The sequence below is a fragment of the Maritalea mediterranea genome (assembly GCF_021568695.1).
GTDB lineage: Bacteria > Pseudomonadota > Alphaproteobacteria > Rhizobiales > Devosiaceae > Maritalea > Maritalea mediterranea.
Window position 1 is genome coordinate 169,717 of the sequence record NZ_JAKGTI010000001.1, and the last position, 230,686, is coordinate 400,402.

The following is a 230,686-nucleotide window of genomic DNA, read 5'->3' on the forward strand; positions in this document are numbered from 1 at the left end:
ATCCTCTTTGCGCGCTGCACGAATGGAAAGGCAAGAACTCATCACTTACTCACAATTTAGCCAAAAGCCTTCTTTAAAATGACATTGTGTGCATGCAAAGGGCAGGGGAAGAGAATAATGCGGTGTGGCAAAAATGTTTACACCCCATAAACCGGCCACATTTACATTGAATAAGCATTTTCCTCGAGTTTTAATCAAATGTGTGAGGCCAATTGGTGGCGCGTAAACCGTCCAAATCATCAGATCTGAAACTGACCAGCGCTGATCGTGTGGGGGCCAGCAAGGGCAAGAAAACGCGCACCCGCGCCAAAACCAAAGCTTCGCCGAAAACCGCGAATCCCAGAAAAAAAGTGACTCGGCGCAAAGCCAAAAAACAGTCGAAATGGACGTTTTGGCGCGTCATTCGCCGCTTGTTCTATTGGGGCGTGGTGTTGGGTGTTTGGGCGGGTATCGCTGTGATCGGCATTGTCGCCTATTATGGCATGCAATTGCCCTCATCTGACACATGGGCCATTCCGGACCGCCCGGCCAATATCCGCATTGTGGCGGCTGATGGACGGCTCCTGTCTAACCGCGGCAAGATGGGTGGTGAAGCGGTCTCTATCCACGAGCTGCCCCACTTTGTGCCCGCTGCTGTGCTGGCCATTGAGGACCGGCGCTTCTACAATCATTTCGGCATCGACCCGATCGGCATCGCCCGCGCCTTTGTCAACAATACAATTGAAGGTCGCATCACTGGCGGTGGCTCCACCATAACCCAACAGGTGGCAAAGAACCTGTTTTTATCGCCCGACCAGAATTATGGTCGCAAAATTCAAGAAGCACTTTTGTCGATCTGGCTGGAGCAGAACTTCACCAAAGACGAGATATTGCAGCTTTATTTGAATCGGGTCTATTTCGGCGCAGGTTCCTATGGCATTGAAGCGGCGGCCCAGCGCTATTTCGGCAAGTCGGCACGTAACCTCTCGTTGGGCGAGTCGGCGATTTTGGCCGGGGTGCTGAAAGCCCCGTCGCGTTTGGCCCCAAACAAAAACCCTGAGGACGCTGCGGCCCGCGCCCGCCTCGTGCTCAATGCCATGGCGGAAGAAGGATATATATCGGAAGCCGAAGCGGAAGCCGCCGCCATTGACCCGAATAAACGTATTCGCACCCGGGTCACCGGCACCGAATATTATGTCGCTGACTGGGTGGAAACCTTGATGGACAATTATCTGGGCGAAGTCGATCAGGATGTTGTGGTTTACACCACCATTGATTGGGAGCTGCAAAAACAGGCTGAATTCCTGATCAAGGAAATTGTGCGCGAACAGGGTGAAGAACGCGCGTTCAGTCAAGGGGCACTTGTGTCCATGACGCCTGATGGCGCGGTGCAGGCCATTGTCGGCGGCATTGATTACACCAAAAGCCAATATAACCGGGCGGTGACTGCACGGCGGCAATCAGGCTCTGCGTTCAAGCCTTTCGTGTTCCTCACCGCGTTGGAAAATGGCTATCGCCCAGATACGGTGGTGGAAGACGCGCCCTTTACCTATAAGGATTGGTCGCCAGAAAATGCCGGCGGCAAATATCGAGGCCGCATTCGGCTGCGCGATGCGCTGGCGGTTTCATCCAACGTGGTCTCCGCCAAACTGGCCATCGAACTGGGACCGGAGAATGTCGCACGCACGGCCTATAAGCTGGGCATCTCCAGCAATGTTGATCCCGTGCCCTCAAGTGCTTTGGGCACAACTGGCATTTCCCTGTTGGAGCTTACCGCCGCCTATGCGCCATTTGCCAATGGTGGCGAAGGGGTGATTGCGCGCGTCATTTCCCGCATTGAAACCGCTGGCGGCGAAGTGCTTTATCGCCATGAGCCTGCCGGGCCGGGCCAGGTGATCGCGCCCGAATATATCCCCATGATGAATGATATGTTGGCCCACGCCGTGGAAGTTGGCACCGGCCGCAAAGCCCAATTTGGCGATTGGCCGATTGCAGGCAAGACCGGCACCTCCCAGAAAAACCGCGATGCCCTGTTCGTTGGCTATAGTGCGCGTCTGGTCACCGGCGTGTGGGTGGGCAATGATGATGACACCCCCACCAACGCCAGCGGCGGCAATGTGCCGGTGGAAGTGTGGCACGACTTTATGCAAAAAGCCCATGAGGGACTTGCGGTGGCGCAAATCCCCGGCGGCAATGTGCGGTTCGACACGCAAAATCTTGAACCCATGACCGAGCGACCACAAGAAGGCCAACGCCGTAATCTGGGTGATTTGATCAACGAGCTGTTCTCGCGCTAAGCCGCAGCAACGAACCCCACATCGATAGGCCCTGCTGGTATAATCTGGTGGGGATTGAGCGCCTTGACCGAATAATAGCCCGCCTTGATGTGATCGAGCTTGACGGTGTTCGCCACTCCATCCAGCCCATAAATCTTTTGGCAGAAAGCCAGCAGATGGGGATAATCCTGCACCCGCTTCAAATTGGTTTTGAAGAGGCCATAATAAGCCACATCAAACCGCGCCAACGTGACGAACAGGCGAATATCGCTTTCGGTCAATTGATCGCCAAACAGATAAGGGCCTTGCTGGGCCAGACGGTCTTCCAGCTTTTCCAACGTGGCAAACACATCATCAAAGGCCTCAGCATAAGCCTCCTGGCTTTGGGCAAACCCGGCGCGATAAACCCCGTTATTGAGCCCGTGATACAACCAGTCATTCAATACGTCGATCTCACTGGCCAGCGCATCGGGGTAAAGGTCCAGCTGTGTCGGCACAATCTCAGAAAAGCTTTGATTGAGCATGCGCAAAATGTCCGCGCTTTCATTGTTCACGATGGTCTGGCGTTTTTTGTCCCACAACACCGGCACCGTCGCCCGTCCAGTATAATGCGGATCAGCCTTTGTGTAGATTTGATGCATATAGGTGGCGCCATTCAGCACATCCTCATCCGCGCCCTCGAATCCGCCAAAGGCCCAGCCTTCTGCCGAGAGCTGGGGATTGACCACGCTGACGCTGATCACCTCTTCCAGCTTTTGCAGCGCCCGCGCCATCAGGGTGCGTGAGGCCCAGGGGCAGATCAGCGCCACATACAGATGATAGCGGTCGGCTTCGGCTTTAAAGCCACCTTCACCCGTGGGGCCGGGGGCACCATCCGCGGTAATCCAGTGGCGAAAGGACGATTCCTGGCGAACAAAGCCGCCCTTCTTGTCCTTTTGCTGATAGGGATGCCAATCCCCCTGCCATTCTCCTTTGATAAGCATGATTAGCTCCTTAAAAATGGGCGCGACCCCTCGATCGCGCCCTGTTGCACTTAGGCAGACTGGCGAGAAATCCAGGCTGGCGCGATTTGGGTGCCCTGGCCCAACATATAGCCAAACTGCACATTCAGATAGGCGAGCGGCTCCAGATAGCGCGCATTGAGCAGGCCCCCGGTATCCACGGCATCAAACCCGACATCAGCCAGTGCGTTCACGACCTTTTGCTTGGCCGCTTCATCATCCGCCGCCACATAGGCCGGCACTTTACGCCCTTCAAAATTCAGGCCCCGCTCATAGACCTGGGCAAAGATGGTGTTCAGCGCCTTGACCACATGGGCGTTGGGCAACAATTCAGCAATTTTTTCGGCCGCCGATGAATCATAGCCAAAGGTCAGCCCGGAAAAGTCTGCCTTGAATGGATTGGTGACATCGACAACAATCTTGTTGTCAAAATTATAGCGGGTGGCCAATTCACTCACCGCATCAAACGGCACGGCCAGAAATACGATCTCGGCGGTGTCGAGCGCTTCATCTATGGCCACCGCGCTGGCATTTTTCACTGTGCTCGCCAGCTTTTGCGCCTTTTCCGCGTCACGTCCGGCCACCAAAACCCGGTGTTTGGCCGCCAATGTCCGGGTCAATCCGCTGGCGATGTTACCTGTTCCAATAATTGCATATGTCATTTTTCTATCCTTTCTGAAGAGTTTTCTGAGTAGATTCATTCGATCAATCCGAGTTGACGGGCATAAGTCTCATTGTCCCAGAACAGCCATTCATGGATCATCCGACCGTCCTGCCAAAATGCGATGGTGGCCATTTGCAATTCAAAAGATTTGCCGGTGGGTTCGATAAATTCACCATCGCCAATCGGCATCGGCTCGGTAAATGTGCCTTCCATTACCCCAACCACGGCAGTCCAGTCATCAGTGGCCAAACGCACTGGGTGGAAACGGATTTGGGTGTCCGGGGCGTGCACAAACAAGCGTTTCAAATCCTCAATATGGACATCAATGCCGCGAGTGGAGTGGCCATTTGGCCAAGTCACGACAATGTCTTCATCATGGCTTTCGTGAACCCGGTCCCACTCCTGATTGGAGAAAATCTCAAAATCGAGCGCATCGAACTTTTCCAGATGCGCCTCATCCTGGGCAGTGGCTGCGCCGCCGCCGGTGTAATATTTTTCCGGGGTAATGCCGCCGGGGATCGCTTCCGGTGTTTCGGCCAATGCATGTGCTGTTAGGCCGGTGGCCATCAGCGCGGTAATAAGAGTTTGTTTCAACATGTTCATTTCCTTTCCTTTGTTGCGCCACTTGTTTGGAGGTCTGTGTTGTGCGGCGTTGAAAGGAATATGGTTGAAATGTTTATTCCGAAAAATATGGATATTGACGAAACATTGTCGCCGTTATATTCACAATAATATGGATATGATTGATGGCATGCGGACCTTTGTGGCGGTGGTGGAAGCCGGCACCATCACTGCCGCGGCAGACCGCTTGAACATTTCGAAAAAGCTGGCCAGCAAATATCTGGCCGCGCTTGAGGCCCAAATCGGCGTCAAGCTGTTGAACCGCACCACCCGCAGCCAAAGCCTGACCGTGGCCGGGCAGCAATATTATCTCGATTGTCAGGATATTATCGCCCGCATTGATGAAAGCCATTCAGCGTTGAAACGCGCCGAAGGCGAGCTGATCGGGCATTTACGCCTGTCTGCACCGGTGAGTTTTGGCGAGGTGGTGCTGCTGCCGCTCTTGGCCAAATTCAAGCGCAAACATCCAGAGCTCAGTTTTGATGTGCGCCTGTCAGACAGCTATGTGGATTTGATTGAGGGCGGGTTTGACTTTGCCTTGCGCATTGGCGCCCTCAGCGATTCCAGCCTGGTGGCCCGCAAACTCACTGAAACGCATTTATGGCTGGTGGCCAGCTCTGCCTATCTTCGCCGACATACCGCGCCAGAGACGCCGGAAGATTTGCGCCACCATCTTTGCTTGCAGGATTCAAACTATCGCGGCGGGGCGCGCTGGCCGTTTCAGATTGACGGGGTCACCCGCCATATTGCCATTCAGCCGCAATTTGTCACCAATAGCGCCACCGCCATGCGCAATCTGGCGCTTATGGGCGAAGGCATCGCGCTGGTGCCCGACTTTGTCGTGAAATCGGATATCGAGGCAGGTAAGCTGGTGCAATTGCTGCCGGACTTCCCGTCCCTCACCTTGCCGATCCAGGCGGTGTTGCCGCTCAACCGCAATCGCCCGGCGCGGGTGCGGGCCGCTATTGATTTTCTCGCCCGCACGCTCGACTAGCCTCAAAAAATGAAGGGCACCAGCCTTTTGGTCCGCGCCTCATAGGCTTTAAACTGCTCGCCATAACGGTCGCGCAAATAATCATCGAGCATCGGCACATTGTAAAAGGCGAACAGGCCAAACAGCATCACCGGAATCGCCGCGCCCAGCCAGTGGCCGGCCACCAGGGCATAGCCGATGACCCAGACAATATCGCCGAAGAAATTGATGTGCATGGAATAAGCAAATAGCCCGCCAGTATAGAGCTTGCCCTTGTTGGCGGGGTCCTTCTTAAACCAATGTCGCTGCAACTCAGATAAGGTGTTGAGCACACAGCCCAGCGCAAACAGGGCAATGCCAAGATAATCCCAACGGCCGAGCGGTGCATCATTCGGCAGCACCAGAATGGCGAACCCAACATAATAGATCGCGAAGGCCGACGGCACGGTAAAGGCTTCAGACCACGGCAAGGTGCGCTGCATCAGATAAAACATCATAAAGCCCATGCGCAGCAATATGATCAGATTGAACGCGAGAATGACGCTGTAGCGCACGGGGGTTTCGGCGGGCAGTGTCCAGCCGAACAGGCCCGCCAATAAAGGCGCACCCTCGCCAAACATTATCCAGGCAGACAGGCCGATCAGGGCCAATTCGATCAATGTGATGGTGATTTTTTGCGGAATGGATTTGGATTTTGAACCATATAGCTCAAGCATGACGAATCTCTTTATTGCGGGAGGAAGGAAAAATTGGGGGCACGCCGATGGATGGCGGCGAGATAGATTTCACCCTCCATCTGGCGCAGATAGGGGCGGATTTCCGGCGACAGAGCCGCTTCGATTTTCTGATAATAAGTGCAGATCGCCTGGGCGAAATTTTCATTGCGGGCCAGACTGTCAAAAAACAGCGCAAAATAGCGCGCCAAGCCATATTTATTCAGGGCGGATTCCGCGCCAAACTGAGCCTGATAGACTGCAACCAGCATGCTCAATTGATCTTTCGCGTCAGCCGCCGTCAGCGCGTCAAATTCCACTGCGGCAAACCCATCAAGAAAATAGCGCTGCAACACCTGATCAATCAGATCATCTTTGGAACTGAAATGGTGGTAAAGCGCGCCTTTGGAGACGCCCGCCTTTTTGATGACTTCGCTTAACCCAACGCCATCATAGCCTTGCGCCAAAAACATATCGAAGGCGATGGACAAGAGTTGTTCTTTTAAATCTGACATTGTCTTTCCTGCATACAAACCGACCGGTCGGTATGTATGTAAGGAGAAATAGAGGGAACGTCAAGAGGGCGCTGGATTTTAGATAAAATGGGTGGCAGATGGGCGAGGTGATGCGGGTGCCACCAATAAGATCAGCCCTTGATCTGAAAGCGCATCAGCTCGCGCCCATGCACCTTAAGCCAATCATGCCCGCGATCCATGTCGGGCAGGGTCTCTTTCACTGTGCGCCAAAAGCGGGCGGAATGATTCATCTCGCGCAAATGCGCCACCTCATGCGCGGCGACATAATCGAGCACATAGGGAGGGGCGAGCACCAACCGCCAGGAAAAATTCAACTGCCCCGAGGAACTGCACGATCCCCACCGGCTGGTCTGGTCGCGAATGGTGATGCCTTTGGGCGACAACTCCAACCTCGCTGCGTGAAACTGCACCTGTTTTTCGAGATCCTGCCGCGCCTGCGCTTTCAGCCAATCGCCCAGCTTGCGGGCAAAATGATCGGGTGCGCCCGGCACATTAATCTGGGAGTTGGTTTCATCAAGTTCCACCAGTCCGCGCAAGTTGCCGGTGCGCGCCAATTGATGCGGCACCCCGCGCAGCGGCACGCTCATATCGGGTGCCAGAAGCGTTGGCGGTGCAATCTGGTCCATCCGCTCATTCAGCCATGTCTGATGACGGCTCAAAAAATCTTGTGCATCTCGCCAATTGCCACGTTTGGGCACGGTCAGCACCACGCCCTTTTTCGGGTGCAAAGACAGCCGATAATGCTTGGCGCGGGCATGTTGGCGCACCACCACATCCACCGCGCCGGTGGTCAAGTTCATCTGCACTGTTTCGGGAATCGCTTGGCGACGTTTCAGCATCATGGAGTGAATTTCGCTCAATTGGGTCTGATTTGGCAATAAAAAAGGCGCCCTTTTGAGAGCGCCAGACCATAAAGATCCAAGTTTTGGGGGTCAGGGACCCTTGCGCTTTATGTTCGGGGGCATAGGCGCAAGGGCAGGGAGGAACCAATTATAGCTTAATAGTCGTCGCGCTTCTTTTCGTCACGGTCGCGGGGGGAAAACCGATCATCTTCGTCATCATCATGCTTTTTGGCACGGTGCTCAGATTTAAAGCGATCAAACTCTTCCCGGTCGCGGGCCATATGCAGATTGCGCAAGAATTCTTCAAATTCTTCACGTTCCTGCTCCAGGCGGGCGCGTTCTTCTTCAATGCGGCGGATTTCGGCTTCGCGATATTCATCAAAGGCCGCATTCCCGGTGGCGCCACGACGATAGCGCTTGCCGCGACAGCCTTTCATTTTGTGCTTTTGCTTGTGCATCCATCTCTCGGCCTTGTCGCTTGAGCCACCCCAATGTTCGCCCCACAATATGTAGAACAACATGGCAAGGCCAAGCGGCCAGAAAATAATAAAGCCAAGAACCATAAGACCAATGGTCAAGGGGGACCATTCTGGTTTAATCAATTGCGTGCTCATTTTATCACCTCTTCATCAACGATGACTTAGATTTGGGGGCGATTTTGGTGGCTTCAAGCGCCATTTTTTTGCAAAAAGGGTCTTGAAATTGCACAAAACAACGCCCAGAGCGCCGGAAATCGGGGCCTTTGCCCCTATAAATTTCGGCCATCTAGCCAATCTAGGAAGCCTAAAGTGACCGATTCTGACCCATCCAGCCCTGCCTTGAATTATAGCGGCCACCATAGGCTGCGCCTTGAAACGCTGGTGCGGCTGCGTTGGTTGGCCGTGGCCGGGCAAAGCGCCGGCGTGCTGGTCGTGGCCTTTGGCCTCAATTATGATCTGCCGCTGGCGGCCTGTTTCACGCTGATTGCCATGTCGGCCTGGTTAAACGTGTTCCTGCTCGTGCGGTTCCCTGCCACCCTGCGCCTGCGCTCACAATTTTCCGCCGCACAACTGGCCTATGATTCCTTGCAATTGGGCGGGCTGCTTTATTTGACGGGCGGGCTTTACAACCCCTTCGCCCTATTGCTGTTGGCACCGGTCAGCGTATCAGCCACAACGCTGCCCTATCGCTGGACATTGGCCATCAGCGGTCTGGCCATCGCCATCATCACGGTGCTGGGCTTTTTTCATATGCCGTTGCCTTGGGGCAGTAATGAACCTTTCGTCATCAATAATCTATATGTGTTCGGCATCTGGGCGGCATTGGTCTGCGGTGTGGTGTTCACCGCCACCTATACCAACCGGGTTGCGCATGAAGCGCGGCAATTGGCCGATGCGTTGAGCGCCACTGAATTGGTGTTGGCACGTGAGCAGCATTTGTCTGCCATTGATGGATTGGCGACAGCGGCCGCCCATGAGTTGGGCACGCCTTTGGCCACCATCGCCCTGGCGGCAAAAGAAATGCAGACGGATCTGGATGATCCCCAATCGTTGAAAAAAGATCTGGAATTGATCACAGAGCAGGCCACGCGCTGTCGTGAGATTTTGCAAAAACTGCGCAATCTGAACACGCAGGAGGCGCATTTTGCCGAACTAAGTGCCAGCGATCTTGTGGCAGAAGTGTCTGAACCGCAGCGGTTTTTTGGCATTGATATTGATCTCGACGCCAGTGGCGACGGGGTTGAGCCAAAAATGGCGCGGAATTCCGGCTTGATCTATGGGCTGGGCAATCTGATTGAAAATGCCGTGGACTTTGCCCAGAGCCGGGTCGAGGTCAAGGTGCGGTGGACCGCCAAAATGCTTGAAATAACAATCTGTGATGACGGTCCGGGCTTCACCCAGGATATGCTGATGCGCATGGGCGAACCTTATCTCACCACACGCCCTAAGGACAATAAAGACAGTGATCCCACCGAGCCGGGCGGGCTGGGCCTAGGCATCTTTATCGCCAAAACCTTGCTGGAGCGCACCGGAGCGCAACTGGATTTTTATAACCGCGACGAAGGGCAGCATGCCTGCGTCAAAATAGCATGGCCAAGACAGGTGATTGAACTGAGCGAGTGATTTAAACGTAGCCTTGGAGATGGTTTTGACCTTCAAGTCGAAATAGTGCCATAAAGTATCAATTGCGAGGATACGAGAATGACCAGCGTGCCAGAACTATTGGACAAAGATTTGTCCCTTCTGCTTGTCGATGATGACAAACCCTTTTTAACCCGGCTCGAACGCGCCATGCAAAAACGCGGCTTTGACGTGCGCACGGCCGACAGCGTCGCTGCTGGCATGGCCCAGGTTAAATCCAACCCGCCCGCCTATGCGGTGGTGGATATGCGCCTTGAAGATGGCAACGGACTGGAAGTGGTGTCCACGCTAAAGGAAAAGCGGCCCGATGCCCGCACTGTGGTGCTCACCGGCTATGGCAATATCGCCACTGCGGTAACCGCCGTGAAGCTCGGCGCGGTTGACTATTTGGCCAAGCCCGCCGATGCCGATGATGTGTACAAGGCCCTGATGGCGGACGAAGATGAGATCAAAGCCGATCCCCCCGAAAATCCCATGTCTGCTGACCGGGTCCGGTGGGAACATATCCAGCGGGTTTATGAATTGTGTGACCGCAATGTGTCTGAAACCGCCCGCCGCTTAAACATGCACAGACGGACCTTGCAACGTATTTTGGCCAAACGCGCCCCGCGCTAAACAATTTGTCGCTCAGATAAGCTTTTGCTTTGCGTGGTAAATCTCGGCTGCTAAGAATTGCAGGGCGGGACGATTTGGCGGAAGGAAAAGCGATGAGCGTAGTATTGTCATTCCATGGGGCTTCGGGCACCGTAACCGGATCGTGCTATCGGGTCACCCATCCAGGCGGGCAGTTTCTGGTGGATTGCGGCCTGTTTCAGGGCAACAAGGCTGTACGCGCCCTTAATGACAAGCCTTTTCCATTCGATCCGCAAAAGCAGGATTTTGTGCTGCTCACCCACGCGCACATTGACCATGCGGGCCTGCTGCCCAAATTGATCAAGCACAAATTTGAGGGCCCCATTCACGGCACCGAACCCACCACCGGCCTTATGGATTATCTGTTGCCCGATAGCGCCGGCATTCAGGAATATGAAGCCGAGCGGCAAAACCGCAAACGTGCCCGGAAGGGCGAACCGCTGATCGAGCCGCTTTATACCAAAGAGCACGCAGAAAAAGCCATTTCCCGTTCGAAAGGGCATGCTTACGAAGAGTGGTTTGAGCCTGGCCCCGGCGTGAAAGCGCGCTTTTGGAATGCCGGGCATATTCTGGGCAGCGCCTCGATTGAAGTGCATGTTCAAGACGAAGACGGCAAAACCATCAAAATGTTGTTTTCTGGTGATTTGGGGCCAGACGAAAAGGTGTTTTATCTCGAACCCCATGCCCCATCTGGCTTCGATTACATCCTGTGCGAAAGCACCTATGGCGGGCGAGAGCGCGATGACTATTCGCTGGAAGAGCGACGGGCCGCGCTAAAAAAAGAAATCAATGAGGCTTTGGCGCGCGGCGGCAATCTGGTCATTCCTGCTTTTGCCGTGGAGCGCAGCCAAGAGTTGCTGCATGATATCGGTGTTTTGATCAAGCGCGGCGAAATAGATCCGCAACTGGTCTTCCTCGATTCGCCTTTGGCCCGCCGGGTCACCAACGTGTTCAAACGTCATGCGGCTGATTTACAGGATGTGGAACTGGAGCCGGAAGAATTGTTCGACGATGATCGCTTCCGGATTGTGGAATCTGTTGAGGAAAGCAAAGCCATTAACCGCATTCATGGCGGGGCCATCATCATGTCTGCCTCCGGCATGTGTGACGCTGGGCGCATCAAACACCATCTACGCAACAATATTTCCGACCCCAAGTCCACCATTCTGTTCGTCGGCTATCAAGCACCCGGCACATTGGGACATGTGATCAAATCGGGTAAAAGTGAAGTGCGCATCCATGGCAATAACCACTATGTGCGCGCGGCCATCCGCTCGATCGGCAATTATTCGGCCCATGGTGACCATACAGAATTGATGGACTGGATCGCCGAACGGCTGCCCGCCCACGGTGCGATTTTCCTCACCCATGGCGAGGACGAGAGCCGCGACGCGATGAAAAAGGCATTGGCGGAAAAAGGATTGGGGCCTGACAAAGTGATCGCCCCGCAATTGGATGACCAATTTGAATTGCGGGCCAATGGCGTGGGCGATGTGCATCAGCCCGAGACCATGCGCATCGACCCGCAGCAATTCACACAGGATTGGTCCGCCGAATATGCGCGCTTCTCTATTGAACTGGGGAATATTTTGACGAAAGAACAAAGCGACAAAAAGCGTCTTGAGTTGATGAAGCGGCTACGTGCCGAACTGAAAAAAATCTAAGCGCCAAAGGTAAGCATGCGGTGATTATATTTATTGGCCCCAATCGGCAGCGTGGAAACATCAAGAAGTTCAACGATTACGAATTGGCGCCCAAATATAAACAACGCACTTTTAATTGGCTTTTTCGCGCGCGTAGCTTGCCAGGTGCGACCTATATTTTCACCTTTTTGGATCGGCTTGACCCGTCTGAACGACGCTTGGCAGGCAAAATCTATCGCCACATTAATCAGCAAGGGGCCGGCTTTCGGGCGTTAAATGATCCTACCCGGGTGTTAAATAGATATCGGCTTTTACGTGCCCTTTATGCGCAGGGCTTCAATGACTTCAATGTTTATTTGGCTTGTGATGCACCCACGCCCAAACGCTTTCCCGTGTTTATTCGGCGTATCTCACAATCCTTGCGACCATTAACAGGCCTTTTGCAAAATCAGGTCGAGCTAAACCAACATATTGCAACTCTTGAAGAAAATGGCGAGCCGTTAGATGACTTGATGGTGATCGAGTTCTGTGCGGTGGAGATCGAGCCGGGGATTTATCAGAAATATTCCGCCTATCGAGCCGGTGGGCGGGTCAGTTTGAATTACACCATCTGTGAGGCCAATTGGCAGGTCAAGGTGGGTGAGATTGATATTGTGGATCCCAAACTTTACGAAATCGAGGCCAATGACCTGAAGGCAAATGCTTACGTGGACCAAATGCGCACAGTGTTTGAGATGGCCAACATAGAGTATGGACGGGTCGATTTCGGCTTGGTGGATGGGCGGCCACAAGTCTATGAGATCAACTTCAATCCCGAGTTTCGGACCACTGAATCATTGTCGCAGGTTGAGCGACGCAAACAAAATGTGGCGCTGGCCGTGCAACGGCGGTTTGAGGCCGTTGCCGCCCTCGATATAAACACCACGACAAAGAGGTGCCCCAACCTCAAGGATGCAGAGTTGACCGCATTTAGGTGGCGTTTTTGGCGCAATTATGCGCCCCAAAGATATTAGGAAAATAGAGTGATTATATTTGTTGGCCCCAATCGGCAGCGGGGCAATGGGCTTGGGTTCAAAGCATTTGACGACGCGCCAGCCACACGGCACAAGACCTACAATTGGCTTTTTCGGACGCGACGTTTGCCCTCTGCAACCTATATTTTCACTTTTATTGACCGGTTGCATCCACGGGAGCGGCGCTTGGCAGCCAAGATTTATCGGCATATCAATGCGGCGGGCGATGGCTTTAGGGCATTGAACGATCCCGCCCATGCCAAAAACAGATATGGCCTACTTCGTGGACTACACCAAGCGGGCATTAATGATTTTGACGTTCATCTGGCGGGAGACGCGCCAAAACCGTCTCGATTTCCGGTGTTTCTCCGCTATTTGTCGGTCAGCTTGCCACCGGTCGCTGGCCTAATAAACTCACAATCTGAGCTGGATAGTACGATTGAGGCGCTGGCGTTGGCAGGTGAACCGTTGGACGATCTTATTGTCATCGAATATTGCGCGGAACCCTTTGAACAAGACTATTTTGTCAAGCTTTCGGCTTATCGCATCGACGACCAGTATATGCTGGATCTATTCCTTTACGATCAGAAGTGGTACGTAAAATATGGTGATGTTGATACAATGCCACCAAACTTTGCGGAGACCGAGGCGAGGTTGCTTCGGGAAAATAAATGGATCGACCAGGCTCAACAGGTCTTTGACCTGGCCCAAATTGAATATGGGCGCGTAGATTTTTCATTGGTGAACAATCGCCCGCAATTTTATGAAATCAACTTTCATCCGCAGTTCACGATGTCGGAATATGAGTCTAAATGCCCGAAACGACTAGAAAATGCCAAATTTGCGGCCCGCCGGCGTATGGATGCCATGAAAGTGCTAGACGCGGGACCGTCCGAAAGAGCCATCGCGAACATTCATGATTCTGAGGTGACCGCGTTTCGTCTGCGCCCTTGGCGCAACTTCGCGCCACAGCGATATTAGACGTCTAAAGCGCGCTTGGCCCCGGGTCCATCAAACTGTGAATCCGATCTGCACCCAACCGGGCCAGCTTGATCATCAAGGTTTTACGGCGGGCGGGTGCCATTTTATCAAGGGCAGAAGGGCGCATCATATCGGCCCCGTGCCCGTCAGCCACAATCAACCCTTCGCTTTCAGGAAAGATCTCCGCCGCCAGCTCCGGCGGTTTGGCAAAAAAGAACCGGTCGCAAAATTCGTGATATTCGGGCCACTTTTGGTCGACGCGAAAATCCTCGAGGCTGGATTTGATCTCCACGATCCAGATTTCGCCCTTGCGCGTGACCCCCAGCAAATCGGCGCGGCGGCCATTGGCCAGCGGCACTTCGGCAAAGCATGTAATATCATGTTGTGCCCGCAAAAACCGCATGCAACCACGCTGCACTTTCAGGGCGGTTTCCGACTGGCGGCCATCCACGATTGGGGGCAAATTTTGCAACGAATCTGACATGCATAAAGTTTAGCGCAAATCTGGAGGGGCGCAATGCGAATGAAAAGGCGCCCACAACGGGCGCCTCTTTTTTGCAGCAAGGGAGAGGTTAGGCTGCCGCCACTTCCGTCAGGAATTTGTCGACAGTGGTGCGCAAGGTTTTGGCCTGTTCAGCCATATCCTGCGAGGCGACCAACACTTTGTTGGCGCTTTGATTGGTTTCGTCTGCCGCGCTGGTGACCGTGTTGATGGACCCGGCCACTTGCTCTGTGCCCGTCGCCGCCTGCGTCACGCTCTGGCTGATCTCGGCAGTGGCCGCGCCCTGCTCCTCAACAGCAGACGCGATGGAGGTGGTATATTGGGTCACCTCGGTCATGGTGCCCGCAATCTGCTCAATCGCCGCCACAGCGTCTTTGGTGGAGTCCTGAATTTCCGTGATCTGAGCCGAAATTTCTTCGGTGGCGCTGGCCGTCTGGTTGGCCAGTGACTTTACTTCCGTGGCCACTACAGCGAAGCCCTTGCCCATTTCCCCGGCCCGCGCCGCTTCAATCGAGGTGTTCAGGGCCAGCAAATTGGTCTGCTCGGCAATGTCTTGAATAAGGGCCACCACATCGCCAATCTTTTGTGCCGCCGCGGCCAGGCGGGCGACGCGTCCATTGGTCAGCTGGGCCGCCTCCGCTGCGGAATTCACGATGGTGTTGGTTTTGGAAACCTGCCGCGAAATCTCTTCGATAGAGGCCGCCAACTCTTCTGCCGCCGCCGCCACGGCTTTCACATTGGTGGACGCTTCTTTTGACGCATTGGCCGCATCGCCAGCCTGTCCGGACGTGTTGTTGGCGATATCATTGAGCATGTTGGCGGTGTTGGTCATTTGCGCGCTATTCTGCGTCACTAGCTCAAGCGCATCGCCCACACTGGCGCGAAAATGAGAGATCAGCTCTTCTACCCGTTTCTGACGTTCGGCCTGGGCCTTGGCTTCAGCGGCGCTTTGCCCCTCCAGTCGCTGTCGTTCAATCGCATTTTGCTTGAACACATCCACGGCCCGGGCCATGTCACCCAGCTCATCCTTGCCTTCTGTCCCTTGAATATCCACATCCAATTGGCCATTCGCCAGCTCATTCATGGTGGTAGACAGGCGCGCAATCGGCTTGGTGATGGTGCGGGCAAACAAGACACCAGCCACAATGATGACGGCCAGAATACCCCCACCAATCAGCAGCATCATATTGCGCAAATTGACCACCGGCTTATTGGACTCTGCTACCCCTTTCACTGCGGCAACGGCCCAATTGACGCCGCCAAAACTAAAGGGCGTGGTGTGCAAATAAAGCTCTTCACCACGATAATTATCGGTAATCGCAAAGCCATGTTTTCCTGCCAAAGCGTCATCAATGGCGACATAATCAAGGCGGGTGTTCAAGATGTCATTCTCTTCGGTGAATGCCGAATCATTGCGGAACATATGATCAGCACCCACGATAAAGGTTTCGCCAGTGTCGCCCAGCCCGGTTTTATCGTGCATGATCTGGGTGAATTCATCCACCGGCAATTGGAAGGCGAGCACCCCGATTCGCTGTCCCTGATTATCCATCAATGGGGTGGACATAAAGGTCGCTGGCAAATCATCGCTTGGCGCATAGGGGGCGATATCGAAAAAGGCGAATTGTCCGGCCGCGACATTGGCCGCTGCGCGAAAGGCGCGGCCCATATCAGAGCTGGCCCAGGTGCCGCCGCCTTCCGCAAAATTGGTGGCATAGTCATTTTCTTTCGCAACGGTGTAGACCAGATTGCCCGCCTGATCGAACAGGAACACATCATAATAGCCATTGCGGTTCATCAGATTGCGAAAATAGGGGTGAAAGCGGGCGTGTAAACTGTCGTACCAAAGGCCAAGATCGGCTTTGTCCAACTTGGCCTTCTCGCCCAGCGGAAACGGATTTTGCACAATATAGCCCTGCTTTAGCAGCCCAGAAGCGTCGCCTTCAATACGCTGCCAGGCATCAGCAAAACCGGTGGTGGCTTCAATCACCACTGGATTTTGCGCCTGCAACAGCAGATCGTCCTTCACTTGGGTGAAATAGCGCTCCAGCGCAATGGCACGACTTTCCAAAATGCCTTCCAGCTTGTCTTTGGTCATTTCATGCACGGTCTGGGAGCTGATCAAAAAACTGGCCGCGCCAAGGCCAATACCTATGGCCAGCGCCGAAATGGTCAAGGCAAGCGGCAATTTTGCTGCAATTTTAAGGGTCGGAAATTTGAACATGGCAATCGCTCGCAATAGGATTAAAACTATGCGGCCATTGTCCGGCAAACTTGGTTAATTGTGGTTTCTGCACAAGGTACGGACGATTACGTAGGAATCGCCGCCCCCTGAATCAGCCCGCAGCGCTCCAGGAGACATGGCTGTGGCGTTTGCTGAAATGCCCAACCGTTGTATCGCCGATAATTTGCACGCCGTGTGCCGAGTCGCGACGGATGTCAATGCGGCGATAGCCTTGGCTTTGATTGAACACCCGTTGGCCGCTTGGCCGCTTTTTACCAAAGCGGCGCCGGTCGGGCCCGAAATAGGTGCTGGTTTCATAATAGGTGATGGGCGTGTTGAGCTGGCGGCGCAGCCGCGGCATCATCTGCTTCGGGTCCCAGGGCAGGGTCAGGATATCGTCAAACCCGATCTGGATGCATTGGGAGATAAGCATCGGCAATGGCACCTCCACAAAGCAGATTAATGGCGAGAAGCGCACGCGCGGGCGCGTGCTGTTGCGGATATTCTGCACCTGAGATTTGATCTGCCCCAATTCCCCGTCGCTGGCAAACAGAAAGAAATTGTTGGGCACCTTGCGGGTCAACTCTTCTGTCGCCAGCAAGCCGGAATAGGGCGTGATTTGCCGAAACCCCAAATCGCGCGCCAAATCATTGATCAGCGCAATTTGAGCGTTATTGCCGCCCATATTGGTCGCCACATCAAAATAACTCATGAAATCCCCTAAGCACGCGCACATTCCCTCAACTTATGTGCGGTGGCTAAGCCCTTATCAGGGTTGAGTTAATTTTTCGTCGACAGGCTGAAATTTGTGGCGGCCATTGCATAGGTCTGGCCCGGATGCAGCATGCGCACATAGGTGATCATTTTGGCGTCTAGGGCTGTGCGCCGCTCAATCACAAACAGCGCTTCGCCCTCTGGCACGTCAAGGGCCGCCCCCTGGTGCGCGTTGGCATTTACAGCAGAAAACTGATGCTCTGCATCGCTATAAGGCAAGTTCTTGACCAACCACTCATTGGGATTGGTCTGGTCAAATTCTTGCGTGGCGGCATTGGGCACCACATCCAGGTTGATCCAGCGTTCTTCCAACTGATAGGGCTGGTCCCCGGCAAAGTGCAAAACCTCTAGGTAAAGCACGTCCTGGGTGGAGGGCACACGCAGCACCTGTTGTGCCAGGGGATCGCCCTGCACAATTTCACGTTTTAAAATCTTGAAGCGATAGGGAGCGCCGGTGCGTTCAATTTCATCGCGCACCAAGGAAATGTCCACTTTGGTGGTGCGACCGCCCACCGCGGCCACGCGCGTGCCTGCCCGGCGCTTGCGCTCCACAAACCCTTCTTCAGCCAATTCCCGCATCGCCCGATGCACCGTGGCCCGCGCCACCCCATACTGCTTGGCGATGGTTTCCTCATGCGGCACCGCGTCCCCCGGGCGCAGCGCACCGGTGCGGATTTGCCGGAGCAAATCATTCTTAATGGTCAGATAAGGCGAGGCGGTGGCGCGTTCGGTCATGGCTTGCTTATAATTGGCTCCGCAATTTTTTCAAACAGGCAATATAATCGGCGCGAATGGCCTCATGATTTTTGTGCTGACCCCGCGTCACCATGTGCCGCCCGGCCGACCAAACCTGGTCAATCGCCTTGTCGTCATTGGCAAAAATCCAATGCTCCAATTGCCGATCGCCGGTAAGTCCATGCCCTAACATGCGGTCGCGATCCAGCGTAAAAAAGTCTGCCAGCTTGCCCACGGCAATTTCCCCATGGTCGCGCCCCAGTGCCTGGGCGCCGCCTTTGGCCACGCCATTAAACAAGGTGGCGCCATTGGACCCATTGGTAGGGGCCAACATGGCGCGACCCTTATGTCGATAGCGCTGCGAATGCTCCAGCACCCGCAACTCTTCGCTCAGCGTGATACGAATATCAGAATCCGACCCCACCCCGAAGGTGCCGCCCATTTCCAAAAACTCAACGCCGTTGAAAATCCCGTCGCCCAAATTGGCCTCCGTGATCGGACAAAGCCCGGCCACCGCTCCGGATTGGGCCAGCAATTGCGTTTCACCCTCGGTCAGATGGGTGGAGTGAATCAGGCACCAGCGCCGATCCACATCATAATGTGCCATCAGCCACTCCATCGGGCGCTGGCCATAATGCTGTTCAATCTCGTCGATTTCCGCCAATTGCTCGGCAATATGCATATGGATCGGGTCGTTGGGGCGCAGCGCCACCAACTGATTGAGCTGATCCTGGCTCACGGCGCGCAATGAGTGCGGGGCAAGGCCCAATCGATAATCGTCAGGCATTTTGCGCAACAATTGTTCGCAATCACTCAGCAGCTTTTCAAATTGATCCATCCTATGGCCAAACCGCTTTTGCCCGCCCTGCAGCGGCCGCTGGTCCACGCCGCCATAGGCATAGAATACAGGTAAATGGGTCAAGCCAATGCCAACATCCTGCGCCGCATGGATGATGGCGTGGCTGGTCTCGGCGGGATGGTCATAAAGCGCGCCACCCACCTGATGGTGAACATAGTGAAACTCGGCCACGGCGCTATAGCCCGCCTCCAGCATTTCCATAAAAGCAAAGCGGGCAATGGTGTAAAGATCGCCTGGGGTCAATTGATCGAGAAATTGATACATCAGGTGCCGCCAGCTCCAAAAGCTGTCGCGGCTTTCGCCTCGATATTCGGTGAGGCCCGCCATCGCCCGCTGAAAGCTGTGCGAGTGCAAATTGCCCACCGCTGGCAGCAAAATCTGATCCCCTAAATCCAGATCACCCGTTTGTGCGCTGGCGTCAGTCTCAATCTGCGTGATGCGGTCCGCGTCCCACGCAAGGCGCACATTTTGCGCCCAACCCGTGTCCAGCAAGGCCGTTTTCACAAATAGCGATGGCATAATTCACCTAATATGTATGGACATAATAAAAATAAGCATATACATATTTGAATGAAGCGCAATGATAAATCCCGGCAAAAGGATCTCTTCCATGGCGAACTCCACCCCATATGTGCTCACCAATCTGCGCATTGCGCCGATGGTCGCCAATAATGAAAATTACGGTGGGTTGATCGATAATGGCGCCATTGCCATTGAGGACGACAAGATCGCATGGGTTGGGTCTGCCGAAGATATCCCGCTCGATTATCGCGACTGGACCAGCAAAGACTTTGAAGGCGCGCTGGCGACCCCGGCGCTGATTGACGCCCACACCCATATTGTGTTTGGCGGCGATCGCGCCGTTGAATTTGAAATGCGGTTGGAAGGCGCCAGCTATGAAGAAGTGGCGCGCGCCGGCGGCGGCATTATCTCCACCGTCAAAGCCACCCGCGCCGCCAGCGTTGAGCAACTGGTCGAAAGCGCTTTGCCGCGCTTGGATGCGCTGATCGCTGAAGGCGTCACCACCATTGAGGTAAAATCCGGCTATGGCCTTAATCTGGAGAGCGAGCGCAATATGTTGCTGGCCGCCCGCCAGCTGGCCACCCTGCGCGATATTGAGGTGCGCACCACGTTCCTTGGCGCCCACGCCACGCCACCGGAATATAAGGACCAGCCCGACGACTATATCCGGCTGGTGGCCGAAGACATGCTGCCGCGCCTGCATGAAGAAGGTTTGGTGGATTCAGTGGATGGCTTTTGTGAGGGCATTGCCTTCTCGCCTGACCAGATGAAAATCGTGTTTGAGGCGGCAAAAAAGCTGGACCTGCCAATCAAACTGCACGCCGAGCAATTGAGCAATTTGGGTGGTGCAGCGCTTGCCGCTTCTTATGGCGCCCTATCTGCTGACCACCTTGAATATCTGGACGACGCGGGCGTTAAAGCCATGGCCGACGCCGGGTCGGTTGCGGTGCTGCTGCCCGGGGCATTTTACACGCTGCGCGAAACCCAATTGCCGCCACTTGACCTGTTGCGCACCCATCAGGTGCCCATAGCATTGGCCACCGATTGCAACCCCGGCTCGTCGCCGCTCACCTCGCTTTTATTGACCATGAATATGGGCGCGACCCTGTTCCGTATGACCCCGGATGAATGTCTGGCCGCCACCACGCGCCACGCGGCAAAGGCGCTGGGCCTTGATGATCGCGGCACATTGGCCGCAGGCCAGCGGGCCGACATCGCCATTTGGAACATTCAGCACCCGGCCGAACTGAGCTATCGCATCGGCTTCAACCCGCTTAAGGCGCGCATCTTTGGAGGCAAGCCATGAGCATGATTTTGCAGCCGGGGCAGGTGAACCTCGCCCAATTGGAAGAGATTTTTCGCACCCACACGCCGGTTCAGATCGACCGGGCGGTGAGGCCTGAAGTGGAACGTGCCGCCGCGATCATCGCTAAAGCCGCCAAGGGGGAACCGGCTGTTTATGGGGTAAATACCGGCTTTGGCAAATTGGCCAAAACCCGCATCGCGGTGGACGACACCGCCACCTTGCAGCGCAACCTGATTCTGTCGCACGCGAGCGGCGTCGGCGAACCCCTGTCGCCACAAGTCGTGCGGCTGATGATGGCGCTCAAATTGCTGTCCCTCGGCCGTGGGGCGTCGGGCGTGCGATGGGTGCTGATTGAATTGATCGAACAAATGCTCGAAAAAGGCGTGACCCCATTGGTCCCCGGCCAAGGGTCTGTGGGCGCATCGGGCGATCTTGCGCCTCTGGCACATATGACCGCCGTGATGATTGGCGAAGGCGAAGCCTTTTATCAAGGCCAGCGCATGAGCGGGGCCGATGCGCTTGGCCGCGCAGGGCTTGAGCCAGTGGTGCTTGGCCCGAAAGAAGGGCTGGCCATGATCAATGGCACCCAAACCTCCACCGCGCTGGCGCTGGCGGGGCTGTTTGAGGCGTGGCATCTGGCCAAAATCTCACTTCTCACCGGGGCCATGTCCACCGATGCGGCCATGGGGTCAAACGCGCCGTTCCATGAAAAAATCCAAACCCTGCGCGGCCATCAGGGCCAGATTGATGCCGCCGCGCAATTGCGGGCCTTGTTGAAGGGGTCGCAAATTCGCGACAGCCATCTGGAAAATGATGAGCGGGTGCAGGACCCTTATTGCTTGCGCTGCCAGCCACAAGTGATGGGTGCGGTGATCGGCTTGTTGCGGCAAGTCGGCGACACATTGCGGGTGGAAGCCAATGCGGTGACCGACAATCCGCTGGTGGTGAGCGAAGATGAAATCATTTCCGGCGGCAATTTCCACGCCGAACCGGTGGCCTTCGCTGCCGATCAGATTGCCCTGGCCATTTCTGAAATGGGCGCCATTGCCCAGCGGCGCATCGCCTTGCTAGTCGATCCGGCTCTGTCCTTCGGTCTGCCGGCGTTCCTGACCCCCAATCCGGGGCTGAATTCCGGTTTTATGATCGCCGAGGTCACCTCCGCCGCCCTGATGTCTGAAAACAAGCAAAAGGCCGCGCCGTGCTCGGTGGATTCCACCCCCACCAGCGCCAATCAGGAAGACCATGTCTCCATGGCTTGCCATGCGGCGCGCCGCTTGCTGGAGATGAACCAGAACCTTTCCCACATTTTGGGTATTGAACTGCTCTCCGCCGCCCAAGGGGTGCGCTTGCGCGCGCCACTCACCACCTCTGCGCCTTTGCAGGCCGCGATTGAGGCAGTGCGGCAGGAGGTGAGCGCACTGGATGATGACCGTTACATTTCACCTGACTTGGTGAAAGCGGGGTTGCTGGTGCAACAAAAGCAGTTGCTGGATGTCGCCAAAATCGATCTTGCGCTGGAGGCATAGATGGAGCCATTCACCCTGACAAAGGGCGATAGCCCGCTTATTCTGGCCTTTCCCCATGTGGGCACCTTTGTGCCCGCCGATATTGCCGGGCGACTGAATGAACGCGGCATGGCGCTGGTGGATACGGACTGGTTTATCGATGAGGTTTATGCGGATTTGATGCCGGGAGCCACCACCATCCGCGCCACGTTCTCCCGCTATGTGATCGATGCCAATCGCGATCCCGAGGGCGTGTCGCTCTATCCCGGGCAAAACACCACCACGCTGTGCCCCACCATTGATTTTGAGGGTCAGCCCATCTATCACGAGGGGCAGGCCCCAACCCCCGGTGAAATCGAAGCCCGGCGGATCGCGTTTCACGCGCCCTATCATGCCGCCATCCGCGACGAGATTGCGCGGATTAAAGCCAAACATGGCTATGCCGTTCTTTATGATGGCCACTCTATCCGCAGCGAATTGCCGTTCCTGTTTGAGGGGACATTGCCCGCCCTCAATCTGGGCACCAATGGGGGCGCAACCGTGCTGTCGGACATGGAAAAACGCGCCTTTGACATTGCCCGCGACAGTGCTTTTGAAAGCGTCTTGAATGGACGGTTTAAAGGTGGATGGACCACGCGCCATTATGGTCAGCCCGACCAGAATGTTTACGCCTTTCAAATGGAAATTGCCCAAAGCGCCTATCTCAAAACCGAGCAGGCCCCCTGGGCGCTGGATGTTGAGAAATGTGCGCGTTTGCGCCCCACCCTCAAATTGATCTTGGACGCCTTGCTGGACGAGGCCGCCCGCGTCCACGTGGCATAGGAGGATATGATGACAGATAATGCACGAAAAAACGCCCGCACCATCCGATCGCCGATCGGGCCAGACCTGATTTGCGGCGACTGGACCACCGAAGCGCCCATGCGCATGATGATGAACAATCTCGACCCGGACGTGGCGGAAAACCCGCACGAACTGGTGGTTTATGGCGGCATTGGCCGCGCCGCGCGCACCTGGAACGATTTCGACAAAATCGTCGACACCCTTAAAACGCTGAAAACCGATGAGACCTTGCTGGTGCAATCGGGCAAGCCGGTCGGCGTGTTTAAAACCCATGCCGATGCGCCGCGCGTCCTGATCGCCAACTCCAATCTGGTGCCGAAATGGGCCAATTGGGACCATTTCAACGAGCTCGATAAAAAGGGCCTGGCCATGTATGGCCAAATGACCGCGGGCTCATGGATCTATATTGGCTCCCAAGGCATTGTGCAGGGCACCTACGAAACCTTTGTCGAGGCCGGTCGCCAGCATTATGATGGCGACTTGAAAGGCAAATGGATTTTAACCGGCGGTCTTGGCGGCATGGGCGGGGCCCAGCCCCTCGCGGCGGTGATGGCGGGCGCGTCCTGTCTGGCGGTGGAGTGTAATCCCGACAGCATCGATTTCCGTCTGCGTACCCGCTATATCGACGAAAAGACTGACAGCCTGGACGAAGCGCTGGAGATGATCGAGCGCTGGACCAAAGCAGGCGAAGCCAAATCTGTGGGCTTGCTGGCCAATGCGGCAGAAGTTTTCCCTGAGCTGGTCAAGCGTGGCGTGCGTCCGGATATTGTCACCGATCAAACCTCCGCCCACGACCCGATCAATGGCTACCTGCCCATAGGCTGGAGCATGGGTGAATGGCGCGACAAGCGCGAGAGTGACCCGAAACTGGTGGAAAAAGAAGCCCGCGCCAGCATGAAAGTGCAGGTGCAGGCCATGCTGGATTTCCATGCGCAGGGCATCCCCACCGTGGATTACGGCAACAATATTCGGCAGGTCGCCAAGGATGAAGGCTTGGAAAACGCTTTTGATTTCCCTGGCTTTGTGCCCGCCTATATTCGCCCGCTCTTTTGCCGTGGCGTTGGCCCCTTCCGCTGGGCGGCGCTCTCCGGCAATCCGGAAGATATCTATAAGACCGACCAAAAGGTCAAAGAACTGCTGCCCGACCACAAGCATTTGCACAATTGGCTCGATATGGCGAAAGAACGCATCTCGTTCCAAGGCCTGCCTGCCCGCATCTGCTGGGTTGGTTTGGGCGACCGTCATCGCCTGGGTTTAGCGTTTAACGAAATGGTGGCGAACGGCGAGCTTGAAGCCCCTGTCGTGATTGGCCGCGACCATTTGGATAGCGGATCTGTGGCCTCGCCCAACCGCGAAACCGAAGCTATGCTCGATGGTTCTGACGCGGTGTCAGACTGGCCATTGCTCAACGCTCTATTGAATACTGCGTCTGGTGCCACCTGGGTGTCGCTGCACCATGGTGGCGGTGTGGGCATGGGCTATTCGCAACATGCGGGCGTCGTGATTGTGGCCGATGGCACCCCGGAAGCCGCCAAACGGTTGGAGCGAGTGCTCTGGAATGACCCCGCCACGGGCGTGATGCGCCACGCCGATGCGGGTTATGAAATAGCGCAGGATTGTGCCCGGGAAAAAGGACTGAATCTGCCGGGCATTTTGTAAGAATCATCAAAGAGGAGGAGACCATGAAGAGAAGAGACTTTTTGAAAGCTGGCACCGTCGGAACCGTCGGTGTGGCCGCAGGCGCTTTGGCCACCCCGGCCATCGCGCAAGACAAGGTTCACCAGTGGAAAATGGTTACGGCATGGCCGAAAAACCTGCCTGGGCCGGGTGTGGCGGCGCAAATGTTGGCGGATCGGATCGGCGTGCTGTCCGGCGGCCGCATTGAAGTCAAACTTTATGCCGCAGGCGAGCTGGTGCCCGGCCGTGGCGTGTTTGACGCGGTGTCCGAAGGTACGGCAGAGCTTTATCACGCGGTGCCGGCCTATTGGGGCTCAAAATCCAAAGGCATCTTGTTGTTCGGTTCGCAGCCCTTTGGCCTGCGTGCGGACGAACAGTTTGGCTGGCTCTATCACGGCGGCGGCCAAGAACTTTATGACAAAATGTATGGCCGGTTTGGTCTCAAGCCGTTCTTGTGCGGCAACTCTGGTCCGCAATGGCAGGGCTGGTTTAAAAATGAGATCAAATCTGTCGATGATCTGAAAGGTATGAAGTTCCGCACCACCGGCCTTGCTTCTGAAATGTGTGCCAAAATCGGCATGTCCGTCGAGGCGATGAGCGGCCCGGCCATGTTCCAGGCGCTTCAAACCGGCGCACTGGATGCCGGTGAATTTATCGGCCCATGGACCGATAGCGCTCTGGGTTATCAGCAAGTGGCCAAAAACTATTATTGGCCCGGTGTTGGCGAGCCATCTTCTGCGGAAGAATGTGCGGTCAATGCGAAGGTCTATAATGAGCTGCCAGAGGATTTGCAGCAGGCCGTCGCCATGGCCTGTGAGAGCCTTTATAACCCTGTGTGGACGGAATACACCACCAAACATGCCCTTGCACTGCAAAAACTGGTTGCTGAAGACGGGGTGAAAGTGCGTAAACTGCCTGATGATGTGATCGAAGCCTTTGGCAAGGCGGCTGAGGAAGTCATTGCGGAAATGCGTGAGGATGACGATGAGCTGGTGCGCGAAATCACCGAAAGCTTCGTCTCCTATCGCGACTCCGTTGGCGGCTATATGACCTATGCCGACAATGGGCAAATGAATGCCCGCGCCAAGGTGTTGGGTTACTAAAAGCAAATTTGGGTGTCGCCCGCACAAATTTTTGGGCGGCACCCTCACAATTGAGTTTGGGGGAGGGCATTTATGCGCATTGCGGACTGGCTGGATCGATTTGCCATTATAACCGGACACACCGTCAAATGGCTCGCCATTTTGATGCTGCTGGTCCAGTTTGGCATTGTGATTTCGCGTTATGCCTTTGGCGTTAATTCGATCGCTGTGCAGGAGCTGGTGCTTTATCTGCATGCCAGCCACTTCATGATCGCCGCCGCTTACACCCTACAAGTTGACGGGCATGTGCGAGTTGACATTTTTTACGCTCGTTTCACCCCGAAAAACAAAGCGCTGATCGACATTGTTGGACATCTGATCTTCCTGCTGCCGGCCATGTGCACCATTCTCTATTTCACCTGGCCAAGCGTGCGGAACGCCTGGGCGATCAAAGAGGGCGCCATTTCCGTTGGCGGTTTGCCTGCAAGTTTTCTGCTCAAAACCCTGATCCCGGTCTTTTGCGTCTTGCTGATCCTGCAGTCCATTTCCTGTCTCGTGCGCAATTTTCACTCCTATTTTGAAAAGGCCTAAGCGGTGCCCCATCTCGATCTGATCATGTTTGCCGCCCTGATTGCGGCCATTTTGAGCGGCTTTCCAGTGGCTTTTTCCATTGCCGGGGTCGCGGTAATCTTTGCTTTTATTGGGGCGGCCACCGGCGTCATGGATATTGGCCTGCTCGGCGCGTCCGGCCAGCGCATTTTTGGCCTGTTGACCAATAATGTGCTGATCGCCATCCCCCTATTTGTGTTGATGGGCGCGGTGCTTGAAAAAAGCAAAATCGCCGAAGATTTGCTGCAAACCATGGGCAAGGCCTTTGGCAGCTTTCGGGGCGGTTTGGGTATTTCTGTGGTGCTGGTGGGCGCCTTATTGGCCGCCTCCACCGGCATCGTAGGCGCCACTGTTGTGGCCATGGGGATGATCGCGCTGCCCGCCATGTTGCGCGCGAACTACAATAAGGCATTGGCCGCGGGCACGGTGTGTACCGCGGGTACGTTGGGGCAAATCATCCCACCATCCACCCTATTGATCATCCTGTCAGATGTGATGTCGAACGGGTTTCAGCAGGCGCAATATGAACAGGGAAAATTCGTCGTCGAAACCCTGTCGGTCGGGCAGATTTTTGCTGCCGCTTTGGTGCCCGGCCTGTTGCTTGTGGTGCTTTACATTCTTTATCTGGTCATTCGCGGCTTTCTCCGGCCCGAAGAATTGCCCGCTTTGCCGCAACAGGCTGACCAGAATTTATGGCGTGAAGCCCTTTCCGCGATTCTGCCGCCCGTGGCGCTGATCGTCGCGGTGTTGGGCTCCATTCTCACGGGTGTCGCCACCCCCACCGAAGCCGCGTCTGTGGGCGCGGCGGGCGCCCTGTTCATGGCGGCCTTCAAAAACAAGATTGGCGGGCCTTTTCTCAAAATCGGCCTTCTGGCGCTGTTGCTTTTGGTGATCGGCTCGCTCATTCACCCCATCCGGCTGCAACGCAGCGATGTGACCGGGCCGGACTTTGCCATCGGTATGGTCTATGTGGTGTTGGCGCTAATTGGCGGTGCGGCATTGCTCTTTGCCACCTACAAACTGATCAAACTCAAAGTGTTGCAACCCGCACTTTTGTCGACCACCACCATGACCGCGATGATCTTTGCCACCATTTTGGCAGCCGGCATGTTTTCGCTGGTGTTTATCGGTTTGGGGGGTGAAGATCGCGTTTCAGAGATTTTGGCCAATATGCCGGGCGGTGCGTTCGGCGCCTTGGTCTTTTCCATGGTGATCATCTTTATTTTGGGCTTCTTCCTCGATTTTGTCGAAATCTCGGTGATTGTGCTGCCATTGGTGGTGCCAGGCCTGATCTTGTTGGGCCATGATCCGATTTGGCTCACCGTCATCATTGCCATCAACCTACAAACCTCTTTTCTCACGCCCCCGTTCGGCTTCTCGCTGTTTTATCTGCGCGGGGCCGCGCCGAAGGAAATTTCCACTGGCGATATCTATCGCGGTGTGTTGCCCTATATCGGCTTGCAGGTGGTGGGCGTGGCGCTGATCTGGCTGTTTCCCATTCTGGCCACCGCCCTGCCTGAGTTCCTGTTCTAAAGGGCTAAGCTTGCGCCTCACTTACATAATTTAGACAAAATTGGTGATGCATAGTAGGCTTGGGGCAGGTGCGGGGGCACTTGAGGAGATGGATATGCACAAGCTGAAAACATTCGGTGCCAGAATTGGCGTCATCATCTTAACCTTGTTGGTGTTGGTGCAGGGGGCCGCCGCCGCGCGTATCCTGACCATTGAGAAGAGCCCGCAAGATATTCAGCTCAAATCGGCCTTTATCAATGGCCAGCGGGCTGACATTGTCGCCCAAGCGGGTCAGTACGCCTTTATTGAGCTTAGAGACGACAAGCAATGTTATGCGACCCTGTCGTTGATTGCAGAAAATGGCCGTTTCTTGCGCCGACAAATGAATCTGTGCGACGCCGAATGGCAGATTGCCTTAAGTTTTGGCGATACGGGTGCCGGTCCTTCCGTGCGCACCATCACCATCGTGCCCTCACAAGATAATGTGCGCGTGCTCGCCCTCAGTTTTGACGGCAAGCCCCAGCCTTTCACCGCCTTTCCCAATTCAAACCGGGTCGAATTTGACATTCGCCGGGGGCCATCAGGATTCAAATGCGTGGGCAAATTGTCTGCGGCGCTCTCGGGGGCGAAGAATTTTGAACGGACTGTGGATCTGTGTGCCTTCAATAATGAGGTGATTTTGGATGTCGAGCCGACCAATTATTATGAAATTCTCACGGTGCGGTCTGGCGGCAACGATAAAATCATCAAAGTGGAATTAAATGGCGAACGCCTCAACATCATTCGCCACATCGGTAATGATGTGCGCACCCGCATCTTTGCGGACAAATCTGGTATCAATTGCACCGGCAATCTGAAAGTTGAATTTGCCTCGGGTGCCACAGGTGAGGGACAGCTCGATCTATGCGGCTCTAACTTTGATGTCACCGTTACACCCAAGCCAACCTTTGCGTCTGACACAAACCTGCGCTCGGGCTATAGCTGGCGCTTTATCCCGGCCCAGAGTGAAAATGATATTGCGGCGCTGAAGTTTGACGCCCGCAGCTTTGATCGTACCGGCTTTAGCGCTGTGTGTGAGCCGGGGTCGCGGCAGGCGACGATTTATCTTGATGGCTTCCCCGCACGCGCCGATCTGCCGCGGCGCACAAGGATCAACTGGACCACCGGCCGCTATAATGGCGTGGTGAACGGGGATCGCGGCCAATCGCCGGTGGCCACAGGTGCCGCCCCCAGCTTCTCCAAATCTACGGATGACCGGTTGTGGAGCGGTCTGATATCTGGCGCCACCTTTACCGCAATCGCAAATGATAATCATCGCCTCATTCTGTCTCTGAGCGGCAGTGCAGGGCCGGTGCGTCAGTTTGTGGAAGCCTGCAACTCAAGGTTCAACGGCCCAACGGTTTATGGCGATGTCACCGACGATTCCAGCTTGCAATGGAGCACGCCGCCTTCGCGCCGTGATGGTGATTTGCGGCTTGTTTTTGGGGATCTCAGCACGGATCGCGTCGGGCTTGAAGCCCGCTGCACGCCACAGGATGATCTGGTGCGTATCATGTTTGCCTCGGCACCGCGGGGTCTGTCTAACGGACGCAACGTGAATGTGGATTGGCAGGTGGGCAATGAAACTGGTCGCGTACCAGCCACCACCCGCGCCATTGAAGGATTTGAATGGGGCGCTTTGCCGGTTGCCGTTATTGATACTTACGATCCAATGTGGCGGGCGTTGGCACTGGGCAATATTGTCCGGTGGAAGATCAATGGCGAGCAGACCGCCACCTATTCTTTGAAGGGCAGCGGCGCGGCCATCCGCCGTTTCCTCAATGGGTGTCGTCCGGCCTCCCAACCCGCGATTGGCGATGGCGGTGACAGCGGGTTTGGTGTGGATCCAGACCGTCCCACCACTGGCAATGAAGCGGTGGATACAATCATCAACATTTTTGACCTGATCAATCAGCAGTCAAATTCCAATGTGAAGATCAACATCAACACCCGAAGCGCTGCGACACGTCAGGCCCTGAACAATTATCAGGCCAACCCGAACTATATGTGCGCACGGAGTGCCAATAGCCAGCCTTTGGGCAATCGGGCTATCTCTGTTGGTTTTAAAAACGACCGGGGGCAAACCGTTGAGGTATATGAAATTGACGCCAATGGCCAGCGGCAATATGTGCGTGATGTGCCGCCAAGCGCCCGGCTTCAGCTCACCCGGTCAGCGGGTCAAGGCTTTGAGGTGCGTTCTGCCGGAGGTGGATGTCTGACGACGATGGTGGCCCCCAATGCCGATATTGAATATAGCATCAAGCCCACCATGGGCGGGGCCGACCCGGACGTGGTGGCAAAAAGCTACAATTGTGCGGGTCGAGAAGTTGTGGCCCTGATTGAGCCGAACAAGGGCACTGCGCTTGTGGATGGAGATTATGCCCTGCATCGGGCCCGGGTAAATGGCGGATTTGCCAATGTCTGGGGCGATGTTCAGGCGAAGATCACCAATCAGGAACTGGTGTTGGAAGAAGGGGGAACAACCCGTCTTTCATGCCGCGCCCGCTAAACACCATGCCGCATTGATGGTGCGGCATGGCGCGATCATGGGGCTGGCTATTTCACTTTCTTGACCAAAAACAAGGAAAAGGGAACAGCCAGCACATACCCCAATATGGCCGCCAGTGCGATGCCCAATCCCATATTCGGCAGCATTTGTGTAACCAGAACTGCCACCACCAGCGCCCCGGCGACGGCGGAGCCTGAAATAATCCACATGCCAAGCAATTTGCTCATTTTCTTCCCCCAGTTGGATGTGTGCAGATTGATCTATAGCTCGGTTTGAACACAAGCGGTTTGACCTTGGTCAATTGAAAGTGCACTTGCCTGATCCGCCTTTTAGATGATTGACCGCCCCTAAAATAAATATTACCAATATCAAAATTATTTTACTAAACCACTGAGGGGGACCTATGAACGAGATTGTCGCGGAAAAATTCAAACGCTTGCGCGCAGAAATGCAGGCGCAGAATATTGATCTGGTGGCGCTGGGACCCACCGCGCACACCCAATGGCTTCTGGGCTATGCCCCCTATCCGGACGAGCGTATGTGCCTGTTGTTGATCGGCAAAGAGACAGAAGCCTTTGTCATGCCGGCCCTGAACGCCAATGCGGTGCGCGAGCACACAGATATTGAATTTTTTGAGTGGGCTGACGATCAGGGTCCCTTTACTGCTCTTGAAAGGGCACTGGAAAAAGTAGCAGGCGATGTAAAGCAAGTGGTGTTGGATGAAACCATGCGGGCTGATTTCGCTTTGAACCTGATGGACAAGATTGAGGGTGCGACCCATCAGTTCACAAAATCGACCGTTGGCGCCTTGCGCATGCGCAAAACCGAAGACGAATATAAACTGCTCAAACTGAACGCTCAGATCGCTGATGAAGCACAGGAAGTGGCCGCGAAAACCGCGCGCCCCGGTGTCACTGAAAATGATGTGGCCGAGGCCGTGAAAGAGCATTTTATCTCACGCGGGGCCAAGCCGGTGTTTGATATTGTCGGCGCCAACGAAAATGGTGCCTTCCCGCATCACCACACTTCAGACCGGGTGCTACAATCCGGCGATGTGCTGGTCGTTGATATTGGCGGCACCACCAAAGGTTATCCGAGCGACATCACCCGCATGGTGGCCATAGACCATTTGCGCGACGATTATCAAGAGGTGCACGATGTGGTGGAAAAAGCGGTGCAGGCAGCTCTGGCGGCCTGTAAACCCGGTGTCAAAGCATCCGACATTGATAAAGCCGCCCGCGATGTGATCACAGAAGCGGGCTATGGCGACTATTTCAGCCATCGCACCGGTCATGGGCTCGGCATTGAAATCCATGAAGAACCCTATATTTCTGCCTCGTCTGATGTGGTGCTGGACGAAGGCATGGTCTTTTCCATCGAGCCGGGGATTTACCAGCCGGGCAAATTTGGTGTCCGCCTCGAAGAAATCGTTTATCTCCGCGCCGACGGGCCGGAAGTCCTCTCTGAGCGGCCACGTGATGTGGTGATTTCCAAGGGTTAGGTTTGTTGAGGGTTCACCCCACCACTTTATTCTTGTGGGCGCACCCCACCCCTAGCCCCGCCCCATCAAAGGGAGGGGGATTGCAGGGCAGAACTGTTCCAGTTGGTGTGGTCCATATAACCAAACGTGGCCGCCCCGGACCTGATCCGGGGCCAATACTGACGCCAAATGCCGACATTTGACCTCCCTCCCCTTGATGGGGAGCGATTGAGGGTGGGGTGCCTACGCACCAAACAATGTCACCCTTCACCTTGTCGCCGAAGCACTGTGTCGCAGCCAGACCTATCCCTGCAGTTCCGGCAAATCCTTGTACTGCTCCAAACATTCCACATTGGCCAGCGCCGTGGTGTTTTTGATTTTGCGGCCATGGATCACATCGCGCACGGCAATCTCGGAGATCTTGCCGGAGCGGGTGCGGGGAATATCGTCCACCGCAATCACTTTAGCTGGCGTGTGTCGCGGCGTCGCGCCTTTGCGGATACGGGTTTTGATGAGCTTGGTCAGCTCTTCATCCAGCGTCACGCCGTCTTTAAGCCGCACAAACAGGATCACCCGCTGATCGCCTTGCCAGTCCTGCCCCACGGCGATCGCTTCCTCTATCTCATCAATGGTTTCCACCTGGCGATAAATCTCGGCGGTGCCAATGCGCACGCCGCCGGGGTTCAGCGTGGCGTCAGAACGGCCATGAATGATGTAGCCGCCCGTGTCCCTTTTCTCCACAAAGTCCCCATGGGCCCACATATTCTCGAACTTGTCGAAATAGGCGCTGCGATATTTTTCACCGCTTTCATCGCCCCAAAAGCCGGTCGGCATGGTCATATGCGCATTGCGGCACACAAATTCGCCCGGCTGGTTGATCAGCTCATTGCCTTCATCATCCAGAATGGCTAAATCCATGCCCAGCTGTGCGCCCTGCAACTCGCCGCGATGGACCGGCTTGGTGGGCACACCGCCCATAAAGCAGCCGCAAATGTCGGTGCCGCCAGAAATGGAAGCCAATTGCACATCGTCCTTCCAGTCGCGATAAATATAGTCGAAATTCTCCGGCAGAAGCGGCGAGCCGGTAGAGAGGATGGCCTTCAAGCTGTCCAGCGAATGAGTTTTGCGCGGCTTCACATTAAAATTGTTCAGCGCATCGATATATTTGGCTGAGGTGCCGAAAATATTGATCTGCTCCTGATCAATCAGGTCCAACAGGCGCGGCGCTTTGGGATAGAAGGGATTGCCGTCAAAGGTGATCAGTGTGGCTTCTGCCGCCAAACCGCTCACCAACCAATTCCACATCATCCAGCCGCAGGTTGTGAAATAAAAGAAATTGTCATTCGGCTTCACATCGCTGTGCAGCACCAACTCTTTCATATGCTGGATCAATAGCCCCGCACCACGATGCATAATGCATTTGGGCTTGCCCGTGGTGCCGGAGGAAAAAAGGATCACCATCGGCGCGTCAAATTCAAGCCGTTCAAATTCAATGTCCGTCGGCGCGAATGGGGCGACGAACTCATTCAAAGTCTGACAAGAGACGTCGTACTGAGCATCAGGCTTTGGTGTGTCCAGGAGCACCACATGTTCAATCTTGGCTTCTTCGGCCACCGCATTGATGCTGGGCGCCACATTGATGTGTTTGCCAGCATAATTGTAGTGCGGCACCGCAAACAAAATCTTTGGCTCCACCTGTGCCAACCGGTCCGTCGCGCCTTCGGGGCCGAAATCCGGCGAGCAGGAGGCCCAGATCGCGCCCATGGCCGAACTAGCCAAATAAAGCGCAATCGCTTCAATATCATTGGTGACAATCGCGCCAACGCGGTCACCCTTTTTAACGCCTTTGGCTTTCATGGCCTGCACCAATTGGCTCACCAGATCATAAAGCTGTTTGCGGCTGATCTCGCGGCGGGTGCCATCATCGCGATGGCCGATAATGGCGGTGCGGTCATCAGCGTTTTTCAGCGCATTTTCAGCGTAATTCAGCTTGGCGTCAGGAAAGAAGCGTACCTTTCGAATATCCTCATCCTCGATCAGGATGCGGTCGCCTTTGTCGCCGACAATGCCCAGTTGATCCCAAAGGGAGCTGTAAAATGCATGTGGATGATCGATTGAATAGCGCAGCAACCCGTCATAATCATCGGGTGCACATTGATGTTGATCCTTGGTGGCTTTGGCAAAGCGCCGCAAATTGCTGGCGCGCTGTCGCTCTTTGGACGGTGTCCACAAAATCTCGTTGGGCATCTGTCCTCCCTGAACCTTTTGTCCAACTAAATAGATGGAGCAAACCATAATGCTTGTCAAAACGATAGCGTTAGTCGTATTTATACGGTAGATGAGAGACCGATAAAATCAGTTTTGTGGAAGCGATAGCAGGCAAGTAAAATGGTGCTCAACGCCACGGTTCAATCCCAATCCAAATATAATTTTAACCTGCACGAAATGCCGGTGCCCTTGGTCTATGCCGAGCACCGGATTATCTTGGAGTGTAATGCAGAGTTCGCCCGTCTGTTCGGCTATGGCCGCGCCGAATTGCGCAACAAAAGCTTCCACTTGCTCTATCCCAATTTTGAGGATTTTGTCCGCACGGGCCAAATGTGGTCGACCAATATGACCATGGGCATCACCTATTACGACGAGCGGATCATGATTAAAGCGGATCAAACCCGCTTCTGGTGCAAGGTGCGCGGCCGGTCCATGACCTCGGCCAACCCGTTTGCCAAGGCGGTCTATTGTTTTGAGCCGCTGCCCCGCGCCATTGCCACCTCCGGCTATGAGCTGACAGACCGACAACGCCAGATCGTGGCGCTGGTGGCACAAGGCAAAACTAATGCCGTTATCGCCGAAGAGTTGGACCTGTCCAAGCGCACGGTTGAAGCCCATCGCGCGCGGGTTATGAAGGCCATTGGGGTGAAAAATACAGCCGAATTGATCGCATGGTTCTCGGCCCATCACGGCGTGCGTTAAATATTCGATAAACCGATATTAAAATCTTGTTAACCATCGGGTCTCGAGATATTATTTCGGCATTGGGAGGAGACATCATGAAATCAATAATTCAAAAGCTGGCTGTCGCCGGCGCAATTTGTGTTGGGCTATTGGCTAGCCAGGCCATGGCGCAGTCTGGCGCGAGCGGCCTATTCACTTTGCATAATGTGACTGAAGGCAATGTCGTTGTGGGTTTCTACACCAATGATGGCAGCGGTTGGAGCACAAACTGGCTTTCCGAGGCAATGGCGCCGGGTGAGATGGCCCAGGCCGAATTTTTCGCCGAAACGGGGGCCTGTGAGCAAGCCTTCCAAGTGGGCTGGTTGGGCGCCGACGGCTCAGAAGTGATGGATGATCCGATCGCCATCGACATCTGCGAAGCCTCAGAGGTATATCTCGCGGATAACGAAATCTATTTCGAATAGCCTGAACAAAGGGTGGGTGGCCTGTATCTGCGTCACGCGATCGGGCTGTCCACCTCATCCAGATGCATCACCGGGTTTTTAATTTGTTTCCGGATCCATTTGGTAAAAGCAATGACCCCCGGTTTTTCCGCCTTATCGTCTGGAATGGCCAGAAAATAGGCATCTTCTGTTTCAAGCGGAGTTGGGTCGATCACCTTCAAACTGCCCTGCATCACTTGCTGCTCAATCAGATAAAAGGGCAATAGGCCCGCGCCCATGCCCGCAGAGGCAGCTTCAATAATCATCGAGAATTGATCAAAACGATGGCCTTTAAAGGGCTCTCTATTTTCAATGCCCTGTTGCTCAAACCAATCCCGCCAACCGGTTTGGCGGGTTTGCAAATGCAATAGCGGGGCGTTTACCAGCTTCTGCGCGTGGGTTAGCTCATATTGCCGCACCAATCCTGGCGCCGCCACCGGCACCATCATTTCGGCACAAAGCGGATGGCAGGTCGCGCCAGCCCAGATCGGACGGCCAAAATGCACCGCCACGTCCACAAACTGATCCTGCATGGCAAAGGGCGACCAGCGGCTTTCAATATTGATCGCCAGATCGGGATTTTCCGCCAGAAAGTCCGGTAGGCGTGGGGCCAGCCAGTGCGAGCCAAAGGTCGGTAGCGTGGCGATCGATAACATCGCCTCGGCCTTCGCGGCCGCCATTGTGCGGTAAACCAGTCCTTCGGTCTGCTCGATCAGATAGCGTGCATCGGCCAAAAAGCGCGCGCCAGCTTCGGTCAGTACCACCCGTTTGCGCACCCGCTCAAAAAGGGTCACCCCCAATTGCAGCTCCAGATCACGGATTTGCCGCGAGATCGCGCTTTGAGTCAGGTTCATCTCCTCAGCTGCGCGGGTGAAATTCAAATGTCGCGCCGCGCACTCAAAAGCGCTAAGCGTATTGATGGAGGGGAAGTTGCGCCGACTGGTATGCATCATTTTTCCTCATGAAGTAATGAAAAAACATTGCTTCTTTAGGGCGTTTGCCTAAGTTATCATGAGAATAATGAATTTTTTCGACTTGACCAGCCTCATTTTGCGCAATCTGTTCGCGCAGGATTGGGTTGATCCACAATTAAAGGCGACAGGCCAAAGGGGATAGAAATGTCATCAGCTTCACTTCGATCACAAACCGCTGAATTATTGGGCAAATTGGGGGTGAACTCCGCAGCGTTGGAAGGCGGCGACTTGGCCGTGTTTTCGCCCACCAACGGTGAAAAAGTTGCCGATGTGCACACATCTAACGCCGATCAGATCAATGCGCAAATTGATAAAGCCCATGAGGCGTTTAAGCAATGGCGCACCGTGCCGGCCCCCCGTCGCGGCGAACTTGTGCGCCTGTTCGGCGAAGAATTGCGCGCTGCCAAGGCCGATCTGGGGCGGCTGGTGAGCATTGAAGCGGGTAAAATCCCGTCTGAGGGCGAAGGCGAAGTACAGGAAATGATCGATATCTGTGACTTTGCTGTGGGGCTGTCACGCCAGCTTTATGGCCTGACCATCGCCACAGAGCGCCCCGATCACCGGATGATGGAAACCTGGCACCCGCTTGGCGTTGTCGGTATCATTTCCGCCTTTAACTTCCCCGTGGCCGTATGGTCCTGGAACGCCGCCATCGCCTTGGCGTGCGGCAATTCTGTGGTGTGGAAGCCATCTGAAAAATCACCTTTGACCGCTTTGGCCTGCCAGGCAATCATGGATCGGGCATTGGCACGTTTCGGAGATGCACCGGACAATTTGATCACGACATTTATTGCCGAACGTGAAGGCGGCGAAGTGCTGGTGGATAATAAAAAGGTGGCGCTGGTCTCCGCCACAGGGTCGACCCGCATGGGGCGTCAGGTTGGCCCACGTGTGGCCGAACGGTTTGGCCGCACCATCCTTGAACTGGGTGGCAACAACGCAGGCATCGTGTGCCCATCTGCCGACATGGATATGGCGGTGCGCGCCATCGCGTTCGGGGCCATGGGCACCGCTGGCCAACGTTGCACCACCACCCGTCGCCTGTTTGTGCATGAAAGCGTTTATGACGATATGGTCGCGGCGCTGAAAAAAGCCTATCTCGGTGTCACCATTGGCGATCCGCTCAATTCAGATGCGCTGGTCGGGCCCCTGATCGATAAAGACGCGGCCAACAATATGGAAAAGGCGCTTGAAGCGGCCAAAGCCTCCGGCGGCACCATCACCGGTGGCGAGCGCATGGATGTGAACGGTGATGCGTCCTACTATTACCGTCCGGCGCTGGTCGAAATGCCAGAACAGACCGGCCCGATGTTTGAAGAGACATTCGCACCGATCCTTTACGTCACCAAATATAGCGATTTTGATGACGCGCTCGAAATGCAAAATGATGTTGGCGCAGGCCTCTCTGCCTGTATCTTCACGCTCAATGTGCGCGAAGCTGAGAAGTTCCTCTCTGCAGTCGGCTCTGATTGCGGCATCTCCAACGTCAATATCGGCACCTCTGGCGCAGAAATTGGCGGCGCCTTTGGCGGTGAAAAGGAAACAGGGGGTGGACGCGAGTCCGGTTCTGATGCATGGAAAGCCTATATGCGCCGCTCCACCAACACGGTGAACTACGGCACAGCCTTGCCCTTGGCGCAAGGCGTAAGCTTTGACATCGAGTAAGGACACATAAATGGCTGCCGATCTGGTTTCTCATCCCGGCTTTTTCCGGGCCAACCGTATCGCCAAATTATCGGTTTCTGAGATCATCAAAATCAGCACCCGGGCCCGCGAATTGCGGGCCGAGGGGCACCCGGTCATCATTTTGGGCGCAGGTGAGCCTGATTTTGATACGCCGGATCATGTCAAACAGGCGGGTATTGCCGCCATCGAAGCGGGGCAAACCAAATATACCCCGCTTGATGGCACGCCCGAACTGAAACAGGCCATTTGCGACAAGCTGGCGCGGGAAAACGGACTGGACTATCAGCCCGCCAATATTTCCGTCTCTGCCGGGGCCAAACAGGTGCTGTTCAACGCCTTTATGGCCACGATCAATCCGGGGGATGAGGTGATCATCCCCACTCCGTTTTGGACAACCTATGCCGACATTGTGGAAGTGTGCGGCGGGGTGCCGGTGCTGGTGAAATGTCCGGGCGAAAAAGGTTTCCGCCTTCAGCCCGATCAATTGGCCGCCGCGATCACATCGAAAACCAAATGGTTGATGCTCAATTCGCCGTCCAACCCATCTGGCGCGGCCTATTCGGCGGAAGAGATGCAACCGCTGCTCAACGTGCTCAAGCGCCATCCCCATGTCTGGCTGGTGTGCGACGATATTTATGAGCACATCACCTATGACGATTTTGAATTTGTCACTCCGGCAAAACTGGCACCCGAATTGCGGGATCGGATTTTGGTGGTCAATGGCGTATCCAAATCTCACGCCATGACCGGCTGGCGCATCGGCTATGGGGCCGGGCCGGTGGAACTGATCAAGGCCATGGCCGTGATGCAATCCCAATCCACCTCCTGCGCCTCATCCGTGTCGCAAGCAGCAGCTGTGGAAGCCTTAAACGGCGACAATTCATTCCTTGAGGAACGCCGCTTGTCGTTCCAGGAGCGGCGCGATCTGGTGGTTGAAGGCCTCAATGAAATTGATGGCGTCACCTGCCGCGTGCCGGAAGGCGCCTTTTACACCTTTGCCTCGTGCGAAGGCTTGATCGGCAAATCCACCCCAAGCGGCAAGATCATCGAAAGCGATAGCGACTTCTGCCGCTACATTCTGGAAGAAAGCTATGTGGCGATCGTGCCGGGATCGGCCTTTGGACTTTCGCCCTATTTTCGTATATCCTATGCGGCAGCAAAAACAGAATTGGTCGAAGCGATCTCCCGCATTCAAAAAGCGGCGAGCGCGCTGACTTAAACAACTTCCCACAGAAAGATTCTCGTAAGAAGAATCTTTTTCTCCCGCCAGTCTTTGTGCTGGCGGGTTTTTTTGCGCGAAATCAGTCCTTTTATTCCATTTCGGACTTGTCCGCGCATATTGATTTGCTAGCCATAGTTGCAGGAGCCGGAGGAGTGTATGATGGCGGTAGAAATTTTTGATCAGCGACAAAACACTTTGGGGGAAGGTCCGCTTTGGCACCCTCTACGCCAGCAGCTTTTCTGGTTTGATATCCCCAACCGTTTGTTGCGCTCACAAAAGGACGGGCAGGCGCTCGAATGGGCGTTTGATGAAATCGTGACGGCAGCCGGTTGGCTGGATGAAACCAAATTGGTCATTGCCTCCGAGCGCCAAATTTTCATCTTTGATCTCGAAACCAATACACAAACCCATTTGGTGGATTTGGAGAAAGATGTGCCTTCGCGCCGCTCGAATGATGGCCGGGTTGATCCTTGGGGCGGGTTCTGGATTGGCACCATGTCCAAAACCGACCCCAGTGCGGAAAAGGGGGGCATCTATCGGTTCTATCAGGGCGAATTGCGCCTGTTGGTGCCCGAAGTGGCGATACCCAATGCGATCTGTTTTGCCCATGACAGGTCCTGTGCCTATTACACCGACACCCCTACCCAACTGGTGTGGAAGCAAATGCTGGATGCTGAGGGATGGCCGCTTGGGGAGCCTATTGTGCATGTGGATTTGCGGAAGAAAAACCTTAATCCGGATGGCGCTTTGATCGACCAACACGGTCATATGTGGATTGCCTGTTGGGGCGCCGCATGTGTTGCGCGGTTTGATGAACGCGGCCAACTGGTGGATCGTCTCGAGCTGCCGGCAACTCAGCCCACATGTCCGGCTTTTGGCGGGTCAAATTTTACCGAGCTTTATCTCACGTCAGCGCGCGAGAATCTTGCGTCGCCGCACCAAGCGGATGGCCAAACCCTGCGCCTGAATGGCGTAGTGAGCGGCCAAGCGGAATATGCGGTCAGCCTTGACTGACCGCGCACGCCGACTTAGCGCAGAATTTGTGGTTTGATTTTGAGCCGTCTTGTCTGGTTTTCCGGCAAATGCTGGTTTAGCCGCTTGTTGATCGCACCGTAGATGCTGATCACACCCAGGGTGAGCAGGATAAAATAGAACGCCAAAATCGGATAAGGCACAAACGGGTTGAAGGTCTTGTCTGCAAAATAGTTGGCGTAATAAAGCGCGTCGCCCCGCTGCTGCCAGCTCGGAAAGCCGGAGAAAAACACCAGCGTGGTGGCGTGGAACAGGAAGATCGCCTCGTTGGTGTAGGCGGGCCAAGCCAGGCGCAGCATGGTGGGCCAGATGATCTTTCTAAAGCGGGGCCATCCCGAGATGCCATAGGCGTCGGCTGCCTCCACATCGCCTTTGGGGATCGATTTGAGCGCCCCGTAAAAAATTTCAGCCGAATAGGCGCCCGTGTTCAAGAACAACACAATCAGCGCTCCAAGCCAGGCTTTGGTCAACCAGCGTGTTTCCACAGTGATTTCGATAAAGCCCAGATTGATGTCCGCCCCCAATTTGGGCATCAGCACAAACAGCTCATAGGCAAAAAAGAACTGGATGAACAATGGTGATCCACGGAAAATGAAAATGTACCATTCCGCCGGTTTGCGCAAAAACGGATTTTTGCTGGCCTTTGCGGTGGCCACGGCAATGGCCAGAAAAAAGCCGAATGACAGCGCCAAAATGCCGAAATAGACATTCCAAATCAGGCCCGACGCGATCAGCGTGAACTGATCGCACAAGGTGAAATCTGAGCGCGGCAACAGCCGTTCGCCAAAGCCCATAGAGCGGAAGGCATAGTTTTGGATGGTTTCAATGCAGCTCATGCCGAACCTCCCGCAAGTGACTTGCCGCCGGTGGTGGCTTGGCCAAGGTTCAACCGATCCATAAGTTTATCAAACACAATCTCGGAAATTTTGGTCATGGCAAGGTAGAACACCAACAGCCCAAGGAAATAATAGATCCGCCAATCCGGGTGCGGATAGGAGAAAGCCGAGCTTTTCGAGCCACCCAATTCGCGCGCCCAATAAACAATATCTTCCACCCCGAGCAAAAACAGCAGGGGCGTGGCCTTGATCAGAATCATCCACAGGTTCGACAGGCCGGGCAGGGCATAGACCCACATTTGCGGCATCAGAATGCGCCAGAAAACCTGTCGCCGGCTCATGCCGTAGGCTTCGCCGGTTTGCAGCTGCGCATGGGGTACTGCGCGCATGCCGCCATATAAAACATTGGCCGCGAACGCCCCAAAAACGATCGCGAACGTCAAAACAGCGAGAAAGAAACCATAGGTCTCATGCACCCATTGTGGTGAGCTCGACAATGGCAATTTGGCCGCCGCGCACACCACAAAGTCACTTCCCTGGCGCACAGGTTCGGTCCAATCCGGGCAAATGACCTGATGCCGCACATATTCGAACGCCTGATCAAGCGCAATCACAAAAAATAGGAAAAAGGCAATGTCGGGCACGCCCCGCACAATGGCGGTATAGCCTTTGCCGAGCCAGCGCAGCGGCGCAATATGCGACCGCGCAGCTGAAGCGCCGAAAAAGCCAAACAATAGAGCGGTTGGGGCCGTAACCGCCAGCAACATCAAAACAGTGCCGAAAGAGGCATAAAAGCTCATATGCTTGCCTGTTGTCAGATAACAGGTGAGCCAGGTAAGGCCTTCAATTTGGTCGGGATTTGCGCAGAATGAGAACATATAAACAATCTATCAGTTCAGGGCGGGAGCGCACTCCCGCCCTGCGATAAGCTCGCTTAGAAGCGTGGTGAATCTTCACCCAGCCATTTGATGATCAGCTCGTTCAATGTGCCGTCATCTTTCATGGACTGGATTGCCGCATCAAAATCAGCGCGCAATTCTGGATCAGATTCGCGGAAGGCCATGCCAATGCCGCCACCCAACGGGATATCTTCGCCAACAAACACCATGTCACCATTGGAATCTTCAACCAATGGGATCAGGAAGTCTTTGTCAGACAGCACCGCATCTGCTTCGCCATTGCGCACTGCAGCCACGGTTTCGTCAGGGGTTGCAAATTCCAGCAAAGTCGCGCCGGTGGTGGCAATGTGTGCCGCCTGAATTGTGCCGGTTTGCGCCGCCACAACACCACCATCAAGATCCACATCCGCGCTCAGCGCTGCATAGGCTGAAGGTGAAGGGGGTGTGTAATTCTGGGTGAAGTCAACAACTTCTTCCCGCTCTGGCGTGATGGACATGCCCGCAATAATTGCATCATAGTTGCCTGATACCAGGTTTGGAATGATGGAATCCCAATCATTGGTCACCCACTCACAGTCTTTTTCCGCGCGCTTGCACAATTCGTCGCCAAGCTCACGCTCAAAACCGTCAACTTCGCCATTATCATTGATGAAGTTGTATGGAGGGTAAGCCCCCTCGGTACCGAGGCGCACAGTATCCGCCATCGCAAAGCTTGTGCTCATGGCCAGAACGGCAGCAGAAAGCAACAGTTTTTTCATTGTAGTCTCCCTTGGTTTTACCTCTTAAAGAGATCTTGAGTTGGTTTAATCCGAAACGGTCGCACTCAAGAATTGCTGTAGCCGTTCGGTTTTGGTGTTCTTGAACACCTCATCAGGGGTGCCTTGTTCTTCAATGCGACCCTGATGCAAAAAGATAACATGGTCAGACACATCTGCGGCCAACCGCATATCATGGGTCACCAAAATCATGGTGCGGCCCTCTTTGGCCAAATCCTTGATCACTTTCACCACTTCTTGCTCCAGCTCCGGATCAAGCGCGGATGTTGGCTCGTCAAACAGCAGCGCTTGTGGCTCCATGGCCAGCGCGCGGGCGATCGCCGCCCGTTGCTGTTGCCCGCCGGAAAGCTGGGCCGGATAATTGTCGCATTTGTCGCCGATGCCCACCTTGTCGAGCAACATGCGCGCCCGTTCTTCCACGGCGGCTGGGTCTTCCTTCAACACCGTCACTGGCGCTTCCATCACATTTTGCAAAATGGACATATGCGCCCAAAGATTAAACTGCTGAAACACCATGGTGAGGTTGGTGCGGATGCGGATCACTTGCGCCTTGTCAGCAGGGTGGCGGTTGAGCCCTTCACCCTTCCAGTGCACCGGTTCGCCATCAAAAATAATATCACCCTGTTGGCTGTCTTCCAGCAGATTGACGCAACGCAAAAGGGTCGATTTGCCGGAACCGGATGAACCGATCAGGCTCACCACGTCACCCTTATGGGCAACAAGGTCCACACCCTTCAATACTTCAAGATTGCCATAACTCTTATGCAGGTCACGTATTTCAATAATTGGTGTTTGGGTATCCGACATATTCTCTTTCATCGTTTGGTCGCAATTAAACGATCTAGCCCAAATTGATTTATGGCACAATCAGCTTTTAACAGCACAATTGCCCATAAAACGCCGAAATTTATCGAAAGGAAAGAGAAAAGCCTGTGCGGGCGCGGCACAGATTTGGTGGTTGGATGGCACAAACATGCGCTCACACTCGCCGCCGGACCATTGGTCAGGTGCAAATCCATCTGATATGTCCTCCCTCGCATCAGGTCCAATCTCTCGGGCCTGAATTGCGCTGTCCTCACAACGCCTTACCTGCAAATTCAATATTTGCGATATGTTTAATGTCAGTATGACCGATTATTTTTTGACTGAATAGTCATTATTTTGCGCAAATATCAACTAAGATTTCGCATATTGAATAGGTCTTTTTGACGAAATGAAAAGGGCGGCCACTTGGGCCGCCCGATCAACATTGTTAGGCTGCTTTGTCGGTTTTTTGCGCTGTCTCCAGCGGTTTGCCCAGGAACATGCCGCCAAATCGGTTGTCCAAAAACTCATCCAGATCGATTTGCTCTTGGCGCACAAAGCCTTTGCTTGGCAGTTTGCCGGTCCGCATCAAATCCATCGCCGCGGTCACGCCTGCAGCTGTTGTGATTTGAATGGCCGTCCATTCTTTGCCCGCCACGTCCATTGGTGTGGACACATTGAGAAAAGATTTTTCTTCATATTTGCCGTCAATCGTGCCGGTTGCGGTGCAGAACACGGTCACCGTGTCTTGTTTGGTCACCGGCAGGGCTGTGTTGAAAATCTCGCACATCAAATCTTGACGGTCCTGCAATTTCAAATCCTGTAGCAAGATTTTCAAAATATCGCGGTGACCCGGATAGCGGATCGACCGATAGGAGACATTTTTCGCATGGCCAGAGAGCGTGTCGCACAAGGTGCCCAGGCCACCTGACGTGTTGAAGCACTCAAACTCAGTGCCGTTTAAGGTGAAGGTTTGCAAGTTTTCAAGCGGTGGCACTTCCACCAGCTTTCCATCCACCAGCGCTTCACAGGGGTTGCAATATTCATTCACCATGCCTTCGGTAGACCAGGTGATATTATATTTCAGCGCATTTGTCGGGAAGCGCGGCAACGCGCCCACACGCATGGACAAATCTTCAACCTTGTCGAACTGCTTTGCTAGGTGATAACCCGCCACGCCCACAAAGCCGGGGGCCAGGCCACATTGCGGCATAAAGGCGGTGTCGGCGTCTTTCGCCAAATCCATCACAAACTTGGTGCCCCTCACATCTTCGGTGAGGTCGAAATAATGGGTGCCCGCCTTTTTTGCGCCGGTGGCAATGGCGGGGGTCAAGAAATAGGGCGCGGCGCTCAACACCGCTTGCTTATCCTTCAAGGCAGCCACCAGCTCATCTTCTTTGGTCACGTCAACTTTGGCCGTTTTCAGACCCAGTTTGGCCACTTCCGCCAAGGCGGCTTCATTGGTGTCGGCAACGGTTACGCTATATTCAGGCTGGCTTTCCAGAACCACACCCACCATGCGGCCAATTTTACCGGCGCCAACAATCAAAACATCCCAATTCATATCTGTCCCTCTGGTTTGATTTTTTAAACTGTTAAAATTGTGCCAGCGGGGAATGTCATTGCCTAGAATCTGAAACGCCATTTTGATGACATAATGACGATATCAGTGTGAAATATCCGTCATTATGACGAATATTAATCTTTGAGTAAGGTCTTAACACATGGGAATTCTTGCATTGTTTTGGAAACTGCCCCATCGTCATTTTATCAATTGATTGTCTTTTTGTCGGTAGGGAGAAGGGGTATGGAAAAACCCATCCGGGATGAGTTGGATCGGCAACTGATCGCGCAATTGCAGTTTAACGCCCGCGCCAAAACCTCCGACATCGCCAAAAAACTTGGCATCGCCCGCACCACCGTGCATGAGCGCATCGCCCGGCTGGAACGGTTGGGCTATATCAAGGCCTACACAGTGCAACTGGCCGAAGATCCGGGCCGCCAGCATGTGGAAGCCCTGGTGATGATCGAAGTGCACCAGCAACAGGGCAAACAGATCGCCGACAAGCTCAAGGATTTTCCTGAGGTCAAACTCTGCCTCGCCATTAATGGCGAATATGATTTGCACCTGTCCGTGGAAGCGCCGCAGCTCGAAGATATTGACGAAATCATTGATGAAATCGCCCTCATCCCCGGCGTTCGCCGCACCCAGACATCACTGGTGCTGGGGCGCAAATTTGATCGGCGGTAAACTAGATGTGTGCCGCTTAAGGAAACGACCCACCGCACAAAATATCCTCATCCACCACCGTCATTACCGGACTTGATCCGGTAATCCATGTAGCGGTGGCCCCATGGCAAAGCTTTGGTGAAAAAAGCGCTAAGGCTTTATCTCGTCTCAATTTCTGCTTGGCCCCCGGATCAAGTCCGGGGTGACGTTGGAAGAAAGCTGCCAATCCAACCTAATCATCAAATCCGACCAAAAAGCCGGGTTCGTAATAATATTCTTCCAGATTTTCCCCCGGTCCACCCCGGTCAATCACCACAAAATCGCTGGTCTTTTCCAAGGTGGTCAGCACCCCGTGCCAGCACCCCATTTTCAAATTGATGCCCTGGCCCGACTGGGTCAGAAAAGCGAGCGGCGTGCCCGGTGTGCCCGCCTCATCTGGTGCCACAATCACCAAAAAGGGTCGCTTGCTCATGGGGATAAAAGCTTGTGAGCCCAGCGGATGCCGTTCGACCATTTTGAGGTGCAGCGGAATATCATAGGGCTTGCCGCGGAAAATATTTACCAGCGGTCGCGGTTCAACCCCGCTAAGCTCCACCGTGGCCAGATCATTATAGCGGGTGCACATGCCATTATTGATCGGAAAGTGCTCGGCTTTGTCCAGATCGATCACTTCGCCATAAGGCGCAAAACCTTCAATACTCAAGGACTTAATGGGGATAAAGGGGACTTCCATTTACGCCCCCAAAGTCAGCTTCATATGCCGGTTCACGTCTTTATAAAGCAAATAGCGGAACGGCTCCGGCCCGCCCGCATAGCAGGCCTGCGGGCAAAAAGCGCGCAGCCACATAAAGTCCCCCGCTTCCACTTCCACCCAATCCTCATTCAGCCGATAAACCGCCTTGCCCTGCAGCACATAAAGCCCGTGTTCCATCACATGGGTTTCAGCAAAGGGGATGGTGCCCCCCGGCTGAAAGGTGACAATATTCACATGCATATCATGGGCTACATCATTGGGGTCCACAAAGCGCGTGGTGGCCCATGCCCCATCCGTATCTGGCATGGGAATGGGCTTGTGGTCATGCTCATTGGTCACAAAGCTCGTTGGCGCATCGATCCCATCCACCGTCTCATAGGCTTTACGAATCCAATGAAAGTGCAGCGGTACGTTTGTTTCATTCGCCAATTGCCAGTCCGCGCCCACTGCCAAATAGACATATGAGCCTGCGCTCAGCTCGTGCTTTTGCCCCTCAAGCGTCAGCGTGCCGTCGCCCTCGGTCACAAATAAAACGCCTTCAGCACTTGGGTCTGGCTCCGGCCGCGTGCTGCCGCCACCGGGGGCAACCTCCATCACATATTGTGCAAAGGTCTCGGCAAAGCCGCTCAGCGGCCGGGCAATAATCCATGCGCGGGTGTGGGTCCAATGCGGCAGGTTGGACGTGACAATATCGCTAAACACCCCTTTGGGGATCACCGCATAGGCATCCGTGAATTTCGCGCGATCGGTCAGCAATTGCGTTTGCGGCGGCAGGCCACCTTTGGGCGTATAATATTGGCTCATCTAGTTCTCCCCAAACATATCCTTCAACCGCAACAGGGCAATCCGCTCCACTTGCTGACACGCGGTGGTAAATTCTTGATCTCGGTCATGATGCACGCGCTTTTGAAACTGTTCAAGAATCTGATCCTTGTTCAACCCTTTCACCGCAATGATAAAGGGAAAACCGAATTTGGCGGTATAGGTCTCATTTAACGCGGTGAACGTTACACGCTCTTCATCCGTTAAAGCGTCCAAACCAGCGCTTGCCTGTTCTTTGGTCGACTCTGCGGTCAATCGCTTCGCCGCGGCCAGCTTGCCCGCCAAATCCGGATGCGCCCGCAGCACTTTCAGCCGCTCGCTTTCCCGCGCTTTTCTGAACTGCGCCGCCAACGCTGCATGCACGCCAACCGCACAATTATGCGCCGGGCCAAGCTCGGCTTCATAGGCCCGCTCCGCAATCCAGGGCGAATGTTCAAACACACCGCCAAACTGATCCACAAAAGCTTTGCGGCTCATATTGACCACATCAAATGTCGGCGCTGCATAGGGGTGATGTTCCATCCAATAGCGCGCAATATCAATGCGCCGCGCCACCCACACATCAGGCTTGGATCGGATATAATCGAGGAACCGCCTGAGCGCCATAATCCGCCCGGGGCGGCCAATCAGGCGGCAATGTAGCCCGATATTCAACATTTTGGGGGCGCCCGTTTCGCCTTCAGCGTAAAGCGCGTCAAAACTGTCTTTCAAATAGGTGAAAAACTGATCGCCGCTGTTAAAGCCCTGCACAGCCGCAAAGCGCATATCGTTGGCATCCAGCGTATAGGGAATAATCAATTGCGGCTGTTGCGCTTCTCCCTGCGGCGCCCGCCAATATGGCAAGTCATCGGCATAACTGTCCGACACATAACCAAAGCACCCCATTTCCTGGGTCAGCGCCACTGTATGGTCCGAGCAGCGGCCCGTATACCAGCCTTGGGGATAGGCGCCCGTGGCTTCATAATGCAGCTGGATCGCTTCCTTCATATGGGCGCGCTCTTCGCTTTCCGTGAAGTCCTTATATTCGATCCATTTCAGTCCGTGCGAGGCGATTTCCCACCCGGCTTCTTGCATCGCGGCCACTTGCTCGGGCGAGCGTTTCAGCGCGGTCGCTACCCCATAAATGGTCAATGGCATGTCAAATTGGGTGAACAGCTCATGCACGCGCCAAAACCCGGCCCGCGCCCCATATTCATAGATGCTTTCCATGTTCCAATGGCGTTGGCCCTGCCATTGTTGTGCGCCCACAATTTCAGACAGAAAGGCTTCAGACGCTTTGTCCCCATGCAACAGGCAGTTCTCGCCACCTTCTTCATAATTGAGTACAAATTGCACGGCGATCTTGGCGCCGCTCGGCCATTGGACTTTTGGCTTGCTGCGGCCATAGCCGCGCATGTCCCGCTCATAACGCTGTGGTTTATCGCTCATTATTCTACCCTTTGCGATGCCATTTTTTACTTTGGCGAAAGTGCGATTTGCATGCACTATGCATGAAGCCGTGATTTGCGCCTAGGGGGAAATCTCAGGGCTTGTCTAATTTTTGACCATTTGTTAAAATTTATTGACACGGTCCCCGTTGTCGCGGCAAAAATGCACCATTGAAGGGGGAGATCATGGCTTCAGGCAAACTAACAACCCATGTGTTGGATACGGCACGCGGCTGCCCGGCAAGCGGCTTGCAGCTCTGCCTATTTGAGTTGAATGGCGATGTGCCAACGCAAATTTTGGAAACCCGTACCAATCACGATGGACGAGTCGATGGTCCCCTTTTAGAAGGTTTTTTGAAAACGGGCACCTATGAGCTGCGCTTTATGGTGGCAGATTATTTCAAAAGCCACGGCATAGAAGAGCCGAATGGTGCTTTTTTGGATGAAGTGCCAGTGCGCTTCGTTATTGCCCGACCGGATCAGCATTACCATCTGCCATTGTTGCTGTCGCCCTATGGCTATTCCACCTATCGCGGGAGCTGATATTGAATTTTGATTCAAAAATCACTTTTTGGCTGAATGATGAAAAAATTGAGCTGGATAAGCTCAAATCAGACCAGACTTTACTTGATTTTTTACGGCTAGAAAAAACACTTCGCGGCACCAAAGAGGGGTGCGCCGAAGGCGATTGTGGTGCCTGCACCGTGCTGGTGGGACGGCTGAAAAACGGCAAATTTCGCTATCAGGGCGTCAATGCCTGCATCAGCTTTGTGGCCAGCCTGCATGGCACGCATATTGTGACCATCGAGCATTTGAAGGGCGATCAGGGGCTACACCCGATCCAGCAAGCCATGGTGGACTATCACGGTTCTCAATGCGGCTTTTGCACCCCCGGCTTTGTGATGTCACTCTATGCCATGTGGATGGAAAAGGCTGATCCAACCACAACTGAGATCGAGGAAGCGCTGCAAGGCAATCTCTGCCGCTGCACCGGCTATCAACCGATCGTCAAAGCCGCCCGCAATATCGCAAAATTTGGCAGCTTGGAGCAGGATTTCCTGGTCAAAGAGCGCCAGCAAAATATCGATCGTCTGCAGGCGTTGGAAAATGTCACGCCGATCGCCATATCGCAGGGCGACGATCAAATCTTTGTGCCCAAAACCAAGGCGCAATTGGCCGAAATCTATGCCGCCCACCCGGACGCGACTTTGGTGGCCGGGGCCACAGATGTCGGCCTCTGGGTCACCAAATTTATGCGGTCGATCACGCCATCCATATATCTGACCGCGCTCAATGATTTTGACGCGGTCGAGGAAAAAGATGGGCAGCTGATCATTGATGGGGGTGTGACCTACACCAACTTGCTGCCGCTGATTGATGAAAAACTGCCGCAACTCAGCACCTATTGGCGACGCATTGGCGGCGCGCAGGTGCGCAATATGGGTACCATTGGCGGCAATATTGCCAACGGTTCCCCGATTGGCGACACGCCACCGCCGTTAATCGCGCTCGGCGCAACCCTCACCCTTCAAAAGGGCGATGAAACCCGCCAATTGCCGTTGGAGACCTTCTTTATCGACTATGGCAAGCAGGATCGGGCACCCGGCGAGTTTGTTGGGCAGATTGAGGTGCCGCTGCCCAAACCCGAAGCGCATTTCGCCACCTACAAAATTTCCAAGCGCCGCGACGAAGATATTTCGTCGGTCGCTGCTGCCTTCTATCTCGAGATAGACGGCGACAAAATCGGCGCTTTGCGCATTGCTTATGGCGGCATGGCGGGCGTGCCCAAACGTGCCACCCATGTGGAAGCGGCGCTGAAGGGTCAGCCGCTCACCCGCGACACATTTGAAAACGCGCTCAATGCTTTCGACCAGGACTTTACCCCGCTCACCGACATGCGCGCCCGTGCCGCCTATCGCCAGCAAGTGGCGAAAAATCTGCTGCTGCGCTTTTTTGACGAGCATTTTGGTGAGGCGGAGAGTTTAGATACATTGCGCCAAGCCGCATTGGTGGAGGTGAATTGATGAGCCAAAAGCAATCTGCCCTCGGCCCGAAACCGCACGAATCCGCCCACAAACATGTGGCCGGTGCCGCCGATTATCTTGATGACATCAATGAACCGGCGGGCACGCTGCACGCCTATATCGGCCTCAGCACGGTTGCCGCAGGCACCATTGAAAGCATGGACTTCACCGACGTGTTGACGCACCCCGATGTTTTGGGTGTGCTCACCACTGATGACATTCCCGGCGAAAATGATGTCAGCCCCACGGCGCTGCATGATGATCCGATCTTTGCCGACAAAGACGTGCAGTTCCTCGGCCAGCCCATCGTTGCCGTGATCGCCACCCACCGAGATGCGGCGCGTCGTGCGGCGAAAAAAGCCAAGATCACCTATCAAGAAAAACCGGCCCTCATCGATATTCGCGCCGCTGAAAAAGCAGGTGGAGAATTTGTGACCCCGTCACTCACTTTGAAAAATGGTGACGTGAAAGCGGCGATGGAAAAGGCCCCAATGCGCCTTAAAGGCGAAATGGAAATTGGCGGGCAGGATCATTTCTATCTGGAAGGCCAAATTGCTATGGCCATCCCGGGCGAAGATGACACTGTGAAGGTCATCTCCTCCACCCAGCACCCATCTGAAGTGCAGCATATGGTGGCCCACGCTTTGGGCACGCACCAACATGCCGTGAATGTGGAAGTGCGGCGCATGGGTGGCGGCTTTGGCGGCAAAGAAACCCAGGGCGCCTTGTTCGCCTGTGTGGCGGCCATCGCCGCGAAAAAATATAAGCGCGCAGTGAAAATTCGCCCGGATCGCGACGATGATATGGTGATGACCGGCAAGCGCCACGATTTCCTCGCCACCTATGAGGTGGGCTTTGATGAAAGCGGCAAAATCCACGCACTGGATGCTGACTTTGCCGCCCGCTGTGGCTTCTCCGCTGATCTTTCCGGCCCGGTGACCGACCGCGCGCTGTTCCATGCGGACAATTGCTATTTCTTCGAAAATGTCGAACTGCGCTCGCGCCCGCTCAAAACCAACACCGTGTCCAACACCGCTTTCCGCGGCTTTGGTGGTCCGCAGGGCATGATTGGCGGCGAACGGGTGATTGAAGAGATCGCCTATAAGCTGGGCAAAGACCCGCTTGAGATACGCCGCGCCAATTTTTATGGCCCGAATACCGGCAACACCACGCCCTATCACCAGATTGTCGATGACAACATCATCGCCCAAGTGGTGGACGAATTGGAAGAAAGCGCCGACTATCAGGCCCGGCGCCAAAAGGTGCTTGAGTTCAACAAATCCCACAAAAACCTGAAGCGCGGCATTGCGCTCACCCCGGTTAAGTTCGGCATATCCTTCACCGCCACCTGGTACAATCAGGCAGGCGCTTTGGTGCATATCTATAAGGATGGCTCCATCCTGCTCAATCATGGCGGCACGGAAATGGGGCAGGGGCTTTATTCCAAAGTGGCGCAAGTGCTGGCGGACGAGTTGCAGGTCGATCCGGCCCGCGTCAAAGTTAGCGCCACCCGCACCGACAAAGTACCCAACACTTCTGCCACCGCCGCCTCCTCTGGCACCGATTTGAACGGCATGGCCGCCGCCGACGCGGCGCGGCAATTGAAGGCACGGCTGGTGCGGTTCGCCGCCGACAAGTTCCAGATCGAAGAAGCCGACGTGAAGTTCGGCTACGAGCATTTGGATTGCGCCGGCAAGCAAGTGCCGTTCGAAGAACTGATCGCCGCCGCCTATATGGAGCGCGTGCATCTGTCCGCCGCCGGGTTTTACAAAACCCCCGAGATTCACTGGAACCGGGAAACCGGGCGCGGCACGCCGTTCTACTATTATGCCTACGGCGCAGCTGTTTCTGAGGTCGTTATCGATACGCTCACCGGCGAATATTTTGTGGACCGCGTGGACCTCCTCCACGATGTGGGCAACTCGATCAATGAAGGCATCGATTTGGGCCAGGTCGAAGGCGGCTTTATTCAGGGCATGGGCTGGCTCACCACCGAAGAGCTCTGGTTCTCCGATAAAGGCGAACTGAAAACCCACGCGCCCTCCACCTATAAAATCCCACTGGCGTCCGACCGGCCGCGCACTTTCAATACCAAGCTGGTGACCTGGTCGAAAAATGAAAAGCGCACCACCAAACGGTCTAAAGCGGTAGGCGAACCGCCCTTTATGCTTGCCATTTCGGTGCTAGAAGCTCTCTCCATGGCCGTGGCTAGCGTTGCCGATTATAAAATCTGCCCGCGCCTTGATGCCCCGGCAACGCCGGAGCGCATTTTGATGGCGGTGGAAAGGCTGAAAGGGCAGCGCTGATGGGGGCGATTTCCACTTGGCAACAATTCTGGGCGCAAGCAAAGGGCGAGGCCGTTTTGGTGGAAATTCTAGCCGTCAAAGGCTCCACCCCGCGCGATATGGACGCAAAAATGGTGGTCAGCGCGTCAGAAATGTTCGGCACCATTGGCGGTGGCCAGGCCGAATATATGATGATAGACGAAGCCCGCAAAATGCTGCGCCAAGGTCAGGATCATCGAGAGATAGACTTGCCACTCGGCCCGCAAATCGGCCAATGCTGCGGCGGACATTTCACCTTCTCCCTGCGTCGCTTGGATGCTCACGCGGCACAGATTTTCGAACAGAATTTACGCGACGAAGCGGATGCCCATACCCCAATCTATATTTTTGGGGCAGGCCATGTGGGCCGCGCTTTGGCACAGGCGCTAAAGCCATTGCCGTTCAAGCCGATCCTGATTGATCAACGCGCCGAAGAATTGGCCAAACTTGACGGCATCGAGAAGCGTCTGAGCCCACTGCCGGAGGCAGAATTGCGCACCGCACCAGATGGGGCAGGCGTGGTGGTGCTCACTCATGATCACGCGCTGGACTTTATGATCACGGGTGAAGCCTTGGCCATGAACCGCTTTTTCTATGTCGGCATGATTGGCTCAAAATCAAAGCGCAACACCTTCCGCTCCTGGTTGGCCGACGCCTATCCAGATGCATCATTCGATCAATTGGTGCTGCCTATTGGCGGCGCCAAGGTCAAAGATAAACGGCCCGAAATGATCGCGGCGTTGGTGGCGGCAGAGTTGATCGAGCAACAGGCGGCACAGGCGCAAACAGCCAAGGTGAAATTAGGGGGCGTATATGCCAGATAGTGCAATTTTTTACGAATGGATCGCCTTTGGCGTGCGCTGGTTGCATGTGATCACCGCTATCGCCTGGATCGGCTCCAGCTTCTATTTCATCGCCTTGGATCTGGGCCTCAAGCCCAACCCGAAACTGCACAAGGGCGTGCGCGGCGAAGAGTGGCAGGTCCATGGCGGCGGTTTCTACCATATTCAAAAATATATGGTCGCGCCCGAACATATGCCCGAGCATCTGATCTGGTTTAAATGGGAGGCCTATACCACCTGGCTCTCCGGTTTCGCCCTGCTCGCCATTGTCTATTATGTCGGCGCGGACCTTTATCTGATCGACCGCAATGTCATGGATATGGGCGTGCCGCTCGCCATCTTCCTGTCGGTCGCTTCCATTGCCGGGGGCTGGATCATTTATGATCTTTTGTGCAAATCCCCGATCGGCAAAAGCGAGACAGGCCTGATGGTGCTGCTGTTTGGCGTGCTGGTCTTTATGGCTTGGGGTTACACCCAAATCTTCACCGGTCGCGCCGCGCTGCTGCATTTGGGGGCCTTCACCGCCACCATCATGTCGGCCAATGTGTTCTTCATCATCATCCCCAACCAAAAAGTAATTGTGGCGGATTTGAAAGCTGGCAAAGAGCCGGACCCGGCTTTGGGCAAACAATCCAAACAGCGCTCGGTGCACAATAATTATCTCACCCTACCGGTGATCTTTTTGATGTTGTCGAACCATTACCCGCTGGCTTTCGCCACCCAATATAATTGGGTGATCGCGTCGATGATCTTTTTGATCGGCGTGCTGATCCGTCATTTCTTCAACACCAAGCATGAAACCGGCAAGTCATTGAGCTGGACATGGTTTGTCTCGGCGGTGCTGTTTATCCTGATCATGTGGCTCTCCACCAATCCGAAAATCTCTGGCCTCACCGAAGATAAAATGGCCACCCTCAACGCCGCGCCCTATATGGAATCCGCACAATTTGAAGAGGCGCGCGACACGGTGATGGGCCGTTGCGCCATGTGTCACGCCGAAGAGCCGGTGTGGGACGGGGTGCATCAAGCGCCGAAAAATGTCATTTTGGATAATGACCAAGCCATTGCCGCCTATGCCAAAGAGATTTATATCCAGGCCGGGCGTAGCCACGCCATGCCGCCGGGCAATGTGACCTACATGTCAAATGAAGAGCGCGAGCTGCTTGTGGCATGGTATGAAAGCGTAAATCAGTAGGACCGATCAATATGAGTGAAAAACTAGTCCGTGGGCGCTTGCTGAGCTTCCACGCGAAACCGCAAGCGCGTGATGATGACAGCGCCTATCGCTATATTGAAGATGGTGCTTTGCTGGTGCGCAATGGCACCATCGCGGCCATGGGCAGCTTTGATGAGGTGAAAGCCAAAGCCGCCAAAGATGCGCCGATTGACGATCATCGCGGCAAGCTGATCCTGCCCGGCTTTATTGATCCGCACATTCATTTCCCGCAGATGCAGGTGCTGGCCTCCTATGCCGGGTCACTTCTGGAATGGCTGAACACCTACACCTTTGTGGAAGAGCAGCGTTTCGGTGACGCCGCTCACGCCGCGCGGATCGCAGACCACTTAATGGATGAACTCATCCGCAACGGCACCACCACCGCCAGCGCCTTCTGCTCGGTACATCCCGGCTCGGTCGATGCCTATTTCAGCGCCGCGTCCCACCGCAATATGCTGATGCTGGGCGGCAAAGTGATGATGGACCGCGAAGCGCCAGACGCGCTCACCGACACACCGCAATCCTCCTATGATGACACCAAAGCTGGGATTGAAAAATGGCACGGGCTCGGGCGCAATTATTATGTGATCACCCCCCGCTTTGCCATCACCTCCACCCCGGAGCAGTTGGAAGTCGCAGGGGCGTTGGCGAAAGAATTTCCAGACCTGCACATTCAAACCCATTTGAATGAAAACAAAAACGAAATCGCTTTCACCAACGAGCTCTATCCTGACGCGGGCGACTATTTTGGCATCTATGAAAAATATGGTTTGGTGGGCGAGAAATCCCTGTTCGGCCATTGCATCCATATGAGCGATCGCGAGCGCGACGCGATGTTTGATTCCAGATCGGTTGCCGTCTTCTGTCCCACCTCGAATATGTTTATCGGCTCCGGCCACTTTGATTGGCAAAATATGGAAGGCGTTCAAAATCAGGGGCGCATTGGCTTGGCAACCGATATTGGCGGCGGCACCTCCATCTCCATGTTGCGCACCATGGATGAGGGCTACAAAGTGCTGCAATTGCAAGGCCAGCGCCTGCCACCTTTGGTTAGCTTTTATCAAGCGACTTTAGGCAACGCAGAAGCCCTCTCATTGCAAGATCGCATAGGCACTTTGGACGAAGGCAGCGATGCCGACTTTATCGTCCTCGACGCCGCAGCAACCCCGGTGATGAAACTCCGCATGGAGACGGTCTTTGATCTGGAGCAGGAACTCTTCATGCTCCAAACCATGGGGGACGACCGCGCCATCGTGGAAACCTATGTCGCAGGCGAAGCGCTCAAATCAAAGCTGAGTGGGTAATACCCGCAGTGGCCGTCCCAGCCTCGAGCGGGGACCAATGATCAACTCAGCGCTAGGCGTGTTGGCCCCGGATCAGGTCCGGGGCGGCCCTGTGGGTGGTGTGGTGTGATCATGGCAGTCTGTAATAACTGCGAAGCGCTGAAGTCGAAGCTGGTAGGCAACCCAAATCCCAACATCTCCGCCGTCATTCCCGCGGAGGCGGGAATCCAGATCGGAATACCGCCACGGCAATGCGCATATGTTGCTCACTTTGGCTCGCGCTTACTGGATCCCCGGGTCAAGCCCGAGGATGACGCTGCGGTGCGTTTTGAAGTCCAACCACACACTGCCGTCATTACCGGACTTGATCCGGTAATCCATGCAGCACCAACGGTTACACAGGAGCGTCAGTCTCTTTGCGCTCGGCCCGCGTCACTTTACAAAATCAAACGCATCCACATCAAACAGCCCATAATCGGTCATCTTCAAATGGGGAATCACCGGCAGTGCCAAAAAGGCCACCTGCAAAAACGGCTCGGGCAGGGTGCACCCCAGCCCATGCGCCGCATCGCGCAGCTTTTCTAAAGCATGGGCCACCTCTTCAAAGGGCAGTTCACTCATCAGCCCGGCAATAGGCAGCGCCAGCTCCGCCAAAATCTTGCCCTCATGCGCCACGCAAAAACCGCCGCGCATGTCAATGATGCGGTTGGCGGCGGCGCTTAGATCGTCCGGATTGGTGCCCACCAAAGTGATGTTGTGGCTGTCATGGCCCACCGAAGAGGCAATCGCCCCCTGTTTCAAACCAAATCCTTTCACAAAGCCATGGCCAATATTGCCATTTCTGCCATGCCGCTCCACCACGCTGACTTGAATAGCGTCCTGCGCCGTGTCTGGACTTAATATGCCGTCCTCGCGTGGCAATACGCCCTCTTCACGATAGGTGAGGATCAAACCTGGTTTGACCCCCATCATCGGGGTCAGGTTTTTCCCTTCACTGGCCGGCACTTTAAACTGATCCGGCGTGGTCTTTTGTGCCTTCATCGACTGAAGTCCAATCGGCTCTAGCGACGGCCGTGCCGCAAAAGCAGCTTCGTCCACCAACTGGCCGGATTTGATCACATCGCTCACAGCGCACTGCTCCAGATCATCTAGCAACACAATGTCCGCAAGCCAGCCCGGCGCGACAATACCCCGATCATCAAGACCGAAAATGCGCGCTGCCGAATGGCTCGCCGCGCGATATACATGATGCGTTGGGCAGCCTTTGGCGATCAGGCGGCGGATTAAACTGTCCAGATGGCCTTCCTCATGAATATCCAGCGGATTGCGGTCGTCGGTGCATAGCCCCATAAAGCTGGAGCTTTCCGCGGTCAGCACCTCGGCCAGCGCATTCAAATCCTTTGATACAGAGCCTTCGCGGATCAAAATCGCCATGCCTTTGCGCATCTTCTCCCGCGCTTCATCGGCGGTGGTGCACTCATGGTCCGTGCGAATTTTCGCCGCCAGATAGCCGTTCAAATCATCGCCGCGCAGCAATGGCGCGTGGCCATCAATATGCCCATCCTGAAACGCCAGCAGCTTGTCGAGCACTTCATCATTGGTGTTGATCACGCCGGGAAAATTCATAAATTCCGCCAACCCGATCACGCTCGGATGATCCCGATAGGGCAGCAAATCTTTGATCAGTAATTCCGCACCAGACGTTTCGAACGCGGTGGCGGGCACGCAGGAGGACAGATTGACCTTGATGTCCATCAAGCTGCGATCCGACGCGTCGAGGAAATATTTGATCCCGTCCGCGCCCAGCACATTGGCAATTTCGTGGGGGTCGCAAATGGCGGTGGTCAGCCCGTACGGCAACACACAACGGTCAAACTCCATCGGCGACACCAGCGAGCTTTCAATGTGCAAATGCGTGTCGATAAAACCTGGCACGGCAAAGCGGCCTGCCCCGTCAATCTCGCGATCACTCTCATATGTGGAATGGGTGCCCACAATACGGTTGCCGACGATAGCGATATCGCTGGTGGCAATGTCGCCGGTGATGATATCGAGCAAGCGCACATTTTTGATCACCAGATCCGCATTGCGCTGGCCCGCGCCCGCCTGAATCATTTTGGCCAGTTCTGCCTTATCCATCACCAATTCCCCAAGCATATTATTTTTATCGTTTGGTCAAATATTATAACGTTTTCAATACAAATAGAAAAGGGCGGGTCAAAAGACCCGCCCTTAAAATCTACCAAGCTATTCAGCCCTTATTGCGGCAGCTTGTCGTCTACGCCTTCAACATAGAAGCCCAGGCCAAGCAATTCGCCATCTTCGGCCACTTCGCCTTCTTCAAGCCACACGGTGCCGTCCTGCTTTTTCACAGGGCCGGTGAAGGGCTTCAACTCGCCTGAAATGATGGCGGCCTCGGTGGCTTCCGCCATGGCTTTCACATCTTCAGGCATGTTGGTGTAAGGGGCCATTTCAAGAATGCCTTCGGCCAAACCATCCCAGGTTGACTGGCTTTCCCATGTGCCGTCCATCACGTCCTGCACGCGCTTGATGTAGTAAGCGCCCCAAGTGTCCACAATCGCAGTCAACTGTGTCTCTGGACCCGCCGCAATCATGTCAGAAGCCTGACCAAACGCCTTGATGCCACGCTCTGCTGCCACCTGCATCGGCGCAGTGGAGTCAGTGTGCTGGGTCAGTATATCAACGCCCTGGTCGATCAGCGCTTTGGCCGCATCGGCTTCTTTACCGGCGTCAAACCATGTGTTCACCCAAACCACTTTCAGCTTGAAATCCGGGTCCACACTTTGGGCACCCAAAACAAAGGCGTTAATGCCTTGCACAACTTCCGGAATCGGGAAGGAGGCAATATAGCCAGCCACGCCTTTTTCACTTACGCTCGCCGCAATCTGGCCCAGAATATAACGACCCTGATAAAAGCGTGAGTTGTAGCTCGTCACGTTTTCGGCTGTTTTATAACCAGTGGCGTGCTCAAACTTCACGTCCGGGAAGCGCTCGGCCACGGCCATGGTCTGGTCCATAAAGCCAAAGCTTGTGGTGAAAATCAGCTCACAGCCAGAGCGGGCAAAACGTTCGATAACGCCTTCAGCCTGCGGGCCTTCCGCCACATTTTCAATGTAAGGGGTTTCAATTTTGTCGCCAAAATGCGCTTGCAATTCCTGGCGGCCAATATCGTGTGCTTGGGTCCAGCCCCCGTCGGTTTTTGAACCAACATAAACAAAGCACACTTTCATGGGATCTTCCGCCATCGCGGAAGCGGCCATGCCCAGTGACATGGCGGCCACGCCGGCCAATCCGATCAGCAGTTTCTTCATCTCTTCACCTCCAAAGTTTGATTTGGCAACATGCCAAATCATGTTTTAACGGTCAGGCACAAAGGGCCGACCAAGCATTGCGGGCGTGTTGATCAATGTCGCCCGAACATTTTGTGAGATCAGCACCAACACCACTATCGTTGCCAAAAATGGCAATGCTGTGAGCAATTGTGAGGGCACTGCAATTCCTAGCGCTTGCGCGTGTAATTGTCCGATAGATACCGCACCAAACAAATATGCGCCAGCCAAAACACGTGCGGGTCGCCAAGAGGCAAACACCACCAGCGCCAGCGCAATCCAGCCGCGTCCTGCGGTCATATTTTCCACCCATTGCGGCGTATAAACAAGCGATAAGTGGCCGCCTGCCAACCCGGCACAGGCACCGCCAAACATCACCGCCAGATAGCGATAGCGCAACACCGGAATGCCCAGCGCGTGGGCCGAATGATGATTGTTGCCGATGGAGCGCAGGGTGAGCCCGGCGCGGGTGCGGAACAAAAACCAGCTCACGCCGATCACCAGCGCAATTGAGATGTAAAAGATGGGGTCCTGACCAAAGATTAGCGGCCCGATCAGCGGTATATCGCTCAAAACTGGCAGGTCCAAATTGCCCAGCTTTTTACCCGCTTGCCCCACAAATTTTTCGCCCATCAAGCTGGATGCGCCGAGGCCTAGAATGGTCAGTGACAGACCTGTGGCAACTTGGTTGGCAGCCAGCGAAATGGTGAGAAAAGCAAACAGCAGCGAGGTGAGCACGCCAAGCGCGATGGCCGCCAAAACCCCGATCCAGGGATTGCCGGTTAAGCTGGCCACCACAAAGCCGCCCACAGCGCCCATCACCATCATGCCTTCAACGCCAAGGTTCAACACCCCGGAGCGTTCCACCACCAGTTCGCCAATCGCGGCGATCAAAAGCGGCGTCGCAGCGGTGGCAATGGTCAACAAAATGGCTTCTGTCATGCCCATTATGCGGCTCCCTTATGCGCAGCGCCAAATGTCAGGCGGATTTTATAAAGAATGAGCGTATCGCACGCGAGCACGAAGAACAGGATCAGGCCTTGAAACACCCGTGCAATCTTGTCGGAAAGCCCCAAACTGATCTGTGCCGCCTCGCCACCCAGATAGGTGAGGGCCAACACAAGCCCGGCAACGATCGCCCCAATCGGGTTCAACCGCCCCAGATAGGCGACAATAATAGCCGTAAAGCCATAGCCGGGCGACACGGTGGGGCGCAGTTGCCCGGTGGCCCCGGCCACTTCAATAATGCCCGCCAGCCCGGCACAGCCGCCCGCCAGCAAAAAGGCAAAAAAGATCATCTTTTGCCGATCAAATCCGGCAAATTGCGCGGCCTTGGGGCTGGTGCCGATCACCTTGACTTCGAAACCTTTCAGGCTTTTGGCCAGCATAATCCCCAGCGCCACCGCCACAATAATGGCGATCACAAAGCCCCAATTGGCGCGCCCGTCGGCGGGGATCATTTCAGGGATGCGCGCCCATTCGTGAAAGCGCCGAGATTCAGGAAAGTTCATTCCTTCCGGGTTGCGCCAGGGCCCGCGCACAATCCAGTCGAGCAGCATTTGCGCCACATAAACCAGCATCAGGCTGGTCAAAATCTCATTTGTTTTGAATTTGGCTTTCAACAAAGCCGGAATAAAGCCATAAAGCATGCCGCCCAAAATGCCGAAAATCAGCATCAGCGGCAGGATCAAAAAATTCTGTACGTCCGGCAGCAGGATGGGCAAGGCCGCGCCAAAAATGGCACCGACAATCATTTGCCCTTCGGCGCCAATATTCCAATTGTTCGATTGAAAGCAAATGCAAAGCCCAGCGCCCATCAGGATCAGCGGCGCGGCTTTGATCAGCAGTTCATGCACGCTCCACATTTCGGAGACAGGTTCGATGAAAAACGCATATAAAGCCCGATCCGGCGCTTTGCCGAGAGCCGAAAACATGATCGCCCCGGCAATCAATGCCAGAAACAGCCCCAAAAGCGGCGATAATATCCGCATGGAAGGGGCCGGCGCGCTACGTTTGATCAGCTCCAGCCTCATGCGTTCGCTCCCGCCGCATGTTCAAACACGCCCGTCATCTTCAGCCCCACTTCATTGCGGTTGGTTTCGCCCGTTGGCACAAAGGTCGATAATTCGCCCTCGGCCATGGTGGCCAGCCGGTCAGAGATTTCAAAAAGTTCGTCCAGATCTTGCGAAATCACCAAAATGGCCGCCCCTTCTGCCGCAAGATCGATCAGATTTTGCCGCAATTGGGCGGCCGACCCCGCGTCAACGCCCCAGGTGGGCTGGTTGACGATCACCAGCTTGGCCCCCGCCATCACTTCGCGGCCCAGCACAAACTTCTGCAAATTCCCGCCGGATAGTGACATGGCTGGAGGGTCTTCATTGCCCTTGCGGACATCGAACATTTCCGTGATTTTGTCTTTGATTTTGCGGGCCGTGCTGTGGCGGATAAAAGGTCCGGTCTCCAAATCTTTCTCCAGCCCGTGCCGCGTCAGCACCACATTGTCCGAAAGGCTCATTTCTGGCACCGCCGCATGGCCCAGCCGTTCTTCAGAAACAAACATGGCCCCCAGTTTGCGCCGCTGCAAAATCGACAAATGGCCTACGGGCACCCCATCAATCTTGATCATATCTGGCGCGGTGGCACGCTCGCCTGAGAGCGCAGCGAACAATTCGCTTTGTCCATTGCCGGCAATGCCGGCAATGCCAGCAATTTCGCCTTTGCGCACACTAAAATTGACATTTTTCAGGCTGGTTTCAAAACCCGTCAGTCCGGTCGCTGAAAGCCCCTTGACCTCGAGTACCACCTCAGCACTCTCACTGCCTGTGTTGCGCGGCGCGATTTCGTGAATGTCGTCCCCAACCATCATTTTCGCCAAACTCAATGTGGTTTCGTTGGCGGGCACGCAATCCGCCACCACTTCCCCATGGCGCAAAATGGTGGCTTTCTGGCAAAGCGCTTGCACCTCGGCCAGCTTATGCGAAATATAAAGAATGGCCGTGCCTTCGCTCGAGAGGCGACGCAGCACCTTGAACAGATCTTCAGATTCCTGCGGCGTTAAAACAGAGGTGGGTTCATCCAAAATCAGCAATTGCGGCTCTTGCAACAGGCAGCGCACAATCTCCACCCGTTGGCGCTCCCCAACCGATAAATCGTGAATGCGCGCGCCGGCTTTCAAGGGCAACCCATATTCCTTTGAAATGGCCTCCAGCCTTCGGGCAATATCTGACAATTTTTGATCTTTGGGCATGGCTAGAGCGATATTTTCCGCCACGGTCAAGGCGTCAAAAAGCGAGAAATGCTGAAACACCATGCCAATGCCCAACGCACGGGCTTCGGCCGGATTGCCAATAACCACCGGTGCACCCTGCCACAAAATGCGCCCCTCATCCGGCTGTAAGCTGCCGTAAAGCATTTTGACCAGTGTGGATTTGCCCGCGCCATTTTCGCCCAACAGCGCATGAATTTGGCCCGGCTCAATCGTCAAATCAATGCGATCATTGGCCTTGAAACTTCCATAATATTTGGAAATGCCCTCAAGCTGAAGCAAATGCTTCGCGCCAGTTTGCGTCATGAAATCCTGCCCATATGCCCTCGTTGTGAGGGATTATGACGTTTTCATGATTTTTGCGCAAGCGGCTTGAAAACAATTGTGGATAATTTGACCATTTGGCAAAAAGTGTTGTCGCTTAAACCTTGTAGCCAATCCGCAATCCGCCCCAGTGCTGACCCTCAATATAGAGCGGCACCGAGGCATCCTTCATCAGCACAAATTCGCCATTGCCCATATCCCGGCGATAGGTTTGCAGCAAAAAGGGCTTTGTGTTTTGTCCAGCTGAAAGACCTGTCCGGTCATCAAAGATGCGACGGTTGCGGCAATTGGCGGCGTTCCAAACCGGATCATCAGAGGGGGGCTTGGAATAGATTTTATTGTGGGTGGGCAAATAGCCGTTTACGTCCACGGCGGCGCTGAAGGCAATCCGCGGATCTGCCTGCTGAACCTTTTCAAAAATGGGCTGCCAATGGGCATCGGTCCAGTCCACATATTCGGTGAAATATTGGATAGGGTCGGTATTGGGGATTTGCTTATATTGGCGATCAAAAGCCGCACGTCGGCTCAATGCCCCCTGTTGGATCGCCTGTTGCATCAACGCTTCAATTTGCCGGGCGGCCTTTTCGCAGATGCGGATGATTTTGGTGTCGCCGGTTTCCACCCCCGATTGGGCGATAAACACCATCAAATCTTCGGAAATATCTAAGATGGAATCTGCGCGGCGTTGCAAGGTGCCCAACTGCTTTTCAAAATGTTTGACGCTCTGGTCCAGATCGCTCAATTCCTCATTGATCGAGGTTGATGCTCTTATATTTTCATGCACCGGCGCGCGCAGCGCCTCAATGTCTTTGACCAGCTTGGAAACACTTTGAGATAAATTGGTGAGCTGGGTGCTGGCCTCGGTGGCGGCGGCAGTGTCTTCAATAGCCTGTGTGGCCGTTTGGGCGCTGGCCTGGCTTCGATCCTGCAACCCGCTTAAAACCTCCACCAACTCTTCAAGGCTCTGGGCATTCTGATCAGCAAACCCTTGAATCTGATCCGCCAGTGTTTTCACAGAGGCGGCGATCACGGCAAAACCGCGGCCCGCATCTCCCGCACGGGCTGCTTCCACACTTGCATTAAGCGACAATAATTGGGTCTCTCGTGCAATCTGGCCAATGGCACGGCTGGCCACGCGCACTTCTTGCACATTATTGTCAACGCTGGTGAGGCTTTCCTTCAAGTTGAGGCTGTTGTTGCTCAACTCCTGCATGCGGTCGGTGTTTTTATGGATGGTGTCGTGTATCTGCTGTGTGCTGGCGGTCAGAATACGCTCCGCCTCCTCGGCAGATTGTACTGCTTCTGCCATAGAGTTCGACAATTTGGTGGTGGTGTCGAGCACTTGACCTGACGTGCGCGTGACTGAACTGACATTTTGCGCTTGTTGCACACCAAGCGCGGCCAATTCGCTGGCCACACCATTGACGTCAGCGATTTCAATGCCCAGCCGTTCAACGCGATGACCGATATCGGCCATGGTGTTGTTGTCTGCCGGGGTTAATTCATGCTTCGCCGCTGCGTTCACAATACTGACCCATCTCTTTGCAATTGCAACCGCAGTTTAGTGAAAGAAAGGTAACGAAAGGTTTACGTTAATAAACATTGAACAAAAAGACCGCCGAACGGCGGTCTTGATTGATTTGCAAGCTAAAAGCCGGATCTATGAGAAGATCATCAAGGGTTTTTCCAGCAGCGATTTGACCCGCTGAATAAACACAGCGGCATCATAGCCATCCACCACGCGATGGTCGAAGCTCGAAGAGAGGTTCATGATTTTTCGCGGCACGAATTTCTCCCCATCCCACTTTGGCATGGTCATCATTTTATTGACGCCCACAATCGCCAGTTCCGGGTGGTTGATCACCGGCGTGTTCACCACCCCGCCCAGGGCCCCGAGCGAAGTGATGGTGATGGTCGAGCCGGTCAATTCTTCGCGCTTTGCGCTGCCATCCTTGGCCGCTTGGGCCAACCGGGCGATCTCTTTGGCGCTTGACCACAAACCGTGATTTTGTGCATTTTTCACAACCGGCACCATCAAGCCATTATCAGTTTGTGCGGCAATGCCCATATGCACATGTTCAAACTGATGCACAATGCCCTTATCATCATCAAAATGGGCATTGATGCCGGGTTGTTCCGCCAGCGCGGTGACCATTGATTTCATCAAAAACGGCAGAAGCGTCAGCTTGGTCTGATGCTCTTCCTTTTGCGCATTCAGGCTCTGCCGCAGCCCTTCCAGCTCGGTCACATCAATTTCTTCCACATAAGTAATGTGTGGAATGCGGGCATTGGCGACGCTCATCTTTTCGGCAATCATCCGGCGCAGCCCGACAATTTTCACATCCTTTGTGGGTTCATTGCCGGTGCCTGCATAAGGCGCGGCAGGCGTTGATGCGGCAGCGCTGCCGCCTTTGGCCTGCTGGCTCAGCAAATAGCGGTCCAGATCTTCATGGCTGATGCTGCCTTCCGGTCCGGTGCCGTTAAATTGGCTCAAATCCAGATTGAGGAATTTTGCGCGGTTGCGCACCGCCGGGGCCGCCAACACTTTTTCGCCAGATGCGCGCGGCGGCAAAACTTCAGCTTTGCTGTCGGCGATTGGTGTCGCAGCGGGCTTCGCCTCGTGTGTCTCGTCTTTTTCAATCACCTGAATGTCGGCATCATGCGACCCGCTTTCCCCATCCAGGGTCGCCAGCTTCACAATCTCTGATCCCACCGAAACCGTATCGCCAACCTCTGCGCCCAGCCAGGTAATTTCGCCTTGCACCGGCGACGGAATTTCCACGGTGGCCTTGTCGGTCATCACCGCGCCCAGCACTTCATCCTCAGCGACCATGTCGCCGATTTTGACATTCCATTCCACCAGTTCAGCTTCGGCTACCCCTTCGCCCACATCCGGCAATTTGATCACATAGCTGCCTTTGGTGCTGCCTTTTCCAGAATCGGCTGACGGTGCGGCCTCAGTTTCTGCAGGCTTTTCCGCGGCCTCGACTGAATCGATCTGGGCGTCGCTGGTGTCATCTTCGTCGCCAAGGGTGGCCAGTTTCACAATCTCCGACCCAACGGAAACCGTATCGCCCACCTCGGCACCCAGCCAAGTGATCTCGCCTTGCACCGGAGAGGGGATTTCGACGGTGGCTTTGTCGGTCATCACCGCGCCGATCACCTCGTCTTCTTTCACCACATCACCGACTTTAACGTGCCATTCCACCAACTCGGCTTCGGCCACGCCTTCGCCCACATCAGGCAGTTTGATAATATGCGTACCCATTATTGTGCCTCCACAACGCGTTTCAGCGCCTTGCCAACTCGTTTCGGACCGGGGAAATAGTGCCATTCCTGCGCGTGGGGATAGGGGGTGTCCCACCCGGCCACCCGCAGCACGGGCGCTTCCAAATGGTTAAAGCAATGCTGCTGCACCAATGAGGTCAACTCGGCACCAAAGCCTGAGGTCAATGTGGCCTCATGCAACACCACGCAGCGACCGGTTTTTTTCACGGAATTGACAATCGTATCCAGATCCAGCGGCAGCAATGAGCGCAAATCAATGATCTCCGCGTCAATATTGTTTTCCTTGGCCGCGGCCTGGGCCACATAAACCATCGTGCCATAGGCCAGGATGGTCACATCCATGCCCTTTTCCACTACCTCTGCTTTGCCGATCGGCACTGTGTAATGACCTTCCGGCACTTCGCCCTTTTCGTGCTTGGCCCAGGAGGTCACGGCATTTTCATGGTGACCATCAAACGGGCCATTATAAAGCCGCTTCGGCTCCAAAAAGATCACCGGATCATCATCTTCAATCGCCGCGATCAACATGCCTTTGGCATCATAAGGGTTCGAGGGGATCAGGGTTTTCAACCCGCTCACATGGGTAAAAATCGCCTCTGGGCTTTGCGAGTGGGTTTGCCCGCCAAAAATGCCGCCGCCGGTGGGCATGCGGATCACAATCGGGGCGGTGAACTGTCCGTTGGAGCGGTGCCGAATGCGTGCCGCTTCCGAAACAATCTGGTCATAGGCCGGCAGTACATAGTCGGCGAACTGTATTTCAATGCAGGGCCGCTTGCCATAGGTCGCCATGCCAATGCCGGCGCCTACAATGGCGCTTTCATTGATTGGCGCATCGAAACAGCGATGCTTGCCATATTTCTTTTGCAACCCTTGGGTGCAGCGGAACACGCCGCCGAAATAGCCCACATCTTCCCCGAACACGACCACATCCTCGTCCATGCCCATCTTCACATCCATCGCATCGCGGATGGCTTCAATCATCGTCATTCGTGCCATGATCTATGCCTCAAATTCCAAACGTTGACGGACCAGATGATCGGGCATTTCTTTATAAACGCCTTCAAACATCTTCTCGGGATCAGGGCCTTTGCCGCGATTAAGCGTGCCATATTTTTCGGCCTCTTTTTGCACCGCGATCACTTCGCTTTCAATTTCAGCCATTGCTTGGGTGTGTCGCTCTTCAGACCAAGCGCCTTTCTTGATCAGGTGCAGTTTCAAGCGCTCAACCGGATCCCCCAACGGCCAGGCATCGCTCTCTTCTTTCGGGCGATAGGCGGAGGGGTCATCCGAGGTGGAGTGGGCCGCCACGCGATAGGTCACCCATTCAATCAGGGTCGGGCCGAGATTGCGTCGTGCCCGCTCAGTCGCCCATTTTGAGGCGGCTAGCACGGCCAGATAATCATTGCCATCCACCCGAAGGGACGGGAAGCCATAGCCATGGGCACGGGCGGCAAATGGGGCATTGCGCCCACCAGCCAAGCCGTTAAAGGAGGAGATGGCCCATTGGTTGTTCACAATATTCAATACAACAGGTGGCTGATAGACCGACGCAAACAACATGCCGGAATGAAAGTCGGTTTCCGCGGTCGACCCATCACCGATCCAGGCCGAGGCAATCTTGTCATCACCTGAAATGGCAGAGGCCATGGCCCAGCCAACAGCTTGCACATATTGGGTGCCCAAATTACCGGAGATCGAGAAAAACCCATGATCTTTGAAGGAATAAAGACACGGCAATTGGTGCCCATCGAGATTGTCTTTTTCGTTCGAATAGATCTGGCAGATCATGTCAAACATAGAACATCCATCGGCAATCAACAGGCCCTGTTGCCGATAGGTGGGGAAATTCATATCGCCCTTGCGCATCATGCGCTGAAAGCCGGTGGCAATCGCTTCTTCACCCAGACATTGGGTGTAGAAACTGGTTTTGCCCTGCCGCTGCGCCGTCAGCATCCGCGCATCAAAAATGCGGGTTTTCATCATGTCTTTCAGGCCGCGCAGCAGGCTTTCATCGTTCAGATCATCGCCCAAAAACTCGGCCCAGGGACCAACCGCATTGCCTTTGCGGCTCAATACCCGCACGATTGAATAGGCCAGATGGCGCATATCTTCCGGCTTGGTGTCAATGGCGGGGCATTCAACTTCCCCGGCTTTGGGCACTTCAATATAGCTGAAGTCCGGCGCGTCACCCGGACGGCCCGGCGGTTCGGGAATGGAAATGGATAGCGGACCGGTGGCTTTCGGCATTTTCTCGTCAGACATGATCATCTCCTCCGGCACTTAAAGTGCACGACATCGCGCAATCGAACCGAACGCGGTACTGTATGGTTTGGGGAGATTGGTCAGTTATACTGACTTTATTTTAAACCCTAGCTCCCCCCAATTATGCATATATTGGCACAAGCTTTGCGCAGTTTCTCACTAAAATACAGCTTGAACTATACGCCCGTTAGCGATTAATCTCAATATCCATGTCGATTTTGGAGAAAAAATGAAGCTCGACGCCATTGATCGTAAGATTGTCGCCATTTTGCAGGAAGAAGGGCGCATGCGCACCAACGAGCTGGCGGAAAAGGTCGGCCTCTCGCCAACCCCCTGCGCCCGCCGGGTGGTGGCGCTGGAAGATCGGGGCGTCATCACAGGGTACACGGCGTCAGTCAATCAGGAAATGCTGGGCCTGCCCATCTCCATTTTCGTTTCCGTCGAATTGGACAATCAGCGCGCCGAAGCGTTGCAGCTTTTTGAAAAAGAAGTGCAGACTTTTGATGAGATTATGGAATGTTTCATCATGACCGGCAGCCAGGATTTTTTAATGCGCGTGGTCGCGGCAGATCTTGGCTCCTATGAACGTTTTTTGCAGGAAAAGCTCACCCGCGTCCCCGGCATCCGCTCCATCCGCTCCCGTTTCGCCCTCCGCCGCATTATCAAGCGTGACCGCTTGCCCAATTTAAGCCATTAAGAAACGGCTTCCACCTGCGGGGTAAACATATAACCAGCACCATAAACGGTACGGATCAGCTTGGGATTTTTGGCGGTGTCTTTCAGCTTTTTCCTGAGCCGCGAGACCTGCGCGTCGATGGAGCGGTCAAAACTGCCGTCCCCATCCTGATCGTAAAGATCCATCAATTGTTCGCGCGACAACACTTTGCCGGGCATGCCCAAAAAGGCTTTCAGCAAACGCGCATCTGCGGCGCTCAAAATTTCGGATGTGCCGTCCTTGTAGCTGAGCTCAAAGGTGGAAAAATCCACCTGCCAATCGCCAAATTTCAGCTTGTCGCCAAGGCTGGCAGTGGCGCGGGGGTGCGCCTTTTCCACCCGCCGCAACAAGCTGCGGGCGCGGGCGGCCAGCTCAATCGTGTTCACCGGTTTCACCAGATAGTCATCGGCGCCAAAATCAAGGCCAAGCACCCGGTCGCCCAATGCCCCGCGTCCGCTCACCACAATGGTGGGGATGTTTAATTGGCCCACCGTATCACGCAGCAACATCAGCGCGTCGCCATCGGGCAGCGACAGGTCCAAAATGCACAGGTCCGGGGTTTGCTCCAGCAGCGCAGCATCAAAGCTTTTGATGGTTTCAAACGCCTGCACGTCAAACTTTTGCGCCGTCAGCTCGCGGGCATAAAGCGCGCGCACATCCGCGTCATCCTCCAAAATATAAATCAGTTTCTGATTCATATGGCGCTTTGTTCCTCCCGTGCTGGCGATGCCTGGGCCTCAGCGGCAAGGATCGCCCGGGCGAGACTATTGTGCTCAAACGGTTTGCGCAATATGGGGCAATTTAGACCTTGGTCAAAGTCGCTCTTGGCCAGATTGGCGTGGCCGGTCATCAGGATCAGCCCGATATGCCCGAAATTGGCCCGCACATGGTGCCCCAGCTCCATGCCGCTCATCCCGCCGGGCATGGCAATGTCAGAAAGCACCAGTTCAATGCCGCTCACCTCATCCATCAGTTCCATGGCCTCGGCAGCATTTTCTGCTTCCAGCACCGCATAGCCAAGCCCCACCAGCTCGCGCCGCAGCACCGCGCGCACTTCATCCTGATCATCAACCAGCAGCGCCAACGCGCCTTGCTTATGGGGCAGTTGTGGCACCTCCTGTTCGGCCTCGGCCTGTGTGGGGGCGGCTACCGCAGGAATACTGATTTCAAATTCGGTACCCAAATCCATAGCGCTCGACACCGCAATGTCCCCGTCCGACATTTGTGCAAAACTTTGCGCCATTGAGAGACCAAGCCCGGTGCCGCCAGAATGGAGTTTGGTGGAAAAGAAGGGGTCAAATATCTGTTTTTGCACCTCTTGGCTCATGCCTGTGCCATTGTCGCGACAGTGAATTTTAATGTGTTGGTCGGGTCCGGCCGCTAACCGCAATTCAATCAAGCCATGGTCTTTTCGTGCGCTTTCTTCAATCGCCGCCTGCGCATTCAATGCCAGATTCAACAACGCATTTTCCAAAGCGCCAGGGTCCACCTTGGCCCATAATTCTTGATCGGGCAGGTCAAGCCGCAATTGCGTTGTGGCGGGCAGGGAGGGTTTCAACAAGTTCGCCACTTCCTCAACCGCTTCATTCAAATTGACCACTTTCGGGTCCAGCGGTTGCCGCCGCGCCACGGCCAGCAATTGCCGGGTCAGCTCCGCGCCGCGCTTGGCTGCGCGCAAAGAGGGGGCCACCATTTCGTCGCGCAAATGGGTGTCTTCCATTTGCTCCGCGAGTGGCCGCAAATTGCCCAAAATGATGGTCAGCAAATTGTTGAAATCATGAGAAATCCCGGCAGAAAGGCGCCCAATCGCCTCCATCTTTTGCGCTTGCGACAAAGCGGCAGCAGCCTGCTTGTGACGGGTGAAATTGATCGAGAGCACATAAAAGCCGCGCACCGATTTGTCGGCGCGAACATCGGGCCGCAAAAAGACGCGAATTTCCAGCTTGCGCCCGTCCTCATGGTCGAACTCAAGATCAAACTCCACCGCTTCCCCGGCTTTGGCGCGGGCGAAATAGGGGGCGGAATCCTCATGCATATGCGGCGACAAAATCTCCTGACTTTTGTGCCCCACAATATCATCCACCGATTGACCATAGCTTTGGGCGAACCTGCGATTAACAAATTGAAACACTTCATCCTGATCGAGATAGGCAATGCCCGCGGGCACCTCATTGGCGATCAGCCGTAACCGTTCTTCCGAGCGGCGCAAATCGCGCGTTTGCGCATTGATGCGCTTTTCCAGCTCAATTTCATAGCGGCGTTGCTGGGTGATATCGGTGTAAATCGTGGCAAAGCCGCCCATGGCCAGCGGCGCGCCCGAAACGCGGATCACACGGCCATTGGGGCGCACTCGCTCCACGGTGTGGGCCCGAAATTCTCGCGCCACCCGCACCCGTTCGGCCACCTGCTCTTCCACGTCGCCAGGGCCATATTCCCCATGTTCGGAATTATAGCGAATAAGGGTTTCAAACTTGGTGCCACGGGATAAAAGCCGATCAGGGACATCGAGCAATTCACCCAGTCTTTTATTGGCGAAAACCAGCTCTAAATTCTGGTCAAACACAGTGATGCCCTGATCAATATTATCAAGGCCCGCTTCAATTTGCATCAATAGTTCAACGGCTTGACTGTCGCTGATCTCCTGGTCGCCCATGCCGATCTGTCCTCCCCCGCCCACCTGTCACAATTGCGTACAATTCGGGCATAATCTGGCAATCCCCTTTGGTTAAAACGTGGATAAAGGCATTGCACTTGATTGAGCTTATAGACGAAACTCAAAATCAAAAATGGTCAAGCGCCTTTGGGGAGGAAAATTGTGACAGAACCAACAAAGATGTTGGACGTATCCAACATTTCTTTGCGTTTTGGGGGCGTGAAAGCGCTCACCGATATTTCATTTCACGTTAATGAGGGCGAGATTTTCTCGCTGATCGGCCCCAATGGTGCGGGCAAAACATCCATGCTCAATTGCATTTCCGGGCGCTATAAGCCGCAGGAAGGCGCGATCCTGTTCGATGGCAAGGATTTGCTGGCACGCTCTATCAATGACCGCGCTAAGATTGGCATTGGCCGGACCTTTCAAAATTTGGCGCTCTTCTCCCATATGTCGGTGATCGACAATATTCTGGTGGGGCGCCACCATATGATGAAAAACAATTTCCTCACAGGGATGTTTTATTGGGTCGGTGGCGCGCAAAAAGAAGAGGCCGAGGCCCGCGCGGAAATTGAAGACATTATCGATTTTCTTGAAATTCAACATGTGCGCAATGAGCCGGCGGGGTCTCTCTCTTATGGGTTGCGCAAGCGGGTGGAATTGGCACGCGCCATCGCCATCAAACCCAAACTTATTCTCCTCGACGAACCAATGGCGGGCATGAACCTCGAAGAAAAAGAGGACATGGCCCGCTACGTCATCGAGCTCAATGAGCAATATGGCATCACCGTGGTGATGATTGAGCACGATATGGGCGTGGTCGTTGATATTTCCCACCGCGTGGCGGTGCTCGATTTTGGCCAGAAAATTGCTGAAGGCCTGCCCCATGATGTGGTGGAAGATGAACAGGTCAAAACAGCTTATCTCGGCGTTGATGATTTCTCCTTGGATGATGAAAAGGAGGCGATGTAACCATGTCTACGCTTACTGAAAAATCCGGCAATGACATCAAATGGGCTGATGGCAGCCACCATTTAAACGCGGTGAAAAACGCCGACACTTTGCCCAAATTGCTCGCCGCCAACGCCAAAGCCCATCCCAAAGATGTGGCCCAGCGCGAAAAAGACTTTGGCATCTGGAATGAGATCACTTGGAGCCAATTCAACGATCATGTGGCCAAAATGGCCCTGGCCTTTAAAGAATTTGGCCTGGCCCCCGGCGACGTGGTGGCGCTGATTGGCGACAACCGCCCGGAATGGGTGTGGGGCGAGGTGGCTGCCCACGCCAACCAGGCCATGAGCATGGGGATCTATCGTGACGCGCTGGAAGATGAGATCGAATATCTGATCAATTATGCCCAGCCGAAAATTGTGGTGGCGGAAGATGAGGAGCAGGTGGACAAGTTTCTCATGCTCGAGGATCGCATTCCGTCGATCCAGAAAATCATCTATCATGATAAGCGCGGCATGCAGAAATATGACGATCCGCGACTGATCTTTCTGGCCGACGTTGAACAGATTGGCGCGGATATTCTGGCCAAAAATCCCAACGCTTACGATGAGATGGTGGCGCAAACCAATAGCGACGACGTAGCAGTGCTCTGCACCACATCGGGCACCACCTCCAACCCCAAACTCTCCATGTGGAAACACTCCGCCTTTTTGGGTCACGCGGTGAATTATCTCAAAGCTGATCCCATGAGCGCCGGCGATGAATATCTGGCTGTGCTGCCGCTCTCCTGGGTGATGGAGCAAATGTATTCCGTGGCGTGGAATCTGGTGGCGCGGATGATTGTTAATTTCCCTGAAAGTCAGGATACGGCCATGGCCGATCTGCGCGAAATCGGGCCGCACTTTGTGCTGCTCAGCCCGCGCGTTTGGGAAGTGGTGGCCGCTGATATTCGTTCGCGGATGATGGAGAGCTCCCCTTGGAAACAAAAGATTTTTGACTGGGGCGTTAAACGCGGTCTAGACGCGCTGGAAAAAGGCGAGCGCGACCAACTCGCCGAGCTGACATTGTTCCGTGCCTTGCGCGACCGGTTGGGCTTTTCCCGTCTAAAATCCGCTGCCACCGGTGGCGCGGCCATGGGGCCGGACACGTTCAAATTCTTCCAGGCGATGGGCGTGCCCCTTAAGCAGCTTTATGGCCAAACCGAAGGCCTAGGCGCCTACACCATCCATAAATGGGATGAGGTGGACCACAATTCCGTGGGTTATCCGATGCATGACTGCACCATTTCCATCATCAATCCCGATCATGAGGGCTTGGGCGAGATTGTGGTCAGCCACCCCAATTTGATGAGCGGTTACTATAAAAACCAGGAAGCCACCGACGAGACCTTCGATGAAAAGGGACGGTTCCTCACCGGTGATGCAGGCTATCTGGACGATAAGGGCCATCTGGTGGTGATCGACCGGATCAAGGATCTCTCCGAAACCAGCACTGGCACCCGCTTCTCACCGCAATTCATCGAGAACAAGCTGAAGTTCTCCACTTTTGTGGCCGAAGCGGTGATTTTGGGCAAAGACCGGCCGTACCTGACGGCCATGATCTGCATTCGCTATCCGATTGTCTCGAAATGGGCCGAGCAGCGGCGCATTGCCTTCACCACCTACACCGACCTGTCAGCACGGCCCGAAATCTATGAACTGATGCGCGAAGAAGTGGAGCGGGTGAACGAAACACTGCCCGAAGCCCAGCGCATTCAAAAATTCGTGCTGCTGTATAAAGAACTCGACGCTGATGATGGCGAATTGACCCGCACCAAAAAAGTGCGCCGCGGCGTCATCGCCGAGAAATATGCTGACATTATCGGCAAGCTCTATTCCGATGATGAGCGGGTGGATATCGACACGGTGATTTCCTTCCAGGACGGCACCAAACAGCGCATCAAAACCTCGCTGAAAGTGGAAAATTTGAGCGAAGCGCCAAAAGCATCTGAACAAAGGAGCCTTGCCTCATGAAATGGGATCTTTTCTTCCAGCTCTTAGTCAACGGCCTGATTGTGGGCATGCTCTATGGCGTTGTGGCCATGTGCTTTGTGCTGATCTACAAATCCACCCAAGTGGTGAACTTTGCGCAAGGTGAATTTCTGGTGCTTGGCGCATGGGTGTGCCTGGCGCTGGTCACCAACATGCAATTGCCGTTCTTCCTCGCCTTTATCTTTACCCTGATCTTTATGGTCGCCTTCGGTATCATTGTGCAAACGGTGATCTTAAGGCCCTTAATTGGCGAACCGATTATCTCGGTGATCATGGTCACCATTGGCCTGTCGATCTTTATGCAGGCACTAATGAATTGGATTTTCGGTAATGACGCCAAACGGTTCCCGGATGTGTTCGGGACAACAGACGTGGTGAATATTGCCGGGCTGAATGTGGAAGTGGCCTATTTGCTCTCCCTTGTCCTGTCCATCGTGATTATGGGCGTATTTTTCTGGTTCTTCCGCTTCACCCGGCATGGTCTGGCCATGCGCGCCACCGCCTTTGATCAGCAAATTGCCCAAAGCCTTGGCATTTCGGTGAAACAAACTTTTGCCATGGCCTGGGCCATCTCGGCCATGGTCTCTGGCGTGGCGGGCATTGTGATCGGCATTGTGAACTCCGTTTCGAACTCCCTAGCCTTTGTTGGCATCAAAGTGTTCCCGGCCGTAATCCTCGGCGGGCTCGACTCCATTGTCGGTGCCGTTGTCGGCGGCATTATTGTCGGGGTTTTGGAAAACCTCGCCGAGTTTGTTGACGGGCAATATCTACAGTTCGGCAATCTCTACACCATCGCGCCATTCTATGTGCTGATCATTATTTTGATGATCAAACCCTATGGCTTGTTTGGCACCAAAGACATCGAACGCATCTAACGCAAAGGGCAAAGAACTATGTCATATGTACCTAATCCGCGCCCGGCAGGCGATTTCCGCACCAGCTATACGGACGATAATCGCCTGTTCAAAACCCACTTTGAAACCCGCGCCGCCTTGGTGTTACTGGCTTTAATCATCGTGGCGGCACCCTTCATCGGGAATTATTGGCTTTCCCAGCTCATCATGATCGGCATTTATGCGATTGCCGCGATCGGGCTGAATATTCTGGTCGGCACCACCGGGCAGATCTCTTTGGGGCATGCGGCATTTTTCGGCTTTGGTGCGTTCGCCAGTGCCTGGTTGGCCAACTCATTTGGTGTGCCGATTTTGCTGGCCATGCCCGCCGCCGCACTGTTAACGACAGCGGTCGGTATGATTTTCGGGGTGCCGGCGGCACGTATTAAGGGCCTCTATCTGGCGATCGCCACACTGGCCTCCCAGTTCATTCTGACCGACTTCTTTTCCCGGGCAGAATGGTTCTCCGGCGGCGTTTATGGCGCGCTGGCCGAGCGGCCCAACCTGTTCGGCTTCGCCTTTAATGATGATTTGCGCTATTTCTATCTGGTGCTGTTCTGGCTGGTTGTAACCGCCGTCGCGGTGACCAATCTGCTGCGCTCTCGCGATGGCCGGGCCTTTGTGGCTGTGCGCGATCACTATCTGAGCGCCGAAGTGATGGGGGTAAACCTCACCAAATATCGGATTCTGTCCTTTGGCATCTCATCCTTTTTCGCCGGATTGGCGGGGGCCTTGTTCGGGCACTATCTCGAATATGTTTCGGTAGAAGGGTTCACCATTCTGCTGTCCATTCAGTTCCTCGCCATGATCATTATTGGCGGGTTGGGCTCGGTCTATGGGGCCATTTTGGGCGCAGCCTTCATCCTGTTGCTGCCGCAAGTGATGGAAAGTGTCACCACCATGGCGGCCTATATCTTTCCGGCTATGGAGAGCGGCAAATCCTATGTGAAGCAAATGTCCATTGGCGCCGCCATCATCCTGTTTTTGATCTTTGAGCCAGAAGGGCTCATCCACCGCTGGCAGCAAATCCGCGCCAGTTGGAAACTCTTCCCCTTCTCGCGCTAGCGGGACGGGGCGCATATCGCGAACTCAAAAGGCGTTCATCCCCGGCTATGAAACGCCAATAAAAACAATATGCCGAGGGTAAAGAGGAGACAAAAGTGAAACACATGAAAACAACTTTATTGGCGCTTTCCGCATCATTGTTGATGGGCACGGCCGCAAGCGCTCAAGATAGCGTCTTTGTTGGCCATTTGGTGGACTATACCGGCCCCACTGCCTTTGTGGGCAAGGCCTATGGCCCAGGTGTTTATGACGCCATTCAATATGTCAATGCCAATGGCGGGATTGACGGCACCCAGATTGAACTCACCCAAGTGGATTACGCCTATAAGGTGCCAGAAGCCATCGCTGCTTATAAAGCTTGGTCTGGCCGCGGCATGGTGGCCATGCAGGGCTGGGGCACCGCCGATACGGAAGCGCTGATTTCTTTCGTGGCCAAGGATAAGATTCCGGTTTATTCCGCCTCTTATTCAGCCCACTTGACTGACCCTGAAGGCACCAACCCGGCCACAAAAAAACCGGCGCCTTATAACTTCTTTTATGGCCCATCCTATTCCGATACATGCCGGGCTCTGGCCCAGTGGGCGGCTAGCGACGCAGAAGAAAAGGGCATTGAAAATCCAACCTTCCTGCATGCGGGCGATAATCACCCCTATCCAAATGCGCCAAAAGAAGCCTGCAAGGCCTATGCCGAAGAATTGGGCATGACCGTGGCTGACCCCGTTGTGGTGCCGATGGCGCCGGGTGACTTTAAAGCCCAGTGCCTGACCATCAAGGAAAGTGGCGCGCAATATGTCTATCTCGGCAATTTGGGCGGCTCGGTTGTGGCGCTGCTCAAATCTTGCGGCACCGTCGGTGTTGAAGCCAACTATATGGGCAATGTGTGGGCCGGTGACTATGTCACCATTGAAGCCTCGCAGGCCGAAAAAATGATCTTCCCATCGTCCACGCCTTTCTATGGCCAGGATGTGCCGGGCATGGATCTGGTGACCAAAATTGCCCAATCCGGCGAATTTGCCGATGGCGGCAAACCAACCCACCACTATATCCGCGGCATTTGCTCCGCCTACTACATGATGGAAGCCATGGCTTGGGCCAAGGAAAATGGTGGCATCACCGGCGAGAACATCAAAAAAGGCATGTACGCCAAGGAAAACTGGGTGCCTGAAGGACTTGAAGGCGTCTGCCTGCCCTCAACCTGGACCCCGACAGATCACCGCGGCCTGATGACTGTGGCGATCAATCAGGGCTCTTATGAGGATGGCGAAGTGAAAATCGAGCGTATCGATGAAACCACACTGCCTCGTCGTGACGACTGGTTGGGCCTGTAAGATCAAACAAGATAGCGCGGGGGTGAAAAATATCCCCGCGTTCAAACAAGCTGACGGGAAGGAGGCATAAAAATGAAACCACAAATGGCCGCAACTGGTGAAGCGATGGGCGCGGAGACCATCCTTTCCGTCAACAATATCGAGGTGGTGTTTAACGAGGTGATCCTCGTGCTGCGTGGCCTCAATCTGAATGTGCAACGCGGCAAAATCACCGCTTTGCTGGGCACCAATGGCGCGGGCAAATCCACAACGCTAAAGGCCATCACTAATCTGCTGGCCAGCGAAGATGGTGAAGTCACCCGCGGCTCTATTGAGTATGAAGGGCAGGACATTACCGACATTGGCCCCGAAGCGCTGGTGCGCAAGGGCGTATTTCTGGTGATGGAAGGGCGCGGCATTTTGCAGGATATGACCGTGATCGAGAATTTGCGTCTTGGCGCCTATTCCCGTCCCAATGCGAATTTGAAAGAAGAAATTGAAGAAGTGTTCCGCTTCTTCCCGCGCTTGAAAGAGCGCACGGGCCTCGCGGGCTACCTGTCCGGCGGCGAGCAGCAAATGCTGGCCATTGGCCGCGCCCTGATGGCGAAACCGAAACTGATCTTAATGGATGAACCCTCCATGGGCCTGTCGCCGCTCCTCGTGAAAGAAGTATTCGGCATCATCAAGCGGCTAAACCGCGAGTTGGGCATCTCCATTTTGCTGGTGGAGCAAAACGCCAATATGGCGCTGCATGTGGCCGATGAGGGCTACATTATGGAGAACGGCAAAATCGTGCTCGATGGCACCGCCGAAGAACTGATGGACAATGAGGACGTGAAGGAATTCTATCTCGGCGGCGGCGGCGAACGCCGCTCGTTCAAGGACATTAAAAGCTATAAACGCCGCAAGCGTTGGCTTTAAGTGGGTGGTGCGCTGTGAACGAACTTTATTTCGACAAAGCTGAAGCCCAGGATCCCCTGTTCCGCCAATCCGGCCTGATGGCCAAGCTGCGTAAGCAACTGGCCCACGCCAAAGCCAATTCAACCTATTGGCAGGAGGCGCTGGCCGAGATCGATCCGGAAAATATTCAATCGCGGGATGATTTGGCCAAGCTGCCCATTTTGCGCAAAAGCGATCTGGTGGCGCTGCAAGCAGAGCGCGACCTGTTTGGCGGCATCGCCACCGACAAATCGGCCATCAAACGGGTGTTCTTTTCCCCCGGGCCAATCGTCGAGCCGCAAGCCAATATTGCAGACCCCTGGCGCATGGCCACCGCGCTTTATGCCGCCGGGATGCGTCCGGGCGATGTAATCGCCAATTGCTTTTCCTATCATCTCACCCCAGCCGGCTTTATGTTTGATGAAGCAGCGGCCAAGCTCGGCGCAACCATTTTTCCGGCTGGCGTGGGCAACACCGAAACCTTGGTCGAGGCGTTCAACCATTTCCAGATTTCGGGTTATGTGGGGACGCCTGATTTCTTGCAAATCATTTTGGAAAAAGCCAAGGGTCTGGGCAAGGACATTAGCTGTGTCAAACATGCCCTTGTGTCTGGCGGCCCGCTATTCCCGGCCATGCGCGAATTCTATCAAGGCGAGAATATTGATGTGCGCCAATGCTATGGCACCGCCGAGCTGGGCCTGATTGCCTATGAAACCCAAGGGGAGGGCATGGTGATTGCCGAAGATTGTCTGGTCGAAATTGTCCGGCCCGGCACCGGTGACCCGGTGAATGAGGGCGAAGTGGGCGAAGTGGTGGTCTCCATTTTTGACCCCACCTATCCGTTGATCCGCTTTGCTACGGGCGATCTCTCCGCCACCATGTCCGGCCAATCAGATTGTGGCCGCACCAACGGACGGCTGAAGGGCTGGCTGGGCCGGGCCGACCAAACCACCAAAGTGCGGGGTATGTTTGTGCATCCACAACAGATTGCGCGGGTGGTCAAAGCCTATCCGCAAGTGGCGCGCGCCCGCTTGGAAGTGACCGAGCAGGAGGGCAAAGACCAAATGACCCTGCTATGTGAAATCGAAAATGTCGCGCCAGGCTTGTTGGACGATATTGCCCAAACTATGCGCGCCGAAACGCGCCTCCGGGCCGATATTCAGGTCGTGTCGCCCAATGCCTTGCCCAATGATGGCAAAGTGATCGAGGACAAGCGGGTGCTTGGCGTGTAGCAATGGAGTATAAACACGCATCATGCTGTAAATATTTACCGGAAATCCGCTTGTCATGCGTATAAATACTTTGGATAGAAATTGATCTTTTGTGGTTATTCGCCATGCTCTGTGCTTCGTGCAAAGGAGTTGGCGGATGAAAACACCATTTAGGGCGGCTCGCCGCGCAAAATTCACTTACGCCTGTGAATTGCAGGCAGAAGCGTGCGCCGCACTGGGGTCGCCCTTCACTGCCCAATTGTGCCAATTGATGGCAACTCATCAGTTTTCCTCTGCAATGCTGGAGGACAAGCTGGCCACCTGGCCCGGTGATTTAACCTATCGGGTGCATGCCGTGCCTTTGCGCCTGTGCGGCGCGCTCAATGCATTGGCCCGCAGTGGCCAGATGCCGGCCTTGACCGCGCTTTACCCGCCCCATCACACAAACCAACTGGATCAGGCCTTCTGGCAGGTGTTGGACAGGGCAGCCAGCGATTTTGAAGATCAAATATTGGCGCAGCTGGCCTTTGCACCCCAAACAAATGAGGTGCGTCGCGCCAGTGCTTTGATGCCGGCCTTGCTGCGTCTGGCAGCGCGTTTCAACATGCCCATCAAGCTTTATGAATTGGGGGCCAGCGCCGGGCTCAATCTTGCGCTGGATCATTTTGCTTACCAGTTGGGCGCGCAGCATTACGGACCGGCCGCCGCCCCCTTCACCCTTAAGCCTGATTGGCAAGGGCCGACTCCCCCGGCAGCTCAACTTGATATTGTCCACCGTGTCGGCTGCGATCTCAACCCGCTGGATTCGCACAGCCCAGCAGATGTGGCGCGGTTGATCTCCTATATTTGGCCGGACCAAACCGAACGGGTGGACCGCACAGAACAGGCCATTGAAGTGGCGAAAGAATTGGATATTCGTTTAGACGCGGCGGACGCTGCCGCCTGGCTAGAGCACCAAATCGATCAACTGCAACCCGGCCATATGCATGTGGTTTATAACACGGTGGCGTTCCAGTATTTTCCCCCTCCTGTCCAACAGCGGATAAGTGCTCTTCTTGCGGCAAAAGGAGCGAGTGCCACCAAAGATATGCCCTTGGTTTGGCTGCAGCTGGAAAAGGATGGTCACCAGCCCGGTTTCACCATCACACAACAGCTGTGGCCCGCCGGCGAGACGCACATTTTGGGGCGCGCAGATGCCCACGGGCGCTGGATCACTTGGCATCAGCCCCCAAAAGTGCTTAAGCTACAAACGGTTGATGTTTAAGAATAAGAAACCATATGCAGGCGGATGTGTATGAACGCGCTTCAATCCGCTTGCTAAAGTGGTGTCATAATAGTTTGCTATACGCAAATTCAAGAAATATTAGATCTGCTTCAAGGGAGACCTCAACATGCCACACTTTCTAAAAAGCGGGCAGAAACCGCTGAAATCTATGCTCGTCGCCTCCGTCGCGGCCATCGCAATCGGGGCGGCCACCCCAGCGGTGGCGCAGGATGCCGCGACGGAAACCACCATGGAAAAATCGATGACGAGCATCACCCACAGGGTCGAAGTGGGCGCCATTGATCTGACCAATGCCAATATGGATGAAGTCACCCTGCGTGAAATTCTTACCGGAAAACTGGCGGAAAATGCGGAGCAATTGGCCGGTTTGAATGCGGATCGCGTTCGCATACCGGAGCTGCGTTTTTCCTATGAAGTGACCGTTGATGAACAGTCCACCACCAATGAGATGGTGTTCAAGGAAATTGTACTTGAAAATGTGCGCGATGGCGTAGCGGAAAAAGCTTCGGTTGGCGAAACCCTTGGCCTGTTTGGCACAGACGGTATGGGCGAGAATCCCATTGATGAAGTGGAATTCGGTTATGGCCTAAGCGAGATCACCGCGCTCAACATCCATTCGCTCTTGGGGGCGTACGGCCTGATTGATGTGGAGAAATCCGACGAATTTGAAACCATTTATCAAAGCTACTCGCTGGCCGGGGGCACATTGAGCGCCGACATGTTTGCTTGTGAGTTCGGTGCCGCAAGATCGGGCACTTTCCGTGCGAAACCGGACGCCATGGATATGAGCAAGCTCACAGCCATGATCGAAGAAATTGACGCGGCAGAGAAGTCTGACCGGGAGCCAACGCAAGAGCAAATCGGCAACATTATCGATTTCTACGCCCAGCTCGTTTATGGCTTTGAGTCAGAAGAAACCATCATGGATGGCATTGCCTGTGCGGGTGAAGAAGACGATCAGGAATTTGCCTTCTCCACCGGTGAAATTGCTGTCGGTTCGTTCGGAAACGGCATCTATCCACGTTTCAGCGTCAGCGATATTGTGATCGCGGTGGAAGGCGAAGATGCTGGCACCATTTCGATCGACAATTTCACCTTTAAAGAAATTGACTTTGGCCCCACCTTTGCAAAATTGGGCGAAGCTGCTGAATATTCCGAAGATTGGTTCGAGAAAAATATGCGCGGCCTGATCCCGTCGATCACCGGTTTCTCCATCAGTGGCGTGCAGTTTGATGTGCCCAACGAAGATGATCCGGAAGAGCGTATCACGGGTTCTGTTGATATGTTTGACCTCACTTTGAAACAATATCAAAACGGGATTCCAGCAGATATCCGCCTCGAGGCTAAAGCGTTGCAAGCTGATCTACCTGCCTCCAGCGAAGATGAAGGGGTGCAACAATTGATCGATGCTGGCCTCGAGCAAATCAATATGGGCTTTGTGGCCGATTTGGATTGGGACGCGGAAGCACAGGTCATCAATGTAAATACGTTGACAGCTGCCATCAAAGAGATGGGCACCGTAGAGATCAGTGGCACCATAGGCGGGGCGACAGAAACGCTGTTCGCCAGCGATCCGCAAATGGCCATGATGTCGGCCATGTCCTTGGCGGTGACCGATCTCAATATCATGATGGATGATGAGGGGCTGGTTCAGTTGGCCCTGGCCCAAGCCGCCGCTGAGCAGGGCGCGCCGGTCGAAGCGTTCACCAATCAGGTCACAGCCATGTCACAGGGCATGATTGTAGGCATGTTGGGCGGCACTGATTCAGCCGTTGCATTGGGCGAGCATGTTGCAGGCTTTTTGGGCGGCAACAAAAAGATCAATGTTAATCTGACAGCCAAGTCACAAACGGGCGTCGGCATGCCACAAATTATGATGCTGCAATCTGACCCCACCAAACTTCTTGAGTTTGTTGATCTCAATTCTACGCTTGAATAGATCGGGCCCATGGCTAAGAAAAAGGCCGCTCAATAGAGCGGCCTTTTTGGTTGAAACCGGCTGAGAAATTAGGCATATAACTTAACATATTTTTTAATTGATATTTTCGAAGGCCGTTATGTCTCGATTTTTTGCCGCTTTGTTCTTGTTTGTCGCTGTGCATTTGTTGCTGCTTTTCCCCGCCATATCCAAGGCGCAGGCATTGATCCTGCTATAGCAGGCTGGTGATCTACACATCAGCAACAATTTTTTGAATACGCCGCGCATGCCGACCGCCATCAAATGGTGTCTCCAGCCAAGTGGTCACAATCGCTTCAAGCTGATCTTCATAGATCATGCGCTCTCCCAGCGAGAGCACATTGGCATCATTATGCCGCCGCGCCATTTCGGCGGAAAGCGTGTTCCAGCAAACAGCGCAGCGAATGCCCTTGATCTTGTTGGCCGCAATCGCCTCGCCATTGCCCGACCCGCCCAACACGATCCCGCGCTCAAATTCCCCCGACGCCACCGCCTTGGCCACTGGGAAAATAAAGTCCGGATAGTCACAAGACTCATCGCTAAAGGTGCCAAAATCCTGCACTTCATGCCCGGCCGCGGTCAGAAAGGATTTGATCTTTTCTTTGTAGCGATATCCCGCGTGATCGGTGCCAATAGCGATTTTCATAAGGTGATTCCATTTGGTGGGGGGAGTTACATTAATAGGCAAGTTCCCTTGCCGTGCAACTCCAAGAAGGTGAGTAGGCTTTAGAATAAACGGCATGAATGCGCAGCCGAGGTGAGGTGGCACGGTATCAGCCAGTCCGCTGGCGTCATTGCAAGACTTGATCTTGCAATCCATTTGAGCTGTCAAAATAGCAGATAAGTCTGAAAAATTCGCCTCACCTTCGGCAAGCCGACAAGTGAATTGGACCCCAAGTTCAAACGTTGGGGTGACAGTGGTGGATAGAATGAGCCGTGCATAAAGCTTATGTGAAGCACCAATTGGCGGGGGTGCCGGGGTAGCGAACGTAGTGAGCGACGGCGGCGCAAAAAAGAGCCGAGATGCAGCGCCATCCCCACCTACCGGGCCGCCCTGGACTTGATCCGGGGTCAAAACAACATCAGCAGGAGGCCAATAGGGACTCCGAGGCGCGTCGCTCCCTTTGATGGCAGGGTGTCCGCATATGAAATTGACCAGCCAAATCTAAACAAGCCGCCGGATTAAACAGCCACGTCCTAGCCGACCATTCGCTCTACATAGACCCCGGATCAAGTCCGGAGTGGCCGCGGAGGAGATAGTGCCATGAATCGCCATTGGTCACGCCAAGGAACGACAAAGAAAACTTACACTACGCAACGCAAGCCTCCACTTTTCCAAACGCACCTCCCTCCCCTCTATGGGGAGGGATCGAGAGTGGGGTGAAGCGACACCGGGCGCCAAGGTCACTAGCGCCGCGCAGCGGACTGCGCCGTGGATGACCGGATCAAGTCCGACAATGCCAACGAGAGCGCAGTAGCGCATAGCCGACCCAGACCCACGCTTCAACTCGGCCCTTCCGCATACACATCACCCCCCTTGCCACCCACTCCAACCCATGTTAAATAAACAAACGTTCATTTAATTATTAGAGGTGAAAGTGGCGCGCACGCACGGCTCTAAGGGTGAGGAAACCGCAAAGCGCATTGATGAAGTGGCGCTGAAGCTCTTTGCGAAAAAGGGCTATGCCGCCGTGTCCATGCGCGAGATTGCCTTGGAAGTCGGGGTGCAGGCAGGGGCGCTCTATAATCATTGCCCCAACAAGCAGGCGCTGCTCACAAATTTGCTGGCCGATCATATGCAGGCGCTGCTGGATGCGTGGGGCGAAATGGAGCTGCCGAAAGACCCGGCGCAACAGCTCGAAACTTTTGTCCGCTTCCATATCCAATATCACCTGAAACGGCCAGATCAGGTGTTCATTTCCTATATGGAATTGCGCAATCTGGAGCCGGACAATTTCAAAAAAATTGAAGCCCTGCGTCGCCAATATGAGGCGATCCCGAAAAACATCCTCGCCGCCGGCCAAATGGCGGGCCAGTTCAATCTGGCCGACACCCATGTCGCCGCCATGGCCATTCTCGCCCAGCTCACCGGGGTCACCACCTGGTATCGCGAGCAGGGGCGGCTGAGCCAACAAAAAATCGAAGATATTTATGTTCAATTGGTGTGCCAATCTGTGGGCATCACCTTAAGTGGAGGACACTGAAATGTTCACAACCGGAATGAATTTCGCCCTTGGGGAGGATATTGAAGCCTTGCGCGAAATGGTGCACCGCTTTGCGCAGGATCGCATCGCGCCCATGGCGGCCAAGATTGACGAAACCAACGAATTCCCCAACGAGCTTTGGAAAGAGTTTGGTGAGTTGGGCTTGTTGGGCGTCACCGTATCAGAAGAGTTTGGCGGCGCGGAAATGGGCTATTTGGCCCACTGCGTGATCGTGGAAGAAATCAGCCGCGCCTCGGCCTCTGTCGGCTTGTCTTATGGCGCACACTCCAATCTGTGCGTCAACCAGATTTACCGCAATGGCACCCAGGTGCAAAAAGAGAAATATCTGCCCAAGCTGATCTCCGGCGATCATGTGGGCGCCTTGGCCATGTCCGAACCCGGCGCCGGGTCAGACGTGGTGTCCATGCAATTGCGCGCCAAAAAGGTCGATGGCGGCTATAGCCTCACCGGCAACAAAATGTGGATCACCAACGGCCCTGACGCAGATACGCTGGTGGTCTATGCCAAAACCGACCCTGAAGCCAATTCCAAAGGCATCACTGCCTTTATAATCGAAAAAGGCATGGACGGATTTTCCACCGCGCAAAAGCTCGACAAGCTGGGCATGCGCGGCTCCAACACCTGTGAGCTGGTGTTTAAAGATTGCTTTGTGCCGGAAGAAAATATTCTGGGCGAATTGAACAAAGGCGTGCGCGTTTTGATGTCCGGGTTGGACTATGAGCGCGTCGTGCTGGCCGCTGGCCCAGTGGGCATCATGCATGCCGTGCTTGATGTGGCCGTGCCTTATGTGCATGAGCGCAAGCAATTCAACCAGGCCATTGGCGAGTTCCAATTGGTGCAGGGCAAATTGGCCGACATCTATTCCACCATGAATGCCTGTCGCGCCTATGTTTATGCCGTGGCGCAAGCCTGCGACCGGGGCGAAACCACCCGTAAAGATGCCGCGGGCTGCATTCTTTATTCTGCTGAAAAAGCAACCCAATGCGCTCTCGATGGCATCCAGCTTCTGGGCGGCAATGGCTATATTAACGAATATCCAACAGGCCGTTTGCTACGCGATGCGAAGCTTTATGAAATCGGCGCGGGCACCAGCGAAATTCGCCGCATGTTGATCGGTCGCGAGATGTTTACGGAAACAAAATAGCGCTCTACCGTTCCTCTTTGAAGGGAGAAACGACATGACAGATCAAGATGCGCCAGAGTTGAAGTCAACCTTTGATGATTTAAAGGCGGTGTTCATCAACACCTCGCTGAAAAAATCTCAAAGCGATAGTCACACCGCTTTGTTGATGCAAGCCTCGGCCGATATTATGCGCCAGCACCATGTTGGCGTCGACTTTATCCACGCCGCCGATCACCACATCGCCTTTGGCGTCTATCCCGATATGACTGAGCATGGCGCCGACCGTGATGACTGGCCGCAATTATGGCCCAAGGTGCTTGATGCCGACATTCTGGTGATCGGCACGCCGATCTGGTTGGGCGAAGAAAGCTCGATCTGCCGCGTGATTATTGAGCGGCTCTATGCCATGTCCGGCGAGCTCAATGCGAAAAACCAATCCATCTATTACAATAAGGTGGGTGGCGCGGTCATCACCGGCAATGAAGATGGCGTGAAGCATTCGTCCATGACCATTCTATATGCGTTGCAACATTTGGGGCTGACCATTCCGCCTCAGGCCGATTGCGGCTGGATTGGCGAGATCGGCCCCGGCCCCTCCTATGGCGACGACAAAGAAGATGGCGGCAAGGTCGGGTTCGACAATGATTTCACCCAACGCAACACCACCATCATGACTTGGAATCTGATGCATATGGCCCGCATGCTCAAAGATGCGGGCGGCATCCCAAATTACGGCAATGATCGCAAAGCGCTGCAAGCGGGCACGCGCTTTGATCATCAAAATCCTGGATATCGCGCATGATCATTAAATCCCAAATCTCCACCGCGTCAGAGAGCTTTAAAACCAATCAAAAAGCGCTGCTGGACCAGATGGCGCAGATTGAAGAGGCGGTTGAAATCGTCCGGCAGGGCGGCGGCGAGAAATCGCGCGAGCGTCACACGTCGCGCGGCAAATTGCTGCCGCGTGATCGGGTGGCCAAATTGCTCGATCCCGGCTCACCTTTTCTGGAAGTCGGCGCCACGGCGGCCCACGGCCTTTACAATGGCGACGCCCCCGGCGCGGGCCTGATCACCGGCATTGGCCGCGTGGCCGGGCAGGAGGTGATGGTGGTGTGCAATGATGCCACCGTAAAGGGCGGCACCTATTATCCCATGACCGTCAAAAAACATTTGCGGGCGCAAGAAATCGCCCTCGAAAACCATCTGCCCTGCGTTTATCTGGTGGATAGTGGCGGCGCCAACCTGCCCAATCAGGACGAAGTCTTTGCCGACCGCGATCACTTTGGCCGAATTTTTTACAATCAGGCCAATATGTCCGCCAAGGGTATTGCGCAGATTGCGGTGGTGATGGGGTCGTGTACCGCAGGCGGCGCTTATGTGCCCGCCATGTCGGATGAAACCATCATTGTGAAAAACCAAGGCACCATCTTTTTGGCCGGTCCCCCATTGGTGAAAGCCGCCACCGGTGAAGTGGTTACGGCGGAAGATTTGGGCGGCGGCGATGTGCATACGCGCCTCTCCGGCGTGGCCGATCATTTGGCCGAAAATGACGAACATGCCCTGCAACTGGCTCGCGAAGCGGTGGCCAATCTCAATCGGCAAAAACCGTCAAGCCTGCTCACCCAAGCGCCCGAAGACCCGCTTTATGACCCCAATGAGATCATCGGCGTTGTCCCCGGCGATTTGAAAACGCCCTACGATATTCGCGAGGTGATTGCTCGCGTGGTCGATGCCTCGCGCTTTGAAGAGTTTAAAGCCCGCTATGGCACCACGCTGGTCTGCGGTTTTGCCCATATTCACGGTATGCCCGTGGGCATCATCGCCAATAATGGGGTGCTGTTTTCCGAAAGCGCTGTTAAAGGCGCACACTTTGTGGAGCTGTGCTCCCAGCGCAAAATCCCGTTGGTCTTTTTGCAAAACATCACCGGCTTTATGGTCGGCCGCAAATATGAAAATGAAGGCATTGCCAAAAATGGTGCCAAGCTGGTGACCGCCGTGGCCACCACCTCGGTGCCGAAAATCACCGTGCTGGTTGGCGGTTCCTTCGGCGCGGGCAATTATGGCATGTGCGGCCGCGCCTATCAGCCACGCTTTTTGTGGACCTGGCCCAACTCCCGCATCTCGGTGATGGGCGGTGAACAAGCCGCAGGCGTTCTCGCCACCGTCCGCCGCGACGGGCTGGAGCGAAAAGGCGTTGAATGGTCTGCGGAAGAAGAGCAACAATTCAAACAACCGATCATCGATCAGTTCGAAGAGCAGTCCCACCCGCTCTACGCCTCCGCTCGCCTCTGGGACGATGGCATCATCCACCCCGGCCGCACCCGCGATCATCTGGCACTCTCGCTCAGTGCTGCCCTCAACGCCCCAATTGCGGACACGCAATTCGGCCTCTTCAGAATGTAGGAGTTGTGCATGTTTAAGAAAATTCTGATTGCCAACCGGGGTGAAATTGCATGTCGCGTTATGCGCACGGCGCAGCAAATGGGCATCCAATGTGTCGCCATCTATTCCGATGCGGACGCCAACGCCCAGCATGTGCAGATGGCGGACGAGGCCTATCATATTGGCCCCAGCCCCGTGGCGGAAAGCTATTTGAAGGCCGACAAGATCATTGAGATCGTCAAGCGCACCAGCGCGGAAGCGGTGCATCCGGGCTATGGGTTCCTTTCCGAAAATCCAGACTTCGTTGAGGCGCTGGAAGCCAACAATATCCGCTTTATCGGCCCCTCTGCTGATGCGATCCGCAAAATGGGCCTGAAAGACGCGGCCAAGGCTTTAATGGTCGAAGCGAATGTCCCCGTGGTGCCCGGCTATCACGGCGACAATCAGGACGCTGATTTCCTCGCGGCAGAAGCCGAAAAGATCGGTTATCCGGTGTTGATCAAGGCCCGCGCAGGCGGCGGCGGCAAAGGCATGCGCCGTGTGGACGACCCGAAAGAGTTTAAGTCAGCGCTGGAAGGGGCCATGCGCGAAGGCCAGTCCAGTTTTGGCGACCCGCGGGTGCTGATCGAAAAATACATCACCACCCCGCGCCATATCGAAATTCAGGTCTTTGGCGATGATCATGGCAACGCTGTGCATCTGTTCGAGCGCGATTGCTCGCTGCAACGCCGCCACCAAAAGGTGATCGAAGAAGCCCCCGCGCCGGGCATGACCGAAGAGATGCGCAACGCCATGGGCGAGGCGGCGGTCAAGGCAGCGAAAGCGATCAACTATTCCGGTGCAGGCACGGTGGAATTTATCGTGGATGCCGCCGACGGGCTCAACCCGAACGGCTTCTTTTTTATGGAAATGAACACCCGCTTGCAGGTGGAACATCCGGTGACCGAATTGATCACCGGGCAGGATCTGGTGGCCTGGCAATTGCGCGTCGCCAGCGGCGAACATCTGCCCATGGCACAAGACGACTTGTCGATCAATGGGTGGGCGTTCGAAGCGCGGCTCTATGCGGAAGATGTGCCCAAGGGCTTTCTGCCCGCCACCGGCACCTTGCAGCATCTGGCGCTCGATGATCAAACCGCCCGTATCGATTCCGGCGTGGCCACAGGCGATGAAATCTCGCCCTTCTACGATCCGATGATCGCCAAAATCACCGTGCACGCCAATGACCGCGCCGAATCCCTACAAAAGCTCAACAAAGCCTTGGGCAATAGCGAGATTGTTGGGCTGGTCACCAATAAGGACTTTTTGAAAGCCCTCACCGAGCATCAGGATTTTGCCCAAGGCAAAGTGGATACGGGCCTGATTGACCGCGATCTCGATGCGTTGATCGAACCGGCCACGCTGCCCGCCGAAACCATCGCCGCCGCGTTCATCGTGGCCAGCAATCTGGCGCAAAAACCAAGCACGGATATCTGGCAGAGCCTGCCCGCCTATCGTGCATGGCCCGGCGAAAGCCTGCCCCTGCATCTGCACCATGCCGACCGCGAAATCATCGGCCGCATCCAGCTTCTGGAGGGCGCCTACCAAGTCGCGTTTGACGATCAAACCGTTGAGGTGAAATCAGCCAAACTGGAGGGCGATAAATTAGTGCTGAACTTCGGTGACCACCAGCAAAAGATGCGGACCCATCAGGCCCACAATCAGCTCACCCTGTTTGCCGATGGTCAACGCCACCAGTTCGACATTGTCGAAGTTGAACTGGCCGAAGACGCCACCAACGGCGACAATGTGATTTCGCCCATGCCGGGGGCCATTGTCGACCTCAAGGCCAAGGCCGGGCAGGCGGTGAAAAAGGGCGACAAGCTGATCACCATCGAGGCGATGAAAATGGAACACGCGCTCGCCGCCCCGCGCGATGGGATGGTGGCCGAGGTGCTGGTGTCCCTCGGCGATCAGGTGCAAGATGGTGCCATGCTGATCACGCTGGAGCCTGAAGATGGATAAGGTCACCTTGTTTGAGATGGGGCCGCGCGACGGGCTGCAAAACGAGAAAAAGCTGATCGACACCGCCGACAAAATCAATCTGGTCGATCTTTTGTCCGATTGCGGCTTCAGCAAAATTGAAGTCACCAGCTTTGTCTCGCCCAAATGGGTGCCGCAAATGGCCGACGCGGCCGAGGTGCTGGCGGGCATTAATCGCAATCCGGCCATTGCCTATGCGGCGCTCACGCCCAATCTGCGCGGCTATGAAGGCGCGAAAGCCGCCCGCGCCGACGAAGTCGCCATCTTCGCCTCCGCGTCTGAAGGGTTCAGCCAGAAAAACATCAATTGCTCCATCGATGAAAGCCTGGAGCGGTTCGCCCCCGTGCTCGCCGCCGCCAAGGCCGATAATATCCCCGTGCGCGGCTATGTCTCCTGCGTCACCGATTGCCCCTATGATGGACCCACGCCACCGGAAAGCACCGCCCGCGTTGCCAAAGCGCTTTACGATATGGGCTGTTATGAAATCAGCCTCGGCGACACCATCGGTGCCGCCACGCCCGAAACCACTTCTTTGATGCTGCAAGCGGTGCAACAGCACGTGCCCATCGCCAAACTGGCCGGCCACTTCCACGATACCCACGCTCGCGCTTTGGACAATATCGAAGTGTGCCTCGGCTATGGCCTGCGGACTTTCGACGCCGCCGTCGGCGGCCTCGGCGGTTGCCCTTACGCCCCCGGCGCCAAAGGCAATGTCGCCACTGAAAAAGTCGCCAACCTGCTTCACAGCAAAGGCTTCGCCACCGGCCTCGACCTTGAAAGACTCGCCAAAGCCAGCCAATTTGCCCAAAGCTTAAAGGGATAGCATCATGCCCGATTACACCACCATTTCCCTAGAAACCGATGCCCAAGGCGTCGCCACGCTCACGCTGAATCGTGCCGAAAAACACAATGCCATGAGCGCAGATATGATTGCTGAACTCACTGCCGCGACGGCTGAGATCAATCGGGATGAGACAATCCGTGTGGTGGTGCTCACGGGCGCAGGTAAAAGCTTCTGCGCTGGCGGCGATCTCAACTGGATGCGCGAGCAGTTTGCTGCGGATCGCGCCACCCGCATGGCGGAAGCGAAAAAGCTGGCCATGATGCTGTTTGCGCTGAACACGCTGGAAAAACCGCTGATCGGCAAGGTCAATGGCAACGCCTTTGGCGGCGGCGTCGGCATGATGGCGGTGTGCGATATGGTCGTGGCGGCTGACCATGCCAAATTCGGCCTCACGGAAACCAAGCTCGGGCTAATCCCGGCCACCATCAGCCCCTATGTGGTGGCGCGGATGGGCGAGGGCAATGCCCGTCAGGTCTTTTTCTCTGCCGCCCTGTTCGGACCAGATCGGGCGCAACAATTGGGCCTTGTGGCCAAATCAGTGCCGTTTGAAATGTTGGATGAAGCGGTAGAAGCCGAAATCAAACCCTATTTTGCCACCTCACCGCAAGCGGTCAACGCCGCGAAAAAGCTCGCCCGCCAACTCGGCCCCCGCCTCGATGAAACGCTGATCGATGACACCATCCGCCAACTGGCCGACACCTGGGAAACGCCAGACGCGCAAGAGGGCATCGGCGCGTTCTTCGAGAAGCGCAAGGCGAACTGGGTGCAGTAGAGTTAAGCTCAATATTGCCCCCAAAACTCTTCCCTCCCCCTGGTGGGGAGGGATTGAGGGTGGGGGGCGTCGGACACCCGCCAGCTATTTGCGCCACCGCGTCCAAACGGGCCGTGAAGGGGCTCGTCTTGTAGGACTGAGGAACGGAATTTCTTCAGCTATCACCCGTCCCCAACCCTCCCCATCAAGGGGAGGGCAGGCCTTGCCAGCGGCTAATGTTCAGGTTTCAATAGCTTTGCAGCGCGCAAAAAGTATTCTTCGTTCACGGTTTAGCCGTGGCTATTGGTCCCGGCTCAAGGCCGGGACGGCCACATAGAGCCGGACAATAGATTGTTCCTCTCCCACTGTTCATTCCTAATATGCAGCCTCCCTCCTCTTGTGGCAGGGCGTAAGGGTGGGGTGCGGCCAAAAAAAGAGGATGAGTTCTTCTAATTGACGGTTCACATCTCCGTGCCGGTGGCGCGAGACTGGCTCTTTTTGCCGTCCTGTTCCCGCCGCGCCTTGTTGGCTTCAATTTTGCCTTCAAGATCGGCTTCATCGGGCCGCCCGCTAAAGTGCTCTTGAGTGGGCAAATAGTCGGCCACAATCAAATAGGTCTCCTGCGCCACATCATAGAGGCGGCGCAATTCGGCCAGTGGGTCTTCATGATCGTCAGCGCGGATATCCAGCCACGGATAGGGTTCGCCGCGATGGATCACCAATCCGGCCGATTGCTTGCCGCGTTTGTCGCCGCCCGCCGCTTCACCGGCTTCCATAGCGGTCATCAAGCGTTCTGCAAAAGGCTGATGCATATGGTTGCGATAGGCGCGGGCGGTTTCTTGCACCACTGCCTCTCCGGCTAACATATTGCCCGCCACCGAAAAGCCATCGCCAATCTCATGTCCGGCAAAATCAATGCAGTCATCGCCGGTAAAAGCAGCTGATTGTCCGCTTTGATCGAGCATATGGCATTGGCGGGTGGCGCGGCCTTCATCCTTGGCCACCATGCAATTGAGCACATGTTGCGCGCTTTCGCCCTGCGCCAGCATCTGCCGCCCTTCTGTGCCCCAAAGCGGGTTCACCCTGCTCTGCGACGCAATCGCGAAGTCCGCACCCATATAGGGCACCATCGCCCCGGCCGCGAAGAAGCGGCTGGCGACGATGACCCCGACCATGCCAGTTTCTTTGTCTTTTGCGACGATTGAGTAGGTCATTTGGTAGGTCCCCCAGCTTTGTTTTGTTAAAACTAGCACCCCTTGTTTGATGGCCCAACGCTGATGCAAAAATTATTTTAAAGGGGCCGGAACTTTCCGACCTTATGCATCGTTGATATCGCGCATCTACAACACTGGATGAAAAGGAAAATATAAATGTCCAAAGTTGATGTGACCAAACAAGCCAATGAACGCCGCTTGAAAGACGATAAAAAGTCCAACGAACAACGCGAAGTGAACCGGAACAATCCCAACACTTCCTCAAAAGGCCCAGAGCGCAAAAAAAGCGCATAAGCGCCTAATTCGTTCGGTCTAACCGAAAGGTCCTGCCACGTCCGCAAGATGCGGCAGGATTTAGCTTTTCTTGTTCACAAACGCCGCCACCGCCTCTTTATGGGCGTTAGAATGGTGGCAGGTGCCTTGCACCAGGGCGGTATGGTCCAAAAAGTCCGACAGGTTCATCTGCTGCGCCTTGCGCATCAGCAATTTGGATTGCCGCACTTGATAATGCGGCTTTGCGGCGATTTCTTGCGCCAGGGTGGTGGCCCGGTCCATCAATTCCTCCGCTGGCACCGCATCCAGCAAAAAGCCGATTTCCTTGGCTTCTTTGGCATCAAATAGCCGCCCGGTAAAAGTCAGCTCTGCGGCGCGTTGATAGCCGACGACGCGCTGTAAGAAGTAAGCGCCGCCGTCGCCGGGGATCAGCCCCATATTGACAAAATTTTCGCCAAAGCGGGCATGGTCGGCGGCGATGCGGATATCGCACATGGCGGTGAGGTCAAAGCCAGCGCCCACAGCCACGCCATTGATCGCGGCGATCACCGGCACGCTCAGTTCGGCAAATTTCATCGGAATACGCTGGATGGTGGCTTTGTAGGCCGCCGCGATATCATCCACCCCGCCGGAAAACATGCCGGTGCGCTCGTGCATGTCTTTCACATTGCCACCAGAGGAAAAGCCCTTGCCTGTGCCGGTGAGGATCACACAGCCGACATCCGGGCTGGCCTCGGCCCAATCCAATGTGTGAATGATGTCGTCGATAAGGTTGGTGCCGGTGAGGGCGTTTAACACGTCCTCACGGCAAAAGGTCAGCGTGGCCACGCCAGCATCCAATTCCAGCTTGGCATCGGTCAGCGTGGGCAGGCTCATCTTAGTCAAGCGCCGAGGTCAGTTCAGGCACCAGCTCGAACAGATCGCCCACCAGGCCATAATCGGCCACGGAGAAGATCGGCGCATCTTCGTCGCTATTGATCGCGACGATGGTGGTGCTGTCTTTCATGCCCGCCAAGTGCTGGATCGCGCCGGAAATGCCGATGGCGATGTAAAGTTTGGGCGCGACAACCTTGCCGGTCTGGCCCACTTGCCAATCGTTGGGGGCATAGCCCGCATCCACCGCCGCGCGAGACGCGCCAAGTGCGGCGCCCAGCTTGTCGGCCAAAGGCTCAAGCAGTTCGTTGAACTTCTCCTTGGAACCGAATGCACGACCGCCGGAGACCACAACTTTGGCGCTGGCCAGGTCCACCCGATCACCACCAGCCAATTGCTCGCTCTTAAAGCTGGAGATGGCATTGTTCGGTGTATTGTCCACCGCTTCAACGCTGGCACTGCCATCAGTGGCTGCCGCTTCGAAGGCCGTGGTGCGCACAGTGATCACCTTTTTGGCGTCGCTGGTCTGTACTTTTTGGAACGCATTGCCCGCATAGATCGGGCGGACAAATGTGTCACCGCTCACCACTTCCGTAATGTCAGAAATCTGCATCACATCGAGCAAAGCCGCCACGCGGGGCAGGGTATTTTTCCAGTTGGAGGTCGCCGGGGCCACAATCGCATCGTAACCATCAGCCAAGGAGACGATCAGGTCTGCAACAGGCTCCGCCAATTGGTGGGCAAAGGCCGCATTGTCCGCGTTCAAAACTTTGCCCGCACCGGCAATTTTCGCGGCTTCTTCGGCAACGGCACCCGCGCCTTCACCGGCCACCAGAACATCAAAACCATCGCCCAGCTTTGCCGCGGCGCTGGCCGCGCGCAACGTGGCTTCGTTCAAGGCTTTATTGTCATGTTCAGCAATCAAAAGTGTCGTCATTAGATTGCCCCCGCTTCGTTCTTCAACTTATCAACCAGCTCTGCAACTGAACCCACTTTAATGCCTGCCTTGCGCTTTGGCGGCTCAGTGGTTTCAAGAACGGTCAACCGGTTTTTGATCTCAACGCCATAATCGCCCGGCTCTTTAACGTCCAAAGGCTTTTTCTTGGCCTTCATAATGTTCGGCAAAGAGGCATAGCGCGGCTCATTGAGGCGCAAATCTGTGGTGATGATCGCGGGCAGGGAAAGCGATACGGTTTGCAAACCGCCATCCACTTCGCGGGTCACATCCACGCCATCACCGCTCAGCTCGACATCATAGGCGAAAGTGCCCTGGCCCCAGCCGAGCAATGCGCCCAGCATCTGGCCGGTCTGGTTGGCATCATCATCAATGGCCTGCTTGCCCAAAATCACCAATTGTGGCTGTTCTTCATCCACGACGGCTTTCAGCAACTTGGCCACATCAAGAGGCTCAACCGTCTCGTCGGTCTTGATCAGAATGCCGCGATCCGCGCCCATGGCCAGGCCAGTGCGCAAGGTTTCCTGCGCCTTTTCCGGGCCAATTGACACAACGATCACTTCTTCTGCCTTGCCGGCTTCTTTCAGCTTCAACGCCTCTTCAACGGCAATTTCGTCAAAGGGGTTCATGCTCATTTTCACATTGGCGAGATCAACGCCCGTTCCATCCGCCTTCACGCGGATCTTGACGTTGTAATCAACGACCCGTTTCACGGGTACAAGAATTTTCATCTTTGGCTCTCCGTAAGTTAGTCGGCAATCTCAATTGCCATGGCCGTTGCTTCACCCCCACCGATACAAAGCGAGGCAACACCGCGTTTCTTAGAGGTGTGTTCAAGCGCGTGCAAGAGCGTCACCAAAATTCGTGCGCCAGAAGCGCCAATTGGGTGGCCAAGGGCACAGGCACCGCCGTGAATATTCACCTTGTCCGCATCAATCTTGAGGTCATGTATCGCCGCCAGAGTCACAACGGCAAAGGCCTCATTGATTTCCCAAAGATCAACATCATTAACAGCCCAGCCAATCTTGTCGATCAGTTTTTGCATGGCAGGTACAGGCGCTGTGGTGAACCAGCCTGGCTCATGCGCATGGCTTTGATGGCCGATGATCCGCGCACGGATCTTCAGCCCCTTGGCCTTGGCATCACTTTCGCGCATCAGCACAAGCGCCGCCGCGCCATCAGAGATGGAGGACGCATTGGCCGCAGTCACCGTGCCATCCTTGGCAAAGGCCGGGCGCAATTGTGGAATTTTGTCCGGGCGGGCATTGCCGGGCTGCTCGTCTTTATCCACGGTCACATCGCCCTTGCGGCCCTTGATCGTTACCGCGGTAATTTCTTTGTCGAATGCACCTGACTCTTGCGCCGCAAGTGCCTTGTTCAGCGACCCGAGGGCAAATTCATCTTGTTGTTCGCGGCTAAAGCTATATTTACTCGCGCAATTTTCAGCAAATTCGCCCATCAATTCATGCTTGTCATAGGCGTTTTGCAGCCCATCAAAAAACATATGGTCGATCACTTCCGAATGGCCCATGCGCGCGCCGCTGCGCATTTTCGGCAACAGATAAGGCGCGTTGGTCATGCTTTCCATGCCGCCCGCCACGACAATGTCACCATTGTCCGCTTTCAGCTGATCGTGTGCCAGCATCACCGCTTTCATGCCCGAGCCGCACACTTTGGAAATGGTGGTGCAGGCGGTGCCCAGCTTCAGCCCGGCACCCAGCGCTGCCTGACGGGCAGGGGCCTGGCCGATTCCGGCATTGAGCACATTGCCCATCAGCACTTCAGAAATATCTTCTGGCGAAAGGCCCGCGCGCTCCACGGCGGCCTTGATCGCGGTGGCACCCAGGTCCGGTGCACTCGCCGCGCCCAGATCACCTTGCAGCCCGCCCATCGGGGTCCGGGCTGCGTCAACAATCACAATATGGTCTGTCATGAAATGCTCCTATCGCGGTTGCAACCGCACCGCGCCATCAAGCCGAATGGTCTCGCCATTCAACATGCTGTTGATGATGATATGTTCCACCAATTTGGCAAAATCTTCCGGGTGTCCCAACCGTTTGGGGAAGGGGGTGTTTTCCGCCAGTGAATCCTGAACCTCTTGCGAGAAACCTTTCATCATAGGTGTCAAAAAGATACCCGGTGCAATCGACAAAACCCGCACCCCGTCGCGCGACAAATCCCGCGCCATCGGCAGGGTCATGCCCACAATGCCGCCCTTTGAGGCGGAATAAGCGATCTGGCCAATCTGGCCTTCATAAGCGGCCACAGAGGCGGTGTTGATGATCACACCGCGTTCGCCATCACCTGAAAGCGCATCCATTTTCACCATGCCTGCGGCAGATTGCGAGGCGCAGTTAAAGCTGCCAATCAGATTGACACCCAATGTTTTGGCAAACAGGCCCGCATCATGCGGATTGCCGTCGCGGTCCACGGTTTTGGCGCCCGGCGCAATGCCGGCGCAGTTCACCATCACCCGCTCTTGCCCCAGTTGGCCGCGCACATGTTCAAAACCGCGATCAACACTGTCGGCATCCGACACATCCACCTTGGCAAAGGCGCCGCCAATCTCGTCGGCCACCCGTTGGCCATCTTCTTCATTCAGATCGAAAATACCGACCCGCGCGCCCAAAATCGCCAGGTGCCGCGCTACGCCTTCACCCAGACCAGACGCGCCGCCGGATACGACAACGGTCAGTTCATCATTAATATGCATATTTATTCACCCTTGAAGTTGGCGTCGCGTTTTTCGCTGAAGGCCGCCATGCCTTCTTTTTGGTCGTGGCTGGAAAACAGGCCATGAAAGCTCCGGCGCTCAAACAAAACGCCCTCGGTCAAGCCGCCCTCAAGCGCGCGGTTCACCGCTTCTTTGCCGGCCATCACGGAGAGTTTGCCGAAGCCAGCAATCTCTTTGGCAATGTTCATCACTTCATCCACCAGCTTATCGGCATCAAAAACCCGCGCCGCCAAATTGCAGCGCTCCGCTTCGGTGGCGTCCATCATCCGACCGGTCAAAATCATGTCCATGGCTTTATATTTGCCCACGGCCTTGGTCAGTCGTTGCGACCCGCCCATGCCTGGGATCACCCCAAGCTTGATTTCCGGTTGGCCGAACTTGGCGCGGTCGCCTGCATAAATCACATCGCACATCATGGCCAGTTCACAGCCACCACCAAGGGCATAGCCGTTCACCGCCGCCAAAATCGGCGTGCGAATGCGCGATAGGCGGTCCCATCCGGCAAACCAGTCCGCGTTCAGCATGTCGGTTGCACTCTTGTCCTGCATTTCCTTGATGTCCGCCCCGGCGGCAAATGCTTTTTCGGATCCGGTGATCACAAAGCAGCCCACATTGGGGTCGCGGTCATATTGTTCCAGTGCGGAGGCCACCGCTTCCATCACATCAAGATTCAGCGCATTCAGCGCGTCCGGGCGATTGAGGGTGATTTTGACCACCCGTTCGACCTGTTCCACCAAAATAACATCGGTCATCACGCTATCCTTTAGCTCGATCAAAATTGGAAATTGGTGCGCCTAACTTTTGTCAAGCGCATCCAAATCGTTGATGATGCCAGAAAAATCGTGCCCCACGCCGTGTTTTTCGACATACTTTTCATACAATGATGTGGCGTGCGCGCCAAGGGGGGTGGCACTATCCGTTTGGCTAGCCGCGTCCTGGCTCAATTTCAGATCTTTCAGCATCAGGCTGGCATCAAAACCCGGCTTATAGTCCCGGTCAGCGGGGCTTTCCGGCCCAACGCCGGGCACCGGACAATAAGTGTTCACGCTCCAGCAAGAGCCGGATGATGTGGAAATGACATCAAATAATGCAGATTTATCGAGGTTGAGCTTGTCCGCCAGATTAAACGCTTCCGCCGTGCCGATCATGGAAATCGCCAACAGCATATTGTTGCAGATTTTAGCGGCTTGTCCGGCGCCGCCCGCGCCGCAATGCACCGCCTTTTGCCCCATAATGTCAAACAAGGGCTTCGCCTTGCCATAGGCATCGTCACTGCCGCCCACCATAAAGGTCAGCGTGCCCGCTTCCGCGCCGCCCACGCCGCCGGAAACCGGCGCATCAAGGCTCAACATGCCCGCCTCTTTCGCCATGGCATGGGCTTCCTCGGCGCTTTTCACATCAATGGTGGAGCAATCCAGAAACACAGTACCTTTGTTCGCCAGCCCCAAAAGCTGCTTATAAACGCTCAGCACAATATTGCCGTTGGGCAGCATTGAGATCACCACATCGGCGCCTTCCACCGCGCCTTCGGCGCTATGGGCAAGCTGCACGCCCTTGGCCGCCGCTTTTTGCGCAATCTCCTGGTTCAAATCAAAGCCCAACACCTCGTGCCCGGCGGTGGATAGGTTTGCGGCCATGGGGCCGCCCATATTGCCCAGTCCGATAAATGCGATCTTCATGCTGTCCTCCCAAAGACAAGCCGTCCCAACGGCTATTTTAAACTCAGCTCTTTTTCCCCAAGCGGCTTGAACATGGCTGACACCATTTGGTCGCTCACCTGGTCGAGCGTTGCGGGCACCCATTGCGGGTTGCGATCTTTTTCAATGATCGCGGCGCGAATGCCCTCGTAAAAATTCACGTCATAAAGCGATGCATCGGCGTAGCGGAATTCCTGACCTAAACAGGGCTCAATGCTGTCCATCTGCTTCGCTTCGTTGATGGCGTGAAAGGCCGATTTCACCGATAGTGGACATTGCCGCTTCAAGACCTTCAAGGCCTTTTGCGCAAACTCGCTTTCATCCGCTTCAATCGCTGCGATCGCGTCGTCAAAGCTCTTGTCGGCAAACCAGTCGGCAATTTGCGTGTGGTGCCAGCGCGCATCGCCTTCTGGCGGTGTGCCCGCATGGGCCTTGATCAATTCGTCCACATCGCCGCCTGCCAAAATGGCCTCTTTCAGCGCGTCAAACTTGTCCTCCGGTACGTAATAATCCGCAAATCCACCATAGATGGCATCATCGGCAGTCATACGTCCGCCGGTCAACCCGTAGAAATACCCTAAGCCGCCCGGTGCGCGCGATAGCAAATAAGTGCCGCCCACATCGGGCAAAAATCCAATGCCCGTTTCCGGCATGGAGATAATGGAATTATCGGTCACAATCCGGTGGCTGCCATGGGCAGAAACGCCCACACCACCGCCCATGATAAAGCCATGCATCATGGCCACATAGGGCTTGGTATAATTCTCAATCAGCGCGTTCAATTCATATTCGTCGCGCCAGAACTGCATCACCCCATCATGGTCGGTGCGGCCATTTTCATAAACCGCTTGAATGTCACCACCCGCGCAAAAGGCACGGTCACCCGCGCCCTCAATCAGCACCGCATGAATGTCTGGATCGCCCTGCCATACCTTCATGGCCTCAAGCATATCCAGCACCATCTGGTGGCTCAAAGCGTTCAGGGCTTTGGGGCGGTTGAGCACCATGTGTCCAACCCCATTCTGGCTCGAAATCAGAACTTCTTTCTCGCTCATTTTGCACTCAATAGTTGCCGCGCCACGATCAGGCGCATGATCTCGTTGGTGCCTTCCAAAATCTGGTGCACCCGCAAATCCCGCACAATTTTCTCAATGCCATAATCAGCCAGATAGCCATAACCACCATGCAGTTGTAGCGCCTGGTTGGCCACATCGAACGCCGTGTCGGTCACAAACCGCTTGGCCATGGCGCAATATTTGGTCGCCTCGGGTAATTGCTGATCGTAAGTCCAAGCTGCCTTGTAAAGAAAGGTGCGGGCCGCTTGCAGCTCGATTTCCATATCCGCCAAGCGGAATTGCAACGCTTGAAACTGGTTGATGCTTTTGCCAAAGGCTTTGCGCTCTTCCATATAGCTCAGCGTCTTGTCGAGCGCCGCTTGCGCTGCGCCCAAGGCGCTGGCGGCAATGTTCAACCGCCCGCCATCAAGCCCCTTCATGGCATATTTGAACCCGTCGCCTTCCGTGCCCAACAGATTGGACACTGGCACGCGCACATTGTTCATCACCACTTCAGAGGTGGGCTGCACGTTCCAGCCCATCTTCTTTTCATTGGCGCCATAGCTCAGGCCTTCTGTGCCCTTTTCCACCAAGATGGCTGAAATGCCTTTCGGGCCTTCTTCGCCGGTGCGCGCCATCACGATATAAAGATCAGACACGCCGCCGCCGGAAATAAAGCTCTTGGTGCCGTTCAGCACGTACTCGTCGCCGTCACGCTTGGCCGTGGTTTTCAGCGCCGCCGCATCCGAGCCACAACCCGGCTCGGTCAGGCAATAGCTGGCCACCTTGTCCATAGTGCAAAGCTGTGGGCCCCATTCTTGGCGCATCTCTTCGCTGCCAAAGCGGTCGATCATCCAGGCACACATATTGTGGATGGAGAGGAACGAGGCCGTGGCCGGGCAACCATGGGACAGGGCTTCAAAAATCAGCGCCGCATCCAACCGCGTCAGGTCAGAGCCGCCAATATCGTCGCGCACATAAATGCCCGCCATGCCCAATTCGGCTGTTTGTTTGATCACATCCAGCGGAAAATGCTTGGCCTGATCCCATTCCACCGCGAAGGGTGCAATGTTCTCGGCGGCAAATTCCCGCGCCATATCAAAAATGGCGCTTTGTTCTTCGCTTAATGCAAAATCCATCTCGGATTACTCCATCACAGGAATGGTGAAGCTCGCGCCTTCTTTCACGCCAGAAGGCCAACGCGAGGTCACCGTTTTGGTGCGCGTATAGAAGCGGAACGCATCCGGGCCATGCTGGTTCAAATCGCCAAAGCCGGAGCGTTTCCAACCGCCAAAGGTGTAATAGGCCAGCGGCACAGGAATCGGCACGTTTACGCCAACCATGCCCACATTGATCCGGTGGGTGAAGTCACGCGCGGTGTCGCCATCGCGGGTGAAAATCGCGACGCCATTGCCATATTCATGGCGCATGGCATAGCCCACCGCATCCTCATAAGTTTCCGCCCGCATCACAGAAAGCACAGGGCCGAAAATCTCTTCTTTATAGATGTCCATGCCTTCGGTCACATTGTCGAACAGGCAAGGGCCGATAAAGTATCCGTTGGGGTTGGTGCTGTGCTTAAAGCCACGACCATCCACCACAAGGTCAGCGCCTTCTTCAACGCCTTTATCCACCAGTCCGGTCACGCGCTTCAGCGCCTCGCCGGTCACCAGCGGGCCAAAGTCCACCTTGTCGCCCTCGGTGTAAGGACCAACCCGCAGCGCTTCCACGCGGGGTTTCAAAGCGGCTACCAATTTGTCGGCGGTTTCCTTGCCCACAGGCACGGCAACTGAAATGGCCATGCAGCGTTCGCCCGCCGCGCCATACCCAGCGCCCACCAGCGCATCCACGGCTTGTTCAATGTCCGCATCCGGCATGATGATCATATGGTTTTTCGCGCCGCCAAAACATTGCACGCGCTTACCGTTCGCAGAACCGCGCGAATAAATATATTCCGCAATCGGGGTCGAGCCCACAAAGCCGATGGCTTGAATATCTTCATGGTCCAAAATGCCGTCCACGGCTTCTTTGTCCCCATGCACCACATTCAATACGCCCTTGGGCAGGCCCGCTTCAATCATCAATTCTGCCAGCATGTTCGGCACAGATGGATCGCGCTCGGACGGCTTCAAGATAAACGCATTGCCCGCCGCAATCGCCGGACAGAATTTCCACATCGGGATCATGGCCGGGAAGTTGAACGGGGTAATGCCTGCCACAACGCCCAAAGGCTGGCGCATGGAATAAATGTCAATGCCGGTTGAGGCGGCGGCGCTATATTCGCCCTTCATAAAGTGCGGCGCACCGATGGAAAATTCGGCCACTTCCAACCCGCGCACCACGTCGCCTTTAGCATCGGGCAAGGTTTTGCCATGCTCGCGCGACAGGGCTTCCGCCAGCTTGTCCATATCGCGATGCAACAGCTCAACAAATTTCATCATCACGCGGCCACGGCGTTGTGCATTGGTGTTGCCCCAAGCGATTTGCGCTTCCTTGGCAATCTCGATGGCCTTGGCCAATTCGTCCTTGCTGGCCAGCGGCACTTTGGCCTGCACTTCGCCAGTTGCCGGGTTCAACACATCAGCAAAACGGCCAGATGTGCCCTTAACATGTTCGCCATTGATAAAGTGGGTGATCTCGTTCATTGCTCGGGCCTCCTCCAGATCCCTTGCGCGCAAAATCAGCTATCGCTGTGCGCTGCGCAAACTGCGCCTTAAAAAACATATCGCCCGCATCATATTGTGCGTGAATGGGCGTTCAACAACAAATCAAGCAAAACCATTGTGCAAAAATACAGTAGCTATAGTGTAACACATCAGCTAATCTCACGCCATTATGCGCACCAATTGGGACGATTTTCGGTTTTTCCTCGCTGTGGCCCGCCATGGCACGCTCACTTTGGCCGCCGCCCAACTGGGCGTCGATCACGCCACCGTGTCGCGCCGCATTGCCGCGCTGGAAGACAATATCAAAACCAAGCTGTTCCACCGCTCGCCCCAGGGCTATGCTCTTTCCGATGCCGGGCTGAAAATGCTGCCCATCGCTGAGCAGGTGGAAAGCGATGCCATGCGCGCCATTGATGAATTGAGCGACAAGCGCTCGGACCTGTCCGGCCCCGTGCGCATCGGCGCCCATGAAGGCGTCGCCAGCTTTCTTTTGGCGGAAGGCGCGGCAGAACTCTGCCGCCTGCACCCGCAATTGGAAGTGCAATTGATCACCGTGCCGCGCAACTTCTCGCTCTCCAAGCGCGAGGCCGATTTTGTGATTACCGGCTCACGGCCGCAAACAGGCCGCGTCAAAATCCGCAAAATCGCGTCCTATGCCCTGCATATTTATGGCGCGCAAACCTATCTCGACAATCATGCGGAAATCGTCACCCGCCGCGATCTAAAGCGCGTGCGCGGCATCGGCTATATCCCGGATATGATTTTCGATAAGGAGCTGGATTATATCCCCAGTGTCGACCCGTCGCTCAAAGCCCACCTCACCGCCACCAGCCTGCATGTGCAATTGCAATTGGCGGTCGACGGGGCCGGGGTCTGCATCCTGCCTGATTACATTGCCAAAGATCACGCCAACCTGATCCCCATCCTGCCTGATGAAGTGGAGATCAAGCGCGATCTGTGGCTCACCATCCACGAAGACTTGGCCCATTTAACCCGTGTGCGCACGGTGGCCGATTTTATCACCAAAGATGTGCAACAGCGCCTGAAAGCAAGAGCATGACAAAGACCCGCTATTTTGAAGATTTGACCCTCGGCGAAAAATTCGAAACCGAAACCTACACGCTGACGGCAGAAAAGGTGCACGAATTCGCTTCAGAATATGACCCGCAATTCATCCATGTGAATGAAGAAGAGGCGAAAGACGGCCCCTTCGGCACCATCATCGCCTCCGGCTGGCAAACCCTGTCCGCCACCATGCGCCTGATGGCGCTGATCAAGCCCTTCGGCCAAAACCCACTGATCGGCATGCGCATCGACGACCTAAAATTCGCCGCCCCGGTCTATCCGGGCGAAAGCGTCACCGTTAAAGGCGAAATCGTCGAGCTCACCAAATCCCGCACCGCCCCGCGCGGCTATGTCGGCATTTTGCTCAACACCATCAATCTCGACACCGGCAAGCTGGTCGCCACCCAAAAATGGACCTGTTTGGTGCCCTGCCGCGAGGGATAATATTTCCTCCAAAGCGCCCACAAGCCCGCCCAACTCGCCTGCATAAACGACCATGGCACGTCATCAACCCCCCCCGTCATCCTCGGGCTTGACCCGGGGATCCATGCAGCATTGGCGGACGTGGAGTGGCCTGTTTGTTGCCCCAAACACGGCAGGAAATAGGCGCAACAGCGGACGCAAGCGTGCGGCCGATCAGCATGGCGGCGTCAACATAAATCGGCCCAATGCGCCAAATCAGCAACAGATTGTTTACAAGAATTCGGGCGAAATGGGCGCGAATGCCATGATCCAGAACCCGCGTCACGGCGTTTATCGGTCGTCAAACATCAATCATGGCGCTTCGCCAATTAAAGGTAAGTACAATGAAATTCTTCCGCAAGATTGCCGCCACCATGGCCACAGCTTTGGCGCTCACCACAGCCGCCCAGGCGCAAACCATTGTCGAAATCGCCTCCGGCGATGACCGCTTCTCAACCCTCGTCGCCGCCGTCTCTGCCGCGGGCTTGGTCGACACGTTGAATTCAGACGGCCCCTTCACCGTCTATGCTCCGCTCAACTCCGCATTTGATGCCCTGCCCGAAGGCACAGTTGAGACATTGCTCAAGCCGGAAAACAAAGACCAGCTCACCAATGTGCTGCTCTACCACGTGGATGACCGACTGCTCCGCGCTGCCGATTTCCCCCACGGCGCCAACTATTTTAAGCCGGTTTTGACCAGCGAGCGCTTGTGCATCACCTCTGATGGCGGCAGCGTCACCATTGCCGACGGCACCGGCGATGTGGCCAATGTCGTCGTCGCCAATATCCATGCGGATAATGGCGTGATCCATGTGATCGACAAAGTCCTCCTCCCTGGCACGCGTCCCGCCTGCCACTAAGCGATAGGTTCCTCCCTCGACCTAAGCGGAAAACCGGCCACACTTCGGTGTGGCCGGTTTTTTATCGCCAAAAGAGCGTAAGTCCCTCCCCCTCGCGGGGAGGGATTTAGGGTGGCGGGATTAGCCTGGCCCCACGCCAGCCAAGCTACACACCCGTCACCCTCGGGCTTGACCCGAGGGCCCATACAGCACCACCGCCCTGCGCAGGCATATCATCTAACCAAAAAGCTTTTTGGATGACCGGCTCAAGGCCGGTATTGACGTGAGGGGAACGAACGCCAGCATCTTCAATCTGCCCTCTAGAGCCTCAACCACCCCGAACCTGATCCGGGGTCGCCCCACCATCGCCAAAAGAGAGTAGGTCCCTCCCCCTCGTGGGGAGGGATTGAGGGTGGGGGGAATAGCCTGGCCCCACGCCAGCCAAGCTGCACACCTGTCACCCGCGGGCTTGACCCGGGGGCATGTTGAAGTTTTACCGGTGCAGCGCCGGGCTGGGGCAGTGTGCTTTGTCTGCAAAAGATCAAGCCCCAACCAAGGGACTAAACGGCTAAAGATCAATCGCCGCGTCGGACTGCCCGGCCTGCAACGCATTCATATAAGCAAGGCACAATTCGAGGGAGCGATAACGGTTATAAAGCGCGCGCTCCTGCTTTTCCACAATCGGGAAGGTGGAATAAATATAGCGCACATCCTCCCGCTCGGTGACGCCATAAAGAATGAAGAACACAGCATCCAGCTTGGCCCGCAATTTCAGCCGCCGCTCTTCATCCCAGATAAAGGGCGGCTTCACCGCGCCCGTTTCATCCACATAGCCCATATCCTTGGCAAAATCCGCCATATCATGGGCGGTATAGGTCAACTCCAGCACCGCCTCTTTCACGATCTCGCCGGCGCTCTTGTCCCCAAATATCTCGGTGTCAAACCGCTCGGGCGGGATAACAGGGAGTTGTTCGAGGATGTAATAAGAGAAATGTGTGGTTTGTACTTTTTGCCGCGAGACGTAGTCAAAGGGGATCGTATTTAGGTTGGCGACAACATATGCGGCGATTGTTGTATCAATACCAGCTTCATTTTTGTCCATATATAGTACCGGCAATGTATGACCAGCACCTGCTTTCGGTATGATGCTGGCAATCATTGTCCGAATATTTGTTGAAGCAGTGATGTCCTTAAAGGCGATTGTCCATTGGATAGATCCGTTTCCCCACCAATCCTCAATTTCATTGATGTAATACCTAGCTGTCGGATATCTAGTAGGATTTTGTTTTTCTATTGGTTCGATCGCTACTTGTTGGCCGGGCCTGAACACATTGGTTTCGTTTAGGATGATATCTGAAGCGCGATGGTCAAACGCTTTTACCATCTTACCTTCGTAAACCGGAAGCCATTGGCCTTCTGCGCTTTCAAAACGATTGTTCCCAATCGGCCATGCACCTTCTTCGTCATTGAGCTGGTCTTTCGTTCTAAACAGAGCTGAATCTGTAGACATATTCAGCATTTGAGAGAACCTAACTGGCCACTTAGATTCACCAACTTGTGCGTTTGAGAGTACCGGAGCAGTTTCATATATATTTGTTGTTATTTCAGCATCGCGTCGGTCGCGGAAGATCGGGGCCGTGCCTGTATTCGGGTTGAGGCGGGCAAAGTCTTCTGCGGACAGCGTGAAGCAACGATCTGGGTCCTGCAGTTCCGCTATGTTACGCACAAAGAAGGCGCATTTGGCGTCGCTAGCGGTGGCTTGTTTGCCCGCCACAAACACGCAAAACTTGAAAGAAGCATGCACATCTTTGAAGAACACCTTTTTGTTCTCAAAATCATAGAGCGCTTTTAGGCGCCCCTCGGTGGCGACTTCCTTAAAGAAGCTAGCTGCAGCTTTGTCTGAGGCGATGCCTGAGGGGACCAATAATCCTACCAAGCCGTTCGGCTTTATGAGTTGCATTGCCCGCTCGACGAAAAGTCGGTACAAATTTAGCTTAGACTTATGGAAGTGCTTATAATCACTTCCCTTTCGTAGGACTTTAGTGCCAGCTGCGATTCGGTCGCGTGCGTTCCTGAATTCGTTCCAGAGCTTGTTGTCTTCTGCCTCCAGCTTCTTGATAAGCTTCTTGCGGACAGAATCGGTCGAAGCAAGCGCGATTTCGGAACTTCGCGCCTTAAACCAGCGTAACTCTTCAAACTCATAACTATCCCAGGGCGGATTGCCGATCACCGCATCAAACCCGCCTTGCAGCTCTTCTTCTTCCCAATTGTCCCACACGCCGGGAAAGGCCACTTGCCAGTTAAAGAAATTTTCTTCCGCCACCAGGTCGCGGGCCTCGGTCAAGATTTCATGAAAGCGCGCGGCGCGTTCGCCCACCGTGCGAGGTGTTTCTTCGCCCGCCGCAATCTGAAACGGGTTGCCATAGGCATTGTCAAAAAAACCGTTCAGGGCCGCTTTATCCTCTTTGCTTTTGAGTTGCATCCAGTCAAAAGCATGTTGCAGCTTCATAAATTCATCGAGCGGCGCCACCATATGCTGGACGCCACGGAAAATCTTGTGTGACTCATGCGCTTCAGCAATCTCCGCATCGGCAGAGCTTTCAATCGCCTGCATTTTGGTGGCGGACCCCAGCGCCTGCTCCAGCGGTTTTTGCAAAAACATTTTTGCGCCGGCTTCTTCCATTTTTGTCACTGTGCGGTGTACCCAGCCGCCAAACAGGCTGTCGCCGCAGCGCAAATGGTGGTCCAAAAAGGAAAGCGGCGCGCCCACGGTGAAGGAGTGTAGCCAGAGCGACACTTTCGCCAGCTCCACCGCCATCTCGTTTTTGTCCATGCCATAAACACAGCGCTTGAGCACCATGCGGCGCACAATATGGCGATCGTCAAGCTGGTCGGCACTCACCGTCCAGCCTTTTTCTTCCGCATTGTCGATAATGGTGTTGCGAATGCGCTCGATCCGCTCAATCAGAGGCGAGATATAGGGGTGGTCATCATCGGTCCAGCTCACCATTTGCTCGGTGGCGCCCAACGCTTCGATCACCTTGTCGGTCAAAAAATCAACAAGACTCACCAGAAAGTGGCCGGACCCCATGGCAGGGTCGCATATTTTCAAATCAAGAATTTTTTCGGCCGGGTCCACCCGCTTCAGCTTGCGCAATTTAGTGGCCAGTTCGCCATCTGATCCCTGCAGCCGATCAACTTCCTCCTCAAACAGATCAAGACGTTGCTGCACCAGCGGGGTCAGCGTTTCATCAAGGATCAGGCCAACAAGGTCGTCCGGCGTATAATATGACCCGGAGGCTTTGCGGGCGAAAATATTGGGGCGGATATCCACCATATCGCCCTCGCGCACCACTTCATGCTCCAGCAAGCGCTCATAAATGGAGCCCAATTGCTGCACGGTCAGATCGCGATAGTTAATATATTTTTTGCTGTCGCCCGCACGGTCGAAGGACAACGAGTCAATCACATCCGCCATCACCTGGTCAGACAAGCGCACCTGTTGCAGCAATGGCGTGCGGCTTTCGTCAAACAAGCCACCATTATAGGGGGGCAAGCCAATGGAATTGTCGCCCTGATCAATCGCCCGGCTCAAATCCTGCAACACGTTCCAATAGCGCGCAGCGCTGGTGGAAAAGGTGTCGTGATTGTCCTTGCGGTTGCCCACATCCATGCGCACCTTGTCGCGCAGGCCATAATCATCATAGCGTTCATCATTTACCGGCAGCAAATTGCGGTCTTCCGCATAAAGGATAAACAGGAGCCGATAGAGCAAAATCAGCGCCGCGGCGCGCACCTCTTGAAGGTCCGCCTCGGGGGCCGCTTCGGCTAAAGAGCGTGCCAGAAGGGGAAAGACCTGGTTGAACACCAATTCTGACAAATTGGCGGCCACGCGCTCTTCGTAAAATTTGCCTTCCGCTAAAGCGCGTTGATGAAAAGTTTGCCGGTCAACGCCGCTCAGCACAAAGCTGGGTTGACCAAATATCAGCAAAAACACTTTTAGAGCATGGCGCTTTTCTGCATCGTCCAATGCAAATAGATCAGCGCCACCCACATCAAACAGCTGCGACAAATCCATCTCGAAAAACTGCTCAGAGCGCGAGCGGGCACCGGCATAATAAAGCCGCCATTTGGCACCGTTGGTCAAAAAGCCCCAACGCAATCCCCCATCGGTCAAATCATCCACGCGGCGCAAATAACGCAGCATTTGCGTCGAGGGCGCAATCTCTTCCCCCCGCTTGCCTGATTGTCGGTCCAATGGGCGGCCCCAACGCTTGGACTCCACAACAACGGCACCAAACTGGTATTTCTTGTGATCGTCAGGGAAATCATCGGCCTTGGCTTTTGCCTGATCGTCAATAAACAGCAACCCATCGGGCACATCCGCACGGCCGGACACGGAGAGATTTTGCTGCCGCATATGCTCTTTCCACCCTAAACAGGTGAGTATCGGCCAGATCAGATCGTCTTCAGTGCGTGACTCATTGGGCGATTGAGTGGTGGGGAACCGCGCATAAACGTCGTGCAACTGGTTAAGGAGCGTGTCGACCCTGTCGTCTTCAAGTGCTTGCCAAGCCGCACTTTGAGCGACGGACTGAGACAAAAAATCGGACGAGAATAAGTTGCCCCCAAAATATTCCTCTAAACCCAATGTCTTGTCTCCAACCCGAAATAATCATTTCGGGCAGCTTGCACAAACACAATTGGCAATTCAAACGAAATTCGGGGCCAAATCGAATTTCCCCAACTTGTTCGTCCGGATGGGCGATCATATCTGATCGGTCCAACAGGACCGTGTCGATCGGGAGCGTCAAAAGCTGTCGCGCTGCCCACGTAAAAATCGCCCAAATCTCTCACCCAGACGGGTCGCTGGAGTTTTCTTAAAATTTCTTAGAGTTTCGCTAAAATTATAGCGCCGATTCCAGTTATTATGGAACCGATTTTGCCGCTTCTAATCGCTCGATTTGGCCACCTTGATCATGCTGCCGATGATCAAAAAGGCACCTGCAATCAGCAGGAAAATAAAACTGAGCGGCAGGAAAAAAGTGTCCTGCACAATGCGGTCCGGCGTGATGCCACCATCAAAAACAAACGTTTCCACCATCAAAGAAGCGCCGGCAAAAACCAAGGCGATTAGGCCTAATATAATGAATTTACTTGCCATTTTTCTGCTCCTTTGTCGTTCAGGCCCAACGCGACAAAGCAGCAATTGTTCCGATTCCGCCGCCGCGCGCGCCTGGCCCCGTGGGGAACCAAACGATGCGCCCGCGCGTTTAACTGCTATCACATTTGCCATCTTTGATGGCGAAAGGAGGGTGATATGCAAATCGTACTCGACGAAACACACGACCTGATCGCTGCCGAAAAGGTAGACGGCACAAAGGTTTATGACGCGTCAGGCGAAAAGATGGGCACCGTAAAATCGGTGATGATCAACAAGCGCACCGGCCAGGTTGCGCATGCGATCCTGTCCATCGGCGGCTTTTTGGGCATGGGTGAGGATTACCACACCGTGCCGTGGGAAAAGCTGGATTATGACACTGAATTGGGCGGCTACAAGCTTGATGTATCAGAAGAAAAGCTGAAATCGGCCCCGACATTCTCGGCCGATGAAGTCACCGCACTTAATGACCGTGAGTTCGAAAATCGGGTCTATATGCACTATGGCGCGCCGCCTTATTTTATATAGGGTCTGGCTTTGCAAATATCTTGAAGGTCCGACCCGGATAACAATGCCGCTGTGCCCCGATCAGGCGCGGCGGTGACCAAGCAATGGGAGCATGAAATGCCCGCTAAATCCAAAGCACAGCAAAAGGCCGCTGGCATGGCGCTGGCGGCCAAACGCGGCGAGATGAAGGTGAGCGAACTTCAAGGCGCGGCCAAAGAAATGTATGAGACAATGGACGAAGAGGAGCTGCGCGATTTTGCCGAAACTAAACACGATAACAAACCAGAGCATGTAGAAAATTAGTCTGCATGCTCAATATGTTAGCTTATAGGCTGGTCCGTTATTGAGAGTCAATATCGGGCCTGCTGCCTGTCCATTTGGTCAAATAAGAATTCCCTTTTGAAATTGTCAGCGGCGGTTAAATGCGATAACACCCCTGCCATTGAATTTGGATTGAGGGAACATTCCTATGACCACCCGTGACATTGTTCTGATCGCACTTTTTGCCGCCATTATGGCCGTTCTCGGGGTGTTTCCCCCCATCACATTACCGGTTATCGCGGTGCCCATCACCGCACAATCTTTGGGCGTAATGCTCGCTGGTGGCGTGTTGGGCGCAAAGCGCGGTGCGCTGTCGATGGTGCTGTTCCTGGCGCTGGTTGCGGTGGGGCTGCCGCTACTTTCTGGCGGTCGCGGCGGCGTTGGCGTGTTCTTTGGTGCCAGCGGCGGGTTCCTGATCGGCTGGATCGTGGCGGCCTTAGTGGTCGGCCTGCTGGTCGAGCGCTTCTGGGATAATCTCAACTATATCAATGCCTTTATTGCCAGCGTCGTGGGCGGCATTGTGGTGCTCTATGCCTTGGGTATTCCCTGGATTTCGGTGGTCGCCGGCATTTCATTGGGGCAAGTCTTCACCGGCTCCATGGGCTTTATCCCCGGCGATCTGGTGAAAGCCGTGATCGCGGCGTTGGTGATCGTAACCGTTTCAAAATCCTATCCCATCATCAAAAAATAGAGGCTTTTGCCGCCCATGATTGAAATCGATTCGGCCAGCTTGGTGAAAAACGGACGGACCATTCTGTCCGATATTTCGGCCAAGCTGATCGAAGATCGCATTGGCATTATCGGGCACAATGGGTCCGGCAAGACGAGTCTTGCAAAGATGCTCAATGGGCTGGAGCCGTGCACCAGCGGGCACGTGCGCGTGGGCGGCGCTGACGTAAGCGAACATCGTGCCCGCGTCGGCTTTGTGTTCCAAAACCCGGAAAATCAATTAGTGATGCCGCTGGTGGAGGAGGACATTGCCTTTGGCTTGAAAAAGTCGGGCTTGAGCAAAGCGGAGATCAAAACCCGTAGCGATGTTTTGCTTGAAAAATTCAATCTCAGTCATTTGCAAGAACGCCTGACCCACGAGCTGAGCGGCGGCGAGAAACAGCTGATCGCCCTGATCGGGGTGCTGATCATGCAACCCGCTCATATCATTCTCGATGAACCCACCACCTTGCTCGATTTGCGCAATCGCGCCATGCTGCTTTCCATGCTTGAGATGCTGGAGCAGCAATTGATCATCGTCAGCCACGATTTGGACCTGATGGCGCAAATGGACCGGCTATTGCTGATCCATGAGGGGAAATTGCATGCAGATGGCGCGCCAGACCAAATCATTCAAACCTATCGCGACTTGTCATGTTGATCAGCCTCTATAAGCCCGGCAACAGCCTTGTGCACCGCACCCCGGCGGGGTGGAAGATTGCGCTGCTGTTTGTGTTCTGCACCGTGCTTTTTCTGATTCAGAACTGGTGGTTTTTGGGCGGAGCAATCGCGCTGGTTTTGGCGAGCTATTGGCTGGCGAAACTGCCGCTAACTCTGGTGTGGCAGGCGGTGCGCCCGGCGCTGTGGGTGCTGGTGCTGATCTTTCTGGTACAGTTTTGGCTCAATGATTGGCAATTTGGCCTTTATGTGGTGCTGCGTTTCGCGATTATGATCGTGGCCGCAACCCTGCTGACCTTGACCAGCAAAACCAGCGAAATGATTGAAGGCATTGAGCGCAGTGTCAGCAAATTGTTTGGCGCCGATGTCGCAGAGAAAGTCGGCCTCGCCTTTTCACTGTCTTTACGCTTTATTCCCATGGTGCGCGAAACCTATCAGGAAGTGCGCGAGGCGCAAAAGGCGCGCGGCCTGGGGCGGAATTGGCGGGCGCTGATCACGCCCACCATGATCCGGACGCTGAAGTCGGCAGATGATATCGCCCAGGCCATTGATGCCCGGTCCGCCGGTGCGCCTTTGGGCGAGAAAGCGCCGCGTCATGATTAAAATTCGCGGCCATCATCTGCTGTGTGCGCTGACCTTTGCCGGGCGCGGCTATAGCCGCCAATTTGAGCGTGACTTCAACGCGATTACAAAGCGTATGCGCGCCAATGAAATGATGCAAATTATTGATCGGCCCGACGAGATTTGCCAAAGCGTGAAAGACTGCGATGGCAGCCATTGCTATGAGCCGCGCATTGATCAACGCGATCAATTGGCGTTGGCGGACATATCGGCTCTCATTGGGCGCAAGCTGAATGTAGGCGATGAGATCGCCCCTGCAGAACTGTTCACGGATAAGGTGCGCGCCGCCTTCCGCGATAATCAAATTCGCCGCGGCTGCTTTGATTGCCAATGGCGCGACTTCTGCGATCAGATTGCGGCAGATGGATTTCAAAACACACTTTTGCTGGCAGACAAATGAGCTCGGAAATTGTTGCGCGGATAAAATATCATCTGAGTAGCGATCCGGAACGGCCGACCCTTTTTGCCGGACAAGAGGTGCTGACTGCGGGCACGTTGTTGGCACAGATCGAAGCAACGGAAGCGCAACTGCGCGATGCAGGATCGTCTGCGCAAATTGCGCTTGCATTGCCCACGTCAGTGGAAGCGCTGGTGTTGTTTATTGCGGCGCTGAATGTGGCGCGGAACACGATCTATTTTGATCCCAATTGGCCCGTTGAAACGCGGCAACGCATCTTGGATTTTGTGCAACCTGATCTGCTGATCGATCAATCTGCATGGACCTGTCTGCAGGGCGGCAATGCGCCGGGGGGCGATGCCCATTATACCTGCTTCACGTCCGGCTCCACCGGATTGCCCAAAGGTTGTTTACGGCACGAAAGCTCTTGGTTGGCCAGCTTTGAAGCGGACCAATCCTTCTCTGACATTACCGCGCAGTCGGCCATTCTGGTGGCGGGCAGTTTTGCTCACTCGCTGTTCACTTATGCGGCCATACGTGGTCTGGTGGCGGGCGCGAAAATTGTGTTGTTGCCCAATTTCCATCCCGGTGCTTTGTTGCGGCAAATTGAACGGCATCAACAGACGGTGCTGTTTGCGGTGCCGACGCAATTGGACGCGCTGGTGAACGTCGCCAAAGGCACCTATCCCAAATTGAGCAAAGTGCTTTGCACTGGTTCGAAATTAGCCCCCCACCTTGCGGCAAAAGTGAAAGACCATTTCTCAAAGGCTGCCTTGATCGAGTTTTACGGTACGTCGGAACTGAGCTATGTCGCAGCGCGACCGGTACAGCAAGACGATGCGCCAAGCCTTGTGGGTAAACCGCTTTCCCCCGTGCATATCGAAATATTGAACGATGAGGGACAGCCCGTGCCGCCCGGCGAAACCGGGCAGGTTTTTGTGCAAAGCCCCATGGCCTTTAAAACCTATCTTACCGAATCGGGACAGCGCGATATGCCGAACCGGATCAGCGTCGGCGATACGGGCTTTCTGGATGGGCAGGGGAATTTGCATCTGGTGGGGCGGGCCGACCGCATGTTCACCGTCAGTGGTCGCAATGTGGCGCCGGAGGAAATTGAAGCGGCATTGCAAAAATTGCCGTACGTTACCCATGCCGCCGTGTGGGGCAAGGAAGATGCCAAACGCGGCCACCAGATCGTCGCGGCGTTACAATTGAAATCCGCGCCATCGCGCGTCCAGATTTTGAGTGACTTGCGCCCGCATCTCACCCCCTATTTAATGCCGCAATATCTGTTTGCCGCAGACGATTGGCCGCACACCAGTTCGGGCAAAACCGATCTGCAAAAGCTGAACGCCCAATGGCAGGCAAACCAATTGCGGGAGCTGACATGAGCAATGGGGTCTATATGGTGGCGGCAAAGCGCAGCGCGGTGGTGCCGCGCGGCGGTGCGTTCGCCAATTTGCGCCCCCATGAGCTCGCCGCGCCAGTCGTAAACGCGCTTCTGCAAGACGCCGCGATCAAAGCCGCGCAGATCGAGCATATCGTACTCGGCAACGGCCTCTCCGGCGGGGGAAATGTCGCCCGCATGGTTGGTCTGGCGGCAGGCCTGCCCGAAAGCGTGCCCGCGCTCACGCTGGACAGCCAGTGTTGTGGCGGCATGGATGCGGTGCAAATGGGTATGCATATGATTGGGGCCGGGGCGGCTCAATTGGTGCTGGCCGGCGGCGTTGAAAGCTATAGCACTGCACCCCGGCGCATCGCCCGCGGACTGCACGGCGCGCCTGATCATGAATATCAACGTCCACCCTTTGCCCCGGACCCGGCGCGCGATCCGGATATGCTGGACGCAGCGGCGCAATTGGCGGCTATGCGCAAAATCAGCCGTTCCGCACAGGAAGAATTTGCCATTTTGAGTCATCAGAAGGCGATGGATGCCTTGGCAAGGCTGCACGATGAAATTGTGCCCATCGCAGACATTGACCAAGACCAATTCACCCGCCAACTCAGCGCCAGACTTTGCGCGAAACTGCCTGTGCTGACGGGCGATGCCGAAACGGGCCTCACCACGGCCACCACCGCCGTGGAAGCGGACGGGGCGGGGCTCTGCCTGTTGGTGTCTGAAGCCATGCTGAACGCGCAGCCGCACTGGCAAAAGCGCGCTGTAAAACTATGTGGCGGCATCAGCCGGGGCAGCGATCCGGCCATGCCGGCATTGGCGCCAATTCCTGCTATTCAACATCTCTTGCAGCAGCTTGAGCTCAGCGCTTCCGATATGTCGGTGATTGAAATGATGGAGGCGTTTGCGGTGCAGGCCATGGCCTGTCTTGAGGAAACAGAACTGCCGCTCGACCGCACCAATCTCGGCGGCGGGGCCTTGGCGCGCGGGCATCCGATTGGGGCATCTGGCGCGATCAATCTGGTGCGCCTGTTTTATGAAATGCGGCGGCTTGAGGCTGGGGCCTTTGGCTTAGCGGCCATCGCCGGGGCGGGCGGTCTGGGATCTGCCATGGTGATGCAGAAATGATCGAGATAAATCAGATTGCCGATTGGACGAAATATCTGGGCGCGACATTTGAGGACGCCTCACCGAGAGCGGTGACGCCGACTCAACTGGACGCCTTTTTGCAGGCCTCAGGCGATGCAAATGCGATTCACCGGGGAGATGAGGCGATCATTCCGGGTAATCTTCTGCTGAGCCTTGTGCCGCACTTTGTGCAGCGGCACTTGAGTTTGGCCAATACCATCATAGGTATGAGCGTTGGCTACGACAAAGTGCGGTTTAAAAATGCCGTCAAGCTTGCTGAGCCGCTATTTTATAAGGCAGAGGTTGTTCAAGTGCGAATGCACCACGCTGCCGCATTTGTGACCTATCAGGTGGTGTGCGAAAGCGCGGGGCAAGTTGTGATGTCAATTGAGATGCGTGATCACTATGCACAAGCGAAAACAGAGATTTAGTCGGGCGTTTGCGTACTGACACTCTGTTGCCTATTCGTCGACGAACTCTTCCAGCAAATCTAACAATTGCTCAATCCGCTCGACGCCATATTTTTCTTCCAAAGCCTTATAGATGCGGCGTTGCTCAGGGGAAATGTCGGCAATGAAGCTTTTGCCCTCTTCTGTAATCGACAGCACGGCGCGGCGGCCATCTTCATCGGCCCGACGACGCATGATAAAGCCGCGATCTTCCAAGGTCTTGATGATGCGGGTAAGGCTGGGGGCCAAAACCGAGGTGCGTTTGGCCACTTCGGTCGCGTCCAATGGCCCGCCTTCATTCACGACGCGCAGCACCCGCCATTGCTGCTCCGTTACATTGTGGGCGGCCAACATTGGTCGAAAATGCGACATAACGGATTCTCGAGCGCGCAATAGGGCCATGGGCAATGAGCGGCGAGTGCTTTGTGGAAACATTGTTCTTTCCATATGGCTTTGTAAAACTTGGCGCCCTTTATTGCGGGATTGTCCAGTTGGGGCAAGTCCTTTCGACTTCATTTGACAAGGAGCATAAATATATTTAACATGTTAATAAAAAGAAGGGGGGCGAAGCTGTTGCCGCATTTGAGCATCGAATATTCTGCCAGTCTGGCAGACAAAGCTGACATCGGGGCGCTGTGCCACGCGCTGCACAACGTGTTGATAAATGTTGGACCCTTTGAACAAGGCGGTGTGCGCGTGCGGGCTTTTCGTGCTGATCACCATGCCGTCGCCGATTTGCATTCGGAAAATGCATTTGTCGATCTCAGTTTACGCATCGGCCAAGGGCGCAGCCCTGAGGAGAAAAAGCTGGTGGGCGATGCCTTGATGGTGCGCGCCCAGACCGAATTGGCGCCGTTATTTGAAACCGAACATTTTGCCCTCTCCCTCGAAATTCGCGAAATTGACGCGGATTTGAGCTGGAAGCGCAACACCATCCATGAACGCATTCGCGCAACAGGATCAAATGCATGACCGATCTGATAACCAATTTGGATAAGGCCCAAACCTATTTGCAACGCTTTCGCAAAGAGGGTGTGTTGAACCATATTGATGGCCAGGCGATGGCCGCTGATAATGGTGAGCAATTTGAAGTGATCTCGCCGATCGATTTGGAGCCGATTGCCAAAGTGGCGCGCGGCGGTGCATCCGACATTGATAAGGCAGCCAAGGCCGCCAAAGCCAGCTTTGCCGAATGGGCCGCGATGCCCGGCAAAGAGCGTAAAAAACTGTTGCATCGCATTGCAGACGCCATCGAAGCGCGGGCCGAAGAAATTGCATTTGTTGAAAGCGTGGATACCGGCCAGGCGATCCGTTTTATGTCAAAAGCCGCTTTGCGCGGGGCGGAGAATTTTCGCTTCTTTGCCGATCGGGCGCCGATGGCGCGTGACGGGGAATCTTTGCGCGCCAACAACCAATTGAACATCACCGCACGTTCGCCGATTGGCCCGGTTGGGATCATTACCCCATGGAACACGCCGTTTATGCTGTCCACCTGGAAAATCGCCCCGGCGCTGGCGGCGGGCTGTACCATTGTGCACAAACCGGCGGAATTTTCGCCACTCACGGCGCGTCTGTTGGTTGAGATTGCCGAAGAAGCTGGCTTGCCCAGAGGGGTGTGGAACCTGGTGAACGGCTTTGGCGAAGATGCAGGCAAGGCGCTGACCGAACATCTTGACATCAAGGCCATTGGCTTTGTAGGTGAAAGCCGCACCGGCGCTATGATCATGAAGCAAGGCGCAGATACATTAAAACGCTTCCACTTCGAACTGGGCGGCAAAAATCCGGTGGTGGTGTTTGATGATGCAGATTTTGACCGCGCTGCAGATGCAGCCGTGTTCATGATCTACTCGCTGAATGGCGAGCGCTGCACATCTTCATCTCGCCTCCTGGTACAATCTTCGATCTATGATGAGTTCACTGCCAAGGTGGCGGAGAAAGCCAAAAATATCAAAGTGGGGCATCCGCTTGATCCTGAAACGGTGATTGGCCCATTGATCCACCCCGTACATGAGAAAAAAGTGCTCAGCTATTTTGACATTGCGCCGAAAGAAGGCGCGACAGTCGCTACTGGTGGCAAAAAGGCAGAAGGCTTCACAGGCTGCTATGTGGAACCAACCCTGTTCACCAATGTCACCAACGACATGCGGATCGCGCGGGAAGAAATCTTCGGCCCCGTGCTGAGCGCTTTGAAATTTGACAGCGAAGAAGAAGCGCTGAACATTGCTAACGACACCGAATATGGCTTGACCGGCTATGTCTGGACATCGGACCTGACCCGCGCCCTGCGCTTTACCGACCAGCTGGAAGCGGGCATGATTTGGGTGAATTCAGAAAATGTGCGCCATTTACCCTCTCCCTTTGGCGGCATGAAAAGCTCCGGCATAGGTCGCGATGGCGGCGATTGGTCCTTTGATTTCTATATGGAAACAAAGAATATTGCTTTTGCAACAACGGCCCACGCCATCCCGAAATTGGGCGGCTGATCCGCACCCTGCCGACCTGATTAACATTGCGGCAACACGCCGTGTTGAGGAGATCCTTTAAATGCCTGTACCCAAGTCTAATCTTTATCCAGACTTCAATATTGTCCGCCTGTCCCATGTGGAATTTATGGTGACCGACCTGGCGGCCAGCAAGGCATTCTATGCTGATACGCTTGGGTTGCAGATCACATTTGAAGATAGCGAAACAGTGTTTTTCCGGGCGCTGGAAGAGCGCAATCATCACTGCATTATTTTGCGCAAAGGCACAAAGCCAGAGGCCAATGTGCTTGGCTTTAAAGTGTTTGCGGAAGAGGATTTGGATAAAGCAGAAATCTATTTCAAAGAAAAAGGCCTGCCCACCGAGTGGATTGAACGCCCACATCAGGGCCGCACTTTGCGCACCCGTGATCTGCATGGCGTACCGCTGGAATTTTATGCGCGCATGGAGCAGCTCGATCCGATCCATCAGCAATATAAGCTTTATAAAGGCGTGCGCCCCTTGCGCATTGACCACTTCAACTGCTTCTCCACCAATGTGGATGAAAGTGTGGCCTTTTATAATGATCTCGGCTTCCGCGTCACCGAATATACCGAAGATGAAGAGAGCAAAAAGCTTTGGGCCGCTTGGATGCACCGCAAAGGTGGCGTGCACGACATGGCCTTCACCAATGGCCGTGGCCCCCGCTTGCACCATACTGCCTTTTGGGTGCCAAACCCGTTGGCCATCATCGATTTGCTCGATTTGATGTCCACCACGGGCTATCTTGAAAACATTGAACGCGGTCCGGGCCGTCACGGCATTTCAAACGCGTTTTTCCTCTATATTCGCGACCCGGATGGCCACCGGATTGAGATATATTGTTCGGACTATATGACCGTTGATCCGGATCTGGAGCCGATCAAATGGGATTTGAAAGATCCCCAGCGGCAAACCCTTTGGGGGGCGCCAGCACCGCGCAGCTGGTTTGAGGAAGGCACGACTTTCGCCAACACTGAAATCAGCGATAGCCAATTGGCGGCGCAGCCGATTGTGGCGCCATAGGATTGGGAAAGATGAATCATCGTACCCGCATCGCCACCTTTAAGCGCAACAATAAGCTGGGCTATGGGGCCATCACCGATACGGGTGTGGTGGACCTATCTGCCCGCTTTGGCGATCAATATGCCGGGTTGCGTGAAGTGATCGAAGCGGGCGCGCTGGCCGAATTGGTTGAGGCTGTAAATGGCCAGCCCGATGATTTTGGGTTGGATGAGATTTCATATGAAATTCCTATTCAAAATCCTGAGAAATTGATTTGCGTGGGCGTTAACTTCCCGAACCGAAATGAAGAATATAAGGACGGGCAAGAGGCGCCGCCAAACCCGTCACTTTTCATCCGGTTCCCACGCTCCTTCACGGGCCACGACCAAGCTTTGGTGCGCCCCCACGCCTCGCCACAATTGGATTATGAAGGCGAGATCGTGTTGGTGATCGGCAAAGGGGGGCGGCACATTGCCGAGGAAGACGCGATGGATCATGTGGCAGCTTTATCCTTGTGCAATGAAGGCACCATTCGCGATTGGGTGCGCCATGCCAAATTCAACGTGACCCAAGGCAAAAACTTTGATCAGACCGGCTCAATTGGCCCTTGGTTGGTGCCGTTTGAAAGCGAAGCGCAATTGGCCGATGTGCGCCTCACCACCAAGGTGAATGGCGAAGTCCGGCAGGATGATCGCACCTCGCGCATGATTTTCAGCTTTAGAAAATTGATCAATTATATTTCGACCTTCACAACATTGGTGCCCGGCGATGTGATCGTGACCGGCACACCAACAGGCGCGGGCGCGCGGCTTGATCCGCCACAATGGCTGAAGCCTGGTGATGTGATCGAAGTGGAAGCCGAAGGCATTGGCCTGTTGCGCAACACCGTGCGGGATGAGGATTAAAATGATCAGTGATGATGATGCCAAAAAGCTGGCGGCAGACCTGCACAATGCCGAGGAAACGCGGCAGCAAATTCCGCTGATCTCAAAGCGGTTTCCGGATGCCGTTTTGGCCGATGCCTATAAGGTGCAAGATGCCTGGGTGGCGCATAAATATGGGCTGGGGCGTCAACGTATCGGCTGGAAAATCGGCCTCACATCAAAAGCCATGCAAGCGGCCTTGAACATCACCACGCCCGATTCAGGCGTGTTGTTTGACGATATGGCGTTTGAAGATGGTGCGACAGTGCCAAAAGATCGCTTTATCCAACCGCGCATTGAAGCGGAAATTGCATTCGTACTGAAAGCACCGCTGAAAGGCGACAAGGTCACCATGTTCGATGTGCTGAACGCCACAGACTATCTGATCCCGTCGCTGGAGATTTTGGACACGCGGGTCGTGCGCAAAGATGCAGACACAGGCCAAATGCGCACCATTGTCGACACGGTGTCAGATAATGCGGCCAATGCCGGGCTGGTGCTGGGTGGCCGTGCCATGCGGGTTGATGAGGTAGATTTGCGCTGGATCGGCGCCATCGTGCAACGCAATGGCGTGGTGGAAGAAACTGGCCTTGGCGCAGGCGTACTCAACCACCCGGCCATGGGCATTGTGTGGCTGGTGAAGCGGCTGGCACAATTTGACATTGGCTTAGAGCCTGGTGAAGTTATCCTCTCCGGCTCCTTCATCCGCCCCGTGGAAACCAGCCATGGCGACACCATCATGGCAGACTTCGGCCCCTTGGGCACTGTCAGCACCTACTTCGAATAAGGAACATCAACATGCCAGCTCCAACCAACAAATTTAAAGCCGCCATCCTGAACGGCGAAAAGCAGATTGGGCTGTGGATGGGCCTCGCCAATGCCTATACGGCCGAAATTTGCGCCGGGGCCGGCTTTGATTGGCTGGTGATCGATGGTGAACATGCACCCAATGATCTGCAATCTATTCTGGGCCAATTGCAAGCTTTGTCCAACTATCCGGTGAACCCGGTGGTGCGGGTGCCGATTGGTGAAACCTGGTTGATCAAGCAAGTGTTGGACCTCGGGGCACAAACGATTTTGGTGCCCATGGTTGAAAGCGCTGAGCAGGCGAAAGAACTGGTGCGGGCGATTAAATATCCACCCGCTGGTGTGCGCGGCGTTGGCGCGGCGCTGGCCCGAGCATCGCAGTTCAACCGCATTGGCGATTATGTGCAAACCGCCAATGATCAAACCTGCCTGATTGTGCAGGTGGAAAGCCAAGTGGGCCTTGAGGCGATCGAAGAGATCGGCCAAATCGATGGTGTGGACGGCATCTTTATCGGCCCCGCAGATTTGGCCGCAGATATGGGCTATCTGGGCCGCCCCGGCGAGCAAGTGGTGAAAGACGCGGTGCTGAAGGGCATTGAAAAAATTGTCGCCACAGGCAAAGCCGCAGGCATTCTGAGCGCAGACAAAGCCTTTGCGCGCGCTTGCCTGGATCAAAGGGCAAGCTTTGTGGCCGTGGGCACAGATGTGACCTTGTTCTCTAGCGCCACCAGCAAACTGGCGGGAGAGTTTGTAGGAGATGATGGGTAGACAACCCTCAGCGTAAAAAGATTAGCGGTCGATCTGCCCTGCTTTTCGGTGTCATTTAAGACCAGCTCTGTGCTCTTTGTCGCACCCATTTATCTTGACAATTAGAACAAAAAGTGAACATTTAAGGAGTCTGGCGAGAAACAGCCACTTTACGAGTCTGGCAATGAGGTGGATGATGCGCATGGACAAACGGCAACAATTTGTGGATTTGCAGCAAAAGCTGCGCCGGCTGGAACAGGCAGAGACGCAGGGCCACGGGCTGCATGCCTATCGCCATGCGACCCTGCCCGATACCCTGACCCCGGCCAATGATGTTGGCGGGGGCGCCAGCTCATTAAGCCTGCCGCCCTTTGTCACCCAAAGGCGCGACCCCCTGTTGCACTGGTGGCGGCAAGCATATTCATCCGATATTTTAACCCGTCCGGCAGTGCATGAAATTTACCCCCAAATCTATGGGGACCTGGCCAGCCTGAGCTTTATGCTGCTCAGCCTTAAAATGCTGCTGCGTGACCAAAGGGAAAAAGCCCCGATTCTGTGGTGTGTCCCGCAATATGAAGTGCGAGAGATGGGACATTTATACGGGGCGGGTTTGACCACATTCGATCTGGATCCCGGCCAATTTATCTTTGTGACCCCAAAGAGCGCACAAGACACATTATGGACGCTGGAGGAGGCGGCGAACAGCAAAAGCTTTGCAGCGATTGTGGGCCATGTTGAGGACCCGAGTTTCACCCAAACCCGCCGCTTGTCGCTGGCCTGCCAGAAGGGGCTGACCCCTTTATTTCTGCATCGGCCGCATGATTGCCAGGGCACCAGCGCCGCGTTTTCCCGCTGGCGGATCGAAAGCCAGCCCAGTGCCAGAAATCCGCTGGATCAACGGGCCCCGGGCACCCGCAAAATCAAAGCCCATTTAGTGCGCGCCCGCACAGGTCAAACCGGTTCATGGAGCCTTGAATATGAAACCACGGCGTATCCTTTGTATATGGTTTCCCAACCTGCCAATCGAACATTTGCGGATCGCGTGGCGGCAAGATCGCGCGCATCCCTCACTGGAGAGCGCGCAGGCGGCGAATAAGACGGAAAAACCATCTACGGGTAAAAAGCCCTTTGCCTTGATCGAACAACAGGCCACTGGCCTTTATATTGCGGCCGCCAATGAGGTGGCGCGACAAATGGGGGTGCATCCCGCCATGCGGCTGACCGACGCCAAGGCCCTGTGTCATGAACTGGAGGCGCTGTTTCACAATCCGGCAGCGGATCGGGCGCTGCTGCATCAGCGGGCGGCCTGGTTGAAAAGCTTTTCCCCCATTGTGGTGCCACACGCGGCCAATACGATTTTTCTGGATATTACCGGCTGCGATCATCTGTTTGGCGGGGAGCTTAAAATGCTAGCGCAGATCGACGCGTCTCTCAAAGCCATGGGCCATAAGGTGCGCCTCGGGCTGGGCGATACGATTGGGGCGGCGTGGGCCGTGGCGCATTTTGCCCCAAAGGCGCTGACCATTTTACCACCGCAACAGCCGCAAGAGGGGTTGGCCCCGCTGCCGGTTGAAGCCTTGCGGTTGCATCAAAATCACGTGCAGGCGCTGTTTCATCTGGGGTTGAAAACCATCGGACAACTGTTTGATGTGCCCCGGGCGGCGCTCTATCAGCGCTTTTCCGATCAACAACATGGCGAGGCGGTACTCAAACGTTTGGAGCAAGCACTAGGCCTGCAGGAAGAACCGCTGACCCATAAGGGCGCCCAGCCAGACTTTCGCTTTACCGTGGCCCCACTCGACCCTTTGATCGATCTGCCCGGCATCGCCCAACAATTTGACCATTTGCTCGACCAGCTGTTTCACATTTTGCAAAAGCGGCAGCAGGGGGTGGTGCGTCTGTCCCTGACGCTGTTTTACAGCGAGGGCAAGGTGAAGGAACTGACCATCGGCCTGGCCCAGCCCACCCGTTCCAAACCGCATATTCAGCGCTTGTTCGATGAAAAACTCACCGATATTGACCCTGGGTTTGGCATCGATATTCTGGTGCTGTCGGCCCACAAAGTCGTCGACCTTGCTCCCAGCCAATTGCAACTGGACGGCCATAAAGACACGCAACGCCAAGACGCGCAGTTGGCCCCATTGCTGGATCGACTGGCCAATCGGCTAGGGCCGGGCACCGTCTATCGTCTGGCGCCGCTTGAGCGCCATTTGCCAGAAAAAGCGCAAAAACGCATTCATCCGCTCAAGGATAAAGAATGGCAAAGTCGGGCCTTGCATGGGCGGCGGCCCACCACCTTATTCTCCCGCCCTGAGCGGATCGATGTCATGACCAATCAGGAAGACCTGCCGATCCAATTCATCTGGCGCAAATTGTGGCACCAGATTGTTTATGCGCAGGGGCCTGAACGTATTTTACCTGAATGGTGGGAGAATTTGGCGGGTCGTCATCGCCCCCGGGATTATTATGAAGTGGAAGACCAAATCGGTCTGCGCTTTTGGGTCTATCGCGAGTTCAAACAACGCGGGGCAGCGCCGGAGGAAACGCTGGCCTGGTGGCTGCACGGGATTTACGCATGAGCGCCTATGCCGAACTGCAAGTCACCTCGAATTTTTCCTTTTTGCGCGGCGGCTCGCACCCCAATGAGCTGGTGGCCTCCAGCTATATGCGCGGTCATTCGGCCATCGCCATCACAGACCGCAACAGCTTTGCCGGCATTGTACGCGCTTTTCGCGAAGCCAAGCATATTCGCAAAGCGGATGAAAACACGCCCTTTCGCCTGATTGTCGGCGTGCGTCTTGATCTGGAAGATGGCTATAGCCTTTTGGCCTATCCCACGGACCGGGAGGCTTTTGGCCGTTTATGCACGCTCTTATCTTTGGGCAAGATGCGCGCGGAAAAGGGCGAGTGCCATCTGGATTTTGACGATGTGAAAGACCATTGCCGCGGTTCCATTTTTGCCCTGATCCCGCCCGCCAAGTTTGAAAAAGCTGAGATCACGCATCTAGCCCAAATGGCCAAAGCCTTGCCCAAGCCGGTCTATCTGGTGGCCAGTGCTGCCTATCGTGGTGACGATCGCGCCCATATTGCGCGGCTGAACAATCTGGCTACCCAGTTGGGGGCACAACTGCTGGCCAGCAATAATGTGCTTTACCATGAGCCGGAGCGACGCGATTTGCAGGATGTGCTCACCTGCATTCGGGAAAAAACCACCATTGAAAGGGCTGGATTTCTGCTGAGCGCCAATGCTGAGCGCCACCTGAAACGCCCCGAGGAAATGGCGCAGCTGTTTAAAGGCTATGAGCATGCCTTAACCGCCACTCTAGATATCGCTGCCCGCTGCCAGTTTGAGCTGAGCGATCTGAAATATGAATATCCTGACGAGACCGTGCCTGCGGGCAAAACACCTCAGGATTATCTGGCAGAAGAAACCTGGGCCGGGGCAAAATGGCGTTATCCCAATGGGGTGCCGGACAAGATCAAAATCAATATTGAAAATGAGCTGAAGCTGATCGCGCAAAAACAATATGCGCCTTACTTCCTCACGGTCTATGATATTGTGAAATATGCCCGCACCCCACAACCGGACAAGGGCCGGTTTGATGAAATATTGTGCCAGGGGCGCGGGTCAGCGGCCAATTCCACCGTGTGTTATTGCCTGGGCATCACCTCGGTGGACCCCAATGAAATAGATTTATTGTTTGAGCGCTTTATCACCGAAAACCGCAATGAGCCGCCTGATATTGACGTGGATTTTGAGCATGAACGGCGCGAAGAGGTGATCCAATATATTTATGAGCGTTTTGGCCGCCACCGGGCCGGGCTGACCGCTACGGTGATCACTTATCGCTCGCGCTCTGCCATTCGTGAAGTGGGCAAGGCCATGGGGCTGACCGAAGATGTGACCGGCGTAATGGCGTCCACCATCTGGGGCTCCTGGGGATCGGCGGGCGACAAAAATTTAAGCGAATCCGGGCTGGATTTTTCTGACCCCTATCTCACCAAAGTGGTGGAGCTGACCCGGGAACTGATCGGTTTTCCACGCCATTTGTCGCAACATGTGGGCGGCTTTGTGCTCACCCAGCGCCCCTTGATTGAAACCGTACCCATCGGCAATGCCGCCATGGATGACCGCACCTTTATCGAATGGGACAAGGACGATATCGAAGTGCTGGGTATTTTGAAGGTGGATGTGCTGGCGCTGGGCATGCTCACCTGCATCCGCAAAGCCTTTGATCTGTTGCGGGCCCATTATGATATCGACCATAATCTCGCCAGCATTCCACAGGACGACCAGCTGGTTTACGACATGATCTGCCGCGCCGATACGCTGGGCACTTTTCAGGTGGAAAGCCGGGCGCAAATGAGCATGCTGCCGCGCCTGAAGCCGCGTATATTTTATGATCTGGTGATTGAGGTCGCGATTGTGCGGCCCGGGCCCATTCAGGGCGATATGGTGCATCCCTATTTGCGCCGCCGCAAAGGGCTGGAGCCGGTGGAAATGCCATCCCCCGCGCCCGAACATGGTCCGCCCGATGAGCTAAAACGGATTTTGCAAAAAACCATGGGCGTGCCTCTGTTTCAGGAACAGGCCATGCGCATTGCCATGGAGGCTGCCAAATTCCGCCCCAGCGAGTTGGATGAACTGCGCCATGCCATGGCCACCTTTCGCCGGTCTGGCACCATCCATACGCTTGAAGAGCGCATGGTGGAGCGTATGGTGAAGCGGGGGTATAGCCGCGACTTTGCCCAGCGTTGCTTCAACCAGATCAAGGGCTTTTCCGAATATGGTTTTCCAGAAAGTCACTCGGCCAGCTTTTCTTTGCTGGTCTATGTGTCGTGTTGGCTCAAACATCATCACCCGGAAATTTTCGCTACCGCACTGCTCAACGCTCAGCCCATGGGCTTTTATGCCCCAGCCCAGATTGTGCGCGACGCGAAAGAGCATAATGTTGAAATTCTGCCTGCCGATATTAATCATTCGGCATGGGACTATACGCTGGAGCCTGTTGAGGAGGTGGGCGACCCGCCGCCAGCACCGGCGCCCGTTGCCCCCGAACATTGGGGCAAGTCCATCAATCAACACTCAAAATTGTGGGCGCAACTCTATCCCAAGCGCAAATGGGCCATCCGGGTGGGGCTACGTCAGATCGATGGTTTTCATCAAAGCTATGCCGAGCAGATCGTGGCGGCACGGCAGCAACAGCCCTTCACCTCTATGGAGGATTTATATCACCGGGCCGGGCTACGCCGGTTTGATGTGGAGCGCCTGGCCGATGCAGACGCCATGCGCTCCATTGGCCTGGATCGTCGCCAGGCCAAATGGGCCGCGCGCGCCTTGACACCTGCCAAGCCCTTGCCCCTATTTGACCATGCCAATGCGTCAGAGCAGGGTGAAAAGCAAGCCACACAATTGCCGGCCTTGCGCCCCTCAGAACATGTATTTGCCGATTATCAATTCACCCGCTTCTCTTTAAAAGCGCACCCCATTTCCTTCCTGCGCGAAGAGCTGCAGCAACGCCGTTTGCACACGGCCCAGGATATTAGAAAATTGGCCCATAATAGATGGGCCAGCATGGCCGGGGTGGTGCTGGTGCGTCAGCGGCCCGGCACTGCAAAGGGGGTGGTGTTCATGACGCTGGAAGATGAAACCGGTGTCACCAATGTGGTTGTGTGGAAAAAGCTTTTGGAAAAATACCGCAAGGTGGTGATGGGCGCCAAGCTGATCGAAGTGCATGGGCAGATACAAACCGAAGATAATGTGATGCACCTGATTGCCCGCAAACTGGTCGACCGCACCAACTGGTTGGAAAAGCTCTCCGATGGCTTTGTGCGCCCGGCTTATGCCCCGGCGGATGAGGTGGTGTCCAATGTCGAATATGACAGCCGTGTCAAACCCGATACTGCCCGCCACCCCCGCAATGTCCGCGTCATCCCGCGTTCACGCGATTTTCACTAGGCCGCGCACCACACACCGCCACCAACTCCTAACGCAGGCTGGCTTCAATATTGCCGCCATCAACTGTCATAATATGCGCGGTGGTCCGTGCCGCTAAAGCCAGCGCCACAAAGGCGTCCGCCACATGGCTTGCCTCAACCTCACACTTAAGCAAATTGCCGGCCATATAGCTTTCGGCGCTTATGTTGCGGGACTTTGAGCGGCTTTCGATGAACTCATCGGTGAGCAGGCCAGAGCGGATACGATCGGCATTAACGCCATTGACGCGAATGCCCAATTCGCCGAGCTCAAGAGCAAATTGCTTCACCAGGAAGAAGGTGGCCGCTTTCGGCAAACCATAAGCCCCGAAATCTTTGCCCGGGTTAACCGCCTGCTTGGACACGTTGAACAAGATCTGCCCGCCGGTGCCTTGTACCTGCATAACTTTTGCGGCGGATTGGGCGATTTTCTGGTGAGAGAAAAAGTTCAATTCAAAGCTGTTGCGCAAGGTGTCCTCATCCATGTCCAGCATGGATTTTGACCAGGCGGCACCCGCATTGCTGACCAGAATATCAATGCCACCAAACCGTCTCACCATGGCATCAATGGCATGTTGCGGGCCTTCGGCACTGCACAAATCAATCACCGCGCCATCATGATCCATGCCCAGCTCATCGAGCGCAGTCATCAGATTGTCTTGGTCACGGTCCACCAAAAAGATGTTCGCCCCTTGGTCTTTAAAGGCTTTGGCGGTTGCCAATCCGATGGCGCCCGCGCCCCCGGTCACCAACACAGCCTTGCCCTGCAATGGCTTTGGTTTGGCTTTGCCCAATTTGGCCTGCTCCAAAGACCAATATTCCATATCGAACAAGTCATTTTCTTCGATCGGATAAAAGCCACCATTGGCCTCGGCCCAACCCATAACCTGAATAGTTTGCGTGCCCAAATCAGCCGCGATGCGTGCGGCGGATGCATTGGCACCTGCACCAATCAAACCAAGGCCGGGCACCCAGAAAAGGTTTGGTGTTGGCACCAGCATGGTTTTCTTGTCGCTCACCCGGGCATCCTGCCGCGCGAAATAGGCTTTATAGCTGTCCACAAACGCATCAATGGCAGCGTCAACGCTGGATTGATCGTCACTGGCGATGATGGTGGGGAAGCCTTTGGTGCGGATCACATGGTCCGGTGTGGCCACGCCACGCTTGGCCAGATCGCTCAAATCATCGCGGGTCAAAAAGCTCAAAATTTGATCATTGGCGCGCAAATCCAAAAACGGTGCTGCCTGATCCTGATTGCCCGTATGTTCCTTCATGGCGCGGGCCAGGCTGGCGCGAATTTTTGGTAAAATGCTCTTCGCACTCACCGTTGGACTTGGTGCGAGTGCTGGCTGAGCGGCGCGTGCATTGAACCACGCTTCAACCGCACTCACATGCTCAACCATCAACTCATAAGAGCTTTTCGCGTCTGGCCCAAAAGTAAAGTGGCCATGATTGATCAGATGTAACCCTTCAACATTTGGGTTTTGATCAAAAATATCGGCCGCGACTTTTGCCAGCTCAAAACCGGGCATAATGTATGGCACCAGCGCGACCTTATCGCCAAAAATCTCGTTCACCACCTCTGCCACATTCGGCATATTGGCCAATGCCAACATGGCAGTGGCGTGGGTGTGATCAACAAATTTATGCGGTATATAGGCGTGCAGCAACGTCTCTACTGACGGATTTGGTGAGGTGCTGTCCAGCAAATTGGAGCGCTGCAGGTTCACCATATCTTCATCAGACAAAGCAGGTAGTTCACGCAGCTTATTGAGCGGTTCAGTTTGCACGCCGGGCAGACCCGCCGCTTCAATGGTTTCCAGATCCCAACCGCTGCCTTTAACATGCAGCACATCAATCTCATCGCCAAAAATATTGGGCCGTTTGACCTTCACAGACGTGTTGCCGCCGCCATGCATCACCATGTCAGGGTCTTGACCAATCAATCGGGATGTATAAACCCTCAAAGCCAGTTGACGATCTGCTTCCTCTGGGCCAGCATTATCGAGAAAAGATTGCGCGTCTTGTTCGTTCCAGAGATTTTTTACCACGAGGCCGTCCGTCCAATTTTTAGGGATGATTTTTTGTAATTTGACAAATGTTAGTAACATCTGTCAAATAGAAAAAAGAGGGGAATTATGGCATACGGCAAAAGGCGGGCCTCTGGCCAGGTGAGTGGTGATGAAATTGTGGTCGAAGCCGCATGGCTTTATTATCACGATGGGCTGAACCAAAATGAAATTGCCGACCGGCTGGATGTCTCACGCGCCACCGTGGTCAATTATTTGCAGGAAGCGCGGGAGAAGAATTATATCCGCGTCACCATGGCCCCAGACGTGTTTATGGGCCATAAGCTCTCCCACCAACTGCGCGAAAAGTTTAAGCTGAAAGCCGCCTTCATTGTGCCCAATGGCCAGGGTGACATCCAATCTCGCCTCAACCGTGCTGCGCGTGGTGCGGCGGAATGGCTGCCGGACTTGGTGGCGCCCGGCGACAAGCTGGGCGTGGCGTGGGGGCAAACCATTTTTGAAATGGCTGAACTATTGGTTTCCTCCGCCAATGTGACCATCCCCGATGTGGAAGTCGCCCAATTGGTGGGTTCGATGGCGACCCCCTACGGGTTTACCGCAGAAATCTGTTCGGCGCATCTGGCTCAAGGTCTTGGGGCGGCATGTATCAACTTGCATGCCCCTGCCATTGTGACAAATGTGGAATTGGCGCGGCAGTTGCGGGCCGAGCCGATCATCAAGAAACAGTTGGCCGCCTTAGAACAGTGCAACAAGGCTGTGTTTGCCGCAGGTTCGGTGAGTGCTGACTCTCACGTTGTGATGAGTGGTATTGCCACCGAAGCCGATTTAAAAACCTATGTCGATCAGGGCGCGTGCGGCGTTTTGTGTGGTCGTTTTGTGGATCGGGCGGGCAAGCCGGTGCATGGACCACTGGACGAGCGAATGATCGGCATTGAGTTGGAAAAACTCACCGACTTGGAAATGGGGCTACTGGTCTCTGTAGGCGAAGACAAGGCGCACGCTATGGCGGCGGTGATGAATGGCGGCTATGCCACCCATTTGGTGACAGACGCCGAAACGGCCCAGCTCATTCTGGCTCTAGATTAGACCGATCTACGCCCCTCAAAACGTCACAAAGAAAAAGGGCGCAAACTGAGTTGCGCCCCTTTCCCACTTTATTCCTGCTCAGGGAATAGGTTTTTCAAACCTTCATTAGATGCAGCGCACACGCCCCGCTCTGTGATCAAGCCGGTGATCAACCGCGCCGGTGTCACATCAAAGGCGGGGTTGCCGCCCGGCGTTGCATCTGGCGAAATCTGCACCCAATCACGTGCGCCATTTTCCAGCTTGCCATAAACATGGGTCACTTCGCGGCCATCGCGTTCTTCAATCGGAATTTCCTTCACGCCGTCATTTACGGTCCAATCGATGGTGGGTGAAGGCAGGGCCACATAGAACGGCACATTATTGTCTTTAGCAGCCAGCGCTTTAAGATAGGTGCCGATCTTGTTGCACACATCGCCTTGGGCGGTGGTGCGGTCAGTCCCCACAATCACCATGTCCACTTGCCCATGCTGCATCAAATGGCCGCCCGCATTATCGACGATCAACGTATGTGGCACGCCATGGCTTGCCATTTCCCAGCTGGTCAATTGTGCGCCCTGGTTGCGGGGGCGGGTTTCATCCACCCACACATGCACTTTAAGGCCCTTTTCAACCGCGTGATAGATGGGCGAGGTGGCGGTGCCCCAGTCCACAGTGGCGAGCCACCCCGCATTGCAATGAGTTAAAATATTGATCGTTTCACCAGGAGCCTTCTTCGCCGCAATCTCTTCAATGAGTTTGAGGCCATTTTGGCCAATGGCGCGATTGATCTCTACATCTTCATCGCAAATTTCTGCCGCCAATTTATAAGCAGCTGCCGCCCGTTCTGTCGGCGCGATGGCGCTCAGTTGGGCTTTAGCCCGGTTCAAGGCCCAGCGCAAATTGATCGCTGTGGGGCGGGTCTCGTGCAAGATTTCCCAAGACGCTTCAAGATTTTCATCTGATGGATCATCGGCCATGGCCAGTGCCATGCCATAGGCGGCTGTGGCGCCGATCAACGGCGCGCCGCGCACCCACATATCTTTAATGGCGACCGCCGCATCTTCACGTGATTTAAGGTCCACCACTTTCAACTCATGTGGCAACAAACGCTGCTCGATGATTTTGACGGTCTTTTGATCTTCCCCCAACCAAATGGAGCGATAATGAGTGCCATCTATTTTCATAGGAAATTGTCCTTTCTGACCGCGCGCGCAAGCTCGGCGATTTGATGTGGGGATTTATAAGCGTCGCGTGAGATCACGATCTGACGGCCAAACTGCAAAGCCCGGGCCTCGCACGCTGCGCGCAAATCTGCGTCTTCAATGCTGTCGAGCTCCATAATGTGGGCAAGGCCCAAAATGCGGCGATGCATCTCAATACCGCCAAAGCCAAGCGCATCTGACCAGATTTGATTCAGGCGATCCGTCAGTGCTTGCTCAGATGCAAGGTTTTGGCCTTGATCTTCATAAAGCCGCTTGTCGTAAAGAATGCCGGTGCGCTCCGTACGCCACAAATGGCTGAATTCTTCTTCAAAATGGTGCCAGATGTCGCACGTGACATCCAAAATCCATTGCGCATAATCATCACGCACGCCTTTAGACGCTTCATGACCATCCTGTGCGAAGAACGCCATATAGAAATTGCCCAGCAACATGCCAATGTCGAAGCCGAAGGGGCCATATGTAGCAAACTCAGGGTCAATCACCACCGTGTCACTTTCGGTGACCATAATAGAGCCCGTGTGCAAATCACCATGCAACAGCGTTTCAGCATTGTTGCAGAACTTGGCTTTGAAATGCTGTGCCGCAACCTTCATATCGATGTCTGCGCGCAGGCTCGCCACAATCCCATCCAATTGCGGGCTGGTATGGCGGTTCATCTCGGCATCGAAATATGGATCGGTGAACACAAGATTTTCGGTGATGTCACACAATTCGATATTGTCGGCGAAAAGTGCCAGATCTTTTTTGCGCTCTTTGGTGTCCATGGACAGGTCAGACCCGCGGAACAGGGTCCGGGCGCAAAATTTCCCCATCACTTCGGCCAGATTGTCGTGCTTGATCCCATCGCGCAAGCTGTTGCGCAAGATCACATGCGGGGTCATGAATTGCATCACGATCAGCGCCTGTGATTCGTCAAAATGATAAACCTCGGGCACATCTTCGGGGGCATTTTTTGCTTGGCGAATAAGCGCGTGATATTCGAAAAACGCCCGCTTCAACGGCAATGGCCAGCTGTCGCCCACCAACCGCACATAAGGCAGTGCCTGCTTCACAATCGCCTGGCCATTTGGGCCCGTGACAATAAAGACAAGGTTGAGGTTGCCATCGCCAACTTCTTGCGCCGACCAGTGCGTGGCATCAGGCCCAACTTTTTCTTTCAAGATCTCCAAATGGCCAAGTTTTTCGCCAATTGTGTCTACATTTAATGGTTCATATGGATTGCTCACAATATCCTCCCAATGCGCTGGTCACGCTAACAAATTCAAGGGTTAGGGTGACATGGCAAGCGCAAAACGCCAAACACATATTGCCCCATGATTTGCAATTTAAATGTCAAATGTCAATAACGTTTGACATTTGATGCGAAATGCATTTATCGTGCCGCTATCGGAGGAGTTTATGGCTGGAATACCCATCAAAATTCGCGGGCTTGAAAAGCGTTTTGCGGCCAATCGTGTGCTGCGCGGCGTGGATTTAGATATTCCTGCGGGCAAAGTCACGGTGCTGATGGGCGCCAATGGGGCAGGCAAATCCACCTTGGTCAAAATCATTTGTGGGCTTTATGCCGCCGATGCAGGCCAAGTTGAATTGAATGGAAAGCCCTTCGCACCAACCACACCTTCCGAGGCGCTGCAAGCGGGTATTGTGACCGTCCACCAAAATATCAATGATGGGGTGGTGCCGGATTTGGATGTGGCATCAAATCTGATGTTGGATTGGCTGGCCAACCCGAAAAGTGCGCCCGTGCTCAACCCCCGCAAAATCCGCCGCTCTGCGGAAGAAATCGCTGCAAAACTGGGCCTCAATTTTGATATGAATATGATGGTGAGTGATCTCACCCTGGCGGATCGGCAATTGGTGGCCATTGCCCGCGCCATGGCCCATGAGCCAAAATTGATGATTTTGGATGAGCCGACCAGCTCGCTCTCCGCATCAGAGGCCGAGCGGCTTTTTGCGCTTGTCGACAAGTTGCGCGAAGGCGGCGTGGCCATTCTTTATATTTCTCACCGCATGTCAGACATTCGCCGCGTGGCGGACCGCATTGTCTCCATGCGCGATGGCACGATCGTGGGCCAATATGAAACCGAGCCCCTCGATTATGAGGGCGCGGTGAACGATATGCTCGGCCATACCATGACTGATGTGGACATCACAGTGCAGAAGCCGGGCGAAAAAGTGTTGGAGCTGGAAAATGTGCAGCTCAAACCTGAAAGCAAACCGATAAACCTGAACGTGCACCGCAATGAGGTGATCGCCATTACAGGTTTGGTGGGCGTGGGCAAAACCCAGCTGACCGAAGTGTTGTTCGGTCAAACGGCTGCGGCCGGCGGCACAGTGCGCCTAAAAGGCGAAAGCTACACGCCGAAATCCGCGCGCGATGCGATCAATCAAGGCGTGTTTTTGTGTGCGAAAGACCGCGGCACAAATGGTGTGGTGCAGGATTTTGATATCAACCGCAACATCACATTGCCTTTCCTTTCAAGCCTATCAACGCTTGGCTTTGTGCGCCGCCGTGCCGAATATCGCATCACCAATGAGGCCATCAGCAAGCTGGGCATTGTGTGTCAAAGCGCCAATGATGACATCGGGACGCTCTCCGGCGGCAATCAGCAAAAGGTGATGGTGGGCCGCTGGCTATCGCACCCGAGCGATGTGTTGATTCTGGACGAGCCGTTCCAAGGCGTGGATATCGCCGCCCGGCGCGACATTGGCACCAAACTGCGCGAAACCGCGAAGGATCGGGCAACCATTGTTTTGGTGGCCGAGTTAGACGAAGCCCTGGAGATTGCCGACCGCATTCTGGTGATGGCTGAATTCACCATTGTGGGCGAGCACAAAAATGAAAATGTCGATGTCGACCTGATCTTGGAACAAGTATCAGGCGCGGCGGCACCTCAAGATCTACAAGAACAAAAAGAAGGGGCTGCTCGATGAGCGAAACCCGTGTGAACAAAAAATCCATGTCACTGACAGATTATGCCATCCGCTATGGCTTTGTGGCCTTGCTGGTTGGCCTCGTGGTCTATTTCAGCGTCGCGGCAGATGGTTTTGCCAGTCCCTATAGCGCGGTGTTTATCTTCCAATCAGTGGCCATCACCGGCATTTTGGCTTTGGGTGTGACCGCCACTTTGGTTGTGGACGGTTTTGACCTTTCTATCGGCGCAGTCGCCACCTCGGCCTTGATGCTTTCTGCCTATGTGATGGTGGTGATGGAACAAAGTGCATTGGTGGCGGTGGTTGCCTGCTTGCTGATGGGCGCCCTGGTGGGCTTGATCAACGGGTTTTTGATTGTGCAAATGCGGGTGCCAGACCTGTTGGCCACCTTGGGCATGATGTTCTTGCTGATCGGTTTGCAGCGCATTCCAACCGAAGGCCGGTCAATTGCGACAGGCATGAGTTTGCCGGACGGATCAACCGCTGCGGGCAGTTTTTCCCCTGAGTTTTTAGCGCTTGGCCGTCACCGCTTTGACTTTTTTATCGACAATTTGATCCCGGTTTCTGTGGTCTTTTTGATCGTTATTGCCATCGGCATCTGGCTGTTTCTTGAATATACCCGCTATGGCCGCGTGATGTATGCGATCGGGTCAAACCAACGCGCGGCAAGCTTGGCGGGCGTGCCAGTGAAAAAATACAAAATCATCGCCTATATGATTTCCGGCGTGCTGGCCTCTGTCGGCGGCATCTTGCTGGCAGCACGTTTGGGCCGTGGTGACATTGCTTCAGGCAACAACTTGCTGCTCGATTCCGTGGCGGCCGCGCTGATCGGCTTTGCCGTTTTGGGTGCCGCAAAGCCAAACGCATTCGGCACCGCCGTGGGCGCGCTTTTTGTTGGCATTTTGCTGCAAGGCCTCACCATGATGAATGCCCCTTACTACACCCAGGATTTTGTGAAAGGCGGCGTGCTGGTTGTCGCGCTTATGTTCACATTTGCCCTTTCAAATAGACGCTAGGCCCGACCACCCTAGAGCGTTCAACAAAGCGGTCGATTAAATCGGAGGAAACAAATGAAACTAACAAGACGCGTTTTTGCTAAAATGCTTGCAGGGGTTTCCCTTGCCGCATCTAGCTTCGTAGGGCTGGCCCATGCAGCCGATATGCCTGCCCCGTTCGACAATCCAGGTGACGTGAAGATCGCCTTGGTGCGCTATTTGTCAACCGGCGACTTTTTCCAAGCCTATTTGTCTGGCGTTGAGCGCCAAGCAGAGGCTTTGGGCGTTGATCTGCGCGTGCTCGACAGCCGCCAGGATGCAGCCTTGCAGGCAGACATGGTCGACCAGGCGATTGCCCTGGGCGTGGACGGCATTATTGTTCAACATGGCTTGACTGAATCCATGCAGGCAGCCGTGCAACGTGCTGTGGATGCCGGCATCAAAGTTGTGGCTTTTGACGTGAATGTTGAAAACCCGGCCGTACCGCAGATCGAACAGTCTGACCGCGACTTGGCCCGTTTGGCTTTGGAACAAGCGATCGCTGACAATGGCGAGAGCTGGAAAGCCGGCTATGTCTATGTGCCAGGCATCGCGCCATTGGATCGTCGTAACGAAACTTGGGTAGAGTTCAAAGAGCGCTATCCGGGCATTGAGGAAAAAGCGCAGTTCGGCACATTGGACAACCCAATCGCCAACTCAAACGCCAACCAGGCCCGTTCAGTATTGTCTGCAAACCCAGACATCACTGTGATGTTTGCGCCCTATGACGAATTCGCCAAAGGTGTAAAAATTGCTGTTGATGAAGCAGGCATGACCGATCAGGTCAGCATCTATTCTGCTGACGTTTCAACATCTGACATCGCTGCAATGCGCGAGCCAAATAGCGCATGGAAAGCCACCGCAGCAACCAACCCAGCGGTTGTGGGCGAAGTTTCCGTACGGGCGTTGGCCATGTTGTTGGCGGGTGAAGATCCAGGCGCCAGCGTTGTGGTGCCCCCAACCTTGATCACCCAAAAAGATCTGTTGGAAAAGGACATCAAAAACATGGAAGAGCTGAGCGAAAAACTGCCACAGTTCGCCCATGCGCCAGTGGCGGTGCCAGACTGGATGCCACTGCCATAATTTAAGGACATTACCTTAAAAAGACGCAACCCTTTGACTGGGGCGATCTGTCGGGCAGCACCCGTCGGTCGCCCCATTTTTCTTTGGAGGCCAAAATGCTCAAAGGCATAGATTCTAAACTGTCCGCCCACCTTGTTTACCTGATGATGCAAATGGGCCATGGCGATGAGATTGCTATTGTTGATGCTAACTTTCCGGCGCAGTCAACCGCCCTTGAAACCGTCTCTGGCGAGTTGGTTGACCTGCCTGCCATGGATGCACCAGCTCTCATCGAGGCAATGATTTTGCATTTTCCGTTAGATGAATTTTATGACTTTGCCGCGTGGCGCATGGAAATTGATGGCGCGCCGGACGAGTTGGGCGAGGTGCATAGCCAAGTGTTTACGCTGTTGGAAAAGGCCAAGCCAGAGGGCGCCAAATTGGGCTCGCTCGAACGTCAAACCTTTTACCAGCAGGCCAAAAATTGCTTCGCTGTTGCGCGCGTGGGCGAGATGCGTCCCTTCGGGTGCTTCATCCTGCGCAAGGGCGTGATTTTTTAGCCATTTTGCGGTGCTTCGATCTTTATTTATCAAATGTTATGTGATACTGACATTAGTAATAATTGATGTATTCACGCCAACTTTGATTGGGGAATCTGGTGAAGAATAAAAAAACCACTGAAGAAGTCGCGTTGGGCATTCGCCGTCGCGTTTTTGAACATTCCATGCGCAACAATGGCGGCTATTTGAGCCAAGCTTGTTCCGCTGCCGAGCAACTGGCGTGGCTATATAATGAAGCCTTGAATTTGGGTGAACCCACCATGCCCATGATTCCGCCGCCATTCGGCGGTGTGCCCGCCCCCGGCAATGATGATTATGTGACCGGCGCGGGCTATAACGGCCCGTTTGAACCGCAATATGATCGCCTGTTCATCGCGCCAGCGCACTATGCTTTGGTGGCCTATGCCACATTGATCGAAGTGGGGCGCATGGCCGAAGAAGGGCTGGAAATGTTCAACAAAGACGGCTCGTCAGTTGAAATGATCGGGGCGGAACACTCCCCCGGCATGGAGGTGCACAACGGCACATTGGGCATTGGCCTTTCCACCGGCGCGGGCCTTGCCTATGGCCGGCGCATGCGCGGCGACAGCGGTGAAGTTTGCGTGTTCATGTCTGACGGTGAAGTGCAAGAAGGCCAGACATGGGAAGCCATTCAAGCCTGTGCGCACCACGGCATTGACAATGTGTGGGCCATAATGGACGTGAACGATCAGCAATGTGATGGTGCCATGTCTTCTGTGATGGAAGTGCGCGACATCGCCACAAAAATGCGGGCCTTCGGCGCCACCGTGGTGGAAATTGACGCTCATGATCTGGACGCCATGCGTCAGGCCAAAGCTGAGCCTCATGACGGCCAGCCATTGATCATTCTTGCCCATTCTTCGCCAACCAAAGGCATGGAATTTTTGCAACGGCGCTTCCCGCGTTTGCACTATGTGCGCTTTAAGTCTGAAGAAGAACGCGATGAGATGAACCAATCTATCGCCAAAGAACTGGGCATTGATCCCGTTCAATTTGACACGCATTAAGGGAGTAAACTGAGATGGTTGAAATGGTAACGCGCCCTTATGCGAGCGCTTTTGAAAAATACGCACTGGCCAATAAAGATGTGATCTGCATGTCAGCGGATTTGACATCGTCTTGCGAAATTGACGGTTTCCGCGATCGGCACCCTGAGCAATTTATGTCCATGGGCATGGCCGAGCAGAACATGATGAGTTTCGCTGGTGGCTTAGGCCTTGCAGGCTATCGCCCCTTCATTCACACCTTTGGGGTGTTCACCTATCGTCGACCCTATGACCAATTGATGGCCTCCATCGCTTATCCGCGCCGCAAAGTCCGGATTATGGGCTTTTTGCCAGGTGTCACCACACCCGGTGGCATGACCCACCAAGCGATTGAAGATATTGCCATTATGCGCGCCATGCCCAACATGTCGATTTTGGAAACAGGCGACGCGACAGAGGTTGAAAGCCTTTGCGAAGCGGCAGACTCAATTGATGGTCCGGTTTATTGCCGCGTATTGCGTGGTTCGGTGCCCCGCTTGTTCGACACGCCAATCAAGGTTGGCGAAATGCGCGAGCTTTCTGCTGGGGATGATGTGTTGGTGGTGACCGCAGGCATCACCACAGAAGAAGCCCTGCGCGCCAAAGCCGCGTTGGCCGGGGCGGGCGTTTCCATTCGTCACCTGCACCTTCACACGCTGAAGCCGTTCGACTCCAAGCGGTTGCTTGACCATTTGCAGTCGGTCAAACATGGCGTGATCACCTTGGAAAACCATGTGATCAACGGTGGCATCGGGTCGCTGGTGGCCGAAACCATTGCTGAAGCAGGCATTGAGAAAAAGCTGGTGCGCCTTGGCTTGCAAGACACTTATGCCCATGGCGGTTCTCGCCCTTATTTGATGCGTTACTATGGCTTGGATGCTTTGGCCTTGGTGCGTGGCATTGAGGGCCTGATGAACATCGAAACCAATATTGATGCGGACGATTTGGATGCGGTGCGAGTTGATGCCGTGCACTCAAGCGCAAAAGCGGAGGCGCTTTAAACCATGGATCGGATGCGCGTTACCTATCAGATTGATGCCCAAAGCAATGATGAAGCTTTGGAGCGGGCGCACAATATCGCGTTGGAACAAACCGTTGAGATTCCGCGCGATGTGGTGCCGCAAGGTTTTATCGAAGATGAGATTTTGGGCAAGGTGGAAAGCTGTGGCCAAACCAGCGAGGGGCAGTTTGAAGCTGTGCTGTCGTACAGCCCAGAGAGTGTTGGCACTGAGCTAACCCAACTGTTCAATGTGGTGTTTGGTAACTCCTCCATCCAAAAGGGATTGCAGGTCACCAATATTGATCTGGGGCCGAGCCTTTCTAAGCAATTCCCCGGTGCCCGGTTCGGCATCAAAGGTGTGCGTAAACGTTCTACCACGCCAAAGGGTGGCTTGATCTCGCCGGTGTTGAAGCCGCAAGGCTCGAGCGCAGATGAACTGGCGGAAATCGCCTATCTCTGCGCAGTGGCTGGGGCCAATATCGTCAAAGAAGATCATGGCCTCGTAAACCAACCAGCCGCACCGTTCAAAGAACGAGTGGAAAAGATCTCCAAAGCGGTGGACCGCGCGAATAAAGAAACCGGGCAAAGCTGTCTCTATTTGCCAAATATTGGCGGCCATTTTGCGCACCTGATCCAAGATGCACAATTCGCCAAGCAGGCCGGAGCAGGTGGCATTTTGCTGATGCCGGGGCTGTTGGGCTTTGATATCGTCAATCACTTCGCCCGCGATGCGGCGTTTGATTTGCCAATCATGACCCATCCGAGTTTCTTGGGGCCATATGTGCTGTCTAAAGACACGGGGTTCACCCACGCCATTATGTTTGGCTTGTTGCAGCGCTTGGCCGGGTCAGACATTTCGGTGTTTCCAAATGTCGGTGGCCGCTTCGGCTTCTCAGTAGAGGAATGCACGTCTATCGCTGACGCCTGCCGTGCTGCCAATGGAATCGGTAAACCGATTTTCCCGAGCCCAGGCGGTGGCATGTCGAAAGACCGGGCAGGCGATATGCTCAATATGTATGGCGACGATGTGGTTTATCTGCTGGGCGGTAGCTTGCTGCGCTATGGCGATAAAATCGGCGAAGGCATCAAAGATATGCGCGCGGCGCTTCAAGCGGCGAAACGTTAGCACGCCTCATTTGTCGGTCGCTAAAACGACAGACTGAGCATCTGATGGCCAAGGCGCGCCAGCAATCTGCGTGCCTTGGCCATCTTGCGCTGGCCGAAAATTTAGCTGCTGGACAATCCACCAAGCTCGGACAAGATCTCCACCACCTCTGATATACCAAGCCCAGACTTCAGATCAGCGAACACATAGGGTTTGCCATTTCTGACGTCCTTTGTATCGCGTTCCATGATGTCGATCGACACGTCGACATGGGGGGCAAGTGAGGTTTTGTTGATAATCAGAATATCTGAACGGGTGAGGCCCAGCCCCCGTTTGCGCGGTATTTCCTCGCCCATTGCTACATCGATCATATAAATGGTGAGATCAGCGAGTTCGGGGCTGAATGTTGCAGCAAGATTGTCGCCGCCACTTTCAATCAGCACAAGTTCCAGATCCGGGTGAGCGGCAACAAGATCATCGATGGCCGCAAGATTTATTGATGCATCCTCGCGAATAGCTGTATGTGGGCAGCCGCCGGTTTCGACGCCCCGAATGCGGTCCAGCGGCAACACTTGTTTGCGCATCAAATGTTCCGCATCTTCTGTGGTGTATATATCGTTTGTGACAACCGCCATGGACACTTTGTCTGCCAGTGCCTGACAAAGTTTTTCAGTCAAAGTGGTTTTTCCCGCACCCACGGGGCCGCCAATGCCGACGCGTAGAGGTCCGCTCATGTTCTGAATATCCTTGGTTGTTGTAATTCATGCGCCATGGATGAGATGTCAGCGAGAAAGCATGCGCTGCCAAGGTCGTCCAAAGTTGCGTGCAGGGCATTCTCCGACACAACATCAATTTTCTCGAACAAGGCATGCAGAATATGTTGACCCTGCGTCTGCCCCACCGGCATCAACCTAATTGCTGTCGAGATAAGGTTAGACACAAAGCTGTGCAGATAGAGCGCGATCACATCACGCAGATCGATTTCATGTTTGGCTGCAACCTGTCCAACAACAATGGGCAGGGGACCCGGCGTAAAACGGAAGTTCGATATTTCGCCAGCCGTTTTCGCGAAAGCATACCCCTGTTGCACGCTCTCAAACTGCCGCTCATGACCCGCACAAATGGCCAAGCTAAGGTCCGATAGTTCCTGCAGCGCTTCGCCCTGCGCGCGGTAGCTATGCGCCACTAAGATCGCATCGTTTCGGCCACTGCCATCGACCAGAATCGTTAGCAGCCAAGCTTCAAGTTCGTCACCATTGGTCACGTCGCCAGTCTCGATGGCGTGTTCCAAACCATGGCTGTAACTGAACGCGCCGATCGGAAAGGACGGGGAAAACCAGGCAAACAGGCGGTGAAGGTCAATGCTCATGAGAATGCGTCCTGCCTTGGCCATAAGCGCCGCCTTCGGGCGTGAAGGGCCCTTCAAACTTTTCCAAAGAGGCATTGAGATGGGCCAGCATGTGCTCGATCACATGATCAGCCCTAATCACAAGATGATCCTCATGGACCTCGCAAGGCAAATGCCTGTTCCCTATATGCCAGGTTAAGCGCAATAGGTGATGTGTGTTTGAGCCTTGAACGCGGACCAGAGACTCATGAGCTGCACGCACACGGATATGCGAATTATCCTCCAAAACCAGATCATCACCTTCATGAAGCTCGGTGGTTTTGTCGAGATCCAACAGGAAGGCGGTGCCAGCGTCACCGCTCAATTTGATCCGGCGGCGAAAGCGGTCGTCGAATGAAAGGGTTACCGTGTCGATTGGGTCCGCCTGACGGCGTTCGATTTTTAAAGCGCGTAACATTAGAACAGAAAATACCTTTGTGCCATCGGCAGCTCTTCAGCTGGCTCACAAGTGAGAAGTTCGCCATCAGCGCGCACTTCATAGGTCTCTGGATTCACTTCAATCTCTGGGCAGTAATTGTTCATCACCAGATCAGACTTGCCAATTTGACGCGTGTTTTCGACCGCTATCGTTTGCTTTTGCAAACCCAGAGTTTTGGCAATATCCGCATCGTAGGCTGCGGCGGAAACGAAGGACACGGACGTGTGCTGAACCGCGCCGTTCAGTGCGCCGAACATTGGCCGCGAATAGACGGGCTGCGGCGTGGGAATCGACGCATTTGGGTCGCCCATCTGCGCCACAACAATGCTGCCGCCCATCACAATCATCTCGGGCTTTACCCCAAAAAAGGCCGGGTCCCACAAAACCAAGTCGGCCCGTTTGCCTTCTTCAATAGAGCCGATTTCTTTTGAAATCCCATGCGCAATGGCAGGGTTGATTGTGTATTTGGCAATATAACGCTTTACGCGAACATTATCATTGTCCCCCGTCTCCTCTTTCAACGGACCACGCTGCACCTTCATTTTGTGGGCCGTTTGCCAGGTGCGAATTAAAACTTCACCCACCCGGCCCATGGCCTGGCTGTCTGATGCGATGATGGAGAAGGCACCCATATCGTGCAAAATATCTTCTGCGGCGATGGTCTCTTTGCGAATGCGACTTTCAGCAAAAGCGACATCCTCTGGAATGCTCTTATCCAAATGATGGCAAACCATCAGCATATCGAGATGTTCTTCAAGTGTATTGACGGTGTAGGGACGGGTCGGGTTGGTGGAGCTTGGCAATACATTTTGCTCGCCGCAAATTTTGATGATGTCCGGCGCATGTCCACCGCCCGCGCCTTCTGTGTGAAAGGCATGAATGGTCCGGCCTTTGAGCGCACCAACCGTATGCTCGACGAAACCGCTTTCGTTCAGCGTATCGGTATGGATCATGACCTGCACATCAAACGCATCCGCAACCGACAAACAGCAATCGATGGCCGCAGGTGTCGTTCCCCAATCTTCATGCAATTTAAGGGCACAGGCACCACCCAGCACCTGTTCTTCCAATGCGTGTGGCAGCGCCGCATTCCCCTTCCCTGCAAAGGCAAGGTTCATCGGTAAACTGTCTGCTGATTGCAACATGCGGCCAATATGCCAGGGGCCCGGCGTACAGGTGGTGGCCAACGTACCGTGGGCAGGGCCGGTGCCACCGCCAAGCATCGTGGTCACCCCTGAATGAAGCGCATCGTCAATTTGCTGCGGGCAGATATAGTGAATGTGGCTGTCAAAACCGCCTGCCGTCAGAATTTTGCCCTCGGCGGCAATAATCTCGGTGCCCGGACCGATGATGATATCAACATTGGGCTGCGTGTCCGGGTTGCCCGCCTTGCCGATCTTGACAATACGCTCCGCTTTAAGACCCACATCGGCCTTGTAGATACCAGTGACATCCACAATCAATGCATTGGTGACCACCGTATCCATCGCCCCCTGAGCATTGGTCACTTGGGATTGCCCCATGCCGTCGCGGATCACTTTGCCGCCGCCGAACTTCACCTCCTCCCCATAGGTTGTGAGGTCTCTTTCGACTTCGATAAACAGCTCTGTGTCGGCCAAACGAACCTTGTCGCCCGTTGTCGGACCAAACATGTCGGCATAGGTGTTTCGTGCAATATCGCGCGCCATTAGAGGTCTCCCATGACTTTTTGATTGAAGCCAAATGCTCTGCGGTTGCCTGAAATCGGGATCAATTGCACATCGCGTTCTTGGCCCGGCTCGAACCGAACGGCCGTCCCTGGCGCAATATCCAGGCGCATGCCATAGGCGGTGTCGCGATCAAAAATAAGGAATGGGTTTGCCTCCGCAAAATGATAATGGGATCCGACTTGGATCGGGCGATCTCCAGAATTGGCCACTCGGAGTGTTGTGGACTCGACCCCCGCGTTAAGCGTGATCGGGCTGGGACCTGTTAATACTTCACCTGGTTTCATGTTTGTCTCCGCAGCGCTATCGAATGGGGTGGTGGACAGTCACAAGTTTGGTGCCGTCCGGAAAAGTCGCCTCCACCTGAACTTCGTGGATCATATCGGCGATGCCGTCCATGCATTGATCAGATGAGATAACCTGTCCGCCTTCTTCCATGAGCTGGGCCACTGATTTGCCATCGCGCGCGCCCTCCACGACAAAATCGGTGATCAACGCAATGGCTTCCGGATGGTTAAGCTTCACGCCACGTTCAAGCCGGTTTCGCGCGACCATGGCGGCCAAGCTGACCAACAGCTTATCTTTTTCTCGGGGTGTAAGTTTCATGGTTAAACCTCAAAGTTGCCATACGCGGGGAAGGGGTTGGTTGTTGAATTGCTCCAAAACGGCAGTGAGTGCTCGCCGCAACGTGAACGCATCGGGGGCAACAAAACGCGCGATCAGCACATCATCCCACGCGCTTGCGGCGGCGCGGATATCTAGTCCCGCTAAGAGTGAATTAAGCCCGTTCAGTTTGTGTTGCGCGTCTTTCTCAACCAATGCAAATGTCGCAAAGGCCAGATGGTGCATGAGCGCGGCACCCTTGCAAAGTCGGTCGACGTCCCGGATTTTCATGGCCTCAGCGAAAACAAGCTTGTCTCCCAAATATACGCGCCATTGATCAGACAAATCGCACTGCCGAACGGTTTCGCCCATCGCTTTGCGACCCAACATAAAGCTTTCGAGCAAAAGGGCGCTGCCAGAGGGCGCAACCTCAACATTCATGCGGCGGCTTAAGCGGGCGCCATCAAATACAATTGTTTCCTGCGGCAACCAGCAAAACCGGGCATTATGATCTATCTTCAAGTGGACATTGAGATGTGCCTTGTCGCCAATAGATCGATAAAGACGTTCGGCTGTTTGAGTTGTGGCGAGCGCCTCAGCTCGCGGACCGATCGAGCACGAAATGTCGAGCTGATCGCCACCTGTAATACCGCCAGCTGTGTTCACCAGAACAATTTCCGGTGAGCTGTTGTATACTTTTGGCAAAAGTGCTTTCAGGCAGCCAGACTGATGCAAGTTCTCCAGCCGCGTGGTGCTTGATTTGTGCGTAAATCCTACCCGCACGCGCCCTTTGGCGCGCTGTATGGGAATGGTTCGATGCGCTCGATCCAGCATCACTTCACACTTTCAGCGTTTCTAAAACGGCAGCTTTCTTCAGCTCAGATTTTTTGCCGTCCAAAATGATTTCGCCTCGGCGCATGGAATAGATGTGATCAGCAAGCTGGTAGGCAAATTCGAAATATTGTTCCACAAGCAAAATCGCCATTTGCCCTTGATCGTTGAGAAACGAGATCACACGGCCAATCTGCTGGATAATGTTGGGCTGGATGCCCTCCGTGGGCTCATCGAGCAATAAAAGTTTTGGCTTGGTAATCAGCGCCCGCGCGATGGCCAATTGCTGCTGCTGTCCGCCAGACAAGTCGCCCCCGCGCCGGTTCTGCATCTCTTTAAGCACGGGAAACAGCTCAAACATTTCCTCGGGCAAGGTGCGTTCACTTTTATCGAGACAGGCAAACCCGATCTCCATATTTTCACGCACCGTCATCAGCGGAAAAATGTCGCGGCCCTGTGGGACATAGCCGACGCCAGCCTTCGCCAAATGGTGGGCCGAGGCCGCCTTTTTCTCCGCACCATCCAGCAGATATTGACCGCCTGAATGGTTATGAACACCAGCTATCGCTTTCAAAAGGCTCGTTTTACCAACGCCATTGACGCCCAACAAACAAGTGATTTTTCCCTTTTCGGCGACCATATTGACGCCGTGCAAAATCTGGCTTTGGCCATAGTGCAAAGTGATGTTTTTTAGCTCCAGCATTTTTAGCGCCCCAGATATACGCCAATGACGTCTTGATTTTCGGTCACATGGTCCAGTGAGCCTTCGGCCAGAACAGACCCTTCGTGCAAAACCGTTACGCGACAGTCGAGATTGCGGACAAAATCCATATCGTGCTCCACAACAACCACCGCGCGGGTTTGCGCCGCCCGGCGGAGCAGATCCACCGTCTTTTGCCGCTCCTCCAGGGTCATGCCCGCAGCGGGTTCATCCACCAGCAACAGCCGTGGTTCTTGCGCCAGCAGCATGCCGATCTCCAGCCACTGTTTTTGCCCGTGGCTTAAATCGCCTGAGCGTTTCTCCAAATGATCCTGGAGCCCGATCTCTTCAGCCAATGCTGCAATCCGCTGATTGTCATTTTCATTATGGCGATAGAACAAAACTGCGAACGGGCTGCGGTCATTGTCGAGCGCCATCAGCAGATTCTCATAGACCGTCTGCTCTTCAAAAACAGTCGGCTTTTGGAATTTGCGGCCCACACCCAGACGTGCAATCTGGCTTTCCTGACGTTTGAGCAGCGAAACATTTTTCTCGCCCCAAATCACCTCACCGGCATCAGGTTTGGTTTTGCCGGTCACAATATCCATAAAGGTGGTTTTGCCGGCGCCATTTGGGCCAATGATGGCCCGCAACTCGCCTTCAGCAATGCTGAAGGAAAGCGCATTGATCGCTTTGAATCCATCGAAGGACACGGAGATGTCGCGGACTTCCAAAAGAGCTTCATTCATTTGTTCCGCTCCAACTTGATTATGTCGAACAGGCCGCCAATGCCCTTGGGCGCATAAAGTGTGACGGCAACAAAACTCACCCCCAGCAGCACAAGCCACCAGTCCACCCAGACAATATTGATCGGTCCCCATTCGATATTCGGAATTTGCCCGCCGGTGAACAGGCTTGACAGCATGGAGACAAGCGCCGCACCAATCACCGCCCCGTAGATGCGGCCACGCCCGCCAATCGCCACCCAAACCGCGAGATAGATCGAGGCAATCGGCGCGATTTCCGCCGGGTTGATGATGCCCGCCTGCGGATAGTAAATCGCCCCGGCGATGGCGGCCATAATGGCCGTGAGCGTAAAGATGAACAGCTTGTAGGTTTCCACGTGATATCCGAGAAACCGCACCCGCGCCTCATTGTCCCGAATGCCCATGATGACATTGCCCATCTTGTTCTCGACGATCAGTTTGGCAATGACAAAGCCAAGGCCCAATGCAAATGCGGAGGCCAACAGGAAATAGAGGGAGATGTGCGATTGGGGCACATGATCCAACCCTGGAATATTCTGCAAACCGGAAAGACCATTATTGCCGCGCAGGCCGCTATCATTTTGGAACAGATAAAGCGCCAGGGCCAATGTCATGGCTTGGGTCAGGATCGACAAATAAACGCCGGTCACGCGACTGCGGAACGCCAGCCAACCAAAGATCAAGGCCAGCAAACCGGGCACCAGCACGACGAATGCAAGCTGGATCGGCAAGGAATGGGCGAAGGACCAAATTACCGGAATCTCGGCGCCGCCCACCACGCCAAAAATCTGCGTGCCGATGGCCTCTTGAATCTCTTCGGGTGTGGGCGGCAAGGCGGCATTAGCCATGGAATTTTCCACGATAAGGCGCGTGCGCTCATACATCAGCCACATGCCGATCATATAGCCGCCAAGCCCGAAGAACGCGAAATGCCCCAAGCTCAAAATGCCGCAATAGCCCCACACAAGGTCCATGGCGATGGCGATCAGGCAAAAGCACAAGGTCTTGCCCAGTGTTTTGATCATCGATGTTGAAATGAAGCCGATGCCGAACGCCTCGCTGCCAATGGCGGCGAACATGGTGAAGGCGGAGAGCAAGCCGAGGAAAATCAAGACGCTCGGGTTTTTCATCAGGAATTGGGTTAAAGGACCTTGCATGATCAATCTCCCGCTGCGCGACCTTTAAGGGCGATAATGCCGCGAGGTCGGAATTGAATGAAAATGATGATGAAGATGATCATGTAGGTTTGGGCAGCCAGCGTGTTTGCCGGATTGAACCATTCGATGCCTTTTTGCAAAAAGCCGATCATCACGGCGCCCGCCAGCGTGCCAAATATATTGCCCACACCACCCACAACGACGGTCATGAAGCTTTGCACGATATAATCGCTGCCCATTTCAGACGTCACCTTGGCATAAAGGCCAATGGCCACCCCGGCGATGCCCGCAATGCCCGAGCCGAGGCCAAAGGTCAGCATATTGATGAAATTGGGATTGATGCCCATGCTCGCCGCCATTTGACGGTTTTGGGTCACCGCGCGTGTTTCCAGACCAAATCTGGTTTTGTTGAGCACGAACAAAAGCACCACAAAGAACAAAATACTCAATCCAAAGATCGCAATCCTGATCCAGGAAATGGAGATCACATCATTGATAACCAAAGCGCCATCCAGCCATTCGGGTGCTGTGAGCGGCCGAGCCTGCGTACCAAAAATATTCTTCGCCAGCTGTTGCAGCGCAATGGAAATACCAAATGTCGCCAGCAATGTTTCCAAGGGGCGGTGATAAAGATGTCTTATGACCAACCGCTCCAGGGCCACACCGGCAAGGAAAGTGACGGCAAAGGCCAAGGGAATGGCGATGATGATCGATAGGGTGTAATTTGTGATGAATTGCTGCACCACAAAACCGGTATATGCGCCCATCATAATGAACTCGCCGTGGGCCATATTGATGACACGCATCACCCCAAATGTGATGGCCAAACCAATGGCGGCCAAAAAGTAAATGGAAGCCAGTGAAATCGCATCCAGCAAAACATCCATGAATTCGGACATCGCGACACGGGTTTCGATTTCTTTAAGCGCGGCTTCCGCAGCTGCGGTCACCTGAGCATTCGCTTCATCATAGACCTCGACGAACTCGAATTGTTCAACCAATATATCGGCGCTCAGGCCTGGCGACCAAAAGGGGGCTTTTCCTTCCGCGACCAGCGCCAGATAAGCCGCATCGCGGTTTTTTTGGGTGTCGAGATTGTGTATTGTGAACTGGCCAACTTTCCCCTCCCCGATATTATCGATGAGGATCTGCGTCCGTTCGCTGGCGGTGGGAATAGGTTCGGCAAGATCATTATTGATCAAAAGCTGATAAGCATCTTCAATGCTGAAATCTTCTTCTCCCGGCATGACTTGCCGGGCAATATTGGCGTCATCACCGACACTCTCTCTCAATGCAATATTAGAGCTGATAATACGATTGAGGTTGGCGCGGGTTTCAATGGATAGGTCTTCTGACGCTTTTTGAATCGCTTCTACACGTTCCTCGGAACTGGTGCCAAACTGAATCGTCATAAACCGTTCCAGCCGTTCCATCTCCGCCTTTAAATCTTGGTTTGGTTCAACCTCAATGGCAGCGCGCAAAGGTGCCAAATGCTGTTCATTGGCCAAGCGGGAAAGACTGGAAACGGCTTCCTGTCGAACAGCAATGTCGTCATTTTTCAGCCTGGAGATCACCAAGGCTTCATCGATAAGCGCGCGCAATCCCGAATTTGGTTTGATTTGTTTGATCTGCTTTTTGGGCAGCGTCTCGACAGGGGCCAAGGTGGCGATATCAAACAGTTCGTAGGTGCGATCTTCGCGTTCTTCCGCGATAAAAATCTGATCGTCTGCTTTGCGATACCAAAGGGATTTTTCCTGCCAAAGTGAAAGGAAGCGAAGGGCTTCGGGTTCATCAAGATCCACCAGCGCTTCAATAATCGGGGGCGCGGTGCGCACAGAGCCTTTGATAATGTCGGGAGCGTTTTGAGCGATAATGGATTTCAGGGACGGCGCGGCACCCTCCTGTGCTTGGGTGGGCAGTGCGATCACAAGGCATGCCAGCAAAAAGAAAAGTCGAGAAATCACATTGGTCTCCAAGCAAATGAAAGGGCAGAGAACCCGCCCTTTCATCAGTTAAAATGTGGGATTAGTAGTTGGATTTGATCTGAACACAGCTTTCGGTTTCGGTGTTGTACATGCCGCAGCCAAGCTCTTTCCAATCTGATTTCAAAACGGCAGATTCTGGCAGATAATCCGTCCAGGCATCACCCGGCACTTCTTCAGTTTGACTAATGATATCGAACTGGCCATCTTCTTGGATTTCACCAATCAACACAGGTTTGGTCAGGTGGTGGTTCACCAGCATTTCTGCTGTGCCGCCCGTCAGGTTTTCGAACTGTTGCCCATACATGGCCTCACGCACAGCATCGACATCGGTTGTGCCCGCTTCTTCGACGGCGTTCACCCACATGTTAAACCCGATATAGTGCGCTTCCATGGGATCGTTCGTCACCCGCTCTTCGCCCATGCGCGCTTTCCAGGTTTCGATAAAGCTGGCATTGGCCTCGCTATCGGCAGACTGGAAATAGTTCCAGGCGGCAAGGTGGCCAACTAGGTTGGTGGTGTCCAAACCGGTAAGCTCTTCCTCGCCGACTGAGAAGGCCACAACAGGAATGTCATCAGCCGAAACGCCAGCGGCGGCAAGTTCTTTATAAAAACCGATATTTGCATCGCCATTGATGGTTGAGATCACACCAACCTTTTTGCCGTCAGCGCCAAGTGCGACCACGTCAGCAACAATTTTCGACCAGTCGGAATGACCGAACGGTGTGTAGTTTACAAAAATGTCGCTTTCCGGGATGCCTTTGTCTGCAAGATATTGGGCAAGAATTTTGTTAGTTGTACGCGGATAAACATAGTCGGTCCCCAACAGCGCGAATTTCTCGACACCCAATTCCTCAAGGAAATAGTCGGTCGCGGGAATGGCTTGTTGGTTTGGCGCAGCACCGGTGTAAAATACGTTCTTTGACGATTCTTCCCCTTCATATTGAACCGGGTAGAACAGCAAGCCGTTCAACTCTTCAATAACCGGCAGCACAGATTTGCGCGACACAGACGTCCAGTTCCCAAAAATCACATCAACGTCATGAACGGTGAGCAGTTCGCGTGCCTTTTCGGCGAAAAGGGGCCAGTCCGATGCTGGATCGACCACCACGGGCACGATTTCTTGACCCAATAGGCCACCCTTTTCATTCTGTTGCTCAATGAGCATCAGCATGGTGTCTTTCAATGTCGTTTCAGAAATGGCCATTGTCCCTGACAATGAGTGCAAAATCCCCACCTTGATTTCCGCGAATGCTGATGTTGTGGCGGCGGCGCACATTGCGGTTGCTAGAAGCAGCTTTTTCATCGTTTCTCTCTCAATGTTTTCGCGAAAGCCCTGCGCTTTTCGCGTTCATTCGAGTCCATCACTGATCAGCATTTTGGACATGTCGAAATGGTTACAAACATTGAGTGGTGCTGTCTGCCGCAAAGAAGTGTGCTTATTGTTGCGTTTTTTGCACCAGTGTGCTGAAACAGTGCGATGCGGCACTTGCAAACGTTTAAATATGTAAAAGCAATCGTTGAGGCGGGCTCCATTCGGGGCGCCGCGGAAACGCTCGCCATTTCGCCTTCCGCACTCAATCGCAACATTCAAGCGCTTGAACTAGATCTTGGCATATCGGTGTTCGACCGTTTGTCCCGCGGTGTGGCGCTCTCTGTTGAGGGGGAGTTGTTCTATCGTTTTGCCTTGGAGCAATTGATCAGCTACGACCGGATGAACTCTCAGATCGAAGCGGTGAAGGGGCTGCACACCGGCAAGGTGGCCGTCGGCATCAGCGCAGACATTCACACAGGTTTTTTGGCGCCGCTTGTTACCGCTTTTAAACAGGAGTTTCCGCAAGTCGAGCTCACAATCCAGCTTGTGTCGCAATCGGATCTTGAGGAGCAGCTTGTAAGCGGCAACATTGACTTCGCCCTCTTTTATCAGCCGCAACTAAGCCGCCATATCAAGATCAATTTCTCGAAGCAAGTCGATCTGTGTCTTATGGTCCCGAATGGCGTCAAACTCGGGCAAGATCGTACGGTGCGACTGCACCATTTAGAGGGGTTGAACCTGATTACGCCGCCCTTGCAAACCGAGCTGATGGCAAAGTTTGAAGGAGCGTGCGAACGTCGCGAAATCGAACTTCCGCCCTATTTGTCTTGCTCCGATCAAACCCAATATCTTCAACAAACACCGATCGCGTTGATCGGGTTAGCCATTTTACCAAAACCTAATCAACCAGGCGCTGTCCCAGCGGGATATAAGGTGCTGAAACTACATGAAAACGATGTCGGCTCCGGCTATATAAATGTCGTCATTGAGCGCAAACGCCATCTCTCCTTCGCTGCCAGCAAGTTTCATGAGCGGCTCACCTACAATTTAGACCTCTAATTTAATAAAGCGTTGGCGGTTGACCTGCCGATCTATCGCTTAGTGTCCTTCCGGGCGCCGTTCGTATCGTGAATATTGGCAAATTGATCATTGGCCCTACTGCTGTATCAGCGCTAGCGGCGCTACATAGAGCGCATAACAATAATGATCGTTGAACAAAGTGTGCTTCAGTTCAACCGGTTCGGTATGAGGAGGGCCCAATGCATTGGCGGTGGAGAAGGCCAGAAATATATCACCGGAATTATTGTTGCCCACTGTGCTATTGCGGCCAATGCCAATCGCGCCGCGACGGGCCAGTCCTTGCGGCTGATTTTGCGGGAGTCCGTGCCGGTGCCGCCATCGCCTTTAGTTCTGCCAATGAGTTCGAAGGCGGAACCAAGGAAAACGATCTGATCAATAGAAACATCAAGCTCGGCCGGGTTGGTGTCACCATCGGCCAGTGAGCATTGTTCGGCTCGCAACGTGGCAGTGATCGTGCCACCATTAAAATGATCGCCCGTGTGCGCACAGCCTTGTCAGCATGCGCGACATCGAGTGCATATCGCCCACATTGTCGCCCACATTCATATGCGGGAACAGCGCATAATTTTGGAACACCGTCTTCCCCGGACAGTGATGGCACAATATTTTGCCGACCAGATTTCCCATGTCCGGCGGGGCGTGAGATCTGATGAAGAGTTGAACGGCATTTACGGCGAATTTCTGGACCGGCAAGGCGTCAATCGCTGCCTTGTGCTTATGGATGTGCGCCGCTTTGTCTCCAAAGCGCGGCCTTTGGCCCAAGAGGCCGCCCGCAACGGGGTCAAGGTTATTCTGGTGACGGATGACGCCTGCATCCGGGCGCGCGACATTATCGCAATCCCCTTAATCATGCTCGGGCCAAGGGACCGGCTGACAGAGCTACAAGACCTGTTTGGTGATTTCGAAAAAGACTGAGCTACGCTCCCGCACCTGGCTAAAAGGAGGGTGGTGTGCAGGCGCTGATCACTTCACACGGCTCATGGCCAATGGCGCGGAAGCGATGAGGGCGTCTGCTGGAGAAACGATAGGCATCGCCCGGGCCAAGCACCCGCCGTTCATCATCGACAGTGACTTCCAACCGCCCCGAAATAACGACGCCGCCTTCTTCACCATCATGCACAAGCGGCACGCGCCCCGTATCGGCACCTGGGGCATAACGCTCCTTTAAAATCTGCAGGGCCGCGCCCGCCATATCCTGCCCCACCTGGCGAAAAGAAATTTTGCCCTTGCCGATTTCCACCAAATCTTCCGCAGCGTAAAAGGGGCTGGGCTCGGGGATCATATCCAGAGCAAAAAAATCGCTTAGGCCAATGGGGATGCCATCCAGAATGCGCTTGAGTGCCCCCACGGAAGGGTTGGTTTGACCCGCTTCAATCAATGAGATTGTGGAATTGGTCACGCCGGTCTTTGCCGCGAGCTGGCGTTGCGACAGCTTGGCCTGTGTTCGCACCAAGCGCAATCTTTGCCCGATATCGATATCCATAATCTGACCTGCTGTTTATGATGTTGAATATTCCGAAAATAATGGATCATGTATTTAGTAAAATCAATAGCTTATGACGCAATAGAAAAGGCCTTGTCAATTCATCCCGAAACAGCTCCATTGGATGAAAATGGGAGAGAGTTCATGGCCGATGCAAAACGTTCCAACCAGCCTTCAATGGATAATTACTGGATGCCCTTTACGGCAAACCGGCAGTTTAATGCCGCGCCGCGCATGTTCGCGGAAGCCAAGGGGATGTATTACACCACCACCGATGGACGTCGGGTGCTCGATGGCACAGCGGGGCTGTGGTGTGTGAATGCAGGGCATGGGCGGCAAGCCATTGCCAGTGCTGTAGAGCGGCAGTTGACCACGATGGACTATGCGCCATCGTTCCAGATGGGACACCCGGTTGCATTTGAGTTTGCGGAACGGTTGGCCGCGATCGCACCGGCGGGGCTTGATCGCATCTTCTTTACCAACTCCGGATCTGAATCGGTTGATACGGCGCTGAAGATGGCATTGGCCTATCATCGCGCGCGGGGTGAGGGAACCCGGACACGGTTGATTGGTCGTGAGCGCGGCTATCATGGCGTGGGCTTTGGCGGCATTTCGGTGGGCGGTATTGTCAATAATCGGCGTACATTCCCCACCCATCTGCCTGGCGTGGACCATATTCGCGACACGCATGATTTAGAGCGCAATGCTTTTTCACCCTGTGAGCCAGCTCATGGGGTGGAACGGGCGGATGACCTGGAACGCGTGGTGGCGTTACATGGGGCAGAATCGATTGCTGCGGTTATTGTGGAGCCCGTCGCCGGGTCGACTGGGGTGCTGATCCCGCCCAAAGGCTACTTGCAGCGCTTGCGCGAGATTTGTGACAAGCACGGTATTTTGCTGATTTTTGATGAGGTGATCACAGGCTTTGGCCGGTTGGGCACCCCGTTTGCGGCCGATTATTTTGGCGTGACTCCGGACATCATCACCACGGCCAAGGGATTGACCAATGGCGTTATTCCCATGGGGGCGGTTTTCGCCAGCCGTCAGGTGCATGATGCGCTGATGGATGGCCCTGAAAACATGATTGAGCTGTTTCATGGCTATACCTATTCCGGTCATCCTGCAGCGGCTGCGGCGGGAATTGCCACCTTGGATATTTATCATGATGAAGGCCTTTTGACCCGTGGCGCCGAAATGGCTGCGGCCTGGCGAGACGCCATTCATGGGCTGAAAGATTTGCCGCATATTGTGGATATTCGCACCATCGGACTGGTGGCTGGGATCGAATTGGCATCGCGGGAAGACGGCCCGGGCAAACGCGCCTATGAGGTGTTTGTAGATTGCTTTGAGCGAGGCCTGCTTATCCGGGTGACCGGCGACATTATCGCTCTATCGCCACCCTTGATCCTGGAGCAAAGCCATTTGGACGAGTTGGTTTCGGTTCTCTCGAGCGCGCTTCAGCGTGTGGCTTAGTGCAAACTGACACGCCCCTGATTTCACCAGATCGTTGTGTGTTTTGATAACCTTGGCACCCCCAAAGTAAGGTTGGGAGAAGGGGGCGCCAAGGCGGTATTGAAGCTATCCCAAGGTTGGCATGGAGAATTGTGCATCCTGCCGCACGCCGGTGGGCCAACGGCTCGTGGTGGTTTTCATGCGGGTATAGAAGCGTACGCCTTCCATGCCATGCATGTGATGGTCGCCGAACAGCGAGGCTTTCCAGCCGCCAAAGCTATAAAAGGCCATCGGCACGGGGATTGGCACATTGATGCCCACCATGCCCACTTCAATATCTTCGTTAAAGGTGCGGGCCACATCGCCATCGCGAGTGAAGATGGAGACGCCATTGGCATATTGGTGGCCATGGATCAGCTCTACAGCCTCTTGATAGGAGTTGCGGCGGATCATGGTGAGGACCGGGCCAAAAATTTCCTCTTTTGCGATGGTCATGTCTGGCTCGGCATGGTCGAACAATGAGCCGCCGATAAAGAAGCCATCTTCATGCCCTTGTGGCTTTTTGACATTGCGGCCATCTACCACCAGTTTGGCGCCTTCTTCTACGCCCTGATCTATATAGGAGGTGACTTTGGCCAAATGCTCACCGGTGACCAGAGGCCCCATTTCCATGCCCTGCTCGAGCGAAGGGCCGATTTTCAGGGCTTCAATCTTGGGCACCAGTTTTTCCACCAAAGCATCGGCCACCGCGTCAGTGACCGGCACCGCAACAGAAATCGCCATGCAACGTTCACCTGCCGAGCCATAAGCCGCACCCATCAGCGCGTTGGCGGCCATGTCCAGGTCAGCATCGGGCATGATCACCATATGGTTTTTCGCGCCACCCAGCGCCTGCACGCGTTTGCCATTGGCGGTGCCTTTTTGATGGATATATTGCGCGATCGGCGTGGAACCGACAAAGCTGATGGCTTTCACATCCTCATGCTCCAACAAAGCGTCCACGGCCACCTTGTCGCCATTTACAACGTTAAACACGCCATCGGGCAAGCCGGCTTCTTTCAGCCATTCGGCGATCAACATCGGGGCGGAGGGGTCGCGTTCGCTGGGCTTAAGGATAAAGCAATTGCCAGTGGCTAGCGCCACAGGGAACATCCACATGGGCACCATGGCCGGGAAGTTAAAGGGGGTAATGCCCGCCACAACGCCCAATGACTGGCGCACCATATGACTATCCACGCCCGTGCCCACATTTTCAGAGAATTCGCCCTTAAGCAGATGCGGCATGCCGGTGGCGAATTCGACCACTTCCAGCCCGCGGGTCACTTCTCCCTGCGCGTCATCAAAGGTTTTACCATGTTCTTGTGACACGGCGCGGGCCAATTCATCCAACCGGTCCCAAAGGATGGTTTTGAACTTGTCCAAAATCCGCACCCGGCGGAGCGCCGGGGTTTTGGACCAGGCGGGCCACGCCTGATTTGCCGCGGCAACGGCTTGGTCAACTTCCTTTGTGCTGGCCAAGGCCACCTTGGCGCTCACCTCACCAGTGGAGGGGTTGAACACGTCTTTGGTCTGGCCCGATGTGCCAGCCACTTGTTGATTGGAAATGAAATGTCCGATTTCGGTCATCCTGCAAACTCCTTTTTGAATTTGCATTGACTTTAAGACTTCAAAAAATGAAACTAAATGCGCATCAATGAAGAACTGAATTGCAAAAAGTGAAATAAGATATGAATTGGGATGACGCGCGTTTGTTTCTTGCTGTGGGGCGGCACGGTCAGTTTTTGGCGGCTTCGCGCACCGTTGGCGTCAATCAAGCCACCTTGAGCCGCCGCGTCTCTGCGCTTGAGGCCGATGTGGGCAGCAAATTGCTGGTGCGCCGCACCAATGGCTGTGAGCTGACGGCGGCCGGCCGCAAGCTGATTACGGCGCTTGAGCAGGCCGAAAGCAACATTATGGACGGGCTTGAAGGGGTCTCGCACCAGGATTCGGATGTGAGCGGCACGGTGCGCATCGGCGCGCCCGACGGATTCGGTATCGGCTTTTTGGCGGCACGACTTGGCAAGCTGGACGCACAATATCCCAATTTGAAAATTGAGTTGGTGCCGGTGCCGCGCAGCTTCTCCCTGTCGCAACGCGAAGCGGATATTGCGGTGATGGTGGGGCGGCCGGAAAAAGGACGGTTGGTGGCGCGCAAGCTGGTGGACTACAGCTTGGGGCTTTATGCAGCAACATCTTATCTCGACCAAGCCGGTCGTCCACAATCGCGGCAGGATTTGGCGGATCATCGGCTGATCGGCTTTGTTGAAGATCTGATCTATGCGCCGTCGCTCGACTATACCCACGAATTTTTCCGCGCCTGGCGGTCCAATGTGGCAGTGTCGAGCGCCACCGGGCAGGTCGAGGCGGCTAAGGGCGGCGCCGGTATCGCCATTCTGCACGACTATTTGGTGCAACCTGACAGCGGCCTGGATCCAGTTCTACCTGAACTTAAAATCAATCGCTCCTATTGGTTGGCTATTCATGAAAGCCAGCGCAATCTCGCGCGCATCACCGCAGTGAATGACTTCTTGGTCGATACGGTGAAGCAGGAGCGTCACCTTTTCGCATGGGATGGGGCATAGAGCTAGATTTGACGACTCGTCCATCAGATCCCATCGGCAAGACCGCTCCACTTTAAGGCAGCCCATCCAATATGGCTTCACCTTCGCGATTAAATGGTGTGGTTTTGGAAAAATCCAAAAATCAGCAATGACAATGAAATAATTGGTGCACCCGACACGATTCGAACGTGTGACCTCTGCCTTCGGAGGGCAGCGCTCTATCCAGCTGAGCTACGGGTGCTTGAGTGCACATGGTGCAATCACTCGGGGTAAGCCCAAGCGATGTGGCGGGAACTTAAACCAAGCGCGCATGCTTCACAATGGGGAAGTTGCAAAAATATTTGATTTTTTCGCGCCATGATTTTGAACCGCCGCAAGGGGCTCCGTGGCCGATTGCCAAAGGTGTGACGAGGTGAGGGTCTTTCGAGAGATTGCGAAAAACTCCGCAGTGTTGGGGCGACAGTTCCAAACGAGTTCATTGCGCCTCAGGGCCAATTCGGGTCGTCGCGCGATGAAATTGTTGCCAATATCAAAGGCGCATAGACCCGCCCGCCCAATCGGACTAGATTAGGCGTTCAGTCAAATGATTCATATGCCGCCGAACGACCAATCAAGGAAATAATCATGCATTTGCTGCTTGTTGATGGCTCCACCTATATTTTTCGCGCCTATCACGCGCTGCCGCCGCTGGCGCGCAAGTCTGATGGCTTGCCCGTGGGCGCTGTCTCCGGCTTTTGCAATATGCTTTATAAGCTCACCCTGGATTTTGAAGGTGAAGAAAACCCCACCCATATGGCGGTGATTTTCGACCATTCCGGCAAGAGTTTCCGCAATGATTTTTACCCCGACTATAAGGCGCACCGACCGCCGGCACCTGAAGATCTGGTGCCGCAATTTCCGTTGACGCGCGAGGCCACTCGCGCCTTCGGCATTGCCTCGGTGGAGCAGGAGGGTTTTGAAGCCGATGATCTGATTGCCACCTATGCCCGCCAGGCGGAAGCCAAGGGTATGCGCGTCACCATTGTCTCCAGCGATAAAGATTTGATGCAGCTGGTGTCGGACAATATTTCCATGCTCGACACCATGAAAAACAAATGGATCAGCTATGACGAGGTGCAAGAAAAATTTGGCTGTGGGCCGGACAAGGTGGTGGATATCCAATCGCTCGCGGGCGACAGTGTAGACAATGTGCCCGGCGTGCCCGGCATTGGCGTGAAGACTGCCGCGCAACTGATTGCCGAATATGGCGATCTCGATACGCTTTTGGAACGCGCCTCAGAGATCAAACAGAACAAACGCCGCGAAAAATTGATCGAATTTGCCGATCAGGCGCGCATTTCGCGTGATCTGGTGCGGCTGAAAGAAGATGTGCCGGTGGAGGTGCCGCTGGATGATTTGTCGCGTCAACCCATCGTGGCGGGCGATGTGATCCCGTTTCTCAAGGCGATGGAGTTCACCACCATCACCAAGCGCGTCGCCGCTGCCCTTGAGGCGGATGCGGAAGAGATTGACGCCGACGAACGTTTGGCCGCCGATGTCAGCGAGGAGGTGGCAGCCGCGCCACAGGCGACTGGCGGTCATACACCGCAAAGCCGGTTTGACCAAGTGCTTGCCGAAGTGCAGGCCATTCCGGTGGACCATAGCAAATATGAAATTGTGCGCACCCCGGACGCGTTGCAAAAATGGGTGGATGCCATTTGGGACAAGGGCCATGTGGCGATCGACACCGAGACCACCGGCCTCGACAATCAGCAGGCGGAACTGGTGGGCATTTGTCTCGCCACCGAAATGGGCGAAGCCTGCTATATCCCCTTGCAGCACACCACTGGCGAAGATGATTTGCTGGGTGGCGGCATGGCGCCGGATCAATTGCCGCTCAAGGATGTGCTGGAGGCGCTGAAGCCGGTTCTGGAAGCGCGCTCGATCCTGAAAATCGGGCAGAACATGAAATATGATATGGGCATGTTGATGCGCTATGGCATTGAAATGGCGCCCATTGATGACACCATGTTAATGTCTTACGTCACCGATGGCGCGCGCAATAATGGCATGGACGCGCTGGCGGAAAAATGGCTTAACCACACCCCGATCAAATTCACCGATTTGGCGGGCACCGGCAAAAAGCAAAAGACGTTTGATCAGTTGGAAATTGAATCCGCCGCGCAATATGCCGCTGAAGATGCAGACGTCACCTTGCGCCTGTGGCATGTGCTGAAACAGCGGGTGGTGGCCGAAAAAGGCACCACGCTCTACGAAACCATCGAGCGTCCCCTCGTGCCGGTTTTGGCGCGTATGGAAGCGCGCGGCATTCATGTGGATCGGCAGGTGCTAAGCAAATTGTCCGGCGAGTTTGCCCAACGCGCAGCGGCGCTGGAAGCCGAAGCGCATGAGCTGGCAGACGAGAAATTCAATGTCGGCTCGCCTAAGCAATTGGGCGACATCTTATTTGGCAAAATGGAACTGCCGGGTGGCAAAAAAACCAAAACCGGCGCCTGGCAAACCGGGGCCAGCGTGTTGGAAGATTTGGCGGCGGAAGGCAATGCGTTGGCGCAAAAAGTGTTGGAGTGGCGCGGCCTCTCCAAACTGAAATCCACCTATACTGACGCGCTGCCTGAATATATCAATCAACGCACGGGCCGGGTGCACACCTCTTATGCCCAGGCCGCTGTCGCCACCGGTCGCCTTTCGTCTTCTGAACCGAACCTGCAAAATATTCCGGTGCGCTCAGAGGACGGCCGAAAAATCCGTTGTGCCTTTGTGGCCGAAAAAGGCAAAAAACTGATCTCCGCTGATTATAGCCAGATTGAGTTGCGGGTGCTGGCGCACATTGCCGATATTGATGCGTTGAAAAATGCCTTTGCCGAAGGGCTCGACATTCACGCCATGACCGCTTCTGAAATGTTCAATGTGCCGATTGAGGGCATGGATCCGATGGTGCGCCGTCAGGCCAAAGCGATCAATTTCGGCATCATTTATGGCATTTCGGCCTTTGGCCTGGCCAATCAGTTGGGCATCTCCCGCTCGGAAGCGTCGGACTATATCAAGAAATATTTTGAGCGCTTTCCCGGCATTCAGGACTATATGAACGAGATGAAAAAGTTTGCGCACGACAAGGGATATGTAGAGACCCTTTTTGGCCGCAAAGCCTTTTTCCCCGAGATCAACACCAAAAACCAGGGCCACCGCGCCTTCTATGAGCGCGCCGCGATCAACGCGCCGATCCAGGGCACTGCTGCTGACATTATCCGCCGTGCCATGATCAAAATGGAATCTGTGTTGCAGGAAAGCTCTGTGCCCGCCGACATGCTGTTGCAGGTGCACGATGAATTGATCTTTGAAGTGCCTGAAGACAGGGCAGATGATGCCATCCCGCTGATCCAACGCGTGATGAGCGAGGCTGCGTTGCCCGCCGTGCACTTGAGCGTGCCGCTGGATGTGGATGCCCGCGCCGCGGACAATTGGAATGATGCGCATTGATGAAAATTACATTGACCTATCGCGGCGTTGTGCCCTCGGCCCATTCTGGGGGAGGCAAGAACAAGAGCGCACATATTTCAAATATGCGTCTGGCGTTTCATGAGCAGCTCAAAAGGCTTTGGGGGCAGCCGCCATTTGAGGTGCTCAAGGAATGGGAGCAATCCGACTTCAAGGCGGGGGCACCCGAATTTATCAGGGCTGTGGGAGAGACTAACTATATACCCTATTTTGATGTACAAAAGGTCGGCATCGCGGTGGGTTTAAATATAACTTTGCTTTCTGGTGAGCCACACAATGCCCCACAGCTGATATCGAAGGGCGATCTCGATAATCGAGTTAAATCGATTATTGACGCCTTGCACCCGCCGCAAAAGGACAACTTGAGCGAGAACGAGAAAGAACTGAATCGTATTCATTGTTTGATGGGCGACGACGAAGCGGTGAAAGAATTGACGGCGTCAACTCGCCCATTTCTTGCGTCTGAGAGCCACGAAGATGCCTTCGTGTTGGTAGAGGTGCGTCCTATTCCGATGAGGGTTTCTGCTGACAACATAGAAATGGCACTTTGGCGTTAGTCATTGGCGCAAATCGTGAGAAGCTAATTACCGCCCTGACAGTTGATCCTCATAATAAATCATTTGAACACCCTTTAAACCAAGCGACTCGTAAAATCGGTTGCCCTCATCATTGTCGAGCTCAGTCGCGACCCAATAGGACCCAATGCCGTGCGAGCGCCCCCAGTCAAGCGCTGCCGCAAAAAGCGCGGTGGCGATGCCTTTGCGCTTTTGGGTGGGAGCCACGCCCAAATTGTCGATATAAAGAATCGGTGGCTCATCCGGATTGTAATGCAGCATTGCTCTGATCTGCCCCACCACCAGATGATCGCGTTCAGCGACAGCCATGAAATGCCCGGACTGATCGCAAAACTCGGCCAACAGGGCCGGCTGAATCGGGTGATCAAAAACATCAGGCGCCACGACGTCCAATAGGTTCATATTGGCTCTGGTGATGATGTGAATATCTGCGCTCATGCTCCGCTCCCTGTTGCCCTAAATCGTGGCGTATCCTTGAAACCGGATCAATGCCTCCCATATCTGGCCCACTTCACACACCGCTCGATGGGAAAAAACAATGCGCCAGATGAATTCAAAGCTCAACCCCGCAATGCTGGTGGGCCTTTGCGCCGCCACATTCGCCTTGCCAAACGCCGCCACCGCCAAAACCGATCAGGTCGGGACAATTTATCATTATGAGCGCAGCAATCAGGATGGCAGCATGCCGGAGCAGGTGTCGGTTTTCTATGCCGCGCCAGACCGGGTGGAGGTCTATAAGGCACAGGAAAAATGCAACAATGCGGCCTTTGTGCATGCGGATATTGACCCGAGCACGGGCGTTGCCAACACGATCACAGGTGCACGACTTTTGCCGGATGCGCAGCATCTCGATTTCGCTTTTCTCACCTATGACAAAGCAAACGCTATACTGTCCATGCGCGTTGAGTTGCCCAACATGCCTGTGATTGAAAAATCAACGCAGGTCGCGCACGACCCCTGGCACTTATTCGATTTTGATTTTGCAACGCTAACCATCGCGCACTAGCTTGCCGAAAATCCGAAAGCCGATTTCACCTTTGGCTTGCCGCTCCTGTTGGCGGACCCGACCTTGGAAGAACCGCTGACCTATCTCGGCACGGTGAAGGCCACCTATGATGACCAATATACAGCACCAACGCACCGGTTTGGCCTGCGCTTTATTGAGCAGGATGAGAAGATTGGGCACCTTGTTTTCAACCCGCTGACGGGTCATTTGGAACAAGCAGAACTGAGCATCCCCAATCATTTGGGATATGCCGATTTCCAGCTGGACCTGCTTTCGACCCAAAAGGCTGGTGAGAAAGGCTGGACCGCCTTCCTCACCAACCATTTTGAAGGGTGCTAGTTCGCCATCATTTCATGTCGCCGCGCTTTTAGTTTTGGCTGCAAGGCCAAATAAAGCGCGGAGATGGCGAAACAATAGATCGCGTTGCCCCAGCTTTGCTGTGCCAGATTGATGTCGGCATCAATCAACATGCCGGAAATGCCGGGGCCTGCGGCTGACGCAAACACCATCCCCGCAATCGCCAATGCACGGATGCCGCCAATATGGGCGGTGCCGTAAATCTCGGCCCACAGCGCCCCCGCGACTGATGGGGCCATGCCACCGGAAAAGGCAACAAAGATGAAAAACAGCGGGATCGCCCATTGGGCGTCAAAGCTGGCCATCACCAGGCTGGCTATGCCCATGGGCACCAGAAAAAAGGGCAATATGCGAAAGGCACCAAAACGGTCCACCAGAAAGCCTGTCACCAGCGCCATGCCCACATTGGTGACCGACATGAGCGGCAGCCAGGCCGTGTAGGTGAGCACCGACCATCCTTTGATGTCCACCAGATGCGCTTGATGGAAAAAATAGATGGTGGCCAATGCCGGCAAAGTCATCGCCCCAAAAACAAGCACATAAAACAGCGGGTCCTTAAGCACATTGGCGCGCGTCCAATGTTCGCCGGTTAATTTGCCGTCATCCGCCCCGTCCGGGTTCACCTCCCCCCGTGCCTTTGCACGTTTGCCATCAGGCGGGTCGCGCAGCAAAAAGCTGATGATGGGAATAAACAACACAATCAACACCCCGGCAGCAACAATCCAAACATTGCGCCAGCCAATGGCCAAAATGCCGACAGTGACCGAAAAGGGCAGGGTGGCTTCCCCCAGCGTATAGCCCATTTGCGAGAAGGCGAGGGCGCGGCCGCGAAAGCGGTTAAACCATCGGGCCATCGCTGTTTGTGCCACATGGGGCAACATGCCCTGGCCAAAGAAGCGCAATCCGAAAAGCGCCAACACCAAAAAAACGATATTGCCCACCTGCGACATGACCAATGTCATCACTGCAAGGCCCACCATGCAGATAATGCCCAAAAGGCGCGGGCCAATCCGGTCAGCCAGATTACCCAAGATGGAGATCAAAACCGCACTGGCGAGGGTCGCCAGCATATAGAGCTGACCAAACTGACCATCGGTCAAATTGAAAAAGCTGCGGATTTCAGTGTTGAACTGAGCGATGAAGATCGTCTGTCCGCCCATGGAGGCGAAGGTCATGATGAAGCCGGCACCGATCCATTGCACTTGTCGTCGATTAAGCTCCGAGAGCGGCGGGCTAGGCGAAATAAGGGACATTTGAATTACTTTCTGACTTTTTCTGCAAACAAATCTGAACCCGCAACAGATCAGGTCGCCATGTCTGAAGAAAAATAATGTGGTTGGACCAAAACAGTTGATCTGATTTATGAATAAATTGCAAATTTTTACGGTTAACCATTACTTAACAAAACCCTCGATTTCCGCTACAAGAATGAATAACGTTCAACAACGCTTTCGGGCGCACGGGGAAACGGGGTTGCTAAGGGTGGCAAAATTTATTTTGCAATATGGGTTGGCTGTGGCGTTTTTGCTCCTTGCCGCATGGCCTGCTGCCTCACAGCAGGCGGCCAACTCACTCACCCCCGAATTGCTGGCGCAATATGCCAAGACCGAGTTTAAACCAACCGACGAAAAGCGCGCCCTGGTGGCGAAAGAAAAGACCTGCCTCACACAGGCGATTTACCATGAAGCGCGCGGTGAACCCGAAGATGGCCAATGGGCCGTGGCGCAGGTGATTCTCAACCGGGTGCAGCATCCTAAATATCCAGATACAGTGTGCGGCGTCGTTTTCCAAAACGCCCATCGCTTGCATTCCTGCCAGTTCTCTTTCGCTTGTGACGGCAAGTCGGATAATGGCGGCAAGGGCAATCGCATTGTGCGCGAAAGCTGGGTAAAAGCAGGATTGATTGCCAGCACCGCCTTTAAGCGTTTCCAGCAGCGTGACCATCTGGACGCCTTGCCCGCAACGGCCCTGTTCTACCACGCCGCGCGCGTATCGCCGAGCTGGGCCACCGCCTATCAACCGGTGAAAAAGATCGGCGCCCATATTTTTTATACGCCCCTATAGGGCTTCCTATGCACCAAGATTTGGCGCTTTGTTGGCGGGTTGAAGAGGCTTGCAAGCTCGCTTGGCCGCCTTTGCATGCACAGCTTATTGACGGCTACGTGCTGCATATGAGCGAGGCAAACCAGTCCCGCCGTGCCAACTCGATCAATCCGCTCAACGGTCCCCGGGGCTGCAGCGATCATTTCATTGATATGGTTGAAGCCATGTTTGACCATTTTGGCAAGCGCTATTGCGCGCGCTTGCCGGAGATAGCAAACGAGCTTGATATCAAGCTGGCCAGCCGTGGCTATCAGCGCGAGGCTGAAACCCTCACCCTTTTTGCAGACCAGCTTCCACCCGCGGCTGCCGGTTGTGATATCTATGTTGCGCCGGGCCATGCGCCAAAGAGTTGGTTGGATTTCTATTTCAGCATGTCCAAAGACGATCAAGGGCAACAGGAGGCCTTTTGCCGCATCTTAAACCAGATCGCCCTGCCCAAAGCCTTTGGGGAAACACGCATTGAAGGTCGCGTGGCGGCCATTGCCTATGCCGTCGCGGTGGATGATCTGGTGGTCCTTGAGGCGGTTGTGACTGATCCGCGCCTGCGGCGTCGCGGGCTAGCGCAAAAAACCATTGGCGGGCTGATGGCCTGGGCCGCGGATGAGGGGTGCACCCAGGCGGCCCTGCAAGTGGTGGCAGAGAATGAAGCGGCCACCAATCTTTATGCCAAGCTCGGCTTTTCGACCGAACTTTATCGCTATCATTACCGTGTGAAAGATCAGAACGCCAAAGCGTCCTGATCTTAATCTCAAACCTAAAGCCGTTCTATGGCGAAGGTTCTCATGGCATTGACCAAAAAATCGGTAAAGCCCTCGGCCAAACGTTCATAGCGCGCCTGAAAATCCGGCGTGTGCTGATACATATCCGCAAGCCCGGCATAAGCTTGCGCGTCCGGCATCCGGTCCCACCATTGGCCAACCCATTGATGGTGGTGGGCCATAAGGTCAAGCACCTCACCATCCGCAGGGTCTTTGCCCGCCTGCATCATCAGAATCAGATCGCCTTCAATCTTTTCCAGCTGTGCCATGCGCTCTTTCACAAGACCATCCTCGCCGCCCGCATGCGCTTGCGTCTCTGCACTAAATTTGCGGTTTGCCGCCACAATTTTGTCCCGCATCTCAACGCCATGCTTAGCGACCAACTCATCCTGATAGGCCCTTTGCTTTTCCGGTGAAAAACCTTTGTATAAATCTTGATTGTTCATCTTGATGTCTCCGTTCAATTCAGCGATTGAGCGGTCAATCACTGCCAGTAGTTCTTGTTGCCGACTGACATTTTGCGCCAATTTCTCCCGGTGCCGCTTCATGTGCTGCAGCCGGTCAAAATCGGTGCCCGCCATCACAATCTGAATATCCTTGAGCGGCATATCCATTTCGCGAAAAAACATGATCTGCTGCAAACGCAGCAACTCATCACGCGTGTAATAGCGATAGCCATTGTCGCCAACATAGGCAGGGGAGAGCAGTCCGATCTGATCATAATGGTGCAAGGCCCGCACAGTGATGCCCGCCATCTCGGCCACTTGTTTGATCAAATAGGTTTTCATTCTCGTCCTGCCTTTCCGCTGACACCTCAACTAGGGGGTGACGCTGCGTGAGGGTCAAGCGTAACCCATAAAAAAAGTGGCCCCCGAAGGAGCCACATAAAAGGAGGATGAAATGAAGTGAGGTTTAGGCAGCAGCGAGCTTGGGCCCGGCTTCCGCCAATTCAAGGGCGCTGGCGCCGAACTTCTTGAAGTTTTCTTCAAACAGCTTCACCAACTTGGCTGCCTGTGCGTCATAGGCTTGGGCGTCGGCCCAGGTGGCGCGTGGGGTCAGCAAATTCGCATCCACACCATCCACCGCGACGGGCACTTCAAAACCAAAGATCGGATCAATCCGCATCTCCGCATTCACCAACTCGCCGGAAAGCGCAGCAGAAAGCAGGGTGCGGGTGTCCTTGATGGAAATCCGGCTGCCAGTGCCATAGGCGCCACCGGTCCAACCGGTGTTGAGCAACCAGCATTCAGCCAGGCTGTCACGAATCTGCTTTTTCAGCATCTTGCCGTAAACGCTGGGGTGCAGCGACATAAACGGGGCACCAAAGCAAGCCGAGAAGGTGGCCTGTGGTTCGGTGACACCACGCTCGGTGCCTGCCACTTTAGCGGTGTAGCCGGACAGGAAGTGATAAATCGCTTGCTCCGGTGTCAACCGCGCGATGGGCGGCAACACGCCGAACGCATCGGCGGTGAGCAACATCACAGTCTTCGGCACAGGACCAATACCGGTACGCGAGACATTGTCGAGCGCGGTCAGCGGATAGGCCGCGCGGGTGTTTTCGGTCAAAGAGCCATCATTGAAATCAGGCTTCAATGTTTCTTCGTCCAAAATCACATTTTCCAGCACTGTGCCAAAACGCTCGGTCGCTGCGAAAATTTCAGGCTCAGCCTGGCGCGACAGATTGATGGTTTTGGCATAGCAGCCGCCTTCCAAATTGAACACGCCATCCGCGGTCCAGCCATGTTCATCATCGCCGATCAATACCCGGTTTGGGTCGGTCGACAGCGTGGTTTTACCGGTGCCAGACAGGCCGAAGAACAAAGCCGTATCACCCGCCTCGCCAATATTGGCAGAGCAGTGCATGGGCAAAACACCATTTTGTGGCGCATGGAAGTTGAACAGAGAGAACACGGATTTCTTGATCTCACCAGCATAGAAAGTGCCGCCAATCACCACCATATTGCGGCTGAAATCGAGCGCAATCACGGTTTCTGAGCGCGTGCCATGGCGCGCTGGATCAGCCTTGAAAGAAGGCATATGCACAATAGTGACGTTGGCTTCAAAATCGGTCAAGGCGTTCAGCGCCGGACGGATCAACAAGTTGCGGATGAACAAGGCGTGCCACGCATTTTCTGTGAACACCTCTACATTCATCTGATGGTTCACATCGGCGCCGGCATAAAGCTGCTGCACGAACAAATCTTTGCCTTCAGCACTCTCGAGCATATCGGAGAGCAGCAGATCAAATTTTTCCGGCGTCATGGCTTTGGCATTGTCCCACCACACCGTGTCATGGGTCAACGCGTCATCAACAATGAATTTGTCGTTGGCAGAGCGGCCAGTGTGCTGTCCGGTCGTGGCGACCACAGCACCATCTGCGCTTAACTCGACTTCGTCGCGTAAAAGGGCTTTTTCCACCAATTTGGGCGCCTTGTCGTTAAACGAGAGATTGGCCGCCAGAGAGGTGATTTTTGAGTTGACGTCGGCCCGCGTGATCGTGCTCATCGCTCTATTCCATGTGATTGTTGAAAATTCGCTGGACTAAAAATCCCTGTTCCGTGTCCAGTTCCTGTCGGCCAAACTACAGTTTGCAACGCCGCCTTGCATTTAGCGATAGGTCTTACTACCTTCGTATTAGACGGAGATTTTCGAAGAAAAATTATATTTTACAATGACTTGTGTTTGGATTTGCCAGTTAACCACAATGTGCATTGCTGCTATGCGGCGCAAATTGTCGTCCTAAAGATTGCATTGGACACAATTTGTGCGCATTTTGTGGGCTAAGAGGCGAATAGAATTATACAATTCCGCTTGGCCGGTTGATTATGCGACCCTGGGGCCAGCACCGGCTGTCAAGCCGAACGAAAGGGATGATGAATGCCAAAGATCGCACTGGTTGATGACGACCAAAATATTCTGGCGTCGGTATCCATGACATTGGAAGCTGAAGGCTATCGCGTCAATACCTACACCGATGGTGCATCCGGTCTTGAAGGCCTGACCACAGACGTGCCTGACCTTGCGATTTTGGATATCAAAATGCCGCGCATGGATGGCATGGAATTGCTGCGTCGCTTGCGGCAAAAATCAGATTTGCCGGTGATTTTTCTCACCTCAAAGGACGATGAGATTGATGAATTGTTTGGCTTGAAGATGGGCGCGGATGATTTTATCACCAAGCCCTTTTCCCAGCGTTTGCTGGTGGAGCGGGTTAAAGCCATTTTACGCCGGGCACAGGCCCGCAATGAAGCCCAATCCGGCAGCGGAAACAGCGAGCAATCTCAAGCTCGCTCGGTGATCGAACGGGGTCGGTTGGCGATGGATCAGGAACGGCACACCTGCACTTGGGACGGTAAAAATGTCACCCTGACAGTGACCGAATTTTTGATCCTGTTTGCTCTGGCGCAGCGGCCTGGTGTCGTGAAAAGCCGTGACAGCCTGATGGATGCCGCCTATGATGATCAGGTCTATGTTGATGATCGCACGATTGATAGCCATATCAAGCGACTGCGCAAGAAATTCCGGGTCGTCGACAAGGAATTTGACATGATCGAAACCCTATATGGGGTGGGGTATCGCTTTAAGGAGCAATAGGCTTTTTGACGCTGGAAAAATCCGCAGAGCAAGAGCGTGAGCGCGACGAGGTTGTGGAGACACAGCAAAGTGCGTCGCAGGTTGAGGCAAAACAAAATGCTGATCCGTCACCCGAGGTGGCGGCCAATAAACCTAACCCGGTTCTCTTGACCTATCGTGCGGCCCGTCGCTGGTTGTCTTTTACCATTTTTTCATCGCTCACCCGCCGCATCGTGATTCTCAATGTGGTGGCGCTGGCCGCCTTGGTGGGCGCGATCATCAACCAGACACAATGGCGCTCGGGCCTGATCAATGCGCAAGTCGACAGCTTGCGGGTGCAGGGAGAAATCATTGCTGGTGCCATTGCGGCCTCGGCCACTGTCGATAGTGATGTGATTACCCTTGATCCAGACAAGTTTTTGCAATTGCAAGGCGATGCGCCCCTGTCCTCGCTGAGCTTTTTCGACCCCAGCTTGGAATTTCCGATTAACCCCGAGCGGGTGGCGCCATTGTTGCGCAATCTGATCACCCCCACCGGCACCCGCGCCCGTATTTATGACCGCAATGGACTTGAGATTCTTGACAGTGAGGATCTCTATATTCAAGGCGAGGTGCTGGGCACCACACCGCCGGCGGCACAAAGCAAAAGCTTTTTCTTGGTCGAGTGGGTCAATAGATTTTTCCGCATGCTCGCCGCACGAGAATTTCCGCGCTATCAGGAATATGGCACCACCGAGGGCACCAAATATCCGGAGGTCGCCTCGGCTATGTCGGGCGCCGCCGCCTCAATTGTGCGGGTTGACCAAAATGACCGGTTGGTGGTTTCCGTGGCCGTGCCGGTGAAACGTTTGCGCGCCAATGTAGGTGTGCTGCTTTTATCAACGCAGCCGGGCACCATCGACACCATTGTTGAAAAAGAACGCTGGAACGTGGTGCGTATCTTTATGATCGCGGCGACTATCACCACGCTGGTATCGCTCTTGCTGGCCAGCACTATCGCCGGTCCCATGCGGCGCCTTTCCGCCGCCGCCCAACGGGTGCGCCGGTCGATTAAGGATCGGGAGGAAATTCCCGATTTCACCCAGCGGCCCGACGAGATTGGGCTGTTGTCCGGCTCTTTGCGCGATATGACCAACGCGCTTTACAATCGGATCGAGGCGATCGAAAGCTTTGCTGCTGACGTGGCGCACGAATTGAAAAATCCGCTCACCTCTCTGCGCAGTGCCGTGGAAACATTGCCTTTGGCCAAAAAGGATGAAGACCGCACGCGGCTCGCCAACATCATTCAGCATGATGTGCGCCGTCTCGATCGGTTGATCTCGGATATCTCCAACGCTTCGCGGCTGGACGCCGAACTGGCACGCGAAACAGCAGACCGGGTGAACTTGCTCAGCCTCACACAAACCATTCTTTCCATTCAGGAAGACAATGCGGCCAAGCGAGATGTAGCGATCAAGCTGGAGAACAATCTGGCCGGCGAGACCTGTGAAGTGGTCGGCCATGACTCGCGTCTGGCGCAAGTGGTGACCAATCTGGTGGATAATGCAGTGTCATTTTCACCAAAGGGTGCGACAGTCACGGTACAGCTCAATATGGATGATCATTGGGTCATTTTGAAAGTGCGCGATGAAGGGCGTGGCATTGAAGGCAACACCGAAAAAGTGTTCCAGCGGTTTTATACGGATCGCCCGGAAGGCGAATCTTTCGGGGATCATTCTGGATTGGGGTTGTCGATCTCGAAGCAGATTGTCGAGGCTCATTTAGGGGAAATTAACGCCCGCAACCGCAACGATAGGTCAGGCGCAGAATTTATCGTGAAATTACCGCGCGCCGAATAGGAGGGGATTATGGCGAACCAAACTGAGAATATATTTGCGACCGGCATCGTTTATGATGGCATCGGCATCTTAATCCGGGGGGAAAGTGGAGCGGGCAAATCCCTGCTGTCATTTGATTTGATGGATCGCGCGGAATCGCGTGGCAAAGAGAGCGGGTTGATTTCAGACGACCGTGTTTTAATTGAAGCCGAAGATGGCACGTTGATCGCCAGCCCCCCCGAGCAGATCAAGGGGCAGATTGAACTGCGTGGCTTTGGCATTGTCGAACGGCCGGTCGTTGAGCGTCACTCAATAAAATTAGTGGTAGACATTTCCAATGAAATGGATCGTATGCCGGAGAATGAAGAATTTGAGACTGAGCTTTTGGGCGTGAAACTTGATCGGGTGCCGGTGCCGTCTCGAAGCCTTATCGATTCGGTCCACCAGCGGCTTTTGGTTCTTGAGGCATTGCGCAAGATCAAATCTGCAGTGAGTTAATGGCCAAAAACCGGTTGGTGTGGCAACGAATTATCGATAGACTTTCCAACAAAGCAAATTGTACGTTTCGGCGTGAGCAGGGGGCAAAAATATGATCGGAATGGTGCTTGTGACCCATGGGGCATTGGCAGAGGAGTTTAAATCCGCATTGGAACATGTGGTAGGGCCGCAAGAGCAATGCGCCGCCGTTTGTATTGGCCCAGATGATGATATGGAAGTACGGCGTCAGGACATTCTCACCGCAGTGCACGATGTGGATAGCGGTCAGGGCGTGGTGATCCTCACCGATATGTTCGGTGGTACCCCCTCTAATTTGGCCATCTCAGTAATGGAAAACCGGGAAGTTGAAGTTATTGCAGGCGTAAACCTGCCCATGTTGGTGAAGCTGGCGCGGGTGCGGCCCGAGCTGGATATGAAAACTGCCGTCCATGAGGCGCAGGAAGCGGGGCGCAAATATATCAATGTGGCCAATGATGTGCTGGGTGGTGTTTAATAGAGAGCGCTATGCCCAATTCGTCCCATCCGGAAAAATCATTCGGTCAGCTCTTGCGCATCTGCAATCGGCGCGGGCTACATGCGCGGGCATCAGCACGGTTTGCCCGCACCTCGGAATGTTTTGATGCGGACATCACGGTCACGCGGGATGGTCAGACCGTGGGCGGCACCTCGATTATGGGGTTGATGTTGTTAGCGGCCGGGCCGGGATCCACCATTTTGGTGAAAACCAAAGGAAGGCAGGCGCGCGAGGCGCTGGACGCATTGATCCAGCTTGTGGAAAATGGCTTTGATGAAGACACCGAAGCCAATGATGTGGACGCATCCTGACCCACATCGGATTTGAATTCTTTGGTTGTCATGCCAATATAGAGGACAACCAAGGGGTATATGACACATGCGCGGCCTGATCTTTATTATGTTTTTCGCTTTGGGCGGATTTGTCGGGGCCCAATTCCCTGGATTCACCAGCCAGTATGAACAGCGATTGGATGGCGCGATTGAAGAATTGCGCACCATCATTGAACGATTTGACCGCGATGCCGCCGAGCAGGACCTCACCCGGGCCGAAGCGCTGGACAAATATGCCGGAACAAATGACGAGTTTTTGATCCGTCAGGGCACCTCCATGCAGCAGATTTTCGCGCGGTATGAAAAGCTGACAAACCACCAGGCGGCGTTGCAGAACGCCAATATCGCGGAGCAGGCGATCGGGTTCGTCCAATATTTTGACCCCGAACTGGCGCAGGCCACTTGGGCCCAATATGATCCCAATGTGCCCCTCAATGCGGAAGGTGGATTGTTTGCGGCACTGGGCGGGGTCATTGCCTGGCTGACCGCTGCAGGCAGTTGGGCGATTGCGCGGCTACCTCTGCGCTATCGCCGTCGCATCCGGATCAGCGGGGAGTAGATCATATAAATAAATCTTTATATCCTTATTGAATGGTCAACCTTTGACCGCTATAAACGGGCAAATTGATTTTAAGGAGACCCGTGAATGAGCGCGTTGACCCAAGAATATGCTGTGAAAGATCTCAGCCTGGCCGATTATGGCCGCAAAGAAATTGAAATGGCCGAGGTAGAAATGCCCGGCCTGATGGCCATTCGTGAGGAATTTGCCGCCTCGCAACCCTTGAAAGGCGCGCGGATCGCCGGGTCATTGCACATGACCATCCAGACCGCGGTGCTGATCGAAACGTTGGTTGCCCTGGGCGCTGAAGTGCGCTGGGCCTCGTGCAATATTTACTCCACTCAGGACCATGCCGCCGCCGCCATCGCTGCTGCCGGTATCCCCGTTTTCGCGCATAAGGGCGAAACCTTGGAGGAATATTGGGATTTTGCCGATCGCTTGTTCGAATTTGATAACGGCGAAATGGCCAACATGATCTTGGACGATGGCGGCGACGCCACCATGCTTGTGCTCAATGGTGCAAAGGCCGAAACAGATCCAAGCGTACTGGACAATCCTTCTAATGAAGAAGAAGAAGTCTTTGTCGCGACCATCAAAAAGCGTTTGGCCAAAGACCCGACCTTCTATTCCCGCGTGCGCGACAGCATCAAAGGCGTGTCGGAAGAAACCACTACCGGTGTGATCCGCTTGTACCAGCTGCAGGAAAAAGGCGAATTGCCTTTCCCTGCGATCAATGTGAATGACAGCGTCACCAAATCCAAGTTCGACAATAAATATGGCTGCCGTGAGAGCCTGGTGGACGCCATCCGCCGCGGCACCGACGTCATGATGGCGGGCAAAGTCGCGATTGTTTGCGGTTATGGTGACGTGGGCAAAGGTTCTGCTGCCTCCCTGCGGGGTGCTGGCGCCCGCGTGATGGTGACCGAAGTCGATCCAATCTGTGCGCTGCAAGCTGCCATGGATGGCTACGAAGTGGTGACGTTGGAAGACGATATCGAGCGTGCCGACATTGTGGTGACGGCCACAGGCAACAAGGATATCCTCACCCTTGATCATATGCGTCGCCTGAAAGACATGGCGATTGTGGCCAATATCGGTCACTTCGACAATGAGATCCAGGTGTCAGCCCTGCGCAACCAGAAGTGGACCAATGTAAAGCCACAAGTGGATATGATTGAATTTCCACAGGGCAACCGCATGATTTTGTTGTCCCAAGGGCGCCTTGTTAATCTGGGCAATGCCACCGGTCACCCCAGCTTCGTGATGAGTGCCTCTTTCGCCAACCAGACATTGGCGCAGATCGAATTGTTCGCCCATGGCGAAAAATACGAAAACAAAGTCTATGTGTTGCCCAAACATCTGGATGAGAAAGTGGCTGCCCTGCATTTGGACAAACTGGGCGCCAAGCTCACCAAATTGTCCAAAGAACAGGCTGATTATATCGGCGTGGATCAAAATGGCCCGTTCAAATCAGAGCAATATCGCTATTGAGATTCATTCGCACGGATTTATCCAAAGGGGCGTGTAAAACGCCCCTTTTTTTTGGCTAAAACGCATTTTGACTCTTGTTGGCAGATTCGCCGAGACGGTATGGTGAAGTGATTCGTTGAGCGGGCGACGATTTGATTAATATTTAAGGGGCAAAAGATGAGGCCGGTCAAATTCCGGATTGATAGAGGAGTCGCTAAACTCAGTTGTGCAACTCTGGCTATGTTGGTCGCAAACCCGGCTTTGGCTCAAACAGATATCTCCACCGAAGATCTTGTCGCCACCACGCCCTTAGCAATAGCGCTTGGGGCGCTTTTATGTGGTGGGGTCGCCACCTATATTGCCCTGCGTCAATATCGCAAAGCCCAACTGATCCAGCAGGAGTCTCGGCGGCAACTGGCTGAAATGAGCGCCGCGCTGGACGAAAAAGGCGCCATTTTGCATGGCATGCGGGAAGTCACGCTGATTTGGCGCGGCGACAAGCGGAAGGCCGATTCCATCGGCCCCATCCAAGCCACAATCCCGACCTGCCAATCCATCGATGATATCCTAGACTTTAAGGCGTGGCTGGACGCCAAGGCAGCGATTGAGGTTTCGTTCAAGCTCGACGAGTTACAGGCACAGGGACGCGAATTTGAATACCGCGCGCCGGGGCTGGGCGACCGTGATTATCGCATCTCTGGCCGCGTTGTGGCCGGCAAGCCTTTGATCCGCATTTCCCCGCGCGAAGCGGAGGTGGACGAGCCCTATGTGCTGGCAGAAACCCGAAACAATGTGCCCACCATCGAAACCTATGCCGCGCTGATTGACAAATTCAACCATCCTGCATGGGTGCGCAATTTTCAAGGGCAACTGGTTAAGGTCAACGAAGCCTACATGAAGATGGCCCTGGGTGGCGCTGGACTGGAGCCGGGCCAGCCGATACCCGAATTGTTTGACGAAGAGACTTTGGCGCGCCATCGCCGGTTGGATCCGCTGGAAGGGGCGCCGCTCTCTGTGACGGAAGAGCATAAAGAATTTGGCGTTCTTGACGTGACCATGTTCAAGCTGGCGGACGGCACTGCTGGCTATGCGGTGCAGGGGTTGGCCTCTAACGAAGAGAAAAACGACCCCAAAGCCAGTTTCCTCACCGCGGCGATTAATGAATTGCGCACCCCTGTTGCCGTTTTTGACGGTGCCGGCCAACTCACCCATTTCAACAAGGCTTTTGCTGAATTTTGGGAAATGGATGTGGCGTGGCTGGAAACCCAACCGAGTGAAAAAGCCATTCTCGATCGATTGCGCACCCAAGGGAAACTGCCCATGGAGCCAGACTATAAAAAGTGGCGCGCACAACATCTGGAAGCCTATGGGTTGAAAAAGACCCGCGAAACCATGTGGCACTTGCCGAGTGGGCAGGTTTTGAATGTTATCGCCTCTCCGGCCCCCCATGAGCGGGGTGTGATTTATATTTATCACAATGTGACCGAGCAACTGGCGCTCGAGAGCCGTTATAATGCTTTGATCCATGTGCAGGATGAAACACTGAACGCCCTGTCTGAAGCGGTCGCCGTGTTTGGCACCGATGGACGATTGAAACTGCACAATGCCCAGCTTTCGCGGATCTGGAAACTGCCAATGAATAAGCTGGACAAGCAGACCCATCTGGCGGACATTGCCGCGATTAGCGCCGAGACGTTGCCCGAAGATGGCGAGCGGATCTGGGGTGATTTGCGCGAAGATATTCTGGATCTGGATGCGGAACGGCACGACAAGAAGGGGCGCATCGTGCGTTCTGATGGTCGTTTGATTGACTATGCCATTGTACGGCTGCCGGACAGCCAGACCCTGGTGACCTTCGTGGATGTCACCGAGGGCGCATCATTTGAGAAGGTGCTGAAAGAACGCAATGAAGCGCTGGAAACGGCCGACAAACTCAAAGATGCATTCGTGCAAAACATCTCTTACGAATTCCGGTCGCCGCTGACCAATATTATCGGTTTCGCCGACCTTTTGGCCAGCGAGGCCGCAGGCCCACTGACCGACAAGCAGAAAGACTACACCAACTTTATTCGCGCCTCCTCAAGCTCGTTGGGACTGCTGATCGACAATATTCTTGATCTCACAACCATCGATGCAGGCATTGCCGAGTTGCAAACTGAAGTGCTGGACGTGCCATCACTGGTGGAGAAGGCGCGTAAGGGCGTGTTGGCGGCGCTGCAAACCGGCAGCGATGAAGTGCCCATCAATCTCGAGATTTTAATTGACGACAATCTGCCCACCTTTGTGGCGGATGGCACCCGCATTGTGCAGGTGCTTTACAATCTTTTGTCCAACGCGGTACGCTATTCAGATCCGGGCGCGCAGGTGCGCTTGGATGTATTTGAACGTGGCGGACGCATTTTGTTTGTTGTCGAAGACGAGGGTGCAGGCATCCCAGATGATATTATTGCCTCTGTTTTTGATCGTTTTGAAGGCAAAGCCGTTGAAGGACGTCAGCGGGGTGCAGGCCTTGGGTTGAGCATTGTCAAAACCTTTGTCCACATGCATGGTGGCACTGTCTCCATTGAGCGGTTGCAACCGCGCGGCACCCGCGTAACTGTTAATCTGCCCGCCGAACAATTGGCCAAAGGCGCAGCTGAATAATGCTTGAAAAAGAACAGATCTCGGTCATTCTGGTGAGCGAACGCGCCACCATGGAGTTTGCACAAATCCTTTTTGACGTGCTTGAGCCGGGCAATGTGGTGGCCCTAACCGGCGATCTTGGTGCGGGCAAGAGCTTTTTGGCGCGGGCCTTGTTGCGGGTGGCTGCGGATAACCCGGATCTCGAGGTGCCCAGCCCCACCTTTTCGCTGGTGCAGAACTATGATTTGCACGGACAAACTTATCTGCATGCCGACCTCTACCGACTGAGCGATGCCAGCGAGGCGGATGAACTGGGCCTGTTTGACGATCCGGATGCAATTTTGCTGGTCGAGTGGCCCGAACGCCTGCCGGAATTGGCGGCGCGTACCACCTACACAATTTCCTTACATTTGATTTCTGAAATGTTGGAAGGGCGGACCCTGCATGTGGGCGGTGCGCCTCATCGTTTGGAAAAGCTTGCCCCCATGCTCGAATCCGGCTCAGATAGCGGCATCAAACTGATTTAAAGGCAAAGATGCGGCGCTCGCTTTATTCCATCGCGCCAGACGCCCCATTTTTGAAGGTGCTGGCCTCACGCATTTTGGACGGAACACTCGCGCCAGACTGGCCGCGCGAAGGGCCGTTCTGGTTGTCCGACATCACGATCTATCTGCCCACCAAGCGGGCACGGTTGGCGCTAATCGATATCTTTTTAGAGCGTCTGGGTGGTGCCGCATTGCTGCCGAATATTTACACGCTGGGCGAAAGTGACGAGGTGGAAAATGCTTTCTTCGCCGAGCCAGATCTGACCGCCACCAACCCGGTTTCGAAAACAGAACGCACCCTGTTTCTGGCCCGCCTGATTGAGGGTTGGGCGCACACGGCGGAAAAGGCACAGCAAGTGGGCTTTGCCTCGCCGCCCAGCGCTGCCGAAATTCTGGCCATGGCGCAATCGCTGGGGCAATTGCTGGATGATTTTCTCACCGAGGAAATTGATTATCATCAGCTCAGCCAATTGGTGCCCGAAGAACTGGCTGAAAATTGGCAGCAAAGCCTGAACTTCATCAAAATCGTCACCGACAATTGGCCGCCTTATCTGGAAGAGCGCGGCTTACAGGAAGTCGCGACAGTGCGGCGGGAAAAATTTGCGCTGGCGCAGCAAACTTTGAAAATGCGCTATGGCGATAAGCCGGTGATTGCTGCGGGTTCCACCGGGTCCGTGCCTGCCAATGCGCGCTTTCTGAAAGAAATCAGCGCTTTGCCCAATGGCGCATTGGTTTTGCCCGGTTTTGACACCAGCATGAGCGTTGAAGATTACAGCTTTCTGCTGGAGCCAAACAATAAGGCCCATGCCCATCCGCAATATGGCATGGCGCTGTTGCTGCGCCGCCTGAATGCCGGCCCGGCCGATGTGCAGGAACTCGCACCAGTACAACAAGGTCGCGCCGAGATTTTGCATCAAGCCCTGGCCACCGCCGAAAACACCGCGCAATGGCATGCGCAGCGTGAAAAACTGAGTGACCAATTGGAAACCGCCACGGATCAATTATCACTCTTGGCCATGCCCAATGAAGCCATGGAGAGCCGCGCCATTGCCTTGGCAACGCGCGAAGCATTGGCCAACAATAAGTCCGTGGGCATCATTGCGCCAGATCGGGATCAGGCGCGGCAAATCATTGCCGAACTGCACCGGTTTGATATCTCCGTGGATGACAGCGCGGGCGTGCCGCTCAATCAAAGCCCGGCGGGGCGCTTGGTGCGGCAGTTGCTGCAATTGGTGCAAAGCGAATTTAGCGCCATCGATCTGGTGGGTTTATTGCTGCATTCTTCCGTGTGTTTTGGCCGGGCCCGCAGCGAGATTTCAGCATTGCGTGAAGTGCTCGATCTGTCGATCCTGCGCGGTATGCGCGGCAAGCCAGGTGTGGCGGGATTGCGCAAAGCGGTGCAAGCGGCTTTTGAAAACCCAGAACCCCGGCAGCGTCCCCTGAGTGAAGACGAAGCGGCAGCCTTGATCGCCTTGTTTGACGATATGGAGCATATGCTCGCGCCCTTGATTGAGGCCTTTGCCAGCGGCAAGCCGAGCCTCTTAGACATCGCCCGCGCCATGCCCACCCTCGCGGACAAGGTGATCCATGACGATCAGGGCAAACCGCATCACCCGCATGGGTTTGACCAACTGAGCGACTGGCTGACGGAGTTGGCCGCTGGCAGTATTGAGCTGAGCCAGATCGACAGCGCCCAATTTGTTTCCGCCATGGCCTTGCTGATGAGCCCTGTCTCTGTGCGCCCCCTCGAACAGGCGCGGCACGATGTGCAAATATGGGGCCGGGTGGAAGCCCGCTTGCAAAGCGTCGATCTGATCATTCTGGCCGGGCTGAATGAAGGCGTGTGGCCCGAAGATGCTGACCCCGGCCCCTGGATGTCGCGCGGCATGAAATTGGCTGTGGGCCTGGAACCGCCAGAACGCAAAGTCGGCTTGGCGGCCCATGACTTTCTGCTGGCGCTGAACGCGCCGCAAGTGGTGCTCAGCTATGCCCAACGGCGCGGCACTTCCCCTGCTGATCCTTCCCGCTTTCTAAAGCGGCTTTTGGCCTTTGTTGGCAAGGCATGTGAAGAAACGCTCATCGCCCGCACGGCGCACATCAAGGCCTGGACCACACAAATTGATGCAGTGAAGCAGGTGTCGCCAGCAGAACGGCCGACGCCAAGGCCACCGGCTGACCTGCGCCCCCGCCGCTTGTCGATCACAGAGATTGAAACGCTGTTGCGCGATCCTTATGCGATCTATGCCAAACATGTGCTGCGGCTCAAGCCGCTCGACCCGTTGGGCGCGCCACCAGATTTTGCTGAGCGAGGCAATCTGATCCACGATGTGCTGGGCGATTTTATTGCTGATGGCCATGATTGTGCCGCGCCGGATGCCCATGATCAATTGATGGCGTTGGCCCAAAAAGCTTATGAACGCCTCGCCGATGTGGCAGACCGAAGAGACATTTGGCTCAAACGGTTTGAGGCCATTGCGACTGCCTTTCTGGCCCACGAAACCACGCAAAATCTGCATATTGCCGTGCGAAATGCAGAGATACGCGGCCAAGCCAGCTTGGAGATTGCGGGCGTGCCCTTCACCCTGCATGGCCGCGCCGACCGGGTCGACCAAACCGACGCGGGCAAAGTGGAAATTGTTGATTTCAAAACTGGGGGCGTGCCGGCCAAAAAGGACATGGAAAACTTTATGGCGCCGCAATTGCCCATGGCGGGCCTAATTGCGCGGCAGGGCGGTTTCGAAGAGCTGGAGCGCGCCGATAGCGCGGCATTCCGCTATATCAAACTGGCCCACGGTCCGGATACTTTATCGCTCACCAATTTCCCGTCCAAGCTGGAGGCGGATGATTGGGTGGATCAATATTGGGAGCGGTTCTCGCGTTTCGCCGAATTGATGTTGCTGCGCGATGATGTGGCCATGGTGGCGCAATTGAACCCGAAGCCAGAACAGCGCTTTGAAGGCGCCTATGACCATCTGGCACGGGCCAAGGAATGGGCGCCGGAAGGGGAGGATGAATAATGCGGCAGGATTTGCACATCGCCCCCGAAACCATCGACGCCCAAAAGCGCGCTGCCAGCCCCACCGCCCATGCCTGGGTGGCGGCGAATGCCGGGTCGGGCAAAACCTTTGTGCTGTCGCGCCGGGTGCTGCGCCTGTTGCTGGATGGTGTCGCGCCAGATGAAATATTGTGCCTAACCTACACCAAAGCCGCCGCCTCCGAAATGCGCGCCCGCGTCACCGACAAATTGGGCGAGTGGGCCCTTATGGATGATGATGCATTGGTGAGCGAATTGCTCGACCTCACCGGCCAGCGCCCCACAGACGACAAATTGAGCCGTGCCAGCCAGCTTTTTGCATTCGCCCTGGAAACCCCGGGCGGGTTGAAAATCAACACCATCCACGCCTTCGCCGAATCCGTGTTGCACCGTTTCCCGTTGGAAGCGGGCGTGCCGTTTGATTTTGAAGTGATTGAAGACGCAGACCGGGCGCAAATGATGCAGGACGCGCGGGAGCGCGTGTTGGCGGGCCGAGGCAACGCCAACCAGATGATGCCGCTGCTTGATGCATTATTTGCCCGCGCTAGCGATGCGCAAGTCGAAGCGGCGTTGGACCGTTTATTGGCAGAAGGCGCAAAGCTGAAAACGCTTTTGGCCAATAAAGACCGCGCGATTGAAAATCTGGCTGAATTTCTCAAGGTGCCCTCAGATCTGAGCGAAGCTCAAATCACGGACAGGGTGCTGAGCCAAGCGATCTTGCCGCAATCTGAATATCATGGCGTTGGCCTGCATCTGCGCAATGAAGGTTTGGCTAAAACTATTGCAGACGGCTTGATGAGCGCCGACCCATCACAGCCGAGCATGGAACAGGCCTTCAGCGCCCTATTGACGCAAAAAGGCACGCCCAAAAAGGGCGTGGCGGGCATTGCCAAAAAAGATGCAGCTTTGGCCGGGCAGATCGAGGATGAATCCAACCGGCTGGCCGAACTGTTCGAACAGCTCAAACTGGCGCGCCTGCTCGACAACTCCAAGCTGTTGCTGGCGCTGGCCGAAGCTGTGATGGCGGCCTATGAGGCGGGCAAAAAGGCCAAGGCGCAATTGGATTTTGACGATCTGATTTTGGCGTTGAAACGTCTGTTCGCCAACGAAGCCTATGGCCCGTGGGTGGCCTATAAGCTCGATGCTGGCATCACCCATATTCTGGTGGATGAAAGCCAGGACACCAACCCTGAGCAGTGGGACATTATCGAGGCCATTGCCAAAGAGTTTTTTGCCGGTGAAGGCGCGGTGCAAAAGCACCGGACCCTGTTTGCCGTGGGCGATGAGAAGCAATCGATCTATAGCTTTCAGGGGGCGGAACCGCGCCTGTTTGGTGAAATGGGCCGCCGCTTTGCCCGCCGTGCGCGGGAAGCGGAGCAGGTTTGGCATGATGTGCCGCTGCAAACCTCTTTCCGGACCCAAAGCCCGATTTTGAATGCGGTCGATCTGGTATTTGAACCGCAAGAAAACCATAAAGGCCTCTCCGGCGTGGCCGCCGCACCGGCGCACCGCGCCGCCCGCACTACAAACCAGGGCTTTGTGACCCTATGGCCAAAGGAGCCGCTGGCGGATAAGCCAGAGCCGAGCGATGAGTACCCGATTGAAGCGGCGCGGCATGAGCAACGGCCGGAAGCCAAGCTGGCGCAGCAGGTGGCGAAAACCATCGATCAATGGCTGACCAAAGGACGCTTGCTCTCAGGCCACGAACGCGCAGTCAAGCCAGACGACATTATGATTTTGGTGCAAACGCGGGGGCGGTTGTTCAAAGAAATGATCAAAGCCCTGAAGCAGCGCAACTTGCCCAATCTGGGCGAAGACAAGCTGGTGGTGAACGACCATATCGCGGTGAAGGACTTGCTGGTGCTCGGCGATGTGATGGTCAACCCGGCCGATGATTTGGGCTTGGCCACCTTATTGCGCTCACCGCTTTTCGACATCAGTGAAGAGCAGCTTTTTGAGCTCTGCCATGACCGCCCGAAAGGGCCACTCTGGGCGCATTTGCGAAACTTCGCCAAAACCCACAAATGGGCGGAAAAGCCTTATGCGCTGCTGCGCGAATGGCGCACCCACCTGGATGTGGACCGCCCCTATGAGTTTTTCGCCTTCATTCTTTACACCCATAAGGGACTGCAAAGGTTCCACGCCCGGCTGGGGCCGGAAATTGACGATGTGATCGGCGAGTTCATGACCATGGCGCTGGCGCATGAGCGGCAGGATCAGTCGAGCCTGATTGGCTTTCTCACCAAAATGCGCGCGTCCCCCGCTGAGGTGAAACGCGAACTGAGCGAAGTGAAAGACAATGTTCGGGTGATGACGGTGCATGGCGCGAAGGGGCTCGAAGCGCCCATTGTTATCTGCCTCGATGCAACCGAAACGCCGAAATCCGTTAGCTCGGACGTGTTTCTGCATGTGGAGCCGGACCTGCCGCACAAAAGCTTTTTGGCGTGGAATATTGGCGGGTCAACCAACCTGCCTGAAGCGGCCGCAGCGCTGAAAACTGCACGTATGGACAAGGAAGTCGAAGAATATCGCCGTAAGCTCTATGTGGCGCTGACCCGCGCTGAGGATGAGCTGTACCTCACCGGGGTGGAGAAGAAATCTGCGAGCGGCCCGGTAAGCTGGTACGACATGGCCTATGGCACGCTTGAACCGCACAGCGATCTGCGCGAGGAGGGGTTGATCTATCCCAAGGGGGCGGTGATCAACCAACCCACTGCGCCGATCAAGCCGGACCGCAACGAGCCTGAGATGCCGTCAGCGATGACCGCGCCAGTGTTGCCGCCCGAGGTGCGCGAAATTCTAGAGCCTTCAAAGGGCGCCGAAGACGCCGCGCAGGTGCTGGTGGAGGGGCAAGGGCTCGGCCTGCCGCCCAAACTGGCCATGGCTAGGGGCAATGCCATTCATGCCTTGCTGCAATATTTGCCGCAATATCCTGAAGCGGATCGGCGGGGGCAGGCGGAGATCGCCCTGCCATTGATCCTGCCCGAGGCTGCCCATTTGCACGGGGAAATCACCGACAAAGCCCTCACCATTTTGCAGGCAGAGGACCTGGCCTTTTTGTTCGCCGAAAACAGCCGCGCAGAAGTGGCGATTGCGGCCAATATTGAGATTGAGGAGACGCCTGCGCGGATCACTGGGCGCATTGACCGATTGATCATCAGCGAGGAGGAAGTGCTGATTGTCGACTTTAAGTCCGATCAAGCGGTCCCTGCATCGGCAGAACAGATTAGTCAGAAATATCGCGACCAATTGGCGCAATATGCCCGGGCCATCGCCAAAATCTATCCGAACCACACCCTTAAAACCGCCATTTTGTGGACGGAAAATGCGCAATTGATGCCAGTGTGAGAAAAGATTTTCAGCCCGTAGCCATATTCCATCAACGGGTTGTGATCTGCTTGAAGTTTCTTCCGACTCTTCTTACATTCAGGTCAACGCAAATGAAAGGGGAACTGGTTATGACCACCCAAGTAAACGAAGCTCAATTTTCGGATGAAGTGCTGAACGCTCAAGTGCCTGTATTGGTTGACTTTTGGGCGGAATGGTGCGGCCCCTGTAAGGCGATTGCACCGGTTCTGGAAGAAATTTCTTCAGAAATGGATGGCAAAGTGAAAATTGTGAAGGTGAATGTGGATGAAAATCCAAACATCGCCGCACAATATGGCATCCGCTCCATCCCAACTATGATCCTGTTTAAAGATGGCGCAGCCGCTGATATGAAAATCGGCGCTGGTGAGCCAAAAGCAGGTCTGGTGAAATGGCTTGAGGGCCACGCTGCATAGGCTTCTCAGTCAATGTGATAGATTGAAACGCCGCGCCAATTTATTGGGGCGGCGTTTTGTTTTGCAGCAGCACATCGCCTGCCAAATAGAGCGATCCGCAAATCACCACCCGCTGCGGGCCATCCCGACTGACCATCTTCAAAGCCTCAACAATATTGTGTGCAGGCGTCGCATCAAAGCCTAACTCGCCTGCGGTTTGGGCCAATCCTTCGGGCGTAGACCCGGCATTGGTGGCCAAATCATCCCCCGGCACCGGCACGGTGATAATGCGGTGCGCCAGCCCGTCAAAGGCGGCGAGATAGCCACGTATATCTTTGTTGGCCAACATGCCCAGCACAAGCGTGAGCGGGCGAGAGCTTTTCTCATTCAGGTCGCCCAACCCTTGCGCCAACACTTTCGCACCATCCACATTATGGCCGCCATCCAGCCACAATTCGCTTTCGGGGGGCAAATATTGGTTCAGCTCACCTTTGAGCGGCGAGAACCGGGCTGGCCAGACCACGTTCCGCATACCGTCAGCCAGTGCATCAGAACCGGGGTTTAGCCCGAAATGTCTAAGCGCGGCGATGGCAGTTGCGGCATTGCCCAATTGATGGTGGCCGCGCAGCGCGGGCAGCGGCAAATCCTCCAGCCCATCAATATCCTGATAAACAAACCGGCCGCGTTCTTCGAACCCGTCGAAATCCTGACCACCGATGAAGGGTGTTATACCCAGCTCCAGGGCGCGCTGTTCCAAAACGCCCATCGCATCATGCATTTGCCGGGCGAACACCGCCTTCGAACCTGCTTTGAGAATGCCGGCTTTTTCAAACGCAATCTTCTCAATCGTATCGCCCAAAAACTGCACATGATCGAAGGAAATGGGCGTAATCACCGTGCCAAAGGGCTGCTTAACCACATTGGTGCTGTCCAACCGCCCGCCAAGCCCGGTTTCCAACAACACTACATCTGCTTCCACCTGGGTGAACAAGTCGAAGGCGACGACAGTGGTCAATTCAAAGAAGGTGATCTGCTTCCCTGCATTGATCCGCTCGATCCGCTCCATTGTTGCATTCAACCGCTCAGAGCTGACCAGCTCACCAGCTAGGCGAAAACGTTCATGAAACCGGGAAAGGTGCGGGGATATATAGACGTGGACCCGTTTGCCCATGGCCTCCAATATGGCGCGCATAAAGGCAATCACGGAGCCTTTGCCATTGGTGCCCGCCACATGGATCACCGGCGGCAACCGATCATGGGGATTGCCAGCATCGTCCAGCAAACGCTCTATGCGTCCCAGCGACAAATCTATCTTTTTGGGATGGAGCGCCATCAGGCGCTCGATAATTTTTTCGGTTTCAGTCACAAAGTTGACTATTCAGCGTGGGCAACCGGCGGCTGCTCAAGATGCAAATCGCCTTCTGCGGGGCCTTCATTCTTCTTTTTGGCTTGCTCGCCTTCGCTTTCGGCCACTGCATCGCGCACGCTTTTGCGCTTGGCGCTGGTGGTCTCGATCTCGTTCAACTCAGACTTGGTGAGAATGCCAATCAGGCGCCCAATAGTGGAGCGCAGATCATGGCGGTGCACCACCATATCGATCATACCGTGATCATAAAGATATTCTGACCGCTGGAAGCCTTTCGGCAATTTTTCACGAATGGTTTGCTCAATCACGCGCTGTCCCGCAAAGCCGATCAGGGCATCAGGTTCTGCAATCTGCACATCACCCAGCATGGCGTAAGACGCGGTCACGCCACCGGTGGTGGGGTTGGTCAACACCACAATATAGGGCAGTCCGGCCTCTTTTAGTCTTTGAAGGGCAACCGTGGTGCGCGGCATTTGCATCAAAGAGAGCATGCCTTCCTGCATCCGTGCGCCGCCCGAAGCCGTAAACAGCACGAAGGCTGTTTTGTTTTTAACTGCGGTTTCGGCACCTTTCACGATCGCGGCACCCGCCGCCATGCCAAGCGAGCCGCCCATGAAATCGAAATCCTGCACGCCGACGGTGACATCGCGGCCGAGCAGTTTGCCGGTGGCCACCACCACCGCATCTTTCATGTCGGTCTTGGCGCGGCTTTCGCGCAACCGGTCTGTATATTTTTTGCTGTCGCGGAATTTGAGCGGATCGACCGGGACGTCCGGTGTCTCGATCTCTTGGAACTTCCCTTCGTCCAAAAAGGCTTTCAGCCGGTCGCGCGCCTTGATTTTCATGTGGAAGCCCGAATTTGGCACCACCCACTGGTTGGCTTCAAGGTCACGATAAAAAACCATTTCGCCACTTTGCGGGCACTTCACCCACAAATTGTCGGGGGTTTCACGTTTGTTCAAAAATGAACGAATTTTCGGACGAACAACGGAATTAATCCAGTTCATGAGACCTCTTAGCCTTCCTGCACAAAATTTCGTCGCCTTATAAGCGATCATTTCCGGCTTGGCGAGTCTTGCTTTTGGCGCGCCAAGTCAAACTATATTATATCCCGTTTTGGGCAAAATTGCGAGTGGTCAACTCACCGTGCCGCACGGCATCCTCTGGCCAGGTCGCGCACAATGGTGTGCACCCGGTCAGCGGCTTGGGTGGCGCTCTCGCCAGCGGCCACACTATCGGCCACCGCGTTCACCAGCACGGTACCCACCACAACGCCATCAGCCTGGGCGCCAATATTTTTCGCGTCCGCTTCGGTCTTGATGCCAAAGCCGACGCAAATCGGCAGGTCTGTATGTTGGTTGAGCCGTTTGACCGCGGCGCTGATATTGGTGGGGTTGGAAAGTGCTGAACCGGTGATGCCGGTCATCGAGACGTAATATACAAAGCCCGATGTATTGGCCAAAACTTGCGGCAACCGCTTATCGTCCGTGGTGGGCGTTGCGAGACGGATAAAATTAAGTCCCTTGTTTAAGGCCGGAATACACAATTCATCATCTTCTTCCGGCGGCAGGTCCACCACAATCAAACCATCAACACCCGCATCCAATGCATCGGCCAAAAACTGATCCACACCATAAATATAGATCGGGTTATAATAGCCCATCAAAACAATCGGGGTGGTGCTGTTGGTCGCGCGAAACTGGCGCACCAGCTCCAGCGTCTTCTTCATGTCCTGACCGCCCTTTAGTGCGCGTTGCCCAGCGGCTTGAATAGAGGGGCCATCCGCCATCGGGTCAGAAAACGGCATGCCCAGTTCAATCACATCAGCCCCAGCATCCGGCAGGCCTAAAACAATCTCTTTGGCGGTGTCGAAATTCGGGTCTCCAGCCATCACAAAAGTCACCAGAGCCGGGCGGTTTTCCGCACGCGTCGCCGCAAAGGCGTCATCCATACGCTGTGTCATACATATCTTCCTTTGCGATTATTCGCCCAGATCCACGCCGAGATGTTTCGCGGCGGTGAACACATCCTTGTCGCCCCGACCACACAAATTCATCACGATGATCTGGTCTTTGTCCATTTTCGGCGCACGTTTTACCAGTTCAGCCAACGCATGGCTTGGCTCAAGCGCCGGAATGATGCCTTCAAGGCGAGTGAGAAGCTGGAACGCTTCAAGCGCTTCATCATCCATAATCGGCACATACTCAACCCGGCCACTGTCCCGCAGGAAAGCATGTTCGGGGCCGATGCCCGGATAGTCGAGGCCAGCGGAAATCGACGCACCTTCGTCGATCTGGCCATCATAGTTTTGCAGCAAATAAGTGCGGTTGCCATGCAACACGCCGGGCTTGCCCGCAGTCAGCGAGGCACAGTGCTCGTCACCATCAAGACCCTTGCCCCCGGCTTCCACACCAACAATTTGGACATCCTTGTCGTCAAGGAAGGGGTGGAACAGTCCAATCGCGTTGGAACCCCCACCAACAGCGGCAATCAACATATCTGGCAAACGACCTTCAGCTTCCATCATCTGTTCCTTGGTCTCACGGCCAATCACAGATTGGAAGTCGCGCACCATTTGCGGGAACGGGTGAGGGCCAGCCGCGGTGCCGATCAGATAATAAGTGTCATCAACATTGGTCACCCAGTCGCGCAGGGCTTCATTCATAGAATCCTTCAGCGTGCCCTGACCAGCGGTCACCGGAATAATCTCCGCGCCCAGCAATTTCATGCGGAATACGTTGGGGGCCTGACGCTCCACATCCTTGGCGCCCATATAAACAACACATGGGTAGCCAAAACGAGCACATACGGTAGCCGTGGCCACACCATGCTGCCCCGCGCCGGTTTCGGCGATAATGCGTGGCTTGCCCATCCGCTTGGCCAACAGGATCTGCCCGATGCAATTGTTGATCTTGTGCGAACCGGTATGGTTCAGCTCATCACGCTTGAAATAGATTTTGGCGCCGCCAAGATGCTCGGTCAGCCGCTCGGCAAAATAGAGTGGCGAGGGACGGCCAATATAATGCTTGTTGAGATAATCCAGTTCATCCTGAAAGCTGGGGTCGGCCTTGGCCGCTTTATACGCTTCATCCAATTCAAGGATGAGCGGCATCAGCGTTTCGGCCACAAAGCGCCCGCCAAAAAGGCCAAACCGGCCCATATCGTCCGGACCTTGGCGCAAACTATTCGCGGTTGTTGTCATTATCTCGTTCTCCCTTGTCGTCGGACGCGCTTTTTAAGCGCGCGCCCGGCGCATAAACTCTTTGATCAAGCCAGCATCTTTTTCACCCTTACGCACTTCAACCCCAGAAGAAAGGTCAAGGCCGAAAGGCTGCACATCGCGGATGGCCTGTTCTACGTTATCTATCGTCAACCCACCGGAAAGCATGAACTTAATATCAGGGTCAAGCGCTTTCAAAAGCGTCCAGTCAAATACCTCGCCATTCCCGCCAGGATGGGCGGCATTTTCTGGCGCCTTGGCGTCCAAAATCAGCAAATCGGCTTTGTCTGCATAGCGCGGTACTTTGGCGAGATCTTCCTGATCGCCAATGGCGAGCGCCTTGATCACTTTAACACCGCGCTCTTTGATGTGGGCGACCCGCTCTACCGTTTCTTGTCCGTGCAGCTGAATATAATCAGGGTCCAGAGCCAGCAAATGGTCGAGCAAATCTTCGTCTGGGTTGACCGTCAGGATGACCGTTTCGGCACGCCCGTCCACATAGCGGATCAACCGGCCAATGTCAGACAGGTCCAAATGCCGCGGGCTGCGGGCAAAATGTACAAAGCCTATCAGATCCACACCCGCCTCAAGGGCAGCGTCAATCATATCAGGCGTTTTTAAACCGCAAATTTTGATCAGCAAGGACATCGAACAAAACTCTTGTGAAAATGGGCGTTGCGCACCTTATACCCGATCATCGAGCAAGGCCAAGCCATCTTCATGGCTTTGTTTCGGCTCTTGAGTATCCATTTGCTGTTTGAGTTTTTGATTTTCCTTACGCAGGGCCCGCAATTCGGCGCGTTTTTTATGTTGGCCCAGATAGGCACCGACGCCGCCCAGCACAATCCCAAGCAACAAGGCGCCATAAATCACAACAAACAGGGGGACAGGATAGGGTCCGACAAGTGGCGAATCCGGTGAAATTGGATCAATGCCCAACATTATTTCCTGCCGATTTGCCAACGCAAAAAAAGCAAACAGCAAAGCGAGCGGGATTAGAAAAAACCACGTCACTACACGCTTCAACATAATGGTGCGGTGCCCCTTATTCAGTTAAACGCACCTTTCAAAGCACGTTTGGTCGTTATTTGTTCAATCGTTCGCGGATCTCTTTGCCCGCTTTGAATTGAGGCACATATTTCTCCTCAACTTCAACCTTTTCGCCGGTGCGAGGGTTGCGACCAACCCGCGCAGGACGATTTTTTACTGAAAATGCCCCAAAGCCACGCAATTCAGCCCGGCCACCATCGGCCAATGCATCGCCAATCTCATCAATGATCGTATTGACAATATTTTCAATGTCACGCTGGAAAAGATGCGGATTTTCATCTGCAAGTTTTTGAATGAGTTCTGATTTAATCAATTTCGGCCTCCCCGAGTGGGCTAATGCCCTGAATTAAAATCAAAATTCTGGCGATTTCAGGGCCAAAAGCTACTCTACAGGGTGCCAAACCGAAACCAAACCGTCAAGCGTTTGCGTATTATTCAAACGGTTAACGAAAGCTGAACCCAGCTTTACGCCGATCCAGTTGCTGATTTCGTCCCATGGCTCTTCAGGTAACGGATAATAGGTTAAAACCTTCTGATCATCTGTTTCCTGATCCGCCAACATCCAGTTCTTCGCGGTGATTTCATCGCCGATTTCGTCGATCAGCCGACTTTCCAGCGCCATACGGCCGGTCATGATCCGTCCATCAGCCAAACGCAACACCTCATCTCGTTCCAGGTCCCGACGTTCGGCAACAATGTCGACAAACCAGTCATAGGAATCGTCCACAAGCTGTTGATAAGATTGGCGCACCAGCGGCGACATGGGTTCATCGATATCGGGTTCGGCTTTCAGCGGGCCTGTGGCGACCTTCTCATAATTGATACCGATTGTGTCCATCAGCTTGGACGCATCCATATGCTGGATCAGCACGCCGATGGATCCTACAATGGAAAGGCGGCGGGCATAGATCTTGTCGGCGCCGATCGCGGTCATATAGGCAGCAGACGCCCCCAGCTCATTGATCACGGCAGCCACAGGCTTGTTGGCGGCAATCTCGCGCAGTCCGTCATAAAGCTCTTCGCCGCCCGCGGTGGTGCCGCCCGGGCTGTTGATTTGCACCACAACCCCTGTCACCTGCTCGTTGGTGGCCAGATCATTCAAAACCTCGCGCCGCTGCGGATCCGAGGCAATCACCCCGTCAATCACGACACGCGCAATGTGCGGGCCTTCCTGTGTACCGGGCGTGGCAAAGCCGCCCAAGGTGCGACCCAAAATGGCAATCACCGCAATCGCCAGAGCCACAAATGCAAAAATACGCCATTTGCGCCGCGATTGCTTGAGAGCGCGTTTGCTCATCATTTGATCGATCTGTTCAAATTCGGAAGGTGTGGTCACCGCGCGCATCCTTTAATTTGTCTTTTCTCTGTCCTAAGGCAATTGGGGCTGGATTGGCAAGTCGCAATCAGATCACACATTGCCGCAATGAATATGAAAAAGCCCGCCCGGCAGGTGCCGGACGGGCCAAATGCTCAACAAAGCGCTATGGCTTAGTCGTCTTTGTTCTGCTTCAAGGCTGCGCCAAGAATGTCGCCCAAAGAGGCGCCTGAATCTGTTGAACCATATTGGGCCACAGCTTCTTTTTCCTCGGCAATTTCCAACGCCTTGATGGACAGGGTCAAACGACGTGTCTTGCGGTCGAACTGAACCACACGTGCATCCACCTTGTCGCCAACAGCAAAACGCTCTGGACGCTGCTCTGAACGATCACGGCTCAAGTCAGAACGCTTGATGAAGGCGGTCATGTCGCCATCTGCAAGCTGAACTTCAATGCCGCCATCATTCACCTGGGTCACGGTGCAGGTCACAATTGAACCTTTGCGCATGCCATCAGTTGCTTCGGTGAATGGATCGTTTGAAAGCTGCTTGATGCCCAAAGAAACGCGCTCTTTGTCCACATCAACATCCAATACAACCGCTTTAACAACGTCGCCGCGATTATAGTCTTCCAAAGCTTCTTCGCCCTGACGGTTCCAGTCGAGGTCTGACAAGTGAACCATGCCGTCCACATCGTCCTCGAGGCCGATGAACAAACCAAATTCGGTTTTGTTCTTAACTTCGCCTTCAACTTCGGTGCCCTGTGGGTATTTCGCCGCAAAGGCTTCCCAAGGATTGTCGAGGCACTGCTTGAGGCCAAGTGAAATACGACGCTTTTCTGGATCCACTTCCAGGATTTTCACTTCTACTTCCTGAGAGGTAGAAACAATTTTGCCTGGGTGCACATTCTTCTTGGTCCAGCTCATTTCTGAAACGTGGATCAAGCCTTCAATGCCTGGCTCCAGCTCAACAAACGCACCATAATCGGTGATGTTGGTGATGCGGCCGGTAAAGCGGCTGTTCAATGGATATTTCTGATCGATTGTTTCCCAAGGATCAGCTTCCAGCTGCTTCATGCCCAATGAAATGCGGTGTGACTCCATGTTCACGCGAATGATTTGAACCTTGATGGTCTCACCAATCGACAGCACTTCTGATGGGTGGTTTACACGACGCCATGCAATGTCAGTCACGTGCAACAGGCCGTCAATGCCGCCCAAGTCAACGAAGGCACCATAGTCAGTGATGTTTTTAACAACACCTTCAACAACCTGGCCTTCTTCCAACTTGCCAACAATTTCAGAGCGCTGCTCTGCACGGCTCTCTTCAAGCACAGCCCGACGAGAGACAACGATGTTGCCGCGGCGCTTGTCCATTTTCAAGATTTGGAAAGGCTGAGGCACATTCATCAATGGAGCAATGTCGCGGATTGGGCGGATATCAACCTGGCTGCGTGGCAAAAAGGCCGTCGCGCCATCCAGATCAACGGTGAAGCCACCCTTAACCTGGTTAAAGATGATGCCTTCAACACGCTCATTTTTGTTGAACAGCTCTTCAAGGCGAACCCAGCTTTCTTCGCGACGTGCTTTTTCACGGCTCAGAACAGCTTCGCCCATCGCGTTTTCAACGCGATCAACATAAACTTCAACTTCAGAGCCAACCTGCAAAGACCCATCACGGCCAGCAGCGCCAAACTCTTTCAAAGGCACACGGCCTTCAGTCTTCAGACCAACGTCAATAACAGCGAGGTCTTTTTCAATAGCAACAATCTTGCCTTTAACAACGTTACCTTCAGCAGGTTCGTTGACTTCAAAGCTTTCAAACAAAAGCTTTTCAAAATCTTCCTGAGCGACAGCGGTATCTGTCATGAATACTCCGATCAATGTGCCGTTTGTGTGAAAACGCGCATCAAAACCAAAAATAAGACCCGGAGCTTGCGCTCCCGGCACAAGGGTCTTGTTCTTGTTTTTCATGCGATCATTCAAAGCGGTGCAATTTGGCCAATGTCAAAAAGCAAGCTGCGCAAAAAATGCCTGGATCAAAAGTTGGATTTAAAGCACCAGATTCAAGAGCTGCTTTTCTTTTGCGCCAAAACACCATCCACAAGCTGTAAAGCCGCTTGGAATGCGGCTTCTATAGACAATTTTGTCGTATCTAGCAAGTGGGCATCTGCAGCCACAAAAAATGCGCCCGCCGGATTATCCTTATCATCGGCGTCGCGTTTTTCAATTTGCGCCAAGATTTCATCAAAATGGACATTCACGCCGCGCTCATTGAGCTGTTTGGTGCGACGTTCCGCGCGCGTGGGGGCATCGGCGGTGATATAGAGTTTGACCTCTGCATCAGGGCATATTCGTGTGCCAATATCGCGCCCATCCAAAATGGCACCGCCTGGTTGTTGTGCAAATTTAATTTGCACCTGCTTCAGTGCCGCACGCACCTCCGGCACGCGCGCCACTTTTGAGGCCGCGATGCCGGCTTCCGCGGTGGTGAGGTCGTTTTCGTCGTATTGCGCAAGGTCCAGCGTTTGCGCCTTTTCAATGGCCACTTGTTCCCAGTTGGGCAGATCAAGATCATCGCGCATGGCGTAGCCCACTGCTCGATATAAAAGTCCCGTATCCATATGCGGCAACTGAAAATGCGCTGCCAGTTTCTTGGATATGGTGCCTTTGCCCGAAGCCGCGGGGCCATCAATCGCGATGATCATGTTCGTTCCTATTGGTTGGGCCGATCAAATTGGGCGCCAAGCCGCGTCATGTCCGGCACAAAGCTTGGAAAGCTTGTGGCAATCATGGCGCTGTCGTCAATCCTGACGGGATTTTGTGCCGCCAAACCCATGACCAGAAAGCACATGGCGATGCGATGGTCCAGATGCGTTTCCACCACGCCGCCACCTGGCACTTTGTCGCCCATACCTTCAACAGTCAAAAAGTCCTCGCCCTCAATGCACACAACGCCATTGGCCTTCAAGCCATTGGCAACCGCAGACAGGCGATCACTTTCTTTTACCCGCAATTCATCAATGCCGGGCATGTGGGTGGCACCCTCGGCAAAAGAGGCCGCTACCGCCAAGACCGGATATTCATCAATCATCGACGCTGCGCGCGCTGCAGGCACGGTCACGCCCTTCAATTGAGAATATTTGACCCGAATATCGGCAATATCCTCGCCGCCGGACTTCCGTTCATTGGTCAAGGTGATGTCCGCGCCCATATCCAGCAAGGTCGTGAGCAGGCCGGTACGGGTTGGGTTCATCAGCACATTTTCAATTGTGATATCGGAGCCGGGCACCAGCAAAGCCGCGACCATGGGGAACGCTGCCGAACTCGGATCGCCCGGCACCAGCACCTCCTGGCCGCGCAAATCCGGCTGGCCTTCAACAGTGATGGTGCGCACGCCATTCGCATCGGTAGAAACATCCACCTTGGCGCCAAAACCTTGCAGCATCTTCTCCGTATGGTCACGCGTGTGGACCTCTTCAATCACCGTGGTCGTGCCCGGAATAATTAGACCCGCCAACATGATCGCTGACTTGACTTGTGCGGACGCCATGGGCGTCTTGTAATGAATCGGCGCTGGGTTGTCCGGTCCTTTTAGCGCGATCGGCAACTTGCCGCCGGGCTGTTCTTCCACCACTTCAACGCCAATTTCGCGTAAGGGGTTGAGCACGCGGTTCATGGGGCGGGCGGACAGCGAGGCGTCGCCCTCATAGCGCGACACAAAAGGGTAGGTGCCCACAAGGCCCATGGCCAAACGCACCCCGGTGCCCGCATTGCCAAAGTCGAGCGGCTCGGCGGGTGGGGTAAAATTGCCCACGCCCACGCCTTCAACGTGCCAGTATGGCCCGCGTTTTTCAATTTTTGCGCCCAATTGTGCCATGGCGCGGCCCGTCGCCAACACATCCTCGCCTTCCAAAAGGCCGGAAATGATGGTTTCGCCTGTGGCCATCGCCCCAAACATGAGTGCGCGGTGAGAAATGGACTTATCGCCGGGCATGGCGATAGCGCCCGTAAGCCCTTCAGATCGCATTGAAGCCAATGGGATCGGGGCAGATCGAGTATGTGACATGTATGTTTTCTATCTGGAGTTAACGGAACGCGACTGCAGTCCTAGCACGACAATTATGAAATTGACAATGTGATGCGATCAATTGAGATCAAAAAACTAGCATTTTCATTTGACAGATTGTGTTCTAGCTTCTAACCCAACCTGCCAATACTGAGATGAACTTGATGAGGTGATAGAAGTGGCCAAGACCGACCGCGGAACAAAGCGCCAGTGCTTAAGCTGCGCCACCAAATTTTACGATCTTAATCGTGATCCGATTATCTGCCCAAAATGCGGCGCCGAATTTGTAACCCAAATGGCGGCGGCCAAAGCGGTAGAAAAAGAAATTGAAGAAGAAGCTGTTGTAGATGAAGTTGAAACAGACAGTGCCGCAACAGCTGCCGGTGCGGAAATTGTTTCACTTGACGAAGCCGATGCCGAAGAAGGTGATGATGACATCAAAAATCTGCCAGATGTGGATCTGGAAGATGATGATGAAGACATCAACACCGACGACAACGACGTTTTCCTTGAGGAAGACGATGATGACGACAATATCGGCATCGATGTGCCGATCAAAAAAGACGAAGATTAAATTTTTTTGCGTTGGCGCAATTTTCGGTCTTGCAACTCGCGCGCGAGTTGACTAATTTGCGCCAACAAATCGAACCGCAAATCATTTTGCGGCTCTGGATTGGGGCCTTAGCTCAGCTGGGAGAGCGCTTCGCTGGCAGCGAAGAGGTCAGCGGTTCGATCCCGCTAGGCTCCACCAAATTCCCTCTTAAATTTTTATCCGAAAATGTGAAGAGATGTGGCAGAACGCTCAAGCAAATAGTGCGTTCCGCCGCCTTTGTACGCCTGACGCGCACGCTGTGCAGCGTCCATAAGGCGATCTGACCACACATCCGTGCCAACGCACAAAGTTGGGCAAAAACGAGTGCAGGTGCTCGCTTGCTATGGGATAGGCATCAAACTGATCGGTGAGGTAGATCTGCAAAGCAGGGTCGTACCTAAAAATCAAACAGGTCGATCACCTGATGCAAGGCGCTCTTTTTCTTCCGCTTGCGCTTATATTTATATTCGTCGCGTTCTTCATAGCGCGGCTTGCGGTAGTCATCTTCATAATGACGCGGCTCCTCATAATGCTCATCCCGTAGCGAGCGCAGCGCATTCATGTTCGCCTCTTCTTCTGCAGCCTGTTTCATAAGTGCCATAAGTTTTTCCAACTCCCCCTTATCCAGCCAAACGCCACCGCTGGTCGGACAGACGTCCAGCTCAATACCAAACCGTTGGATTTGACGCATCGGTGACCCATCAATCGGGGATGTTAAAAGCGGCATAAATCATTCTCCTGTTTATCAAAACACGGGCAGCTCATGAGGAATTGGCCCTAATTGATGGAGGTAATCACAAATTTTGAAATATCAAGATGAGTCAAACTGGCCTAGATCACATGCTAAACCGCGTTGCAACAACCAGCCGGTTCAAGACGATAAATCGGCTATTGGCGAAGCGGTAACAACGCGCTAAATATTGGCGAAACCTTCCGCTCCCTAGCTTTGATGATCATAATGCCGACCCAAAAAATACTTGAAATTCGTTCCGCTGATTTTAACGATCCGCAGATTCGCCACTTGGTCGAAGCGCATCACGCCTATGGCGCAGCCCATTATCCGGCGGAAAGCAATCATGAAATGGGGATCGAAGAGCTTGCGGCGGACAATATGCAGCTTTTCACGGCATGGCTGGACGATAAATGCGTCGGCATGGCCGGGTACAAAGATTTGGGTCAAGGGCGCGCCGAACTTAAATCCATGCATGTGCTGGAAAGCGGTCGCGGCCATGGCGTCGCCAGCAAGTTGATGACGCATATATTGGAGCTGGCGCGGCAACAAAAAATGTCGGAAATTCTGCTGGAAACAGGCAGCCGCGACGCCTCGGCCGCCGCCCGGGCCATGTATGAAAAAGTGGGCTTTGTTTATTGCCCACCCTTCGGCACCTATCAGGAAGACCCGGAAAGCGTTTTTATGCGTTTGGCGCTTTAACGACCGGCACAGATTTTAGACGAACAGCTTGCTGCCCATCCAAATGGCCATACCCACCATCATCAGATTCTCTGTGAGCGAAATCGCGCCCAGCGGCACATTGCTGTCGCCGCCGACACAGGCACATTTAAGTTCCCGCTTGTCGATGTAAACCGCTTTGAAAACCGAAATGGCGCCAATCGTACCAATGAGCAGGGCGACAGGCGCGGCCAGCCAGATCAGGGCACTAGCGATCATCAGGATACCTGCACCTGCCTCGGCAAAGGGATAGAAATAGCCATAGGGCACATAGCGCCCGGCCAAAAGGTCGTAGGTGATAAATTGGTTGGTAAAACTAAACAGATCGCGCAGTTTTAAAATCGCCAGCACACACATGGAAATGGCAATAAACAGCTCGACAATTCGGATGGGCGATAGGCTGTCCGCCGTAAACCCCACGGCCAGCGCCATCAAGAAGCTGGTGGCAAAAACGGCAATCACCGGCTGATAAGTGGTGCCTTCCTGTTTCATGCTGGGTTCTTCGAGATAGGCATGCAGTTCATCTAAACCGCCCACACGCTCGCCATCAATAAAGGTTTGCGGTGTGGTATCCACATTGTGTTTTTCTTGAAAAGCGTCGGTTTCTTCGCGGGTGGTCAGATGATGATCTTCCACCTCATATCCATGCTTTTCCAGCAAATGCTTCGACTTAATGCCGAACGGGCAAATGTGTTCGTCCATCACCATGCGATAGAGTTTAGCGCTTTTGTGGGTTTGCTTATCCATCAACTCGCTCCTGTTTAACCTCAACAGACTAACGGGAGAGCAACGAATCTGTTCCGAAAGGGCCGGGAGCAGGGGGAATGCCCCCGGCTAAGCTTAGGTCATTTGCGGCCTATTTATCCGCTTTTTTGAGCTTTGGCTTCGCGTCGGATTTTGACGCGGCTGGGCGCTCGGCCAGCTCAGCTCCATTTGGTTTTTGTGGCCCATCCTTCTTGATGGCACCATCTGCGATTGCCGCCCGTTCTAGCTCGTCGGGCGTGATTTGCTCATCCCTTGCCGAGGACCCAGCATTGTTCTTGTTGATCAATTCGTCGACGGCGTTGGTCAGGCCGTTAATGTCGTGTCCATCCAGGCCCACCTCTTTCAACAAGCTGTCTAACAATGGGGCCTGCGCGCGATAGCGCAGGGCGCTGTTAACAACTTGATCTGACAAATTGCCGCCACCAGAGCCGTTGGCGTGCCCATTTGCGCCTGCCGCAGGTGCGCCGGTTAGCCCGTCCACCTGAATGATCTTGATGCCCTCAATATTCTCCATCGGTTTGGCGCTTTCGCGAATAATGTTCTCGAGATTTTCAATCAGGTTCAGTTTGATTTTCATCGCCACCTGATCGTTGGACAGCAGGTTGGCCGCTTCGTTCAGCGCCTTGTTGCCTGATGCTTCTACCGCATAGCGAATTTCTGCCGCGGCCGCGCGCGTCTTTTCCGCTTCCGCATCGGCATTAGCGCTGATGGTGACCCTGTCCGCGTCGCCGCGTGCTTCCTCGCGCACAGCTTCCGCATTGTCGGCGGCGGCAATTTTTTGTGCTTCAGCGACCACTTTTAAGCTGATCGCGTCGCGCTCCGCCTCCTTGGCGGCTTCGATCAATTCAATCTGCTTTCTGCGCTCAGCAATCTCGCGCTCTCGGGCAGAGACCACCTTTTCTTCAGCCTCAACCGCCTTGGCGCGGGCTTCGTCTGCCGATGCACGCGAAAGGCTCTCCTCTTTTGATTTTTCCGCAATGGCAATTTCGCGGTCTTGAGACGCGATACGAACGGTTTTCTGCTTCTCAATATCCTGGGTTTCAATCACGCGCTCTTTGACAATCCGCTCTTCCTCAATTGCCCGCTCGGAGCTGATCTCAGACTGGCGAATCTGTTGCTCTGCCGTGATACGGGCCCGCTCCGCATCCTTACGTTTTTCTGACTGCTCTACAGCGATTTCTGCCGCCTGTTGGGCGCGGCGCACTTCAACTTCGCGTTCTTGGTGCAGGCGGGCATATTCTTCTTCCTTGCTCAAATCAAATTTGAGTTTGGACGCTTCCAGATTCTTATTTTGAATCTGCACCGCTGTGTCTTGCTCAATGTCATTGCGAATTTTTTTCCGAGACTCAATTTCTTGCGTCAGCCGGGTCAAACCTTCAGCGTCAAATGCATTGTTCGGGTTAAAATATTCCATGCTGGTCTGGTCAAGCCCGGTCAACGACACGCTTTCCAGTTCCAGGCCGTTTTTGAGCAAATCTTCGGAGACGACTTGTTGCACCTTCTGCACAAAGCTCACCCGCTGTTCATGCAGTTCTTCCATGCTCATTTCGGAGGCGACAGAGCGCAGGGCGTCCACAAATTTGCCTTCCACCAAATCTTTCAACTCGTCTGGCCGCATGGTGCGAGAGCCCAGCGTTTGAGCAGCATTGGCAATGGATTCGGCACTGGGTTGCACCCGCACATAAAACTCTGCCACCACGTCAACGCGCATCCGATCTTTGGTGATCAGCGCCTGATCATCTGCCCGGCGCACCAAAAGGCGTAATGTGTTCATGTTAACGGCAATGATTTCATGCAGCACTGGCAACACCATCGCGCCACCGTTCATAATCACCCGCTGGCCGCCAAATCCGGTCCGCACAAAGGACATTTCTTTAGACGCGCGCTGATAAAGCCGCGAAACGATGATGCCCATCGCCAACAAGGCAATTAAAATGATGCCGGCAAACACCAGCATCTGCAAAAGTGAACTACTCACGGTTCCTCCCCAAAACTTTAAGTCTAACTTTCAGTATGATTTTTCATGGCGACAAACTGGTTTTCCTTTTGTCGCAGCAATGTGATGTGGTCGCCTTGCTTCAGATCGGCTTCGTCCGAGTGCGGCTCCACCATCACATAGTGGCTGTTACCCAATTGGTCGGTTATACGCGCTTGTGCTGGAGATCCGGGGGTCGCGCGCCCCAAAACAATCTGCCCCTGCTGGCCAACAAGATCAGCACGAGAAATGGCATCTGTTTCGTCGCGGGGCATGATCCGACGCAAAAGGCCAGCGCTGCCCCGAATAAGCGGCAGGCTCAGCACGCCGGCGATCGGCGCGGCCACCCAAGCAGGTAGAGGCGCAGAAAAAATATCTGCCACGAAAGATTGCAACGCGAACCCGGTGAGGCCAAACAGCGTGAGCATCACAATCAAAAAAATGATGAAGGGCACTTGCCCAACGCGCAGCCATCCAAGAAACTGAACAAAAATGCCCGGATTTGTTGAATCGGGCATGTCCACATCCAAGTCAATGTCCATGTCGGGCAGTAGCCCATCAACAAACTGGCTCAGACCTGCACCAAATAGGGCGCCAACACCCTCCAGCAATGCAATAAAAAAAACGATGCACAAAGCAACGCCAAACGGCACATTTGCCGCAGAGAATATAAATTCAAACATAATGCCCAAAGTAAAAAATAACTTAGGTCTTATTGAGCAGAAATCTTTGAAACTGTCTATTGCGCAAACAAGAAATTTTAACGATTTGGGAACCATTTGGGGAAAACCCCGTTAGATGTTGAACACGCGAAACCAATACCGTCATTTTCGGGGACCTATGCTGGAGTACATTTCGTTTCAAACACTGACTTGGCCGGACGCGCTAACGCGGGTGGCGCTGGCTCTAGTGTTTGGCTTTCTTCTGGGCCTTGATCGCAATCTGAAAAACAAGCCCGTAGACTTCCGCGTCTATATGATCGTGGCGGGCACCACTTGTTTGTTGGCGATCATGGGGCAGGAGCTGGTTGCGCTTTATGCTGTTAGCAATCCCAATCTTAAGTTGGGATTGTTGCGCATCGTTGAGGGTGTGCTGACCGGGATCGGGTTTTTGGGTGCCGGTGCCATCATTAAATCTGGCGGTGATGAACCAAGAATAATCGGCACTGCAACGGGTGCCAGCATCTGGAGCTCCGGTGCTGTCGGGCTCATGCTGGGCTTCGGTTTTTACAGCTTGGCGCTGCTTGGCTTTGCCATGTTGTTGATTGTTCTGGTGTTGTTTGGCGTGTTGCGAAAGCCGATCTTTAATCAGAGTGACAGATATTGAGGTGAAAATATGAAGCCCTTTATTGTTCGGCCCACGAATGCCGTTTTGGCGCATATCTTGAAGCGCATTAATGTAAAAAGCGGGCGGCCAAAAGGGTAACAAGAAAGGTCTTTTGGGCGATAGACCAAGGCGACACGCGCCAATTTGAGCGCTTGACCTTTTGCGCCGGGGCCGCAAAAACTGCTCCATGCAGTTTTTTCAGCGCGCGATAAAATCTTTGTCCCACTCTTTTCGTGCCCAGGTGGTTGCTCTGGCCGCTGGGGTTGCCATTTTTATCGCCGGTATGCTCGCCATCGGCATTCCTTTAATTGAAGCGCGGGCGCTCAAAGAAGTAGAACGCGAAATCAATCAGGTTTTTGCCTTACAGCAAGAAGCGATCAACGGCCTTTTTGATAAATATCGGTTGCTCACCGGTATCGTCGCCCGTGAACCGGATGTGGCTTTTTTGTTTACAGCCCGTGAAGCCGGTGTCGGTCAGATTCGCACTCAGCAATTGCTCAACAAGTTGTCAGGGCTTTCTGGCGCGGCCAATATTCAATTGGCAGACCGTCAAGGCAAGGTGTTTGCCCAATTCCAGTCTGAGCAATTTGCGCCAAAAACCATCGCGCCGGATTTACAGCAGGCAGCGATGGAGGGCCGCTTGGGGCGCAAAACCATCCGTTTCAGTGACGACCAAATTGCCTATGTTTTTTCCTCCCGCGTCCAACGCCTCGGAGAAACCTTGGGCACGGTCACCGTCTATGTTGATTTGCAAACATTGGGCACCGCGTGGGCCCTGATCAATGAACCGGTTTTCGTCACGAAGCCCAACGGCACATTGGTGGTGGGTAACCAGCTCACCAATATTTTGCAGCCAGCGATGATCAAAACCTACCCTGCCGAGTTGACCCACTTTGTGCTGCATCGCGGCAACGCCAGTTCCACACCCTATCTGGCACGATCGGTCTATCTGCCGCTTTATGATTGGCACCTCAATGTGCTGGAACGCTACGACCCGGTAGCCAATGCCCGCAATCAGTTTTTGCTGATTGTGGTGTTGGGCGGCGCGGTGCTGGGCGGCATGCTGTTTTTGCTGATTCAGCGATGGCACATTATTCGCCAGCGTTATGAGCAGGAGCGGGATACGGCGCGCGAGCTGGAACGACGGGTGATGGCCCGCACCGAGGAGCTTAAGCGCGAATATGATGAGCGCATTCAGGCCGAGGCCGCATTGCGGCAGGCCCAGCTTGATCTCACCCAATCAGCCAAGCTTGCCTCGATCGGCCAAATGTCGGCCGCTCTTTCGCATGAATATAACCAGCCCATCGCCGCCATCCGCGCCTATGCCGATAATGCCCGCGCCTTTCTGGACCGGGGGCGTGGCGAAAAGGCGGATGAAAATCTCGAGCGCATCACCCATATGACCGATCGAATGGCCAAGCTCTCCAAAACCTTGAAAAGCTTTGCTCGCAAACCCGGCACCCAATTGCGCACCGTAGAAGTCGGTCCGCTGATGCAGGAAGCCATCATTCTGGTGGACCCACATGCCAAAGCCAAACGGGTTGAGCTTGATTTCACCCTGCCGTTGGAAAATATCACTGTGAATGGCGGCAGCCTGCGTCTGTCGCAGGTGTTGGTCAATCTCCTGTCCAACGCCATTGATGCAGCGGCAGGGACCGAGAGAAACCTGGTGTTTTTGGGCGTCGATTATGACGAGAAGGAAGTGATCTTGCGGGTGGAAGACAGCGGCCCCGGCGTTAATGAAGAAGATCGGCGCAGCATTTTCGACCCCTTTGTGTCACAAAAAGATGTCAGCGAAGGGCTGGGGTTGGGCCTCTCGATCGCCTACAATATTGTGCATGATTTTGGTGGCGAAATTGATGTGGGCGCCAGCAAGCTGGGCGGCGCAGCCTTTTATGTCAAACTGCCCCGGCATCAGGAAAAACCCAACGAGGTGCAGCAATGAGTATATCCCCGACACCGCAGATTTTCCTGATTGATGATGATCACGATCTGCGCCATGCGCTGGAACAATCGCTGGAGTTGGATGGATTCGAAGTGTCTAGCTACAGCCGCGCTGCTGAGGCGTTGCCGCAAATCCATTTTCAGCTGTTCGGGATAGTCGTGTGCGATGTGCGGATGCCGGAAATGTCCGGCCCGGATTTTTTGAAAAAAGTCATCGATATTGATCCCGCCTTGCCGGTCATTTTCATCACCGGCCATGGCGATGTCGCCATGGCCGTCTCGGCCATGCGCGACGGTGCCTATGATTTTATCGAAAAGCCATTCCCCACCAGTCAATTATCACTGGTGATCAACCGCGCAGTGGAAAAACGACGCCTCGTCCTGGAAAACCGTGTGCTGCGCGAAGAGATCGAAAGCGAAGATTTGCAGGATGAGACCCTGATTGGGCGCTCGCCTCATATGGTGCAAATCCGCCAGCAGGTGAAAATGCTGGGCGATGCCGACATCGACGTGATGGTCAATGGCGAAACCGGCGCGGGCAAGGATATGGTCGCCCGGGCGTTGCATGAGCATTCTGCGCGCAAACATAAACCCTTTGTCGCCGTCAATTGCGGCGCACTGCCAGGGGAAATCATCGAAAGCGAATTGTTTGGTCATGAAGCGGGGGCCTTTACCGGGGCCAGCCAGAAACGCATTGGCAAAATCGAATATGCCAATGGCGGCACCTTGTTTCTTGACGAAATTGAAAGCATGCCGCTCGATTTGCAAGTGAAGCTGTTGCGGGTGGTGGAAACCCGCAGCGTCGAACGGCTGGGTTCGAACAAGTCCATTCCGCTCGATATTCGCATTGTTGCGGCATCCAAGGTTGATCTGGCCGAGGCCAGCGCGGCGGGTGAATTTCGTCAGGACCTCTATTTCCGCCTTAATGTGGCCAGCATCAATTTGCTGCCGCTACGTGAGCGAACAGAAGATACTCTAATGCTCTTTTACCGGCTGGCGCGGCAGGCGCGGGCACGGTTCCGCAAAGAAATCCCTGAATTGACGCCTGACCTTGTCGCGGCACTTCACGCCCATGATTGGCCGGGCAATGTGCGTGAATTGCGCAATTGTGCCGATCGCTTCGTGTTGGGCATGGGGTTGGGGCTTGGCGAAGAGGCCGCACCTGTGGAAACCAACGCTAGTTTTCAACTCAGCGATCAGATGGCGCGGTTTGAAAAATCGGTCATCGCTCAGGAAATCGCCCGGCATAATGGGGCGTTGAAGCCCACTTATGAGGCGTTGGGCATCTCCCGCAAGACTCTCTATGATAAAATGAAGAAATATGGCCTTGATGCGGAAAATGCCGCTACGGATGTGTAGGTTTCTACACATTGCCTGATTTTGATGGGTAGAACCTGATACAATTTGCGGGCCGTAGGTCGTGTGCGGAAATGATAAGCTGCTGAAAACTATATATTCTCCGCCAAAAGCCGCGGTTTGGCACGCCACTTGCTATGAAAAGGGCGAGCGGTCGGAGGGCCGTTTGGTACCAATCCTTGGGAGGAATATATGTTTAAGAAATTCGCCGCTGGCGCCATCGTCAGCGCTGCTTTGCTCGCCACACCCGCATTTGCGGCGTGTGATTCTGGTGAAATGGTCATCAAATTCAGTCACGTGACTGCTGAAACCGGCCACCCGAAAGGGGAAGCTGCCGCTGCTATTGCCAAGCGCATCAATGAAGAAATGGACGGCACCGCCTGCATGGAAGTGTTTGCCAACTCAACATTGTTCGACGATAACAAAGTGATGGAAGCCCTGTTGCTCGGCGATGTGCAAGTGGCCGCACCTTCGCTTTCAAAATTTGAAAGCTTCACCAAAAAATATCGCGTCTTTGATCTGCCGTTCCTGTTCCCCAACATGGATGCGGTGAACAATTTCACGCAAGGCCCAGTGGGCAAAGACTTGCTGAACGCCATCAACGATAAGGGCTATGTCGGCCTGGGCTATATCTATAACGGCTTGAAGCACTTCTCTGCTGATCGCCCATTGATCAAGCCATCTGATGCCGAAGGCCTCAAATTCCGGGTACAAACATCTGATGTGGCTGTGGCGATGATTGAAGCCATGGGCGCCTCTGCGCAAAAGTTGGCCTTCTCTGAAGTGTATGGCGCGTTGCAGACCGGCGTTGTGGATGGTCAGGAAAACACCTGGTCCAATATCTATTCAAAGAAATTCTTTGAAGTACAAGATGGTGTGACCGTGACCAACCACCAATTGCTGACCTATCTGGCGATCACTTCAAAAGAGTGGCTCGACAGCCTGGATCCTGAAGTGCGCGACCAATTCCTCACTATCTTCAATGAAGAAGTGGTGGCCGCCAACGCCAAAGCCACAGCGCTTAACGAACAAGCCCGCGAAAACATCGTCGCCGCTGGTGGCGTGGTGCGTGAACTGACCCCTGAACAGCGTCAGGTATGGGTCGATACCATGCGCCCGGTTTGGGACCAGTTTAAAGATGATATCGGTCAGGATGTGATCGACGCTGCGGTTGCCGCTGGCGAATAAACAACACTTATGAGAGAGGGCGGTTGCGCCCTTTCTCTTTTTGGGGCGGATCGATTTCGATCATCTTGTGGGGAGGTAAGATATGGCCGCAACTGGTCTCTATATCTTTATGGCTGTGCTGATCGCACTGCTGTTTCTGGCAGAACGGCGTTGGCCCGAGGCGGTAACGCGGCTGGAAGAAAATGTGCTGGCCACGCTGCTGGCGTTGATCACCATCATTTCATTTGTGCAGGTCATCATGCGCTATGGCTTTAACGCCAGCTTTGGCGGCGCCCTGGAGCTAACCCGCATTCTATTTGCCTGGCTTATTCTTTTTGGCATGTCCTATGGGGTCAAAATGGGCACCCATCTGGGCGTTGATGCCTTTATCCGCATGCTGCCCGCAAAAGCCATGCGTGCCGTTGCGGTGTTGGGCGCCGGGGCCACGCTTTTATACGCGGTCATGTTGATCTCCGTCGATTGGATGCAGATCTTCGGCGCCAGCTCAAATGGCGGCGCGGTGGTTTACTGGTCCAAAATGTACCAACTGCAATTGGGGTTGGAAGATTTGAAATATCCAGCCTGGTTTTCGGAACCCTTGGGGCTCGAAGAACGCGTCAAGCGCTGGATGGCCTACCTGATTCTGCCTGTGGGGCTGGCCTTGCTCGCCTTCCGCGCCCTGCAAGCGATGGTTGAGATTGCCCGCGGTGACCGCGAACTGATCATCGCCGGTCACGAGGCTGAAGATCTGGTGGCTGAAAATAAAAATGTATTGAAAGGGGAGGACGCATAATGGCGGCTGCAATTCTTTTCGCCCTGGTCCTTGGCCTCTTATTTCTGGGTGTGCCCGTGGCCATTTCGCTGGGGCTCTCCTCCATCATCGTGATCGCCTTTCTGTCACACGATTCCATGTCTTCTGTGGCGCTGCAATTGTTCAACGCGTCACAACACTACACCTTGCTGGCCATTCCCTTCTTCATTCTCGCGGCCAGCTTTATGTCCACAGGCGGCGTGGCCAAGCGCATTATCCGCTTTGCCATTGCCACCGTGGGTCACTTTCGCGGCGGCCTGGCCATGGCGTCGGTTTTGGCCTGTATGATGTTTGCCGCTCTCTCCGGCTCTTCCCCGGCCACTGTGGTGGCCATCGGCACCATTGCCATCGCGGGCATGATGCAGGTGGGTTATTCGAAAGAATTCGCCGCCGGCATCATCGCCAATGCGGGCACGCTGGGCATTTTGATCCCGCCTTCCATCGTGATGGTGGTTTATGCCGCCGCAACCGATGTGTCGGTGGGCCGCATGTTCCTTGCCGGGGTGATCCCCGGTCTGGTGGCGGGCGGCATGCTGATGATCACCATTTACATTGTGGCACGCATTAAAAACCTGCCCGCCGAGCCTTGGCGCGGCTTTGGCGAAATTTTGCAAGGCGGCAAGCAGGCCGGTTGGGGACTGTTTCTGATTGTCATCATTATTGGCGGTATTTATGGTGGCGTCTTCACACCAACCGAAGCCGCGGCGGTGGCGGCCGTATATGCCTTCTTGATCGCCATTTTCGTCTATCGCGATATGGGGCCGCTACAAGGCATTCCCTGGGTGCCAGAAGATGCACCCACCAAGACCCGAATCGGCTTTTCCGCCACCGTCTATGGCCTCTCCCTGTTCGGGCTGTGGATGACCCTCTCCTTCTTCGCCTTTGGCGAGAGCGAAACGGTTAGCCTGGCGGCACGGTTCTGGAGCGGCTTGATCGCCGGAATTGCGGCCATGGTTGCCTACACCGTCTGGCGCGATCCGGAATCCAGCCTGGCGCGGGTGCCTGGCCATTTGGTGGCGGGCTTGCCCATCTGGGGTCGCAATTTGGGGCTGATCACCAAACGGTTCCCCGGCGCGATGTTCCATGAGGACACCCGCAAAGTGATGGTGGATGCGTCCAAAACCACCTTGATGCTGATGTTTATCATTGTAAACGCCCTGCTGTTTGCCCATGTGCTCACCTCCGAACGTATTCCGCAGGCCATCACAAGCCTGATGTTGGATGCGGGCTTTAACTGGTTCACCTTCCTGATTGCGGTCAATATTCTGCTGCTCATTGGCGGTCAGTTTATGGAGCCGTCCGGCCTGTTGTTGATCGTGGCGCCGGTGGTGTTCCCCATCGCCATCGAGCTGGGGGTCGATCCGATCCATCTCGGCATCATCATGGTGGTGAATATGGAAATCGGCATGATCACCCCGCCCATTGGCCTCAACCTGTTTGTGACCTCAGGGATAACGGGGATGAGCCTTTTGAAGGTGGTGAAGGCCGCCGCGCCCTTTGTGGTCGTGTTGTTGGTCTTTCTGGTGCTGGTCACCTATGTGCCGCAACTTTCCATCTCGCTGCCTTACGCGTTGATGGGACCAGAAGTGGTCACGCGATAAACCGATCCCGCCGGTCCGTGGGGACCGGCGGATATTCTAAATGAGTTTAATGGCTTCGCCCAACAAGAGGCCGGCACAGATCACTGTGCCAGAAAGCCCCCACCATCGCCATTTACGCAACAGGGTAGGCGTTTCAGTTCGTCCGCCAAGGCGCCAGAGTGAAAAGTTCACCAGACTGAACACGAACAGGATGATTGCGCTGGTAGCCTGCGCCAGATGCACCAGCGGAAAGCTGAGCGCCAGCAAAATGGTCAGCCCGGCCACAAACCAGGTAGCATAAAGCGGGGTTTGCCGCTTGGGGTCGAGCACACCAAAAAATCCTGGCACCAGCTTTTCTTGCGCCATGCCATAAAGCATGCGCGAGGCCATCACCACTTGCACCAGAATGCCATTGACCATCGCAATGGCGGCAATCAGGGCGATCAATGCGCCATCCCGGCCCGAGACGGCAGTGTATAAGTCTGCCAAGGGGGCGCGACTGGCCGCCAGTGTGTGCTGCTCAATACTGGTCACAGCGACCAGCGCCACCAGCATATAAACAATGATCGTCAGCACCAACGTGACCAATATAGCGCGCGGCACATTCTTTTCAGGATCTTTGGTTTCTTCTGCCATGTTCACAATGTCTTCAAAGCCGATAAAGGCGAAAAAGGCGATCATGGCGGCAGAGGTGATGGCGATCAAATCGGCATTCTCCGCCAGCGGGTTGAGACTTTGCACTACCGCATTCATGTCCATCAGGTTGGCGGCGCCCAAACTCCCGATTACAATCAATGCGCCAATCTCCAAAAGCGTGATCGCGGCGGCAAACAACACGCTTTCCCGCACCCCGAACCAAGCAATCCCCGCCAGTGTCAGGATCACGATACTGGTGATCAGGGGCGTTGGCAGGTGGAGCAATTGTTGAAAATAGCCCGCAAAGGCCAGTGCCACCACGGCGCTGGAAATAATGGCGGTTGCTGTGACCCCTAGGCCAACCACACGGCCCCAGAACGGCCCCATACCGATATTGACGTAAACAGCTTCGCCCCCGGCGCGCGGATAGATCGACGACAATTTGGCATAGCTTACGCCGGTCACCCCGGCAATAATTCCAGCCAGCAGAAAGGCCAGGGGCGCTTGATGGCCCGCCAGGCCCACCAATTCGCCAATCAGGGCAAAGATGCCTGCCCCGATCGTAACGCCCACGCCGTAAAAAATCAGCATGGGTAAAGAGATGGTGCGGTTCAGTTTAACTTGTGCATGGTCCGGTGTGCGCATCAATCTGCCTCCATTGATGCGCTGAAGATAGCCGAGATATGGCAACAGCAAATTGATCTAGATTAGGTCCACGCATTTTCGGTGCGACTATGTCTCCCTCTCCTTGATGGGGAGGGGCTAAGGGTGGGGTGTGCCAAATGCATCCAAACTCAATCAAGTCCCACAAAATGTGCGCAGCACCCGCTCTTCAGTGGTCGGTGGTGCGGTAAACGATTCGTATTCCGGCTGGTCATCAAACGGGCGTTTATAGATATCATTGAGCTGGTGAAACAGGCTTAAATCCCCATTGGTCGCCTCTTCAATCATGCGTTCCATCAAATGATTGCGGGGGATAAAGCGCGGATTGGCAGTGCGCATCATCTCGTGTCGATCAGCTAAAGAGGCGTCCTCATTGTCATGGGCGGCCGCCCATTTGCCCAGCCAATCGCGCCAACCGGCCCCTTCGAATTGCTGTGCATTGACTTCGATCTCCGCCGAATCAAGCGCCACAAGCGCCCGGAAGAGATTGGTGAAATCGAGATTGTGCTCTTTGAGCAAGTCCAAAAATTCAAAGGCAACTGCAACATTGTCTTTGGTGAAGGTGAGGCCGATTTTGGCGCACAATCCCTGCTGAAAGGCTGTATCATAGAGCGGCGCAAACTCATTGATCGCGTCCTGCGCCAATTGCACCGCCGCATCTTCATTCTCGTGCAAAATAGGCAGGAAGCACTGCGCCAGTACGCCGAGATTCCAGCGGGCGATCCGCGGCTGATTCTGATAGGCATAGCGGCCAAACTCATCAATGGAGCTGAACACGGTTTCCGGGTGATAATGGTCCATAAAAGCGCACGGACCATAGTCGATGGTCTCGCCCGACACGGCCATATTGTCTGTGTTCATTACCCCGTGAATAAAGCCGATCAATTGCCATTTGGCGATCAGCTTGGCCTGGCGTTCAATAATCGCTTCCAGCAGCTTGGTATATTTGTGGTCCACCTCGGCCAATTCAGGATAATGCCGTTCGATCACGAAATCGGCCAATTGCCGGATTTCGTCATAAAGGCCGCGGGCCATAAAATATTGAAAGGTGCCCACACGGACAAAGCTCGACCCCACGCGGGTCAACACAGCGCCCGGCAAGCCTGTTTCGCGCTGCACCCGTTCGCCAGTGGAAATCGCGGCCAGGGCGCGCGTGGTCGGCACCCCCAATTGGTGCATGGCTTCGCTCACCACATATTCGCGCAGCACCGGGCCAAGCGCCGCGCGGCCATCGCCATTGCGGGAAAAGGGCGTGGGGCCGGAGCCTTTGAGCTGAAGATCATAAACCTGTCCGTTTTTGGCAGTCACATCACCCAGAATATGGGCACGGCCATCCCCCAATTGGGGCACCCAATTGCCAAACTGATGCCCGGCATAGGCCATGGCCACTGGCTGTGTGCCAGACGCTACCTTGTTGCCCGCCAAAATGGCCAATCCCTCGTCGGTGCGCCAGAAGTCGTTGTCCAACCCAAGTATTTTTGCAAGTTCGGAGTTGAAGCCAATCCAGGCTGGCGCGTCGACGGGCGTGGGGGCTACCGGCGCATAAAACCGGTCGGGCAGGGCAGCGAAGCTTTGGCCCAAAGGGGCAGTGGGGATATCCATAAAAACCGTTCAACAAAGATTTGAAATTTCATGCAATATCGCGCACTTTTGTGGCGATTATTTGCGTTTCGTTCGAGGCGCAATCCTAACAGCTTAATCAAAGGATGGCCAATTGTGGCACAAGAGCAATTTGCGCAAGACGGACCCAGAGTGGCAATTATCGGCGCCGGCATTGTTGGGGTGACCACCGCCCTGCGGCTGAAAGAATTAGGGGCCTATCCCATTATCCTTGATGCTGCGGAGGATGCTGCCACGGCCACCAGCGCCCAGAACGCGGCGCAATTGAGTTACACCTCCGTGGATTCGGTTGCCTCACCGGATTTGTTGTCGCTAATACCATCCATTCTGATGGGCCAGTCCCCCAGCGCCAAGCTCAGTCCGCTTTGGGTGAAGGATTATTTCAGCTGGGCGCTCAAATTTCTAACCCAGGCTAAGGCCAGCCAGTTTGAGAAAAACAGTCTTGCCAATCTGGAATTGAGCATGGCCTCCAAGGCCGTTTTTGCCGAGTGGCTGGAGAAATATGAGTTTGAGTTCGACTATCGCGCTTCGGGCAAACTGACCGTGCTGGGCCCCAAAGCCAATCTGACCGCAGCCCAGCTCTGGGCCGACAAGAAAAAGAAGCTCGGGGCCGAGATTGAGGTGTTGGACCATGAAGGGGCGGTGCGCAAAGAGCCGACCTTTATCCAGTTTCAGGGGCGCTGCAAGGGCGGGATCTATAGCCCGGGTGACTCGGTAGGCGACGCGCGCAAATTTGCCCGTGAAGCCCTGCGCCATCTGGTGGAAACCGGCACCGGCAAATTCCTGCCCAACCATCGCGTGCTCGATGTGGTGATGGACCAGCAGGAGATGCGCCACCTGATCACCGATCAGGGACGGGTGGAAGCAGATGCTTTTGTGATTTGCGCCGGGCTGCAATCGGTTGATCTGTGTGCACGTCTCGGCAAAAAACTACCGCTGGCCCCGATGGCAGGCTACAGCCTGTCGCTGCCCATGGGCAAGGCGGTGCCCGATGTGGCGATCACCGATAGCGAGAACAAAGCAGTGGTGACCCGTCTGGGCGACCGCATCCGCTACGCGGGCTATGCCGATTTTGTGCCGGCCCAGCGCGGCATTTCCGCCAAACGACTCAACACGTTCAAAGCGCGCCTGTTTGAACGCTTCCCGCTGGTGGCACTAGATGAGGGTGATTTGTCCCCCTGGATGGGCTTTCGTCCACTAACACCGGACAGCCAGCCGGTGATCGGCCGCCTGACTCAAAAAAATGGCTATATCAATACTGGCCACGGCATGTTTGGTTGGATTTTGAGCGCGGGCAGCGCAGATCGGGTTGCCCGACAAATCATTAGGGAAGTCAAATAAAAAGGCGCTGCAAAAGCAGCACCTTTTTCAAGTTCATGCAAGGGTAAACGCTTAAGCCGCGTCCACGCCCAAACGCTTTTTGATGGCGTCAATGCTCGCCCGCGGCGTCGCCGCCAACAAGGTTTTGGTATAGTTGTGTTGCGGGTTGTTGAAGATTTCATCCCGCGTATTCTGCTCAACAATTTCACCAAAATACATCACCATCACCCGATCAGCGATATATTTCACCACCGACAAATCGTGGGAAATAAAGATGTAGGAGAGATTGAACTCGTCCTGCAAATCCTTCAACAGATTGAGGATTTGCGCCTGCACCGACAGATCGAGCGCCGAGACCGGCTCGTCCAGCACCAGAATGTCCGGCCGCATCATCAAGGCGCGTGCAATCGCAATCCGCTGGCGTTGGCCGCCAGAGAACATGTGCGGATAACGGCCGTAATGCACCGCGTCCAAGCCCACCTTGAGCAACATTGCCATCGCCAGTTCGCGCCGCTCCTTGGCGGGCATATTGGTGTTGATGATCAAGGGTTCCTCAAGAATCTCGCCAATCTTTTGTCGAGGATTGAGCGAACCATAAGGATTTTGGAACACAATCTGCACATGCTGCCGCATGGCGCTGGTGGGTGGGTTTTCCCGGATGTCGATTTTCTGGCCATCGATCTCCAACTCACCCGCAGTTTGGGCATCAATCAGCGTCAAAATCCGCGCCAGGGTAGACTTGCCGCACCCCGACTCCCCCACAAGGGCCAGGGTTTCCCCCTTTTTCAGCTCAAAGCTGACGCCCTTGAGCGCATGCACCACATCGCTTTTCTTGAACATGGTCGCTTTGGTGACATAGTCGCGATAAATGTCCGTGGCTTTAATCACCGTTTCACTCATTGACTTGCCCCCTCTTTAGAAAAGCTGTCCGCAAAGTCGGACACCGTTGGCAGGCGATCACCTACTGCGCGCTCCGGCAGGGCAGACAAAAGTGCTTTGGTATAGGCATTTTGCGGGTTTTCAAACAGATCAAGCACATTGGCCTCTTCCATCTGCTGACCCTTATATTGCACCACAACCCGGTGCGCCGTTTCCGCCACAACACCCATATCATGGGTGATCATGATCAGCGCCATATTGGTTTTGGCTTGAATATCCAGCAACAGATCCAAGATCTGTTTTTGGATGGTCACGTCAAGCGCGGTAGTGGGCTCATCGGCAATCAACAATTTGGGGTTACATGAAATCGCCATGGCAATCATCACCCGCTGACATTGGCCGCCCGACAATTGGTGCGGGAAGCTTTTCAGCTTTTTGTGTGGTTCAGGTATGCCCACCAACTCAAACAATTCAAGCGCGCGTGCCGCGCGCTCTTTCTTGTTGAGCTTGGTATGCGCCCGCAGCATTTCATGAATTTGGAACCCTACGGTAAAACAAGGGTTCAGGCTGGCAATCGGCTCCTGAAAGATCATGGAAATGTCTTTGCCAATAATATGGCGACGATCCCGATCGCTCAGATTGCGAATGTCCCGGCCCTCAAATTCAATCTTGTCCGCCGTGATGGTGGCCGTGTTGGGCAACAAGCCCATCACCGCCAACATCGACACGGATTTGCCAGACCCACTCTCGCCCACAATGGCCAGAATGTCATTTTGGTCGACTTTGAAGTTCACCCCGTCGACGGCCTTGAAGGGGCCATCAGCGGTATCAAACGTCACTGTCAGATTTTCAATATCGAGTACATTGGTCATGATGATCAGCTCCGCTTGAGTTTCGGGTCAAGCGCATCGCGCAATCCATCGCCCACCAGATTGATGGCCAGAACGGTCACCAAAATGGCAATGCCGGGGAAGGTCACGACCCACCAGGCGCGCAACACAAATTCGCGTGCTTCGGCCAGCATGGTGCCCCATTCCGGGGTTGGCGGTTGGGCGCCCATGCCCAAAAAGCCCAGTGCCGCCGCATCCAGAATAGCGGTGGAGAACGACAAGGTCGCCTGCACGATCAGAGGGGCCACACAGTTGGGCAGAATGGTTTTGAACATCAGCCGCATATGACCGGCACCGGCAACTTTGGCGCTGGTCACATATTCGCGGTTGGATTCAGACATCACCGCCGCCCGTGTCAGCCGCGCAAAGTGAGGCTGCAACACCACCGCAATCGCGATCATGGCGTTCACAAGACCCGGCCCCAAAATCGCCACCAGCACCAAGGCCAGCAGCAGGGACGGGAAGGCCAGAATAATGTCCATCACCCGCATGATCAGCGTGTCGACCCAGCCGCGGAAATAGCCAGCGATCAAGCCAATCAGAATACCGCCGATCAGAGAGATGGTCACCACCACCACACCGATAAACAGCGAGAAGCGGGCGCCATGCATCAGGCGAGACAGAATATCGCGCCCAACAGCATCTGTGCCCAACATGTAGGCCCAACTGCCGCCATCCTGCCACACCGGCGGCACCAAAAAGGCATCCCGGTTTTGCAAGTTCGGGTCATGCGGCGCAATCAGCGGTGCCAAAACAGCCATCAGAATCATAAAGCCGAAGATGCACAGTCCTAGAACAGCACCCTTGTTGGCACTAAAATAGTGCCAGAATTCATTGAGAACCGACCAGCGGGCCTTACGGGCTTCTTCTCTAACGACATCTTGGTCGATATTTTTAAGTGTAGGATCAGTCATTGTCATATCCTCACTGGTGCCTGATGCGTGGATTGATCAGGCCATAAAGCACATCAACCGTGAGGTTGACCACCATGACGATCAAAGCGATCAACACCAACCCACCCTGTACAGAAGGGTAATCGCGTCGCGAAATACTATCCAGCATCCATTTGCCAATACCTGGCCAGGAAAAAATCGTTTCGGTCAAAATGGCACCGCCCAAAAGCACGCCCACTTGCAGGCCAATCGTGGTGATCACGGGGATCATCGCATTGCGCAAAGCGTGAACGCCCACCACTTGCACTTGTTCAAGGCCCTTGGCCCGCGCGGTGCGCACATAGTCTTCGCCCAAAACCTCCAGCATGGCAGAACGGGTTTGCCGTGCGATCACCGCCAGCGGAATGGTTCCCAATACGATGGTGGGCAAAATCAGATGCATCACCGCCGATCTAAAGGCGCCGGCCTGGCCGGACAGCAGACTGTCGATCAGCATAAAACCGGTCACCTGCGGGAAGAAGTAAAGTAGCGAGATCCGCCCGGAAACAGGTGTCCAGCCCAAAACGCCAGAAAAAAGAATGATCAGCAACAGGCCCCACCAGAAAATCGGCATGGAATATCCCGCCAGAGCTGTGCCCATGGTTAGCTGATCAAACCAGGAGCCACGCTTTACGGCAGAAATGATGCCGGCTGGAATACCAACCAGAGTGGCGAAGATAATGGCGCAGGTTGCCAATTCCACAGTGGCCGGAAACAGCGTCATAAACTCGTTCAAAACCGGACGTTTGGTGGCAATTGAGGTGCCAAAATCACCCTGGAATAGCCCGATCACATAAGTGAAATATTGTTCCCAAATCGGTCGGTCAAAGCCAAATTGCACCAGCAATTGTTGGTAGCGTTCAGGCTCCACGCCCCGCTCCCCGGCCAACGCCAGAATAGGATCCCCTGGCAGCACGCGTACAAAGCCAAAGGCGACGATCGTGATGCCGATAAATGTCGGTACAATAAGTACCAATTTGTTGAGCAGAAATTTCAGCATGTTAGTTCAAAAAGAAAGCAGGCGCCACAAAGGGGCGCCTGCAATCAACCTTTTCCTTTAAGCCTTACTCGGCAAGATCAACACCGTCGAACCAGTGACCGCCCAATGGGTCCATCACATAGCCTTCAACCTTTTTGGACATCGGCATAAACACAACTGAGTGTGCAATGGTTGCCCAAGGTGCTTCACGCTTAAACACAACTTGTGCTTCTTCATAAAGCTTGGTGCGCTCTTCCTGATCCGTGATTGTTTTTGCTTTTTGGATCAAAGCTTCGAACTCTTCGTTACACCATTGTGCACGGTTAGAGCCGCCGACGCCGTCACAGCCCAACAGAACTGCAAGGAAGTTGTCTGGATCACCATTGTCACCAGTCCAACCCAGCAACACAGCGCCTTCACGATCTACTTCTTTCGAGCGTGCAAGATATTCACCCCACTCGTAAGAAACGATCTGCACGTCAACACCGATTTTCGCAAAGTCAGCCTGAATAACTTCAGCCATACGACGTGCGTTCGGGTTGTAAGGACGCTGAACAGGCATTGCCCAGATTTCCATAGACAGATCGGTTACGCCTTCTGCTTCAAGCATTTCTTTGGCTTTTTCCGGATCGTATGGATCGTCCTGGATGGCGTCATTGTAAGACCACATGGTCGGCGGAATTGGGTTTTTCGCAGCTTGACCAGCACCCTGGAATACGGCGTCCAAAATGGCTTGCTTGTTGATCGCCATGTTCAGAGCTTTACGCACATTGGTGTTGTCAAACGGTGCAACCTGAGTGTTGTACGCCAAATAACCAACGTTCAAACCTTGCTGTTCCATCATCTTCAGATTTGGATCAGAAGCCAATGATTCAACATCAGCTGGGTTTGGATATGGCGCCACGTGACATTCGCCAGCTTTCAGCTTCTGTGCGCGCACAGCAGCATCAGTTGTAATCGCGAACACAAGGTCATCGATCGGCTGTTTGCCCTGCCAGTAGTCTGGGTGAGCAGCATAGCGGATCACAGCGTCTTTTTGGTAAGCAACAAACTGGAATGGACCAGTGCCGATAGGCTCTTGGTTCAACAATTCCGGTGTGCCTGCTTCTTCAAGTTGCTGCGCATATTCGGCAGAAACGATTGAAGCAAAGTCCATAGCAAGGTTAGCGATCATTGGCGCTTCAGGACGTGTCAACACGAACTTAACGGTATAATCGTCAACTTTAACAATGTCTTTGATCAGGTCAGGCATGGACATACCGTTAAAGTATTCCCATGAGATGCCTGGCACATATTCATACCATGCGTGGTCAGTCAAACGCTGACGGTTGAATGAGAACAACACGTCATCGGCGTTGAAATCACGTGTCGGTGTAAAGAAGGCCGTATTGTGGAACTTTACGCCTTTACGCAGGTTGAACGTGTACTCAAGGCCATCTTCTGAAACTTCCCAGCTTTCGGCCAAGCCTGGCTGAACCTGTGAAGTCCCGCGCTTAAATTCAACCAAACGGTTGTAAAGCGGCTTGGAAGACGCGTCAAAAGTTGTACCAGCTGTATATGGTGCAACGTCAAAACCTTCTGGTGAACCCTCAGAGCAGTAAACTAGTGTTTTTGCGTAAGCGCTACCAGCCATCAGCCCCATCAGGGCTGTTGCTGCCAGCAACTTTCCGAATTTTTTCATGATAATGTTCCCTCCAATATCATTGCACGCAATTAGTGCATGCGGGTGAGAGCAAAGACGGTTTTGCGGAAGGTTGCAACAGCTAATCAAAAAAATTTTGCCAAAATTGTCCGACGAGCATTACTTTTTGTACATTCTTGTCTGAATCTTGATCATGCATTCAAAAATTTAGATTTGATTCGAGCAAATCTTCAAACAATAAGTCTGGATTGGCGTCATATTGTTTAGAAAATTGCAATTCTGTTGCGAGAGATGCCTTTAAAAAGGCCAAGATGCCATCGCGCGCTGTCGCACCGTCTTTAAAGTCATAGTATTTTGATTCGATACGATCGATTAGAGTGCGCTTCATTAGGGTGAATTTTGATGCAGCCTGTGGGCCATTCGAGATGGAAACGGTCTGTTTGCGATAAATATGTAGCGGTTGATCAAGGTGGAAGCACTGTTTTGTGTGGCAAAAGGCTTTTAAAATAAGATCCAGGTCGACCAGACAAGGTTGGTCCACATCATAGGCAATGGGCAGCCGCTTACGGTCATAAATAATCATGCTGTCCATCGAGATATTGGTGCGTTTATAGCGCGCAGCATCGAGCAGGCGAGGGCCGCCTTCCGTACCCACCTGTCGAAGCGGCGTCAGATCAGCATTCACAATTTGCAGGCCCGTGGAGATCAACGGGTAGTCCGCCACCAAAGGGGCAACGATCTTGAGCTTATCGGGTACGAAAAGATCGTCTGCGTCCAAGACCGCTACATGGTCGGAACGCGCCGCGATAACCCCGACATTGCGCGCATTAGACGAACCAGTGGCCACCGCCCCGGTGCTGACAAATCGAATACGCTGGTCCTTTATGCCCGCGCTGGCCAGCAGAGCAGCATAGTCTTCGCCATCATCAATGCTGATCACCAACTCCCAATTGTCATAGGTTTGGTGCACTACACTTTCCACCGCTTCGGCCAATGTTGCACTGCATTTAAAGGCTGGCATTACGATTGAGATAAGCGGTGTGGACATGGCGCGGCCTTTCTGATGCCAATATGCGATTGATTCTGAAAGCATACGCGCCGCAAGGTCAAGCGGATGGCTAATTTCCTAGGGCTCTTGAATTCGTTTCCCGCCACGCCCATATTTATTCCAAGCGTTCATCAGGTGCCTTTTCGGGCTTGATGGGCTTGTTGCTTTAAAAGAACAGATGCGGGCGCGATGATCGGCCTGCAAGCGAAAGGATAATTATGTCCAGAATGTCATTTTTCTCGTCGCCCTTTCTGCTGGGTTTTGATGAAATCGAGCAGCGGCTGGACCGGTTGGCAAAAGCGGCAGACGGATACCCCCCCTATAATATAGAGCGTATTTCCGATGAGGACGGGGCCGAACAGTTCCATATTTCTGTGGCTGTTGCGGGCTTTACCGAAGATGAGTTGGAAATCACGCTGGAAGACAATCAACTCCTCATACGCGGACGTCAGCAGGATGACCCCAACCGCGAGTTCCTGCATCGCGGTATTGCCGCACGACAGTTTCAACGCAGCTTTTTGCTGGCCGACGGCATGAAGGTGAAAGGCGCCGCCCTTAAAGATGGGCTGCTCAACATCACTCTCGTGCGGCCCATTATCGAAAAAGTTGCGCGGCGGATCGAAATTAAAACCGCTGATTAATCTGTTGCGTATATATTAGTGTAAAGCGTTTTGAGGAGGTGTCCTATGACACATTTCGACCATCACAAATGCGATGCGCCATTGAGCGCTGAAGAGTTCCTGGCCTTGGGCGGCGAAGAAATCGTTTATCGCCGGCGTCTGACAGGGAAACAGCTAAAAGCCTTTTTGCCAGAAGCAAAGAACGCGCCTGAAGCTCAAATCTTTGAAGCCCTGTTCAGTGCCGATGGCACCCCGCTCTTGGTGACCGACGATAAAAGGTCACTAACGGACTGGCTGGATGAAGCCGGCATGGATATGGCCTTAAGGCACTAGCCGAACCGAACAAGTAAGGGCAGTTGCCCAAAATAAAAGCACATTCACTGCCCTCCCGGTGAATGTGCTTTTTTTGTTTTAGGGGGCAATCTCTATGCCGCGTTGGTTTCTTCTGCCTCGCGGGTCAAAAACTCATAGATTTCGTCCGCATTTTGCATTTGCCGCAGCCGGTCCATCAGACCGGGTGTGCGGGTCAGTCGTGCAATACGCGACAGCGCTTTCAAATGATCTGCGCCCGACCCTTGCGGGGCCAATAGCACAAAAGCCAGGTCTACTGGCTTATCATCCACAGCATCAAACTCGATACCATGCTCGAGGCGAACCAAAATGCAGTGCACCTTGTCCAGGCCCTTAAGCTTGCCATGTGGAATGGCAATCCCGTCGCCCAGACCGGTGGAGCCCAATTGCTCGCGCTCTTTTAGCGTTTGAAATATCTGGTGGGCATCAATGCCCACCACATCACTGGCCTGCTCTGCAGCAAGCTGCAATAGCTGGCGTTTGCACGTGACTTTCGCGCAAGGCAAAATAGCCTTGCTCGCCAGAATCTGTGCGATTTCCATTTATGCGCCTTTCATTGTGATCAACGAAGGGGACAAGCGCTTACTTGTTCTCCAGGGCCGGATCTACCCAGCCAACATTCCCGTCAGCGCGACGGTAAACCACATTAACGCCGCCATGTCCAGCATGTCGGAACACAATTACGTCACTTTGGGCCAAATCCAACTCCATAACGGCCTCGCCAACGCTCATTGTGTGAAGATTATCAGTGGTTTCCGCGATAATGGCGGGGTTGAAATCCTCTGCGACCTCTTCCTCTTTTTCGGGGGACGCCAAAATGTATGATTGCGCTTTAAACTTGTCGGTTTGCGCATTGCGGCGGTGATTCTTTAGCTTGCGTTTATAACGGCGCAGCCGTTTTTCAATATGTCCGGCGGCATCTTCAAACGCTGAAATAGCGTCGCCAGCGTCAGCCCCGGCCTGCAAAACAACGCCCGTATCCAGGTGCACGACAACGTCCGCGTTGAAGCGGTTGCCTTCATGTTCAAGGGTGAGATGACCATCATAACCGCCATCAAAATATTTGGTGATCGCGGACTCCAAATGGTCATGCGCTTTGGTGCGAAGTGCATCGCCAACATCCATATTCTTTCCAGAAACACGTAGGCTCATATATATACCCCTTTCTCTATTGCTTATATAAGGGCGTTTTCGCCGAGGTGAATTGACCTCTGTCAATTGAGACCTGTTGTTATTTTAACGCCGCTTCGCACTGGGATGCAATCACCCCAGACACAGATTATCGCCCCCTGAGCCCTTCCAAATGATGAAGAAACGCACTAATATTCGCGCCAACCTTGGAAGAATCGCGCCTGCGATCTGGTCTGTCTTGTGGCCACCATGCCGGGGCTTTTCTGCTTTAAAGGCATGCAAATCCAAAAGGCTCTCACCTCCACTTATAGATGTGGCGCAGGCCGATATTGTTCAAGAGGGCGCGTGTCATCGAAGCGGTTAACAAGCTGGACACGGCGCGCATAATCAGCATTTTTTGCGTAATACACCCCAATTACGCCATCGCTGGGTTGTGGTGACTTCGAAATTTTGTTGAAGATAAGGCCCTTAAACGCTTGCCAAAGACAGAGGCCTATGCCCACGGACATGGATAAACTGCAAACAGTGTTGGACGGTGCTATTGATTTGGCCCGTGCAAGCGAAGAGCGCGGCCAGGTGGCCCACTATATTCCGGAATTGGCCGAAGCCGACCCGAAAAAGGCGGGCATCGCCATCACGCTGGAAAATGGTGAGACCATTGGCGCGGGGGATTGGCAGCAACCCAACACCATTCAATCTATTTCCAAAACCTTTACGCTTGCGCTTTGCCTTGGCACGATGGGGGATAATTTATGGACGCGCGTGGGGCGCGAGCCATCCGGCTCGTCCTTTGATTCTATTTTGCAGCTCGAGCATGAAAATGGCATTCCCCGCAATCCGTTCGTCAATGCCGGTGCAATCGTTGTGACCGATGCCATTTTGGCCACCTATCAGCCCAAAGAGGCGCTGGGCGAGATTGTGCGCTTTGTGCAGGGGCTGGCTGGAGACGACCAAATCTATATAGATGGCAAAGTCGCGCAATCTGAAAAGGCAACTGGCCACCGAAACCGGGCCCTGGCCCATTATCTGGCCTCGTGCGGCAACCTGCAAAATCCGGTTGAGCACACGTTGGGGGTCTATTACAACCAATGCGCGCTCACCATGGATTGCGCACAGCTTTCGCGGGCCGGGCGTTTTCTTGCTTTTGCGGGCACTTTGGGGCCAAACCGTCAGCAAATGGTCTCCAAAAAGCGCGCGCGGCGTATCGCCGCCATTATGCTGACCTGCGGCCATTACGATGGCTCGGGCGATTTTGCCTATCGGGTGGGCTTGCCCGCTAAATCTGGCGTCAGCGGCATGATCATGGCCGCCGTGCCGGGAATTGCCTCAATTGCCGTCTGGTCGCCAGGGCTGGATCGCGCAGGCAACTCCTATATCGGCACCAAAATGCTGGAATATGTCACCAATAAAATGGACTGGACGGTTTTTTCCTAGCGCACCAATTCGCGCTTTTGCCGCCGCCGCATAACTGATGAAGCGATGCCCATCGCCTCCCGATATTTCGCCACGGTGCGCCGCGCCACATTCATGCTCTGCTCTTTATTCAAAATCGCCGCGATCTTGTCATCCGACAGAATTTTTTTGGGGTCTTCCGCGTCAATCAATTGCTTGATGCGATATTTTACCGATTCTGCCGAGTGGTCCGCGTCGCCGCTGGCCGAATGAATGGCGGAGGTAAAGAAATATTTCAGCTCAAACAGCCCGCGCGGGGTGCTGACATATTTATTGCTGGTCACCCGCGAAATGGTGCTTTCGTGCATCTCGACTTCTTCGGCCACCATTTTCAACGTCATCGGCCGCAAATGTGACACGCCATGATGCAAAAAGCCATCCTGCTGCCGGGCAATTTCCTTGGTCACTTTCAAAATGGTCTGTGCCCGCTGGTCGAGGCTTTTGGTCAGCCAGTTGGCGGTTTGCAGACATTCGCTCAAATAGGTTTTGTCTTCGCCCTTTTTGGCATTGGCGCTGACGCTGGCCAGATAGGTGCGATTGATCAGCACTTTGGGCAACACATCCTGATTGAGCTCGATCAGCCATTCTTTATTGTTGCCCTGGCGAATATAGACATCGGGCACAATCGCTTGCACATTGCCCCCCTCAAAGGCACGGCCCGGGCGTGGGTCAAGGCGGCGAATATCGTCAATCATATCACCCAGATCTTCAGCATCTGCCCCGATCAGCTTTTGCAATTCGGTGATTTTGTGCGCGGCAAGCAAGTCGAGATTATCCAGCAGCGCCTGCATCATCGGGTCCAACCGATCCTGCTCGCGCAATTGAATGGCCAGACATTCCGAAAGGTCGCGGGCAAATATGCCGAGTGGATCGCACCCCTGAATCGCTTCCAGCACCGCCTCTACATGGCCAAGTTCGGTGCCCAACTGGTCAGCAATCTGGTCCAGTGGCGCATCCACATAGCCCATTTCGTTGAGATTTTCGATCAAAGCGCTGGCAATCAGCATGTCGCCGGGATGTTTGAGAATGAGCGAGATTTGTTCGATCAGATGATCGTTCAACGTCTTGCTGCCGGCGGCGAACTGCTCAAAATCCGCGCCCTCCTGGCTGCCGCTCGTATGTTTGCCTTCCGGCCAAGCCAGAGATTGCGACAGACTGTCCTGTCCCACCTGTTCGGGGTAAAGATTGGCCGCGTCCGTATCCATTTCCGCTGCCACCGATACGGCACTGTCCAGATGTTCGCCGCGGCTCGACACATCAACAGCCCGGTCATCCGCACGCGGCGCCGTCTCTTCATCGCCGCCGCTGGCATCGTCACGCCCATCCTCCCGCTCCAACAGCGGATTTCGCAGCATTTCCTCTTCCACAAATTGTGATAATTCGGTGTGCGAGAGCTGCAACAGCTTGATCGATTGCATCAGCTGCGGGGTGAGCGCAAGCGTCTGCGATTGTCTAATGTCCAATCTTGGGCCAATGGCCATATCGATCAATGCTCCTTAAGGTAAATCAACCAGCAACTGCCTGCCAAATTGCCATAGGTGTCGACATATATTCAAGCCGATCTATACAAAAATCGTGCCAATATCCACGCGTGCTTAAGTTCTTGGCGCGAATTGGCGGAATCGAGCTCGGATTTCCACGAACCGGACCCGATCAGTGATGTCAAATATGATTTTCAACAGCCTTGCTCAGCAATTGCCGAAGTCGCTGGCCGCGGTGGGGATTTACAGATTCAACCCAATCGATTTTCCCCATCAAAGATTTTCTGAAAGACGGGTCGAGCAAGCGTCTATCGCCAGGTTTGCCACAGGCATGAATTATTGCCTTCAATTTGTCGAATGATCTTCGATCAATATTCAAGTGTTCATTCACCAATACCCCAGTCACAGTTTGTCGCGAAGCTCTCGGCATCACGCGAGTTTTGGCACGATTCAGCGAAAAGCCTTCATCTTGTGCAATCACAGGCAAAAAATATTGGAGGGGCCGGGCAATATGTTTGTCGCCCGAAAAGGTCAGATCGTCGGCATATCTGCTATATTGAGCCCCCAAACACTTCGCCAAGGCGTTCAATCTCTTGTCCAGCCCAAAGCAGATTTGATTTGCGAGTGCAGGTGATGTTGGGGCGCCTTGTGGCAAATGGCGTTTATTGTAGATCGAGCGCTCCTCAAGCGGAAAGCGCTCTAGAATTCGCCTAGGCGTTAAAGATGTGCATAAAGATGTGAGAACCCGCGCCACCGCGTCGGGATATCCAAGGCACCTGAAAAGTCCAAAAACCCGCCCCGCGCCAATTGAAGGAAAAAAATTTTTCAAATCGAAGCAGAGCACAACTTTCTCACCAACATGTCTGTTCGCTGCTTTAAGGCAATTTCTTCCCTTCACAAATCCAAAGGCTGCGTCATGAGGTGGTACAATGCCGATAATATTCTTCAAAATTGCTCTTTGAATGGATTTCAGATTCTCTTTTGGGGCCTCAATCACCCTAATGCCGCCCCCATTCTTATTTTTGAAAATATAATGATAATGATTGATCGACGCTTCGCCATGTTCTTCATGGCGATTTTGCTCATCTGCTAAATAATCAAGTCGTCTTTCTGAAATGGAGAGCCAATCGGCGACACTGGCAGTTGTGGGAAGCTGTGGAATGTCCAAGCCTTCAAAGGCGGGCGTCGGACACATAGTGGGTGATGACAGGTTCAAGGCCGGCCACTTGCCTTGCTTGCGACAGAATTGATAGGTCGATTCCAGCCTTATTGCCCGGCGCAGAACAATTTCAATAGCGCTCACGGAAGGTGTGAATATTGTGGGCAATCCGATATGAAGCTCGTTGGCGATCTCCGTCGTATATTTATGTGCACCCTTGGGCAGATTGCGCCGGAGGCAAGCTGAGATTTGGTCGAGGGACCAAGGACATAAGCTCAAGTGGACTGCAAGATTATGCGAGAACAGTCTTTTATCCATGTGGGATACCTTGTCGCAACAGGCGGCCTCTGCTTTTCTTTGTCCTGCGCTACCAAATCTGGGTGAAGCCCAGTGCCGGTAGCGCCGTGTTTGTCTCAGTAACACTTATAAACGGGGATGCCCCGCTCCATGCCTTACACTGTCGTATAGGCATAACCAGAGGCCGCCGTTGCTGCGGCAACTATGCTAAAGGAAGTCAGATTTGCCAAGTTCTAATTGACCCAGATAAAGGTTATGAAATTGATTTGGTCAGTACGAAAATCAAGTATGTGATAGTTTGGCGCAATCGGGTCAAAGCGTGAAGTCCTCACCGAGATAAACCCGGCGCGCTTCTTCATCATTGGTGATGGTCTCGGGCCGCCCCTGAATCATCACCTGGCCGCCATGAATAATATAGGCGCGGTCCACCAGGCCCAGCGTTTCGCGCACATTATGGTCGGTGATCAACACACCAATGCCGCGGCTTGTCAGTTGTCGCACAAGTTGCCGAATTTCTCCAACAGCAATCGGGTCCACCCCGGCAAAGGGCTCATCAAGCAGCATAAATTGCGGGTCCGCCGCCAAGGCGCGGGCGATTTCCACCCGTCGGCGCTCACCGCCCGAAAGGGCAAGGGCATCCGCATCGCGAATATGGGTGATGGAAAACTCATCCAGCAACTCGTCCAACCGCGCCTGTTGCGCCTTGCGGCCGCGCACATGCCCCTCCAAGATCGCCAGAATGTTATTTTTCACGCTCATGCCGCGAAAAATTGAGGGCTCTTGCGGCAGATAGCCCATGCCCAACCGGCCGCGCTGAAACAGCGGAAATTTGGTGATCGGCTTGCCATGCAGCAACACTTCTCCACTATCAGGTGGGGTGATGCCCATAATCATGGAGAAAACGGTAGTTTTGCCCGCGCCGTTGGGTCCCAGCAGCCCCACCGCTTCGCCGCGATTTACAGCAACGGATACATTTCGGATGACCACTTTTTTGCCATAGCTTTTGGCCAGCGAATGGGCCACTAGCCAACCGGTCGGGTCAAGCGATTGGTTCTGAGCTGTAGAATTAGCTGCCACTTGAAAAGGTCCCCGTCACGCGCTGGTCAGAGCCAGGATCAGACACAAACCGGGAGCTGTTGTCGGTGACGTCCACAAACAATTCACCGCCCGTGACCCGCGTACCATCTTCGGTGACCTCCACGTTGCCCGTCAGGTGCAAAATCTCGGTTTTCGGGTCATAGGTGCCGAAATCGGCCTTGGCCGTT

The 230,686-nt window shown here is 54.5% G+C and carries 210 protein-coding genes, 2 tRNA genes and 1 pseudogene (2 of these 213 running past the window's edge); 111 read left to right on the forward strand and 102 right to left on the reverse strand.

Features of this window, described 5'->3' with window-relative positions:
* On the reverse strand, positions 1–42 hold the 5' end (the start) of the coding sequence (locus tag L1I42_RS00865) for a GNAT family N-acetyltransferase (protein ID WP_236112565.1). The gene continues 435 nt to the left of window position 1, outside the view; 42 of the gene's 477 nt are visible here — the first part of the coding sequence; its start codon is at positions 40–42; the stop codon falls past the left edge of the window.
* Between the two features lie 173 nt (positions 43–215).
* Here L1I42_RS00865 and L1I42_RS00870 point away from each other — a divergent pair, with 173 nt between their 5' ends.
* The gene (locus L1I42_RS00870; protein WP_236112567.1) at positions 216–2,276 is read left to right on the forward strand and encodes a transglycosylase domain-containing protein; all 2,061 of its coding nucleotides are present in this window, start codon (positions 216–218) and stop codon (positions 2,274–2,276) included.
* On the opposite strand, the gene L1I42_RS00875 is transcribed toward L1I42_RS00870, so the two are convergent.
* From L1I42_RS00875 to L1I42_RS00885, 3 genes are read right to left on the reverse strand one after another with little or no spacing between them, the layout of a single operon-like run.
* On the reverse strand, positions 2,273–3,238 hold the full coding sequence (locus L1I42_RS00875; RefSeq protein WP_236112568.1) for a glutathione S-transferase family protein: 966 nt from the start codon (positions 3,236–3,238) through the stop codon (positions 2,273–2,275). The two genes, L1I42_RS00870 and L1I42_RS00875, sit on opposite strands and share 4 nt — an antisense overlap.
* 50 nt (positions 3,239–3,288) lie before the next feature.
* Positions 3,289–3,957 (reverse strand): NADPH-dependent F420 reductase, encoded by a 669-nt coding sequence (locus L1I42_RS00880; RefSeq protein WP_255768078.1) that lies wholly within the window; start codon positions 3,955–3,957, stop codon positions 3,289–3,291.
* Positions 3,954–4,517 (reverse strand): ester cyclase, encoded by a 564-nt coding sequence (locus L1I42_RS00885; protein WP_236112571.1) that lies wholly within the window; start codon positions 4,515–4,517, stop codon positions 3,954–3,956. The genes L1I42_RS00880 and L1I42_RS00885 overlap by 4 nt, the downstream gene beginning before the upstream one ends.
* Positions 4,518–4,653: 136 nt before the next feature.
* Between L1I42_RS00885 and L1I42_RS00890 the strand changes: the two genes are divergently transcribed.
* Positions 4,654–5,535 (forward strand): LysR family transcriptional regulator, encoded by an 882-nt coding sequence (locus tag L1I42_RS00890; protein WP_236112572.1) that lies wholly within the window; start codon positions 4,654–4,656, stop codon positions 5,533–5,535.
* A 2-nt stretch (positions 5,536–5,537) separates the two neighbouring features.
* Here the strand turns inward: L1I42_RS00890 and L1I42_RS00895 are convergent, their stop codons facing one another.
* The 4 genes from L1I42_RS00895 to L1I42_RS00910 form a co-directional block, all read right to left on the reverse strand.
* Positions 5,538–6,230, reverse strand: a complete 693-nt coding sequence (locus L1I42_RS00895) for a DUF1295 domain-containing protein (RefSeq protein WP_236112574.1) — start codon at positions 6,228–6,230, stop codon at positions 5,538–5,540.
* Between the two features lie 11 nt (positions 6,231–6,241).
* Complete coding sequence (locus L1I42_RS00900; RefSeq protein ID WP_236112576.1) at positions 6,242–6,742, reverse strand: TetR/AcrR family transcriptional regulator; 501 nt, start codon at positions 6,740–6,742, stop codon at positions 6,242–6,244.
* Between the two features lie 131 nt (positions 6,743–6,873).
* On the reverse strand, positions 6,874–7,641 hold the full coding sequence (locus tag L1I42_RS00905; RefSeq protein WP_236112578.1) for a M48 family metallopeptidase: 768 nt from the start codon (positions 7,639–7,641) through the stop codon (positions 6,874–6,876).
* A gap of 119 nt (positions 7,642–7,760) precedes the next feature.
* Complete coding sequence (locus L1I42_RS00910; protein WP_236112580.1) at positions 7,761–8,219, reverse strand: DUF2852 domain-containing protein; 459 nt, start codon at positions 8,217–8,219, stop codon at positions 7,761–7,763.
* 174 nt (positions 8,220–8,393) lie between these two features.
* On the opposite strand from L1I42_RS00910, the gene L1I42_RS00915 reads away from it, so the two are divergent.
* From L1I42_RS00915 to L1I42_RS00935, 5 genes are all read left to right on the forward strand, one after another.
* Positions 8,394–9,707, forward strand: a complete 1,314-nt coding sequence (locus L1I42_RS00915) for an ActS/PrrB/RegB family redox-sensitive histidine kinase (protein ID WP_236112582.1) — start codon at positions 8,394–8,396, stop codon at positions 9,705–9,707.
* A 78-nt stretch (positions 9,708–9,785) separates the two neighbouring features.
* Entirely contained in the window at positions 9,786–10,340 is a 555-nt protein-coding gene (locus tag L1I42_RS00920) for an ActR/PrrA/RegA family redox response regulator transcription factor (protein ID WP_236112583.1), read from the forward strand.
* Positions 10,341–10,432: 92 nt separating this feature from the next.
* Complete coding sequence (locus L1I42_RS00925) at positions 10,433–12,022, forward strand: MBL fold metallo-hydrolase (RefSeq protein WP_236112585.1); 1,590 nt, start codon at positions 10,433–10,435, stop codon at positions 12,020–12,022.
* A gap of 20 nt (positions 12,023–12,042) precedes the next feature.
* Positions 12,043–13,014: an ATP-grasp domain-containing protein gene (locus tag L1I42_RS00930; protein ID WP_236112587.1), complete on the forward strand. Its 972-nt coding sequence runs from the start codon at positions 12,043–12,045 to the stop codon at positions 13,012–13,014.
* Between the two features lie 240 nt (positions 13,015–13,254).
* Positions 13,255–13,995, forward strand: coding sequence for a COMM domain-containing protein (locus L1I42_RS00935; RefSeq protein WP_236112588.1), 741 nt, complete (start codon positions 13,255–13,257; stop codon positions 13,993–13,995).
* Between the two features lie 4 nt (positions 13,996–13,999).
* On the opposite strand, the gene L1I42_RS00940 is transcribed toward L1I42_RS00935, so the two are convergent.
* The 5 genes from L1I42_RS00940 to L1I42_RS00960 form a co-directional block, all read right to left on the reverse strand.
* Positions 14,000–14,479, reverse strand: coding sequence for an MmcB family DNA repair protein (locus tag L1I42_RS00940; protein WP_236112591.1), 480 nt, complete (start codon positions 14,477–14,479; stop codon positions 14,000–14,002).
* Positions 14,480–14,567: 88 nt separating this feature from the next.
* Positions 14,568–16,721: a methyl-accepting chemotaxis protein gene (locus L1I42_RS00945; protein WP_236112592.1), complete on the reverse strand. Its 2,154-nt coding sequence runs from the start codon at positions 16,719–16,721 to the stop codon at positions 14,568–14,570.
* Between the two features lie 112 nt (positions 16,722–16,833).
* Positions 16,834–17,433 (reverse strand): response regulator, encoded by a 600-nt coding sequence (locus tag L1I42_RS00950; protein ID WP_236112593.1) that lies wholly within the window; start codon positions 17,431–17,433, stop codon positions 16,834–16,836.
* 68 nt (positions 17,434–17,501) lie between these two features.
* Positions 17,502–18,230 carry a histidine utilization transcriptional repressor HutC gene (hutC, locus tag L1I42_RS00955; RefSeq protein WP_236112594.1) on the reverse strand — a complete coding sequence of 243 codons (729 nt, stop codon included), beginning with the start codon at positions 18,228–18,230 and terminating at the stop codon, positions 17,502–17,504.
* Positions 18,231–18,237: 7 nt separating this feature from the next.
* The gene (locus L1I42_RS00960; protein ID WP_236112595.1) at positions 18,238–19,608 is read right to left on the reverse strand and encodes a formimidoylglutamate deiminase; all 1,371 of its coding nucleotides are present in this window, start codon (positions 19,606–19,608) and stop codon (positions 18,238–18,240) included.
* A gap of 91 nt (positions 19,609–19,699) precedes the next feature.
* On the opposite strand from L1I42_RS00960, the gene hutI reads away from it, so the two are divergent.
* The 8 genes from hutI to L1I42_RS01000 all read left to right on the forward strand — a co-directional run bounded on the left by hutI (position 19,700) and on the right by L1I42_RS01000 (position 30,693).
* Positions 19,700–20,917: an imidazolonepropionase gene (hutI, locus tag L1I42_RS00965; RefSeq protein WP_369413047.1), complete on the forward strand. Its 1,218-nt coding sequence runs from the start codon at positions 19,700–19,702 to the stop codon at positions 20,915–20,917.
* Positions 20,914–22,443, forward strand: a complete 1,530-nt coding sequence (gene hutH, locus L1I42_RS00970; protein ID WP_236112596.1) for a histidine ammonia-lyase — start codon at positions 20,914–20,916, stop codon at positions 22,441–22,443. The genes hutI and hutH overlap by 4 nt, the downstream gene beginning before the upstream one ends.
* On the forward strand, positions 22,444–23,244 hold the full coding sequence (gene hutG / locus L1I42_RS00975) for an N-formylglutamate deformylase (protein WP_236112598.1): 801 nt from the start codon (positions 22,444–22,446) through the stop codon (positions 23,242–23,244).
* Positions 23,245–23,253: 9 nt separating this feature from the next.
* On the forward strand, positions 23,254–24,924 hold the full coding sequence (hutU, locus tag L1I42_RS00980; RefSeq protein ID WP_236112600.1) for a urocanate hydratase: 1,671 nt from the start codon (positions 23,254–23,256) through the stop codon (positions 24,922–24,924).
* Between the two features lie 23 nt (positions 24,925–24,947).
* The gene (locus L1I42_RS00985) at positions 24,948–26,045 is read left to right on the forward strand and encodes a TRAP transporter substrate-binding protein (RefSeq protein WP_236112602.1); all 1,098 of its coding nucleotides are present in this window, start codon (positions 24,948–24,950) and stop codon (positions 26,043–26,045) included.
* Between the two features lie 72 nt (positions 26,046–26,117).
* On the forward strand, positions 26,118–26,615 hold the full coding sequence (locus L1I42_RS00990) for a TRAP transporter small permease subunit (protein WP_236112605.1): 498 nt from the start codon (positions 26,118–26,120) through the stop codon (positions 26,613–26,615).
* A gap of 24 nt (positions 26,616–26,639) precedes the next feature.
* Positions 26,640–28,166: a TRAP transporter large permease gene (locus L1I42_RS00995; RefSeq protein WP_236114139.1), complete on the forward strand. Its 1,527-nt coding sequence runs from the start codon at positions 26,640–26,642 to the stop codon at positions 28,164–28,166.
* A gap of 94 nt (positions 28,167–28,260) precedes the next feature.
* Positions 28,261–30,693, forward strand: a complete 2,433-nt coding sequence (locus L1I42_RS01000; RefSeq protein ID WP_236112607.1) for a hypothetical protein — start codon at positions 28,261–28,263, stop codon at positions 30,691–30,693.
* Positions 30,694–30,740: 47 nt separating this feature from the next.
* Here L1I42_RS01000 and L1I42_RS01005 read toward each other — a convergent pair whose 3' ends face one another.
* On the reverse strand, positions 30,741–30,920 hold the full coding sequence (locus L1I42_RS01005; protein ID WP_236112608.1) for a hypothetical protein: 180 nt from the start codon (positions 30,918–30,920) through the stop codon (positions 30,741–30,743).
* Between the two features lie 176 nt (positions 30,921–31,096).
* Here L1I42_RS01005 and L1I42_RS01010 point away from each other — a divergent pair, with 176 nt between their 5' ends.
* Positions 31,097–32,194, forward strand: coding sequence for a M24 family metallopeptidase (locus L1I42_RS01010; protein ID WP_236112614.1), 1,098 nt, complete (start codon positions 31,097–31,099; stop codon positions 32,192–32,194).
* 282 nt (positions 32,195–32,476) lie between these two features.
* On the opposite strand, the gene L1I42_RS01015 is transcribed toward L1I42_RS01010, so the two are convergent.
* Positions 32,477–34,420: an acetoacetate--CoA ligase gene (locus L1I42_RS01015; RefSeq protein WP_236112619.1), complete on the reverse strand. Its 1,944-nt coding sequence runs from the start codon at positions 34,418–34,420 to the stop codon at positions 32,477–32,479.
* 141 nt (positions 34,421–34,561) lie between these two features.
* Between L1I42_RS01015 and L1I42_RS01020 the strand changes: the two genes are divergently transcribed.
* Both L1I42_RS01020 and L1I42_RS01025 read left to right on the forward strand, forming a co-directional pair.
* The gene (locus L1I42_RS01020) at positions 34,562–35,143 is read left to right on the forward strand and encodes a PAS and helix-turn-helix domain-containing protein (protein WP_236112620.1); all 582 of its coding nucleotides are present in this window, start codon (positions 34,562–34,564) and stop codon (positions 35,141–35,143) included.
* 77 nt (positions 35,144–35,220) lie between these two features.
* Positions 35,221–35,589 carry a hypothetical protein gene (locus L1I42_RS01025; RefSeq protein ID WP_236112622.1) on the forward strand — a complete coding sequence of 123 codons (369 nt, stop codon included), beginning with the start codon at positions 35,221–35,223 and terminating at the stop codon, positions 35,587–35,589.
* Positions 35,590–35,621: 32 nt separating this feature from the next.
* On the opposite strand, the gene L1I42_RS01030 is transcribed toward L1I42_RS01025, so the two are convergent.
* Positions 35,622–36,557, reverse strand: a complete 936-nt coding sequence (locus tag L1I42_RS01030; RefSeq protein WP_236114140.1) for a LysR family transcriptional regulator — start codon at positions 36,555–36,557, stop codon at positions 35,622–35,624.
* Positions 36,558–36,725: 168 nt separating this feature from the next.
* On the opposite strand from L1I42_RS01030, the gene amaB reads away from it, so the two are divergent.
* The 3 genes from amaB (at position 36,726) to L1I42_RS01045 (ending at position 40,503) form a co-directional block, all read left to right on the forward strand.
* Entirely contained in the window at positions 36,726–38,246 is a 1,521-nt protein-coding gene (gene amaB, locus L1I42_RS01035) for an L-piperidine-6-carboxylate dehydrogenase (RefSeq protein WP_236112624.1), read from the forward strand.
* A 10-nt stretch (positions 38,247–38,256) separates the two neighbouring features.
* Positions 38,257–39,486, forward strand: a complete 1,230-nt coding sequence (locus L1I42_RS01040; RefSeq protein ID WP_236112625.1) for a pyridoxal phosphate-dependent aminotransferase — start codon at positions 38,257–38,259, stop codon at positions 39,484–39,486.
* Between the two features lie 162 nt (positions 39,487–39,648).
* Entirely contained in the window at positions 39,649–40,503 is an 855-nt protein-coding gene (locus tag L1I42_RS01045) for an SMP-30/gluconolactonase/LRE family protein (RefSeq protein WP_236112627.1), read from the forward strand.
* Between the two features lie 14 nt (positions 40,504–40,517).
* Here the strand turns inward: L1I42_RS01045 and L1I42_RS01050 are convergent, their stop codons facing one another.
* The 5 genes from L1I42_RS01050 to L1I42_RS01070 form a co-directional block, all read right to left on the reverse strand.
* Positions 40,518–41,357 (reverse strand): ABC transporter permease, encoded by an 840-nt coding sequence (locus tag L1I42_RS01050; RefSeq protein ID WP_236112633.1) that lies wholly within the window; start codon positions 41,355–41,357, stop codon positions 40,518–40,520.
* Positions 41,354–42,157 carry an ABC transporter permease gene (locus tag L1I42_RS01055; protein WP_236112635.1) on the reverse strand — a complete coding sequence of 268 codons (804 nt, stop codon included), beginning with the start codon at positions 42,155–42,157 and terminating at the stop codon, positions 41,354–41,356. The genes L1I42_RS01050 and L1I42_RS01055 overlap by 4 nt, the downstream gene beginning before the upstream one ends.
* A gap of 134 nt (positions 42,158–42,291) precedes the next feature.
* Positions 42,292–43,014, reverse strand: coding sequence for a transporter substrate-binding domain-containing protein (locus tag L1I42_RS01060; protein WP_236112637.1), 723 nt, complete (start codon positions 43,012–43,014; stop codon positions 42,292–42,294).
* Between the two features lie 45 nt (positions 43,015–43,059).
* Entirely contained in the window at positions 43,060–43,839 is a 780-nt protein-coding gene (locus L1I42_RS01065) for an ABC transporter ATP-binding protein (protein WP_236112639.1), read from the reverse strand.
* A gap of 445 nt (positions 43,840–44,284) precedes the next feature.
* On the reverse strand, positions 44,285–45,400 hold the full coding sequence (locus tag L1I42_RS01070; RefSeq protein ID WP_236112641.1) for a saccharopine dehydrogenase family protein: 1,116 nt from the start codon (positions 45,398–45,400) through the stop codon (positions 44,285–44,287).
* Positions 45,401–45,643: 243 nt separating this feature from the next.
* Between L1I42_RS01070 and L1I42_RS01075 the strand changes: the two genes are divergently transcribed.
* Positions 45,644–46,087, forward strand: a complete 444-nt coding sequence (locus tag L1I42_RS01075) for an Lrp/AsnC family transcriptional regulator (protein WP_236112642.1) — start codon at positions 45,644–45,646, stop codon at positions 46,085–46,087.
* Between the two features lie 211 nt (positions 46,088–46,298).
* Here L1I42_RS01075 and L1I42_RS01080 read toward each other — a convergent pair whose 3' ends face one another.
* Genes L1I42_RS01080 through puuE form a run of 3 tightly spaced genes read right to left on the reverse strand, consistent with a single transcriptional unit; the run spans position 46,299 to position 49,070 of the window.
* The gene (locus L1I42_RS01080) at positions 46,299–46,799 is read right to left on the reverse strand and encodes an ureidoglycolate lyase (protein WP_236112643.1); all 501 of its coding nucleotides are present in this window, start codon (positions 46,797–46,799) and stop codon (positions 46,299–46,301) included.
* Positions 46,800–47,624 (reverse strand): bifunctional allantoicase/(S)-ureidoglycine aminohydrolase, encoded by an 825-nt coding sequence (locus tag L1I42_RS01085; RefSeq protein ID WP_236112646.1) that lies wholly within the window; start codon positions 47,622–47,624, stop codon positions 46,800–46,802.
* Entirely contained in the window at positions 47,625–49,070 is a 1,446-nt protein-coding gene (gene puuE, locus L1I42_RS01090; RefSeq protein ID WP_236112649.1) for an allantoinase PuuE, read from the reverse strand. It lies immediately after the preceding gene.
* Positions 49,071–49,252: 182 nt separating this feature from the next.
* Between puuE and uraH the strand changes: the two genes are divergently transcribed.
* Genes uraH through guaD form a run of 6 tightly spaced genes read left to right on the forward strand, consistent with a single transcriptional unit; the run spans position 49,253 to position 56,779 of the window.
* Complete coding sequence (gene uraH / locus L1I42_RS01095; RefSeq protein ID WP_236114141.1) at positions 49,253–49,612, forward strand: hydroxyisourate hydrolase; 360 nt, start codon at positions 49,253–49,255, stop codon at positions 49,610–49,612.
* Positions 49,609–51,093, forward strand: a complete 1,485-nt coding sequence (gene xdhA, locus L1I42_RS01100; RefSeq protein ID WP_439651481.1) for a xanthine dehydrogenase small subunit — start codon at positions 49,609–49,611, stop codon at positions 51,091–51,093. The genes uraH and xdhA overlap by 4 nt, the downstream gene beginning before the upstream one ends.
* Positions 51,093–53,399, forward strand: coding sequence for a xanthine dehydrogenase molybdopterin binding subunit (xdhB, locus tag L1I42_RS01105; RefSeq protein WP_236112653.1), 2,307 nt, complete (start codon positions 51,093–51,095; stop codon positions 53,397–53,399). Before xdhA ends, xdhB begins: the two co-directional genes overlap by 1 nt.
* Positions 53,399–54,241 (forward strand): xanthine dehydrogenase accessory protein XdhC, encoded by an 843-nt coding sequence (gene xdhC, locus L1I42_RS01110; RefSeq protein ID WP_236112654.1) that lies wholly within the window; start codon positions 53,399–53,401, stop codon positions 54,239–54,241. Before xdhB ends, xdhC begins: the two co-directional genes overlap by 1 nt.
* Positions 54,231–55,454, forward strand: a complete 1,224-nt coding sequence (locus L1I42_RS01115; protein WP_236112655.1) for a urate hydroxylase PuuD — start codon at positions 54,231–54,233, stop codon at positions 55,452–55,454. Before xdhC ends, L1I42_RS01115 begins: the two co-directional genes overlap by 11 nt.
* Positions 55,455–55,465: 11 nt before the next feature.
* On the forward strand, positions 55,466–56,779 hold the full coding sequence (gene guaD, locus L1I42_RS01120) for a guanine deaminase (RefSeq protein WP_236112657.1): 1,314 nt from the start codon (positions 55,466–55,468) through the stop codon (positions 56,777–56,779).
* A 411-nt stretch (positions 56,780–57,190) separates the two neighbouring features.
* On the opposite strand, the gene ade is transcribed toward guaD, so the two are convergent.
* From ade to L1I42_RS01170, 9 genes are all read right to left on the reverse strand, one after another.
* Positions 57,191–58,897 (reverse strand): adenine deaminase, encoded by a 1,707-nt coding sequence (gene ade, locus L1I42_RS01125; RefSeq protein ID WP_236112659.1) that lies wholly within the window; start codon positions 58,895–58,897, stop codon positions 57,191–57,193.
* A gap of 119 nt (positions 58,898–59,016) precedes the next feature.
* Entirely contained in the window at positions 59,017–60,090 is a 1,074-nt protein-coding gene (locus tag L1I42_RS01130; protein WP_236112660.1) for a BMP family ABC transporter substrate-binding protein, read from the reverse strand.
* A gap of 45 nt (positions 60,091–60,135) precedes the next feature.
* The gene (locus L1I42_RS01135) at positions 60,136–61,056 is read right to left on the reverse strand and encodes an ABC transporter permease (protein WP_236112661.1); all 921 of its coding nucleotides are present in this window, start codon (positions 61,054–61,056) and stop codon (positions 60,136–60,138) included.
* Positions 61,056–62,141 (reverse strand): ABC transporter permease, encoded by a 1,086-nt coding sequence (locus L1I42_RS01140; protein ID WP_236112662.1) that lies wholly within the window; start codon positions 62,139–62,141, stop codon positions 61,056–61,058. Before L1I42_RS01140 ends, L1I42_RS01135 begins: the two co-directional genes overlap by 1 nt.
* Positions 62,138–63,679, reverse strand: coding sequence for an ABC transporter ATP-binding protein (locus L1I42_RS01145; RefSeq protein WP_236112663.1), 1,542 nt, complete (start codon positions 63,677–63,679; stop codon positions 62,138–62,140). The genes L1I42_RS01140 and L1I42_RS01145 overlap by 4 nt, the downstream gene beginning before the upstream one ends.
* Positions 63,680–63,794: 115 nt before the next feature.
* The gene (locus tag L1I42_RS01150; protein WP_236112666.1) at positions 63,795–65,222 is read right to left on the reverse strand and encodes a methyl-accepting chemotaxis protein; all 1,428 of its coding nucleotides are present in this window, start codon (positions 65,220–65,222) and stop codon (positions 63,795–63,797) included.
* A 135-nt stretch (positions 65,223–65,357) separates the two neighbouring features.
* Positions 65,358–66,965 (reverse strand): 2-oxo acid dehydrogenase subunit E2, encoded by a 1,608-nt coding sequence (locus L1I42_RS01155; RefSeq protein WP_369413048.1) that lies wholly within the window; start codon positions 66,963–66,965, stop codon positions 65,358–65,360.
* Positions 66,965–67,981 carry an alpha-ketoacid dehydrogenase subunit beta gene (locus L1I42_RS01165; RefSeq protein ID WP_236112667.1) on the reverse strand — a complete coding sequence of 339 codons (1,017 nt, stop codon included), beginning with the start codon at positions 67,979–67,981 and terminating at the stop codon, positions 66,965–66,967. The genes L1I42_RS01155 and L1I42_RS01165 overlap by 1 nt, the downstream gene beginning before the upstream one ends.
* A 3-nt stretch (positions 67,982–67,984) precedes the next feature.
* Positions 67,985–69,247 (reverse strand): 3-methyl-2-oxobutanoate dehydrogenase (2-methylpropanoyl-transferring) subunit alpha, encoded by a 1,263-nt coding sequence (locus L1I42_RS01170; RefSeq protein WP_439651456.1) that lies wholly within the window; start codon positions 69,245–69,247, stop codon positions 67,985–67,987.
* A 229-nt stretch (positions 69,248–69,476) separates the two neighbouring features.
* On the opposite strand from L1I42_RS01170, the gene L1I42_RS01175 reads away from it, so the two are divergent.
* Entirely contained in the window at positions 69,477–69,944 is a 468-nt protein-coding gene (locus L1I42_RS01175) for an Lrp/AsnC family transcriptional regulator (protein WP_236112668.1), read from the forward strand.
* On the opposite strand, the gene L1I42_RS01180 is transcribed toward L1I42_RS01175, so the two are convergent.
* Both L1I42_RS01180 and L1I42_RS01185 read right to left on the reverse strand, forming a co-directional pair.
* Positions 69,941–70,660 carry a winged helix-turn-helix domain-containing protein gene (locus L1I42_RS01180; protein WP_236112670.1) on the reverse strand — a complete coding sequence of 240 codons (720 nt, stop codon included), beginning with the start codon at positions 70,658–70,660 and terminating at the stop codon, positions 69,941–69,943. The genes L1I42_RS01175 and L1I42_RS01180 overlap by 4 nt on opposite strands.
* Entirely contained in the window at positions 70,657–72,615 is a 1,959-nt protein-coding gene (locus tag L1I42_RS01185) for a hybrid sensor histidine kinase/response regulator (protein WP_236112671.1), read from the reverse strand. The genes L1I42_RS01180 and L1I42_RS01185 overlap by 4 nt, the downstream gene beginning before the upstream one ends.
* A gap of 180 nt (positions 72,616–72,795) precedes the next feature.
* Between L1I42_RS01185 and L1I42_RS01190 the strand changes: the two genes are divergently transcribed.
* The 9 genes from L1I42_RS01190 (at position 72,796) to L1I42_RS01230 (ending at position 84,235) form a co-directional block, all read left to right on the forward strand.
* The gene (locus L1I42_RS01190; protein ID WP_236114144.1) at positions 72,796–73,587 is read left to right on the forward strand and encodes an ABC transporter ATP-binding protein; all 792 of its coding nucleotides are present in this window, start codon (positions 72,796–72,798) and stop codon (positions 73,585–73,587) included.
* Between the two features lie 2 nt (positions 73,588–73,589).
* Positions 73,590–75,578, forward strand: a complete 1,989-nt coding sequence (locus L1I42_RS01195) for a long-chain fatty acid--CoA ligase (protein ID WP_236112672.1) — start codon at positions 73,590–73,592, stop codon at positions 75,576–75,578.
* Positions 75,575–76,471, forward strand: a complete 897-nt coding sequence (locus L1I42_RS01200; protein ID WP_236112673.1) for a branched-chain amino acid ABC transporter permease — start codon at positions 75,575–75,577, stop codon at positions 76,469–76,471. Before L1I42_RS01195 ends, L1I42_RS01200 begins: the two co-directional genes overlap by 4 nt.
* Positions 76,472–76,489: 18 nt before the next feature.
* Positions 76,490–77,554 carry a branched-chain amino acid ABC transporter permease gene (locus tag L1I42_RS01205; protein WP_236112674.1) on the forward strand — a complete coding sequence of 355 codons (1,065 nt, stop codon included), beginning with the start codon at positions 76,490–76,492 and terminating at the stop codon, positions 77,552–77,554.
* A 104-nt stretch (positions 77,555–77,658) separates the two neighbouring features.
* Entirely contained in the window at positions 77,659–78,882 is a 1,224-nt protein-coding gene (locus tag L1I42_RS01210; protein ID WP_236114145.1) for an ABC transporter substrate-binding protein, read from the forward strand.
* Positions 78,883–78,954: 72 nt separating this feature from the next.
* Positions 78,955–79,782, forward strand: coding sequence for an ABC transporter ATP-binding protein (locus L1I42_RS01215; RefSeq protein ID WP_236112675.1), 828 nt, complete (start codon positions 78,955–78,957; stop codon positions 79,780–79,782).
* 14 nt (positions 79,783–79,796) lie between these two features.
* Positions 79,797–81,032 carry a phenylacetate--CoA ligase family protein gene (locus tag L1I42_RS01220; protein WP_236112677.1) on the forward strand — a complete coding sequence of 412 codons (1,236 nt, stop codon included), beginning with the start codon at positions 79,797–79,799 and terminating at the stop codon, positions 81,030–81,032.
* 136 nt (positions 81,033–81,168) lie between these two features.
* Positions 81,169–82,275 (forward strand): DUF2332 domain-containing protein, encoded by a 1,107-nt coding sequence (locus tag L1I42_RS01225; RefSeq protein WP_236112680.1) that lies wholly within the window; start codon positions 81,169–81,171, stop codon positions 82,273–82,275.
* A 127-nt stretch (positions 82,276–82,402) separates the two neighbouring features.
* Positions 82,403–84,235 (forward strand): aq_1923 C-terminal domain, encoded by a 1,833-nt coding sequence (locus tag L1I42_RS01230; RefSeq protein WP_236112682.1) that lies wholly within the window; start codon positions 82,403–82,405, stop codon positions 84,233–84,235.
* 229 nt (positions 84,236–84,464) lie between these two features.
* Here L1I42_RS01230 and rpiB read toward each other — a convergent pair whose 3' ends face one another.
* A complete protein-coding gene (gene rpiB, locus L1I42_RS01235) occupies positions 84,465–84,899 on the reverse strand; it encodes a ribose 5-phosphate isomerase B (protein WP_236112684.1) in 435 nt (144 codons plus the stop codon).
* 952 nt (positions 84,900–85,851) lie between these two features.
* On the opposite strand from rpiB, the gene L1I42_RS01240 reads away from it, so the two are divergent.
* From L1I42_RS01240 to L1I42_RS01270, 7 genes are read left to right on the forward strand one after another with little or no spacing between them, the layout of a single operon-like run.
* Positions 85,852–86,457 carry a TetR/AcrR family transcriptional regulator gene (locus L1I42_RS01240; protein ID WP_236112686.1) on the forward strand — a complete coding sequence of 202 codons (606 nt, stop codon included), beginning with the start codon at positions 85,852–85,854 and terminating at the stop codon, positions 86,455–86,457.
* Positions 86,458–86,473: 16 nt separating this feature from the next.
* Positions 86,474–87,622, forward strand: a complete 1,149-nt coding sequence (locus tag L1I42_RS01245) for an isovaleryl-CoA dehydrogenase (RefSeq protein WP_500796432.1) — start codon at positions 86,474–86,476, stop codon at positions 87,620–87,622.
* A 34-nt stretch (positions 87,623–87,656) separates the two neighbouring features.
* Complete coding sequence (locus L1I42_RS01250) at positions 87,657–88,403, forward strand: flavodoxin family protein (RefSeq protein WP_236112688.1); 747 nt, start codon at positions 87,657–87,659, stop codon at positions 88,401–88,403.
* Entirely contained in the window at positions 88,400–90,004 is a 1,605-nt protein-coding gene (locus L1I42_RS01255) for a carboxyl transferase domain-containing protein (protein ID WP_236112689.1), read from the forward strand. Before L1I42_RS01250 ends, L1I42_RS01255 begins: the two co-directional genes overlap by 4 nt.
* 9 nt (positions 90,005–90,013) lie before the next feature.
* Complete coding sequence (locus L1I42_RS01260) at positions 90,014–91,987, forward strand: acetyl/propionyl/methylcrotonyl-CoA carboxylase subunit alpha (protein ID WP_236112690.1); 1,974 nt, start codon at positions 90,014–90,016, stop codon at positions 91,985–91,987.
* The gene (locus L1I42_RS01265) at positions 91,980–92,828 is read left to right on the forward strand and encodes a hydroxymethylglutaryl-CoA lyase (RefSeq protein WP_236112691.1); all 849 of its coding nucleotides are present in this window, start codon (positions 91,980–91,982) and stop codon (positions 92,826–92,828) included. The genes L1I42_RS01260 and L1I42_RS01265 overlap by 8 nt, the downstream gene beginning before the upstream one ends.
* Positions 92,829–92,832: 4 nt before the next feature.
* Complete coding sequence (locus L1I42_RS01270) at positions 92,833–93,621, forward strand: crotonase/enoyl-CoA hydratase family protein (protein WP_236112692.1); 789 nt, start codon at positions 92,833–92,835, stop codon at positions 93,619–93,621.
* 440 nt (positions 93,622–94,061) lie between these two features.
* Here the strand turns inward: L1I42_RS01270 and L1I42_RS01275 are convergent, their stop codons facing one another.
* On the reverse strand, positions 94,062–94,814 hold the full coding sequence (locus L1I42_RS01275) for a DUF1028 domain-containing protein (protein ID WP_236112693.1): 753 nt from the start codon (positions 94,812–94,814) through the stop codon (positions 94,062–94,064).
* Positions 94,815–94,970: 156 nt separating this feature from the next.
* Between L1I42_RS01275 and L1I42_RS01280 the strand changes: the two genes are divergently transcribed.
* Positions 94,971–95,108: a hypothetical protein gene (locus tag L1I42_RS01280; protein ID WP_236112694.1), complete on the forward strand. Its 138-nt coding sequence runs from the start codon at positions 94,971–94,973 to the stop codon at positions 95,106–95,108.
* Between the two features lie 60 nt (positions 95,109–95,168).
* Here L1I42_RS01280 and L1I42_RS01285 read toward each other — a convergent pair whose 3' ends face one another.
* Genes L1I42_RS01285 through L1I42_RS01330 form a run of 10 tightly spaced genes read right to left on the reverse strand, consistent with a single transcriptional unit; the run spans position 95,169 to position 105,046 of the window.
* Positions 95,169–95,963 carry an enoyl-CoA hydratase-related protein gene (locus L1I42_RS01285; protein ID WP_236112695.1) on the reverse strand — a complete coding sequence of 265 codons (795 nt, stop codon included), beginning with the start codon at positions 95,961–95,963 and terminating at the stop codon, positions 95,169–95,171.
* 1 nt (position 95,964) lies between these two features.
* Entirely contained in the window at positions 95,965–96,897 is a 933-nt protein-coding gene (locus tag L1I42_RS01290; RefSeq protein ID WP_236112696.1) for an electron transfer flavoprotein subunit alpha/FixB family protein, read from the reverse strand.
* Entirely contained in the window at positions 96,897–97,646 is a 750-nt protein-coding gene (locus tag L1I42_RS01295; protein ID WP_236112697.1) for an electron transfer flavoprotein subunit beta/FixA family protein, read from the reverse strand. The genes L1I42_RS01290 and L1I42_RS01295 overlap by 1 nt, the downstream gene beginning before the upstream one ends.
* A gap of 17 nt (positions 97,647–97,663) precedes the next feature.
* Positions 97,664–98,848, reverse strand: coding sequence for an acetyl-CoA C-acyltransferase (locus L1I42_RS01300; protein WP_236112698.1), 1,185 nt, complete (start codon positions 98,846–98,848; stop codon positions 97,664–97,666).
* A 9-nt stretch (positions 98,849–98,857) separates the two neighbouring features.
* Positions 98,858–99,628, reverse strand: a complete 771-nt coding sequence (locus L1I42_RS01305; protein WP_236112699.1) for an SDR family NAD(P)-dependent oxidoreductase — start codon at positions 99,626–99,628, stop codon at positions 98,858–98,860.
* 2 nt (positions 99,629–99,630) lie between these two features.
* Positions 99,631–100,404: an enoyl-CoA hydratase-related protein gene (locus L1I42_RS01310; protein ID WP_236112700.1), complete on the reverse strand. Its 774-nt coding sequence runs from the start codon at positions 100,402–100,404 to the stop codon at positions 99,631–99,633.
* Between the two features lie 39 nt (positions 100,405–100,443).
* The gene (gene mmsB, locus L1I42_RS01315; RefSeq protein ID WP_236112701.1) at positions 100,444–101,328 is read right to left on the reverse strand and encodes a 3-hydroxyisobutyrate dehydrogenase; all 885 of its coding nucleotides are present in this window, start codon (positions 101,326–101,328) and stop codon (positions 100,444–100,446) included.
* A 32-nt stretch (positions 101,329–101,360) separates the two neighbouring features.
* Positions 101,361–102,401: an enoyl-CoA hydratase/isomerase family protein gene (locus tag L1I42_RS01320; RefSeq protein WP_236112702.1), complete on the reverse strand. Its 1,041-nt coding sequence runs from the start codon at positions 102,399–102,401 to the stop codon at positions 101,361–101,363.
* A complete protein-coding gene (locus L1I42_RS01325) occupies positions 102,398–103,540 on the reverse strand; it encodes an acyl-CoA dehydrogenase family protein (RefSeq protein ID WP_236112703.1) in 1,143 nt (380 codons plus the stop codon). The genes L1I42_RS01320 and L1I42_RS01325 overlap by 4 nt, the downstream gene beginning before the upstream one ends.
* A 6-nt stretch (positions 103,541–103,546) precedes the next feature.
* Positions 103,547–105,046 carry a CoA-acylating methylmalonate-semialdehyde dehydrogenase gene (locus L1I42_RS01330; protein ID WP_236112704.1) on the reverse strand — a complete coding sequence of 500 codons (1,500 nt, stop codon included), beginning with the start codon at positions 105,044–105,046 and terminating at the stop codon, positions 103,547–103,549.
* Positions 105,047–105,236: 190 nt separating this feature from the next.
* Here L1I42_RS01330 and L1I42_RS01335 point away from each other — a divergent pair, with 190 nt between their 5' ends.
* The 3 genes from L1I42_RS01335 to L1I42_RS01345 all read left to right on the forward strand — a co-directional run bounded on the left by L1I42_RS01335 (position 105,237) and on the right by L1I42_RS01345 (position 107,454).
* Complete coding sequence (locus tag L1I42_RS01335) at positions 105,237–106,127, forward strand: LysR family transcriptional regulator (protein ID WP_236112705.1); 891 nt, start codon at positions 105,237–105,239, stop codon at positions 106,125–106,127.
* Positions 106,124–106,576: a MaoC/PaaZ C-terminal domain-containing protein gene (locus tag L1I42_RS01340; protein WP_236112706.1), complete on the forward strand. Its 453-nt coding sequence runs from the start codon at positions 106,124–106,126 to the stop codon at positions 106,574–106,576. The genes L1I42_RS01335 and L1I42_RS01340 overlap by 4 nt, the downstream gene beginning before the upstream one ends.
* 362 nt (positions 106,577–106,938) lie before the next feature.
* A complete protein-coding gene (locus tag L1I42_RS01345) occupies positions 106,939–107,454 on the forward strand; it encodes a fasciclin domain-containing protein (protein WP_236112707.1) in 516 nt (171 codons plus the stop codon).
* 547 nt (positions 107,455–108,001) lie between these two features.
* Here the strand turns inward: L1I42_RS01345 and L1I42_RS01350 are convergent.
* The gene (locus L1I42_RS01350) at positions 108,002–112,084 is read right to left on the reverse strand and encodes an Eco57I restriction-modification methylase domain-containing protein (RefSeq protein WP_236112708.1); all 4,083 of its coding nucleotides are present in this window, start codon (positions 112,082–112,084) and stop codon (positions 108,002–108,004) included.
* A gap of 300 nt (positions 112,085–112,384) precedes the next feature.
* Positions 112,385–112,759: a hypothetical protein gene (locus L1I42_RS01355; protein ID WP_236112709.1), complete on the reverse strand. Its 375-nt coding sequence runs from the start codon at positions 112,757–112,759 to the stop codon at positions 112,385–112,387.
* Here L1I42_RS01355 and L1I42_RS01360 point away from each other — a divergent pair.
* From L1I42_RS01360 to L1I42_RS01400, 9 genes are all read left to right on the forward strand, one after another.
* The gene (locus L1I42_RS01360) at positions 112,754–113,122 is read left to right on the forward strand and encodes a PRC-barrel domain-containing protein (protein WP_236112710.1); all 369 of its coding nucleotides are present in this window, start codon (positions 112,754–112,756) and stop codon (positions 113,120–113,122) included. The two genes, L1I42_RS01355 and L1I42_RS01360, sit on opposite strands and share 6 nt — an antisense overlap.
* A 96-nt stretch (positions 113,123–113,218) precedes the next feature.
* Complete coding sequence (locus tag L1I42_RS01365) at positions 113,219–113,404, forward strand: DUF3008 family protein (protein ID WP_236114146.1); 186 nt, start codon at positions 113,219–113,221, stop codon at positions 113,402–113,404.
* 166 nt (positions 113,405–113,570) lie between these two features.
* Positions 113,571–114,113, forward strand: coding sequence for a biotin transporter BioY (locus tag L1I42_RS01370; RefSeq protein WP_236112711.1), 543 nt, complete (start codon positions 113,571–113,573; stop codon positions 114,111–114,113).
* Between the two features lie 15 nt (positions 114,114–114,128).
* Entirely contained in the window at positions 114,129–114,791 is a 663-nt protein-coding gene (locus L1I42_RS01375; protein ID WP_236112712.1) for an energy-coupling factor ABC transporter ATP-binding protein, read from the forward strand.
* Positions 114,785–115,411, forward strand: a complete 627-nt coding sequence (locus L1I42_RS01380) for an energy-coupling factor transporter transmembrane component T family protein (RefSeq protein ID WP_236112713.1) — start codon at positions 114,785–114,787, stop codon at positions 115,409–115,411. Before L1I42_RS01375 ends, L1I42_RS01380 begins: the two co-directional genes overlap by 7 nt.
* On the forward strand, positions 115,404–115,829 hold the full coding sequence (locus tag L1I42_RS01385; protein WP_236112714.1) for a DUF1284 domain-containing protein: 426 nt from the start codon (positions 115,404–115,406) through the stop codon (positions 115,827–115,829). The genes L1I42_RS01380 and L1I42_RS01385 overlap by 8 nt, the downstream gene beginning before the upstream one ends.
* Positions 115,826–117,217, forward strand: a complete 1,392-nt coding sequence (locus tag L1I42_RS01390) for a class I adenylate-forming enzyme family protein (protein WP_236112715.1) — start codon at positions 115,826–115,828, stop codon at positions 117,215–117,217. Before L1I42_RS01385 ends, L1I42_RS01390 begins: the two co-directional genes overlap by 4 nt.
* A complete protein-coding gene (locus tag L1I42_RS01395; protein WP_236112716.1) occupies positions 117,214–118,350 on the forward strand; it encodes a thiolase family protein in 1,137 nt (378 codons plus the stop codon). The genes L1I42_RS01390 and L1I42_RS01395 overlap by 4 nt, the downstream gene beginning before the upstream one ends.
* Entirely contained in the window at positions 118,347–118,781 is a 435-nt protein-coding gene (locus tag L1I42_RS01400; protein WP_236112717.1) for a MaoC family dehydratase, read from the forward strand. Before L1I42_RS01395 ends, L1I42_RS01400 begins: the two co-directional genes overlap by 4 nt.
* A 30-nt stretch (positions 118,782–118,811) precedes the next feature.
* Here L1I42_RS01400 and hpaR read toward each other — a convergent pair whose 3' ends face one another.
* Positions 118,812–119,246, reverse strand: a complete 435-nt coding sequence (hpaR, locus tag L1I42_RS01405; protein ID WP_439651457.1) for a homoprotocatechuate degradation operon regulator HpaR — start codon at positions 119,244–119,246, stop codon at positions 118,812–118,814.
* Positions 119,247–119,372: 126 nt separating this feature from the next.
* Here hpaR and L1I42_RS01410 point away from each other — a divergent pair, with 126 nt between their 5' ends.
* The 9 genes from L1I42_RS01410 (at position 119,373) to L1I42_RS01450 (ending at position 130,739) form a co-directional block, all read left to right on the forward strand.
* Positions 119,373–119,771 (forward strand): 5-carboxymethyl-2-hydroxymuconate Delta-isomerase, encoded by a 399-nt coding sequence (locus L1I42_RS01410; protein ID WP_236112719.1) that lies wholly within the window; start codon positions 119,373–119,375, stop codon positions 119,769–119,771.
* Entirely contained in the window at positions 119,768–121,282 is a 1,515-nt protein-coding gene (gene hpaE, locus L1I42_RS01415; protein ID WP_236112720.1) for a 5-carboxymethyl-2-hydroxymuconate semialdehyde dehydrogenase, read from the forward strand. The genes L1I42_RS01410 and hpaE overlap by 4 nt, the downstream gene beginning before the upstream one ends.
* A gap of 61 nt (positions 121,283–121,343) precedes the next feature.
* Complete coding sequence (gene hpaD / locus L1I42_RS01420) at positions 121,344–122,324, forward strand: 3,4-dihydroxyphenylacetate 2,3-dioxygenase (RefSeq protein ID WP_236112721.1); 981 nt, start codon at positions 121,344–121,346, stop codon at positions 122,322–122,324.
* Between the two features lie 11 nt (positions 122,325–122,335).
* Positions 122,336–123,208 carry a fumarylacetoacetate hydrolase family protein gene (locus L1I42_RS01425; RefSeq protein ID WP_236112722.1) on the forward strand — a complete coding sequence of 291 codons (873 nt, stop codon included), beginning with the start codon at positions 122,336–122,338 and terminating at the stop codon, positions 123,206–123,208.
* A gap of 1 nt (position 123,209) precedes the next feature.
* A complete protein-coding gene (hpaH, locus tag L1I42_RS01430; RefSeq protein WP_236112723.1) occupies positions 123,210–124,013 on the forward strand; it encodes a 2-oxo-hept-4-ene-1,7-dioate hydratase in 804 nt (267 codons plus the stop codon).
* 11 nt (positions 124,014–124,024) lie between these two features.
* The gene (hpaI, locus tag L1I42_RS01435; protein WP_236112724.1) at positions 124,025–124,801 is read left to right on the forward strand and encodes a 4-hydroxy-2-oxoheptanedioate aldolase; all 777 of its coding nucleotides are present in this window, start codon (positions 124,025–124,027) and stop codon (positions 124,799–124,801) included.
* A gap of 181 nt (positions 124,802–124,982) precedes the next feature.
* Positions 124,983–125,876: an ImuA family protein gene (locus tag L1I42_RS01440; RefSeq protein ID WP_236112725.1), complete on the forward strand. Its 894-nt coding sequence runs from the start codon at positions 124,983–124,985 to the stop codon at positions 125,874–125,876.
* Positions 125,758–127,359 carry a Y-family DNA polymerase gene (locus L1I42_RS01445; protein ID WP_236112726.1) on the forward strand — a complete coding sequence of 534 codons (1,602 nt, stop codon included), beginning with the start codon at positions 125,758–125,760 and terminating at the stop codon, positions 127,357–127,359. Before L1I42_RS01440 ends, L1I42_RS01445 begins: the two co-directional genes overlap by 119 nt.
* Positions 127,356–130,739: an error-prone DNA polymerase gene (locus L1I42_RS01450; protein WP_236112727.1), complete on the forward strand. Its 3,384-nt coding sequence runs from the start codon at positions 127,356–127,358 to the stop codon at positions 130,737–130,739. The genes L1I42_RS01445 and L1I42_RS01450 overlap by 4 nt, the downstream gene beginning before the upstream one ends.
* A 28-nt stretch (positions 130,740–130,767) precedes the next feature.
* On the opposite strand, the gene L1I42_RS01455 is transcribed toward L1I42_RS01450, so the two are convergent.
* Positions 130,768–132,807, reverse strand: a complete 2,040-nt coding sequence (locus tag L1I42_RS01455; protein WP_236112728.1) for a bifunctional aldolase/short-chain dehydrogenase — start codon at positions 132,805–132,807, stop codon at positions 130,768–130,770.
* Positions 132,808–132,894: 87 nt separating this feature from the next.
* On the opposite strand from L1I42_RS01455, the gene L1I42_RS01460 reads away from it, so the two are divergent.
* On the forward strand, positions 132,895–133,872 hold the full coding sequence (locus L1I42_RS01460; RefSeq protein WP_236112729.1) for a sugar-binding transcriptional regulator: 978 nt from the start codon (positions 132,895–132,897) through the stop codon (positions 133,870–133,872).
* Positions 133,873–133,940: 68 nt separating this feature from the next.
* Here the strand turns inward: L1I42_RS01460 and mtnA are convergent, their stop codons facing one another.
* Both mtnA and mtnK read right to left on the reverse strand, forming a co-directional pair.
* Positions 133,941–135,035, reverse strand: coding sequence for an S-methyl-5-thioribose-1-phosphate isomerase (gene mtnA, locus L1I42_RS01465; protein ID WP_236112730.1), 1,095 nt, complete (start codon positions 135,033–135,035; stop codon positions 133,941–133,943).
* Positions 135,032–136,300, reverse strand: a complete 1,269-nt coding sequence (mtnK, locus tag L1I42_RS01470) for an S-methyl-5-thioribose kinase (RefSeq protein ID WP_236112731.1) — start codon at positions 136,298–136,300, stop codon at positions 135,032–135,034. Before mtnK ends, mtnA begins: the two co-directional genes overlap by 4 nt.
* A 172-nt stretch (positions 136,301–136,472) precedes the next feature.
* Between mtnK and L1I42_RS01475 the strand changes: the two genes are divergently transcribed.
* The 7 genes from L1I42_RS01475 (at position 136,473) to L1I42_RS01505 (ending at position 143,836) form a co-directional block, all read left to right on the forward strand.
* Positions 136,473–138,008, forward strand: a complete 1,536-nt coding sequence (locus L1I42_RS01475; protein ID WP_236112732.1) for a sugar ABC transporter ATP-binding protein — start codon at positions 136,473–136,475, stop codon at positions 138,006–138,008.
* A gap of 26 nt (positions 138,009–138,034) precedes the next feature.
* Entirely contained in the window at positions 138,035–139,024 is a 990-nt protein-coding gene (locus L1I42_RS01480; protein WP_236114147.1) for an ABC transporter permease, read from the forward strand.
* 54 nt (positions 139,025–139,078) lie between these two features.
* Positions 139,079–140,125 (forward strand): substrate-binding domain-containing protein, encoded by a 1,047-nt coding sequence (locus L1I42_RS01485; protein WP_236112733.1) that lies wholly within the window; start codon positions 139,079–139,081, stop codon positions 140,123–140,125.
* Positions 140,126–140,220: 95 nt separating this feature from the next.
* The gene (locus L1I42_RS01490) at positions 140,221–140,664 is read left to right on the forward strand and encodes an RbsD/FucU family protein (RefSeq protein ID WP_236112734.1); all 444 of its coding nucleotides are present in this window, start codon (positions 140,221–140,223) and stop codon (positions 140,662–140,664) included.
* Between the two features lie 98 nt (positions 140,665–140,762).
* Positions 140,763–141,692, forward strand: a complete 930-nt coding sequence (locus L1I42_RS01495; RefSeq protein ID WP_236112735.1) for a transketolase — start codon at positions 140,763–140,765, stop codon at positions 141,690–141,692.
* A gap of 14 nt (positions 141,693–141,706) precedes the next feature.
* Positions 141,707–142,711, forward strand: a complete 1,005-nt coding sequence (locus L1I42_RS01500; protein WP_133573694.1) for a transketolase family protein — start codon at positions 141,707–141,709, stop codon at positions 142,709–142,711.
* Between the two features lie 3 nt (positions 142,712–142,714).
* Positions 142,715–143,836 carry a RuBisCO large subunit C-terminal-like domain-containing protein gene (locus L1I42_RS01505; RefSeq protein ID WP_236112736.1) on the forward strand — a complete coding sequence of 374 codons (1,122 nt, stop codon included), beginning with the start codon at positions 142,715–142,717 and terminating at the stop codon, positions 143,834–143,836.
* Positions 143,837–143,937: 101 nt separating this feature from the next.
* On the opposite strand, the gene ureG is transcribed toward L1I42_RS01505, so the two are convergent.
* The 12 genes from ureG to urtA form a co-directional block, all read right to left on the reverse strand.
* Positions 143,938–144,558 (reverse strand): urease accessory protein UreG, encoded by a 621-nt coding sequence (gene ureG, locus L1I42_RS01510; RefSeq protein WP_236114148.1) that lies wholly within the window; start codon positions 144,556–144,558, stop codon positions 143,938–143,940.
* Complete coding sequence (locus L1I42_RS01515; protein WP_236112737.1) at positions 144,546–145,208, reverse strand: urease accessory protein UreF; 663 nt, start codon at positions 145,206–145,208, stop codon at positions 144,546–144,548. The genes ureG and L1I42_RS01515 overlap by 13 nt, the downstream gene beginning before the upstream one ends.
* On the reverse strand, positions 145,174–145,620 hold the full coding sequence (locus L1I42_RS01520) for an urease accessory protein UreE (protein WP_236112738.1): 447 nt from the start codon (positions 145,618–145,620) through the stop codon (positions 145,174–145,176). Before L1I42_RS01520 ends, L1I42_RS01515 begins: the two co-directional genes overlap by 35 nt.
* Positions 145,620–147,329 carry an urease subunit alpha gene (ureC, locus tag L1I42_RS01525; protein WP_236112739.1) on the reverse strand — a complete coding sequence of 570 codons (1,710 nt, stop codon included), beginning with the start codon at positions 147,327–147,329 and terminating at the stop codon, positions 145,620–145,622. The genes L1I42_RS01520 and ureC overlap by 1 nt, the downstream gene beginning before the upstream one ends.
* A complete protein-coding gene (locus L1I42_RS01530; protein ID WP_236112740.1) occupies positions 147,329–147,634 on the reverse strand; it encodes an urease subunit beta in 306 nt (101 codons plus the stop codon). The genes ureC and L1I42_RS01530 overlap by 1 nt, the downstream gene beginning before the upstream one ends.
* 16 nt (positions 147,635–147,650) lie before the next feature.
* Positions 147,651–147,953 carry an urease subunit gamma gene (locus tag L1I42_RS01535; RefSeq protein ID WP_236112741.1) on the reverse strand — a complete coding sequence of 101 codons (303 nt, stop codon included), beginning with the start codon at positions 147,951–147,953 and terminating at the stop codon, positions 147,651–147,653.
* Positions 147,954–147,962: 9 nt separating this feature from the next.
* Positions 147,963–148,784 (reverse strand): urease accessory protein UreD, encoded by an 822-nt coding sequence (locus L1I42_RS01540; protein WP_236112742.1) that lies wholly within the window; start codon positions 148,782–148,784, stop codon positions 147,963–147,965.
* Between the two features lie 4 nt (positions 148,785–148,788).
* Positions 148,789–149,484 (reverse strand): urea ABC transporter ATP-binding subunit UrtE, encoded by a 696-nt coding sequence (gene urtE / locus L1I42_RS01545; protein ID WP_236112743.1) that lies wholly within the window; start codon positions 149,482–149,484, stop codon positions 148,789–148,791.
* Between the two features lie 2 nt (positions 149,485–149,486).
* Positions 149,487–150,230 (reverse strand): urea ABC transporter ATP-binding protein UrtD, encoded by a 744-nt coding sequence (gene urtD / locus L1I42_RS01550; RefSeq protein WP_236112744.1) that lies wholly within the window; start codon positions 150,228–150,230, stop codon positions 149,487–149,489.
* A complete protein-coding gene (urtC, locus tag L1I42_RS01555) occupies positions 150,227–151,405 on the reverse strand; it encodes an urea ABC transporter permease subunit UrtC (protein ID WP_236112745.1) in 1,179 nt (392 codons plus the stop codon). The genes urtD and urtC overlap by 4 nt, the downstream gene beginning before the upstream one ends.
* 2 nt (positions 151,406–151,407) lie before the next feature.
* Positions 151,408–153,369 (reverse strand): urea ABC transporter permease subunit UrtB, encoded by a 1,962-nt coding sequence (gene urtB / locus L1I42_RS01560; RefSeq protein WP_236112746.1) that lies wholly within the window; start codon positions 153,367–153,369, stop codon positions 151,408–151,410.
* A 61-nt stretch (positions 153,370–153,430) separates the two neighbouring features.
* Positions 153,431–154,693: an urea ABC transporter substrate-binding protein gene (gene urtA, locus L1I42_RS01565; protein WP_439651459.1), complete on the reverse strand. Its 1,263-nt coding sequence runs from the start codon at positions 154,691–154,693 to the stop codon at positions 153,431–153,433.
* Between the two features lie 174 nt (positions 154,694–154,867).
* Between urtA and L1I42_RS16320 the strand changes: the two are divergent.
* Positions 154,868–155,044, forward strand: a pseudogene (locus L1I42_RS16320) (helix-turn-helix domain-containing protein); the annotation flags it as partial.
* Between the two features lie 12 nt (positions 155,045–155,056).
* Entirely contained in the window at positions 155,057–155,761 is a 705-nt protein-coding gene (locus L1I42_RS01570; RefSeq protein ID WP_236112747.1) for a LysR family transcriptional regulator substrate-binding protein, read from the forward strand.
* A gap of 96 nt (positions 155,762–155,857) precedes the next feature.
* Here the strand turns inward: L1I42_RS01570 and L1I42_RS16205 are convergent, their stop codons facing one another.
* Entirely contained in the window at positions 155,858–156,058 is a 201-nt protein-coding gene (locus L1I42_RS16205) for a P1 family peptidase (RefSeq protein WP_439651482.1), read from the reverse strand.
* A gap of 318 nt (positions 156,059–156,376) precedes the next feature.
* Between L1I42_RS16205 and L1I42_RS01580 the strand changes: the two genes are divergently transcribed.
* A complete protein-coding gene (locus L1I42_RS01580; protein WP_236112748.1) occupies positions 156,377–156,697 on the forward strand; it encodes a MurR/RpiR family transcriptional regulator in 321 nt (106 codons plus the stop codon).
* Between the two features lie 19 nt (positions 156,698–156,716).
* Here the strand turns inward: L1I42_RS01580 and L1I42_RS01585 are convergent, their stop codons facing one another.
* Positions 156,717–157,265: a cupin domain-containing protein gene (locus L1I42_RS01585; protein ID WP_236112749.1), complete on the reverse strand. Its 549-nt coding sequence runs from the start codon at positions 157,263–157,265 to the stop codon at positions 156,717–156,719.
* Between the two features lie 144 nt (positions 157,266–157,409).
* Here L1I42_RS01585 and aptA point away from each other — a divergent pair, with 144 nt between their 5' ends.
* On the forward strand, positions 157,410–158,738 hold the full coding sequence (aptA, locus tag L1I42_RS01590; protein ID WP_236112750.1) for an omega-aminotransferase AptA: 1,329 nt from the start codon (positions 157,410–157,412) through the stop codon (positions 158,736–158,738).
* A gap of 105 nt (positions 158,739–158,843) precedes the next feature.
* Here aptA and L1I42_RS01595 read toward each other — a convergent pair whose 3' ends face one another.
* The gene (locus L1I42_RS01595; RefSeq protein WP_236112751.1) at positions 158,844–160,343 is read right to left on the reverse strand and encodes a CoA-acylating methylmalonate-semialdehyde dehydrogenase; all 1,500 of its coding nucleotides are present in this window, start codon (positions 160,341–160,343) and stop codon (positions 158,844–158,846) included.
* Positions 160,344–160,444: 101 nt separating this feature from the next.
* On the opposite strand from L1I42_RS01595, the gene L1I42_RS01600 reads away from it, so the two are divergent.
* Positions 160,445–161,338, forward strand: coding sequence for a LysR family transcriptional regulator (locus tag L1I42_RS01600; protein WP_236112752.1), 894 nt, complete (start codon positions 160,445–160,447; stop codon positions 161,336–161,338).
* A gap of 143 nt (positions 161,339–161,481) precedes the next feature.
* Here the strand turns inward: L1I42_RS01600 and L1I42_RS01605 are convergent.
* A tRNA-Arg gene (locus L1I42_RS01605) sits at positions 161,482–161,558 on the reverse strand.
* A gap of 383 nt (positions 161,559–161,941) precedes the next feature.
* Here L1I42_RS01605 and polA point away from each other — a divergent pair.
* Positions 161,942–164,794 carry a DNA polymerase I gene (gene polA / locus L1I42_RS01610; RefSeq protein ID WP_236112753.1) on the forward strand — a complete coding sequence of 951 codons (2,853 nt, stop codon included), beginning with the start codon at positions 161,942–161,944 and terminating at the stop codon, positions 164,792–164,794.
* The gene (locus L1I42_RS01615) at positions 164,794–165,369 is read left to right on the forward strand and encodes a hypothetical protein (protein ID WP_236112754.1); all 576 of its coding nucleotides are present in this window, start codon (positions 164,794–164,796) and stop codon (positions 165,367–165,369) included. The genes polA and L1I42_RS01615 overlap by 1 nt, the downstream gene beginning before the upstream one ends.
* 27 nt (positions 165,370–165,396) lie before the next feature.
* Here the strand turns inward: L1I42_RS01615 and L1I42_RS01620 are convergent, their stop codons facing one another.
* Positions 165,397–165,825 (reverse strand): GNAT family N-acetyltransferase, encoded by a 429-nt coding sequence (locus L1I42_RS01620; protein ID WP_236112755.1) that lies wholly within the window; start codon positions 165,823–165,825, stop codon positions 165,397–165,399.
* A gap of 100 nt (positions 165,826–165,925) precedes the next feature.
* Between L1I42_RS01620 and L1I42_RS01625 the strand changes: the two genes are divergently transcribed.
* Both L1I42_RS01625 and L1I42_RS01630 read left to right on the forward strand, forming a co-directional pair.
* On the forward strand, positions 165,926–166,393 hold the full coding sequence (locus L1I42_RS01625; RefSeq protein ID WP_236112756.1) for a hypothetical protein: 468 nt from the start codon (positions 165,926–165,928) through the stop codon (positions 166,391–166,393).
* Between the two features lie 63 nt (positions 166,394–166,456).
* Positions 166,457–166,732 carry a hypothetical protein gene (locus L1I42_RS01630; protein ID WP_236112757.1) on the forward strand — a complete coding sequence of 92 codons (276 nt, stop codon included), beginning with the start codon at positions 166,457–166,459 and terminating at the stop codon, positions 166,730–166,732.
* On the opposite strand, the gene L1I42_RS01635 is transcribed toward L1I42_RS01630, so the two are convergent.
* Entirely contained in the window at positions 166,729–168,003 is a 1,275-nt protein-coding gene (locus L1I42_RS01635; RefSeq protein WP_236112758.1) for an MFS transporter, read from the reverse strand. The two genes, L1I42_RS01630 and L1I42_RS01635, sit on opposite strands and share 4 nt — an antisense overlap.
* A gap of 229 nt (positions 168,004–168,232) precedes the next feature.
* Between L1I42_RS01635 and L1I42_RS01640 the strand changes: the two genes are divergently transcribed.
* Together L1I42_RS01640 and L1I42_RS01645 are read left to right on the forward strand one after the other, a co-directional pair.
* Positions 168,233–168,814, forward strand: coding sequence for a cell wall hydrolase (locus L1I42_RS01640; protein ID WP_236112759.1), 582 nt, complete (start codon positions 168,233–168,235; stop codon positions 168,812–168,814).
* Positions 168,815–168,822: 8 nt separating this feature from the next.
* Complete coding sequence (locus L1I42_RS01645; protein ID WP_236112760.1) at positions 168,823–169,593, forward strand: GNAT family N-acetyltransferase; 771 nt, start codon at positions 168,823–168,825, stop codon at positions 169,591–169,593.
* A gap of 14 nt (positions 169,594–169,607) precedes the next feature.
* Here the strand turns inward: L1I42_RS01645 and L1I42_RS01650 are convergent, their stop codons facing one another.
* Positions 169,608–170,399, reverse strand: a complete 792-nt coding sequence (locus L1I42_RS01650) for a MerR family transcriptional regulator (protein ID WP_236112761.1) — start codon at positions 170,397–170,399, stop codon at positions 169,608–169,610.
* Between the two features lie 124 nt (positions 170,400–170,523).
* Positions 170,524–172,107 carry a phosphoenolpyruvate carboxykinase gene (locus L1I42_RS01655; protein ID WP_439651483.1) on the reverse strand — a complete coding sequence of 528 codons (1,584 nt, stop codon included), beginning with the start codon at positions 172,105–172,107 and terminating at the stop codon, positions 170,524–170,526.
* A gap of 381 nt (positions 172,108–172,488) precedes the next feature.
* On the opposite strand from L1I42_RS01655, the gene L1I42_RS01660 reads away from it, so the two are divergent.
* From L1I42_RS01660 to trxA, 12 genes are all read left to right on the forward strand, one after another.
* Complete coding sequence (locus L1I42_RS01660; protein WP_236112763.1) at positions 172,489–173,205, forward strand: response regulator transcription factor; 717 nt, start codon at positions 172,489–172,491, stop codon at positions 173,203–173,205.
* A 5-nt stretch (positions 173,206–173,210) separates the two neighbouring features.
* A complete protein-coding gene (locus L1I42_RS01665; RefSeq protein ID WP_236112764.1) occupies positions 173,211–175,022 on the forward strand; it encodes a sensor histidine kinase in 1,812 nt (603 codons plus the stop codon).
* A gap of 9 nt (positions 175,023–175,031) precedes the next feature.
* Positions 175,032–175,499, forward strand: coding sequence for an HPr kinase/phosphorylase (locus L1I42_RS01670; protein ID WP_236112765.1), 468 nt, complete (start codon positions 175,032–175,034; stop codon positions 175,497–175,499).
* Positions 175,500–175,590: 91 nt separating this feature from the next.
* Positions 175,591–175,992 carry a PTS sugar transporter subunit IIA gene (locus L1I42_RS01675; protein WP_236112766.1) on the forward strand — a complete coding sequence of 134 codons (402 nt, stop codon included), beginning with the start codon at positions 175,591–175,593 and terminating at the stop codon, positions 175,990–175,992.
* Positions 175,993–176,003: 11 nt separating this feature from the next.
* Positions 176,004–176,324, forward strand: a complete 321-nt coding sequence (locus L1I42_RS01680; RefSeq protein ID WP_236112767.1) for an HPr family phosphocarrier protein — start codon at positions 176,004–176,006, stop codon at positions 176,322–176,324.
* A gap of 67 nt (positions 176,325–176,391) precedes the next feature.
* Positions 176,392–176,904: a DUF2937 family protein gene (locus tag L1I42_RS01685; RefSeq protein ID WP_236112768.1), complete on the forward strand. Its 513-nt coding sequence runs from the start codon at positions 176,392–176,394 to the stop codon at positions 176,902–176,904.
* Positions 176,905–176,991: 87 nt separating this feature from the next.
* A complete protein-coding gene (gene ahcY, locus L1I42_RS01690) occupies positions 176,992–178,395 on the forward strand; it encodes an adenosylhomocysteinase (protein ID WP_236112769.1) in 1,404 nt (467 codons plus the stop codon).
* A gap of 219 nt (positions 178,396–178,614) precedes the next feature.
* Positions 178,615–181,017 carry a sensor histidine kinase gene (locus tag L1I42_RS01695; protein WP_236112770.1) on the forward strand — a complete coding sequence of 801 codons (2,403 nt, stop codon included), beginning with the start codon at positions 178,615–178,617 and terminating at the stop codon, positions 181,015–181,017.
* Positions 181,017–181,523, forward strand: a complete 507-nt coding sequence (tsaE, locus tag L1I42_RS01700; protein WP_236112771.1) for a tRNA (adenosine(37)-N6)-threonylcarbamoyltransferase complex ATPase subunit type 1 TsaE — start codon at positions 181,017–181,019, stop codon at positions 181,521–181,523. The genes L1I42_RS01695 and tsaE overlap by 1 nt, the downstream gene beginning before the upstream one ends.
* Positions 181,524–181,531: 8 nt before the next feature.
* The gene (gene addB / locus L1I42_RS01705; protein ID WP_236112772.1) at positions 181,532–184,558 is read left to right on the forward strand and encodes a double-strand break repair protein AddB; all 3,027 of its coding nucleotides are present in this window, start codon (positions 181,532–181,534) and stop codon (positions 184,556–184,558) included.
* Entirely contained in the window at positions 184,558–187,923 is a 3,366-nt protein-coding gene (gene addA / locus L1I42_RS01710) for a double-strand break repair helicase AddA (RefSeq protein ID WP_236112773.1), read from the forward strand. The genes addB and addA overlap by 1 nt, the downstream gene beginning before the upstream one ends.
* A 110-nt stretch (positions 187,924–188,033) precedes the next feature.
* Positions 188,034–188,357 carry a thioredoxin gene (gene trxA / locus L1I42_RS01715; protein ID WP_236112774.1) on the forward strand — a complete coding sequence of 108 codons (324 nt, stop codon included), beginning with the start codon at positions 188,034–188,036 and terminating at the stop codon, positions 188,355–188,357.
* A gap of 40 nt (positions 188,358–188,397) precedes the next feature.
* On the opposite strand, the gene L1I42_RS01720 is transcribed toward trxA, so the two are convergent.
* From L1I42_RS01720 to aroA, 11 genes are all read right to left on the reverse strand, one after another.
* Complete coding sequence (locus tag L1I42_RS01720) at positions 188,398–189,702, reverse strand: bifunctional folylpolyglutamate synthase/dihydrofolate synthase (protein WP_236112775.1); 1,305 nt, start codon at positions 189,700–189,702, stop codon at positions 188,398–188,400.
* 8 nt (positions 189,703–189,710) lie between these two features.
* Complete coding sequence (accD, locus tag L1I42_RS01725; RefSeq protein ID WP_236112776.1) at positions 189,711–190,709, reverse strand: acetyl-CoA carboxylase, carboxyltransferase subunit beta; 999 nt, start codon at positions 190,707–190,709, stop codon at positions 189,711–189,713.
* A 134-nt stretch (positions 190,710–190,843) separates the two neighbouring features.
* Positions 190,844–191,665 (reverse strand): tryptophan synthase subunit alpha, encoded by an 822-nt coding sequence (gene trpA / locus L1I42_RS01730; protein WP_236112777.1) that lies wholly within the window; start codon positions 191,663–191,665, stop codon positions 190,844–190,846.
* A gap of 18 nt (positions 191,666–191,683) precedes the next feature.
* A complete protein-coding gene (gene trpB / locus L1I42_RS01735) occupies positions 191,684–192,904 on the reverse strand; it encodes a tryptophan synthase subunit beta (protein ID WP_236112778.1) in 1,221 nt (406 codons plus the stop codon).
* 33 nt (positions 192,905–192,937) lie between these two features.
* Complete coding sequence (locus tag L1I42_RS01740) at positions 192,938–193,570, reverse strand: phosphoribosylanthranilate isomerase (RefSeq protein ID WP_236112779.1); 633 nt, start codon at positions 193,568–193,570, stop codon at positions 192,938–192,940.
* A gap of 36 nt (positions 193,571–193,606) precedes the next feature.
* A complete protein-coding gene (locus tag L1I42_RS01745) occupies positions 193,607–193,864 on the reverse strand; it encodes a LapA family protein (RefSeq protein ID WP_236112780.1) in 258 nt (85 codons plus the stop codon).
* Between the two features lie 142 nt (positions 193,865–194,006).
* Complete coding sequence (locus L1I42_RS01750; RefSeq protein WP_236112781.1) at positions 194,007–194,285, reverse strand: integration host factor subunit beta; 279 nt, start codon at positions 194,283–194,285, stop codon at positions 194,007–194,009.
* A 69-nt stretch (positions 194,286–194,354) separates the two neighbouring features.
* On the reverse strand, positions 194,355–195,308 hold the full coding sequence (gene sppA / locus L1I42_RS01755) for a signal peptide peptidase SppA (RefSeq protein ID WP_236112782.1): 954 nt from the start codon (positions 195,306–195,308) through the stop codon (positions 194,355–194,357).
* Positions 195,309–195,460: 152 nt separating this feature from the next.
* Positions 195,461–197,155 (reverse strand): 30S ribosomal protein S1, encoded by a 1,695-nt coding sequence (rpsA, locus tag L1I42_RS01760; protein ID WP_236112783.1) that lies wholly within the window; start codon positions 197,153–197,155, stop codon positions 195,461–195,463.
* A gap of 197 nt (positions 197,156–197,352) precedes the next feature.
* On the reverse strand, positions 197,353–197,994 hold the full coding sequence (gene cmk, locus L1I42_RS01765; protein ID WP_236112784.1) for a (d)CMP kinase: 642 nt from the start codon (positions 197,992–197,994) through the stop codon (positions 197,353–197,355).
* An 8-nt stretch (positions 197,995–198,002) separates the two neighbouring features.
* Positions 198,003–199,355, reverse strand: coding sequence for a 3-phosphoshikimate 1-carboxyvinyltransferase (gene aroA, locus L1I42_RS01770; RefSeq protein ID WP_236112785.1), 1,353 nt, complete (start codon positions 199,353–199,355; stop codon positions 198,003–198,005).
* Between the two features lie 178 nt (positions 199,356–199,533).
* On the opposite strand from aroA, the gene L1I42_RS01775 reads away from it, so the two are divergent.
* Both L1I42_RS01775 and L1I42_RS01780 read left to right on the forward strand, forming a co-directional pair.
* Positions 199,534–199,929 (forward strand): TIGR02300 family protein, encoded by a 396-nt coding sequence (locus tag L1I42_RS01775; RefSeq protein WP_236112786.1) that lies wholly within the window; start codon positions 199,534–199,536, stop codon positions 199,927–199,929.
* Positions 199,930–200,030: 101 nt separating this feature from the next.
* Positions 200,031–200,106, forward strand: a tRNA-Ala gene (locus L1I42_RS01780).
* A 238-nt stretch (positions 200,107–200,344) separates the two neighbouring features.
* On the opposite strand, the gene L1I42_RS01785 is transcribed toward L1I42_RS01780, so the two are convergent.
* On the reverse strand, positions 200,345–200,674 hold the full coding sequence (locus L1I42_RS01785; protein ID WP_236112787.1) for a TFIIB-type zinc ribbon-containing protein: 330 nt from the start codon (positions 200,672–200,674) through the stop codon (positions 200,345–200,347).
* A gap of 231 nt (positions 200,675–200,905) precedes the next feature.
* Here L1I42_RS01785 and L1I42_RS01790 point away from each other — a divergent pair, with 231 nt between their 5' ends.
* Positions 200,906–201,379, forward strand: coding sequence for a GNAT family N-acetyltransferase (locus L1I42_RS01790; RefSeq protein WP_236112788.1), 474 nt, complete (start codon positions 200,906–200,908; stop codon positions 201,377–201,379).
* A 15-nt stretch (positions 201,380–201,394) separates the two neighbouring features.
* On the opposite strand, the gene L1I42_RS01795 is transcribed toward L1I42_RS01790, so the two are convergent.
* The 3 genes from L1I42_RS01795 to L1I42_RS01805 all read right to left on the reverse strand — a co-directional run bounded on the left by L1I42_RS01795 (position 201,395) and on the right by L1I42_RS01805 (position 204,820).
* The gene (locus tag L1I42_RS01795; RefSeq protein ID WP_236112789.1) at positions 201,395–202,144 is read right to left on the reverse strand and encodes a MauE/DoxX family redox-associated membrane protein; all 750 of its coding nucleotides are present in this window, start codon (positions 202,142–202,144) and stop codon (positions 201,395–201,397) included.
* A 109-nt stretch (positions 202,145–202,253) separates the two neighbouring features.
* A complete protein-coding gene (locus L1I42_RS01800; protein ID WP_236112790.1) occupies positions 202,254–204,140 on the reverse strand; it encodes a flotillin family protein in 1,887 nt (628 codons plus the stop codon).
* A 23-nt stretch (positions 204,141–204,163) separates the two neighbouring features.
* Positions 204,164–204,820 (reverse strand): YqiJ family protein, encoded by a 657-nt coding sequence (locus L1I42_RS01805; protein ID WP_236112791.1) that lies wholly within the window; start codon positions 204,818–204,820, stop codon positions 204,164–204,166.
* Positions 204,821–204,977: 157 nt separating this feature from the next.
* Between L1I42_RS01805 and L1I42_RS01810 the strand changes: the two genes are divergently transcribed.
* From L1I42_RS01810 to L1I42_RS01835, 6 genes are all read left to right on the forward strand, one after another.
* Positions 204,978–205,463 (forward strand): MgtC/SapB family protein, encoded by a 486-nt coding sequence (locus L1I42_RS01810; RefSeq protein ID WP_236112792.1) that lies wholly within the window; start codon positions 204,978–204,980, stop codon positions 205,461–205,463.
* A gap of 217 nt (positions 205,464–205,680) precedes the next feature.
* Positions 205,681–207,408, forward strand: a complete 1,728-nt coding sequence (locus L1I42_RS01815; protein WP_236112793.1) for a sensor histidine kinase — start codon at positions 205,681–205,683, stop codon at positions 207,406–207,408.
* On the forward strand, positions 207,405–208,766 hold the full coding sequence (locus tag L1I42_RS01820; RefSeq protein WP_236112794.1) for a sigma-54-dependent transcriptional regulator: 1,362 nt from the start codon (positions 207,405–207,407) through the stop codon (positions 208,764–208,766). The genes L1I42_RS01815 and L1I42_RS01820 overlap by 4 nt, the downstream gene beginning before the upstream one ends.
* Before the next feature lie 189 nt (positions 208,767–208,955).
* Positions 208,956–209,951 (forward strand): DctP family TRAP transporter solute-binding subunit, encoded by a 996-nt coding sequence (locus L1I42_RS01825; protein ID WP_236112795.1) that lies wholly within the window; start codon positions 208,956–208,958, stop codon positions 209,949–209,951.
* Positions 209,952–210,033: 82 nt separating this feature from the next.
* Positions 210,034–210,723 carry a TRAP transporter small permease gene (locus L1I42_RS01830; RefSeq protein ID WP_236112796.1) on the forward strand — a complete coding sequence of 230 codons (690 nt, stop codon included), beginning with the start codon at positions 210,034–210,036 and terminating at the stop codon, positions 210,721–210,723.
* Positions 210,723–212,342, forward strand: a complete 1,620-nt coding sequence (locus L1I42_RS01835; protein ID WP_236112797.1) for a TRAP transporter large permease — start codon at positions 210,723–210,725, stop codon at positions 212,340–212,342. The genes L1I42_RS01830 and L1I42_RS01835 overlap by 1 nt, the downstream gene beginning before the upstream one ends.
* Before the next feature lie 36 nt (positions 212,343–212,378).
* On the opposite strand, the gene L1I42_RS01840 is transcribed toward L1I42_RS01835, so the two are convergent.
* Positions 212,379–213,602, reverse strand: a complete 1,224-nt coding sequence (locus L1I42_RS01840) for an APC family permease (RefSeq protein WP_236112798.1) — start codon at positions 213,600–213,602, stop codon at positions 212,379–212,381.
* Positions 213,603–213,755: 153 nt separating this feature from the next.
* Entirely contained in the window at positions 213,756–215,222 is a 1,467-nt protein-coding gene (locus tag L1I42_RS01845) for a protein adenylyltransferase SelO (RefSeq protein ID WP_236112799.1), read from the reverse strand.
* Positions 215,223–215,336: 114 nt separating this feature from the next.
* On the opposite strand from L1I42_RS01845, the gene L1I42_RS01850 reads away from it, so the two are divergent.
* Positions 215,337–216,581 carry an FAD-dependent oxidoreductase gene (locus L1I42_RS01850; protein WP_236112800.1) on the forward strand — a complete coding sequence of 415 codons (1,245 nt, stop codon included), beginning with the start codon at positions 215,337–215,339 and terminating at the stop codon, positions 216,579–216,581.
* A gap of 51 nt (positions 216,582–216,632) precedes the next feature.
* Here L1I42_RS01850 and L1I42_RS01855 read toward each other — a convergent pair whose 3' ends face one another.
* The 6 genes from L1I42_RS01855 to L1I42_RS01880 all read right to left on the reverse strand — a co-directional run bounded on the left by L1I42_RS01855 (position 216,633) and on the right by L1I42_RS01880 (position 222,930).
* On the reverse strand, positions 216,633–217,460 hold the full coding sequence (locus tag L1I42_RS01855; RefSeq protein ID WP_236112801.1) for a dipeptide ABC transporter ATP-binding protein: 828 nt from the start codon (positions 217,458–217,460) through the stop codon (positions 216,633–216,635).
* Positions 217,457–218,311: an ABC transporter ATP-binding protein gene (locus L1I42_RS01860; RefSeq protein WP_236112802.1), complete on the reverse strand. Its 855-nt coding sequence runs from the start codon at positions 218,309–218,311 to the stop codon at positions 217,457–217,459. Before L1I42_RS01860 ends, L1I42_RS01855 begins: the two co-directional genes overlap by 4 nt.
* 5 nt (positions 218,312–218,316) lie before the next feature.
* On the reverse strand, positions 218,317–219,243 hold the full coding sequence (locus L1I42_RS01865) for an ABC transporter permease subunit (RefSeq protein WP_236112803.1): 927 nt from the start codon (positions 219,241–219,243) through the stop codon (positions 218,317–218,319).
* A gap of 10 nt (positions 219,244–219,253) precedes the next feature.
* Complete coding sequence (locus tag L1I42_RS01870; RefSeq protein WP_236112804.1) at positions 219,254–220,261, reverse strand: ABC transporter permease subunit; 1,008 nt, start codon at positions 220,259–220,261, stop codon at positions 219,254–219,256.
* 64 nt (positions 220,262–220,325) lie between these two features.
* The gene (locus tag L1I42_RS01875) at positions 220,326–221,921 is read right to left on the reverse strand and encodes an ABC transporter substrate-binding protein (protein ID WP_236112805.1); all 1,596 of its coding nucleotides are present in this window, start codon (positions 221,919–221,921) and stop codon (positions 220,326–220,328) included.
* Between the two features lie 160 nt (positions 221,922–222,081).
* Positions 222,082–222,930, reverse strand: coding sequence for a glycosyltransferase family 2 protein (locus tag L1I42_RS01880; protein WP_236112806.1), 849 nt, complete (start codon positions 222,928–222,930; stop codon positions 222,082–222,084).
* A 218-nt stretch (positions 222,931–223,148) separates the two neighbouring features.
* Here L1I42_RS01880 and L1I42_RS01885 point away from each other — a divergent pair, with 218 nt between their 5' ends.
* Entirely contained in the window at positions 223,149–223,571 is a 423-nt protein-coding gene (locus L1I42_RS01885) for an Hsp20 family protein (protein ID WP_236112807.1), read from the forward strand.
* Between the two features lie 45 nt (positions 223,572–223,616).
* Positions 223,617–223,883 (forward strand): DUF1150 family protein, encoded by a 267-nt coding sequence (locus L1I42_RS01890; protein WP_236112808.1) that lies wholly within the window; start codon positions 223,617–223,619, stop codon positions 223,881–223,883.
* Between the two features lie 92 nt (positions 223,884–223,975).
* On the opposite strand, the gene L1I42_RS01895 is transcribed toward L1I42_RS01890, so the two are convergent.
* Both L1I42_RS01895 and hpf read right to left on the reverse strand, forming a co-directional pair.
* A complete protein-coding gene (locus tag L1I42_RS01895) occupies positions 223,976–224,443 on the reverse strand; it encodes a PTS sugar transporter subunit IIA (RefSeq protein WP_236112809.1) in 468 nt (155 codons plus the stop codon).
* Between the two features lie 40 nt (positions 224,444–224,483).
* The gene (gene hpf / locus L1I42_RS01900; RefSeq protein ID WP_236112810.1) at positions 224,484–225,053 is read right to left on the reverse strand and encodes a ribosome hibernation-promoting factor, HPF/YfiA family; all 570 of its coding nucleotides are present in this window, start codon (positions 225,051–225,053) and stop codon (positions 224,484–224,486) included.
* A 486-nt stretch (positions 225,054–225,539) separates the two neighbouring features.
* Here hpf and L1I42_RS01905 point away from each other — a divergent pair, with 486 nt between their 5' ends.
* Positions 225,540–226,466: a glutaminase gene (locus L1I42_RS01905; RefSeq protein WP_236112811.1), complete on the forward strand. Its 927-nt coding sequence runs from the start codon at positions 225,540–225,542 to the stop codon at positions 226,464–226,466.
* Here L1I42_RS01905 and rpoN read toward each other — a convergent pair.
* From rpoN to L1I42_RS01925, 4 genes are all read right to left on the reverse strand, one after another.
* Positions 226,463–227,965: an RNA polymerase factor sigma-54 gene (rpoN, locus tag L1I42_RS01910; protein ID WP_236112812.1), complete on the reverse strand. Its 1,503-nt coding sequence runs from the start codon at positions 227,963–227,965 to the stop codon at positions 226,463–226,465. The two genes, L1I42_RS01905 and rpoN, sit on opposite strands and share 4 nt — an antisense overlap.
* A gap of 181 nt (positions 227,966–228,146) precedes the next feature.
* Positions 228,147–229,442, reverse strand: a complete 1,296-nt coding sequence (locus L1I42_RS01915; RefSeq protein WP_236112813.1) for a reverse transcriptase family protein — start codon at positions 229,440–229,442, stop codon at positions 228,147–228,149.
* Between the two features lie 291 nt (positions 229,443–229,733).
* Complete coding sequence (gene lptB / locus L1I42_RS01920) at positions 229,734–230,498, reverse strand: LPS export ABC transporter ATP-binding protein (RefSeq protein ID WP_236112814.1); 765 nt, start codon at positions 230,496–230,498, stop codon at positions 229,734–229,736.
* Positions 230,488–230,686, reverse strand: the final stretch of a protein-coding gene (locus L1I42_RS01925) for an LptA/OstA family protein (protein ID WP_236112815.1). It continues 296 nt past the right edge of the window; 199 of the gene's 495 nt are visible here — the last part of the coding sequence; its start codon lies off the right edge, out of view; the stop codon is at positions 230,488–230,490. Before L1I42_RS01925 ends, lptB begins: the two co-directional genes overlap by 11 nt.

Coding starts and splice junctions, on each gene's coding strand:
- L1I42_RS00875 (WP_236112568.1), bottom strand. CDS start 3,238: ATGCTTATCAAAGGAGAATGGCAGGGGGATTGGCATCCCTATCAGCAA.
- L1I42_RS00880 (WP_255768078.1), bottom strand. CDS start 3,957: ATGAATCTACTCAGAAAACTCTTCAGAAAGGATAGAAAAATGACATAT.
- L1I42_RS00885 (WP_236112571.1), bottom strand. CDS start 4,517: ATGTTGAAACAAACTCTTATTACCGCGCTGATGGCCACCGGCCTAACA.
- L1I42_RS00890 (WP_236112572.1), top strand. CDS start 4,654: ATGGATATGATTGATGGCATGCGGACCTTTGTGGCGGTGGTGGAAGCC.
- L1I42_RS00895 (WP_236112574.1), bottom strand. CDS start 6,230: ATGCTTGAGCTATATGGTTCAAAATCCAAATCCATTCCGCAAAAAATC.
- L1I42_RS00900 (WP_236112576.1), bottom strand. CDS start 6,742: ATGTCAGATTTAAAAGAACAACTCTTGTCCATCGCCTTCGATATGTTT.
- L1I42_RS00910 (WP_236112580.1), bottom strand. CDS start 8,219: ATGAGCACGCAATTGATTAAACCAGAATGGTCCCCCTTGACCATTGGT.
- L1I42_RS00920 (WP_236112583.1), top strand. CDS start 9,786: ATGACCAGCGTGCCAGAACTATTGGACAAAGATTTGTCCCTTCTGCTT.
- L1I42_RS00925 (WP_236112585.1), top strand. CDS start 10,433: ATGAGCGTAGTATTGTCATTCCATGGGGCTTCGGGCACCGTAACCGGA.
- L1I42_RS00940 (WP_236112591.1), bottom strand. CDS start 14,479: ATGTCAGATTCGTTGCAAAATTTGCCCCCAATCGTGGATGGCCGCCAG.
- L1I42_RS00945 (WP_236112592.1), bottom strand. CDS start 16,721: ATGTTCAAATTTCCGACCCTTAAAATTGCAGCAAAATTGCCGCTTGCC.
- L1I42_RS00950 (WP_236112593.1), bottom strand. CDS start 17,433: ATGAGTTATTTTGATGTGGCGACCAATATGGGCGGCAATAACGCTCAA.
- hutC (WP_236112594.1), bottom strand. CDS start 18,230: ATGACCGAACGCGCCACCGCCTCGCCTTATCTGACCATTAAGAATGAT.
- L1I42_RS00960 (WP_236112595.1), bottom strand. CDS start 19,608: ATGCCATCGCTATTTGTGAAAACGGCCTTGCTGGACACGGGTTGGGCG.
- hutI (WP_369413047.1), top strand. CDS start 19,700: ATGGCGAACTCCACCCCATATGTGCTCACCAATCTGCGCATTGCGCCG.
- hutH (WP_236112596.1), top strand. CDS start 20,914: ATGAGCATGATTTTGCAGCCGGGGCAGGTGAACCTCGCCCAATTGGAA.
- hutG (WP_236112598.1), top strand. CDS start 22,444: ATGGAGCCATTCACCCTGACAAAGGGCGATAGCCCGCTTATTCTGGCC.
- hutU (WP_236112600.1), top strand. CDS start 23,254: ATGACAGATAATGCACGAAAAAACGCCCGCACCATCCGATCGCCGATC.
- L1I42_RS00985 (WP_236112602.1), top strand. CDS start 24,948: ATGAAGAGAAGAGACTTTTTGAAAGCTGGCACCGTCGGAACCGTCGGT.
- L1I42_RS00990 (WP_236112605.1), top strand. CDS start 26,118: ATGCGCATTGCGGACTGGCTGGATCGATTTGCCATTATAACCGGACAC.
- L1I42_RS00995 (WP_236114139.1), top strand. CDS start 26,640: ATGTTTGCCGCCCTGATTGCGGCCATTTTGAGCGGCTTTCCAGTGGCT.
- L1I42_RS01000 (WP_236112607.1), top strand. CDS start 28,261: ATGCACAAGCTGAAAACATTCGGTGCCAGAATTGGCGTCATCATCTTA.
- L1I42_RS01005 (WP_236112608.1), bottom strand. CDS start 30,920: ATGAGCAAATTGCTTGGCATGTGGATTATTTCAGGCTCCGCCGTCGCC.
- L1I42_RS01010 (WP_236112614.1), top strand. CDS start 31,097: ATGAACGAGATTGTCGCGGAAAAATTCAAACGCTTGCGCGCAGAAATG.
- L1I42_RS01015 (WP_236112619.1), bottom strand. CDS start 34,420: ATGCCCAACGAGATTTTGTGGACACCGTCCAAAGAGCGACAGCGCGCC.
- L1I42_RS01020 (WP_236112620.1), top strand. CDS start 34,562: ATGGTGCTCAACGCCACGGTTCAATCCCAATCCAAATATAATTTTAAC.
- L1I42_RS01025 (WP_236112622.1), top strand. CDS start 35,221: ATGAAATCAATAATTCAAAAGCTGGCTGTCGCCGGCGCAATTTGTGTT.
- L1I42_RS01030 (WP_236114140.1), bottom strand. CDS start 36,557: ATGCATACCAGTCGGCGCAACTTCCCCTCCATCAATACGCTTAGCGCT.
- amaB (WP_236112624.1), top strand. CDS start 36,726: ATGTCATCAGCTTCACTTCGATCACAAACCGCTGAATTATTGGGCAAA.
- L1I42_RS01040 (WP_236112625.1), top strand. CDS start 38,257: ATGGCTGCCGATCTGGTTTCTCATCCCGGCTTTTTCCGGGCCAACCGT.
- L1I42_RS01045 (WP_236112627.1), top strand. CDS start 39,649: ATGGCGGTAGAAATTTTTGATCAGCGACAAAACACTTTGGGGGAAGGT.
- L1I42_RS01050 (WP_236112633.1), bottom strand. CDS start 41,357: ATGAGCTGCATTGAAACCATCCAAAACTATGCCTTCCGCTCTATGGGC.
- L1I42_RS01055 (WP_236112635.1), bottom strand. CDS start 42,157: ATGAGCTTTTATGCCTCTTTCGGCACTGTTTTGATGTTGCTGGCGGTT.
- L1I42_RS01060 (WP_236112637.1), bottom strand. CDS start 43,014: ATGAAAAAACTGTTGCTTTCTGCTGCCGTTCTGGCCATGAGCACAAGC.
- L1I42_RS01065 (WP_236112639.1), bottom strand. CDS start 43,839: ATGTCGGATACCCAAACACCAATTATTGAAATACGTGACCTGCATAAG.
- L1I42_RS01070 (WP_236112641.1), bottom strand. CDS start 45,400: ATGAATTGGGATGTTTTGATTGTTGGCGCCGGTAAAATTGGCCGCATG.
- L1I42_RS01075 (WP_236112642.1), top strand. CDS start 45,644: ATGGAAAAACCCATCCGGGATGAGTTGGATCGGCAACTGATCGCGCAA.
- L1I42_RS01080 (WP_236112643.1), bottom strand. CDS start 46,799: ATGGAAGTCCCCTTTATCCCCATTAAGTCCTTGAGTATTGAAGGTTTT.
- L1I42_RS01085 (WP_236112646.1), bottom strand. CDS start 47,624: ATGAGCCAATATTATACGCCCAAAGGTGGCCTGCCGCCGCAAACGCAA.
- puuE (WP_236112649.1), bottom strand. CDS start 49,070: ATGAGCGATAAACCACAGCGTTATGAGCGGGACATGCGCGGCTATGGC.
- xdhB (WP_236112653.1), top strand. CDS start 51,093: ATGAGCCAAAAGCAATCTGCCCTCGGCCCGAAACCGCACGAATCCGCC.
- xdhC (WP_236112654.1), top strand. CDS start 53,399: ATGGGGGCGATTTCCACTTGGCAACAATTCTGGGCGCAAGCAAAGGGC.
- L1I42_RS01115 (WP_236112655.1), top strand. CDS start 54,231: ATGCCAGATAGTGCAATTTTTTACGAATGGATCGCCTTTGGCGTGCGC.
- guaD (WP_236112657.1), top strand. CDS start 55,466: ATGAGTGAAAAACTAGTCCGTGGGCGCTTGCTGAGCTTCCACGCGAAA.
- ade (WP_236112659.1), bottom strand. CDS start 58,897: ATGGATAAGGCAGAACTGGCCAAAATGATTCAGGCGGGCGCGGGCCAG.
- L1I42_RS01130 (WP_236112660.1), bottom strand. CDS start 60,090: ATGAAGAAACTGCTGATCGGATTGGCCGGCGTGGCCGCCATGTCACTG.
- L1I42_RS01135 (WP_236112661.1), bottom strand. CDS start 61,056: ATGGGCATGACAGAAGCCATTTTGTTGACCATTGCCACCGCTGCGACG.
- L1I42_RS01140 (WP_236112662.1), bottom strand. CDS start 62,141: ATGAGGCTGGAGCTGATCAAACGTAGCGCGCCGGCCCCTTCCATGCGG.
- L1I42_RS01145 (WP_236112663.1), bottom strand. CDS start 63,679: ATGACGCAAACTGGCGCGAAGCATTTGCTTCAGCTTGAGGGCATTTCC.
- L1I42_RS01155 (WP_369413048.1), bottom strand. CDS start 66,965: ATGGGTACGCATATTATCAAACTGCCTGATGTGGGCGAAGGCGTGGCC.
- L1I42_RS01165 (WP_236112667.1), bottom strand. CDS start 67,981: ATGGCACGAATGACGATGATTGAAGCCATCCGCGATGCGATGGATGTG.
- L1I42_RS01170 (WP_439651456.1), bottom strand. CDS start 69,247: ATGTCTGACGAGAAAATGCCGAAAGCCACCGGTCCGCTATCCATTTCC.
- L1I42_RS01175 (WP_236112668.1), top strand. CDS start 69,477: ATGAAGCTCGACGCCATTGATCGTAAGATTGTCGCCATTTTGCAGGAA.
- L1I42_RS01180 (WP_236112670.1), bottom strand. CDS start 70,660: ATGAATCAGAAACTGATTTATATTTTGGAGGATGACGCGGATGTGCGC.
- L1I42_RS01185 (WP_236112671.1), bottom strand. CDS start 72,615: ATGGGCGACCAGGAGATCAGCGACAGTCAAGCCGTTGAACTATTGATG.
- L1I42_RS01190 (WP_236114144.1), top strand. CDS start 72,796: ATGTTGGACGTATCCAACATTTCTTTGCGTTTTGGGGGCGTGAAAGCG.
- L1I42_RS01195 (WP_236112672.1), top strand. CDS start 73,590: ATGTCTACGCTTACTGAAAAATCCGGCAATGACATCAAATGGGCTGAT.
- L1I42_RS01200 (WP_236112673.1), top strand. CDS start 75,575: ATGAAATGGGATCTTTTCTTCCAGCTCTTAGTCAACGGCCTGATTGTG.
- L1I42_RS01205 (WP_236112674.1), top strand. CDS start 76,490: ATGTCATATGTACCTAATCCGCGCCCGGCAGGCGATTTCCGCACCAGC.
- L1I42_RS01210 (WP_236114145.1), top strand. CDS start 77,659: ATGAAAACAACTTTATTGGCGCTTTCCGCATCATTGTTGATGGGCACG.
- L1I42_RS01215 (WP_236112675.1), top strand. CDS start 78,955: ATGAAACCACAAATGGCCGCAACTGGTGAAGCGATGGGCGCGGAGACC.
- L1I42_RS01225 (WP_236112680.1), top strand. CDS start 81,169: ATGAAAACACCATTTAGGGCGGCTCGCCGCGCAAAATTCACTTACGCC.
- L1I42_RS01230 (WP_236112682.1), top strand. CDS start 82,403: ATGCCACACTTTCTAAAAAGCGGGCAGAAACCGCTGAAATCTATGCTC.
- rpiB (WP_236112684.1), bottom strand. CDS start 84,899: ATGAAAATCGCTATTGGCACCGATCACGCGGGATATCGCTACAAAGAA.
- L1I42_RS01245 (WP_500796432.1), top strand. CDS start 86,474: ATGAATTTCGCCCTTGGGGAGGATATTGAAGCCTTGCGCGAAATGGTG.
- L1I42_RS01250 (WP_236112688.1), top strand. CDS start 87,657: ATGACAGATCAAGATGCGCCAGAGTTGAAGTCAACCTTTGATGATTTA.
- L1I42_RS01255 (WP_236112689.1), top strand. CDS start 88,400: ATGATCATTAAATCCCAAATCTCCACCGCGTCAGAGAGCTTTAAAACC.
- L1I42_RS01260 (WP_236112690.1), top strand. CDS start 90,014: ATGTTTAAGAAAATTCTGATTGCCAACCGGGGTGAAATTGCATGTCGC.
- L1I42_RS01265 (WP_236112691.1), top strand. CDS start 91,980: ATGGATAAGGTCACCTTGTTTGAGATGGGGCCGCGCGACGGGCTGCAA.
- L1I42_RS01270 (WP_236112692.1), top strand. CDS start 92,833: ATGCCCGATTACACCACCATTTCCCTAGAAACCGATGCCCAAGGCGTC.
- L1I42_RS01275 (WP_236112693.1), bottom strand. CDS start 94,814: ATGACCTACTCAATCGTCGCAAAAGACAAAGAAACTGGCATGGTCGGG.
- L1I42_RS01280 (WP_236112694.1), top strand. CDS start 94,971: ATGTCCAAAGTTGATGTGACCAAACAAGCCAATGAACGCCGCTTGAAA.
- L1I42_RS01285 (WP_236112695.1), bottom strand. CDS start 95,963: ATGAGCCTGCCCACGCTGACCGATGCCAAGCTGGAATTGGATGCTGGC.
- L1I42_RS01290 (WP_236112696.1), bottom strand. CDS start 96,897: ATGACGACACTTTTGATTGCTGAACATGACAATAAAGCCTTGAACGAA.
- L1I42_RS01295 (WP_236112697.1), bottom strand. CDS start 97,646: ATGAAAATTCTTGTACCCGTGAAACGGGTCGTTGATTACAACGTCAAG.
- L1I42_RS01300 (WP_236112698.1), bottom strand. CDS start 98,848: ATGACAGACCATATTGTGATTGTTGACGCAGCCCGGACCCCGATGGGC.
- L1I42_RS01305 (WP_236112699.1), bottom strand. CDS start 99,628: ATGCATATTAATGATGAACTGACCGTTGTCGTATCCGGCGGCGCGTCT.
- mmsB (WP_236112701.1), bottom strand. CDS start 101,328: ATGAAGATCGCATTTATCGGACTGGGCAATATGGGCGGCCCCATGGCC.
- L1I42_RS01320 (WP_236112702.1), bottom strand. CDS start 102,401: ATGAGCGAGAAAGAAGTTCTGATTTCGAGCCAGAATGGGGTTGGACAC.
- L1I42_RS01325 (WP_236112703.1), bottom strand. CDS start 103,540: ATGGATTTTGCATTAAGCGAAGAACAAAGCGCCATTTTTGATATGGCG.
- L1I42_RS01330 (WP_236112704.1), bottom strand. CDS start 105,046: ATGAACGAGATCACCCACTTTATCAATGGCGAACATGTTAAGGGCACA.
- L1I42_RS01335 (WP_236112705.1), top strand. CDS start 105,237: ATGCGCACCAATTGGGACGATTTTCGGTTTTTCCTCGCTGTGGCCCGC.
- L1I42_RS01340 (WP_236112706.1), top strand. CDS start 106,124: ATGACAAAGACCCGCTATTTTGAAGATTTGACCCTCGGCGAAAAATTC.
- L1I42_RS01345 (WP_236112707.1), top strand. CDS start 106,939: ATGAAATTCTTCCGCAAGATTGCCGCCACCATGGCCACAGCTTTGGCG.
- L1I42_RS01360 (WP_236112710.1), top strand. CDS start 112,754: ATGCAAATCGTACTCGACGAAACACACGACCTGATCGCTGCCGAAAAG.
- L1I42_RS01365 (WP_236114146.1), top strand. CDS start 113,219: ATGCCCGCTAAATCCAAAGCACAGCAAAAGGCCGCTGGCATGGCGCTG.
- L1I42_RS01370 (WP_236112711.1), top strand. CDS start 113,571: ATGACCACCCGTGACATTGTTCTGATCGCACTTTTTGCCGCCATTATG.
- L1I42_RS01375 (WP_236112712.1), top strand. CDS start 114,129: ATGATTGAAATCGATTCGGCCAGCTTGGTGAAAAACGGACGGACCATT.
- L1I42_RS01380 (WP_236112713.1), top strand. CDS start 114,785: ATGTTGATCAGCCTCTATAAGCCCGGCAACAGCCTTGTGCACCGCACC.
- L1I42_RS01385 (WP_236112714.1), top strand. CDS start 115,404: ATGATTAAAATTCGCGGCCATCATCTGCTGTGTGCGCTGACCTTTGCC.
- L1I42_RS01390 (WP_236112715.1), top strand. CDS start 115,826: ATGAGCTCGGAAATTGTTGCGCGGATAAAATATCATCTGAGTAGCGAT.
- L1I42_RS01395 (WP_236112716.1), top strand. CDS start 117,214: ATGAGCAATGGGGTCTATATGGTGGCGGCAAAGCGCAGCGCGGTGGTG.
- L1I42_RS01400 (WP_236112717.1), top strand. CDS start 118,347: ATGATCGAGATAAATCAGATTGCCGATTGGACGAAATATCTGGGCGCG.
- hpaR (WP_439651457.1), bottom strand. CDS start 119,246: ATGGAAAGAACAATGTTTCCACAAAGCACTCGCCGCTCATTGCCCATG.
- hpaE (WP_236112720.1), top strand. CDS start 119,768: ATGACCGATCTGATAACCAATTTGGATAAGGCCCAAACCTATTTGCAA.
- hpaD (WP_236112721.1), top strand. CDS start 121,344: ATGCCTGTACCCAAGTCTAATCTTTATCCAGACTTCAATATTGTCCGC.
- L1I42_RS01425 (WP_236112722.1), top strand. CDS start 122,336: ATGAATCATCGTACCCGCATCGCCACCTTTAAGCGCAACAATAAGCTG.
- hpaH (WP_236112723.1), top strand. CDS start 123,210: ATGATCAGTGATGATGATGCCAAAAAGCTGGCGGCAGACCTGCACAAT.
- hpaI (WP_236112724.1), top strand. CDS start 124,025: ATGCCAGCTCCAACCAACAAATTTAAAGCCGCCATCCTGAACGGCGAA.
- L1I42_RS01440 (WP_236112725.1), top strand. CDS start 124,983: ATGGACAAACGGCAACAATTTGTGGATTTGCAGCAAAAGCTGCGCCGG.
- L1I42_RS01445 (WP_236112726.1), top strand. CDS start 125,758: ATGAAACCACGGCGTATCCTTTGTATATGGTTTCCCAACCTGCCAATC.
- L1I42_RS01450 (WP_236112727.1), top strand. CDS start 127,356: ATGAGCGCCTATGCCGAACTGCAAGTCACCTCGAATTTTTCCTTTTTG.
- L1I42_RS01460 (WP_236112729.1), top strand. CDS start 132,895: ATGGCATACGGCAAAAGGCGGGCCTCTGGCCAGGTGAGTGGTGATGAA.
- mtnA (WP_236112730.1), bottom strand. CDS start 135,035: ATGAAAATAGATGGCACTCATTATCGCTCCATTTGGTTGGGGGAAGAT.
- L1I42_RS01475 (WP_236112732.1), top strand. CDS start 136,473: ATGGCTGGAATACCCATCAAAATTCGCGGGCTTGAAAAGCGTTTTGCG.
- L1I42_RS01480 (WP_236114147.1), top strand. CDS start 138,035: ATGTCACTGACAGATTATGCCATCCGCTATGGCTTTGTGGCCTTGCTG.
- L1I42_RS01485 (WP_236112733.1), top strand. CDS start 139,079: ATGAAACTAACAAGACGCGTTTTTGCTAAAATGCTTGCAGGGGTTTCC.
- L1I42_RS01490 (WP_236112734.1), top strand. CDS start 140,221: ATGCTCAAAGGCATAGATTCTAAACTGTCCGCCCACCTTGTTTACCTG.
- L1I42_RS01500 (WP_133573694.1), top strand. CDS start 141,707: ATGGTTGAAATGGTAACGCGCCCTTATGCGAGCGCTTTTGAAAAATAC.
- L1I42_RS01505 (WP_236112736.1), top strand. CDS start 142,715: ATGGATCGGATGCGCGTTACCTATCAGATTGATGCCCAAAGCAATGAT.
- L1I42_RS01515 (WP_236112737.1), bottom strand. CDS start 145,208: ATGGCCAAGGCAGGACGCATTCTCATGAGCATTGACCTTCACCGCCTG.
- L1I42_RS01520 (WP_236112738.1), bottom strand. CDS start 145,620: ATGTTACGCGCTTTAAAAATCGAACGCCGTCAGGCGGACCCAATCGAC.
- ureC (WP_236112739.1), bottom strand. CDS start 147,329: ATGGCGCGCGATATTGCACGAAACACCTATGCCGACATGTTTGGTCCG.
- L1I42_RS01530 (WP_236112740.1), bottom strand. CDS start 147,634: ATGAAACCAGGTGAAGTATTAACAGGTCCCAGCCCGATCACGCTTAAC.
- L1I42_RS01535 (WP_236112741.1), bottom strand. CDS start 147,953: ATGAAACTTACACCCCGAGAAAAAGATAAGCTGTTGGTCAGCTTGGCC.
- L1I42_RS01540 (WP_236112742.1), bottom strand. CDS start 148,784: ATGCTGGATCGAGCGCATCGAACCATTCCCATACAGCGCGCCAAAGGG.
- urtE (WP_236112743.1), bottom strand. CDS start 149,484: ATGCTGGAGCTAAAAAACATCACTTTGCACTATGGCCAAAGCCAGATT.
- urtD (WP_236112744.1), bottom strand. CDS start 150,230: ATGAATGAAGCTCTTTTGGAAGTCCGCGACATCTCCGTGTCCTTCGAT.
- urtC (WP_236112745.1), bottom strand. CDS start 151,405: ATGCAAGGTCCTTTAACCCAATTCCTGATGAAAAACCCGAGCGTCTTG.
- urtA (WP_439651459.1), bottom strand. CDS start 154,693: ATGAAAAAGCTGCTTCTAGCAACCGCAATGTGCGCCGCCGCCACAACA.
- L1I42_RS01580 (WP_236112748.1), top strand. CDS start 156,377: ATGGCACAATATTTTGCCGACCAGATTTCCCATGTCCGGCGGGGCGTG.
- L1I42_RS01585 (WP_236112749.1), bottom strand. CDS start 157,265: ATGGATATCGATATCGGGCAAAGATTGCGCTTGGTGCGAACACAGGCC.
- aptA (WP_236112750.1), top strand. CDS start 157,410: ATGGCCGATGCAAAACGTTCCAACCAGCCTTCAATGGATAATTACTGG.
- L1I42_RS01595 (WP_236112751.1), bottom strand. CDS start 160,343: ATGACCGAAATCGGACATTTCATTTCCAATCAACAAGTGGCTGGCACA.
- L1I42_RS01600 (WP_236112752.1), top strand. CDS start 160,445: ATGAATTGGGATGACGCGCGTTTGTTTCTTGCTGTGGGGCGGCACGGT.
- polA (WP_236112753.1), top strand. CDS start 161,942: ATGCATTTGCTGCTTGTTGATGGCTCCACCTATATTTTTCGCGCCTAT.
- L1I42_RS01615 (WP_236112754.1), top strand. CDS start 164,794: ATGAAAATTACATTGACCTATCGCGGCGTTGTGCCCTCGGCCCATTCT.
- L1I42_RS01620 (WP_236112755.1), bottom strand. CDS start 165,825: ATGAGCGCAGATATTCACATCATCACCAGAGCCAATATGAACCTATTG.
- L1I42_RS01625 (WP_236112756.1), top strand. CDS start 165,926: ATGCGCCAGATGAATTCAAAGCTCAACCCCGCAATGCTGGTGGGCCTT.
- L1I42_RS01635 (WP_236112758.1), bottom strand. CDS start 168,003: ATGTCCCTTATTTCGCCTAGCCCGCCGCTCTCGGAGCTTAATCGACGA.
- L1I42_RS01645 (WP_236112760.1), top strand. CDS start 168,823: ATGCACCAAGATTTGGCGCTTTGTTGGCGGGTTGAAGAGGCTTGCAAG.
- L1I42_RS01650 (WP_236112761.1), bottom strand. CDS start 170,399: ATGAAAACCTATTTGATCAAACAAGTGGCCGAGATGGCGGGCATCACT.
- L1I42_RS01660 (WP_236112763.1), top strand. CDS start 172,489: ATGCCAAAGATCGCACTGGTTGATGACGACCAAAATATTCTGGCGTCG.
- L1I42_RS01670 (WP_236112765.1), top strand. CDS start 175,032: ATGGCGAACCAAACTGAGAATATATTTGCGACCGGCATCGTTTATGAT.
- L1I42_RS01675 (WP_236112766.1), top strand. CDS start 175,591: ATGATCGGAATGGTGCTTGTGACCCATGGGGCATTGGCAGAGGAGTTT.
- L1I42_RS01680 (WP_236112767.1), top strand. CDS start 176,004: ATGCCCAATTCGTCCCATCCGGAAAAATCATTCGGTCAGCTCTTGCGC.
- L1I42_RS01685 (WP_236112768.1), top strand. CDS start 176,392: ATGCGCGGCCTGATCTTTATTATGTTTTTCGCTTTGGGCGGATTTGTC.
- ahcY (WP_236112769.1), top strand. CDS start 176,992: ATGAGCGCGTTGACCCAAGAATATGCTGTGAAAGATCTCAGCCTGGCC.
- L1I42_RS01695 (WP_236112770.1), top strand. CDS start 178,615: ATGTTGGTCGCAAACCCGGCTTTGGCTCAAACAGATATCTCCACCGAA.
- tsaE (WP_236112771.1), top strand. CDS start 181,017: ATGCTTGAAAAAGAACAGATCTCGGTCATTCTGGTGAGCGAACGCGCC.
- addB (WP_236112772.1), top strand. CDS start 181,532: ATGCGGCGCTCGCTTTATTCCATCGCGCCAGACGCCCCATTTTTGAAG.
- addA (WP_236112773.1), top strand. CDS start 184,558: ATGCGGCAGGATTTGCACATCGCCCCCGAAACCATCGACGCCCAAAAG.
- trxA (WP_236112774.1), top strand. CDS start 188,034: ATGACCACCCAAGTAAACGAAGCTCAATTTTCGGATGAAGTGCTGAAC.
- accD (WP_236112776.1), bottom strand. CDS start 190,709: ATGAACTGGATTAATTCCGTTGTTCGTCCGAAAATTCGTTCATTTTTG.
- trpA (WP_236112777.1), bottom strand. CDS start 191,665: ATGACACAGCGTATGGATGACGCCTTTGCGGCGACGCGTGCGGAAAAC.
- trpB (WP_236112778.1), bottom strand. CDS start 192,904: ATGACAACAACCGCGAATAGTTTGCGCCAAGGTCCGGACGATATGGGC.
- L1I42_RS01740 (WP_236112779.1), bottom strand. CDS start 193,570: ATGTCCTTGCTGATCAAAATTTGCGGTTTAAAAACGCCTGATATGATT.
- L1I42_RS01745 (WP_236112780.1), bottom strand. CDS start 193,864: ATGTTGGGCATTGATCCAATTTCACCGGATTCGCCACTTGTCGGACCC.
- rpsA (WP_236112783.1), bottom strand. CDS start 197,155: ATGACAGATACCGCTGTCGCTCAGGAAGATTTTGAAAAGCTTTTGTTT.
- cmk (WP_236112784.1), bottom strand. CDS start 197,994: ATGATCATCGCGATTGATGGCCCCGCGGCTTCGGGCAAAGGCACCATA.
- aroA (WP_236112785.1), bottom strand. CDS start 199,355: ATGTCACATACTCGATCTGCCCCGATCCCATTGGCTTCAATGCGATCT.
- L1I42_RS01785 (WP_236112787.1), bottom strand. CDS start 200,674: ATGCCGCTTTTAACATCCCCGATTGATGGGTCACCGATGCGTCAAATC.
- L1I42_RS01790 (WP_236112788.1), top strand. CDS start 200,906: ATGCCGACCCAAAAAATACTTGAAATTCGTTCCGCTGATTTTAACGAT.
- L1I42_RS01795 (WP_236112789.1), bottom strand. CDS start 202,144: ATGGATAAGCAAACCCACAAAAGCGCTAAACTCTATCGCATGGTGATG.
- L1I42_RS01805 (WP_236112791.1), bottom strand. CDS start 204,820: ATGTTTGAATTTATATTCTCTGCGGCAAATGTGCCGTTTGGCGTTGCT.
- L1I42_RS01810 (WP_236112792.1), top strand. CDS start 204,978: ATGCTGGAGTACATTTCGTTTCAAACACTGACTTGGCCGGACGCGCTA.
- L1I42_RS01820 (WP_236112794.1), top strand. CDS start 207,405: ATGAGTATATCCCCGACACCGCAGATTTTCCTGATTGATGATGATCAC.
- L1I42_RS01825 (WP_236112795.1), top strand. CDS start 208,956: ATGTTTAAGAAATTCGCCGCTGGCGCCATCGTCAGCGCTGCTTTGCTC.
- L1I42_RS01830 (WP_236112796.1), top strand. CDS start 210,034: ATGGCCGCAACTGGTCTCTATATCTTTATGGCTGTGCTGATCGCACTG.
- L1I42_RS01835 (WP_236112797.1), top strand. CDS start 210,723: ATGGCGGCTGCAATTCTTTTCGCCCTGGTCCTTGGCCTCTTATTTCTG.
- L1I42_RS01840 (WP_236112798.1), bottom strand. CDS start 213,602: ATGCGCACACCGGACCATGCACAAGTTAAACTGAACCGCACCATCTCT.
- L1I42_RS01845 (WP_236112799.1), bottom strand. CDS start 215,222: ATGGATATCCCCACTGCCCCTTTGGGCCAAAGCTTCGCTGCCCTGCCC.
- L1I42_RS01855 (WP_236112801.1), bottom strand. CDS start 217,460: ATGAGTGAAACGGTGATTAAAGCCACGGACATTTATCGCGACTATGTC.
- L1I42_RS01860 (WP_236112802.1), bottom strand. CDS start 218,311: ATGACCAATGTACTCGATATTGAAAATCTGACAGTGACGTTTGATACC.
- L1I42_RS01865 (WP_236112803.1), bottom strand. CDS start 219,243: ATGACTGATCCTACACTTAAAAATATCGACCAAGATGTCGTTAGAGAA.
- L1I42_RS01870 (WP_236112804.1), bottom strand. CDS start 220,261: ATGCTGAAATTTCTGCTCAACAAATTGGTACTTATTGTACCGACATTT.
- L1I42_RS01875 (WP_236112805.1), bottom strand. CDS start 221,921: ATGAAAAAATTCGGAAAGTTGCTGGCAGCAACAGCCCTGATGGGGCTG.
- L1I42_RS01880 (WP_236112806.1), bottom strand. CDS start 222,930: ATGTCCACACCGCTTATCTCAATCGTAATGCCAGCCTTTAAATGCAGT.
- L1I42_RS01885 (WP_236112807.1), top strand. CDS start 223,149: ATGTCCAGAATGTCATTTTTCTCGTCGCCCTTTCTGCTGGGTTTTGAT.
- L1I42_RS01890 (WP_236112808.1), top strand. CDS start 223,617: ATGACACATTTCGACCATCACAAATGCGATGCGCCATTGAGCGCTGAA.
- L1I42_RS01895 (WP_236112809.1), bottom strand. CDS start 224,443: ATGGAAATCGCACAGATTCTGGCGAGCAAGGCTATTTTGCCTTGCGCG.
- hpf (WP_236112810.1), bottom strand. CDS start 225,053: ATGAGCCTACGTGTTTCTGGAAAGAATATGGATGTTGGCGATGCACTT.
- L1I42_RS01905 (WP_236112811.1), top strand. CDS start 225,540: ATGGATAAACTGCAAACAGTGTTGGACGGTGCTATTGATTTGGCCCGT.
- rpoN (WP_236112812.1), bottom strand. CDS start 227,965: ATGGCCATTGGCCCAAGATTGGACATTAGACAATCGCAGACGCTTGCG.
- L1I42_RS01915 (WP_236112813.1), bottom strand. CDS start 229,442: ATGGATAAAAGACTGTTCTCGCATAATCTTGCAGTCCACTTGAGCTTA.